Raw genomic sequence first — 230686 nt, forward strand, 5'->3', positions numbered from 1 at the left:
GGGCAATATATGCAAGCTTTAAACACCATTGGTGTAGATAAAAATGAGAGCGATTCTGATATGAATGTGGAAGTTAAAGCCGTAGCTCTAAAAAATCTAAACCAACCAAAGATGGCTTTAGAGCATTTTGAAGTGCTTTATAAAAGAAACCCTAATGTGTATTTAGCTTATGAAATCGCTGATATGAACATTCAGACCGGTGATTTAGCTGGCGCTAAAGAGAAATTAAATTACGCGCTATCAAACGTAAAAGACGATATGAAACGTGCGTTTTACGAAACCCAAAAGCCTTATGAAACGTCTATGAAAGCGGCAATTTTTTACCTTAAAGGGCTTTTAACGTTCAACGAAAACAAAACCGCGAATATCGATGCGGCTTTAAAACTTATGAACGATGCTTTAGCTATTGACCCTAATTTTAATTTAGCAAAAATTAGTAGAGAAGCTTTAGAGGCTCAAAAAGCACAACAAGCAGCAGCACAAAACAAAAACTAAGACCACTAGTCTTATTAACCTAAAAAAGGCAGCTCAATGAGCTGCCTTTTTTTATGGCTATATCATGATCGGATGAGCAAATCTGCACATACTTCCTGGTGTAAATCCTTCAAATTAAAGGCCATTACTCAGGCAAAATTTTATTGTAGGTTTCGCGTTCAAGCTTCTTATTCATCATGTCATTCAGATTAGAAAAAGCTATAAAAAGCCCTTTTATACTCTCTAAACGCGTGGTATTTTTAATATTATCTAAAGTAAGATTTTCATTGAGCTGTAAAAGCTCGGTTTCAATCACGGCAATACGCGATTCTATAGGATTGGTTTCAAACGCCTCTGGTAATTTATTTTTAAACTCTAAAATAAACTTTTTAAGCACCGCTTTATCCCCATTAAAAAAGGAGAAATCACCTCTTTTAAGAAAATCGAGCTGACGCCCTAATTCATGGTACTCCCCCCAAGAAGCAATGGCACGATCGGCTTCCGGACTTAAAGCAAAATCTCTATATTCTAAAGACTCAATCATTTTAGCCGTAATTTTTTTGGAAGTCGTTTCTACAGCCACCTCTTGTACCACAGTCTCGTTTTTTGCGTCTTCATTACAACTAGAAAGCCCAATAAAACTCAAAAACAATAGGATATATCTCAATTTCATAAGTCGTTTTTAATTTTACGGTAAATATACTAAACAATCTATTTTTAATAACAAACCCTAGGCACAATCCCACGTTAAGGAATTCTCAAATAAAAGCGTTTATTTTCTTATAAATTTAATATTGCAGCCTCTTTATTCTTATTACTTTTGCAAAAATTTAAATAGCACAAATGTCTTCAAAAATACTCATCATTGGTGCCTGTGGGCAAATAGGAACAGAGCTAACGGCTAAACTAAGAGAACTCCACGGGGTTGACAATGTAATAGCAAGTGATATTAACACAAGGAACCTAGATCTGGTTAACGCGGGCCCTTTTGTTATTTTAGATGCTAAAAATTTTAATGCCATTAAAGATTGCTGCATTAACCACAAGATTGATACCGTGTATCTAATGGCGGCTTTATTAAGCGCAACAGGTGAGAAATACCCTATGGAGGCTTGGGACTTAAACATGAACTCTTTATTTCATGTCTTAAACTTAGCAAAAACCAAACTTATTAAAAAGATTTTTTGGCCAAGTAGTATTGCAGTATTCGGACCAACAACACCAAGAGAAAACACACCTCAACATACCATTTGCGAACCTACAACCGTTTACGGAATTACTAAACAAGTCGGTGAACGCTGGTGCGAATATTACCATGATAAGTACAATGTAGATGTGAGAAGTATTCGTTATCCAGGCATTATTAGCCATAAAGCCATGCCAGGTGGTGGGACTACAGATTACGCCGTTGAAATTTATCATGAGGCCATAAAGCATGGAACTTACGAAAGTTTTTTATCTAAAAATACAAAGCTTCCCATGATGTTTATGGATGATGCCATTAAAGCAACAACAGATATCATGCAAGCTCCGACAGACGCACTAAGCATTAGATCATCTTACAATTTAGCAGCCATTAGCTTTACCCCAGACGCTATTGCTGAGAGCATTAAAGCAGAAATACCTGAGTTTACCATGACTTATAAGCCCGATTTTAGACAAGCTATTGCAGACAGTTGGCCGTCTTCTATTGATGATACCGTAGCTCGAAAAGATTGGAATTGGTCGCATAATTTTGATCTTAAAAAGATGACTTCGGAAATGCTTACTCAATTAAAGAAAAAATATAAGCCCTAATATTTATATAGTATTACATCGTTTTATGCTTATATTGATGAATATATTGTAAATCAATGTTTTCAATCATAACAAAAAAGGAATATAGTATCCCTATTCTATCATTCCTTGCCCTAAATCTTATTATTCTATCCATTTGGAGTATAGCGATTAACACCCAAAAATTAGCCTTAAAAGAGCAAGTAGAAACTCTTGGAGAACTTTTAACCAATAAATTCTACAGTATTGTAAATTCGGACATTGAGCGCTTAGAAAACCTTAAAGACCGCCTGCAAACTACGGATGGCTACTATTTTAAATATTGGGAACATGATGCTGAAACTATCTTAGAACAAAACAAGTCGTTTAAGTTTATAGAATGGATTGATAGTTTAATGATCATCAAAAAAGTTAATCCATTAAAAGGTAATGAGGCCGTTGTAGGTTTAGATATTTCTAAATTAGAATACCGAAAAGACGAATGGATTAAACACCGTTTAGATAGCACCACTAACATTACCCAATGGGCAAAACTCACGCAAGGGGGCAATTCGTTTTTAGTGGATGTCCCCGTCTATTTTAATAATCGTTTTCAAGGCACCATTACTGCTGGTATGGATTTTAAAACAAACTTAGATGCCTATATCAGTAATTTAAAAGACTTTGCTATTGAAATAAGAGACAACAAAGGTGCTGTTTTTTACACTTATAATGAAATTTTAAAGAACAACTCTAATTTAGACTTTCATTATTTTAACAACTTTACCATAGACCACCGCGATAATGAACAATGGTCGATGACCATAACACCAGTGTCGCCTAATTTTCTTATGGATAAGAGCGCATCATTGTTAAATATGCTCTACTTTGGCTTGGTCCTTTCTGCCTTAATGAGTCTATTAATATTCTTCTATTTAAAAGCCAAAAAAGAAGCTTTACGGACCCGTATTAGTTATAAGAAATTAAAACGTGCCAATAAAAAACTAAATAAAGAACGTAATAAGGCCGAAAAAGCTTCCAAGGCAAAGACGGAGTTTTTATCGAATATGAGCCATGAAATACGCACGCCTTTAAATGCCATATTAGGGTTTATTCAATTGCTACAAGATTCAGATAACGAAGCCAGTAATAAGACCTTTCTAGATCTTATGGACAAATCGTCTAAAAACCTCCTCGCCTTAGTCGATGATGTTTTAGATATTGATAAAATTGAATCGCGAGAAACGAGTCTCAACCTCGTTACCTTTAAGCCATCTACTGAAATAAAAGCCATTGTAAGTCAATACACCTCTATCTATAATGAAAAGGACCTTTACCTTAAGTTAAACATTATACAAAGCCACGATGCCACAGTAATTGGTGATGAAGGTAAATACAACCAGATTTTAATAAACCTTATTAAAAACGCGTTAAAATTCACCGTAGCCGGAGGTGTAACCGTAAGCTATGAAGAACATATCCAAAACGAAAACCTACAAGTACAGTTAACCATAAACGACAGTGGTATTGGGATTCCTAAAGATAATTTAACACGGATATTTGAACGCTTTACGCAAATAGATTACGGCTTAAAGAAAAAACATTCAGGAAGTGGACTTGGACTCTTTATTAGCAAAAGCCTTGTTGAACTTATGGGCGGTAAAATTAGCGTAGAAAGTAAACTGCAAGTTGGGAGTCGGTTTACGGTAGACATTCCGTTTACAATTTCAAAAGAATTAAAAGCTGAAGACCTCGAAGCCCAATTGGCAACTATTAACTTAAAAGCCCTTAATGTTCTTATTGTTGATGATAATAAAATTAACATTCTCGTGCTAACTAAAATTTTAGAACAGTTGGGTATTACACCAGATACGGCAGAAGATGGTAAACAAGCTTTAGAAGCTGTTACAAATAACAACTATCAATTGGTCTTAATGGATATTCATATGCCAAATATGAATGGTTACGAAGCCACTAAAATCATCCGAAAAACCAATAAAGATATTGTCATATTTGGCCTCTCCGCTAATGTGACCAAAGAGGCCATTAAACGCTCTGCTGATGTTGGAATGAATGATTACCTCACCAAACCCCTATATAAAGACAAGCTGAAAAAATTACTTATTGATTATTTTTCTTAAATCCAGCTAATAGCAAGCTCCTACAACCCTACACCTTCTTAAAGCCCATTGTTTTCATTTAATGAGCAACCTTGTGCCAAGCCTTTACATTTAGATAAAGCTCGCTCTTGGTGTTTCGCTACATAGGATTAAACCACAATTTTGAAATTTTTATCCCTATAGTAACACTATCCCTACCCTATGGATACTGTATACTTAGTGTATGCTTAGTGTATGCTTATGCAAAGTCGTAAAGGGGGCTTTAGAGTTCAGTTTACGCTAAAAATAAAATCCTGCAAGTCTACAAAAGGGTTGTGATAGAAGCTTTTTCTTTCGAAACCAAAATCCAAAAAAAATTTAATTGAATCGATTAGTTTTAATTTTCAGAATTCATTATCTTATAGGAGAATTACTACAACGCTAAAATTGGACTAACCTTAAACCTAAATATATGACTACACTTACTATTGGAAAAATTTTAAAAACCTACAAAAACCACCTTACAGATTATGAATTAAAACAATTAAAAAAGATTCAAACCGAACAAACAAGCTTTTCAGAACAAGTACAGGCTTTAAAGTCAGCCTTATTTGGAGAAGAGTGGGATTTTATGATGCGTGAAATTTCTGATGACGGCAACCCCATGTCAGATGCCTATACAGACCGCGTTAATAAAAAAAGAGCCGCTTTTGGCGTTGGCCCCATTAATGACGATGGTTTTCCAACCGACGACAGCTCTCAGCTGTTCTGTGAAGAAGTGGTAAGACACTCCAAAAACTATAAAGAACTCCTTGAGCTTAAAAGGAAGAAAGCCAAACAAATTGTATTTGTGGATATGGATAACGTTTTGGTGAATTTTCAATCAGGAATTGATAGAATTTCAGAAGAAGAAAAAGAGCAGTATAAAAATGATTTAGACAATGTACCTGGTATATTTTCTCTAATGGACCCGTACGAAGGCGCTATTGAAGGCTACCAATGGCTGGCTAAAAACTTTGATACCTACATCTTATCTACAGCACCTTGGAAAAATCCTTCCGCATGGACCGATAAACTCTTATGGGTACAAAAACACCTCCCAGAAGTGGCCGAAAAAAGACTCATACTATCGCACAACAAACAGTTAGCGCATGGAGACTTCCTTATTGATGACCGTACCGCAAATGGCGCTGGAGATTTTAAAGGCAAACATATTCACTTTTGCGCCGAAGACAAGGGATTTAAGGATTGGAAAGCTGTAGTGTCCTATTTAAAAAATCTAGCTTAAGCCTTGAGCAACACAATTAAACAGAACAACAATGCAGGCCATGTATTATTATGTAAACCTCGCCTGCTAAAAACCTTATTAAAGCGCCTATGACTCTACATCAACTTATAAAAACCAATGCATGGCCAAAGGTCTCGGTAAAACTTCTGGAATTATACCCAAAAAGTAAAGCAAATCTTCTAGATTACAAGTTAGTGTATGAAGAATTAGGGAAGATGAAACCCCAACAGTCCGATTTTACTCTCATTATCTCTAAAGAAATTGATGACGACGAGGAATTTATAGACGTTTCGGGACTTCATAACCAACCTAAAACAGAAGAAGAGAAATACCCCCAAGCTTTAGAATTTTGTCCTTGGAGCGATTGGCTTGGTATGGCTGTTTCTAAAGATAGTCTCAACACCTACTCGGAACTAGATATTATTGCTTTTTGCCTTTATGAAATGACCTTTATAAGCTTTTTAGAAGCGGATATTGAACAAGCCAAAAACACCATGAAATCGGTAGGAAAAACAGATGAAGTAAAAGAATTTGTCACTTTAGAAGAGGTTTTAAATGTTCTAAATGAAAAATAACAACTTAAATCTAATTATATAAATGAAAAACGAAAACACAACAAATAAAATTATGAACGAAAAATTTAAAGATTTACCCGTAGATGAAGACACACAAATTATTTTAAGCTTTGCAACTAAAGTAGAACATTATGATGTCGTTTACCAAAAGTGGTATTGGAGCGGGATTTATGCAGAGAGTATTATTTTCTGCAATGAAGATGTAACTCCGTTAAGTGAAGAAGAAATTAAAAAAGAAGTTGCTGAAAATACAGCCTTGCTAAAGGACAACTCACAAATGACAATAAAAAGAGGAGATAAATACACCTTTGTAAATTTTAATTTCATTACTGAATAAAAAAAACATCTCCTAAAAGGCTAGAAAGCCTTCACTTTCTTCACTATTAATGTTATCAAACAGTTTTACAGCCTTAAAAGAACATGCACTTAGCTATGATTGGTCAACGATAGCATTGACCTTAATGGGAAACTATCCTGATACAGAAAAACAGATAAAGCAATTCTAAGTCCATAGCCAGTTTAGGCTATTACCTAGCGTGTACATACGCACGGCAAACTTACTTTTACATAAAAACAACCGAGGTATATAAACACAAAAAAGCCTCTACATTTCTGTAAAGGCTTTTGATTTAAATAAGCTCCTCTTCTTAGGCTCGAACTAAGGACCCTCTGATTAACAGTCAGATGCTCTAACCAACTGAGCTAAAGAGGAAGGTTATTTTTTTCGCGTTTGCGAGTGCAAATATATAACGCATTTTCGTTTCCACAAAACATTTTTGATATTTTTTTAAAAAAAATTTCAAAATTTAGTTTGTGACCGCTTTAAAGATGTCATTACCATTGGCAAATAACACTAAAGCGATTAAAATAAAGAACCCTACCATTTGTGCGCGTTCTAAAAACTTTTCGCTTGGCTTACGTCCTGAAATCATTTCATATAATAAAAACACCACATGGCCACCATCTAAAGCCGGAATAGGCAATAGGTTTAAAATAGCTAACATGATTGATAAAAAGGCGGTAAGACCCCAAAAGTAAGGCCAGCTCCATGCACTTGGAAATTGATCGTAGATGGCTTTAAAACCTCCTAAGCCTTTGTAGGCTCCGGTACTCGGATTAAAGATCGCCGCTAACTGATCAAAATAGTTGGTAATGGTTTTTGTAAACTTACGTCCTCCGGCAGAAAAACTTTCTCCAAAAGAATATTGCTTACGTGTAACTTCTAAATAACCCAATTCATCAAAACGACTAAAATTGTTAGTCCAAGGACGAATTCCAAATTTACCTTCTTCATCGAGTGCCAACTCTTCTTTAACAACACTATTATCTGGTTTTAAAACTTCAACAGTAACCGTTTCATTTTTTAAATCCTTCGTAAAGTTTTCAACCTGATCAAAATATTTAATTTCGGTACCATTAATACTTGTAATGATATCACCCATTTTTAAATCTTTCTTGGCATTTAAAGACGAATCTGCAACTTCACCCACCATAAAGGGCACACGATACTCAAAATTAAGCTTACTCTTACTTGCTGAGTATTGCCCTAAAAAGTCTTCAGGTAAGGTCATCACCTTCTGTTCTCCGTTACGTTCTATAGTAATGGTTTCTGCACTAATAAGATTAAACCCAATATCAGAATCATTAACAACAGGCGTATCATTAATACTTAAGATTTTATCTCCGGTTTTAAAACCAATCTCTAATAAGGTTGGGTTATCAATCCAGTATCCATCTTTTAGACTGTCTACTTTTACATCAGAATCGCCATAAGCAAATGAAACAGCAACATAAATAACATAAGCGAGGATAAAATTCACAGTAACCCCTCCTAACATTATAATAAGACGTTGCCAAGCCGGCTTAGAGCGGAACTCCCACGGTTGTGGTGGTAAGGCCATTTGCTCCTTATCCATGCTCTCATCAATCATCCCTGCAATTTTAACATAACCTCCTAAAGGCAACCATCCGATACCGTAAACCGTATCGCCGATTTTCTTCTTGAAAAGTGAGAATTTCACATCAAAAAAGAGGTAAAATTTTTCAACCTTAGTTTTAAAAAGTTTTGCTGGCACAAAGTGTCCTAACTCGTGCAATACAATTAGTAAAGATAAACTCAGTAAAAATTGAGATATTTTTATAATAAAGTCCATGTATTATTTTTCAAATTTCGATTTGCAAAAGTAAGGATTTTATATGACATGCGAAGGGACAGCGCCCAAGACAATCGATTAAAATTCAGCCTGCTTTATTTTTTTACAATTCTTTTGTTAATGATTTGGGTTTCTGTTTCAAACTGTATAAACAATAGCCCGGGAGCAATCCCTGAAATATCTATTTCCGAAGCCCAATCTTGAACCTGCAATAACTGCCCCAATTGGTTATAAATTGAAATTTGATGCACCACTACCTCATCTGGTTTTTGTACATACACTTCGGAACTTGAAGGGTTAGGATATAAGGTTATAACGGTGTTTCGTATAAAATCTTCAGTTCCTAAGGTTACACTATTCTGTTTAGAAATTAAATGGTAATCCGGATCAAACAGCAATTCTGAAATTTCAAAATCTACAGTTTCAATAAAAGTTTCATTATTACTTTGATGGTTTAATACAAGGTCTAAAATTTCCCCGCCTTCGCCCAAAACTCTAATCGGTACTTTAGCTTCAAAGAAATCTACAGAGCTATCACTTTGGGTTTGACCCAAGGTTACGGATAAGGCATTTCCATTTTGATTCCAATTAACTTGATAGCTCGGATACCCCTCATTATAAATCCAATCTTGAAAAAAACCGTCTAAGTCTTGCCCTGTTGAAGTTTCCATCACGCCAATAAAATCTTCTGTTTTTGCATAATCAAACGCTAAATCTGGTGCTACTAAATAATCTTGTAAACCTTGATAAAACGCAACATCCCCTAAATGCCTACGCAGTTGGTGCAATACCATAGCTCCTTTGTTATAACTTAAGCGACTGCTAAAAATTCGGCTTATACTTAAGGTATCTTGGTCCGTTAAATAAACCGCACCATTGGGTTGGGAGGTAATACTATTAATGGTTTGCTGTCTCCAGGTTTTAAAACTAGCGTCACCATCAAGGTCTTCAATAACGAGTCCGGATAAATAAGTTGCAAAGCCTTCATTTAACCAAATATCTTTCCAACTACCACAGGTAATTTTATTTCCAAACCATTGATGCGCTAATTCATGCGCAATAAGTCCTCGACTAAACGATCCCATAAAAGAAACCGTAGTATGCTCCATACCGCCGCCCCAGCCAAATTGGGCATGGCCATATTTTTCATCCGCAAAAGGATAAGGTTCAAAACGCTCCGTAAAAAAGTTCATAATATCTACCGTAACCGCAGTACTTACTTGCGCACTGGCTAAGTTTTCGGGATACACATAATTAACAATGTCGAAAGGCGCTCCTCCGTTGGCCACTTCATGGGCGTATACCTCATAGTTGGTCACCGCCAAGGCAATTAAATACGCCGGAATAGGATGACGATGCTTAAAATGCGTCACTTTTTCAGCGCCTATCAAAGTCTGACTTTGCTCTAAACCATTTGACACCGCAATATAACTCTCATTAGAAGGATTATAGGCCGGAGTGGTAATATGAACATCTATTGAATCTATCTTATCGATTAAATCTTGCTTACAAGGCCACCATCCTTTAGCACCATAAGGCTCGGAAAGCGTCCAAATAATAGGATCTCCGTTATGGGTGGTTTGCTCAAAAGAATCAAAACCAGAACTAACAGGATCTCCCGCATAACTCACCGTTAAAGAATCTAACACGCCTTGGCTTTGTACAATTGGTAGCGTAATAACCAACTCGTCATTAGAATTTTGAGCATAGCTCAACGTAACACCGCGTTGTACAACCTGAGACACCAACATATTATCCACCAAATCAAAGGTAATTTCCGTCATATCTTCTTTAGCCTCAAAATAGGTGGTGATGGCCCCAGAAATAGAAGCCTCTGAAGGATCTACATTTAGTTCTAAACGATGGTATTTTACATCGTAATTTCCTGTGTTGGCATTTTGAGAATTCATCATTTGTTGCATTGCGGATTTGGCTTCAGAAGCTCGCACCTCTTCTAAGGTTTTCTGAAAATCTTGCGCAGCAATTTGTAAGGTTAACAAACCAATAACGGCGCATATAAATGGTTTCATAACAGCAGTTTTTAATGTTAAAAATAAGGTTTTTCTTGAGATACCATTGTATTTTTGTACTTCATACCTCTTAATACCCATAGCATGTCATTTCTTTCCTTTTTTAAAGATTATAAAAAGTTTGGTATCTTTTTTTCTATACTATCACTGCTTATCCTCGCAATTATCTACAATATTTTAAATGTAAAACAACACCTTCCTATTTATCAACCCGGAATGGTGAGCGAGGAATTAGTAGACAGCAGCATTCAGCATCAGTTAAAATACCATACTATTGCAGATTTTAGTTTAACCAATCAAAACGGAGAAACCATTACCCAAGACAATTATAAAGATAAAATCTATGTGGCGGATTTTTTCTTCACCACCTGCCCTACCATTTGTCCTATTATGACCAAAAATATGGTTAGGGTGCAAAACGCTATTAGCGATTATAAAGATGTGATGTTACTCTCGCACTCCGTAACGCCAAAGATTGATAGTGTGGCTCAGCTTAAAAAATACGCGTTAGAAAAAGGCGTGGACGATAAAAAATGGAACCTTGTTACAGGAGATAAGAAGCAAATTTATGAACTAGCAAGAAAAAGTTACTTAGCCGTAAAGACTGATGGTAATGGCGATGAATATGATATGATTCATACAGAGAACTTTATGCTTATTGATAAAAAACGTCAAATTAGAGGCTTTTACGACGGCACAAATCCTGAAGATATAGACCGTCTTTTAGAAGATATTGAAACGCTGCGCTATTTTGAGTCCTCTTAGAAAACAACAAAGCCGTTAAATATTCCCTATCACGCTTCTTACACTAATAAAATTCTCTTATTTTTGCTTCTTTAAAACTATTCTAAATAAGCCAAGGTTGACATTAGCAGAATTAAAACGCGGACAACAAGCCATCATCACTGATGTGTCTTCTATTCATATTCCTTTAAAACTCCTAGAAATGGGCTGTTTACCAGGTAATTCGGTAGAACTTGTGCAAGTGGCACCATTTGCAGATCCGATGTACCTTAACATCAATGGCTCTCACTTAGCTATTAGAAAAGAAACCGCTATTCATATTATAATTGAAACCGTGCATGAGTAAGCAAATTAACGTCGCTTTAATAGGTAACCCTAATACTGGAAAAACCTCTGTTTTTAATGCCCTAACAGGTTTAAATCAGAAGGTTGGAAATTATCCTGGTATTACGGTTGAAAAAAAGGAAGGTATTTGCAAACTACCTCGCGGCGTCAAAGCCCATATCATTGATTTACCAGGAACGTATAGCCTAAATGCATCGTCCTTAGATGAAAATGTGGTGATTGAATTGCTTCTTAACAAAAATGGTAAAGACTATCCTGATTTAGCTGTGGTGGTCAGTGATGTAGAAAACCTTAAACGAAATCTTTTACTATTTACACAAATTAAGGATTTAGAAATTCCAACCATTTTAGTGATAAACATGTCAGACCGTATGGCCTATAAAGGCATCACCCTAGACATTGCTTACCTAGAAAAAGAACTTAAAACTAAAATTGCCTTAATTAGCACCCGAAAAAATAAAGGGATCTCAGAATTAAAAGAACTGCTTACCCATTACAAAGAAATTTCGGCAGAGCCTTGTCTAAATGCTTCTGAAATTGATACTTCTTATTTCAATAACTTAAGAAAAGCCTTCCCTAACCAATTATTATACAAACTTTGGTTGGTGATTACCCAAGACGTTAACTTCGGAAAAACCGACCGAAAGACTTATGATGCGGTTGAAGATTTTAAAACCAAATCTAAAGCCGACTTAAAGCGTTTACAGCAAAAGGAAACCATTAAGCGGTATCAATTTATAAATGAAACCTTAAAAAAAGGACAAACCATTGACCTTAAATCAGCAAAGGACTTAAGAATCAAATTAGATCGAATTTTAACGCATAAAGTTTGGGGCTATTTAATTTTTGCTGTTATCCTACTCACTATTTTTCAAGCAATTTACGATTGGTCTAGTGTTCCTATGGATTTCATTGATAGCTCATTTGCTGCCTTAAGCGAATGGGTAAAAGTGACTCTCCCAGAAGGCGCCTTTACCAACCTACTTGCAGAGGGAATTATATCGGGTCTTGGAGGTATAGTTATTTTTATTCCACAAATTGCATTCTTGTTTTTATTCATCTCTATCCTTGAAGAAAGTGGATATATGAGTCGTGTGGTCTTCTTAATGGACCGTATAATGCGACGTTTTGGATTAAGCGGAAAAAGTGTTGTGCCTTTAATCTCAGGGACGGCTTGTGCGATTCCTGCTATTATGGCCACTCGTAACATTGAAAGCTGGAAAGAACGTTTAATTACCATATTAGTGACACCGTTCACCACCTGTTCGGCAAGACTGCCTGTTTATTTAATAATCATTGCCTTAGTGATTCCTGAAGGCCGTGTGTTAGGCCTAAGCTATCAGGCTTTAACCTTAATGCTGCTGTACCTTATTGGTTTCGGCGCCGCAGTAGGCTCGGCTTGGATCCTCCATAAAATTATGGGCCAAAAGAGTAAAAGTTTCTTTGTGGTAGAAATGCCTAATTATAAACTTCCTTTACTTAAAAACGTGGCATTAACCGTTTTAGAAAAAACAAAAGCCTTTGTCTTTGGTGCAGGTAAAATAATCTTAGCGATTTCCATTGTACTTTGGTTTTTAGCCTCTTACGGTCCTGGTGATAATTTTAATAATGCTGAAAATATTGTTACTGAAAAATACGCCTCACAGAACTTAAGTGAAGACGAGCTCAACCAAAAAATAGAATCTCAAAAACTAGAACATTCTTATATAGGTATTGCGGGTCATGCTATAGAACCTGCCATTAGACCTTTGGGTTACGATTGGAAAATTGGAATTGCTATTGTTAGCTCTTTTGCAGCTCGTGAAGTCTTTGTGGGAACCCTAGCCACGATCTATAGTGTAGGGAGTGATGAAGAAGAAACCATTAAAAACCGAATGGCCGGAGAGGTTAATCCTATATTGGGTGGACCCTTGTTTAATTTTGCTTCCGGAATCTCCTTATTGTTGTTTTACGCCTTTGCTATGCAATGTATGAGTACCTTAGCCATTGTTAAAAAAGAGACCAATTCTTGGAAATGGCCGCTCTATCAATTAGTTATTATGAGTGGTTTTGCGTATCTTGTAGCTTTAGTGGCTTACCAAGTCTTAATTTAGAGATAACGGCTTACAGAATTTAAGTCCTTTGTCTTAAACGTTATTTAAAAGTCTTCTATGAACACTATTATTCAAAATATCCTCGTTTATATCGCCGTAGGCGCAGCGGTACTATTTCTTGTTAAGAAGTATGTATTACCGATGAAGAAAAAATCGACAAAAGCTTGTGGTGGTGACGATGGCTGTGGCTGCCATTAAAACCTCACCTCATAAAGTTACAAGTTAAAGCCTGAATAAGGCATAGCCATGCTTTAACCACTTCAGAAAAAACAACCTTTTATCGCGAAAAATTCAGGACTAATCCTAAAGCTTATTTTATTGGCTACTTCTAAATAAAGCCACATGTTTCAGGTTGAAACTTGATGTATCACCGCGTAGAAATACAACATTCCTATTTAAATAGAAGCAAAAAAAACATCTCGGCTTTACACCATAGTTTTACCACACTAACCAACGAAACACTTTGAAAAGTGCAGCATGGCGCTATACTAGAGATTATTAGATGCTTATTTCTCAATAAAATTTTCTGGAACTTTAAACGTCTCTTCATCGAGCGTTACAAACTTTACATTGCTTAAGGTCGCATCACCGATAACTTTACCAATACCTCCGGCTTTCGTCCACTCATAAAACTCCCATTGGTGCGCGACTGGCACCCCATCGATAGTTTTGTAATCTGAATAGCCAATGGCATGCGGATCAGACTCAGCAGCTTCTTTAGATTTATTAACCGTTACAATATAGCCTACATAATCAATCATATGTGTTTTAGGGTCGCTATAAACTACGTACCAATCATCTGGAGCATCTCCTGTATTGGCTTCAAACGTAAGCGTTTGAGCATTATAGATTTTATCTTGAAGTTTTAAAGATTCTACATCCGACCAAATAGTTCCATCATCACTTAATTTATTCGGAAATAACAAAAAGTACATCCAAGTATAAGCATCAAAACGCACGGCTTTCTCATTGACTAAATCTGGAGAGTGAAACACCTTATCATCTTGATAATAAATAAACGTTCCATCATTTAAGGCGATTTTCCCCTGTGTAGAATTGGTTAAATAAGTCATCGTTGCATTTAAACGTTCCTGACCTCCAAAATTAATTACAATATCGGTCTGTATTGCCGCCTTAGACAAAAATTCATCTTTATTATAGGCTTTCTCTATGGTTTCAATAGGAGAAGCAGGTTCTTGTTCTATAATTAACTCCGGCGTTTCCTCTACAATAGGAGACTTATTCTCATTTTTACAACTTGAAAAACAAGTGAGTAGCAACATGCAGTAAAAACTAGATTTCAAAATATGTGACATGGAATACGGATTTATAGGTTAAGAATGTTTTCAAAAATAGAACGTCAACGCAACAACAAGTGCGTTGGGCGACTAAATTAATACAATTTTAACTTTTAAAGCCTAAAAATGAGTGGTATTAGCCCTCAATTTTCTTTAAATATAAATTTTTAGCCACACTATAAGAGACTACAATTTCAGCATGTTCTAAAGCTAATTTCACAGAATGATCAAAAGGCTCTTTGTGCAATACTTTCATAATGGTGCCTAGAGCAATCTTATTACTGTCTAAATATTTTAAGAAATTAGAAGACGTATCATCAACCCCAATACATTTGTAAGTGGCCCCAACTTCGGCTTTAGCCAAAACAATTTTTTCTAAAGGTTTAAAATTTCCTTCTTTATCGGGAATAGGATCGCCATGCGGATCGTAAGTAGGAAACTCTAAGAAGGCATCCAATTCGTCCACCAACTTATCTGACTTAATATGCTCTAAATGCTCGGCGACTTCATGCACCTCATCCCATGAAAAATTTAATTTCTCAACTAAAAAGACTTCCCATAAGCGGTGTTTTCTAATAATATTGACAGCGACACGCCTACCGTCTTCCGTTAAAGTTACACCCTGATATTTTTTATAATCGGCATAATTCTTTTCCGATAATTTTTTAATCATATCGGTTACAGAAGAAGCTTTGGTCTGCATCACCTCAGCAATAGCGTTAGTATTAACGGTTTTTTCACCATTAGTACTTAAATGATAAATGGTCTTTATATAGTTTTCCTCTGTAAGTGTGATCATAAACTGAAATGTGAACTACAAATATAGAGAACTTATCTTTCTTAAAATATTTTTAGACAACTCTAAAAATATTTTTATATCTTAGCAAAAATAAATCAAGATGAAGCTAATTAATTATATTATATTTCTTTTAATTACCTCAGCAACAGCTCAAACCACGTACAAAATTCAAGGAAAGGTATTTTCAGAAGGGGCACCACTCCCTTATGCAAATATTTATATTGAAAATAGCATTAAAGGCAGCACTACTAATTCAGAGGGTGTATTTACGCTTCAAGACTTACAACCCGGCACCTATACCATTGCAGCATCATTTACAGGATTTAAACTTCAAAAAAAAACCATCACCATTCAAAATAAAGACCAAAATCTTGTTTTTAATCTTATTGAAAGTGATGCATTAAGCGAGGTTATTGTCACCGGAACGCTTAAAGCCGTATCTCGCTTAGAAAGCGCCGTGCCCGTAGAAGTTTACAGCACTACCTTTTTAAAGAAAAACCCCACGCCTAATATTTTTGAAGCACTTCAGAATGTTAATGGCGTACGCCCCCAATTAAACTGTAATGTCTGTAATACTGGAGATATTCATATTAATGGATTAGAAGGACCTTACACTTTAGTACTCATTGACGGGATGCCCATTGTTAGTGGACTTTCTACCGTTTATGGTTTATCCGGAATTCCCAATTCACTTATTGAACAAATTGAAATTGTAAAAGGTCCAGCCTCCTCTTTATACGGCAGTGAAGCGGTTGGAGGCTTAATCAATATCATTACCAAACACCCGGATAACGTCCCGCATTTTTTTGCCGATACTTTCCTAACCGGCTGGGGCGAGCTTAACCTGGACGCCGGATTTAAAGCAAAGGTAGGCGAAAAGGCAAGTGTTTTAGTCGGCACCAACTACTTTAGATTTAACGAACGCATTGATAATAACAATGATAATTTTACAGACCTTACACTGCAAGACCGCATTTCGGTATTTCAAAAATGGGATTTCAAACGTGCTCATAATCGAAAATTCTCCGTTGCCGGACGCTATTTTTATGAAGACCGTTGGGGTGGCGAATTACAATGGAATAAAAACTTTAGAGGTGGCGACGAGGTTTATGGTGAAAGTATCTACACCTCGCGTTTTGAGCTATTAGGAAACTACCAATTACCATTAAGCGAAAAGGTTAACTTCCAATTCTCGTATTCGGACCACGACCAAAATTCAGTCTACGGAAACACACCCTACATCGCACAGCAGCGCATTGGTTACGGGCAATTTATTTGGGATAAAACCCTTTCTAATCACGATTTCTTAGTTGGTGCTGCCCTGCGTTACAACTATTATAACGATAATACCACAGCCACCACAATAGCCGATGAAACAACCATACCTTCGGTGTTTGTTCAAGATGAAATTACCCTTCATTCTAAGCAAAGTTTACTCTTAGGCACCCGATTAGATTACGACAGTAGGCACGGTACAATTTTCACCCCAAGACTTGCCTATAAATTTAAACCTACCGATACCGATATTATTAGATTAAATGCAGGAACAGGTTTTAGAGTTGTAAATCTTTTTACCGAAGAACACGCGGCATTAACTGGCGCTAGAGATGTAGTGATTGAAGAAACATTAAATCCGGAAAAGTCATTTAACCTTACCTTAAACTATTTGAAGAAACTCTACCTTAAAAACGGCATGTACTTCACCTTTGACACCTCAGCCTGGTACACACATTTTACCAATGCTATTATTCCAGATTACGATAGCAATCCCAACCTCATCATCTACGACAACCTTGACGGTTACTCCACCTCTAAAGGTTTTAGTTTTAATGTAGACGCCGTTTTTGCAAGTGGCATTAAAGCGTCTATTGGAGGAACCCACCAAGATGTTTCACAAACCGAAAATGACATTACCACAAGACAAATACTAACGGAACGCTTCTCTGGGGTTTGGTCTTTCAGTTACAAACATTACCCTACCCATCTAACCTTAGATTATACCGGAAGCCTTTATGGCCCTATGCGATTACCTTTGTTAAGCGACCTAGACCCAAGGCAAGACTATTCGCCTACATGGAGTATTCAGAATATACAACTGACCTTCGATGGCTTAAACAATTTAGAACTTTATGGCGGTGTAAAGAACCTATTAAACTGGACCCCAAACAAGGGCAATCCTTTTATTATTGCTAGAGCTGACGATCCTTTTGATGAAAATGTGGATTTTGATGCTAGTGGCGATGTTATTGCCACCGCAGACAACCCTTATGCCCTAACCTTTGACCCCTCTTATGTCTATGGTCCTAATCAAGGAATTCGATTATTTTTTGGAATGCGATATCACTTCAATTAATCATTCATTTTTAGTACCTTCGTAATAAATATTTAGATTTATGAAAAAAATGATTTTCCTATGCGCTATCACGCTCATTTTTATGGCTTGTACGGATAAGACTAAAGATGACGGAAAACTAAATATCGTTACCACAACCACTATGGTTACCGATTTGGTACAACATATTGGTGGTGATTTAATCCATGTGAATGGCCTTATGGGTGCTGGTGTAGATCCCCACCTCTACAAAGCCAGTGAAGGGGATGTTTCTAAATTGGTTAATGCAGATATCATTTTCTATAACGGATTACACCTTGAAGGGAAATTGGTAGAAGTGCTTGAAAAAATGGAAAGCGTTAATAAAACCACTATTGCCTTATCTGACGCCTTAGACAAAAACACTTTAATCGGTTCGGAATATTTTGCTTCTAACTACGATCCGCACGTGTGGTTCGATATCGAGTTTTTTAAACGTTTTGCGCAAAAAACGGCGGCCGTATTATCAGAAAAAGATCCTACTAACGCCGCACAGTACGAAGCCAATAAAGTTGCATACGTCCAAGACTTAGACCAACTTCAAACTAAGATAAAAGCAACGATAGCCACACTTCCTGAAGAAAAAAGGATCTTAGTTACCGCTCATGATGCCTTTAATTACTTCGGAAAAGCCTACGGTTTTAACGTTGTAGGTCTGCAGGGAATTTCTACCGCTACCGAAGCTGGCGTTCAAGATGTGCAAAAATTAGCTACTTTTATTATAGACAAACAGATTAAAGCTATCTTTATTGAAAGTTCTGTACCCAAGCGAACAATTGAAGCCCTACAAGCTTCTGTAAATTCAAAGGGACACCATGTAGAAATTGGCGGCACGCTATATTCTGATGCCCTTGGAAATGCCGGTACTACAGAAGGAACTTATATTGGAATGTTTGAATACAATGTGAATACAATTGTTAATGCCCTTAAATAATGGATAAAATAGCCGTAAAAGTTGACGATCTTACTGTAGCCTACAATTACAAGCCGGTCCTTTGGGATATTGATTTAGAAATTCCTGAAGGCGTTCTTATGGCCATTGTTGGCCCAAATGGCGCCGGGAAATCAACTTTAATAAAATCTATATTAGGCATTTTAAAACCTATCGCTGGTAGTGTTTCCTTTTATGGTAAACCCTATAGCAAACAACGTCAATTGGTGGCTTATGTTCCCCAAAAGGGAAGTGTAGATTGGGATTTCCCAACCACAGCCTTAGATGTCGTGATGATGGGAACCTACGGAAGTCTGGGCTGGATAAAACGTCCGGGGCAGAAAGAAAAAAAATCAGCCTTAGAAGCTTTAGAAAAAGTCGGGATGTTAACCTTTAAAAACCGACAAATTAGTCAGCTCTCAGGAGGACAACAGCAACGGATCTTTTTAGCACGGGCCTTAGTTCAAAATGCTTCAATCTATTTTATGGATGAACCATTTCAAGGTGTAGATGCGACAACAGAAGTTGCCATTATCAATATTTTAAAAGAATTAAGACGGGCCAATAAAACGGTTATTGTTGTTCACCATGACCTACAAACAGTTCCGGAATATTTTGATTGGGTGACGTTTTTAAATGTAAAAAAAATTGCTACAGGTCCTGTTAAAGATATTTTCAATGATGATAATTTAACAAAAACCTATGGCATTAATTATAAAGTTAGTATTCAAGAATAACCTCTAATACCACCGAGACTATCAGATTTTAAAACACGGTGATCCGCAAAAAAAATGAACAACCAAATACCATAACGCTACATAAGCGCTTCAATTTTACCATACGCATTGGACATTACAACATACATAGAATTAGTATTTTCAGACTACACTCTTAGAACCATTACGCTAGGAACAGCTATTTTAGGTGCCATCACCGGAATGCTTGGAAGTTTTGCCGTCCTTAGAAAGCAAAGTTTATTAGGAGATGCCATATCACATGCAGCCTTACCAGGTATTGCTATCGCCTTTTTAATAACCGGAGCAAAAGACAGTAATACTCTATTAATTGGTGCTTTGGTTAGTGGACTTGTAGGGACATTTTGGATTAAGAACATCGTCACCAAAACCCACCTGAAATCGGATACCGCTCTAGGCCTCATCCTATCTGTGTTTTTTGGATTTGGAATGCTCCTTCTTACGTTTATTCAGAAACAACCTAATGCCAACCAAGCCGGCTTAGACAAATACCTCTTTGGGCAAGCGGCTACCTTAGTAGAAAGTGATGTTTGGATGATGGCTATTATTACAGGAGTTTGCCTTTTAGTGATGCTAACGTTTTGGAAAGAATTTAAAATACTCCTCTTTGATGCCGATTATACCAAAACATTAGGGTTTAACACCCGAATTATAGATATTCTCATTACCGTTTTCATTGTTTTAGCCATTGTTTTAGGCTTGCAAACTGTTGGCGTTGTTTTAATGAGCGCTATGCTATTAGCTCCTGCTGCTGCTGCAAGACAATGGACCAATAGTTTATCTAAAATGGTTGTTTTAGCCGCTGTATTTGGTGCCTTCTCTGGTGTTTTTGGAACCGCCATTAGTGCCAGTCAGAATAATTTATCTACAGGTCCCGTAATTGTACTTGTCGCTAGTGTGTTTGTAGCCTTCTCCTTTATCTTTTCACCCAGTCGTGGCTTATTATTTAAACAAATTAGAGTTATAAAAAACAGACGGGATTTAGAATTGCATAAAACCTTAGCTTTTATGTACCACATCGCAGAAACTCATGAAAATATTTCTCACCCACACACGGTAAAGCTGCTTAACAATTTTCAAGGTTACACAAAAAGTACCCTTCAGAAATTGGTCGATAAAGACTACGTAAAACTTAATGGAAACATGTGGAGTCTAACCCCAACAGGGTTTGAAACTGCAGCCAATTTATATACTAAACAGAGCACAAACGATGAATAGCGCCCAATTAGAAATACAGCTCATAGCTAGTTTAGTCGCCATTGCCTGCGCCATCCCTGGAACATTTTTAGTGTTACGGAAAATGGCTATGATTAGCGATGCCATTAGTCACGCTATATTACCGGGTATTGTGGTTGGTTTTTTTATTACGCAAGATTTAAATTCTCCCCTACTTATTCTACTGGCTGCCTTAACCGGAATAATCACCGTAGTCTTAGTAGAATACATTCAAAAAACAGGCTTAGTAAAAGAAGATACCGCCATTGGCTTAGTCTTCCCTGCGTTATTTAGTATTGGGGTGATTCTTATTGCTAAAAATGCGAATGACGTTCACCTCGATGTGGATGCCGTTTTATTAGGCGAACTGGCTTTTGCACCTTTTGACCGTCTTTTATTTAATGGCATTGATATAGGCCCTAAATCACTTTGGGTGGTTGGCCTTATTTTATTAGTTACGGTGTCTTTGTTAATCCTATTTTTTAAGGAGTTAAAATTAAGCACGTTTGACGAAGGCTTATCGGCCTCACTTGGGTTTTCGCCTGCCATTATCCACTACGGACTCATGTCTGTATCTTCAGTAACCACCGTAGGCGCTTTTGATGCTGTCGGGGCTATTTTAGTGGTAGCGTTGATGATTTCACCAGCAGCTTCAGCTTATTTACTGACTACAGATTTAAAAAAGATGCTCGGTTTAGCCATCAGTTTTGGTGTGTTTAGTGCCGTGTTTGGCTATTGGGTCGCCCACTGGTTAGACGCTTCAATTGCAGGATCTATAACCACGGTTCTTGGACTTGTGTTTTTACTAGTGTATTTATTTGCTCCTACCAAAGGAATAATTGCCGTGATGTACCGAGAAAGACAACAGCAAATTGAAGTCTCTTTATTGACCTTTCTACTGCATTTAAAAAATCATGATGAACTTGAAGAGCGCCACGTCAACCACCTTTATGAACATATTAATTGGCAGAAGGTGCGTGCCAAAAGCGTTTTAGATTTAGCACAAAAGAACAATATGATCCGTCTGGATAAAAATATCGTGTCTTTAACTGAAAAAGGAGATCAATTTACCTCTAAAGCCATTGATTATATCATGACTAATGAAGATGCCCAAATTGAAGATATGAAGGCCGATTTCTTTTTATTCCGAGGCTAATCGTATAAAATAATTGAAAGTATAATCCTTACAAAGCGACTGAGCTTCATATTTAAATTCTTATGACAGTACTCAACTATATTACCGGAAAGAATGGCCTAATTATTCTAGGCTTTATTGTACTATGCGTTTATAGCTATAATAAATACCGCACACAACGTTACTTTAAGCATATAGAGAAACGACAAAAAGAAAAAGACAACAAGGCCTAAACCATCAGGCCCTGTAGCGCTTATTTAAAACCGCGCTCTTTCTGAATGTGCTCATAAGACTCTTGTACCTGTCTAAATTTAGCTTCTGCACCTTCACGGTGTTCTTCACCTAAATGCCCCACACGGTCGGGATGGTATTTTTTTGCCATAGCACGATAAGCTTTTTTAACCTCAGCATCAGAGACCGACTTATCAATTTCAAGAATTTTATAGGCATTATCGCTACTGTTATAAAACATCGCTTTTATACTTTGATAATCGCGGTTGCTTATCCCTAAATAGCCTGAAATTGTAAAAATCTGCTGCAATTCATCTTCAGTTACCAAGCCATCCGCTTTTGCTATTCCGAATAAGAAATGAAGCAATTGTAAACGCGACGCATGGTCCATCATTTGCTTTATCTGTAAACACACCTGACGGGTTGAAATCTCTTGCTTATTAATACGCTTAAACAATTCAAAAGCCTTATTAGCTCTATCCTTACCATACATATTAGCAAACTGTTGACGTACAAAATCGAGCTCACGTTGGTCTTGCACACCATCAGCCTTAATCACCACCGAGGCTAAGATTAATAGACTTACTTCAAAATCCCCAGATTGTGTTCTTGGCTGTTGCCGTGTTCCTGTAGAACGATAAGGATCACTTTGCCTTCCCGTTTGACGATCACCAAGTAAAGGCGCACTTTTATCGGCAATATTATCAACAAAACTCCCTAAGGCTAATCCTATAATGGCGCCTATTGGACCTCCAAACGACCATCCAATTGCACCACCAATCCATTTTGCAAAACTCATATATTCTCTTTAATTTTTTAAGGCTGTAAATATACCACGAACCTATTAAAACGTTTGGTCTTTAAGTGAAAATTAGGATTTCAGAGACCACAAAATTTAGCTTTAAAAAGTATTCGCCTAACATTTACAACAGATTATTAGTAGAAGAGATTTACAACTTGTTACGAAACAGACTTGAAATTATAGATTTTATTGAATTTAAAATTAAGATTTCAAAAAAACTAGAACGACCTTTTACGCTCTCCTGTTACAATTCCCTTAAGCAAGCCGGTATCTGATGAAGGGTTTGTTTTACTTTTAGATAGTTAAGTTATCCCTAAGCGATAGTGTTCTACAATAGCACTATTTAATCTGCCTACTAAAGACTGTAGGCTGCCTATTAATTTTACTTATCTTTGCATTTCAATTGAGATTAATTAAAATTAAAAAATATGTATCCAGCAGAATTAGTAAAACCAATGCGTGAGGATTTAACCAACGTCGGTTTTGAAGAATTACACACTACAGAAGCTGTAGATAACGCGATTGCAAAAGAAGGAACAACCTTAGTGGTGGTAAATTCGGTTTGTGGTTGTGCCGCTGCCAATGCTAGACCTGGCGCTCGTATGAGTATTCAGAATGAAAAAAGACCGTCTCATTTAGTGACTGTTTTTGCTGGTGTAGACAAAGAGGCTACCAATAAAGCAAGAGAATACATGATTCCTTTCCCTCCTAGCTCGCCATGTATGGCTTTGTTTAAGGATGGCGAATTGGTACACATGTTAGAGCGTCACCATATTGAAGGGCGTCCTGCAGAATTAATCGCAGAAAACCTTAAAGATGCTTATAACGAGCACTGCTCTTAAGCACTAGCTTTTACAAGACTTAAAAACCACGATATTATCGTGGTTTTTTTATTTTAAGACCGTCTTACGTTCTATCTTAGTAAAAACGTTTTTATGCAGTTTCGTTATCTCATTTTTCTATGGCTTGCGCTCCTCTTGGTCACGGCTTGTACCGATGAAAACCATGATGATCATATGAACTGCACATCACTACTACAAGATTTAGTGGAGCAAAAAGCCTTTATAGAAAGCTATGCTCGCAGCGCTATTTGTAGCGATGAATTTGAATGCCGTTACCTCCCCTTTGGGTCAAAACCTTGCGGTGGCCCTTGGTCTTACTTAATCTACACCACTTCTATAGACACGTTAGAATTGGAGAATCTAGTTAACACCTACAATGAAAAACAGGCTGAATACAACTTAAACTGTGGGGCTATATCCGATTGTTCTGTGGCTATACCGCCCATAGGCTTTAACTGCGAAGACCAAGAGTGTATTCCTATTTTTTAGTACCTGCAACATTAAGATTTTGATTATTTTTGTTTCAATAAATTGAATACTGTGCGAAAATTATTAGCCTACCCGCTTTCTGTTATATTTTATTTATGCTTCGGTTTAACCTTGGTCATATTCCACCCGATACAATGGTTAAGTTATAATCTATTTGGGTATGAAGCCTTAAAAAAAACGGTAGACGCCTTACAGTTTTTTATAATGCGCTGTCTTAATCTCTTAGGCACAAGAATTTCGTTTTACAACCCTTACGAGATCAGCACCGAGCGCCCTATTATTATTGTATCTAACCACCAAAGCATGTTTGATATCTCCCCAATCATGTGGTATTTACGAAAGCATCACGTAAAATTTGTCTCTAAAAAAGAGCTAGGAAAAGGCATTCCTAGTGTCTCATATAACTTAAGACATGGCGGCTCTGTATTAATAGACCGAAAAAATGCCCGACAGTCTTTATCCGCTATGATGACCTTTGGAACTTATATAGAAAACACCAAACGTGCCGCTGTTATTTTTCCTGAAGGCACACGAAGTAAAGACGGTAAACCCAAGCCATTTAAGACCAAAGGGCTAGAAATGCTCCTTAAAAAAGTCCCTTCTGCACTTATCGTTCCGGTCACCGTTAACAATTCTTGGAAAATGCTACGCTATGGTAATTTTCCAATGGGTATAGGAAATCATATGACTTTTACTGTTCATAAGCCCCTAGAAATTGTTAACTTTACAGATAAGTCCGAATTAATTCAGCAAGTTGAAAACACAATTGTTGGAGCCATTGAACTATAATCATCTAAAAAATCACAAAAGATGTCATTAAAAAACGTAAGATTAGAGGTCATGAAACATCTTGAAAAAGATGTCGATTCTCTTATAGAAAAATATTTAATTCCTGTTGAAAAAATCTGGCAACCCACAGATTTCTTGCCCGATTCTACAAAAGATACATTTTTTGAAGAGGTCAGAGAAATTAGAGAACTTTCTAAAGAGCTTCCTTATGATTTCTGGGTGGTTTTAGTCGGTGATATGATTACTGAAGAAGCCCTCCCAACTTACGAATCTTGGTTAATGGATGTTGAAGGTGTAGACCAGGTAGAAAATAATGGTTGGTCCACTTGGATCCGTCATTGGACAGGAGAAGAAAACAGACATGGTGATGTTTTAAATAAATTTTTATACTTATCCGGACGAGTAAATATGCGCGAAGTTGAAAAAACTACGCAATATTTAATTAACGACGGATTTGATATTGGAACGGGTAGAGATCCTTACAAAAACTTTGTATACACAAGTTTCCAAGAGTTAGCCACTTATATTTCTCATAACCGTGTGGCTAAGATTGCCAAGCAAAAAGGCAACAAACAACTGGCTAAAATGTGTAAAATTATCTCTGGTGATGAGATGCGTCACCACCACGCCTACTCTGAATTTGTAGAGCGTATTTTTGCCGTAGATCCAAGCCAAATGATGATGGCGTTTTACGATATGATGAAGCGTAAAATTGCGATGCCGGCCCATTTCTTAAGAGAATCTGGTGAGAGTATTGGTACCGCTTTTGAAGAATTTTCTAATACAGCACAACGTATTGGTGTGTATACGTCGAATGATTACGTAGACATCTTACAGAAACTTTTAGACCGTTGGGAAATTGATAAAATTACCGGACTTACAGACGAAGCTGAAAAAGCTCGCGATTACCTTATGAAATTACCGCCGCGTATGTATCGTTTATCGGAACGTATGAAAATCCCAGAAAACTCGTATCAATTTAAGTGGGTAGATCCTGCATAAGCATCACGGATGAATACAGACAAAGCGCTTATTGAAGCCACGATTAATTTTGTAAAAACCGAATTAAAACATGCCGAAGGTGGCCACGATTGGTTTCATATAGAGCGTGTTTATAAGAATAGTTTGCTCATTGCCCAATATGAAGCGGTTAACCTAACTACAGTAGCTTTGGCTGCTTTACTTCATGATATTGCAGATCCTAAATTTCATAATGGTGATGAAACGTTAGGTGCAGCGGTGGCACGTACTTTTCTAAAAACACAAAACGTTGATGAAGATATGATTGTGCATGTGACAAATATTATAGATCACATGTCTTTTAAAAATTCTTTTGATACGGACAAGAACGCCTTTAGTTCTAAAGAAATGGAGGTTGTACAAGATGCCGATCGCTTAGATGCCATTGGCGCCATAGGGATAGCCCGTTGTTTTAATTATGGTGGATTTAAAAACAGAGCGCTTTACAATCCTGAAATTGAACCTAACCTTAATATGAGTAAATCTGAATATAAAAATTCTGATGCTCCAACCCTTAACCATTTTTACGAAAAACTACTGTTGCTTAAAGACCAAATGAATACCAAAACAGGGCAACAAATTGCCTTAGAACGCCACCATTATATGGAAGGCTTTTTAAATCAGTTTTTGGCAGAATGGGAAGGTAAAAAATAAAAAAGTGCGATTTTGACATGTCAAAATCGCACTTTTTGTTTAACTCTCTCGCGCGACTTCTAAGGCGGTTAATTTATATTCTATTTTTGCCATCTCTTCGCCATAATGTATCACTTCATCTGCAGTGAGATTTTGACGAGAATTAACAGCAGCCAAAATAGCCTCGCCTTGCTTTGTATAATACGCTATTGCGTTTTCAATTTTATCATCCATAGCGATGCTGTCTTTTTACTGTACCATTAACTTCAGTTCTCCTCGATATTTAGAGGCACTTTTACCTGTAAACTCTTTAAAGAGTTTATTGAAATGCGAAAAGTTATTAAATCCACATTCAAAACTTATATCAGCAATACTCATTTGACTTTCAGATAAGAGTTTTGTAGCATGTACCACACGGTATTCATTAACTAACTTAGTAAATGTTTTCCCAGTAACCTTTTTAAAGTAACGGCAAAAGGCCGGCACCGTCATACTTACTTTATCCGCAATTTCATCTAAACTGATATGCTCTTTAAAATTCTGGTTTACATGTTTAAAGATAATATCAATCTTAGCACTATCTTGAGGTTCTGTTTCAAAAGCAAAACCATCTGCATTTAGTATGGTATAATCCTCAGATTTTGCCAATCCATGTAATACCTCTAAAAGGATCAGTATTCGTTTAAAACCAGTTTTCTCATTGAGTCTTTCAATTTTCTTACCGAGTTTTAATTTGGTCTTTACACCAAATAAAATGCCTTTCTTAGAAAGTTCAAACAACTTATTAATCGCTTCCATTTCAGGAATATCAAAGAAATGATCACCTAAAAATTCAGGTCTAAACTGCACTAATGTTTCAGAACCATTAATGGTTAAACGGTCTGTAAACCCATTATGAGGCAAATTAGAACCTATTAATAATAACTGGCTATTATTAAAATAAGACAGGTGATTACCGATATGGCGTTTACCTTGTCCTTTATTAACATATACCAATTCAATCTCTGGGTGAAAGTGCCAATAGGGCTTCACCTCTTTTTTATACGCATCTATTTGATGCTTTCGTACCAAAATAGAGCTACCAAATTCTGGACTTATTTTCTCTAACGTAGGCTTTCTTGTATTCATAGTCTAATAATTACGGCAAAGTTAAATCTATTCAAAATGAAAACCTATAGAAGATTACCAATAATATATACATAATTATCCTAATATCTCATTTATAACCCCTATTAGGTTAATTATGTATATAAACATGCCAAAATCCTTGTTTTACATAACCTAAACCCACTCTATCTTTGTCATGTTGAAACATCTTAACTAAATGTTTAATAGTCAGTTATAACTCAAAACATCTTTTTAAGATTCAGCTTAACCCAAAAAAAAGGAACATTATGAAAACATTATTCAAAAACATTTTAGTATTAGCAGTGATGTTAGGAACATTCACAAGCTACGCCAACACAACATTAGAGGCCGTACCAAGTTTTAATGATGTGAAAAAAGGAAATTCAATTACCGTAACAGATGCGGAAGGTGCTGTTGTATTTAGCGGATTGGTCAATTTTGATGGGGACATTAATACCTTATACGATTTCTCTCAGCTTCATGATGGTGTCTATGTTATAGAAATAAATAAAGCTTTTGAAATTGAAGTTAATACTGTTGAGATTAAAAACCACCAGGTTAACTTTATTAACCAAAAAAGTGAAAAGATCTTTAAGCCGGTATTTAGAATTGAAAACGACCGTGTGATCATTTCAAAATTAGCATTAAACACTAATGAAATGGAAGTGCAACTGTATTTTGAAAATGAATTAATATATAATGAAATCGTTAATGGCGATGATATTATTAATAGAGTTTACAAACTTGATAAAACTATTAAGGGCAACTATACCGCTGTGGTAAAATCTAACTACCGTCAATACGTAGAAACATTCCAACTATAGAGATTGTTGTTTATAAATAAGTTTATATTGCTGAAAGTGGGCTCCTAAGAGCTCACTTTTTTTATACACCTATTTGGCGCTTTAGGATTAAAGATCGCGAAAGCCCCGAAGCCTGTGATTAGATACTTCTATATAGTATAATCAGAAATCAGTATTAAACTTCCTCCTCCTAGTCCTTATTATAAGCGTCCTTATAATATGGTCGCTATTTCACAGCTATTCACCGCGTTTGGCATCCCCTTTATATTAAAGACGTCTTTCACGTTTTATTACATCCTTATAAATACAATAGATCTATAAAGAATAAATCGATTAGGCTTATAACTCCAAATTTCTACACATCTTAACCTAAAGAGTAACTTATATAAAACTCACAGTTCTATATAAAACAATTGAATGCACTACTGTAGGAAAGCTGAAAATATCAAAACCTATGGCAGATTACCACCAATATATACTATATTAACCCGATATATAAACCACATACATCAATGGGTTAATTATGTATATAATTGTGCCAAAATGCTTGTTTTCTTGCATCTAAACCCACTCTATCTTTGCCGTGTTGAAACATCTTAATTAAATGTTTAAAAGCAAATTATAAATCAAAACCCAAGTTTTTTTTAAGATTCAACATAACTCAAAAAAAGAAAAATTATGAAAACATTATTCAAAAACATTTTAGTATTCGCAGTGATGTTAGGAACATACACAAGCTACGCCAACACAACGTTAGAGGCTGTACCAAGTTTTAATGATGTAAAAAAAGGAAATTCAATTACCGTAACGGATGCTGAAGGTGCTATTATATTTAGCGGATTAGTTAATTTTGATGGTGACATTAATACCTTATACGACTTCTCTCAGCTTCATGATGGTGTTTATGTTATTGAAATAAACAAAGCTTTTGAAATTGAAGTTAATACTGTTGAGATTAAAGACCACCAGGTTAACTTTATTGACCAAAAAAGTGAAAAGATCTTTAAGCCCGTATTCAGAATTGAAAACGACCGTGTGATCATTTCAAAATTAGCATTAAACACTAATGAAATGGAAGTACAACTTTATTTTGGAAACGAATTAATCCTTAATGAAACTGTTAATGGTGCTGAAATTATCAATAGAGTGTACAAACTTGATAAAAAGATCAAAGGTGATTATACTGCTGTGGTAAAATCTAACGATCGCCAATACGTTGAAACATTTAGATTATAGATTGTTGTTTATATATAAGTTTATATTCCAAAAAGTGAGCTCTTAAGAGCTCACTTTTTTTATGCTTACATTTTAAGATCTCCTGATTAAAACGAACACAGAAGCATTTACACTACGATATGATGACCTAGCATCACCAAAGCTTAACTACCAATCTACGCTGTAGAAAGTTTTAGTCATTCCCTATTCGTCTTGTTTCTCATAGTAATTCCACAAATCGTATTCTGCTTTATTATTCGCCCTACCCAAAAGCTCTATTTATCCGTTTGTATTTTTCAATATATATAGAGACCAACCCCAAGGATTAAAGCCATTTTATACATCAAAGGAAGACTCCTACAAAATAGACCCCAAAAAGTTTAGGGTATCCGGAAAAAAAACTGTGATTTTACAAAATTCAACCTTAAATAAAACCGCAAAAAAAGCTTGAAAATTCAAAACCTATGGCAGATTACCACTAATATATGCTAAATTAACCCTAAGAAAAACACCTAACAGGCATTCGGTTAATTTTGTATATAAATATGACAAAATCGTTGTTTTCAAACCTGAAGATGCCCTCTATCTTTGCCTATATATTTACATACCCTTATAGATAATGAAATTATTAATTAAAAACCTATTTATACTAGCTGTGATGTTCGGAACATTAACCAGCTACGCCAACGAAACTTTAGAGGTTGTACCAGCGTCTAACTACGTTAAAAAAGGAAACTTAATTTCTGTAGCTGACGCTACCGGAATGGTGATTTACAGCGGAACTGTTAATTATACAGGAGCACTAACTTCTCTTTTCAATTTTACACAATTAAAAGACGGTCAGTACACGGTAGAAATCACTAAAGACTTTGAAATAGAAATCAATACTATTGAAGTTAAAAATCACTTAGTGTCTTACTTAAACGCTAACAGAAAAGTCATTTTTAAGCCCGTAGTAAGAAAAGAAAATTCAAAAGTTTTAATTTCAAAATTAGATTTAGAATCCGATGATAGCATGGATGTTGAACTTTACTACGAAGGAGATTTAATTCTTTCTGAAACAGTAAAAGGAAGTAAGATTTTAAATCGTGTGTACCAATTAGACGAATCACTTAGAGGCAATTACACAGCCAGAATCGTGTCGAATGACAGAGTGTTCGTCGAGAATTTCAGAATATAGATTGTTGTTTATATTAGTTTATTTAGTTCAAAAAGTGGGTTGTAGAGAGCCCACTTTTTTTGTTTAAAAAAGTTTCAACTGCCCGTCTTTATAGCTTTCATGTAAAGCAGTATTTAACGGCGGCATCGCTTTATTCTTGAAGTATTTAAGCCGCGCCAACCTTACCATATCATTAATTTGCTGCGCTATTTGCCCTTCGCCATGCATTCGCTTCCCATAGTCGCTTTCATTGAGCGTCCCACCATGACAACTTTCAATTTGGTGTAATACTTTAGCCGCCCGATCGGGCATGGTTTTATGAATCCAATCCGTAAAAATTTCACCTATAGCACCGTTTAACCTAACTATAGTATGGCTAATCCCAAAAGCCCCCGCGTCTGCCACCGCTTTTGCCATTGGCAATATCTCATGACTATTAATAGAAGGAATAATGGGAGCCAACATCACATTTACAGGAATCCCTTGATCACTCAAGGCTTTTACAACTTGAAGTCTTCGTTTAATAGTTGCTGTTCTTGGCTCTAAAACACGCCGTGTTCTTTCAGATAAAGACGTTATGGAGATATTTACCGCAATAAGATGATCTTCTGCTAAAGCCTTTAATATTTCTATATCACGTAAGATTAAAGCGTTCTTAGTAATAATACCAACCGGATGTTTATACTTTAGAAACACTTCTAAGCATTGTTTAGTCAATTCAAATTGCTGCTCGGCAGGCTGATAACAATCGGTATTTCCAGACATTACTATGGTTTGGGCTTTCCAACTTTTCTTTTTTAAATGCGCTTCTAATAATTTTGGCGCCTCTTTTTTTACCAGTATTTTTCGTTCAAAATCTAAGCCGGCACTATACCCCCAAAATTCGTGTGAATTCCGAGCATAACAATAAATACAACCATGCTCACATCCTTGGTACATATTCATAGAATAAGCCATGCCAACATCTGGACTAGTTACTTTATTCACAATAGTTTTAGGAAACACATTGAGATATTGCGTTTTGTTTTTATCTGCAATTTCCCCTTCTTTTTCACAAAACTCTAAGAAATCATCGCGTATTTCATGAGACAATTCAAAAAAACGGTTGTGTATATTTTTTTGGGCGCCACGCCCTTTTATTTTCGATTTAAAATCCATTGTATAAAATTATTAGGAAAAGGGATGGGTCGTGGCTACAGGTTGTAGTTTTAACGGAATAGATTTAATTTTTTACAAACCCAAAAAAGCCCTTAATTATTAAATTAAGGACTTTTTAAATAGGATTGCATTGGCACTTATTAATCTAAAATTGGCGTTACCGTATAACCTGCTTTTTTAAGTAAATTAATAACCCCTTTATCGCCACCTAAATGAGCACCTCCTACAGCATAAAACACTGTATTATCTTTAGAGTAAGCTTCCATTTTAGGAATCCACTTAGTGTTTCTATCGTCTAGAAAACGCTTCATGCCTTCAGCGTCATCATGCATATAGTCATCCATAAAATTATACATCTCATCTACATCTTCAGCAAGATAGTATTGTAATAACTGGTTGTAGAGCATTTCATTATTTCCATTATCCACCATTTCAACTAAAGTATCAATCTGCTCTTCATAAGGATCTTTTTCAAAAACATTTATCTGATCGGCTACATTTTCTAAACCACTCACCTCTTTGTTTGCTGCTTTAGCCATATTAACCAGGCTCATCTCGTAACTCTCAAAAGGACCATCTCCAATAGAGGTCATTGCTAATACAGACATTAACATCATTGGTTTAAACCTATTGTAATTATTAACACCTACACCAGTCTTTTCCTTTAAATACGTGTCTAACGTTTTAAATTCAACATCCGACATATAAGATTTTAACGATTCACCTTCTTTTAACGCTATTAATTTCATAAACTCTGCATAGTAATTAGGGTCATCCATATCAATTTCTAGCACCACTTTTTCTGAAGACTCAAAAGCTTTTTGCACTTTATCTTTTAGAATAAAATCCTTTTTAGGTATTCTATGTATAGTACCAAATAGATAAGATGTTTTAATATTATCGCCTTCAATTTTCCATAAAATAGATTTAGGATTATTCTGGGCGGCAATGCTAAATGTGGTTACAATAAATACAACAATGACGAATGCGATTTGATTTAATTTTCTCATAATTTTAATTTTATTAAGGATTTAGTTTAATACTGTTATTAAAGTTTCTATTATTAATTTGATCAGGATTATCATATTTCTTCTAAATTTCTAATTGACCGTTTTTTATTGTAACTGTTTCGTGCCTATCGTCAGAAATAATATCTAGGCTTATTAAGTTGAAGTTTTTAAGAGATTCAACATCGTTTACTAACAATTGATGAATGCGATTGGCTTCTTTTTGTAAGGATTCGTATTTGCAGTTAATTAAACTGAAACTTACGTGCGCTACAGAAAACCCTTCTGTTTTAGAATACTGCACTCCTTTAGAATACATATCCTTTGAAATACTGTCGCAATTACAATGAGTATTTAAAGAGGCTTCAATTTGATTTACGGTGATTTCATCAGCCGAATGACTATCATAAAAAGCACTAAAAAGACCTACTAAAAAAGCCCCTATAAGAATAATAACTGAGATGTAAATGATTCGTTTTTTCATTTTTAAAAGAGATTTAATTGGTTTGTGATTGTGAAACCAAAGTACCTTTAAAAAAACGCACAAAACAAAGGAAGCATACCCAGTTTTAGAAAAATAGGGTGTGAAAAACATTATTTAAAATTCTGATTTTTAAATAATTAAAACAAAAGCAAGTAGTTTAACTGCGTCTACATAATGAAGTCCCTAAATTTATAAATTTAGGGTAAAACTGAAGGAATTTTAATCTAAAGTATTCAACTTTTTAATGTAGAATGATGGATTTAATCCGGTTTTCTTTTTGAAATATTTAGTGAAAGAATCGGCACTTTTATAGCCTACTTCCTCAGCGATGGATTGAATGGAAAACTTTCTAAAACGTGTATCAGTTTTAAGTTTTAAAACCGCATAGTTAATTCGTAAATCGTTGATATAGGTATTGAAATTTTTCTGGTAATGAGAATTGATTACTTTAGACAAGTACGACGTATTTGTTTTTATTTTCTTAGCAACATTATAAGAATTACAATCTTGTCTTAAAAAATATTCTTGTGCTTCTAATTTACGTAAACCTTCAAGAATCTGATTTTTGGTTGTTTCATTTATATCCGACGGATTGTCTTCTGGCACCTCATCTTTTACATGATCGCTAACAGAGGCCACATGGTTTTCTGCATTTACCTTTTCTAAAAGCATTTTAAATTTTGCTTCATTTTTCTTTTTAAGCCTACTGAATCTAAAAAGAAAAATTAACAGAATAAGAATGATTACAACAGAAACTGCAACACTATATTTAAAGCTATTCTTTTCAGAATTTATGGCATCCAATTCGGCCTCAAAAGCTTTTAACTCTTGCTGTTTAAAAACCCCCACCACCGTATCTTGAATTTTATTAAGTGCTTCGGTAGTAAGAATATATTTTTCAAAATAAAAATTAGACTTTTCTATATTACCATTGTATTTATAGGCTTTTGCTAACATTTTATAATGGTCTTCCATAAAGCCTTCTTCCTCTTCAGAAACATGGTAATTATCTAATCCTTCTTGCAGAATTTTCTGGGCTTTTGCATACGCTTTTAAACCTATATACGCTTTACCATAAAGTCCGGAATAAACTAAAGATTCCAATTCACTAATGGGCAAACAATAGGTCTTTGAAGTTTCAAAATTAGAAAGTGCTTCGTTGTACTTTCCATATAATAAATTAACCTCTCCTTGCGTTCTGTACAGCCTTTTTGTAAGACAACTATCCTTTACAATTCTATTAAAGGTTATAGCTTGGTTTACATAGGCTTTAGCAGAATCTTTTACTTTAGATTTAATATAAGCCTGACTTAAATAATACAATGTAACTACTTGCTGTCTTAAATTGCTTTCAGTTGCAGAAGGGGTACGAACTAAATCTTGTCGTTGACTTATATCTAACGCCTGTTTAAGATATGTTATAGATGCTTCCCTATCGCCAACAAAAGATTTCACAAAACCCAATTGCATTAAAACGGCGCTTTCTAAATCCAATTGGTTTTGTTTTTTTGCTAACGCCAAAGCATGGGTTTGCATTTCCATGGCTTTACCAATACGTCCTTGAAAAAAATAACTACGTCCAAGTTTATAGGTAATTGCAGTCAACTCTTGTTCTAAAACATCTGTTGTTGCTAAAGCAAACATTTGCTCTTGCTCTGCTTTAAAAGCATCAAAATGTCTTAAATTTATTTGAAGATTAATAAACTTAGATAATCCTCGTATTGTTTCTTTTGCATTAGACTCTCGTTCTGCTTTTTCTATGTAATACGCAATTAACGTTTCTGAAAGCTCTGGGTTTTCTAGATAGCTTTTATCAATTAAACTAGAAAGATTATCGTAAGATTTTAAACTCAGTGTATCGCGCTCTTGACCATTCAAACAGAGGATGAATAGCGAACAAACAAAAACGAAAATTACTTTTTTCATTAAGTAGATTACTTCCCTGGAAAATCAGCTTTACGTTTCTCTAAGAATGCGGTAGTCCCTTCTACAAAATCTTCCGTACCAAAACAATTTCCGAAAGCTTCAATTTCTACCTCAAAACCATTAACACCAGCTTCATAATTGGCATTAATAGCATTAATAGCTTCTGCAATAGCTACAGACGAATTGCGCATAATTTTACTTGCAATTTTTTCCGCTAATGGTAATAATTCATCTTGAGGCACCACGTGATTCACCAAGCCGTAATTTAAAGCTGTTTCAGCATCAATCATTCCTGCAGTCATCACCATCTCCATAGCTCTTCCTTTCCCTACTAATTGTGGCAAACGCTGTGTACCACCATAACCAGGAATAACTCCAAGAGAAACTTCTGGCAAGCCCATTTTAGCATTAGCACTCGCCACTCTAAAGTGTGCCGCCATTGCTAATTCTAAGCCTCCTCCTAGTGCAAAACCATTGACAGCAGCAATAACTGGTGTACTTAAATTGGCTACAAAATCGAATAAAAGCTTATGTCCTTGTGCAGCTAATGCACCACCTTCTTCAACACTAAAATCAGCAAACTCGCTAATATCTGCTCCTGCAACAAAGGCCTTTTCACCACTTCCAGTAACAATAATAACCTTGGTATCAGCATCGGTATTAGCCGCATCAAAAGCTTCGTGTAGTTCTTGAATAGTCGCTTTATTTAAAGCATTTAATTTTTTAGGTCTGTTAATTGTAATGGTGGTAATTCCATTTGAATACTCTGATAAAATATTGTCGTAATTCATAATAACGTATTTGTATTCCCCAAAAAGCAGGAATCTTATTAATTATATTTAGTTATAAATGAGGTCTAAATAGCTTTCTATCTAGGTTCTTGTCCTCATTACTTTAGTTTAAACGTGGTTTAATGCTTCGGAAAAGCAACCGTAAAAATAGTGCCTTTACCAAGCTGAGATGTAAAGGTAATACTTCCGTTATAAGTTTCTACAATGTTTTTCACCATCCCTAAACCTAAGCCCATACCACTAGATTTGGTTGTGAATTTTGGCTCAAAAATCTTAGATTTTGTCTCTTCCGCTATTCCTGAACCATTATCTTCTATAGTGATACTCACCTTATCTTGTGTACTAAAAACACGCACCACAATCTTTGGCGCTTCTGCCGTATCTGGAATTGCCTGTATACCATTCTTAACCAAATTGGTCACCACTCTAATGAGTTGTGTACGATCGAATTTCGCGATAATTTCTTCTGTTTCGGGATAAAACTCAATATAATCTTCATTAAAAATATCGAGAGCCATTTTTACAATCAGCACCACATTGAGCTCCTCGCTTTTTTGCGCAGGCATCTTGGCAAAGTTTGAAAATGCAGATGCAATAGAACTTAAGGTATCGATTTGCTGAATTAGGGTATCACTATACTCTTTTAATTTCTGATGAATATTCTTGTCTTCCGGATTAAACTTACGTTCAAAACTCTGAACAGTTAATCGCATAGGGGTCAGCGGGTTTTTAATTTCATGCGCCACCTGTTTAGCCATTTCTCGCCAGGCTTGCTCACGCTCATTGGTGGCCAATTTTACGGCACTCGCCTCTAATTGATCAATCATGCTATTATAAGAGTTAACTAAAGTCTCAATCTCTTCACTAGAGGCCTTTATTTCAATTTTTTTATTGCGCTTTTCTAAACGTGTTTCACTCATTTTATCGCTAATGGTTTTTAACGATTTGGTAATAAATTTAGAGATTAAATAGGCAAATATTATGGCCACAAATATTAACACCAAATACGCATAAGCCAAGCGCAATAAGAATTCTTTAAGCTCTTTATTGAAAAAGTCGTCATTCTCTAAATAGGGCAAGTTTAAAATGGCAATGTTTTTAAACTTCTCATCCATAATATAGGTATAGGAGGACTGAAAAGTATGTCCAGCCACCTTATTTTTAATTACATAACGATGCTCTAGGGTATTGGATAAAACATTGAGTATTTCCGGATCTAGACAACGCTCTTCAGCATCAATTTGCAAGGTCCGCTTAGAACTTTTTAACAACTGACCATCAAGATCATATAATTTAATTTGAAGGTTATGAATGGCATCAATTTCAAAAATTTCATCTTTAAAAATTAATGGAATATTTTCTGTGGTGACCGGATAGGTGGTTTCCCTCAGGACAAAGCCAATACTTTGCTGTATTGCTCTTTCTTTACGTTGTAGGCGCTCTTCATGGTAATCTTTAGCTTCTTCCCTGTATTGATAAATGGTAACCGCAGCAATTAAGCCTGAAGCTAACAGCACCAAAAGAATCATATTGATAATAATTCGGGTTCTTAAGGATAAACGTTTAATCATTCTGATACTACCGGTTTAAAGCTATTGCTCTGCTAATTTTAATTACAAGTTTTAAAGATAGCAATAATCAATCCAAAATAAGACCCCAAGAACCTTCAGTTTAAAATTAGGGTGTTAAGTTCTTAAAACACGTTTTGCGCTTCAGAAAACGTTAAGCATCCGGATTTTTAGAACGTATATTTTTATAAAACTTAAACCCAAGCATTAGCAAAAAGGCCAATACAAATAAGCCAATCACGCCAAAAATCCAATTCAAGGCACTTTTAAGGATCACAAGGAAGACCACTGCAAAGAGAATAAAGGTTGCCCCCTCATTCCATATTCGCATATAACTAGAAGTCACTTTAACCTCATCGTTTTGAAGTTGTATAAAATAGCGATGGGTTTTGTAATGGTACAAAAATAAGAGCAGTACAAAGAGTAGTTTTACATGCATCCAACTTTGTTGCAACCAAACCGGACTTAAAACCAATAATAGTATTGCAAATAAGGTTGCTAAAATTGCTGAAGGCCATGTTATAATATACCACAAACGTTTCGCCATAAGCTTTAGCTGTTTGCCTAAAATTTCCTTTTCTGGTGACGGTTTTTCAGAAGCTTCTATTTGATATACAAACAATCTAGGAATGTAAAACAACCCGGCGAACCAAGTAATTACAAAAATAAGATGAAATGATTTTAGGTAATTATAGTAATCCATCATACAATACAATTAGACGGTTTTAGGAATGAGATTCTTCCGGATTTCCCGATTTAAAAAATAACCTGTCACTAGTGTTGAAAGCACATCGGCAATAGGAAATGACACCCAAACGCCGAGTTCCCCATAAAACTGGGGTAAAATTAATATTAAAGGAATAAAGAAAAACCCTTGTCGAGTTAAAGTAAGGAACAAGGCAGGTTTTGCTTTTCCGATAGCCTGAAAATAAGCGGCACCAATAAGCTGTAACGCAATAATAGGTGTGGCTGCAAAGACCCAACGCATGGCCATAGGCGTTTCATTAAGCACCTCAACATCTGAGGTAAAAACTCTAGTAATAGCCTCTGGAAATAACATTAACACCACAAAGATAAAACTCGCTAAAATGGCGGCGTACTTTATAGCAATATTAATGCTCTTACGGACGCGGTCAAAATTTTCAGCACCGTAATTAAAACCAGCTATAGGCAGAAAACCTTGGGTAACGCCCAATACCGGAAATAAGGCAAACATAAGCATACGCCCTACAATAGCATATGCCGTTACCGAACTGGCCCCACCTAAATTGAATAAAATATTATTCATAAACAGATACGTCACGCTCACCACGGCCTGCCTTGCTAAGGTTACAAAACCTAAAGCCGCAATTTCTTTTACGATAGGCCTATCGAGGCCTAAATGTGCAAAACTAATTTTAAGCTCCGATTGTTTAGAACTAAAAAACCACAGCATATACCCAAAAGAACACCCATAAGACAGGGTTGTTGCCCATGCTGCTCCCGCCATTCCGTAATCTAAAAGATTGATAAAGATATAGTCTAAAAGCAGATTCCCTACGGAAGGAATCATCATGGCATACATGGCAAATTTGGGTTTCCCTTCGGCTCTAATAACATTGTTTCCAAGCATAGAAAAGGCCAACATCGGAATGCCATAAAGCACAATTTTATAATACACCTTTGCGGGTTCAAAAATGGCGCCTTTTCCACCAAAAAGTAATATAATATCATCCACATAGTAGAGCCCTAAGGCTACAATACTTGTGGTTAAGAGTAAGACTAAGGTAATTTGATTCCCGAAGGTTTTTAAAGCTTTCTCATAATGAGAAGCCCCTAAAGCTCTAGAAATAATAGAGGCTCCTCCAATTCCCACACTCATTCCTAAGGCGGCAATAAAAAAGGAGACCGGAAGCACAATATTGATGGCTGCAATGGCAATAACTCCAATCCATTGACCTACAAAAACCGTATCCACTAAAACATTAAGCGACATTACCAACACCCCAATCGATGCTGGTACGGCCTGCTTTATCAGTAATTTCCCAATAGGTTCATTGCCTAATGCTTCTGACGATACTTTGGCCATTAAACGTTTTTTGTTTCAGGTGTCGCCCATTCTTTTACAATACTACTCAGCACCTCAGCAAAATCATCACGTTCATTAAGACAAGGAATAACGGTAAATTCTTTCCCTCCCATTTCATGGAAGATTTCTTCGCCTTCCATGGCAATTTCTTCTAAAGTCTCTAAACAGTCACTAACAAAAGCCGGAGTTACAATGGCCATTTTTTTAATGCCCTCTTTCCCCATTCGTTCAATAGTACGATCTGTGTATGGTTTTAGCCATGGATCAAAGCCAAGTCGTGATTGAAAGGTTGTAGAATACGTCCCGTTCTTTAAGCCTAACTTTTTAGCCACGTTAACTGTGGTGATTTCACATTGATGGCGGTAACAAAACTCATGTTGTTTGCTTCCTTTTTTGAAACAACATTTTCCATTCATTTTACAATTACCATTGGTAATATCACTTTTACGGATATGGCGCTCAGGAACTCCGTGATAACTGAAAAGAATATGTTCGTAATCAAGATCATTCAACACTTCTCCGATACTCTTTGAAAGCACATTGATATAATCTTCACGTTTATAAAAGGCTGGTGTACGTGTAATGGTAACTCCCGGAAAATGCTCAGCCACTAACTCATCAACTTTAACGTCAATCGTTTCTGTTGTTGCCATAGCAAACTGAGGATACAATGGTATGGTCTTAATTTCGGTACAGCCCTGATCTACCAATTCTTGAAGTCCTTTTTTTATAGTCATACTACCATAGCGCATGGCCAACGCCACAGGGTAATCTACCTTTTGCTGTACTTTTTCTTGCAAACGCTCTGAAAGCACAATTAAAGGCGAACCCTCTTCCCACCATATTTTCTGGTATGCCGCTGCCGAGGCTTTAGGCCTAGTATTTAAAATAATACCCTTTACCAATAAGGTTCTTGCCACAATAGGTAAATCAATAACCCGCTCGTCCATTAAAAATTCTCCTAGATATTTCTTCACATCTTTAGGACTTGGACTGTCTGGCGAGCCCAAATTGACTAATAATATTCCTTTTGCCATAGTTTTCTTTTTCCCTTACAAAAATACACTCTTAATATAATACTTTCTAATGGTTGGTATTGCTTTTATTTATCCTGCTATCTTCAAAATTTTTGTTAACTTTTAAGCTATCCATAAAAAAATGAATAGATTTAATCGCTATATGAGTTAGCGTTCACCAAATTCTACCTCACAAGGTATTGTATTTAGATTGCTTGACGCCTGCCACTTAAATTATATTATGAAAAACATCACATTTATATTTCTAGCGCTCAGTTCTGTTTTAGGTTTTGCACAACAGCAATACCAAAGTTTACTTTGGGAAATTACAGGAAACGGCTTAGAACAGCCTTCTTACCTCTACGGCACTATGCACGTGAGTAAAAAAGTAGCCTTTAGACTCGATGATGTTTTTTATAAAGCCTTAGCCCAAAGTGATTGTATTGCCTTAGAGTCTGACCCTACCACATGGCCCGGCTTTAACTACAATATTATGCTTAGCCAAATGGCCGCTTATAACGATTATAATGATGATTTTTATACCAATGCCTTTAAATTAACCCACCCTGAAGAAATGGCCATCCGTGGTGCTGTACGTATGGATAACAATGCTGTAAACGCTTATTTATACCGCAAAAATACCGCCTCAGATAATTTTGAAGAAGAAACTTATTTAGACATGTTTATTTTTCAGGCCGGAAAAAAGAACAACAAAAAAATATATGCCTTAGAAGATTTAGAAGAATCACGATACCTTACTACTAAAGCGGCTTATAACGCCAATAAAAAAGAGTTAGAGCCTTGGATTCAGAAACTTTACGCCAAAGAAAATCCCTATTTAATTCAGGAAAACTTATACCGTGACCGAAACTTAGACCTCTTAGATTCTATTGGTGCCGGAGTAAACACGCCGTTTTTTAGAAAAAACATGCTTTATATCCGTAATGAAAATATGGTCATTGCTCTAGAAAAATTAATGCCTACAAAATCTGTTTTTGCAGGTGTTGGCGCCGCTCACCTTCCGGGAGAAAAGGGGATGATTAACCTTTTACGACAACAAGGTTATACGGTAAAAGCACTAACCTCTGAGCAAACCAACTATAGCAAATTAGAAAAGACCAAATTAGATAGTCTTTTTATTGCCCCAAACCTCAAGACTCATAGCACTCCCGATGGTTTTTTAAGCCTTAATACTTATGACGAATTAAGGGAATTCTCTTATGGAGGCCAAAAATATTATCTCGATCCAGACATGACTAATGGGGCTTATTTAACCGTGAATAGAATAAGCCGATTTCAGTATTTACCCAACGAAAAATCTAACATTACTTTAGACGTCATAGACCGTTTATTGTATGAAGATATCCCTGGAGACATCATTAAAAAGAAAGCGCTAACCACACCTTATCCTGGAATAAGCATAGTGAATAAAACGAAGAAAGGCGAATTTCAGAAATACCATATTTACCAAACGCCTTTAGAAATTATTATCATAAAATTTGCAGGTCGCAGTGACTTTGTACTTAAACATGAAGGTGCCATTTTTAACAGCTTAGCACTAAAAACACCTGCAGACAACATGCAAACCTTTACGGCTCCGCAACAAAAGTTTCAAGTGCGTTTTCCTGAATATTACATTTCTAGTAACCTCCATAATTTTGGTAAAAAATTAATTGAAGGCTATAAGGATGATGCGTATTATTTTTTAGAAGAAGTAGTACTCAATGACCTCTCTTATATTGAAGAAGATAGTTTTGAGGCCAAATACTTCCATCATGCACTATATAAAAATTACAAGTTAAAAGAAGCTAAAGGTGGCTTTAAAGCTGGCGATTACAAAACTTATGAATCTTATGCCATTTTAGATCCAAATACCAACAAAAAGCTCCACCTTAAAACAATAGTTAAAGACGGCAGTTATTATTTATTGGGCTATGTAGGTGTCAATGAGGCCGACAAATCAGCTTATTTTAAATCTTTTAAATTCAACAAAACCACCTACAAAAACTTTGAAAAGGTCACAGATACTACTTTACATTTCACCGTTAAAACCATAGGCAAAGCCCCCTTACCGAATCCGTATAATTACAACTATAACGGCAATGGCAACACCAAGGCTTACGAGCAAACGGTAAATGAAACCGTGTATACTACGGATGCCAATGAACAGATTACGATCTCTAGAACCAAATTTCATGATCTGCAAATGTTTCATAATGTAGATAGTCTTTGGAAAAATTTAGAACAGAAAATCAATGAGAATTCAGCCTATTACAATACCGGTAAGACCTTTAATATTGGAAATCGTTCCACTTCAAAAACCGAATCTACCTATACCCATAAATTTACCTATTCCGATTCGGCTAGTGCCAAACAAGTATTGGTTAAAAATGTTTTAAAAGAAGGCGTACTTTATGAACTAAAGACGCTAGTTGACTCTATAAGTGGACCTTCAACATTTGTTACCGAGTTTTATGAATCTTTTACACCGCAAGACACGCTTTTAGGACAAAACGCATTAAAGGATAAGACACCTTTATTTTTTGAAGCCTTAAGAGCCAACGATAGTATTGTTTTAGAAGCCTATGACTTGGTGAAATTTAAAAAACACAACAGTAAAGACCTTATTTCTGTTTTAAAGACGTTTCCGTTTGACAAAAATCAGCTCAATATAAAATCGCATTTGGTAGAACAACTGATTAAGATCGATTTAAAAAACAATTTAGACTTTATAGAACAACTGTATCTCGATAGTTACTCCGATCCGCAGACGCAAAGCTCTATATTAGAAGGCCTACTAGATTCTAATAAAAAAGCCTCTTATAAAATTGCTTTAGATCTTATGGAGCGCGATTTACCATTAGGGAGTGTAAGCAGTATGTTTTACAACTACACGGGGAAAGATTCTTTAGCACTTAAAGCTTCATTATTTCCAGAAATCTTGGAATACTCTACCATAGAAGAGTACAAACAACCTTTATATATTTTGCTTGCCAAGGTGAAAGATAGTGGCTTAGTGAAACTAAAAACCTATAAAAAATACAAGAATCAGTTGCTTAACGACGCTAAAATGGAAATAAAGCGCACCTTAGGAAACAGTAATAATTATGGCTACAATTCATATTCTCATAATTTAGCCACCTATGTGCGATTAATTTTCCCCTACAGAAGAGAACGTAAGGCCCAAGATTTCTTCGAAAAACTACTCAATGTAGAAGACAGCAATGCCCTTGTAAAGTACTACGTCTTATTAACAAAAGAAAACGAAGCCATTCCGCAGCAATTAAAAGAAAAGTTGGTTAAAGATGAAGACAATCAATACCGATTATTAGAAGAATTAGATGACGCCAAACTTTTAAATACCATCAAACCTATTGGCATTAACCAACAACAATTTGCCAAATCTAAACTCTTGTCGGAGGCCAATTATGAAAAAGAAAAAGACTCTATTGCATTTCTTTTTAAGCGCAACTTTATAACCGATAAAGGTAAAAATGCCGAAATCTATTTCTTTAAAATCGACAAGGATGATGAGTATTCTGGTAAAACAGAGGCCTTGCATTACATTTCTTTTATTAAGCCTAAAAATCCAAATCAATTGGTTGTAGATAACTATTCGAAATCTGAAAATTATGGAACGCTAGTAGACAAAACCAAAGAAATAGAAGAACAGTATGCCGAAATCATGAATTTAACCATCTATAAAGACCGAAAACGTGTTACAGCTAGTAATAACGATGGGTATTATGATTATTAGAAATTTATGACGATGCCGTAATATACTTCTTAGGCGTCGTCCCATATTTCTTTTTAAAAGCCGCTATAAAATGACTTCCGGTGCTATAACCCACGCGTAAACCCACTTCGTTTACATTATATTCCCCAGACTCCAATAGTTTACGGGCCACTTCCATTTTGTAATCAAATAAAAAACTAAACACCGAGTCGCCATAAATCTGCTTAAAGCCTTCTTCCATTTTTTTAAGTTGAGATTTATTTCATCTGCTAATTCTTGTAAGTTTTTACTTTAAACCATAAATATAACCAACGTGTTACACCAACTAGAAGTGATAATTATTAACCGTTATCTAATATAATTCTCAGGAAAATCATAATCTAAAATTGTTAAAATTTGAATTATTTCAGATTAGCAATTACGGTTTTACCACAGTAACATTACGGAAAAACCGTAATGGGTTTTATTTCAAAAAAAACCTATTTTTTATTTGATTTATTCTATTTTTTTTTTTTTAGATTTACGCTGTTCGAAAGATTATAAAAATTTAAAACAAAGGCATTTAAGTCATTTTTTGAACAGGTATTGATACCAAAAACCAACGCTGGTTTATTTTTTATTTGCACACTTTGCTATATTTTCTCTTTGCTAAAATCTTTGCATAATTAACCATTAATACAACCTAAAATTAGATTTAAAAATTTACAATTATGAAAAAATCATTTTTTTATACTAGCGTTTACACTAGTTGGAACTTTTGCTTTTGCCAATGAGGAAACAAATAAATCAACATACAACAACGATTCAAAGCTCACAGACTCACACACATCTATAGATACAATTAACTATTCTTACAATGAATTATTCTATGGAAGGTGTAGTGCTATTGTTACTCATTATGATGAAGAAGGAAATATGACTGGGATATTCCTGTATACATGGGAATCCGTTCTATCAGATATAGAAGGTGGATGCGCACTAGATGCCCGAATAATAGAATTCTCCTTGAATCATGGATAATGATTTTCAACTAATAATCAATAACATTACATAATTAATCCAATTCTTAAGGTCTGGTTTTTAATTTAGACCTTAAGAATTAAAACAATAATCTTGCAAATCTTAAAAAAATTAAAATAATATTTTACATGAAAATAATTTCTTATTCGATCATCTTTTTTTATTTCATCACCCATATTACCTATGCACAGAATATTAATTATGATGTTGAAATAGAATACACAATCTCCTTTAATACCGAAAGACCAACCACACAAAAAGGCATTTTATATTTAGATAGTTCGAAAAAAAAGTCCATGTTCATTTATGGGAAAAATACAGAATCTAGCATAAAACAAAGTGAAGATGAAAACACGGAATATGATTTATTTTACGCAGGGAAGAAAAAAGTTTTTTATCAAGATTTTAATAAGGACACGCTTATATCAAGAATAAATTTATTCTCTGAACAATTTATAGTAGAAGAAAATATCCCACAATTAAAATGGGAAATTCATGATGAAGAAAAAATGCTTGATAAGTACCTTTTAAAAAAAGCAACTTTATACTTTAGAGGTAGAAATTATATTGCCTGGTTTTCGGAAGAATATCCTCTTCCTTACGGACCTTGGAAATTTAGTGGTTTACCAGGGCTAATTATGGAAATATATGACACAACTAAACGTTACCATTGGCAAGTAAATTCAATCAAACAAACTGAAGAAACTACTTTAGACTTGCAGCCTATTTTAAAAGGGAAAGAAACACTAACAATAAAACAATACGCTGACAGAAAATTTAACAATAATACACAGTTTAAAAGAATGGCAAGCAAGCTCCCAAAAGGAGTCCAAGTAACTCAAATGAAAACACCAAGAACAGGTTTTGAAATTAAATTTGAATGGGAAGAGGAAAAGAACTAATTCTATTTATTTTATTACTTTTTAATGGTCTCATTTATTCCCAAACAATTATTTCGGGATTTGTTAAAGAAAAAAATGGAAATTCAATTCCTTCTGCAAGTATTATTCTAAAAGACTCTCTTAGCTCTTCAACTATTGGATATACATTTTTAGATCAAAATGGAAACTATAAATTAACCACTAATCAATACGGTCATTTTAAGCTTTCGTTTTCCTCCCTTGGCTATAAAACCAAAATCATTTCCATTACTATTTTAAAAAATCAAAGCTATCCTAACTTAGATATCGTTTTAGAAGAGCAACCCATAGATTTAAAAGAAGTAATTATCCGTGCAGAAAAACCTATTTCTATCCTTAAAGACACCATCCTTTTTAAAACTAGATTCTTTACTAATGGCACAGAACAAACGGTAGAAGACTTATTAAAAAAAATTCCAGGATTAAATGTAGATAGTAACGGCACAATTAAAGTAGGCAATCAAGAAATTGAGAAACTTATGATTGACGGAGACGATCTTTTTGAGAAAGGCTATAAAATATTATCAAAAAATATGCCTGCCTATCCTATAGAAGAGATTGAGGTATTAAAACGCTACTCAAACAATCGGTTACTAAAAGACATTGAAGAAAGCAATAAAGTAGCTTTAAATTTGAAGCTAAAAGAAGATGCTAAACGTATTTGGTTCGGTAATACAGAACTAGGTATTGGTAATGATAGCTTTTACCAACTAAAAGGTAACCTTATGAATTTTGGTAAAAAAAACAAATACTATTTTTTAGCCAATGGCAATAGTATTGGTTATGATGCTACAGGAGATATTCAAAACCTTATTAGACCTTTTCGTTCTAATGAACCAGCAAGTATCGGAGACGACCAACAGGTTAGTAATTTATTAAATTTATCTACGAGTAACCTAAATTTTAAACGTAAAAGAACCAATTTTAATAACGCAGAACTGGTTTCATTAAATGCTATATTTAATCCCACTGAAAAATTAAAAATAAAAACATTAGGCTTTTTTAATTGGGATGAAACTGATTTTTTTAGAAACAAAGTAAATGTTGTCAATGTAGACAATACTAATTTTACCAATACTGAAGACTACAATTTTAGAAACAAAAAAAGAATTGCTTTTGGTAAACTAGATGTAACCTACAACATCTCTAAAACCAAAATGTTAGAAGCGACCACAAAATTTAATAGTGGTAATTTTAATGATGGATCCAATTTAACATTTAATGGGAATTCTACCCTTGAGAATTTAAAGCATCAAAACACGTTATTTGACCAAAAAATCAATTACACTAATAAGTTTAAAGATAAAAAAGTATTTCTACTAACGGGCCGTTTTATCAATGAAGAAGCACCACAGAATTATAGCATCAATCAGTTTTTTTATCAAGATTTATTTCCAGATGCTACCAATGCAAACCATGTAAAACAACAAAGTAACAACCAAATGCAATTTGCAGGTGTAAGCGCACATTTATTAGATAGAAAACCTAATGGTAATTTACTAGAACTTCAATTTGGTAATGAATTTAGAAAAGATAAATTAAATACTGAGTTTTCAATCTTAGAAAATGAAACTACTTTAGAACAACCCATAAATTACCAAAACAATACCACCTATACTGTTAATGATTTGTATATAAAAAGCAAATACCGTTATAAAATAGGCGGTTTTGGGCTCACAGGAAAATTAAACATACATCAGCTTTTTAATCAATTAAAATTCAGCAATAGCTCAGAGAGCCAAAACCCTTTCTTTATTAACCCAAGCATAGGACTGGATTGGAAAATAAATAATAAAAATAAAATTACTTCATCGTATTCTTATAATACCACTAATGCAAAAATTTTAGATGTATATAACAACTTTGTGCTTACCGGTTTTAGATCGTTTTCTACTGGCACTAGTAGTTTTAATCAATTAGATGCCTCTAGCATCTCGTTTAATTATCAATTGGGTAATTGGAGCGATCGCTTTTTTGCTAATACATTTATTTTGTACAGTAAAAATCACGATTTCTTTTCTACCAATACAGATATTGAACAAAATTTCACTCAATCTCGACAAATATTAATTAAAGACAGAGCATTTATAACAATAAACTCTAAACTCGATTATTATTTTAAGTTTATATCTTCTAATTTAAAACTAGATTTAGGCTACTCTAAAAGCGAATTTAAAAACATTGTAAATAATTCAGACCTAAGAACCATAACCTCTAATAATTATAATTACGGCTTGGAGCTACGCTCTGGTTTTAAAGGTGTCTTCAACTACCATATAGGTACAAAATGGACAACAAACAAGATAGAAACTACAATTAATAACACTTATACTAACAATGAAAGCTTTTTAGACTTAACATTTGTTTTTAATGATAAATTTGATGTACAGCTTCAATCTGAGCGTTATTATTTTGGAAATATACAAACAACGGATAACACGTATTATTTTTTAGATATTGATGCAAGATACCAACTCATAAAAAGCAAACTGTCTCTGGGTTTAACCGGTAAAAACCTTTTTAATACTGAAACATACAGAACATTCTCAATAAGCGATATTGGCTCTTCTTCCACCGAGTATAGGTTACTACCAAGACATGTACTATTAAAAATAGAATATAGGTTCTAAAACCTAACTAGAAGCCGTAATATACTTCTTAGGCGTAGTCCCAAATTTCTTTTTAAAAGCAGCTATAAAATGGCTTCCGGTACTGTAACCCACCCGTAATCCCACTTCGTTAACATTATAATCGCCAGATTCTAAAAGCTTACGTGCTACTTCCATTTTATAATCAAATAGAAAACTAAAAACCGAATCGCCATAAATCTGCTTAAAGCCTTCTTTTAACTTTTTAAGACTTAAATCAATCTCATCGGCGAGCTCTTGTAGGGTTGGTGGCTCTGCCATATTAGCAATAATAATATCTTTTGCTTTTTTTAGTTTCGCCACATTAACCTCATCCACCAAAAACGGACATTGTTCAATATCGGCATCTTCACTTCTATTAAAAAACAAACTTAACAACTCATAGGCTTTGCCCTTAAAATAGAGGGGCTTAATAGAATTGTTAAGATTAAAACTAATCAACTGATTAAGCACCACCGCCATGGAAGGCGAAATCTTACCATCCTTATAATACTTTTTATCCTTATTGTCATCCATTAAAAAGGTGACATAATTGGTGTCTTCAGAAAACAATCCGTGAAATTTCTTAATAGAAATCACAATGGACACCAACCAAGAATGCGGTTGCAACTCTAAATGAATAGGCAAATCGCGCTCCGGATTATAAAGCAGCAAGGAAGTCTCTTCATTAATATTTAAAGTATATCGCCCTTCATTAAAGACAAAAGCAGCCATCCCCTTGGTACAAAAATGAAATTGAATATAACGACTATCTATCTTGCGTTCAAGAATTTCTACGGTATCATGCTCATTTTTATGGGCTAAAATGAAAAATCCTTCCTCTAAAAAGGTTTCATCAAAAGTACCTTTAGCGTTACTTTCTGAATTTGCATTTTCTAAATTCATTTCCGTATTATTTAGATTAGTTCTAAACAAAAGGCTTAAAACCTCTTTATTTTAAACAAAAGTATGATTTTTATCATGTTTTCGTTAAAAACAACGCTAAAAAACCCGAAACGACACTTAAAGTTCTTCTAGCGTTGTTTTTTTAAAAATATCGAAATTACATTTGCGCCGTTACTTTCCGAAGTCAGGTAAACGAGCGAACGTCACACATGCATAACAAAAGCAAATATTTTTACGCTATAGGTCTCAGCTATAAAAAAGCTGATGCGGAAGTGCGTGGTCATTTTAGCCTCAGCGATACCGCTAAGGAGAACATATTAGTGCAAGCCAAAGAAAACGGTATTGAAAGCCTATTGGTTATTTCTACATGTAATCGTACAGAAATGTATGGCTTTGCAGAACATCCTTACCAACTCATTCAACTCTTATGTGATAACACAAAAGGGACTGTTGAAGAGTTTCAAGAGGTGGCCTACGTACACAAAAACAAAGACGCTATTAACCACATGTTTCGTGTTGGTTCTGGTTTAGACAGCCAAATTTTAGGCGATTTTGAAATTATCTTTCAACTTAAAGCAGGCGCAAGAGCCTCTAAAAAACACCAACTTTTAAATTCCTTTACAGAACGTTTAGTGAATTCGGTAATTAGAGCGAGCAAACGTATTAAGAACGAAACGCAGTTATCCTCTGGTGCAACCTCGGTGTCTTTTGCTTCGGTGCAGTACATTATGAATAATGTAGAACAAATTTCTAAAAAGAATATTCTACTCTTCGGTACAGGAAAAATAGGGCGTAATACTTGTGAAAATTTAGTAAAACATACTAAAAACCCACACATTACCCTAATTAATAGAACAAAAGATAAAGCCGAAGAAGTTGCCGGAAAATTTAATCTTATTGTTAAAGATTACGATAACTTAGCTGAAGAATTAAACGCTTCAGACATTGCAATTGTTGCTACAGGCGCGCATAGCCCTACCGTGTATAAAGATTTAATTTCTACTAAAAAGCCATTACTCGTTCTCGATTTATCGATTCCTAAAAACGTTAATGAAGACATTAGAGAACTCGATAATATTACGCTAGTCCATTTAGATGATTTAGCAAAAATTACGGACGATACTTTAGAGAAGCGTAAAACGTTTATTCCTGAAGCGGAAGCTATTATACTAGAAATTACAGCCGCATTTAATGCTTGGTTAGACACCTTAAAATTTGTCCCAACCATTCAGGCTATAAAACATAAGTTGACCCATTTTAAGAATACGGAGCTCAACAACCAGCGTAAAAAATTAACGGACTTCAATGAAGACCAAGCCGAATTGATCAGTAATAACATTATTCAAAAAATTACCAATCAATTTGCGCACCACCTTAGAGAAGACAGTGACTCTTCTGATGAAAGCATAGAGCTCATCAAAAAAATATTCCAGTTAGAAACTACAGATAATGTCTAAAATTATTCGCATTGGCACACGCGACAGCCAGCTCGCTATGTGGCAAGCAAAAACCGTTCAATCACAACTTGAAAGATTAGGCCATAAAACCGTTCTTGTCCCTATAAAATCTACAGGAGATTTAGTTCTCGATAAACCCTTATACGAAATGGGGATTACCGGTGTTTTTACTAAAACTCTAGATGTTGCTATGCTTAACGGCAGTATTGACATCGCGGTTCATTCTCTAAAAGATGTGCCAACGATTTTACCAAAAGGCATTGTACAAGCCGCAGTATTAAAACGCGGTAATGTGAATGACACTTTAGTTTTTAAACACAACGAAGAATTTTTATCTGCAAGAGAGGCAATTGTGGCTACCGGAAGTTTAAGACGCCGTGCCCAATGGCTTAACCGCTACCCTACCCACACTATTGTTGGCTTACGCGGTAATGTTAACTCACGCTTAGAAAAATTAGAGCAAAACGAAGATTGGGATGCTGCTATTTTTGCTGGCGCGGGCTTAGGACGTTTAAATTTAACACCTGAAAATTCCATTAACCTACATTGGATGATTCCTGCTCCTGCTCAAGGGGCGGTTATGGTTACAGCCCTAGAAGCTGATGAAGAAACCTGTGCGATTTGTGCTGAAATTAATCACGAAGAAACCCAAATATGTACCACAATTGAGCGTGAATTTTTAAATCGTCTTGAAGGCGGTTGTACGGCTCCAATTGGTGCATTAGCCTATATTAAAGACGAAGAAGTCAACTTCAAAGCCATTCTTTTAAGTACTGATGGCTCTAAGAAAATTGAAGTGGCTAAAGTGGAGCCTTTAGGAAAACACGAAGAATTAGCTGAATTCTGTGCTGATTATATCATTGGTAAAGGCGGCAAGGTTTTAATTGACGAGCTTACACAAGGTGATAAAATCACCAATATCTACTCTACAAAAAAATTAACCAACGATCAAGTTGCTAATTTCCATGAGGCGGTTGTACCTCAGAGTAGCGATGCTATAAAGATTAATCCTAACCGATTATCTAAAAGCATCATTCGTAACGAAATAGAAAATGTAATTATTACCAGTCAGAATGCTGTAGAAGCCTTATTAACTAATTTCTCAGCTACTGAATTACAATTCAAAAATATTTATTGCGTAGGCCGTAAAACCAAACGTATGGTTGAAAAACGTATTGGTAAAGTAAAACACTACGAACAATATGCTAAAGATTTAGCCAATTACTTGGTAGAATATATTGAGGGTACTGAAGTTACCTATTTCTGTAGTAATCTAAGATTAGATACACTTCCAGATCTTTTAACTGAACATAACATCAAGGTTAATGAAGTGGAAGCTTACCAAACCAAGTTTGATGCTGAAAAAATAGAGGCGGATTTAGATGGCGTTATGTTTTACAGCCCTTCTACAGTGCAAAGTTTCTTAAAGCAAAACAAAGCCAAAGGGATTGCCTTTTGTATCGGGGAAACAACCGCTAAGGAAGCCCGTAAGTATTATAAAGATGTACGTGTTGCCAAAGTGCCTTTAGTAGAAAGTGTTGTTGCTTTGGTAAACGCCTATTACAGCGCCTAGTATTCCACACCCCTTTTTAATTTAAAGGGGCTTAAAACAAACCATTGGGATTTAAATGTCAAAGCTAGAAAGACAATCCGTGCTCAACTACATTTATCGGTTTTTCGATATTATTGTATTGTTCTTTATTGTCTTCGATTTAGGTTTTGACCATACCGATAACTTTACAACACCGCATGTCTTCGGCTTAATTGTACTCTCCGTATTATTAATCGTTTTTAATGCGGTTAAGCTTTCGGTTTACAAGTACAAAAAAAACCAAAGAGTAGCCCTAGTAAACATTGTTATCCTCTCGCTGCTACTCCTAGCCTCTACTTTTGTGGGGCTTACCCACTTCCATAACGATTACCATTTTGTATTTCAAAAAATAAAACCGATTTTAGAATCCGGACTCGTTCTCTACTTTCTCCTACGGCTTCTAGTTTTTGTACGCTACATCTATGAGGTCTATTTTAATCCTGCCATTGTATTTGTAGGAAGCTTTTTTATCCTGGCCATTTTAGGGGCATTTTTATTAATGCTTCCCAGTGCCACAAGCCACGGCATAAGCTTTACAAACGCCTTATTTACCGCTACAAGTTCGGTTTGCGTTACCGGCTTAGCCGTCTTGGACACTAGTAAAGATTTTACCATTATAGGGCAATCCATTATTCTTGTTTTAATACAATTAGGCGGATTGGGTATTCTTACCTTCACCTCGTTTTTTGCCTTTTTCTTTAGAGGAAGTTCTTCTTTTAAAGAAGGCCTTAATACCCGCGATTTTATCGCACAAGATGGATTAAAAGATGTGTTTCGTGCCGCCTTAAATGTTGTGATTTTCACCATCTCCTTAGAGCTTATCGGTGCCGTCATTATTTATTCTACCATAATAGAAAATAGTATTATTAAGGATAAAATTTTCTTTTCTATTTTTCACTCTATCTCTGCCTTTTGTAACGCTGGGTTTTCAATATTACCCTCCGGATTGTTTGAAGAAAGCATTCGTTTTAATTATAGTTTTCAATGGATTATAATGCTCCTCATTATCTTTGGCGGACTTGGGCATAATATTATTTTTAACTACTATAAGAAAATAAAAATTTTCCTCTTAGAATTGTTGAATCCTGAAGGTGTTCACAAACGTGTAAGTATCATCACACTGAACACCAAAATTGTCATCGTTACCACCATAATTTTATTGCTTGCCGGTTGGCTAGTTTTCTTTATTTCAGAATACAACAACACCATGTTAGAGCACACCACACTTATAGGCAAGCTTACTAACGCGGCCTTTAATTCGGTAAGCCCTAGAACCGCAGGGTTCAATGTTATTGACTATAGCCAAATGACTGTTCCGTCCTTGTTATTTGTTATTTTTTTAATGTGGATTGGAGCCTCACCCGCCTCTACCGGTGGTGGTATAAAAACAAGTACCTTTGCATTAGCAACGTTAAATATTTTTTCCATAGCTAGAGGAAAAACACGGATAGAGATTTTCGGTAAACGGATCTCCTCACAATCAACCTCTAGAGCCTTTGCTATTTTAAGTATTTCACTCATAGTTATAGGTATTGCAATCATGGCTTTATTAGTTTTTGAACCGAAAAACACCCCGATATTAAATGTTGTTTTTGAGTGTTTTTCGGCTTATAGCACAGTGGGATTAAGTTTAAATTTTACACCAACACTCACAGAAGCGAGTAAATATGTTATTATTATCATCATGTTTATTGGCCGTATAGGAATGCTCAACTTAATGATTGGTTTATTAAAACAAATCAACCATCAGTTTTACGAGTACCCTAAAGAGAATATTTTAATTAACTAAGGTCGTTTTACAAGGCATAATTTTTATACAGATGAAAGTAATCGTTATTGGACTCGGAAATTTTGGAAATGCATTGGCACTAAGTCTTACAGAAACAGGCAACGAAGTCATTGCTATAGATCGAGACATGGAAAAAATTAACTTATTAAAGGATTTAGTGTCCCATACCATTTGCATGGACTCTACCAATGAGTTGGCCTACGATGCCGTTCCTTTAAATGATGCCGACAAAGTTGTGGTGGCTATTGGTGAAAACGAAGGCGCAGCCATTATTACCACCGCGATTATTAAGAAATTGAGCGATGTAAAAATTATTAGCCGTGCCATATCACCTATTCACGATACCGTTTTAGAAGCTATGGGCGTCAACAGTATCATTCACCCTGAACAAGATTCTGCAAGACGACTCACACAGCAAATTAACTTTAAATCGACATTAGAAAACTATCAGTTAGATAATAATTTCACGATTTCTGAAGTAAAAGCTAAAAAGGATTTTTTCAATAAATCTTTAAAAGAACTCGATACCACAAACAAATACAAACTCACACTAATTACTATTATACGAGAACGAGAAACGCATAATTTAATTGGTAAAAAACGAATAATAAAAGAAAGTATAGGTCGTATAAATTCGGAAACCGTAGTTTTAGAACATGACACTTTAGTTGTTTACGGAAACAACAAAGACATAGAGAATTATTGTGCAGGACAAGAAGAATACGATTTAAGATATAAAAATATATAATATGATTAAGAACGATTTATTTTTAAGAGCATTAAAAGGTGAAACTGTAGAGCGTCCGCCCGTATGGATGATGCGCCAAGCAGGACGTTATTTACCTGAGTTTATGGAAATCAAAGCCAAATACGATTTCTTTACACGTTGCCAGACACCAGAATTAGCGAGTGAAATTACCGTACAACCAATTCGTCGTTACGGTATGGATGCTGCCATTTTGTTTTCAGATATCTTAGTCATTCCACAAGCCATGAATATTGAGGTTCAAATGAAACCTAATTTTGGGCCGTATTTACCAAATCCTATTCGTTCTCAAAAAGACGTCGATAATGTTATTGTTCCCGATGTAAAAGAAGCTTTAGACTATGTTTATCAAGCTATAAAAGCCACTAAAGAAAAACTAAACGATGAGATTCCATTAATTGGTTTTGCGGGTTCACCATGGACCATTTTATGTTATTGTGTGCAAGGGCAAGGCTCTAAAAACTTTGATAAAGCCAAAGAGTTTTGTTTTACAAATCCTATTGCGGCACATGGCTTATTGCAAAAAATTACAGATACGACCATTGCTTACTTAAAAGAAAAAGTAAAAGCAGGTTGTAATGCAGTGCAAGTTTTTGACTCTTGGGGTGGCATGTTATCGCCGGTAGATTATCAAGAATTCTCTTGGCAATATATCCAACAAATCATCGATGCTTTAAAAGACGACGCACCAGTAATCGCTTTTGGAAAAGGCTGTTGGTTTGCTTTAGATACTATGGCAAAATCGGGCGCTTCTGCTTTAGGGGTTGATTGGACCTGCTCTGCAAGAAACGCGCGTTATTTAACTGGAGGCAACATCACCCTTCAAGGTAATTTTGACCCTACGCGTTTATTTTCGCCACCTGCAGAAATCAAAAAGATGGTGACTCAGATGATTAACGACTTCGGAAAAGATAAGTATATCGTTAATCTTGGTCATGGTATTCTACCTAACATTCCGTTAGAAAACGCTAAAGCATTTATAGATGCTGTAAAAGAATACCAAAGCCCGTCATAAGCGTTTTAAAAGCAATGAACGGCTTAGCCAAAACCAGATAATAAGTGAATAAGCATTTCCATTAACCGGAATCACCTTATAAATTATTTGGGCGTTACCTACTTTTTTGAGTAACAATTTCTTATAAATTGCAACATATAAGTACAAAAAAGTAGGTCGCGCTTTCACGGCTCGCTCTCTGCGAGGAGCTCAAACAAACCGTTCAATCACTAACGCAAGGCTAGGCTTTAAAACATAGACTATGGTTAAAAACATCTTAATCGGCTTAAAAGCTTACGCAAATAGTTTCACATTAATTTCAGAATTAAAACTCTGGAAATTCTTTTTTATCCCCATTATAATAAGCATTATAACCGCAGCCCTTATCGGAATTTCGGCCTATGGGTTTTCAGATAATGTTGGGGGCTTTATAGCAAAAATATGGTTTTGGGACTGGGGAAAAGAAACCTTCACTTCTATTGCAACAGTTATTGGTGCCATTGCCGTTTTAGCCATTGGTTTAATTTTATACAAACACATTATCATGGCCCTTTCTGCGCCATTTATGAGTCCGGTTTCAGAAAAAATTGAAGCCCACCTCACCGGAGTAGAAAACCACAGCCATAGAAACACTACGTTTCAAGGCCAATTATGGCGCGGTATCCGTATAAATATTAGAAACTTAGGAAAAGAACTTTTATTCACAATCCCATTATTACTGCTTAAGTTTATACCTATTGTCAATATATTTTCTACCATTTTATTGTTTTCATTACAGGCCTACTATGCGGGTTTTGGTAATATGGATTACACTTTAGAACGCCACTTTAAATACCGAGAAAGTATACAGTTTATTAGAAAAAATAAAGGCGTTGCCATTGGTAACGGTATTGTATTTATGCTATTTTTATTAATCCCTGTAGTGGGTGTCATTTTAGTTTTACCACTCAGTGTTACTGCGGCTTCTATAAGCACGGTTAACCTTTTAAAGAACGAAACCTCAACCACAAATACACTTAAAAATGCAATTTGACGGTTTCGAAATTAATCCAATACATAATGGAGAGGCATGGAAAATCTGTGATTTCGTCACGGCCAATGAAGACCGATTAAAACGCTACTTTCCCAAAACATTAGCACAGAACCTTAATCCGACTTTATCTAAGGCTTTTGTCGCATCTAAAGTCAAGGCCTTTGAACATAAGGACGAGTTTCTATTCACATTAAACCATTCTGAAACCAGAGCTCTTGCCGGATTAATTTTCCTGAAAGAACTCAATTGGGAAACCAAGCAAGGCGAATTTGCCTATTGTATTGAATACACCTTTGAAGGACAAGGCTTAACCTCTAAAGCGATTAAACAGCTATCTCAATACGCTATTAGTGATTTAGGCTTAGAAACACTTCAAATCATAGTACATAAAGATAATTTAGCAAGTGTAAAAGTAGCACTAAACAATAATTTTAAGTGGATAAAAACCTTGGTTAACGAGTTTACGCCAATTGGAGAGCAACCTTTGGATATGGAGTTGTATGAATTAGCTTCTAAGACCTAAGACCTGACCTAGCAGGTTTTAAAAACCTAACAGGTCTTCTTCACGCTTGCAAAACAAGACTAAATCCGTAATAAACTAGAATTACTAAATTAAACGTTCAAATAATAAAATAGTACTTTACACTTAATATTTAGCCACCAAATGAGTACACTCAAACCAAACCTGACCTAAGACCTGACCTAGCAGGTTTTAAAAACCTAACAGGTCTTCTTCACGCTTGCAAAACAAGACTAAATCCGTAATAAACTAGAATTACTAAATTAAACGTTCAAATAATAAAATAGTACTTTACACTTAATATTTAGCCACCAAATGAGTACACTCAAACCTGACCTGACCTGACCTAGCAGGTTTAAAAAACCTAGCAGGTCTTCTTCAAACTTGCAAAACAATACTAAATCCGTAATAAACTAGAATTACTAAATTAAACGTTCAAATAATAAAATAGTACTTTACACTTAATATTTAGCCACCAAATGAGTACACTCATACCAAACCTGACCCGACCTGACCTAGCAGGTTTTTAAAACCTAGCAGGTCTTGTTCACGCTCACAACACAATACTAAATCTGTAATAAAATGGAATTACTAAAAAAAGACAATTATTATCATATTTACAATCGTGGAATCAATAGTGAAACTGTGTTTCAAGACGCCAATAATATGTTTTATTTTCTCAAGCTTGTTGAGAAATACCTCATTCCAAAAGTTAATATCCTAGCTTACTGTCTACTCAATAATCATTTTCATTTTGCTATAGAAGTTACAGCAGACACTAAAGACGTTAATCAAGCATTTTCTAATTTATTTAATGCCTATACCAAAGCTTACAACAAGCAGAACTCTAGAACAGGGGCCTTATTTGAAAGACCATTTAAAAGAAAACAGGTTAAAGATAAAAATTATTTAAAACAACTCATTTTATATATACATAGAAATCCAGAAAATCATAATATTGTTGAAGATTTTAAATCTTATGAGTTTTCCTCTTTTAAATTATACAGTACTGAAAACACTTCATTAATTAGTGAGAAGAAATCTTATTGTATTGGGCTTTTTGACGACTTGAAAAACTTCAATATAACACATAACAATAATAAACCGAACGCATTACATATGGAATACGATGATTCTAGACCTGCTGGGTTTGAAAAACCCGCGAGGTCTTCAATGAAGGACAAATTCTTCAACTACATACATCAGCTACAAGACAGTATAACCTCAAAACTAGAAGCAGTAGACGGTAAAGCCAAGTTTCAAGAAGATATTTGGGAACGCCCAGAAGGTGGAGGCGGACGAACACGCGTTATAGAAAACGGTAACGTTTTTGAAAAAGGTGGTGTCAATATCTCTGGTGTTCACGGCAAATTACCCGACTCTATGCAAAAATACTTTGGTGTAGAAGATGCCGATTTCTTTGCTTGCGGACTAAGTTTAGTGCTACACCCAACAAATCCAATGGTGCCAACCGTTCATGCGAATTGGCGTTATTTTGAAATGTATGATAAAGACAGCAATATTGTAGACCAGTGGTTCGGCGGCGGACAAGACCTAACGCCTTACTATTTATTTGAAGACGATGCCAAACACTTCCATCAAACCTGTAAAACGGCATGCGATAAGCATAGCCCTGAGTTTTATGCCAAATACAAAGCCCGTTGCGATGAGTATTTTTACAACGCACACCGTAATGAAGGTCGTGGTTTAGGTGGTTTATTCTTTGATTACTGTAAAGCTACAGATGAAATGAGCATGCAAAATTGGTACGACTTTGTTACTGAAGTTGGTGATAGTTTCTTAGAAGCCTATGTGCCGATTGTTGAAAAACGAAAAGCCTTAGACTACAGCAAAGCACAACGCGATTGGCAAGAAATAAGAAGAGGTCGTTATGTTGAATTTAATCTCGTACACGACAAAGGCACCTTATTCGGATTAAAAACCAATGGACGGATTGAAAGTATTCTAATGAGCTTACCACCACATGTGCAATGGGTGTACGACCATCATCCAGAAGCAGGAAGCGAAGAAGAAAAACTAATTAAAGTATTACAAAACCCTGTAGATTGGGTATAATTTAAATAGACCTTCAGACCTAGACCTTGCAGGTTTGAAAAGCCTAGCAGGTCTAAATTCTGAGTATAAACTAACAACCATGAATTGCTACTGCGGAACTACTAAAACCTACCAAGAGTGCTGTGAAGTTTTCCATCGTAACAACGGAAAAACAGACACGGCCGAACAACTTATGCGTTCTAGATATTCCGCTTTTGTCCTTGCCGATGGCGATTATTTGATGGCCACTCATCACCAATCCACACGACCAACTAAAGAAAAAAAAGCCATTGTAAAATGGACCAAATCGGTGCAATGGGTAAAGCTAGACGTTTTAGAAACGACACAAGGAACTCAAAACGACCATAAAGGCACCGTCACTTTTAACGCCTATTTCTTTGAAAACGGAAAAATAGATGTCATCCATGAAAAATCGGCTTTTGTAAAGGAAGGTAATCTATGGTATTACTTAGGATTAAGTAGATAAGCAGCAGGACCTAGCAGGTTTCTCAAACCTAGCAGGTCTAAAATTATCCAACCATACTATAATTTGATTGTTGAATAATTACAATTTGGATTTATTAATAGGTAATAAAGGTAGATGTATTACAAAAACTTTTACTAGACCTGCTAGGTTTGAAAACTATCACTTCCAAACCATAACTTCCTTAGTCACTTCCTTAAAAGCATTGCACACATGAAACAGTCGTGCTTTTAAAAGTAGTTTTCGACCTTCAACGCTTCGTGTAAAGACCAATTTGTTTTTCCCTAAATAATGTTTCCAATGCCTTTGAAATACTAAGGCATTGTCTTTTTTATCACCAAATAATTCCGGTACCGGATAAAAATTTTCAACATCAAAACGCTTTCTAAAAAAACTGGTTTTTATAATTAAATATCGCGGTGAATCTACAGGTTCTATAAGTTCACTTAAGGCTTTCGCAAATAAGGAATTTTCAAGCGCATTGGCACCCACCAAATTACAAACCACATCCCCTTTTCCTAAGGCATAAGCATTCACGCTAATTTGAGGTCTACCAGAAGTGATATAGCCCAATTCATCTAAAGTATCTAAAATGGCTAATCCCATTTTTCCTATCTTTTTATAGAGGTAACCATGACGCAGGTATAATTTTACCGCTTTGTAAAGTTTATAGCCAAAAACACCAACAAATGCGGCTAAAAGCGCATATATAAAATATAAAACGCCACGTTGTAAGATGAAATGAAAACTTTGAGCCACAAACTCAACATAAAAGAGCATCATGGTAAATAGCAATTCCACCACAAAAAACCGAAGTACATCAAAATAATAGATTTGCTGTTGGCGTTTATAAGGGCGTTTGCCTTGATGTAGAATCTTAACTTCCTTCGTTAATTTAGTGCCTTTTCCAATGGCATTATTCCATTTTTCAGTAATTAAAATCCTTTTGGTTGCCACTTCTAGCGTAGATTCATTTAAGATAGCAATAGAGTCCACAGGAACCTCATCAGGAATATTTAAGCGTTCAAAACCATTTGAAATAAACGGAATGCTACTGTTGGTTACACCCACAAAGGCTTCGAAACGTCGTTTTAAAGTATCCACTTCTTTACCACCATCTAAAACGGTGGGGTCCACACAGGCCAAATGCCAAATATTTCCGGTTTTTTTTGGCGCATTGGCGTCTTTCCGAATCGCGCGACCTCGCATTTGATTAGAGGATACAAACGAGCCTATGAATGAGGCCAAAATTAAACTATTAATGGATGGTGCGTCCCAACCTTCACCCAATAACGATTTTGTACCGACTAAAACTCTAATATAACCTGCTTCAAAAAGTTGGGTAAGAATGCTAACTATGGACGTTTTGGATTTCCCTTTTGAAGTTACCAATAAAAAAGATTCGTCGATTTGTAAGGGCGAAAACGAAAAATTATCTAGAGTTTCAATCGCCTCAAAATGCCTTAAAATAGATTGATGGATGATAACGATACTTCCTGAAAGCACTGCTAAATCTTCAGGTTTTTCGCAATACTGCCTTATGTATTGAAAAATAGGAAGCACACCAATTTTATCAATATGTTCTATTTCTGTGTATTTAACCGTTAAGAATTCCTTCCGAATATAATCTGTAAGAATCACACATCGTAAATCGCGTTTTAAACTCTTACGTTCGGCATTCACAATACTTAGGATGCTTTTTAATTTACTCGGACTGTTTGAAAGAGATTTATATAATCGTTGTTCCCCAATAAAATCGACTGAATTTCGTTCAAAAACATGAAGTCGTCTGAGTTGTTTTTCTAAAGTTGAAATGTACTTTTCTTGCTCAATTAATTGTTCTCTATCACTAACTAAGATATGTTGAAATAAAATACCCAACCAATGCAAATCGAGTTCAGGAAACTGAATCAGTTCTTGTTTTTCAAAACCTAAAACTTCTAATTTGTGATGGTCAATTTCAAAACCACAAGCGTATAAAAAGATAAGAATAGCTGAAAAATATTCGGTATTCGCATAAAGTTCGTCTAAATGCCAATTCGGGTTTTTATAAAAACGATGTTCCATTAAAAAATTAATGAAGGTTTCATCCTTTACTATTTCGTCTTTAAAATCGGCAATATCGCGTCTAAAATCAACAATAAAATTAATCTCTAAATCTTCGGGTTTTGAGAAGTATACAAAATCTTGATGCGGACTTAAATCGCCTTCGCGCACCAAATCCGGAACCGCAATTTCATCATCTACCTCGCCACAAAGTGTAAAATATTTAGACACCTCTGCTCTACTGCTATCATAAGGTGGTGTAGCTGTGAGCGCCACAATGTAAAATTCTGAATTCTGTTTTAAATCCATTAAGCATTTCCACCAGGCATTTTTTAAGTGATGCGCTTCGTCTAAAACTAAGGTTTCAATGTGATGGGTTTTAAAGAATTGGTAGTAATCGTTTTTATCTTCAAACGTCTTATAAAAGGCATGTAATGATTGATAGGTAGAAAATGTAATGTCGCTCGGTGCTTTTAAATCGAAAGAAAAAGCTTCAAAATTAGCATCTTTCGTGAAAAAAGACTGCAATCTGCTTTCCCATTGGTTTCTGATGGTCAATGTGGGTGCCAACACCAATGTTTTCTTTCCTAGTTTCCTAACAATCTCTAATCCTAAAATGGTTTTCCCTGAACCAGGCGGCGCAATCACATGAAAATGGTTGTCTGCAATATGGCTATTAAAATGCTTTAAAAGTTCAGCCTGATAGCTACGCCAAGGAAAAATAAATTCTAAATCATCTAGGGATTTGAGCACTCAAAAATGGGTTTAAATCGTTAACTTTGTCTTTCATAAAAGTAATCATAATCCTCATACATAAAAACCTGTCAGGTTTTAGATACTGAATTGACTTCAGCACAACGCCTAACAAGTCTAAAACACATAATCATGTTTCCATTACGAAGAAATAGAAGACTAAGAACTAACGCGGCTATTAGAAGTTTAGTTAGAGAAAACTACATTACACCAAATGATTTTTTAGTGCCACTTTTTGTGGTTGAAGGTAAGGGCGTAAAAGATGAAATTCCGTCTATGCCCAACTATTTTAGGTACAGTTTAGATTTACTTGAAAATGAAGTGAAAGAATTATGGAGCTTAGGTTTAAAAGCGGTGTTACTCTTTGTAAAAGTTCCGGATAGTTTAAAAGATAATAAAGGAACAGAAGCATTAAATCCAGATGGACTGATGCAACGCGCTATTAAAACGGTAAAAAATGCTTGTCCGGATATGATAGTGATGACGGATGTTGCTCTAGATCCATATTCTTCCGTTGGCCACGATGGTATTGTACAAAACGGGATGATTATTAATGACGAATCGGCCGAAGTACTGGCAAAAATGGCTTTAACACACGCTCAAGCGGGTTCTGATTTCGTAGCCCCTAGCGATATGAACGATGGAAGAACATTACAAATGCGTCAATTATTAGAACAAGAAGGCTTTAAAAACACAGGTATTATGGCTTATACCGCAAAATATGCGTCTTCATTTTATGGTCCTTTTCGTGATGCTCTTGATTCTGCACCTGTGGATTTAGTTGATGTCCCAAAAGACAAAAAAACCTACCAAATGGATTTTGGTAACCGAATAGAAGCGGTTAGGGAAACTTTAATAGATATAGAAGAAGGTGCGGATATTGTGATGGTTAAACCAGGGCTTTCTTACCTCGATATTTTAAGAGACATTAAAAATGAAGTCGATGTGCCTGTGGCCGTGTATCAAGTCTCTGGCGAATACGCCATGATAAAAGCAGCCGCAGAAAAAGGCTGGTTAAATCACGATCAGGTAATGCTAGAAACCACGATGGCTTTTAAGCGTGCTGGTGCCGATATCATTACTTCTTATTTCGCTAAAGATGTGGTTAAAATCCTAAACGGCTAGTCAATACACTACGAAGTAGCGGTTTACAATACGTACTTTTTCATTATATTTGGTTATGAATCGTTTGAATAAGACTCAAAACAATTTCGAAACCAAAAATGGACAGTATTGATCAGAAAATTATAGAAATGCTTCGTTTCAATGCGCGCGAAGCATTTTCTACACTAGGAAAAGCGGTAGATTTATCGGCTCCGGCGGTTGGAAAACGCGTAAAACAGCTAGAAAAAAATGGCATTATTGAAGGCTATTCTTTACGCCTTAATCATGATAAATTAGGCGTCACCGTTAAAGCGTATATCAATTTAAAAATTCACCAATCGAGCACCATAAGAACGGCCTATAACCAAATTAAACCCATTAAGGAAGTAGAACGTTGCGACCGTATTACCGGTGAGGACAGCTTGTGTATTTTAGGTTTTTTCAAGGACAACAAAGCCCTAATTACCTTTTTAGAACGGATTTCCCAATACGGCGTTCCGAATACTAGTATAATTTTAGAAACTTAAGAATGTTATGACCGCTATTAGAAAAACACTACTAATTGTCCTGATCTTAAGTTTATGTTTTAGCTGTAAAAAACAGCCTAAATCAGAAATTCAAAACCTCAATCCTACACCAAACTCTAGTCAAAAGGATGGTAAAAACCATAAAACAAATCTATTAACAAACTATCCTTTTAAAGCGATTCATTCTAATATAAAACCCTCTTATCAAGACTCTTTAGAGTTGCTACAGCTTTGGCGAAAAGATGCTTTTACTGTCTTAGACACTGTAAATACAGCGCTTTCAAACCTAGAACTTCAGCAATTGTTATTGGCTAGCACTGATGGCATTAAAGGCATTTCTGTGGGTCGGGTCTATGCCTCTCCAGATCATAAATTTAAAATTTTTGGTGGCCGTGGCGCGTCTTGCGGAGCGTATTGCAACCCTTATTGGATTTCAAAAATTGTACGTGCTAAGGGCTCCCCACTTTATAACCTACACTTTAAAGATGTGGAAACTATAGCGCTGATGCCCGATGGGAAATATCTTGTTCTAGAAAGTAGTTTTGGTAGGCCGGCATCCGTTTATTCTGAAACCACTAAATCAGCAACCTTAATAGCCTTTGAAGGTTCTGATATAAACTACCAACGCTTCAATTATAAATACCCGAAATATGGGGACATTCAGAGTGACAGCCTTTACAACCCTACCGGAAAACTCGTCTTGTCTCAAGAACATTTTATAACTAACAAACCGGATCTAACCTATCACCCAAAATCTCAAAGACTGACGTACCAGTATGCCACAGATTTTTCCTACTGTTGTCAGATTGATTCGGTTTATGCTTATAAAGGTGCATTTGAATATAAAAATGGTACATTTATCCATGTCAAAGAACAAAAGCAATACATCAAAGTGGATTAAAACACGCTAAATCGTATCATTTTGGATTCTGAATTTCAAAAACCGTATTCCGCCTAAGAAGTAAAAGGCCTTAGCCCTTTTTTCACATTAAGTTTCCCCTATTTTAATTTCTTAAATCCTAATTAGAAAGACGGCGAAACATGAAGGCTATTTCTGATAAGCAAAAATTAGGCGACTATTCCACATTCATTTTGTAACTTAGCCATAACTAAAATTTTTATCTATTAATGGGCCTACTCATTTTTTACGCTATTATATCTGTTTTTTTCTCCTTTCTATGCTCTGTTTTAGAAGCTGTGCTGTTAAGCTTAACGCCTACTTTTATCAATATTAAAAAGAAAGAAGGCAAAGCCTATGCGGTGACTTTGGAAGACTTAAAGCAAGACGTAGATCGTCCGTTAATTGCCATTCTTACCCTAAACACGATTGCCCATACTGTTGGAGCTATTTTAGTTGGGGTACAAGCAAAAGTCGCTTATGCCGAACTTTACGGATCAACGCAAAGAAGCATTCTAGGTATTAACCTTACAGAAGATGTTATGGTCGGATTAGTCTCTACCGTAATGACCATTCTTATTTTAGTGGCTTCAGAAATTATTCCGAAAACCATTGGTGCGACCTACTGGAAACAATTAGCTAATTTTACAGCGAAAGCGCTTAACGTCTTAATTTTCCCTTTAAAATATACAGGTATTTTATGGCTTTTACAGCTCACTACAAAACTTATTGGAGGTAAAGGTCACGGAAGTGTACTTAACCGAGAAAGCTTTGCTGCAATGGCAGAAATCGCTCATGAAGAAGGTGTTTTTGAAGAAAACGAAAGTAAAATCATAAAAAACCTGCTCACCTTTAAGGAAGTTTTTGCGAAGGATGTGATGACCCCAAGAACAGTAATGAAAACCGTAAATGAAAACATGACGGTAGCACAATTCTTCGAGGAAAACATGAACCTCAGGTTTAGCCGAATTCCTATTTTTTCTGAAGATGCAGATAACATTCAAGGTTTGGTCTTAAAAGATGAAGTTTTTAAAGAAATGGCTTTAGATCATGGCTCTGTAAAGCTTTCAGAACTGAAGAGAAATATTATCGTTATTGAACGAAATCTCCCTATTCCTAAATTGTTTGAAAAATTAGTTGAAAGCCGTAACCACATGGCTTTAGTGGTTGACGAATACGGTTCAGTAAGTGGTATTGTTACTATGGAAGATGTTATTGAAACCCTTCTTGGACTTGAAATTATGGACGAAAGTGATAACGTTTCAGATTTACAATCTTTAGCACGAAAAAGCTGGGAATCTAGAGCGAAAAAATTAGGTATTCTTGAAGAAATTCCGACTACAGATACCGATCCGAAAGACCTGTAATGGCTTTTTGCTATATTAATTCGCCCTTAGGCATCACCAAAATTGTTGGGGACAACGACGGAATCTCTGAAGTCTGCGTATTAAATTCAGAAGTCCAAACCTCAGCAATTATACCTTTAGAGCTTCAAGATTGTGTAACCCAATTAGAAGCTTATTTTAATGGCGAACGTAAAGCCTTTCAGCTTAAATTAAATCCTAAAGGAACCGTCTTTCAAAAAAAAGTATGGGCCTTACTTCAAAATATACCCGCAGGTAAAACCCTGTCTTACCTAGAACTTTCAAAACAATTAGGCGACCCTAAAGCCATTAGAGCTGTAGCCAATGCCAACGGTAAAAATCCACTTTGGATTATCATTCCCTGCCATAGAGTTATTGGAAGCGACGGAAGTTTAACGGGCTATGCCGGTGGCCTGTACCGCAAACAATGGCTACTGAACCACGAGAACCCCAATAAACAACAATCCTTATTTTAGGCGCTTATAACACAGTTTTCGCCCTTTACACCAATTCCTTTTCTAAGTATTAGACCGCTAGCCCCGTTAAAATCCACACCCTTAGTATTGAAAACCAAAATATAATTGCTATTTTTAGTCTAAGCCTTTCGAAATCTAAAACTATTTTTAGGTTTAAAAGGCCTTATTATCTGCCCACTAACTAACCACTATTGTTAATGAAATACTTAAAGAACACGTTTAAAATTCTAGGCCTACTCCTAATACTGCTCGTCGCTACTTTATACATTACAGACACCGATTACCTCCTTAAGGCCGTACGCACCATTTATATGAATGGGCATAAAACCGCCTATTTAGAAGACTATCAGAAATTTGATAACCAAAATATAGCAGCTCCTTCAAACGTACAGCCTTGGCCAAAACATCAGGATTATAACAGCGCTACAGAAACGAAAACCCTTACCGCGCTCCACGAGTCCTCTGGAAGTATCGCTTATGTTATTATAAAAAATGACAGCGTTTGGTTTGAAAACTATTACGATGGTTTTACTGAAGATTCTAAGTCCAATAGTTTTTCAATGGCCAAGAGTTATGTGTCAGGATTAATGCAAAAAGCGGTTCAAGATGGCTATATAAAAAGTTTAGACCAACCGGTTTGCGATTTCCTTCCTGAATTTTGCGAAGGCCTTGCTGCAAAAATGACGGTTGGCGATTTGTCTAGTATGAGTTCTGGTACCAATTGGGATGAGGCCTACTATTCTCCATTATCTATAACCACACGCGCTTATTTTGATGATGATTTAGCCAAAGTTATTAATGGCTTAGAAATGGAAACTGAACCTGGCCAAAGTTTTAAATATGCTAGTGGCGATACGCAAATGCTCGCTATGGTTATTGAAAAAGCCAGTGGCAAAAAACTCTATAACTATTTTGAAGAAAGCTTTTGGAAACCTTTAGGCTCAGAAAACGAAACCCTATGGCAAGTAGATAGTGACGATCACGATTTAGTAAAAGCCTATTGCTGTATTGCAAGTAACGCTAAAGATTTTGCACGTTACGGTAAACTTTTTAAAAACCACGGACAGTGGAACGGAAAACAAATCCTAGACTCTACATTTGTCGCCAAATCGGTAAAACCCCGTTTTGAAAATGGAAAAATGTACGGATACGGTTGGTGGTTAGCCGAACATAATAATAAATCTATTTTTTATATGCGTGGTCACTTAGGGCAATATGTTATTGTAATTCCTGAAGATGATGTCATTATAGTAAGACTTGGACACACCGTTGCAAAAGCAAAAGGCGATGCCCACTCACCCGATTTTTACACCTTTATAGATGAAGCTTATGCCATGATAAATCCCTAAAGCCCTAAACTTTGGTTTAGAGGTTTATAGAAGGACTTAAATTACCGCTTATGATCAGTAAACTCAATCTTGAAAACATTCTATTTTTAGATATAGAAACCGTACCAGAGACCGCACATTATTCGGATTTAGACCCTACCAAACAGGCCCTTTGGGATGCTAAATCGCGCTACCAGCGCAAGGAAGAATATAGTGCTGAAGAATTTTATGACCGGGCCGGTATATGGGCTGAGTTTGGTAAAATTGTTTGCATTTCTGTAGGCTACATTAAAATGGAGGGCGAAGTCAGGCAATTTAGAGTTACCTCCTTTTATGGTGATGAAGTAAAAATCCTAAACGATTTTAAGACCTTATTAAATACCCATTACCAAGAGCAAAAGTATTTACTTTGCGCCCATAATGGCAAGGAATTCGATTTTCCCTATATCGCTAGGCGTATGATTATTCATCATATTGAATTGCCAAATAAACTTGATCTCTTTGGTAAAAAACCATGGGAAGTTCCGCATCTGGACACTTTAGAGCTATGGAAGTTTGGCGATTACAAAACCTACACCTCCTTAAAATTACTCACCAATGTTTTAGGCATCCCGTCTCCAAAGGATGATATTGATGGTAGTGAAGTTTACGACGTTTATTATAAAACGAAAGAAATAGAACGTATTGTAGTTTACTGCGAAAAGGATACCATTGCAGTGGCCCAAATATTTCTCAGATTGCGTGGCGATCAATTGCTTCAGGAACACGAAATTATTCACGTATAAAAAAAGTCCAAATTTTAAATTTGGACTTTTCACCTTTAACTAATTTATTAAGATATTACTGCTTAACAAATCTCTTTACTTTGGTTTTTTCACCAATGTTTAATTGTAATATATAGACACCCTTATCAAACTTAGAAACATCAATCTTAGAGGTATATCTACCTTTAGCAACGGTCTGTCCTAGCATATTATGAATTTCGTAGGTTTGTGCTTCAAAACCTGCCAATTCTATATGGAGTATGTCATTTACTGGATTGGGATGTAATTTAAAAAATTGGTTTGGATTATCAGCTATACTTACTGAAGAAATATCAAAATTAGCATTCCCACTTCCTAGGCAGAAATTTGTGGTTTCTGAACTCGTAAAAGAGCCACCAGACGCTAAAACTACTCCAGAATCGATATTGGTTAAGGTATAAGAACCGTTGCCATAAGAACAGCAAATACCATCGCCATAAGCATCGGTAATTATAAAATCGTAACAGCCTATTTCTAAACAGCCCATATCTATATTTATAGTAGAACCATCAGCTTGACTGCCATAAGTTCCTCCAGAGGCTACTGTAGATCCGGATGCATCAACAAGACTCCAAGCCGTTTCTTCTGGATAATTATCAAACGTTAAGGCTAAAGAGACCTCAGCACATGTTACTCCAGAGCCTGCTTCAGTTAATAAATTAACAGCGTCTACCGCCATATCGCCTTGCCAAGTGGTCCCTGTAACCCCATAAAATCGTAGTTGAACGGTCTGCCCAACATAAGCGGATAGGTCTACACTTGCAGACAACCAAGAATTTCCTTGATTTCCAGAAGCACTCCAAACGCTGCTCCAAGAGGCTCCATCATCAAGACTTAATTCTAAGGCTAAACTTCCCATTTCAGAAGCACCATACATATGATATTTAAATGCGAAAGTCGCTTCAGTCTCTGCACTTAAATCAAAACAAGGTGAGTTTAAAATAGCGCGCTTCGTGGCATAATTAGGAGATGATGCTTCCATGTAAATATAATAGCTTCCTGTATCGGCACTAGAAGGACCGGTATTACTAGAGGCTGTACTTCCACTTTGAAGCGTCCAATTAAAATCGTCACTTGTACTCTGAGACCATGCGCCTAAAGTATTTTCAAAGCTTTCTGAATACGGAAAAGTTGCGATCCCATTAGTACAAGCTGTACCAGAAGCCGGCTCAGTAACTATTATTGTTCTTGTTAGTTCAGTGGCCGCATTGCCAGCCGCATCACTCACATTATAATATTTTGTATAGGTTCCGGCTGTATTAGTATTCACCGTACCTGTAACTACAATGCTCGCGGTTAAATCACCATCACGGTCGTCAGTTGCTGTAGCTCCCAATTCGTTATAAGTATCTCCGACTTCTAAGTCTATAGACGAAGCGCCTATTAAACTCAACACAGGAGCAGTTGTATCTGGTGCACTCCCCAAGAGGTTAACCGTATAATCTTCAACTTCGCCATAAGTAAAGGACTCACAAGCTGTTGGTACCGCATTATAACTCATAGAAACACGTAGTCTTGTGGCTCCGGAGTAGGTTCCTGAAGGCACCGTAAACGTACCACTAACCGGAGTGGTTTGAGTGGCCGATTGTGACCAAACTTGTTCTCCTGAATCTGAAAAATCACCATCGTGGTTATAATCAATCCATACGGCATAGCCTTCAGCATAAGAAGTACCTGTCCAAGTTGGTGTTACAGTAATGGTATAAGTTTCACCTTCAGTTAAATCTGTAGACACATTGGTAAAGTCTGAATAAAATTGGGCTGAAGTTGCATTATCTATACTTCCTAATTGCACTCGACTAATAAATTCATCATTAACATTACTACTGCTAGATGCACAATAATTAAGTTGTACCTCTGTGGTGGTAAAGTTTACAAGACTAGAATACGCCGAGCTTGTATTATCATCACAAAGACTTCTCACTTGCACCTCATACGTCATTTCTGGCGATAATGCTGAAATTGAAGTAGACGCTGAAGCCACCGTTGAAGTCACCCATGACGATGTCCCCACTTCGCGATATCTTAACTCATAAGTCGCGCCTGGTACAGCATCCCAAGATATGTTTGCTGAATTAGAACCAAAACCATCTATAGAAAGCCCAGTTGGTGTGGTTGCATTACAGACTATTGGAACACTAGACAAACCGGTAACTATTAAAGAGAAATTCTGACTTCCTCCAGTAAGGCTACCTTTATGACTCACTGTTATGGTATACGTTCCCGAAGCATTGGCCACCTCTACACGTTCGTAAGGATCTTTTGTATTATCTCCTGTTCCATTGGTCGTCACTCCTGTTAATCGCCATGGCGAATAGCTAGTACCGCCTTTAGTGACTCTAATATCTAAGTCATTAACTAAAACGGCTGTATTGCTATTGGCGGTCGTTGTGGCTGTCCCTGCTCTATCGGTCCATGAAATAGAGGCGTATAAATCATTTATCCCATCTGCATCTACAGTAATTTGATAAGTTTGACCGTTACTTAAGGTTAATTCTTCAATTTTTGAAGCCCCTCCATTAGCAGACAGGGCTTCCGCAGCACGTTTCGTATTCATAAGTCCCCAACCATAAATAGCATCGGGTCCGTTAGATCCAGCATCATCTGCAGTGTGCAAGGCCAATCCTTTTAAAGTCGCCGCTCTTAGATAACTTCCTTGGAGATTTTGAGCATGCTCTTGTAATAGCAAAAGAGAACCCGCCACATTTGGTGATGCCATTGAGGTTCCAGTTATACTGTTGTAAGCCGTATCACTAGATTCGTAAGTAGAATAAACAGAGGTACCATTTCCAGTAATATCAGGTTTAATTCTATAATCGTCTGTAGGACCTTCACTACTACTGCTATTTATGGTAACACTAATTAAATTTCCGTTGGCATCAATATTAGCATCGTTAGCATTGGCCACAACGATATTATTTTTTGCCGTGGCATGTCCCGACAATTTATCGTAAGACGAATTTCCATCTAAAGGAGCGCTATTTGCTGAGTTATCAGCCCCATCATTTCCTGCTGCTACAACCATTAAATAGTAAGGCGCATTAAACATAATCTCATCCCAATCTCTAGAATCGGTGATATAACCACCAAAATAATAACTTGGTAATTGGGCTTGTCCTGCAGAATTTCTTGCAGCATAACCATAAGAGTGGTTAGAAATTAACATCCCATTAGCTGCGGCTGTGGTAGCTTCAGAAGTATCACTATTCCAATCATAACCTACCGCTTTGGCTTTTGGAGCCATTCCTTTTGCATTAGCCACAACACCAGACGCTATAATTGTTCCGGTAACATGAGCCGAGTGATAATGTAAGGTAGAAGTGCCATCGCCGATTGAAAAGCGATTATTACCCCCTGCACCATCGTATTCTTGATGCGTACTTCGAGCTAAGCCTCCATCCCAAACGTGGGCTGTCATATTAAGACCGTCTAAACTTAAGCCTAGCGATCCTCCAGAATTTAAATGATCTGCTCTGGTCGATTTTGCCGCTGCCACATTAAAGGTGCGGTAATATATAGGACGCCCTTCAGAAGATACTTTTTGAAGTTCCATATAAGTGCCCTCTTTTTCGATAACCAATGGCCAACCATTAGTCATGGCCATTTGCTGTGCTACCGCTTTTTCCACTTTAGTTTTTGCCTCAAACTGTTTGGATAAATCCTGAAGCGCTTCAAGATTATAACGGCTTATAATCTGTTCTTTCTGAGCTTTTGTTTGTGCAGATGTTGGAAGAACGACCAACATTACTAAAATTACACAAAAAGCAATAAAGTAATTGTTTTTCATAAAAATTGATAATTTTATAGGGTTAAAATTGCTTTAATTCTCTTAAAACTATTAAAATATTGTTAAGAAGAACAAAAACAAATGGGCGTTTTCGATGAAAAACAGCCATAATTTGAAGTTTACGGTTTTACCACAGCAGTATTGAAGAAAATAACTACATTTACTTATGGAGAATACACATTTACTTCAGGTTGAAGCTTTAAATATTTCATTTTATAAAGAGCAGGTTGAAAAGCAAATTATTAACAACAGCTCCTTTTATATTAATGAAAATGAAATTGTTGCCGTTGTCGGCGAGTCAGGATCAGGAAAATCGATCACCTCTTTAGCCCTTATGGGATTACTCCCAAAGGCGATCTCAAAAATTACCTCGGGTAAGATTATTTTTGAAGGTCGCAATCTCGTGAACCTCCCTGAAAATGCTTTTCAACAGATACGTGGTAAAGACATTGCCATGATTTTTCAAGAACCTATGAGTTCTTTAAATCCTTCTATGCGTTGTGGGCAGCAAGTTGAAGAAATCTTAAAACAACATACAAATTTATCGTCATCCGCTTTAAAAACGGAAGTCCTTCAGCTATTTGATAAGGTAAAGTTGCCCAATCCATCACGACTCTATAAAGCTTATCCTCATGAAATTTCTGGCGGACAAAAACAACGTGTTATGATTGCTATGGCCATCGCTTGTAAACCTAAACTGCTCATTGCCGATGAACCAACAACCGCTTTGGATGTTACGGTACAAAAAGAAATATTAGAATTACTGAAAACCATACAAACGGAAACTAAAATGAGTATTCTATTCATTTCTCATGATTTATCTTTAGTTTCTGAAATTGCAGATCGGGTTTTGGTAATGTATAAAGGCGATATTGTAGAACAAGGTCGCACTCAAACTATTTTTACAGCAGCAAAACATAACTATACAAAGGCTTTAATTGGCGCACGACCATCTACCGAGGTACGCTTAGAACAACTTCCTACCATTTCAGATTTTATGCATGAGAAGGTGGCGACACGCATCGTATCTTCTGAAGAACGGGCGGAACATCATAAAACCCTATATCAACAGCCCCCGTTATTGGAGGTGATTGATGTTACAAAAACCTATCTTTCTAAGGCCGGATGGTTTTCTAAAGCTGAACCTTTTAATGCCGTAGATGGGGTGAGCTTTAAAGTTTACCCTGGGGAGACTTTAGGTTTGGTTGGCGAATCGGGTTGTGGGAAATCGACTTTAGGAAATGCCATTTTACAATTAGATAAGGCGAGCTATGGGCAAATACGTTATAAAGACCAAGATATAACCCAGTTGAGCACTTCGGAAATGCGCAAAATGCGAAAAGACATACAGATCATTTTTCAAGATCCTTTTGCATCCTTAAACCCAAGACTTACAGTAGGAAATGCAATTTTAGAACCCATGAAGGTTCACGGTATTGGCCGTTCTTCTAAAGACCGAAAGGAAAAAGTTTTAAGCTTATTAGAAAAAGTAGGGCTTGATGCTGATGCTTTTGACCGTTATCCGCATGAATTCTCTGGAGGACAACGTCAGCGTGTAGGAATTGCAAGAACGATTGCTTTAGAACCTCAGCTTATTATTTGTGACGAATCGGTGTCTGCTTTAGACATTTCGGTTCAAGCTCAGGTTTTAAACCTCTTAAATACTTTAAAAACACAATTTGGATTTACCTATATCTTTATTTCGCACGATTTAGCCGTTGTCAAATATATGGCCGATCAGTTATTAGTTATGAATAAAGGTAAAATTGAAGAAATTGGAGATGCGGATGAGATTTATGCCGCTCCGAAAAAAGCTTATACTAAAAAGTTAATTCATGCTATTCCTAAAGGCTTATAGCATGAATACTTTTTTAGTTAATTTAAATACTTTTGAGACAAACTCGAAAGTGTTTTCCATTAATGAAAAATCTTGACTTTCCATTAAAGTAGGTTCTGGTAGATTTGATGTAGGTTTCATAAGCGGTATTTCAATATAGGTTTGGGGCAAAAAGGAAATCTAGTTTATGACACTTAGTAGGATTTAATTTAATCTGTTTAGGTACTGCAATATGACACATTTTTTCAATAAGTCAGTCTAAATACATTATAAATCGATAAATAGCATAAAACTTTAACATTTAAAGAAAATTGCTTAAAGTTTAGATATAAAAAAAGCTGCTAAAATTAGCAGCCTTTATACCTTATTCTTTTCGTTCTATAGTTGCATTTCAGGAATATCACCTTCTACAATTAAGGTTCCTTCCGTAGCCGCTTGGATAGCTTCAACAGAAACCCCTGGCGCACGCTCTAACAATTGAAATCCCTTAGGCGTCACTTCTAAAACAGCCATATTAGTCACAATTGTTTTAACGCAGCCCACACCTGTTAATGGCAAGGAGCAGGACTTTAATAATTTAGATGCCCCTGCTCTGTTAGTGTGCATCATGGCTACAATAATATTTTCGGCACTGGCCACTAAATCCATGGCACCTCCCATACCTTTAACCATTTTACCTGGAATTTTCCAATTGGCAATATCGCCTTGTTCTGAGACTTCCATAGCGCCAAGAATGGTTAAGTCTACATGTTGACCTCTAATCATAGCAAAACTGGTTGCAGAATCGAAAAAAGAAGCTCCTGGTAAGGTGGTAATGGTTTGCTTTCCGGCATTAATGATATCTGCATCTTCTTCCCCTTCAAACGGAAAAGGTCCCATGCCAAGTACGCCATTTTCGCTTTGAAATTCTACTTCAATATCATCTCTCACAAAATTTGCAACGAGTGTAGGAATACCAATTCCTAAGTTTACGTAATACCCGTCTTTAACTTCTTTTGCTATACGCTTTGCGATTCCGTTTTTGTCTAACATATTATTGAGTCTTTCCCGCCAAGGCAGGCGTCTATTTTATTACTATTACAACTTTATACGCGCTCTTTGTTTAGAGCTTATACCCCTTTTAAACCTCTGGTTTTGGTCTTACGGTGCGTTGTTCTATACGTTTTTCATAATTGGTTCCTTGAAAAATACGTTGTACAAATATTCCTGGAATATGAATTTGATTAGGATCTAAGCTGCCCACAGGAACTAATTCTTCCACCTCTACAACGGTAACTTTAGCCGCACCACACATATTAGGATTAAAATTTCTGGCGGTACCTTTAAAGATAAGATTTCCGGCCGCATCACCTTTCCATGCTTTGATAAAGGCAAAATCTGCCTTAAACGCATGTTCTAAGACATACATTTTACCGTCAAATTCTCGTACTTCTTTACCTTCGGCAACTTCTGTGCCGTAACCTGCAGGTGTAAATATTGCTGGAAATCCGGCTTGTGCCGCTCTACAACGTTCGGCTAAGGTGCCTTGTGGAATTAATTCAACATCTAATTCTCCCGATAACATTTGGCGTTCAAACTCATCGTTTTCGCCAACATAAGAAGAGATCATTTTTTTGATCTGCTTTTGTTGTAACAACAAGCCCAAACCAAAATCATCCACCCCTGCATTATTAGAGATACAGGTTAGACCTTTTACATTTAGTTTTACAAGTTGAGCAATGGCATTTTCTGGAATCCCAGAAAGGCCAAAACCACCAAACATAAAAGTCATATCATTACGGACCCCATTTAAGGCTTCAGAAATAGTGTCTACTTTTTTATTAATCATCAGTACAAATTTTTGCTTCTGAAAAATACAAAAATCAGCCTCAAATTAATAATTAAAACTATAAAAAATGGGTGTAGCGCTTAAACGTCTAGAAATCAAAATCGACCTCATCGTCTGAATTATCATCACCAACGAGATCCCCTTCATCTACAGCTTCACAATCAATATTGATAGAAAGATCTACAGGTTTTTCAAAATCTGCGGTAGAAACATTTAAAGTTTTATCGGCATAACAAGCTTTCATATAAAGTCCCCATATAGGAAGGGCCATAGTAGCACCTTGTCCATAGGTAATACTTCTAAAGTGTGCTGCTCTATCTTCTGCACCAACCCAAACTCCTGTGACTAAATTAGGAACCATTCCCATAAACCAACCATCACTTTGATTTTGGGTTGTTCCGGTTTTTCCTGCAATTGGATTGGTTAATTTATAGGGGTATCCGGTCATTACTTCCTTATACATAGCCGATTTCTTTAACCATTCTGAATCATGTCTTAAACGTCTACCAGAACCTGCTTGGGTAACCCCTTCCATAAGATTTACAGTAACATAAGCAACTTCTTCACTTAAGACATCTTTACTTTCTGGTGCAAATTGGTATAATATTGTTCCGTTCTTATCTTCAATACGGGTGACCATAACAGGCTTGTTGTAAACCCCTTTATTGGCAAAGGTAGAATAGGCGGCTACCATTTCATAAACGCTAATATCTGGAGTTCCTAAAGCAATCGCTGGAACCGGAAGAATGTCTTGCTCTACTCCTAATTTCTTAGCCATCTCAACAACAGGCTGAGGGCCAATTTCATTCATAAGTCTTGCTGTAACTGTATTGGTAGAACTTGCTAAGGCGTCTTTAAGGGTTTGTTCTCCTGAATAGTTACCATCAGAGTTTTTTGTAGTCCAAGGTTCTGGATTTCCAAATTTATTAGCAGCAATGGTAATTTGCGTTCTTGGAAAGTAATCGCAAGGTGATAATTGCAACTGATCTATAGCGGTCGCATAAACAAAAGGCTTAAAGGTAGATCCTACCTGACGTTTACCTTGCTTCACCATATCGTACTGAAAATGCTTATAATTCATACCTCCAACCCAAGCTTTTACGTGTCCTGTAAGCGGATCCATAGACATCATACCTGGGCGTAAAAAAGATTTATAATAACGCATAGAATCGATAGGTTTCATTATGGTATCTACTTCACTAGCTTCTCCATTAACCCATTTAAACACGCGCATTTCTGTAGGTTCATGGAAAGATGCACGAATTTCCTTTTCAGATTTCCCCTGATTTCTTAAAATTCTCCAACGTTCCCCTCGTTTCATGGCATCGTTCAATAATTTATCGACCTCAGATTTACTCAGGTCTAAAAATGGTGCTGTTTTATTTCGTTCGGGTGTGTTTTGGTTATCAAATTCGGCTTGTAACCTTGGCATATGTTGGCCAACGGCCTCTTCAGCATATTTTTGCATCCGCGAGTCAATAGTTGTATAAATTTTAAGACCATCGGTATATAAATCATATTTACTCCCGTCAGGTTTTCTATTGGCTTCATCTTTAGCCCAATCTTTCATAAAACCTCTTAGGTATTCTCTAAAATAAGTGGCTATCCCTTCACGGTGCGACTCTGGCGAATAATTAAGATCTAATTCGGTTTCCTGAAGTGAATCTTTGACTTCCTCAGATAGTTTTCCGTATTTGGCCATTTGCGCCAATACCACATTTCTTCGATTTCGAGTTCCTATAGGATTTTTATGAGATCTTGGATTGTAGAGTGAAGGGTTCTTTAACATACCTACGATCATTGCAGATTCCTTAATATCTAAGTCCTTAGGTTCTTTGGCAAAATAAATACGCGCAGCACTACGGATGCCATCGGCATTATTATTAAAATCGACAATATTAAGATACTGGGCTATAATTTCTTCTTTGGTATACTGACGTTCTAAACGGATGGCAATAATCCATTCTCTTACTTTCTGAGACAAGCGTTCTATGATATTTCTAGAGACTTGTTTAGTGAACAGATTTTTAGCTAATTGTTGAGAAATAGTACTGGCACCGCCACCGCTACCTAGTTTAAAAATAGCACGTAGCGTACCACGCGCATCAATACCAGAGTGGCCGAAATAACGTACATCTTCCGTAGAAATAAGGGCGTCTACAATATTTTGTGGCAAATCTTCGAAACCAACAGGGGTTCTATTATCGTTGAAATAGAACTTCCCTAAAGTTTTATCATCTGAAGAGATAATTTCTGTTGCCAGATTCGTTTCAGGATTCTCTAATTTGGTATGGTCGGGCATTTCACCAAGTGCGCCCCATGATGCGAATAAAAATAATAGTACTACTGAGGCAATTCCACTTAAAAATAGAATCCAAAACCAACGTACATATTTTGAAAAATCTTCTGTTCCTTTAGGAGATTTCACTGTTTTCTTTTTTGCCATATTTACTCTTTTTGAGCTTTTTCTACTCTAAAACCTATATCTGTAATTCCCTTTAAACGCTCTACACCATTGACCGTACCATTTTTTCTCATGGCATGCTGAATATTCACCGTGTAATTCCCCTCTTCGTTAAATTTGAAAGGTGTTTTATACCCTCTAAACCAAAGTTTATTTTCTTTTATATCTGAAAATCCGGTACCTAAAAGTTCACCGTTAGGCGCCGCCATTTTATACTCTAAGGTATCTGCTACGGTTTTACCATGCGGATAATTGAGCTCTACAATTAAGAACAAATTGCTAAACTTATAAGCATCCGTATTTCTAAGGTTTACAAAAAGATTGTAATTTTTAGTGGTATCTGGAGCCGTAAACTCAAAACGCGCTATAGAATCTTTATGCCATTCTTTAGGCACCGATTTATAGGTGTCAAACACCGCATTAGAGTCACAACTCACACTAAAAAAACAACAAAGGACGATAAGAATTAGGCCACTAATTTTTCTTAGCATTTGGCTTTGACTTTGCATTAGAATTTTGATTACGGTTTCGGTTACGGGATTTATTTTTATTGTTATTTCGGTTATTCCTATTGTTTTTACGTTTCTTTTTCGATTTTGGATTATCGAAACGTGTTAAACTATCTTGACCTACAACGTTCTCAAATTCCGTTTTAGTGTCTTGAATATGATCAACCGCATACATTTCTAAACTCGCAACTTTTTCTCTTTTCTTATTTTTCTCTATTATTTCATTGGCTTGTTGCGTGGTGATGATATGCCAATTCATCCATTCGCCTTCATAAGCATACCACATTAAGCCTTTAAAAATATCCGTTTTCTGGCATACGGCGGTTCCTTTCTCCGTGTACAGCTTCACATCATTTTTAGGAAAAGCCTTAAGCGCATCTAAATAGGCGTCTAACTCGTAATTAAGACAACATTTTAGTTTCCCACATTGCCCTGCTAATTTTAAAGGATTTAAGGATAATTGTTGGTAACGTGCCGCAGAAGTGCTTACCGATCTAAAATCGGTTAACCACGTAGAACAGCACAGCTCTCTACCACAAGAACCAATACCACCAAGCCTTGCGGCTTCTTGTCTAAAACCAACTTGTTTCATTTCTATACGCGTTCTAAACTCACGTGCAAAAACCTTGATTAGTTCTCTAAAATCAACGCGTTCTTCTGCTGTATAATAAAATGTTGCCTTACTCGCATCTCCTTGGAATTCGATATCAGAGATTTTCATTTTAAGGTTAAGATCTATAGCGAACTGACGGGCCTTTACTTTCATAGGCTCCTCACGATCTCTCGCTTCAGACCAAATATCAATATCTTTTTGGCTGGCCTTTCGGTATATTTTTAGAACGTTTTCAGAGTCGTCAATTCTCACTTTCTTACGTTTCATTTGTATGCGTACCAACTCCCCTGTTAGGGTGACCATACCAATATCATGTCCCGATTTTGCTTGGGTGGCCACGATATCGCCAATGCTTAATGTAAGATTTTCTGTATTTTTATAATATTGTTTTCTGCCATTTTTAAAACGCACCTCAACCCCAATAAAAGGCTGTTGTCCGTTAGGAAGTGACATATTAGCTAACCAATCAAAAACCGTCAATTTATTGCAGCTATCCGTGCCACAAGTTCCGTTGTTTTTGCATCCTTTTGGTTGGCCATCTTTACCAGTTGAGCAACTGTTACAAGCCATAAAATTTATATATTAAATCTAATCTCAATACGATTAGATAGCGGATTCGTAAATAATTAATGAGTAAAGATAAGATTATTTCCTGAGTTAACTAAAGTCTCGTTTGTTAATGCATAACGAGAGGGGTTTGTAAGACTTTACGAGCACTATTTTTTTAAATACAATGTTCTTTTTGTATAAAACTATGAAGGATTTTAGCCACAAATAAGCTTCAGTAGTTTTCAAAATTTTAGAACCTAACGCGCCGTACTATTTCAGATAAAAAAAGCCCACATAACGGTTTTGTTATGCAGGCTAATCCGTTTATAAAACTTGAGGTTCTTTAGACTTTATCGGTTCTTAAAGTCTCAAAAATGTTTCTTAAATCTTTTTTATAAGGCAAATGGTCAGCTCTTCCTTTTTTGAATATATCATTACTATTGCCTTGACCTTTACGCAGCGCTTTTTGCTCTTCGTGCGGCAATCGGTTTATCTCCATACAGTTTGTAGAACAGCAGTTTTCCATCTTTTCTTTACAAGAATCACATTGAATAAACAATAAATGACAGGCTTCATTAGCACAGTTGGTATGTAAATCTGCAGGCTCTCCACATTGGTGACAATGCGCAATAACATCATCACTAATACGTTCTGATCGACGTTGATCGAAAACAAAGTTTTTACCTAAAAATTTATTTTCTAAGCCTTGGGCTTCAATCTGTCTTACGTAATTGATAATACCACCTTCTAGCTGAAATACGTTTTTAAACCCTTTGTGTTTATAATAAGCACTGGCTTTTTCACATCGAATTCCACCGGTACAATACATCACTAATTTCTTATCTTCTTTATGCGCTCTTAGGTCTTCTTCAATTAAATCTAAAGATTCTCTAAAGGTATCTACATCTGGAGTGATGGCATTTTTAAAATGTCCTATTTCACTTTCGTAGTGGTTACGCATATCCACCAAGACCGTATTAGGGTCTTCTATAAGTTCATTAAACTTTTCAGCATTAACATGTACACCTTTATTAGTGACATCGAAGGATTGATCGTTTAAACCATCAGCAACAATCTTTTTACGCACTTTTACTTTCAACTTTAAAAAGGCAAAATTATCATGCTCAATAGCAATGTTTAATCTTACATTTTCTAAAAATGAAATGGTATCTAAATGTGCTTTAAAGGCGTTAAAATTTTCAGCAGGTACAGAAAGTTGTGCGTTAATCCCTTCGGTGGCGACATAAATTCGGCCTAAAACGTCTAAAGCGTCCCAAGCTATAAATAGATGGTTTCTAAAAATTTCAGTGTTGTTAATTTTGGCGTACTTGTAGAAAGAGATGGTTAAGCGTTCTTTTCCCGCTTGTTCAATAAGTTCAGCTCTTTCTTTAGCACTTAAGTTATTGTACAGTTGCATGCTATACTAATTTTTAAGGTTAAAGAATAAATAATTATAAGCTGCAAAGGTATCACTTTTAACGAAAACAACTTATAGAAGCATAAAAAAAGCACTCCGATTTTGTCAGAGTGCTTTTAAGATTAACTTACTAACTTAAAACTAAAAAAATTAATCTATACCGGCTTCACAATCGCTGAGGCTTCAACAGCAATTGAAACACCTAATTTTTCAGGCGCGTTGAAAAGAAGACGCTAACATTTCGACCTTTCAACATTAAGATAATCATAGCAATTTTTTCCTTTTTCATTTAGTAGATGTAAAAATTGTAAAAGGGTTGCGTACTAAAATTGAAAAAAATAAAGTTTCATTTTAATCTATAGGTCTCCCTTCATCTTCTTTATCAACAGATATTTGTCTTTCAATAACAAATCTTAAAAATAAAATTAGACCCTATTAATTCCATAATACCCCTTTAAAAACAAGAACCTAGACTTTACTCAACCCTGAGTCTACACTCAAGAATTATGATTCTAAAAAAACACTATTTTTATTTGGAATAAATATAAATAAGGATATTTTTGTCAAAAATTCTCACGTGTTCCGATTCAAACTATCTGTTATCTATCTTTTTTTACTTACCAGCTTAATGGCCTTTGGACAAGAAGGTAATTTTTATGGAAAAGTAAAGTACAATTCTAACGAACCTGCTGTGGCTACTTTTATAGCCCTAAAAGGAATGGATATTGAAAAGGAAACGAACGCTAACATTAACGGCGCTTATAACTTTAGGAACCTGCCTTATGGCACTTATAGCATCACCTTTTACTCTGTAAACGACTTACCTAAAACTGTAAACGTACAATTGGATGCTAAGGACAAGGAAGTCAATGTAACTTTAGAAGTGGCCGCTTTAGATGAAGTTTTTGTAAGATCTAAAACGGAACAACAAAAAATTGAAGAAAAGGGCTTTGCCGTTAGTGTTATAGAAACCAAAGAAGCCGCCATACAATCAATACAAGTTAATGAATTATTAGACCAAACTGCCGGTGTTAGGGTACGCCAATCTGGTGGATTAGGATCTCATGTGCATTATAACCTTAATGGAATGACGGGAAACTCTGTAAAAGTCTTTATTGATGGGGTTCCTATTTTAAATTTCGGACCTTCATTTTCATTAAATAGCATCCCTCCTTCTTTAATTAAACGAATAGAAGTTTATAAAGGTGTGGTTCCACCGCATTTATCTGATGATGCTATGGGTGGCGCCATTAATGTGGTTTTAAATGGAATTACAAAGAATGAATTAAAAGCTTCAATTTCCGCGGGATCCTTTGGGACTTACAGAGCCGATGTTAACGGAGGCTACCGAAATAATAAAAACGGATTTACCGCTAGAGGATCTGCCTTTACCAATTATGCGGATAACGACTATGAAGTTTGGGGAGATCAAGTTGCTGTGGCACTTTCCGCAGGCACACCCGATGTTTATATTAGAGCAAAACGTTTTCATGACCGCTACCGCTCTCAAGGAGGTAGAGCTGAATTTGGTTACACCCATGTGTCTTGGGCCGACAAATTATTGGGTGCTGTTCTTCTCTCTAATATGGACAACCAGATTCAAACCGGAGCCACAATGGAAATTGTATACGGAAACCGTTTTACAGAGCAGACCACTAGAATGTTCAGCTTAGATTATGCAAAAACAAACCTCGCAAAAAATTTAGATGTTAGTGCCTTTGCCTCTTACTCACGACTGAAAAGAAAAACAATAGATACCATTGCCACACAATACAGTTGGTTAGGATACCCAACCAGTTATTATAACGACCCCGATGTGTGGGCCTCAGGAGCAGAAGCTGGGGACCCCACCTTACAGGAAGATACAGATCAAACCATTAACTCACGTACCAATCTTGCTTATCATCTTAACGACAATAATACGTTACAGTTAAATCATCTATTAAATACGTTTTCTCGAGATTCTGATGATCCTATGCTTCCTGCCGCAGAAAATGCACTCAAAGAAACAAGAGAATATTTAAAATCTATACTGTCCTTATCTTTTGAAAATAAGGCTTTCGATGAAAAATTAAGAACCTCTATTTTCGCTAAATCCTACTACCTTCATAGAACCTCTAAATTAAGAACGCGAGATTCTAATACCTCGGAGGCCACTATCTCTATAGATGAAAATAACATTTCTTCTCACGATCTTGGGTTTGGAGGCTCCATATCCTACTCCATTACTCCACAGCTTACCGTATTTGGATCGGCAGAAAAAGCCCTTCGCTTACCAGATGCCGATGAAGTTTTTGGAAACGTTGCCGATAATTTAAATGCCTCTATAAATCTAAAACCCGAGCATAGCAACAACTATAATCTAGGGTTTAGTTACGACAATATTCGCTTTAAAAAACACAGTTTTGGTATTTCATCTAATGTCTTTATTAGAGATACTGAAGATTTAATTATGCAACTCCCAACAGGCAGTAACGAAGAGTTTTTTGAAAATTCTAATGTTGGAAAAATCTATACTGAAGGTTTTGATTTCACCTTGAGTTATAATTACAATGACGCCTTATTTTTTAGTGCTAACACCTCCTTTTTTAACGCCCGAGATTACAATGTAACCTACGACGTTGATGGAAATCCCATAACACCTACTTATGAGAGACTAGCCAATACGCCTTATTTTACGATGAATTATAATGCGAAGTATGAAACGCAAAATTTTATTCAGAAAGGCTCAAGATTCAGCACCTACACCAACCTACTCTATGTACACGAATTTTTTAGAGGAAGTAGCGTTTTAGGAGGTTCTGGGAAAACGGTAATCCCAAGTCAGGTTTCATTTGATGCCGGCTTTGCTTACACCTTCCCAAAAAATAAAGTCTCGCTAAGTTTCGATGTTAAAAATATTTTAGACAATCAATTATTCGACAATTATGCCCTTCAAAAACCAGGAAGAGGCTTTTACGGAAAACTAACTTTTTCAATTTTATAATCATTCAACCCAATACATTATGACTTTTAATTTCAGATCCATTTTAAGTATCGCTTGTTTATCAGCCTTATCTTTAAATACTTTTTCTTGTAGTGAAGACGACACAGCTAGTGCAACGTCCTCAGAAACTTCAGACTACAGACCTTATCACTTAGTTATTGGTTCTAGTCCAACGGGAGAATCTGAAACTTATGTGCAAGGTGCCACTGTTGAAGAACTAAATGATCCCAATAAAACCTTTACTTTTAATGGTTATGGCCAAGAAATTCCCTCGACACGTACCGCTAGATTATACACTTCAAATGATGGTGAAACCGTATACAATTTAAACTACGGTGGTGGTGATATTGCAAAATACGACTACGTTAGTGGCCAAACCTATAATTTACTTTTAACAACAGACATACAAGCAGTTATGGGTACAGCTTACCCACGTTGGACTAAAATTGATGACAACTACGCTATGCTTCATAACGTTACAACAGAAAATATCTATGAAGACCCAGAGGATGAAACGTCTCCATACATTAAAACTACAGCTACCATAACTTTGGCCCGTGTAGACTTAAGTTCAATGACCGTTGTAGAAAACAATTCTTTTGAATACCCATACAATGAAACAGAATCTAACGCCGGAATTTACACTTTCCGTATCGATGCTCCAGTAATTACAGATGGTAAATTATACTATGGTGTTGCAAAAAGATTCTATAACGCTTTAACCGGTGAGGTTGGCGATATGCTTTATGATCATGTAGAAACTTTAGTGGTTGATTATCCTTCTTTAGATAATGAAACTTCAATTACATCAACATTGGCCCAAGGATCTACCAACGGTTACAGAACTCCAGTGGCACATAAAGATGAAAATGGAGATACGTACCAACTAGTTACTTCTGGAGATGCTTCTATAATGAAAATTAGTAATGGAGCTTATGACGAAGCTTATGGTAAATTTGATATTAAAGCACTTTTAGGTCATAATGCAGAGGCCAATACAGGATGGTTTTACGTTGGCAATGGTATTGGATATGTTCCTGTTTTAAATACAGATGAAGGCGATAGCGCAAGTTCTAACTGGGATGTTGTACGTATAGATGTATACAACAAAACAGCTGTAACTATGAATGTACCTTTAGATCTTTGGTTACGTCAATATCAATGGGCAAGTGTTATTGATGGAAAACTATATATGGCATTAGCCTCTTTAGGAGGTGAAGGAAAAGTTTACATTTTCGATCCAAGTTCTACAAGTGCAGATGGATTTACAACCGGGGCAACCTTACAAACCGGAACCACGGATGCCTCTTACATCGGTTTATTTTAATAACATACCAGCTTAACGGTTTAATCTTTTTATTAGGAAAAACGGTATAAAACTTAAAGCCATAACCTTCATTGTGTTCTGGCTTTTTTATTTTATCGCAATTATTTTTAAAATTATTAAGCACAACAATTTAAAATTAAAAAAATGACCCCTTGCATTTGTAGTAATTTGAAACGAGGAATGTTATTAATTAAAATAAGTGGTATTTTTGAATAATTATTAAATGAAGAATTCTAGAAAAAAGAAATATGAGTAGCGAAAAAGATGCCAAATTAAAAGCTCTAAAATTAACTTTAGACAAGTTAGATAAAGCTTACGGAAAAGGAACAGTAATGAAAATGAGCGATCAAGCTGTGGTAGATGTAGATGCCATATCTTCTGGATCATTAGGGTTAGACATCGCCTTAGGCGTTGGTGGTTATCCAAGAGGACGTGTCATTGAAATATATGGTCCAGAATCATCAGGTAAAACAACCTTAACACTTCACGCTATTGCAGAGGCTCAGAAAGCTGGTGGTATCGCTGCATTTATTGATGCTGAGCATGCTTTTGACCGTTTTTATGCTGAAAAACTAAACGTTGATATTGATAATCTAATTATATCTCAACCCGATAACGGAGAGCAAGCTTTAGAAATTGCTGATAATCTTATTCGATCAGGGGCAATTGACATTGTTGTTGTCGATTCTGTTGCAGCTCTAACACCTAAAAGTGAGATTGAAGGTGAAATGGGAGACTCTAAAATGGGCTTACATGCACGTTTGATGTCACAAGCGCTTAGAAAATTAACCTCTTCTATTAGCAAAACAAACTGTACCGTAATTTTCATTAACCAATTACGTGAAAAAATTGGAGTGATGTTCGGTAACCCAGAAACTACAACTGGTGGTAATGCCTTAAAATTCTATGCTTCTGTACGTTTAGATATTAGACGCTCAACGCAAATTAAAGATAGTGATGGTAACGTAATGGGTAACAAAACCCGTGTAAAAGTGGTAAAAAACAAAGTTGCACCACCATTTAGACTTGCGGAGTTCGATATTATGTACGGCCAAGGGGTCTCTAAAGTGGGTGAAGTCTTAGACCTAGCTGTAGAACACGATATTGTTAAGAAAAGTGGCTCTTGGTTTAGCTATGGTGATACCAAACTTGGACAAGGACGTGATGCCGTTAAAATGATCATTAAGGACAATCCGGATTTAATGGATGAACTTGAAGAAAAAGTGCGAACGTTAATTAACGAAGCGAAGTAATAAATTGAATGAAAAAAATCCTGATAATCTCAGGATTTTTTTTGTTTATAGACGCAACCCTTTTTACTTTCTCTCATCTACCTAGTGTAATTGATGATGATTATATATGAAAAAATACGCCTTTCTATTTTTAGTTTTTATAGCAACACTCACCTCGTGTAGTATTGAGGACGACGATAATACCCAATATTCCGTTGAGTTTATGCCTATTGAATCTGTTGAAGTTCCAGAATATTTTATTTATGGTGAAACCTATGAGATTGCAATGACTTACACACAACCGAGTTCTTGTTATTTATTTAGAGACTTTTATTACAGTATTGAAGGCAATGAAAGAACTGTTGCAATAGAAAACAACGTCTACCTTAGTGATGCCTGTGTTGAAGAACCAGAATCGGTTACTGTGAGTTTTGATTTCAATGTTACGGGCAACGAAACCTATCTCTTTAAATTTTACCAAGGAAAAGATGAAGATGGTGTAGATCAGTTTCATTTGGTTGAAGTGCCTGTCATAGATTCAAGATCTATTTTAGAAGATTAAGTAAAAGTCAATTATTAACTAATTTCAAACACATGTGAGTTTAGAACAACTCATAGAAAATTGTAAGAAGAGTGATGCTCAAGCTCAAAGCCAATTATACAAGCAGTATGCAAGTAAATTATTTTCGCTTTGTCTCAAGTACTCAAAACACTATGCTGAAGCAGAAGACAACCTGCATGATGCCTTTATTACTATCTTTGATAAAATAGGGCAATACAATCATAAAGGTTCTTTTGAAGGCTGGCTTAAGCGTATTACAATAAATACAGCCTTACAACGCTATAGAGAAGATGTTGGCGTTTATGATATTGTCAATGAAGATCGTATTGAAGACGTCACTTTAGATATTAATAATGAAAATGTAAGCCTTGATTTCTTATTAAAAATTATTCAAGAATTACCCGACAGGTACCGCCTAATCTTTAACCTGTACGTCTTAGATGGCTACTCGCATGTTGAGATTAGTAAACTAATAAAAATTTCAACCGGAACATCAAAATCCAATCTTGCACGGGCCCGAATGATTTTAAAAGATAAAATTGAAGCTTACAATGCGACTCCAAATTCGCAGAGTATTTAGATCATGAACGATAAAAAAAACATAGACAGACTTTTTCAGGAAAAGTTTAAGGATTTTGAAATGGCACCCAACGATGCCGTTTGGGAACGTATTAACGAAAGTCTTCCAAAGAAAAAGAAAAAACGTCGCGTCATAGCCCTATGGTGGCAAATTGGTGGTGTAGCAGCCCTCATTGCTCTACTGTTAACCGCAGGCATTTCCTTTTTTGATACCAATGAAAGTTTTAAGCAAGAGGTTCCTTTAGTAAATACAGAAAATCCAGAGACTCAACAACCTTCTAAAACACAAGACACATATAAGCTAGAAGTTCCTGAAACTGAAGCCTTCAATAAAGAGAAAATTGCAGATACGGATACTTCTAAAGACACTAGCGATACGCTAACCAACGACGAAGCTGCTAAAACGACTAAAGAATCTTCTATTAAGAACGATCCTCTACACACTAATGCTTCCAAAGCTGTAAATACGGCATTGGCGCAGACAGAAACGGGGAACCAATCTACCCAAAACAGGCAAACCACAAATCCAAAAGCTTCAAAAGCGAATAAGGCAAATGGCACGAGTGCTAATCAACCTTCGGACTTTAAAAATTCTACGGAGTTCAGCTCTGATGTAAAGCAAAAATCGACCATAAAAGAAGCTACTAAAACACAAAACAACCAAATTGCACAACAGAGCAACTCAAGTTCGGCTCAGAATAATGCAATTTCTAAAACGGATTCAGAAGTCAACAAGACCACAACTACAGTTGCCGAAAATGACCTTACTGAAACCACTGAAGACAATGCTATCACTTCTGCTATTGCGGCTTTAGAAGAAGCCACAGATAAAGACGAAGAGGAAACAGAACAGACCAAGTGGAGTATTGCGCCTAATGTTGCCCCAGTATATTTTAACTCTTTAGGAGAAGGATCATCACTAGACAACCAATTTAATCAAAATAGCAAAAGTGCTGATGTGAATATGAGTTATGGTATTGCTGCGAGTTACGCTGTTGGTCCTAAATTAAAAATTAGAGCGGGTATTAACCGTGTTAACCTCAACCAAACCACTAATGATGTTTATGCCTTTTCAGGTACAGAAACAGCTTCTAGAGGTATTGAAGGCTCGTTTACTAATATTAGCTTTAATAATGCTGAAGAGCATGTCTCTTTAGTGAGTTCTAGCCTAATGAATAGGTCTACAGTACCAGAACTCCTAACCAATACTGTTGCTGGTGATATAGACCAACGTTTTGGTTTTATAGAAATTCCCGTAGCTTTAGAATACCGTCTTTTAGACCGTAAATTTGGAATTAATCTTATAGGAGGTTTTAGCACCCTTTTATTAAGTAATAATGAAATCTATGCAGATGTTAATGGCAATTCTGAACTCATCGGAGAAGCCAATAACATTAACGACACTAGTTTTAGTGCCAATTTAGGTTTTGGTATAGATTACAGTTTATCTAAACAGTGGCTTCTTAACCTAGAACCCACTTTTAAATACCAACTAAACACTTTTAACAATACTACCGGTAATTTTAAACCCTTCTTTATTGGAGTGTACACCGGATTACGATATAAGTTTTAGGTTGACTTAAATTATTGCAACATAAGAGTTATGTTTAGCAATGGTGACAAAAGCTACTCTTGGTTAGGGTAGCTTTACTTTTTTAAAGTCTTAGCACTTAAAGCCTCTAAAATTAAGGTTCTAGTCGTTTTATTTAACGTTTTAGTATCAGCTGTTGTTAAGCCTTCAGTAGGTATAAACTTATGGATTTTCGCACGCATTTTTCCAGGGCTTCCACTGAAAAAGGTATACGAAAAGCGTTTTTTATTATCGTAGAATGTAATCGGTACAATTGGAATTTGATGGTTAATAGCTAAGCGGAAAGCACCATCTTTAAATTCATCTAATAAAATATGCTCTTCAGGCACACCACCTTCAGGAAAAATACAAATACTTAAGCCTTGTTTTAAACGGCGTTGCGCTCTTAAAAATACAGCCTGTCTACTTTTAGCACTTCTTCTATCCACTAAAATACAGGTGCGCTTATAGAAAAATCCGAACAACGGAATTTTTGCCAATTCTTGCTTACCAACAAAAACAAAAGGATTTTTTACGGCCACAAGCATGAGCATAATATCTGCCATGGAGGTATGGTTAGCTACAAACATGTAGCTCTTGTTAGGATCTGGCACTTCTGCCCTCTTAATTTTATAGCCAAAGCCCATGCCTATTAAAATAAACTTAGACCAGATTCGTGCTAATTTAAAAAAATAAGGGTACCACTGTTCTCTAGAAATAGAAATGATCAACAGCGGAAACAGTACAATAATCGGTATGGCTACTAAAATGTAGAACCAAATCCGGTATAAAAGCCATAATGGATATTTCAAAAATGCCATAGCACCAAAACTAGTTAATTAAATTAAATGCCTACTTATAGTTCTGCTAAAAAATTTACCTTTGTTTTATATTACCAATAGAAGTTTAATTAAAAAAGATTCCTCCTTAATTCCATACCCAAATTTAATTTTGAATTGGGTTAAGATCAAGGAACAATTAAAGAAATCCCTGCTTTTGCAGGCATTATTATGGCAAGAATATTAACAGGCGTACAAAGTACAGGAACCCCACATTTAGGAAACATTCTAGGGGCTATTTTACCAGCAATTGAAATGGCAAATGATGCTAAAAACGATTCGTATTTATTTATTGCGAATTTGCATACACTAACCCAAATTAAAGATGCTGAAGAATTAAGAAACCATACATATTCTGTTGCGGCGACTTGGCTTGCCTTTGGCTTAGATATTGAAAAAACAGTATTTTACAGACAAAGTGATATTCCGCAGGTTACAGAACTCTCATGGTATTTAAGCTGTTTCTTCCCTTACCAACGTTTAACTTTAGCGCATGGCTTTAAGGATAAAGCAGATCGTTTAGAAGATGTTAACTCCGGTTTATTTACCTACCCTATGTTAATGGCTGCAGATATCTTATTATATGATGCTGAAATTATTCCGGTAGGAAAAGACCAGTTACAACATATTGAAATGACCCGAGATGTAGCCTCTCGTTTTCATGCTAAAATGGGAGAAACTTTTGTTTTACCTGAAGGCAAAATACAGGAAAACGGTATGCTTATCCCAGGTACAGATGGAGAAAAAATGAGTAAAAGCCGTGGTAATTTTATCAATATCTTTTTACCGGACAAAAAGTTACGTAAAAAAATAATGTCCATTGAAACGGATAGTACGCCTCTTGAAGAGCCTAAGGATTGGTCTACATGTAATTGTTTTGCAATCTTCAGTTTACTCGCTTCCGAAGCTCAAATTGCAGAAATGAAAGCAAACTACGAAGGTGGAAATTACGGCTATGGGCACGCTAAACAAGCGCTATTTGAATTAGTCGTAGAACGTTTTGCAGAACAAAGAGAGCGTTACCACTACTATATGGATCATTTAGAAGAAGTCGATGCTGCTTTAGCTAAAGGTGCAGAAAAAGCAAAACTCGTTGCAGACGCCGTACTTGAGCGTGTGCGAGAAAAGGTTGGATACTAGTTTTCACCTCCTTTTAAAAGCATTTGAAATAAAAAAAGACCACTATCATAATAGTGGTCTTTTTTATTTAACAGTTGGGCTTATTGTTCCTCAACCTTAATTTATAATTTTCTTAGACACTACGGTATGACCTTCTAAAGTAATAGAAGCCACATAAACCCCTTTTGAAAACTGAAAGTCTTCGGAAATACTATTAGATTGGCCATTAAACTCATAAGACACCACCTGTCTTCCATTAATATCATAAACCTGAATAGCTTTTATAGCTGCGCCAGATTGTACATTTAATACGTTTCCTTTAATAAAAGCAAAGGTATCCGTCACTAAATGATCATCAACAGAAAGTATATTTTGATATAAAAGATTAAATCTTCCCGTAATTTCACCTTGTTCTCCTGTGAAGGTATATGGTGTGGTTCTTAAATCAACTCCAGTACCCAATAAGGTATCTTCTAAATAAATGCCTTGGGCAGCACTTACAAACACCGATCCTTCTAAATTACCAATAGCAATTGTATACGACCCCGTTTCTGGCAAGCGTACTCCTAAAGGCACCACATCATCAACATCAAAAGGTAAAGGACGACCTTGAATAACCATTGCCCTGTCATTCAGCATAGAATATATGCCTAATTCCTCTTCATCAGCGTAGGCATCAAAAAGTCTATCTTTAGCTAAAGTTGCGCCATCTACATAACCCACCAAGGTACTTGCTGAAGCATTATTAGCATCAATAAGACTTAACCATACTAAATGTTTCTCTAAATCTTGCGTACTATTTACAGATACATTTGGTCTATAAAACTGTGAGTTATCATAAGCGATTTCATCTTCATCATAACGCATTTCATTTTTAAAAGTTACTGCTCCCTCAGAGGCATTATCATCTACCTGAACAAAAAATCCTTGTCCAGCACCGACAAAACCATTGGCACTTGCAGGAGGATTAGCCCCTGTAAAGTTGTAACTCACATATTGTTGACCATAATTATAAGCTAAGGCTTGATAAGCAGCGCTTGATAAAGGCGTTTCGCTATTAGGCATATCCATATTATTAGCCCATAATTTTATGTTCCCCTCTATAAGAGTGTTGTCTAATAATAATTGGTCAATGCTAAGTCCAGAAGGATAAGGATTCCCAATAAGATTTCTGTGTTTTTGTTCCGCAGTTGGTAAATTTGCACCTACCGATTTATACACCTCAATTGATACATCACCATTATTTGGCGTCCCTGTAAAGCTCGCTGTAAATCCGGTTGATGCTACTTCTGAAGGCACTTCAACAGCATACCCTGTTGCAGTTTGCATAGCACCAATTGCAGACTCCCATGAGCCAGCTACACCATTAGTATTCGCGGTATTAACACCCCAACTAAAAGCTTGAGCTGTTTCTGATGGTGTTACATTAGCAACGTCAAAATCAGCCACCGGTGAAGACCACAAAATAAAATCAGTGTCATCTAAATCACTCACCTCGCGATTCACAATTATGGCCCCACTATTTTCATTACTCGTCACCTCTTTAGTTTGAATTAAACTTGCACTATCATTTAATGTTAAGGTTCCACCAGACTCTACCGTTACGGCACCGTATAATTTTAACGTTGAACCCGATGCTATGGTAACTTCACTACCTGAAGGCACTAAACAATCGCATCCTTCTAAATCTCCAGCTTCATTATAATCTGATGAAAAAACCAAACCACGATCTTGAGGATTTACCACCACACCAGCATTTTGATAAACTAAAGGCAATTGCCAATCCGTTCCGTTCCAATATACAGGAGTTCCTCCAATAGATAAACTAACGGGTACAATTACAGACCCAAAACTATTGGTGGCCTTTAATTTGTAGCTTCCTAAACTGTTTTCATCTAAAGGTCCTGGAACGGTATAACTTGTTGTTGTCGCTCCGGCAATAGCCGTATTATATTTATACCATTGGTAAGATAATGTTTCTTCAGGAGCACCCGTAGCATTTCCAGAGACTTCAGCAACACCTGAAAACGTAATTGTTGATGTACTCGGTAAATTACACACAAACTGTGATACAGGATACTCCGTAAACACAGGAGTTTTAATATCAAAAGATCCTCTATTGTAGGCCAAAAAGGCTAAATCTGCTGTTCCACCGGCTACCATATTGATATTATTGATCTCAGAAATGTTTGTGGCATTAATTTCAAAATCTTCAAATTTGAATGCTGCCATACGTAAAGGTCTTTCCTCATTATTACTGAAAGCTCTATTGGTTGGTGTAGCAATTCCGAAGTTAATACCCGATAAAAAGTTATATAAGTCTAAACGCCAACGAGCAAGTAAAGCATCTCCTTGATTATCACTCTCTTCTGAAATAGTTAATTTTATTGGTCGGCCCACGACATTATGTTCAGAATCCGTATAATAATACACATCTGTACTTCCTGCAGATGCAATTTGTGAGATTAAAAAATCTGGCACATCATCATCTAAAGCTCCTAATTGTCCTCCACTACTAAAAAATTCTACATCGGCTGTGGCATTAAAGTTGGTCACCCCTGTTCCAAGATCTAAGCCATTAACACCATCAATAATGGCATCATAAACTGTGGTTCCAGAAATATTTGGAGATGTAATTGCAGTACCCTCGCCAACTTCACCGTCAATCATATCTGCCATGGCTAAATAGTTGTTACCATGTGTAACCCCATCAACTCCATTGGTTGTATAGGCGAAGAACAATTGCGTGCTAAAGCTTACTCCGTTATCAGTAAGCAATGGATCATTAACACCTGTTGAATACGTTACCCCATTATAGGTAAAGGCTAATAAATCATGACTCGTATTCGGCTTTAAATTATTATTTTCTGGATCGGCTTTCCAATCTGATGATCTCCAAAATCCGTTATAAGTTGTAAAAATCTCTGTGATTTTAGTGACATTACTGGTTTCCCCATTTTTCAGTGCTTTTGGTGTAGGACTAATGTAATTTATTACGATTCCTGTAGAAGTCCCGTCCACGACAAGTTCTCCCGTTTTATCTACAGAACCTGTATGTGTAATTGTAAAAATCATTTCCGTAGAACTTAACAGGGTAATGCCACTATTGTTGATCCCCGCAATACTTACCGTTGTGCTTTCGGTAAAATTTGTTCCTAATACCCTAATTTCAGAATTTGTTGTAACACGACTTGGAAAAGCCTCTGAAACTGAAACCTGTGCAAATAAGCTATTTGAAACAACTATTAAAAACATTAATACAGCCCATTTATGAACATGTCCTAGAAAAAAAGTAGTTTTTTGATTCATAGTAAAAGATTTAAGAAAAGGGCGTAGGTGACTACGCCCTTTAGTATGGTTAAAGGTTAGTTATGTTTTTCAGTATTTTAAAAGCTCTTGTATTTAAGCGAAGGGGTGCTTAAATAGACTATTCTAGTACATTAACTTTTTAGTGACTACACTACCATTATCTAGAGTAATAGAAGCAACATAAACACCTCTTGCAAAGTTAAAGTTAGTATTAAATGTATTTTCTGAACCTCTTAAGGTATAATTCACAACCGTCTTACCATTAATATCATAAACTTCAATAGCTTTAATACCATCAGAAGATTTAACATTTAAGGTCGCGTTGTTAATGAACGCAAAGGTTGTATCGGCAGCAATTTCATCAACTGAAAGTGTAACTGATGGCGTGTATCTTAAGATAAAACGATCGTTAAACACACCAGATTCAGATGTAAAAGCGTAAGTAGAGGCTCTTAGATCATGAACTACTCCTGTATAGGTATCTTCTACGTAAATATCTTGTTCTTGTTCTTCAAAAATACTTCCTTTTACATCAGCAATAGCGATTCTATAGATTCCACTTGCAGATACTTCGTAACCTAATGGTACGGTGTTGTAATCTACGAATGGTAAAGGAAGTCCTTGTATAACCAAGTTATCATCTTCAGAGGTTAAAGAATAAATATTAAATCCGCCATTATTAGTCTGTGCATCATAAACTCTATCTTTTCCTTCTGTAGCTCCTTCTACATACCCAATTAAAGTACTAATTGCACTATCATTTTCGTCGGCTAAGCTCAACCACAACAATTGTTTTTCAGTTGTTATACCTGCTTCTGTTGAACTTCTATAAAACTGATCGTTATCATACGCCTCTTCAGCATCGTTGTAACGCATGGCATTGGTAAAGGTTACATTAGATGAGCTATCAGCAGCATCTAAGACTTTCACAAAGAACCCTTGCCCTGAAGCAATATAGTTTTCACCTTCATTGGTTGCTCTAGATGATCCGGTTCCGTTGTAAGCGATATACTGGTCAGAGTAATTAAGATTAAAATTGTCATAAAATGGATCATCGACAGATGCTGAGATTGGATCACTATGCGTCCATACATAAACGGCACCATCCAAATTAGTATTGTTGCTCAATAATTTTGCTGGGTCTATCGCTGATGGATACGGATTCCCTATTAGGTTCCAATGTTTCTCTCCAGAAGCCATACTAGTAGATCCTGATGTTGGTGTTTTCTTTACCTCAATATTAATATCACCATTATTAGGCGTACCTGTAAATGCCGCCGTATAGTCTATAGCAGAGGATACTCTTGCAATATAACCTCTTCCTATCTCCATTATACCCGTAGCACTCGTCCAGTTTCCAACAGCACCAGGAACTGTATTGGCTCCATCGACATCCCATTTAAATTTTAAATTTCCAGGCATAGTAGATACTGAAGCATCCTCAACAGGAGTAGACCAATACACGTAGTCATAAGCATGTAAGGTTTCCCCTTCAACGGTTCTTTTTACGATAATCTCTCCACTATTTTCTACATCATTAATCTGCACAAGGCTCGCATCGTCTTCTAAGGTGAAAACCCCAGCAGGTATTTCATCTGTATATTCCCCATCAACTTCAACAGAAGGAATTGCACCCTCAACAGTTAAGTCATTAAAGAGCGTGATGGAGGTACCAGAAGGTATAATAACATTCTTTCCAGCTGTTACCGTACAGTCGCATCCGACTAAATCTCCAATTTGATTATAATCGTTAGAAAAAACTAAACTTCTATCACGATCATCTACTGTAACATTATTCTCCGCATAAGCAGATGGCAACTCCCAGTTTGTACCATTCCAATATGTAGGAGTTCCACCTTCATTAATAGTAAAAGGTAAATCTACAGCTCCAAAATCATTTGACACTCTTACCCTGTAAGTCACATTTTCTATATCAGACGCCTCTAAACTTCCATTAATCGTATACGTATTACTTGTTTCAGTTAAACTAATATGATTTTTAAACCACTCATATTTAATTGTTTCTCGCGGATCTCCTGAACCTTCTTCAACACTCCCTAATGCTTCAAAAATAAGTGTAGTATCGTCAGGTGAAGGTAATCTACAGATATAACGAGACACTGGTAATTTATCGATAATCGGAGATTTAATTTCGAAAGCTGATTTATTGTAAGCCAAAAAAGACATATCTGAAGATCCACCAGCGCCCATATTAATATTATCAACGAGACCAATATTATCATCCGTAATATCAAAATCATCTAATTGAAATGCTGCCATTCTAAAACTTCTATGACCACCATTTGAAAATCCAGCTCCAGTAGAAAAAGAAGCATCGAAGTTTGCTGAAGTATTCATTTTATAAAAATCAACAAACCACTCATATAATCTTGATGAAGTATTATCCTGAAATATTACTTTTATTGGCGTACCAATTACATTTCCATCAACATCAGCATAGTAATATACATCAGATCCACCAGGTTTCGCCATTTGAGTAATTAATAAATCAGGAATACTATCATTTGAAGTTCCCTCACTACCATTACCACTATAAAATCTAATATCAGCATCATTGTTAAAATTAGCAATTCCAGTTCCTAAGTCAAGGTTATTTTCCCCATCAATAATCACATCATAAACAGTCTTTCTTACAGCGTCATTAAATCTTATTAATCCAGGATAACCATCAATTTTATCAGCCATACCAATAAAATTATTACTGTTTGGCTTTCCACTTACTCCATTTGTAGAATACGCTTTATATTCTTGTGCTACATAAACAACACTAGTCCCGTCTACACCTAAACTAGTCAATTTACTTTCAAGCGTTGCATTATCTACCCCTGTAGAAAAAATATAATCTATATTATCATATGTCATCTTAAACCCTAACAGATCATGACGGTCATTGGGCCAATTTGAAGTATCACCATAAGAAAAACTTCCTGAATTCCAAAAGTTTTCACCATCTCCATTTTGATCCCAAGACGTATAGACCTCTCTAACTCTAAACTCTGAACCTTCAGTAATTGTTTGTGATTCAGGTCTAACATAAGTTATATTTCTAGAGGCCACAGTATACGTGGCTCCAGTAACTGAAAGTGTTTTATCACTTTGACCGGAACCAGTACGAGTAATTTTAAAAGTCATTTCTGTAGGACTCACAAATGTTTTAGAACCAATAGAAATATCCGCAATGGAAATATTATTTTCATCTCCAGAGGTAAATCCTGATCCAATGATGGTTACCTTACTCCCCGTAGTAACACGAGTTGGAAAGATATTATCCACGATTTGCGCAAAAGAAAATGTACTAAACAAAAGTAAAACTGCTGTTATTACTTTTTTAGACGCTGTGAATGAAAAAACGGTAGGTAAAATTGTATTCATAGGTTAAAATTTTAAAGTCTTTTGAATTGATATTAACATAAGAGATTGTTCTTCGGCTTATATCATTTCAGTGTAAATTTGGGTTTCACACTACAAATGTGGTACAGATTAGGCGTTCGCCAAAAAATATTAGCTGATGTGTAAGTAATTTCCTTTTAAGTGTAGAAATGCGCACATAACTGCCACGAACGGTGGTTTTTAAAGGACAAAATATGTCCGTTTTAGATAAAGTTTTAACAGTTATTTTGCAATTAACTGAAATAATTTACCCGGTAAAGGTCGCACAAGGTCCTTTAATTCTAGGTTTAAAAGCAAGCTGGCTAGCTTGTAAGTGGGGATCCCACAAGCGAGTGCTATGTGGTCTAAAGAGGATTTATCATTAACTTTCAGGTAATCGAATACCATTTGCTCATTGGGCGTAAGGGTCACAAAAAGTTGGGTCTGTACCGGCGCTTTTTTGTCGGCTTCTAATTCCCAATTTAACATATAGGGCACATCTAAAGGTGTCGATAATAAATGGGCTTGTTGCGATTTAATAAGGTTATTACACCCCACACTTTGGCTATCCGTTGTGCGTCCCGGTACCGCAAAGACTTCTCGGTTGTAAGAGTTGGCGATATCAGCCGTAACAAGGCTACCTCCTTTTTCTGCGGATTCTATAACAAGCGTGGCTTCACTTAAACCGGCTATGATACGATTGCGTTTTAAAAAGTTATTACGATCAAAGGTGTCGGTACTCCAAAAATCAGTAAAAAATCCGCCATGGGCTTCTACAGCTGCGACGTATTTTTTATGCACTTTAGGATAGATTTGATTAAGCCCATGTGCCAAACAGCCTATGGTTTGTAAATTATGTTTTACCGCCGCTTTTTGAGCTGTAATATCCGTTCCGTAGGCAAAACCTGAAACAATAATCGGGTTATATGGCGCTAAATTTTCTACTAATTTTTCGCAAAACGCAATGCCATGGGTTGTAATTTTCCGCGCTCCAACAATACTAATGATTCGTTGATTTTTAATATTAATAGCACCACTCTGAAACAATACTACAGGACCATCAATACAGTGTTTAAGACGTTCTGGATAATGGTCTTCCGTAAAATATAAGACCTTTATATTATGTTGCTTTATAAATTTTAATTCCTGCTCCGCATCACCGATATGGTGTCTATCGGCAATTCCTTTAGCGGTTAAGGCCCCAATTCCATCTATTTTTAGCAAGGTAGACGGCTTTTCTTTTAATACCGCCTCTGGAGAACCACAATGCTTAATAAGCTTCTTGGCGGTTGTAGATCCAATTTTTGGAATGTGTTGTAAGGCTAAAGCATAAATGAGTTCTTGGTCTGTCATGACGTCCATAAAATTTAAAATAGAAACCTACCTTAAACGAATATAACTATTTAATTATTAACATCATAACCTTAAATTTTATAACCAGAACATAGAGGCCTTTTCAATGCGTATATCAAACTCCTAAAACATTCTCTATATTATAACAGCATTAAACTAATAGGGACTTCGCTTTAAAACTTCACCTTTCAAAACGACCGAAAGCCTTTTATAAACCATCAATAACAAGCCACTCGCGCTGCTCCTATTGTGATGTTAATAAAAATTTCGTCCAACACTTCTTTCAGAAATAAAAATTTTTAACTTTGTCTTTATGCAGTTAGAGACTTACATTAGTGACCTTTTATACCGTTATGATTGTGTGACCGTACCTGAGTTCGGCGCCTTTTTAACGCAACGTGTTTCAGCAGAAATTCATAAGACCACACACACGTTTTATCCGCCTAAAAAAGCATTATCGTTCAATGCACAATTGCAAAAGAATGATGGCTTATTAGCGCATTATATTGCAGAGGTAGAACAGATCTCATATTCAGCTGCCTTACATGCTATTGCTAAGCAAGTAAGATCTATTAAATTATACCTTTCTGAAGGAGATACCATTCAATTTAAAAACATTGGTGATTTTATTTTAAACACGGATGGAAAACTTGAATTTAATCCGTCTCAACACATCAACTATCTGACGGATGCTTTTGGTTTATCGCACTTCTCGTCTTCTGAAATTACACGAGAAACGTACAAAGCCACTGTAGCGACTGTTGAAGAAACGACTCCTATTAGCATAAGCCCAGAAAAACGTTCTAACCGTAATTGGTTTAAATATGCTGCTGCGGCTGTACTATGTTTAGGTTTAGGTAGCGTTGCGGCTATAACCTATTACAACACGAGCATTGAAAACCACAATCAATTAGCTCAAGAACAAGCAAACGAACAACTTGATACCAAGGTCCAAGAAGCGACTTTTGTAATGAGTCCATTACCTGCTGCAACATTAAGCTTAGAAAAGCAAACAGGAAACTACCATATTGTTGCTGGTGCTTTTAGAGTGGAAGCTAATTCCGACACTAAAGTTAAACAACTTAGAGCACAAGGGTTTAAAGCCCGTAAGATTGGGACTAACCGATTTGGCTTACACGAGGTCGTTTACGGAAGTTTTGAAACCCGATCTGAAGCTCAAAACGAATTGTCTAAAATTCGTCGCGACCACAATAGAGATGCCTGGTTATTGATTAAAAATCTAAAATAATTTTATTTCAGAAGTGCTTAGCTTAAATAGCGCTTTACCCTCTTATTTGTTATGGTCTTAATCAAAAAGACGATACAAGATGGGCATAGGCCTAATTATACGTATGTAAAGATCTTATCTCTAATTAAAACTTAGAAAAAGCAGCTTTAAGGTCCGTCTATTTATTTTGAGATGCTTTTTTCCTATTTCATAAAGGCAACTGATAAAATCCCTTTATCTTTGCGCAAAATTTTTTAAAAATTACTATGCAATCTAGAACCGCTAATCAGTCTAAAACAGTTTCAACCGATTTGGTACTACCCGGAGAAACCAATCCGCTTCATAATTTATTTGGAGGTGAACTCTTAGCGCGTATGGATAAAACCGCTAGTATTGCCGCAAGAAGACATTCTAGACATATTGTTGTTACTGCGGCCGTAAACCACGTGGCTTTTACCAAAGCTATTCCTTTAGGCAGTGTGGTAATGATTGAAGCTAAAGTTTCTAGAGCATTTTCATCGTCAATGGAAGTTTATATTGATGTTTGGATTGAAGACAGAGAATCTGGCGAGCGTATAAAAGCCAATGAGGCCATTTACACCTTTGTCGCAGTAAATGATGCCGGACGCCCTATGAAAGTGCCTGAGCTTGTCCCAGAAACAGAGTTAGAGCAACAACGTTTTGATGCTGCTTTACGCCGTAAACAATTAAGTTTAGTCTTAGCAGGTAAAATGAAACCTTCAGAAGCTACCGAACTTAAAGCGCTTTTTGTAGAATAGCCTTAAAGCCGTTCTTATTGTCGTGCCAACCAGGATTCTGGATTTAGCTTTAAATTATTTTTATAGATTCTGAAATCGAGCAGTGTCTCTCCTGTAATTTTATTGCTGAACACTTTACCGATCACTTGCCCTGTACTAATTTTATCACCCTTTTTTACATAGAGTTTAGAGAGGTTATGATAAATGGTAATGTAATCTCCATGTCTAATTAAGATGGTTGGGTTTCCTCGTTTCATAACGTGTATTGAAGATACTACACCGTTAAAAATCGCCTTTACATCGGCATTGGCTTCCGTTGCAATTTTGATTCCGGAGTGATTTACCTCTACAGAGCGATCCGTTAAAGAACGCCCTTTCCCAAACTTCGCTTTAACGACTCCACGGGCTACTGGCCATCCTAATCTCCCTTTATTAGAGGCGAAATTTGCGGCTAGTTTTTTAGCTTCAGGCGTTAAGATAAATTTTCCGGTTGACGATTTTTTACCCGATTTTTTATTAGCTGCCGCAATAGCTTCAGCAATTAAACGGTCTATTTCCTTATCTAAGCGGTTGGCTTCTTGTTGCTTGGCTTTAATTTGTGAGGCAAACTTGCTCATGTCCGATTTAATAGAAGCCATAAGGGTTTCACGCTCCTTTAACTCGCCTTCTAATTCGCGTTTAGCAATACGGTTTTCTTCAATAAGCTTCTTCTTATCTTCCTTTTGCTTAGAAAGCTGAATATTTAAGTCTTGAAGTTCTTTTGTTTTTACCTTAATCGCTTCGCCTTGCTCTTTTTGATAATCTCTGTATTGTCTTATATATTGCAAACGTTTATAGGCTTGTTGAAAGTTTTGAGAAGACAATAAAAACATCACTTTACTTTGCTCAGATTTGCTTTTGTACGATTTTACAACCATGGCAGCGTAATCGTCTTTTAACTCTTGTAATTGCGTTCTTAGGCTTGTTATTTCTTCTTGATTGGTATTAATTTCTCGGGTTAGCAGATTGGCCTGCTCGTTGGTAATACGGATTAAATTCTTTCTAACATTCACCTTATAATTAATATCTTCAATAAGGGTAATCGCTGATTTTTGTTCCTTCTTTTTAGAAAATAACAAGGCATTGATCTGCTTCATTTCTCTTAAAACCTGCTGCCGTTGTTGCTCTAATTGTTTTTGCTTATCGCTTTGTGCCCAAAGGGATATTGTCGGTAGGATTAACCCGATAATAAGAAGGATATAAAAATTCTTTTTCATTAATTATATAATGATTTTTAGTCGCGATACAGCCTAGTATTTAAAGGCTATTAATGTTATTTAATCTCAATTTCTTTGTAACCCGCCGGAATATTAAATGGGAAACGTACTTCACCATCTAAAGCGACCGATTTAAACTCTAGCGTAATCTTAACTTCATCCTCATGATCTACCGCTACAATTTTAATATTTTGAGGAATAATTTGCTTATTTACCTCTTGATAACTCGCATAATCTACTTGTAACATACGACGTTCTAAGGCTTGATACATTTGTAAGCTATCGATTTTGAAATGCGAAGGGTTTATTAAATAAAATAACTCTAAAAACGCTTCCTGATCTTTAGGACTTAAAGCATAAGCATTATCACTTATAGTTACTTCATGGACTTGATCTTGCAAATTAAAAATAGCTTGACCCAAAAGAATATTCTGCACTTTATTAAAGTCTAGGTCTACCCCAACAACTTCACTTAATAGTTGGTAATTACCATCAAAATATTCGTTATCTAATTTATTATAAAACTGAACCTTCTTGGGCGTAATCATCATGCGAGCCATCCCGAAAGAGGCACTTAACCAGATGACTTTATCTTTTTCCATACGCAGGCTAAAGGTATGCCCTTGTTCTTTTTCGCCTTGAATAAGATCTATAGCCACTTTGGCATTCATGGTTTTAAAATTGGCCTCACTTTTGTCGTGTTGTTTTATCACTTGTTTGGCCGAGAGCTTATCGCTAGGTACCCCAGAGGCAATGACACTTTTTGTCCCACGACAACTGCTTACTAAACCAATAAGTAATGCACATAAAACAATTTTGAAAGTGTTATTCTTTTGAAATAAATTCATTTACGATTTAGATTTTAAGGCTTTAGCTTTTTTAGCAAACGTTTCTGATTTACTTATATTATTTAGGGCTTTGTATGCACGACTCAACTCGGAATAAAAATCGGCTTCCATATTAGGATTATCAATTAAAAAATCTAATCCCATTTCAAGCTGTGAAATGGCTTGTTTTGGTGCTTCTGTATTGTTTAAAGCCACAGCATAGACCAAATATAGTAGAGGTTGCGCCGGATACAACTCCAAGGCACGTTCACTATCTTTAATGACAGCGTCATAATCTTTTATATCTAGCTGAAGTAATAATATATCTTTTATTAATTTAAAATCATTAGGCGTCTGCTTTAGAGCCGCTTTAAAATTAGATAAGGCCTTAACCTTATCACCGGCTTTTAAATAATAATGCCCTAAATCGCTATGCGTTTGTGCATCTTTATTTTCATCTACAAGCGCTGTGATATCAATAAGATCTGATTCGTATTCCGGATGCTTGGCAACAAAACCTACAAAATCCTTTAAGACTTTAGCTTTAGCATCGGCATTTATTTCTGGACTCGTTAAAACAATTTTTACAGAATTAATGGCCTCCGATACTTTATTATCCTGAAGATAGAATTTATACAAAGCCAAGTGCACAAATTTAGAATTGGGCTTCACTTTTAATAAATGCTTAGCAGCTTTATACGCGGCTTTATGATCTCCGGTTTGACTATAACGGTAAATTAATTTTAAATGATTATCCTCGTTATTTGGATTATTAGCAATACGTTGTTCCAAATTTTCAATTCTATCGTCGGCATTTCCTGTAATGCTATAAATATCGTTACGCATGGCGTCTCTAGACTCACTAAGACCAAACTCGGCATCAAGTTCATCTAAAATCTCTAGGGCTTGCTTATAACGTTCCTCACGGACGTAAAGTGCCGCCAAATCTTCTTTATAATCGGGATGGTATTTCACCAGTTGTTTAATGGTTCTTAGCGCATTTTTTATATCATCTTGCTGAAAATAGACGTCATAAAGTTCATCTAAAAACCACACATTATCAGGTTGCAGACTAATTGCTTCCTTTAATTGCTCTTCTGCCGCACCAAAGTTTTTGAGTTTGTTGTAGTTTTTTCCTAATTCAAAATAAACTACAGGCAGCTTATCATTTAGAGTCAGACACTTTTGAAGCGCTTTAACGGCACGCTCATAATTTTCTATCCCTTTTTGTTTTAAGGCTTCAAAAAAGTACTCTTGAAACTCGTCTTCAACATTCCCTAAATCGTCTTCTGCCATTTTGTTAAAATCCGCTTGGGCATAACTAGGCTGCGGAAGACACATTCCGAACACCAATACAACGATAAAAAGATACTTTTTATTCACTTAAAACTCCCTTTAACCAAGTCCTATTCTTGGTCGTTAAACACCGGATTCTCGCTTATTCTATAACCGTATAATCACCGATACTAATCTTGGTAAATTGGCCATTATAAGTCACATGATTACCAATCATAGCTTCGTCTAAATTAGCGTTTTTAATGCTAGTCTTATTTTGAATTAAGCTATTTTTAACGCTTGTATTTTCAAGAACACATTCTTCCCCTATAGACACATACGGTCCTACAGTTGTATTTTTTAAGACGGTACCTTTACCAATGTAACACGGCTCTATAATCTTTGAATTTTCTAAAACTACTGACGGATCCACTAAGACCTCTTCTTTATCTGCAGTTAAAAAGCCCAACATTTTAGCGTTAGTATCTAGCGTAACGGCTTTATTTCCGCAGTCCATCCACTCATCAACCGTTCCGGTTTTAAACACTCGTCCATCGGCCATCATACGCTTAATACCGTCATTAATCTGGTATTCCCCGCCATTCATAACGTTTTCATCTAAAACTTCTTGCAATTTGTCTTTTAAAACGGCAACATCTTTAAAGTAATAAATACCAATTACAGCTTGATCGCTAACAAAGGTTTCAGGTTTTTCTACCAACTCAACGATATTTTCATTCGCGTCTAGTTTTACAACCCCATAAGCTTCTGGATTGGCCACATGCTTGGTCCAAATAACGCTATCGGCGTTAGGATCTAAATCAAATTCAGCACGGATTAAAGTATCGGCATAGGCAATAACTGCAGGCCCCGTTAACGACGGTTTAGCACTCATTATAGCATGACCGGTGCCTAATGGCTGATCTTGTCTATAAATAGAAGCTTTAGCGCCCAAACCTTCAGCAAGTTCTGTTAAACTCTTAACGACCTCGTCTCCAAAAAACGCAGGGTCCCCTAAAACAAAGGCTATTTCTTCTATAGGCTGCTTTAATACTTTAGCTATATCTTTAACCAAACGGTGAACAATAGGTTGACCAGCAACAGGAATTAATGGTTTTGGTACGGTTAAACTATGTGGTCTAAGGCGCGATCCGCGACCTGCCATGGGTACAATTATTTTCATCTGAAAATTTATTTTGTGTTTCCCAAAAAAGGAAATCGATTGATTGATATCATTTAAGTTATTCTTCAGTTTTTTTTACAAGGTGACCTGAATCCTTATCTAAAAACGAGGCTTAAAATACTAATTCTTAGTTTATTTTACACCGGTACTCCCAAATCCACCTTCTCCTCTAGCGGTGTTTGACAATTCATCGGCAACTTCCCATTCCGCACGTTCGTGTTTCGCAATGACTAATTGCGCAATACGCTCACCATTTTCTATAACAAAGTCTTCATTAGAAAGGTTGACTAAAATTACACCAATTTCTCCTCGGTAATCTGCATCAATAGTTCCTGGTGCATTGAGTACCGTAATCCCTTTTTTAGCGGCCAATCCACTACGTGGTCTTACTTGGGCTTCGGTACCAATAGGTAATTCTATATATAACCCTGTGCCTACAATACTACGCTCTAAAGGTTTTAATACTCTAGATTCTGATAGGTGGGCACGAAGATCCATCCCTGCTGAAGCAATAGTTTCATAGTGTGGTAATGGATGATTAGATTTATTGATGATTTTTATATTCATGTTTTAATCTGAATGACGAATTAATTTCTCTTTAATAATTGTTTTAGCGTTTTCTTTTCGAGGCTAAATGCTAATCCCAAAAATACGATTAACATTGTAATTCCGATGCCATAATTTCCGCGATAGTTATAGAAAAACACAAATGAAAACAAAATAGAAACGCCTAGATACAATCCTATTTTCTTTAAGTTATACGGAATTGGGTAGTGTTTTCTTCCGAAGTAAAAAGATAATAACATCATCATGGCATAGGCAGAAAGGGTTGCAATGGCTGATCCTTTAAAGCCCATACTAGGAATAAGCATATAGTTGAGGCCTAGCGTTACAAGTGCTCCTAATATTGAAATATAAGCCCCGTAAGCGGTCCGATCTGTAATTTTGTACCATACAGAAAGGTTGTGATAAATACCGAGGCAGAAATTAGCTAAAAGGATAAATGGGACAATCCACATGGCTTCATAATAGGCCTCACTTCTTATGATAAAGGGTTTAAGCACATCGGCAAAAATTACAACACCTAGAAAAATAAGCGCGCCGAGAGCCACAAAATACTCTAAAATAGTCGCATAATTTTTTTGTGGATTTGCAGTTTTAGAATGGCTAAAAAAATAAGGTTCTATTCCTAAACGGAAGGCCGTGGCAAACAGCGTCATAAACAACGCCAATTTATAACAGGCGGAATACATTCCTATTTGTGTATCGGCTAGATCTTCTGGCAAGAGGTATTCTAAGAGAATACGATCAAAGGTTTCATTAACTGAGTAGGCAATCCCTGCAACTAGTACTGGTAGCGCGTAGCGCATCATTTTTTTCCATAAGGCCATATCAAAGTTGAACTTTAATTTGGCGTAAAATGGAAGCAGGATAGCCAAAGTGAGTCCACTAGCAATAAGATTGGATATAAAAATATAATTGATTTCGAAATCGGGCTTATAGATGGCAGCCAAACCAGAATCTGGATGTGCCAAATCTTTTAAATACAGTAACAAAAAGATGTTGAGTCCGAGGTTTATAGCAACATTCAGAATTTTAATAACCGCATATTTCATGGGTTGAGCTGTGGCTCGTAACCAGGCAAATGGAATAATGACTAAGGCATCTAAGAGTAAAATGACAAAGACAAGATTAAGATATTGGAGATCTATATTTATCAGTGCTGAAATTTGATGACGGCACAAAAAGGCCCCTGCCAATAGTAGCAATGAACTAAGAATAAGAGATAGGCTTGCGGTACTAGTGACCTTGTCTTGCTGTTCTTCTTTATTAAAAAACCTAAAAAATGCGGTTTCCATTCCGTATGCTAAAACCACATTAAACAGTACGAAATAGGCAAATATAAAGGAGACCCGCCCATATTCTTCTACAGATAGCACAGCAGGATCGGTATATAACGGCACTAGGATAAAGCTCAGCATTCTAGGCAATACCGTAGCGAGTCCGTAGATAAAAGTCTGTTTAAAAAGGGATTTGAAACCGCTCAATGTAATTCTATTGGTTGAGGTTCAAAAGTATTGAAATAATATGAAAAGAAGGTCGATTTAAACCAAGGATTGGCAGATTGTAGTGCTCTAATTAAATCCAAAACCTAGGAGGGTTTAAAACAAAAAAAAGACCTAACGACTAACTGTTAGATCTTTAATTATAAGAATTCTGCCTCGACAGAAAAATTTAGTTGTTTAAAGCTTCAGCCCCACCAACAATCTCAAGGATTTCGTTAGTAATAGCGGCTTGTCTGGCTTTATTATAAGTTAATTTCAATTGGTCTCTTAACTCGGTAGCGTTATCCGTTGCTTTGTGCATCGCTGTCATACGCGCTCCGTGTTCAGAAGCAAAAGAATCTCTAATTCCTTTATACAATTGTGTTTTTAAAGACTTCGGAATTAATTCTTCTACAATTTCTAATTTAGAAGGTTCAAAAACGTAATCTAGGTTCACACTATCATCCGCTTCAACAGGTACTATTGGTAAGAACTGCTCAGTAATGATAATTTGTGTCGCGGCATTCTTAAAGTGATTGTAAACGATCTCTATTTTATCGTAAGTACCCGATACAAACTCTTCCATTAACATTTCTGCAATTTCAGAAACATTATCAAAAGTTAGATCATCGAAAATTTCACTTTTATTAGCAATGACTCTGTCTTGTTTTGCAAAAGCATCATTGGCTTTTTTCCCAATTGCTAATACAGAAACATTTTTAGAGGCGTATACTGAATTGATTAAATGTTGCGTTTGCTTTATAATGTTAGAATTAAAAGCCCCACATAAACCTCTATTAGAAGTAATTGCTACGACAAGCACATTTTCTACTTCGCGTTGTTCAGCAAATTTGCTTCCAGAACTCTCATCTAAAGTCGCACTTAGACTCTGCAGTAATTCTGACAACTTATTAGAGTAAGGACGCATTGCAGTAATAGCATCTTGCGCTTTCTTTAACTTCGCAGCAGATACCATTTTCATGGCACTTGTAATCTGCATCGTTGAAGATACCGATGATATTCTGTTACGTATTTCTTTAAGATTAGCCATTCTATATTTGTATTCGAATGTTATACAAAAGACTCTTCGCTATTGCTCGGAGTGACATTCCGTTTTAAATCTATTTATATTATAAAATTTTGAGTTATAGCCCTGTATTTCCAAAACTATAACTCAAAATCTAGGCCTTATTAAGCCTTGTATTTGCTAGAAAGGTCTTTAGCTACAGTTGTTAATGTATCTATAACCTCGTCTGTTAATTTACCAGCTTTAAGCGTGTTTAAGGCATCTTTATGCTTCGCATTTAAGAACTCTAAATAATCGCGCTCAAATTCTTTCACTTTCTCTACAGGAACATCCTTTAACAAGTTCTTAGAACCAGCGTAGATAATAGCAACTTGGTCTTCTACTTTAAACGGATCGTTTTGTGCTTGCTTTAAGATTTCAACGTTACGCTTACCTTTATTAATTACGTTTAAAGTAACAGCATCTAAATCTGAACCAAACTTAGCGAATGCTTCTAATTCACGGTATTGTGCTTGATCTAATTTTAAAGTACCAGAAACTTTCTTCATCGATTTAATCTGAGCGTTACCACCAACACGAGATACAGAAATACCCACGTTAATCGCTGGACGAACCCCAGAGTTAAATAAATCACCATCTAAGAAAATCTGACCATCTGTAATAGAGATTACGTTGGTTGGAATATAGGCAGAAACGTCACCAGCTTGTGTTTCAATAATAGGTAAAGCTGTTAAAGAACCTCCACCTTTAACCATAGGTTTTAACACTTCTGGAAGGTCATTCATTTCTTTAGCAATCGCATCATTATTGATAATTTTTGCAGAACGCTCTAATAATCTTGAGTGTAAGTAGAATACATCACCAGGATATGCTTCACGTCCCGGTGGACGTCTTAATAATAAAGATACCTCACGGTAAGCAACGGCTTGTTTTGATAAATCATCAAATACAATTAAAGCTGGTCTACCCGTATCTCTAAAATATTCTCCAATAGAAGCTCCTGTAAACGGTGCATAAACTTGCATTGCTGCAGGATCAGATGCATTCGCAGCCACGATAGTGGTATAAGCTAAAGCGCCTTTCTCTTCTAATGTTTTAGCAATAAGTGCTACTGTTGAAGCCTTCTGACCTACAGCTACATATATACAATATACAGGCTCACCTGCATCGTAAAATTCTTTTTGATTTAAGATAGCATCGATACAAACTGCTGTTTTACCAGTTTGACGGTCACCAATCACCAACTCACGTTGTCCTCTACCTACAGGAATCATAGCGTCAATAGACTTTATTCCGGTTTGTAAAGGTTCTGTTACGGGCTCTCTGTAGACAACACCAGGCGCTTTACGCTCTAAAGGCATTTCATAAGTTTCACCAACTATAGGTCCTTTCCCATCAATTGGGTTTCCTAAAGTATCTACAACACGACCAACAATACCTTCTCCTACTTTAACAGAGGCGATACGTTCTGTACGTTTTACTGTAGACCCTTCTTTAACTCCTACTGAAGTTCCTAAAAGTACAATACCTACATTATCTTCTTCAAGGTTAAGTACGATACCTTCTGCACCACCTTCGAATTCTACTAATTCACCATATTGTGCATTAGCTAATCCGTAAGCACGTACAATACCATCACCTACAGTTAATACTGTTCCGACTTCATCTAAAGAAGCTCCCGCTTCAAAGCCTGAAAGTTGTTGTTTTAAGATTGCTGATATTTCAGCTGGTTTTACTTCTGCCATCTTTATTTAGATATTAGTCGTTAGAAAATGAGATTTTCGTCCCTAATTCTAACGCTTCTTAATTTAATGTAAATTCTCTTTTTAAATTATTTAGTTTGTTAGCGATACTCGCATTATATTGAATATCTCCAACACGTAACACAAAACCACCTATAATGCTTTCGTCGATAACGTTAGTCACTTCTGCCTCTTTTCCTGTAAGCTCTTTTACTTTGGCTAAGACTTTAGATTTTAAATCGTCACTTAAAGCTACCGCAGTCGTTACTGTTGCAACCTGCATGCCTTTCATCTCATCATATAAATGCGTATAGCTTACGGCTACGTCATTTAAAATGGCTAGTCTTTTATTGGCAATTAAAGTATCAATTAAGTTTACAGTAACCGCATTAGTATTCGTAAATACATGTGTTAATACCGCTTTTTTATCTGAAGCTTTTACTACAGGACTTTGAAGCATCTGACTTAAATCTGTGCTTTCTGCAATGGTGTCTGTAATGGTTCTCATATCACTCTGCACTGCATCTGTAGACTTTTGATCTATTGCTAAGCTCAAAACCGCTTTAGCATATCGTATGGCCGCTCTTGATCCTGACATCTATCTTAGTTTAAAGTTGCTTCCCCTAACATTGACTCCACCAATTCTAATTGTTTGTCTTTGTTAGATAATTCATTACGCACTACTTTTTCTGCGATTTCTAAAGATAAACCAGCAACATGACTTTTTAATTCTGCCATCGCTGCTTTCTTTTCTCCTTCAATTGCTGCTTGAGCTTGAGTAATTATGGTATTAGCTTGCACCTGAGCATCAGCTTCTGCTTCTGCAATCATTTTTTCTTTAAGTTGGCGCGCTTCTTTGATCATTGTTTCTCTTTCTAAGCGTGCTTCTTGTAATAATCTTTCATTATCTGCTTGTAAATTCGCCATTTCACGTCTTGCTTTTTCAGCTGCGTCTAAGGCCCCTTGAATTCCTTCTTCTCTTTCGTTTAAAGAACTAAGGATTGGTTTCCAAGCAAACTTCACCATTAAGAAAATTAATAATAAAAGCAATACAGTTTGTACGGCAAATAATCCTGGTGAAAAATCGTTTAATAATGTCTCCATTGTATTAAATAATTAAATGTTTTTTTAATTTTTTTTGAATAAAATAGGCTCTGCAACCAACCGTTGCAGAGGCTCTATCTTGTTTTTTAAGCTTACTTTCCTAAGATTAAAGCACCGAATGCTAAACCTTCTAAAAGTGCTGCTACGATAATCATTGCTGTTTGGATTTTTCCAGCAGCTTCAGGCTGACGTGCAATACCTTCCATTGCTTTTCCACCAATTTGACCAAGTCCAAAACCTGCTCCAATTACGATTATTCCTGCTCCAATTAAATTGTACATAGTAAATAAATTATATAGTTAAATTAAAAAAACTCTTCTTAAATAAAATCACCTCTTACGTCTTGCGCATCAGGGATTTTGTGACCGTGAGCATCGTGCTCATGATCATGATCGTGTTCTGCTACCGCCATACCAATAAATAAAGCTGAAAGCATCGTAAAAATATAAGCTTGTAAAAAGGCCACTAAAACCTCAATAAACATAATTAAGACTGAAAGCACAAAAGATAATCCGGTCGCACCTGCAACACCTAATGAATCTTTCATTACAAACATAATTGCAATTAAAGCCATAATAACCGTGTGACCAGCTGTAATGTTTGCAAACAAACGTACTAATAACGAGAAAGGCTTAATTACAAAAGTACCTACCAATTCAATCACCGCTAAAATAGGACGGATTAAATACGGTACTCCTGGCATCCATAAAATGTGTACCCAGAAATCTTTATTACCACTAAAGGCATAAATAATCAGTGTAAAAATAGCTAAACATGCTGTTACAGCAATCTGTCCTGTAACGTTAAATCCTAATGGTGTTAAACCTACCATGTTTAGTAACCAGATAAAAAAGAACACCGTTAATAAATAACCTGTAAATTTTCTATAGTGTTTGTCTCCAATGTTTGGCTTTGCAATTTCGTCTCTTACATAGATAACAAGCGGCTCTAATACACGACCAAAACCAGTAGGAATCTTTTTATTCTTGTACTGCTTAGCCAATCTAGAGAACCAGAAGAACATTAATAACCCAATTACTAAAATACCAACAACACTCTTTGTAATAGAGAAATCTAAAACTCTAGAAGCATTTGTAGCATGGTGCTCAGCATCAAAATTAACCGCTGTTGCTCCGGCTTCTAATTCATAAATCTTAGAATGAATTTTAGCAAACTTCAACCCGTTTTTCTCAACAATGACATGACCATCATCATTATGATGAAATTCCGAAGACATAAAAGTCACTAATCCTTCAGAAGACCACAAGATCACAGGAAGTGGAAAACCGGCGTGTTTACGCTCACCTTCATCATTCGTATAAGAAAAGAATGAGAAGTCGTGAGAGTCTTGAAGGTGATGTGCTATATAAGCATCCACTTCTTCTCTTGTATCTACTTGTCCACCATCTTCAGTAGATGTATTAGCGTAAATAGTTGTTGACAAGAACACTAAGACTACAAGTGCTAAAAATTTAAAACTTCGTTGAAATATCTTCATTGTTAAAAAAATCAAAAAAATTACTCTTTTCAAATTCGGTGCAAAAGTACGTAATAAATTAAAAATACAACATCTTTTTATTCTTAATATTTACGCATCGATTTCCTCTAAGATCTTTACAACAAAAAAGACTTCAAGTCCTAAAAATAAGAGTACTGGCACCAAAAGACTATACCGTTCGGGAGATGTTAAAATTTCTATGTTAAAAATTGAAGTCTTAAAAGCGACGTAAAACAGACCGCCTTTAATAAAAAGAGTTGGTAAATAAATGAAGCCTATTTGGGTATGTAACATTTTTATATTAGCGAACAACTTAAGATGTACACAGATTAATAAGGACACAATAGCCAAAAACATATTTACGTCCCAAGTATTAAAACGAACCTCAGCATTAAACATTTGAAATAATCCTTGTTGCGCAAAATGAAGAACAAAAAACATAGCGGTAAAAGACGCAATGTAAATGAAAAGCGATTTAGTCATCTTCTTTAGATAGATTTATAACTTGCGAAATTACCAAATAAATAGAAACAAAAACGGATAAAAGTGTCAGACTGGTTTCCCAATAGGTTTTACCGTAGTTGGCATCTAGCCATGTCCCTAAATAATGCCCTAAATAAATAACACCTCCCATTTGGAAGCCCACACCTACAAACCTAAGAAACTTGCTAGGGGTTTTACTTGGCTTTGGCACCTGAAGATTTTAGAGCTTTTACAGAGTTGTCCTCTACAGATTTTACATCGCCCTTCATAGAACAAGTGGCATTAAAGGTCGCTCCGGGCTCTACAGCAAGTTTAGCAATATGTACTTCGCCTTCAATATTAGCACTTGATTTTAAGGATAAGGTCCCTGTAAGGACAAGTTTTCCAGAAAACTTCCCTTCGAAATCGGCATTTTCTCCTTGTAAGGTTCCTTGAATTAAACCTGATTTTCCAACCACTACTTTTCCAGATGTTTTTACATTACCCTCTACAATACCATCAATTCTAAACGGACCTTGACTAGTAATATCTCCAACAATTTTTGTGCCGTGAGCGATGATATTCTGTTGTGTACTTGATTCCATAATAGCTTGTAGTTTTGGTTTTTTTCTTTCTGAAGAAAACATAGTGATTAGATTTATATTACTGTATTTTTAAATACGCATTTAAGTTTTTATGACGCTGAACGATGGCGTAATTTGGAGAAGAAATAGCAATATAAGGTCTTGTAATCTTTGGTTTAACCACGCGTCCTCTTTGATCTTTTTCTTCAGACTGAAGTAACTCTGCAAAGCCACTAGCCCCTTGATAACTTTTTAACCCATGGACCACCACAAAGGTTGTATCTGCATCATATACATCTTTTGACACCGTAAGGTTAAAGTAGGTAATTTTAGCGACCTCTTCTTCTAAGCGCTTTATAAAGGCTTCAACATCCTCTCCGACATTATTTTCAAACTGATAAATAACGTTAAACTTATCTGCGGCATCATCTGCAACAAACTTCTTTTTCGCCAAGACTGGTAAGGCTTTTGCAATAATTTCTTTAGCCTTTTGTCCTTCTTCAGTATTAGAATAATTTAATGCTATGGCGTTAATCGCTTTTTTATAGGCTTCAAAACCGTATAATCGGCCTTCAGCAGAAGCTTTTAAAATTTCAAACTTAGGCACTATAGCCTCGCCTTCAAAGCGTTTAATCTGAGCTTCCGTGCCTTCAATAACCTCAACATAGGCTTCTTCTTCAAATTGTTTGTAAAGATTGGCGTAAATAACCTCTGGACTGTTTTCATCTTTAGACAGTTCAGAATTCGGGTTTAAAAGTATTTCTGCATAGCGCGATTCTGGGTAACCTTCAATGATAGCCGTTTTCATGGCTGCCGCTTTTTGGTGACGCCCAAGAGCTAAATAAACTTGATACAAATTGTATTTTGAAGGTAAAATAAGTCGGTCTTCAGGCTCTTTTGCTAAAAGACTTTCAAGCTTATCTTCTGCCAATTCTAACTCTTTAAATTTTTCCTTGTAAATAACTCCTAATTGATAATAGGCATAGTTACGCGCCTTAATAATACTATCGATGTCTTTCTGTTCCTTAGGAAGGCTATTGAGGTAAGTCTCTGGCATAAAACGAACATCTTCAACTGTTTTCTCCTCTTCTTCATTAGAGGCTACAGATTCATTTTTATAATCAGAACGCTGTGTGTTACGTCTCCAATTGTCTTGAAGTTTGCGTTCGCCCCAAAGTTTTAAAAATTCATTTTTTCCGTAGGCTACTGTTGTAGAATTATAAAAGTAAAACGAACTATTCTGTTGTGGGCTATTAAGACTCATAGGTTGCCTTGCCCCCACAAGCTTGGCTTGGGTTGCTAACCTATTATTAGAAGCAGCCTTTGGTGCCGCTGCATTTTCTCTACGCTCTAAGGCTTCTTCTTGTTTTTTTAATTCTTCTAACGCTTTTAAACGCTGCGCTTCCGCATGTGCTGTGTAGAGCGCTAATTGCTCATCTTTAGGAAGACTTAAAATATGTAAAATACTATCGTTGGTCTGTGCAATTCCTTCATAATAAATAACATCATCAAGATTTTCGCGCTTTCTTTTAATTACTCTATAAGGCTTAGAATTAAATTCCATAGCCGTCATGGTACTGTCATAATACGCGCCAGCCGTTTTGTAGCTATTGTTATCAAAATACATATTTCCGAGCGTCTCATAATCGAGTGCTTTTAAGTATTTGTCTGAACGAATTTTTCTGAGCGACTTATTATAATAGACTTCTGAAATACTATCGGATCCTTTCTCGCGGTAATACTCAGCAATACGGTAGAAGATTTTATCTAAATACGGACGGTTTTCTCTATTCTCCTCTAAGTCTACAAGGTATTCTTCGAATTCAACGCGGTCGATATTTGAAAAATCATAATTATTAGATTTCTCAATATGAGCATTAATATAGAAAGACCTCGGAATTTGACGGTGCATCTTTATAATGGCATCGAACTCTAAATTAGCGCTATCCTTTTTACCAAACTCGTTATACAACTGCGCTTTAATGTAATGGTAGCGTGCTTTTTCTCTTTTAATTTTGGTATGTGCTGCCGCTATGCCAAGTTGGGTAATGGCACTATCTTTAGCTTTTATATTAATATAAGCTTGGGCTAAAGCCGCTGTAGCATCTGCTAAATCTTGATCTTCGAGTTCTTCTTCCTCTAAAAGGCGTTTTAGTTTATCTATTGCACCACGGTTATTATCGAGGCGCATACTCGTTTTTTCGCGCCAAATTTTAACCTGATTAATTTTATCTGAGGTTGGGTATTTATTTAGAATATTATTGAAGGCAGCCATGGCTGGTACAAAGCGCTGATCGAAATAACGGGCCTGACCAAGGAGTAAATACGCCTCATCTATCTGAGGATTTTTCTCTTTCCCGTCTATATTCATCCCATGCTTCTGAACGGCTTTAATGGCCTTTTCTTCCGCACGTTCAAAATCGGCATTTTTGGTTTGCCCCGGTAAAAAGATATCTTCTTTAACCTCCATACGCTCAACGGGCAAAAGGTTCCAGAAATCTTCGGTAAACTCGTTATTGACACTCTCAATTCCGCGCTGTAAGGCAATATTTCCGTTATAGAGAATATTGTATTCCGTACTAAGAGCATGGAAATTTCGGTTAATAAATTTATCCTTTTTACGCGAACAACTTTGCATTAACACAAGGACACCAAATAAGGACAATATGACTTTGTAAACGGTTTTCAACGGGAATTCTATTTGATTAATAGATAACTAAAATGTACGGTATTTAGTGTGTTAGTTCGTAAAAATAAGCATCTTTTTGAATTTCTAATATTATTTAGTGCCTTTTCGAGCAAATGCGGCGTGTTGTAGGTAAAAAAGGCGCACTATGATCTCCTCATAGCACGCCTTTTTCGTTGTCTAACTATAAAATTTTAAAGCTTAAACTTCTGTAAGCACTGTGGCATTGGCGAAGTGTGCTTCTAGCTCCTTCAAGGTTTCTGGATTGGTCTCTAAATCTTTTACAATTTGTCCTTTCTCTAAAACCACAATACGTTCGCAGACCTCAGTAACGTGGGTTAAGTCGTGACTAGAGACTAAAACAGTAACCCCTTGTTTTTGCGCAAGATCTTTTATAATTTGCTTTAGTCGTATTTGCGTTGTTGGATCTAAGTTGGCAAAAGGCTCATCTAAAATAATCACTTCAGGGTTCCCGATAAGCGCTGCAACGATTCCTACTTTTTTCTGATTTCCTTTACTGAGATCTCTTAAGTATTTTTTCTGATTGAGAATTTCGCCATGAAAAAAGTCTGAAAACTGTGCTAATAATGCATCCACATCAGATTTATTTTGGCCTCTTAATTCACCAATAAAATAAAAGTATTCCTCTGGTGTTAAATAACCGATTAAAAAGGTCTCGTCAATAAAGGCTGCCGTAAAAGGCTTCCAATCTTCACTTTCATTGACTTGGATATTATTGCTTTTTATGGAACCCGTTGAAGGCTGAATTAAATCGAGTAACAAACTAAAATAGGTTGTTTTACCCGCACCGTTATTTCCTACTAAACCAAAACTTTGACCTTTTGGAATCTCTAAGGCATCAATATTTAAAACAGTGTTCTCTTTATAGGTTTTTGAAAGCTTATACGTGGATATCATAGTTTCTAATTTTTTTGTTGGTAAGCGGCTAGTGTTTTATATTTTTCTGCTTTGTAAATTCGCTCTACAATGCCAAATACTTTATTCTTAAATAACAGTCCAATAAGACCTGATACCGCCACTAAGATAAAGCCTAAGACCTCACCACTAGCAAAATGACCAATGGCATAAATGGCTACGGGTAATATTATTTTAGGGATGGTTAAAAGGAGTGTTTTTACATTAAATGCTTTTTTGTCTCCGAAGGCTTTTTTATTGGATGATAAATCTATAGGCGTTTTAATATAAGCACCACCCCACAGAACAATATGAGAATTCACACCAATATTATAAATAGCCCCAACCACAACAGCAGCATAAGCCTGCCAGCCCAAATAGAGATAAAATGATGCTATTATGGTGGTAATAATCGTAGCAATAACCATTAAATACCATTTAGATTCTAAATACTGTTTGTACCTGATGTTTTGGCTCATCATTAGTGGATAATACGCACTGTCCCAACTAGGCACAAACTGTCCGAAACTAAATAGAAAACCACCAGACACAAAAATACCTGCAAATACGCGCCAAAATGGACCATCATAAGCTTTTACAGCACCACTAAAAAACAATAAGCCATAAAAGATAAACAGCACACTCATTAAAACCGTGGTTTTAGAACGCTTGTTTCTTTTTATAAGTTTTATATCATTCTTTAGAAACGTAGACACACTACCAAAGCGGTCTAAATAGGCCATATTATCGGTTTCTCCTACAGCTACTTTTTGAGCTAAACCAGCATCTAAGTAAAAGTTTTTTCGGAAGTAGTTAAAGGCCATTTTATAAAGCAGTACCATTAATCCTACAGCCAGAATTGCAAGGTAAGGTCTATCATAAAAAGCCTGAAAAATTGGGCCTGTAAACGCGGTGATATCAAAGATATTGTAGTACGTCAGTGCAGCAAAGCCTACAATCACAGCGACTAAGGCATAAAACACCACATCTTTATTATTTACAAAAATATTAATGAAGTTATTGCAATACACCAATGCCAACATAGCCACGACCCATCCTGAAACGTTAAGGGCATCATGCCCATTTAAGAGCATTACAATTGAAAAAGGTATAAAAAAGAAAGCGTGGACAATATTAAAAAACGAAATGATGGTTTTATTAATTCCGAAGCCTACAATTTTGTCTTTCTTCAGCGGTAAATACAAAAAGGACTTAATGTTTAAAATTGGCATTTTCTGAAGAAAATAACGCAGTGATAAGTCGGCTAGAAAATAAAATATGAGGATTTGATTTACAAATACTAAAGGCTCCTTTTTAAGGTACTCATCAATGATGTAATAAGCCCCTACCCCAATAAGCAACATATAGAGTAAGATTGCTAAAGCACCGAACGCCATTAAAATTTTTAATATAAGATTGACTTTAAAAGAGGCTGAGCGCGTAAATGCTTTCCACTCTAAGCTTATAAAATGTTTTATCATAAGGCAATGAAGGGTTGGTTTATGCAATAAGTATGAAAAAACAACAAAATGTTACAGACTAAATTCTGGATAAGTCTCATTAAGTAGTTTTTCAGCTTTACTTGGTATAACTTCTAAACTGATATAGTTAATTAGCGTTAGAGCCGTAAAACCTAAAGAAAAGAGGAATAAAAAATACGCATTGTCGCCAAAGTGTTCTGGGATTTTATAAACGTTGTACAACTGTGACATAAAGACAAACATTGTACTTCCTGCTTGTCTAAAAATCATTTCTTCTAACATCCATTTTTTATTAGACACTTCTTTTCGTCGTCTAAACTGTCTATTGAGTTGTATACTTTTAAAGGCACACCAGATTGAAATAATTCCGAAGAAAATTAAAGCTATAGTCGCAATATCTCCTAGAGAAAACGAGACGTAGAACACTAAATACAACGCAATGGTGGCTAAAACCTGAGGCAGCTGTAACCATGTTTTAAGCTCTGCCCACAAATAACCTCTGTAGCGTTTATTCATGGCTTTACCTTTTTGCTCAATGGCATCCATAAAACCAAAAATGCCGAATTTTTTAAAGGCTCTGTTTTTAGCGTCTTCAAAAGAAAGCTCTGGCCTTACCTGCCATTGGGCTTCTATATCATTGGCCAAGTGATCAACGAGTTCCGTTTGTAAGTCGTAATGCTCCACATAATGTTGTCTTGTAAACACGTAGAGGTCTTGTATTTGGGATTCGGTTAGTTTCATATATCTCTTACAAGTTGTATATATTTATCTATAATTTTTCTTCTATTGTTTTCAATTACAGTTACCGCTGAAAGACTTAATAAAAGTGAAACACTAAAGTATAAGACTAATATTATCGGAGTTTCGAATAAATAATCTTTTAAAACACCAAACACATATAAAAACACAGAAGGTAGTGAAGTTATCGTAAACAATGATTGCATAGATTGTACTTTTTTTAATGCTTTAGAATACCGAATTTGATAATAGATTGGATAAAGCAGCAAAATTGCCAGTGTCGATAACCAAATGAAACTAAAAGTCTTTAAACTAAAAAGATTAAATATCACATATCCAATAATTACTAATGCGGTAAGTATTGCTATAAATTTTAATTGATAAAAAAACTTTGCGAACTGAACCCAAAGCAACTTTTGATAACTCCAATGAATCGTCTTCTTCTGTTTCTTATTGAACTCTAATATGAAGTTAACTTTACTTAACAAAAAATCTTCAATAAGCACATAAGCAGAGCGTTCTTCAAACTCTGTTGCTAAATGATCTATCAACTCAACTCTAATATCGAGATGTTTTATCTTTTTATTTATAAGAAAATCATCTATAAATTTTATATCTTCTTTGGTTAGTTTCATGGATTAAGCTAAAGTTTTATACTGACGCTCATAATTCTTAAATAATTTTATACTAATAATTACCAATATCAACACCAAAGTTAGCGCTAAACTCGCACCACCAATAGTCCAAAACAAATCACTAGTTTCACTTAACTCTTTTGTATTGTTTAAAAAAATATTAGGTAATTGGTATAACGCTAAAAAAGGAAAGGCTAAACGCTCAACCACGGAGAATCTTTTATTGTCTTTTACACTTTGATAAACCACATAAGTGAATATAAAGCCCGTAAAACCAACCAACGGAACAATTGACAAGCACAACCTAGAAGTTTCTAAACTAAAATTTTGGTGCAACATATAAAACCCCACACAAGATATCACGTACAATAAAGGAGTTATTGGATTTTTAAGCTCCTTTAAAAAAGTCTTCCAAATTTTCTTATCGGCAGATTTTAAAAATTGTTTGTTATCCTTTAAAAGTTGTGCTTTATTTTCAACCATATAAGTTTTAAATACCTCATAAAAACTTCTTGTATCACCAGCTTCCATTCGGTTTTCTATATCCGAAGCCACATGGTCTACCATTTCCATTCTAATATCTGCATAAACCACATCAGAGTTTTCTAAATATGTATCTATGAATTGTATGTCGGCTTTGCTAAGTTTCATATGTGAAAGTTGGTAGACCTTTATGCCAATTTAGGGTTTACTAAAGCTTGCATTGTTTTAATATACTCGGCAAGTTCTTCTAATTTATTCACAGTTTCTTTTGTCCCGGTTTCGGTGAGTTTGTAATATTTACGCAGCCGATTATCCACCTTGGCCACTTCAACATCCAATAAACCTTCAGCTTCTAACTTATGCAAAGCTGGGTATAAGGCGCCTTCTGTTATCTTTAACTCGCCTTTAGTTAATTCCTTTACTTTTTGGGTAATTTCATAGCCATACATCTTATCGTGCTCATTTAAAAGCTTTAAGATAATGGTCGTTAAACTCCCTTTATATAATTTTGAATTGCTCATGGTCTTACAAATATATACATAATTTTCTTATGTATAAGAAACTTAGGCATGTCTTTTACCCATACAAGCTGTTTTATAACTTGCGGGTCTATGTCTAGAATGTTTATCTTTGCTCAAAATAATTTTTGATGTCACAATTTCATTCACTCACTATACAGTCCATTGATAAGGTTACAGACCAATCCGTTGCCATAACATTTGATGTTCCTGAAAATTTAAAGGAGACGTTTAGCTTTACAGCCGGACAATATATTACTCTTAAAACCACAATAAACGGAGAAGACATTCGTAGAGATTACTCTATTTGCGCTTCACCAAAAAGTGGAAATTTAACCGTAGCTGTAAAAGCTGTAGACGGCGGAACATTTTCGGTATATGCTAATAACAGCCTAAAAGCAGGTGATGTTTTAGACGTTGCTGCACCTAATGGTCGTTTTACTTTTGAAGCGAATCCGGCTAAAACCAGAACCATTGCGGCTTTTGCTGCAGGAAGTGGTATTACCCCTATTCTAAGCATCGCTAAAACTCTTTTAGAAGAGGAACCTTTTAGTAATTTCATCTTGGTTTACGGAAATAAGTCGTCTAAAAATACCATGTTTTTTAAAGACCTAGTGGAATTACAAGCCCAGTATGGTAATCGTTTTCATGTTCATTTTATCTATAGCCAAGCACGTGAAGAAGGCGCTTTATTAGGTCGAATTGAAAAAAGTACGGTTAACCTTATTGTAAAGAATAAATACAAAGGGGTAACTATTGAAAAGTTTTACCTCTGCGGACCTGAACAGATGATTCACACCGTAAAAGAGGTCTTAGTAGAAAACGGCGTTAAGGAAAAGGCCATTGCTTTTGAATTGTTTACGGCACCCGTTGAAGCTGAAACTACAGCAGCCACAGATTTACCTTCAGGAGATACTAAAATTACCGTTTTAGTTGATGAAGAAGAATTTGAATTTAGCATGCCGAAAGACCAGTCGATCTTAGAAGCAGCCTTAAAACAAGATATTGACGCGCCTTATTCTTGCCAAGGCGGAATTTGCAGCAGTTGTATTGCACGTGTAACGGAAGGTGAAGCTAAAATGCGACAAAATAATATCTTAACGGATGGCGAAGTTGAAGAAGGCCTAATATTAACGTGCCAAGCCCACCCAACCTCAGCGCAGATTGTTGTAGATTATGATGATGTTTAAATAAGTGATTAGCATTTAGATTTCGCAACTTTTATAAGACTTAAGACCTGTTAGAATTTAATTTCTGACAGGTTTTTTTTATTGTAGAAGTTCTCGATACAAAATTCTGAAAAACGAATTTCACTCGAACTGACGTACAGTAGTTAAACCCAATACCGTCACTTCGAGTGATTTTTGAGGCACGATAAAATCGTATCAAGAAGTATTTTAAACTGAATTAAAAAAGAGTAACGTTGAGTCTTAAAGTTAACCACATGAATGGTTCTCGATACAAAATTCTAAAAAATGAATTTCACTCGAACTGACGTACAGTAGTTAAACCCAATACCGTCACTTCGAGTGGTTTTTGAGGCACGAGAAAATCGTATCGAGAAGTATTTTAAACTGAATTAGAAAAGAATAACGTTGACTATTAAGGTGAACCAACTGAAAGGTTCTCGATACAAAATTCTGAAAAACGAATTTCACTCGAACTGACATACAGTAGTTAAACCCAATACCGTCACTTCGAGTGGTTTTTCAGGCACGAGAAAATCGTATCGAGAAGTATTTTAAACTGAATTAAAAAAGAGTAACGTTGACTCTTAAAGTTAACCACATGAATGGTTCTCGATACAAAATTCTGAAAAAAGAATTTCACTCGAACTGACGTACAGTAGTTAAACCCAATACCGTCACTTCGAGTGGTTTTTGAGGCACGAGAAAATCGTATCGAGAAGTATTTTAAACTGAATTAGAAAAGAATAACGTTGACTATTAAGGTGAACCAACTGAAAGGTTCTCGATACAAAATTCTGAAAAACGAATTTCACTCGAACTGACATACAGTAGTTAAACCCAATACCGTCACTTCGAGTGGTTTTTCAGGCACGAGAAAATCGTATCGAGAAGTATTTTAAACTGAATTAAAAAAGAGTAACGTTGACTCTTAAAGTTAACCACATGAATGGTTCTCGATACAAAATTCTGAAAAACGAATTTCACTCGAACTGACGTACAGTAGTTAAACCCAATACCGTCACTTCGAGTGATTTTTGAGGCACGATAAAATCGTATCAAGAAGTATTTTAAACTGAATTAAAAAAGAGTAACGTTGACTCTTAAAGTTAACCACATGAATGGTTCTCGATACAAAATTCTAAAAAATGAATTTCACTCGAACTGACGTGCGCTAATTAAACCCAATACCGTCACTTCGAGTGGTTTTTGAGGCACGAGAAAATTGTATCGAGAAGTTTACAACCTAAACCACTTCTTTAATTTTGGAAACAACAGTCGCCTCGAGCACACTACCCGCAGCGTTCTCGTACCCTTCAGGATATTTATTTCCGTAAATTGAAGTTGGAATTAAAGGAAACCGTGTTCTGTCAGCTAGTAAGGCCATATCTTCAGCCTGATTAAAAGGTGCAAAGCCTGCAAAAGGATGCGTTACGCCCCAAATAGTAATAACTTTTACCCCTAACATCGCTGCCATATGAGCGTTACCAGAATCCATAGCTAGCATAACGTCTAAATGCGAAATAAGGCTTAGTTCTTCCTCTAAATTTAGTTGTCCTGCCACAGATTTCACATGCCTATTATCCTGCTCTATTTGATTTAAAATTTTAACCTCTTTGGCGCCACCTCCAAATAAAACGACGTTATAATACTCAGAAACCTCAGCTATAACGGATTTCATTTTCTCAAGAGGATACATTTTACTACTATGAGCCGCAAAAGGTGCAATTCCAACAGTTTTACGATTTTTATTAGAAATATATTGCCCTAAATAAGGTGCCAATGCTTCCGGTTTAGAAAAGGTTGGTGCTGTTAAATCAACGGGATAACCTAAAGTCATAAACACCTCGGCATAACGTTGGTGTGTTGTTTTTAAGGGCTTAAAATCGGCTCCTGAAACCAAGGCTTTTTTCTCTGCCCTCCCTTTATCTAACTGCACGACTTTTTTTCCGAAGAAAAAGATTTTTAAGATCTTACTCCTAAGTACATTATGCAAATCAGCCACGGCATCAAAATGTAAAGCTTTCAGTTCCTTGGCCAATTTATAAAGCCCAATCACCCCCTTATGTTTTCCTTTAAAGTCGGCAGCATAGACGGTAACGTTATTTAAATCCTTAAAAAAAGGTTTAAAAAAGGCTCTTGTTACCACTGTAATTTTCAAATCAGGGTATTGTGAAGTCAGTGCTCTTAGTACGGGGATAGTCATTGCCACGTCTCCCATAGCCGAGAATCTAAGCACTAGTATATGATTAGGGTTTGCCATAAAATTACTTATTACAAAAGGCATTAAAAAAACCGTTATCGTAGAAACACCACGACAACGGTTATAAATTTATATCGAATTCGATATTTAAGATTTAAGAATTGCTCTTATAGGTTTGTCAACCCTAAAAACACTTATTTCTGTCCTCTTAACACCGGATTAAGTTCATCGTCGTTGTACATTTTCATTTGCTTATAAACTTTCATGTACTTATCGCCATTAGCAATATCAGTAAGTAAATCGTCTATAGCAGTGCTTAAATCTACACGTTGCTCTAATAAAACGTCAAGTTTTTTCTGACAAGCTGCTTTATGAGCCTCAGAAGCATCTTCTCTTACCGTTTCAATATGCATATGGTAAATTTTCAACGCTAAAATAGACAGTCTGTCTATGGCCCACGCCGGACTTTCAGAATTAATCTTAGCATCAGGTTTAACGCTAACATCTTTATATTTATCTAAAAAATAGCTATCAATAAACTCCACCGTATCCGTTCTATCTTGGTTAGAGGCATCAATCATTCGTTTCAGCTTTAAAGCCGCCACAGGATCGATGTTAGGATCTCTAATAATATCCTCGTAAGCCCACTGAACAGTGTCTATCCAAGACTTTCTATATAATAAATGTGCTATTAAATCTTCGTTTTTATCGTACTTATTAGTAAAAGGCTGATCTACGGTATTTAATACTTTATAGGTTTTTATAACGTCCTGAAAAATGGCGTTTGCTTTTTGTGAAAACATAATGAAATTAATTTATTGTTTACAAATATAGTTGGAATTATTAACTTTAACGACTGAACTAATTCTCAAAACATGCATATTCATAACCTTTCTGAAACCCCTTCGATTTTAAATACTTTTATGTCAGAATTACGTGACGAAACCATACAAAAAGACAGTATGCGATTTCGTAGAAATATTGAACGTATTGGTGAAATTATGGGGTATGAATTGAGTAAATCACTTCAATATGATGCTGAAACAATACAGACACCATTAGGGAAATCTGAAACGGTGTTACATCGTAAAGACATTGTACTTTGCTCTATCTTAAGGGCTGGTGTTCCGCTTCATGATGGTTTACTAAATTACTTTGATGCCGCAGAGAATGCTTTTATTTCAGCTTACAGACAGCATAAACATGACCCTGAGAGTTTTGAAATTATTGTTGAATATTTAGCCTGCCCTAGTTTGGAAGGCAAAACCTTAATCCTAGCCGACCCAATGTTGGCAACCGGGCAATCTATGGTGGCTACCTTTGAAGCTCTTAAACCTTTTGGAACACCTAAAGCTATCCATCTCGTCAGTGTTATTGGCGCACAACCAGGTGTCGATTTTGTCTCTAAAGCCTTTGACCAAGAGGTACACCTTTGGATTGCTGCAATTGATGAGAAACTAAACGATAAGGGCTATATTATTCCGGGCTTAGGAGATGCTGGAGATTTAGCGTTTGGGAATAAATTACAGCATTAAACCAATTATGGGAACCACAATTAAAAGGCCTACAAAAACTTCTTTAAACCAACGTTCCGAAATCATTTCCATATAGTTGGCCATTACAATAGCAAAAGGGGCCAACAAAAAGAGAAACTCACTTCCGTTTTTAATCGGGGCGATAAGCGCTATTAATACCGCGATTACAGAAGCCCAAGCGATTAAAAAATAAGACGGTTTTAGTTTTTTATTTTTATCAGGAATCATTCTGAAATAATAAAAAAGCGCCCATACCAACAAACTAAATAAAATGGTGAGTTTTAGAATGCTCTCCCTACTGTTGTAAGCGGTAAAGTCTAAGCTTGCATAACGCTCAAAATCGGACGGATTAAAGTAAACATCGTAGAAAACAATATTATAAGCCATCAGTAAAATTAGTGCTGTAGCCATCCCCGTAAAAGGAATGATAACATTTTTAATATCGTTCTGCGCGTAATAAATTAAAGCCACAAGAATCAAAGCAAAAAACAAGATGGCCCAAAAGTAAAATAAGGCCGCGATGCCAATCCAAAAGGCCGCATCAAACAATTTTTTCTTAATATGTAATTTAGAATGCAGGCTTATAAGGCGTCTTAGCGCAAAGATTACAAACAAATTAGAGAGCAGTAAATCGGTATGTTTTAAAGCCTCTGGCAGTAGTCCAACAAGCAGACCAAACGTCATAATAGCATAACTATTACGTTGTGTAAGATTGTTTTTGGAAACAATAAAATCGAGCAAAAAAACTAAAAACAAGGTTAAGAACCACTTAAACAGCACCGCAAGACCACTTTGCATATTAGATAGCATTGCGCTGTAATTAGTAAGTACAAAAAGTATACTTACGTAAACGGCAACTATAATAAAGTTTATAGGTTTAGATTTACTAAAAACACTTGTAATCATAGCGTAATTCTTATAGGTATACTAGGGGTTGGTGTTGCGCGCATAGACTTAAACCTTACTTATTCTGAATAAAACGATGCCATAAAAAATGTATAGAGCCAATAATAACAGTCTGATTTCTTTTTGTATTTTTGCTCTTCAAATCTCAAATATATAACCAACTTAGAATTGGTGTAAATTTATAAAGTTATGAAAGATTTCTTTTACGCAATACAAGATTTATTTGTTAATGTGCTACTTGCACCGCTTGATGGCTTAAGAGCACTTGAGTTAGAAAACTGGTTTTCTGCAAACATTTTAAACTGGCTTTTTATGGCTATTGGTGTTGTTGCTTTTGTTTATTGGATGTTACAATTGAAGAAATTCAATGATAATAACGAAGAAAATAAAAGTATTTCTTCGCACTCATACCTTTAATAGTTTCCTTATTACAGTAAAAGAACTTTGATTTCCGTACTTAATTAAAGCAGTAATAGAAGATCTATTAGTGTTTTAGTATACGGCAACCAAAGTTCTTTATATAATAACAATTGGGTTGATTTTTATAAATCGAACCCAATATCTTTACGATAATACATCTTATCAAAATGTAGATTTTCTATACTTTGGTAAGATTTTTTTATGGCCTCATTGTAGGTATCCCCATAAGATGTAATAGCCATTACACGACCACCAGAAGTCACTGTTTTTCCTTCTTTAGAGATAGCCCCCGCATGGAAAGCAATAGAATCTGTAAGCGTCTCTACTCCGGTAATTTCTTTACCTTTTTCGTAGGCTTCCGGATATCCACCAGAAACTAGCATTACAGTTGTAGCTGCGCGCTCATCAATAGTAATTGTAACGTCTTTTAGCGTTTGGTTAGCCATAGCCTCAAAAACCTCAACGATATCCGTTTTTAAACGCGGTAATACAACTTCGGTTTCAGGATCCCCCATTCTAACGTTATATTCAATAACCTTAGGGTCGTCTCCTACCTTAATTAAACCGATAAATATAAATCCGACATACGGTAAGTTATCTTTCTTTAAACCTTCTACTGTAGGTTTTACGATTTGATTTTCAATTTTATCTAAAAAGGCCTCCGTTGCAAAAGGTACTGGCGATATAGCTCCCATTCCTCCTGTATTAAGTCCGGTATCTCCTTCTCCAATACGTTTATAATCTTTAGCCGTTGGTAATACTTTGTAATCTTTACCATCGGTTAAAACAAAACAACTTAATTCAATACCATCTAAAAACTCTTCAATAACAACTTTAGTACTTGCCTCGCCGAACTTAGCATCAACAAGCATACTTTTTAATTCAGCTTTAGCGTCGTCTAAATCATTAAGGATAAGTACCCCTTTACCTGCTGCTAAACCATCTGCTTTTAAAACGTAAGGTGGTTTTAGGGTTTCTAAAAATTTATATCCCGCTTCTACGTTCGCTTTTGTAAAGCTTTCATAAGCCGCAGTAGGAATATTATGACGCATCATAAATTCTTTAGCAAACTCTTTACTTCCTTCTAATTCTGCAGCCGCTTGTTGTGGTCCAATAACCGCCACGCCTTTAAGGGCTTCATCTTGTAGAAAAAAATCGTGAATACCTTGTACTAAAGGATCTTCAGGACCTACCACAACGATATTGATTTTGTGTTCTAAAACAGCCACTTTAATGGCTTCAAAATCAGTAACACCAATATTAAGATTGGTGGCAATAGCCTCTGTTCCCGAGTTTCCTGGCGCTACAAAAAGCCCTTTACAACGGTTACTTTGCGCAATTTTCCATGCAAATGTGTGTTCTCTTCCTCCAGAACCTAATACTAAAATATTCATCCTAAAAATTGTTTCAGCAAAAATAATTGGTTTTAAGTTTAAAAAGCAATTATTTTACGGAAACCTTAAAGCCAAAAACAACATTGCGATTATTCGATTTATCATTACAACTCAATGGCTTTAATATCCAAAAGGCGAAGTCTGTATTATCTACAATTCAGGCCAAAAGTGATAAGGACTTTCAATTGTATGTTGAAGACCAGAAAAAGGCCATTATTTTATACCATTTAGCGCATAATCCATTTTATAAAACTTTAGGAAAAGCCATTGATGTTGAAGATTGGGATACGGTACCTATTTTAACAAAACGCCATCTACAGCATCCACTAGAACAACGATTAAGTACGGACTACACCCCTGACACTGTATACAAAAACAAAACCTCAGGAAGTTCTGGAGATCCCTTTATTTTTGCAAAAGATAAATGGTGCCACGCTCTTACTTGGGCCGAAATAATGAATCGTTTTGGTTGGTATGGCATTGATTTTAATCACTCTAAACAGGCGCGTTTTTATGGCATTCCTTTAGATAAAAAAGGCTATTATAAGGAACGTCTAAAGGATTATTTTAGTAACCGCTATCGATTTTCCGTTTTCGATTTAAGCGATACGGCTTTTGAAAAGGCTTTGAGCAAATTTCAAGTGACACATTTTAATTTTATAAACGGTTATACTAGCGCTATTGTTCAGTTTGCGAAATTTTTAAAGCGCAAAAACATCATTTTGAAAAGGGTTTGCCCTAGTTTACAAGCTTGTATTGTAACGTCTGAAATGTTATTTGATGCCGATAAGGAATTATTAGAAACCCAATTTGGACTGCCGGTAATTAATGAGTACGGAGCTTCCGAATTAGATTTGATTGCTTTTCAGAACCCACAAAACGAATGGCAGGTTAATAGCGAAACGTTATTGGTAGAAATTTTAGATGTTAACAATAAGGTTTTACCTTACGGAGAAGAAGGCCGAGTGGTCATTACCTCTTTATACAATAAAGCCCATCCTTTTATTAGATACGATTTAGGTGATATAGGTATTTTATCTGAAGAAAGTACCTTAAGAAAGCCTATCCTAAAGAAACTCACCGGAAGAACCAACAGTATTGTGGTACTGCCTAGTGGTAAAAAAGCCGCAGGATTGACTTTTTATTACATTACCAAAAGTGTTATTGAAGATGATGGTAATGTGTCTGAATTCATTGTAGAACAAACTCTCATAGATCATTTTATAATTAGATATGTAAGTGTGGAAGCCCTAAAACCGGATAAAAAGGATAAAATCACTTCTGAAATAAAACGTTATTTAGAAAGTGGTATTAAAGTTAGTTTTGAGCGTGTCCCTCAGCTGAAACGCACGAAAGCAGGGAAATTAAAACAGTTTATTTCTAAGCTGTAGCTTTGATTAAACGCTTTTTAACCAATAAATGCTCGTATAAAAATAATATTAAGTAAAGCGTAGATTTCAGAAAAGGAAAGCCCAATCCTTTACGATACACATTGAAGTTATGCTTTACCAAGTTTAGCTTATTTGAAGATAGGGATCCCTCGGAAATACGATAATACGCTAAGGTTTCTTGATGTCCAAGAGCTGGTTTATCACTTCGGCGTAAGGCCTCTAACCAAAGCAACCAATCTTGACGTTTTTTTAAATCTTTCGTATAGATTTTGCCTAGTTTTTCGGTATTATACATTCCCGTTAAATTTCCAATATAATTAGCTTTCAATAACTTACCATAAGACAAATGCTTTAAAGCGAACACTTTTTTATGTAAGGATTGACTTTTAGCGTCAATCCACGCGTAGCTTCCGAAGCTAACATCGGTTTTATTGTGCCATAAATCTTCAACTTGCACTTGTAATTTATGGGGTTTCCATAAGTCATCAGCATCTAAAAAAGCGATATAAGCACCTTGGGCGTTTTTGGTACCGAGATTTCTTGCTGACGCGGCTCCTGCGTTATGTTTGTGTGTAAATAACCGAATCCTCTTATCGGTAAGGAACGGCTTTAAAACAGCGTTAATCCTGTCTGAAGAGGCATCATCCACTAAGATTAACTCCCAATTTGTATAAGACTGTGCTAAGACACTTTCAATGGTTTCTGCAATAACATGAGCGTTATTGTATACAGGCGTTATGATGGAAACTAATGGTTGCATAAATGGTTTTAATACGCCTTTTCGTCACCTTTAATCATATTGATTAAAGTCTGGAAAATAATTTTTAAGTCTAAGAGCGGTGACCAATTTTCGATATAAAATATATCGTATTTAATTCTATTAATAATATCCTTATCGCGTTTAATTTCACCTCTATAACCTTTAATTTGCGCTAATCCCGTGACTCCTGGTTTGACATTATGTCTAAAAATAAAATTGTATTTATTAATCTTTTTAGAATAGTCTTCAGTGTAGGAAAGCATATGAGGCCTTGGTCCTACCACCGACATATCGCCCTTTAGCACATTAATAAATTGAGGCAACTCATCAATACTAGTTCTTCTTATAAATTTACCAATAACTGTAAGTCGTTTATCATTTTCTTTTACATAAGTGCCTTTTTGCTCTTTCGTTTCAGTTAAAGATCGGTACTTGTAGCAAGTAAAGGGGTGGTAATTGATCCCTGTTCTTTTGTGTTTAAAGAATAAAGGTCCTTTAGATTCTAATTTTATTAATAGGAATAAAATGACCGAAACCCAAGACAGTACAAAAACAATCATCAGTAAGGAAAACACAATATCAAAAGTACGTTTTAAAAACTTATTGATGTCGTTATTCAAAGCTACATCTTGTATAGACAAGACCGGTATATAATTGTAATAATCGGTTTTAAAGCGCTTTGTAAAGAGCTTTTTGGTATCTGGAATAAACTTAATATTACAATGGTTCAGGTTAGCGTACCTGACATACTCGTTAATTTCGGGTTCCGTTAAATCTGAAATGGAACAATAAATCTCATCAATATTGTCTGTATTCGATTTTAAGTACTTAAAGCTGTCTTTTATAGTACCGGTAGTCTTATTGCTCTTAGTGTCGCTAAAAATGGCTTTAATATGGTATCCTAGATCTTTTTTCTTAAAGACTTTTTTTAATTCATTAACGCTATTACCACTTCCTATTAAGATGATGTTTCTTTGATTTCCGCTTAAGTATACCCTAAAGTATTTGAGCACGTAATACGTAAGCAGTTTCATAAAACTGATGGCCAAAAAGACTAATAACAGATATTTTAACGTAATAGAGGCTTCTATATTGATACTTCTAAATAATCCTTCGAAGGCAAATACCAATATAGCGTATACGAGAAATTGTTTTATGATAAGCGATAAAATATTGAGTACGGAAGTGTACCTATAGACTTTATAAAATTTTAAAAACTGTGTGGATAGCAACCAGAATACAATAGAGTAGAAAAGGTAAAGGAAATTTTTATTGTTTAAGAATTCTATTGAAAAAAAATAAAGCCCTTGACGGTTAAAATTAAGCAGGTATAACGCAAAAACATTGATAACAAGAAGATCGTAAATCATTAAAAGAGGCCGCAGTAGCCATGAATATCTTCCTCTTATAAATTCCATATCTAATTGCCCTTACTCTAGGGTTATTTTGTTTTTTTAACTGATCTCTATTGGAAAGGAATTGATTTGATTTAGCGCTAAGCCTAATAAGCTTTATCTTCTCCTTTTACGGCATTGACAAAGGTCTGAATGATGATTTTGATATCTAAAAGTAAGGACCAGTTTTCGATATAAAAAATATCATATCTCACACGGCCTATAATATCTTTATCCGTTTCTACCTCACCTCTAAATCCACTTGTTTGTGCTAAACCTGTAATCCCTGGCTTTACAAAATGTCTCACCATAAATTTGTCAATTTTCTTAGCGTATAACGTCGTATGACTCACCATATGTGGTCTAGGTCCTACTACAGACATATCGCCAAAAAGCACATTAAAAAACTGAGGCAATTCATCTATACTTGTTTTTCTGATAAATTTCCCCACCTTAGTAACCCTTTGGTCTCCCCTAGTGGCTTGGTTAGCATGTGCATCTTTATTAGGCATCATTGACCTAAATTTATAACAATCAAATTCCTTATAATTAAATCCGTTTCTAGTTTGTTTAAAAAATACTGTTCCCCGAGATTCTAATTTAATTAATATCGCAATAATGGGGGTTAACCATGAGAGTATCAATATAATCACTAAAGAAGAAAACAGAATATCAAATCCTCGTTTTATAAAGGTGTTTACTGAATCTTCTAAGGGAATATTTCTTAACGTAAGAACCGGGATGTAATCATAATATTCGTAACGCAGTTTTTTGGAATAAATTTCCTTACTGTCTGGAATAAATTTTAAAATCTTAAGATTATTATCAGCGAAATTTACAATATCTGCAATTTGGCCATTGGTAAGTTCTGAAATAGAACAATAAATTTCATCGATATCTTCAGCTAATACATATTGAAAACACTCTTTTAAAGTGTTTGTTTTATGTTTCAGGTTGAAGGTCTTTTTGTGCAAATAACCGTATTCTGGATTTTTATTAAAAAAGTTATTTAAAGCTAGAGTTTTCTTATTCAGCCCTATGATTACTGTTTTTCTATAATTACCACCAAAAGAGGTTCTATACTTTTGCAATAGATAATAAATGGTGAACTTAAAAATTGAGATCAGTATAAAGCACAGTATGGTATAAATGACAATCGGCTTTGGATATATAAGCAGCTCGTGGTACAAGCCCGAAAAGGCAAAAACAACGAGTAAAAATAGAATGTATTGCCTTACTATAAGGGATAAAATATTTACGGGACGTGTATATCTATACACCTCATAAAAACGAGAGTAAACGGATAATAAAAACCAACTTATGGAGATGATAATAAAAAATACCGTTGGGTCATTACTTTTAAATAAGTATAAAGCCGCTACACCATTAATGATAATTAAATCAATAATGTATGAAATAGGTCTTAAATATCCGGAATATCGGCCTTGTTTGAATAAACTCAATTCTTAAATTTTATTATCTAACGTTTTAAATGTAAGCCAACCTATCTAAACTTATAAGTCAACACCTTAAAATATTTATTGAACAATTAATTTGAAGCTTCTATTAGGTTAACTTTTCTTTCAGGACTAAATATATAAATTTTGAATTACCAACTAAATAACGCTTCCACATCCGCTTAGGTTCTTGAGCAAACCTATAAAACCATTCTAAACCGTAATTCTGCATCCAAATGGGAGCACGTTTTACTTTACCAGAAACAACATCGAAGCTCCCTCCTACACCCATAATAAAGTTGACGTTTTTAAGTAAAACCTTGTTATCATATAAAAAGTTTTCTTTAGTTGGAGAACTAATTGCTACGAAAAGCATATTCGCACCACTTTGGGCTATTTCCCTTGCTATATCTTGCTCTTCTTCTTTTTTAAAGTATCCATTTCTATATCCTGCAATAATATCAGGAGAGTACGTTGACGAATATTTATTAACTACAGATTTTACGATTTCTTCTTTAGCACCGAAGAAAAAGATTTTATATTTTTTTTTGTGCGCTAATTCCACCAAATTAACCATAAGATCAATACCTGCTACCCGCTCTTTTAAAGGCTTCCCAAGGGTTTTAGAGGCCCACACAACGGCTTGCCCATCGGCATTAATTAAATCACTCTCATTAACGCTTTGTCGGAGTTGTAAATCTGTTTGCATCGCAACGATCTTCCCAGCATTTACAACGACATGATGAATTTGTTGATTAGCATCAATGGATCTCTCTACCAAATCCAAAGTTTCTACCATGGAGAGGTTATCTACCTCTGTATTTAAAAATTTATGTCTATTCATCATTTAAATTATAAAAGCTTAGCGCATAAAACATCCATCCTTGTGCCCAGCGAATGTATGGGATTTTAGAAGAAACCAATTTTCGCTTTTGATAAATAAAATATCCTTTTCGGGTTTGCATATTATCTATCGTCCATTGTAAAACGCGATGAACAAGTTCTTTATTTTGGTCAATTTTATGATTTCTAAAAAGTGTAACAACAAGTTGCGCTGGCGCATGAACATCAATAGGATAAGTTTGGTTGTTGTAATATTTTGACATGCCATCCTCAGTAAAGAAAGTATTCAAATAATAATTCATCCCTTTATCTATATTAGAACTAAAGGTGAAATCACCCGAGACGTCTTGATAAATTTTTAGGCACTCCAAATTATAACCTGTGTGAAAGTTATCAATCCATTGATGAAAAGATAAAGTTCCATAAGCCCATGATCCATCTTCATTTTGTTTCTTACAGACATAAGAGGCTACCGATTTTGCACAAACTAATAAGTTATCATCCTTGGTGTATTTATAGACTAAACTTAAAAGTTTGGCCCCCAATAAACCTGCATTATAAACTTGAGTCTTATCTATTGGTGAGTAAGAAAATGTAAAATCTCCTTCATCATTATAAGACCTATTTAAATCGTTCAATACAAATTTAGAGGCACTAATAGCGACATCTAAATAACTATCGTTTTTAGTAATCTCATACGCTTCGATTAATGCATCTGCTATAAACGTTGTTGCAACAACTGTTGGTGTATATTTAGGTTGAAAAAAAGCTCTTGCTTGCCAGTCAAAATTATAGCCCCAACATGCCCCTGAATATCCTTTTGTTTGAAGCTTAATAATTTTTTCAGCTAAAAAAATAATCTTTTCTAAATAAGTCGTATTGGGATCTTTCTTGTATAAATTACAATAGCCCATAAGGAAAAGTCCTAATCCTTTTGGATTATAGTCTTTTGTAATTCCAAATATTGGTCTTAAATTTATTGGGTTTCGTTTAAACAATTGAATCCATGCCAATCTAAAAAAACGAGATTTGCCAAGTGGTGTTTTCTGAATCACCCAACTATTTAATCCATCATAAGGATCCCAACCTTTAAATGTTTCTTTCTCACAATATTTTCTAAGATTTTCAAAACTAGTTTTTGTATCCAAAATTTTAATAAATCAATTTGGCACAAAAATATTAAATATTACCTTCAATTAGCATGTGTTCAAAATAAATAATAGACTATAAGATATTTAGATTGTCTCTTATTAGACCTGTTATTGATTTAAAATTCCTCGCTCTTTATTTCATTATTAATACAGGCGTTTATACAAATAGAAATTTCTGGTTAATTGAGCCTAGGACCGTTGTACTAGTTTTGTTTTTGAGATAGACGATTTGGATTATTATTAAATTTTAAACAGAAATAGATTCACAAAACCAAAAGCGACATCGAATATTAACCGTTGACTTCAGATTTTAAGATTAAAAACTTTCCATTAGAATTCATAATCAACTTTTTAACTGTCACAATTTTTATCTTAGTTGACAGATGTAATCGACTTTGAAAATGCTCTATGAGTTTCTTTTTTACCGCATCGTTATAACTGTCATTCGGGATTATTAGCACCTCTAATTCTCCTTTTATTTTCTGATAATACTGAAGTCCTTCAATATGCGTATACAACTCGTTGTGTAAATTTAAGGCTGTTGGAGAAACAAAGGTATCATCTTTATTAAAAATTTTCATTTCTCGCCATCTCCCTTCTATAGCATTCAAAATAGATCCGCTATTAACGTTGTATTGATAATAGGAAGAAAAATCACCTGTTTTATAACGTATTAAGGGCTGTCCGTAATTATCTAAAGTCGTAGTAACTATTTCTCCAATTTTACCAACTTCTGTAATCACATTACTGTTTTTATCAACCAGTTCTAAATAACCATAATCATTTAACACTTTATATCTACCTTCTCCTTTAAAGTCTACAGCTAAGCCAAGTTTTTCGCTATGGCCGTAAACCGAAATAACAGGTAGTTTAAGTTTGTCTTTTAATAAAGCCTTTTGGTGCGGTAAAAATATTTCTGAACTCAGAAAAATTCCTTTAATGAAGTTTAAATTCCACCCTCGTTTATTAGCTATAACAGCAAAATGATATGCCGATGAAGGATAGCATTGTAGGTAATTAATCTTGTATTGTATAAGTGTGTTGTATATAGTTTCAAAATAGTCTTCTGTATTTCGAAATCCATCAAAAACTAACTCTTTAGTAATCGGGTTTATTTTACAGTCTATATTCTCGTCTAATTTAGTGTTTCTAATAACACCTCTTAGTTGATTTTTATAGCCTCTTGTAGCCCATATCTTATGAAAAAAGGCATATTCCTTTTTAAATCTATCTTTTTTGAGATAAAATCGGCTTGGTTTACCAGAGGTACCTCCTGTCGTTACTATTTCATATTCTTTACTATCAAATTTTTCGGATAATAAATCTTGTTTATCTTCAAACAAGTTATCTCTTGTTAAAAACTGTATTTTATTTTCAAAATCGGCTCTACTCTCAATGTTGAAATTGGAATATTTATTAGCATAGTAGGGTACATTTTTAATCGTATAATTAACGATGCTAAAGAGTTTTTTATCATTGATTTTGGAATCAAAATTGATTTCATCGTAATAGCGCCTATAAGTTTTACCAAATAAGAATCTATTCCCTGGAATGATTTTATATACTAAAAAAGCAAACAATGGATATTTATCCAGCTGCGTGTTTATTTTTTTTACAAAATTAATAATTGAATTCATTTGTATTCACTTTTTAATCTATTATTACTACAAGCACAGATAAAACTAATCAATAAACTAAAGAGTATAATTCCTCTTTGTCTAACTAAAATAGACTCAGTAATCATAAAAATTACAAACGCAGCTACAATTATAATAGACAGTGTATTTTTAGATTTTATGGCATAAAACAAGGCAAATACTAAAGTTGCTATTAAAAAAATAAGCCCTAATATTCCATAATATATGGTTTGCTCTAAATATTGATTATGAGCGTTATATTTATACCTAAAACCAGACTCAAAACCAACAATATCGTATTCGTTTATTAGTAATTCTTCTCCTCGTTCTCTTCCGCTCCCAACCCATAAGTTTCCTTTTTGAATAGATTGAACTACGGCTTCCCAATGAAGCCATCTAGTACTTAAACTAGGGGCTTTAAAATCGGTAGTAGAGCTTTGTGTATTTCTTTTTTGAAAATTTGGAGATAGCATAAGTCCTACCACTGAAATAGTAACAATTGCTATTGACAATATTTTTTTACTAATTGAAAATGATGGAAACAATTCAAAGAATAAAAATAGTACTGAGCCAACTAAAAGAACCAATAAACTAATTCTAGCACTTACAATATATAAAGATAGTATTAGAAAGAGGCTACAGCCGTAATTAACCCAACGATTATTAATCTTGTAAATAAAAATATCTCTAATAAAATAGAATATAGCAATAACTATAAAAAGTGCCATATAGGTGGTGTGCATTTCTAACACTTTAGAAAAATCAGTGTAATAAAAATAGGTGCCTAAATCAAATATTTTAAATAACAATGCTTTTAATAAACCAATACATAGGCTTAATACCACACCAAAGCTAAAAACTTTTAATACATAATTAAACAGCTTCTTTTCATTAAATGAAGTTAAAATGATTGTAGGTAAAATTAAAAAAGGTAGGTTTTTTGTTATCAGTTTAGAATCGAAATTATCTATAAAAAATGAGTTAAATATACCTAACCAAAATGGAGAAGAAATCAGTATAATTGGAATACAATTTCTTTTAAATTTATCGAACCAACAGGTCCAATCATTGTATAAAATCCAGGAGATAACAAACAAAATTAAGCTTAAAGAGTTTAAACTATACTTTGGCAATGGCACAGTAATTACAAATAAAAACAAAGACCAATAAAAAAACGGTGCAATTTTTTCCTTCATTTAAGTGCATTAGTTAAGTTTAAAGTAAGGATGTCTTGACCTACCGAATTTAAATGTATTCCGTCTGCCATAAATATATTAGTATTAATAGGTGCTAATGCTTTCAAATCAATAACCTCTACATTATCATGTTTTTCAAAATCTTTATATACTGATGTAATATTTTGATACAATTTTTCAAAACTAGACACTTTGTAATGTGGAGGCGAAACTAAAATAATTTTTGATTTACGCTTCAACAGCTTATCTATTATTAAGCTTAAATTCTTTTTAGTTTGCTTCACTTTTTCTTCGTGCGCCCCTAAAAATAATATGTAGGTGTCAGATTGTGGCAATTGATTAATTTGATTTAATAACCTTTCACTATTATTTAAGAGGCTTACTGAGTGTTTATAACCAAAGACATCCGTGTTATTACCAACAAATTTTACGTCTTCCAACTTTTGACTTATCGATTTTCGTAGATATTTTAAATCTAACCATATTAATTGAGAATCTCCAATCATACACACCGTATGATTCCCTTTTTGGTTCAATTCTAAATTAACAATAGAAAAATTAGAGATATTTATTTGCTGACTAGGCTTGGTATTGATCCAATATACTCCTTTAAATTCTATAGTATCTGATTCCTTTGATATACTAACACACCTAAAATAATAGTCATCGTTTATTGCGTATGAACTATAAGGACTTAAGTTTTCATTTCCTATAGTATTATTATCAATAAGCCTCAAATAATCATAGGATACAGAATCTAACTTCACATTCGTAAAGCGTTCTATTGTTTTAATCTCACCCCAATTATAATTTAATTGAAAGAACTTATTCTTTGCCTTATATTGAAAATCTATCGCTAGATAAATTAAAAGGGATAGAATTGTCAAAAAAACAATTTTATTAGATGGAAGGTTCTTCACTATGATATTTAATTATTTTTGCAGGAATACCAGCAACTATAGCATTATCAGGAACATCATTGATCACAACAGCATTTGCTCCAATAGTAACATTACTACCAATTGTTATAGGCCCTAAAACCTTTGCCCCGGTCGCAATATATACATTGTCTCCTATTTTAGGTACTTCGTAATGTTTAGACTTTCCGCCAATGGTGACATTGGTACCAATTGTGCAGTGACGACCAATAGAAACTCTTTTATGTAAAACAACCCCTATTCCACCGTATCCAAACCTTGTTCCTTCTTTTATTTCACACTGATAAGGAATACTAGAATTATAAAGTAAAAAACATAGAAGTTTAATTAATTTAGGCACTATTGGAATATGCCATTTGTATAACTGATGACTAAGTTTATATAAATAATAAGCGTTTAGCATTATTTAAGAGTATGGATTATATAGTTTTGATTTAATTAATAAAGTTCTTATAAATTGAGTAAGCAAAATATAGTTATACTTTAATGTAAAAGAAAAATTACCGTAAGCGTCAAAAGTAGGGTAATACTTAGAAGCTTTTTTGTTTTTTGTGTAAAATTGTAAGTATTGCTTATTTGAAAATCCTTTAAAAGGATTCTTTTCTAGCATCTCATCAATATTCAACTCCTTATCATAGCTCACTTTATTTTCATCTTGATGCATCTTAACTCTATGAACTCTTATATTTTCTTTATTTTCAAATTGAATTATATAGCCAAGATTAGTTAGTGGGTTATTATAATTTAACTTTTTACCTAAATAAACCGTTTCAGGTATCGCGAAATTTCCTATGGAATAAAAAATATATTTGCCCTTATATTTTTCTACATCTTGAACAATATGAGGATGATGAGCAATAACGCTATCGACTCCTAAATCAATAAATTTCTTAAATAAGTCTCTATCGGCTGGTACAGGATAAGGACTTAACTCTAAACCGCAATGCGATATGACTATTATTGTTGTATTAGGATTTTTATCTCTATATCGTTTTACTTTTTCAAGACTATCTTTATCAATAGAATTTACTCCTTTATTACTAACGGGTAAGGTTAGTTTACTATTAAAGGCAAATACACAGTAATTCTGATTATCATCTGTGTTTTTATATTCTATATAAGGATTTTTATCTGTTCCGAAATAAGATTTATTATCATTATCAAGAATGTCTATAGTAGCGTTTAACCCTCTCTTAAAATCATTTATATGATTGTTTGCTAAAATTAATGAAACATCATAGTCTTTAAAACGACCTAGGGCATGATTATTTGAATACAAATTATATTTATGAGGGTTTATTGGTCTAAGGACTTTATCATCCAAAATAGGCCCCTCTAAATTCAATATTAATTTGTCATGTGGTTTTATTAAGCTTTTGAGTAAGGGGAATTCAAGATTACCATTCGGATTAACAAAATCACCTAAAAAAAACAAACTCATAAATTTCGATTTATATAATTAAAGAAATTATTAGATACCACACCATTAGAATAATTATCAATAATTCTATTCTTAGCCTTTTCAGATAGAATTAGCCATTGATTATTGGATATAACTTGTGTAATTGCCTTATTATAATCCTCTTCTGAGGCTTCCTTACTAAGAACAATACCACAATCATCTACTATCGTTTTATTAAAACCATTGTTAGACACAACGGGCACAAGCCCATAGGCCATAGCCTCCGTCAACGCGTTAGATTGACCTTCTCCCGGGTGCAGTGATGGAAATATAAAAAAATGAGAGTGCTCTAATAAGCTATTTATTTCGCTTTTGCTCTTTGGTGGTAGAATAATTAAATTCTCATTAGCATAACGTTCTACATCTTGTTTTAAATCTAAACTATTAAAACCTCCTATTACTATTAGTTTAATATTAAAACGTTGTTGTAATAACTCAAAGGTTTTTAGAATTGTATAAATTCCTTTAGTTTCAGTTATTCTTCCAAAATAGATTATCTGAATTGGTTCAGTATCTATTAACGTTCTCTTAGCTGGCAGTATTTGATCATCTTTAACATAATTAGGGTAATATAAAATATCTTTATTTTGACTTAAATCTTCAATAATAAAATTTTTATAAATCAATCCCTCAACGGCAATATGCTTAGATAAGGAGAGAAGCTTTCTAATAAAAAATCTATAAACTCTTGTGTTTTTATTGTAATAATCTATAAAAGAACCTGCTCTGATATCTGTTAAAATATCTTTATTAGACATTTTGAAGACTAGAACCAAAAAAAACTCGATATAAATAAAATACTTATACAGAGGGGTAATATGTACTAATGTAGCCTTAGAGGAGTTAAAAAGAGAATGATTGACACATCTAAAAAAAAATAAGAACCATTTTAAAAGATATAAAACAATTTGAACAGGATTCTTGGCATATAAAATTGGGTAGTGAATAGCTAAAACTTCGATATTCTGTTTTTTATACTCTTCAATATTTCTCTTATTTGCTGTAGCATACCCGCCTACAAGTTCTCGCTTATGGCTTGGTATTATCCCTAAATAAATAACCTTCGTGTACTTCATTCTTCTAATAAGGTTTTTTGCTTGTTATACAATATTGGATAAACAAATAATATGGTTATTGTTAGCATGACTAAGTTATTTAAAGAAAAAGAAAATAAACTATCAAAAAATAACATCCCATAGACAATACATAACATCTCGAGTTTATCATATCTCATCCTTCTATACATTAAAGGGATTAAAAGGACGAAAAGATAGGATAGTCCACCTAATATTCCCATTTCTACAAACAAGTGAGGGTAGTATGTATCCGTTGTCGCTAGAAGGGTAGTATCATACCAGTTAAAATCTATTTCATCATAATATGGCGAATTATACTTGGTAGATGCCGGCCCACCAAAAACTCCAATACCTTCTCCCAACAAATTAAAATCTTTAAATTCATTGAACATAGCTCTATAAGATTCCGATCTTGCAGAATTACCTTCTGTAACGTAAAGTCGTAATCTTATTTCAATAGATTTCTCTATAGAATCACGTATTTCACTCCCTACAAGAAAATAAAGACATATCGCTACAGGTGGTAGTATTAGTAAATACTTTAGCTTTTTATAATACTTAATAACCAACGTTATTAAAAAGAAGCCTATAGTTTTAAACGATGTACTAATAAACACACCTAGTGAAAAGATTACTAAGCATAGTTTTCTATACCTACCAAAATAATAGTAATAGGTAAGCCAAAACGCCATAAAATTCAAAATTCCAAATGCTCCAAAAAAGATGACCAGTCCTGTAGCTCTGAGTACACCAAAAGTTTTGGCTGGCCAATAGATTGTTTTATTTTGACTTTCTATGAAATACCTTATATAAAACCATTGCCGTTGTGGATCAATATAATAGTAATAATAATTATTTAATTGGACTAAAAAATTAAGGAGGGTAAATATGATAATAAATCCTACAAAAAGATTAAGCTTATGTTTGTTGTAATACCCATATAACAGTACTGCTATTGGAAAAAAATACCTAATACCATCTTCTAATGCTGCCTTATAATTAAAAGATTTAGTAAAAGCAATTATAAAGAAAAAGATAAAAACCAATAGTGCAAAAAGCAGCTTACTTGGTATTTTTATTTTTAACCAAATCGGAAAAATTAACATCACACAGGTTAATACCTTTATTGGTGAAGATAAAAATGGATAAATGTAAGACACAATTTCACCTACAAAGACCATAATAAGAGGTATCAGTAAAGTGAAATCATTAAAATATTTTAATTTTAATTTCATCTAATTATAAATCAAATCCTGTTATTTATTCTCACCAACAATATAAACCTAAGAATTAAACTCATTAAACTTGAAAGAGCGATTCCTATCAAGCCAAATTCATGGTATAAGAAATAACTTAGAATAACGTTAGCAATTAAGGCAGAAAGGTTAATGGTTAAATTCTGTGAAAATAACTTTTTAATTAGGACTACTGCTCCGTATGAAACTGAAATAGCTTGGATAAATTTAGCTGCTATAATTATTAAAAACACATATAGTACGGAGCTATAATTCTCAAAGTAATAATGTGTTAAAAAAAGAAACACCATAACCAAAATCAAAGTCATACTAGCCACTAAATACAAAATTTTCTTTCTAAGTACTTTAAAATAGTCTATTTGCTTCTTTAGCTTTTCAATATCAACCTGAACTAAAGTTAAAGGAATAATAATAAGTGCATTGGCTATATTTAATGAAAAACTATAATTCGCAATTTCAATATCTGCAGTATTTGATAATAATTTGATGATCAATATATCTGTATACAAAAACATCATATTAGCAAAATTACTCACAACAATAGTTAACGAACTAATAATTAGTTTTTTAAAAATAAACCAATACCGTTTTAAAGTATGAAAAATGATATTATTCTTATAAACATAAAAGATGGTATAGCAGAATAACAGAGGTAATAACAAGTAACTTACATATACAAATGCAAAATCGGGTTCTTTAGAATATAGAATAGTTATAAGTACAATGCTATAAAACAATAATGAAATTACAGCCTTATAAATGGAAGCATAGTTACTCCCTTTATGCGTTAATATAAAGGGAGGTATAATACCATTATTAAAAAAAATGGAATGAAAATATATGGGTATTAATAAAAATAAGTAATTAAAAAGATTAAGAAATGGCGCTGTTATTATAGATAAACCAGTAATAAACAATAAGGATATAAATGTGAAGTATACCTTACTCTCATTACTTTTAGGATAACTTAATATTAATGTAGGTAATCCAAAAGTTAGAATAGCCGCACCAAGTTCAATTATTTTTTTATAGAACTCTAAGCTTCCATAATTTTCTTTTGTAAGATATAATGGAGCTATTAGAAGTATTAAGTATTCTAAACCTCTACTAAATAATATTGAACTGCCATAAAAAAAATATTTTTTCAAAATTCTTACTTTCTAACCCCACAAAAATCTAATATCACCTTATCCGAGGATATTTCTAAGGTCTTAAACTCATCATGAGCTACCAAAAAAGCAAAAATATCAGCTTTATCTACAGCTTCTTGATAAGGGGTAATTTTAAACACCTTATGGTCATTTATGTTTGGTTCTACAATATAGTAGGCTTCATTGTTTGAGTTTTGCAATACTTTTTGTGCAATATATTTTGCAGGAGACTCTCTTAAATCATCAATATTAGGTTTAAATGCAAGTCCCATTAAAGCAATACTAGGTTTACGTCCATGTTTTAACTCAAACTCTAATTTTGCAGTTTGAACTTTTTCTGCACACCAAAAAGATTTATAATTATTTATCTCACGGGCTTTACCTATAATTTTAGACTCCATAGGATAATCAGATACGATAAAGTAAGGGTCTACAGCGATACAATGACCACCTACCCCACAACCAGGTTGTAATATATTAACCCGAGGGTGTTTATTAGCTAATTCTATGAGTTCCCAAACATTAATATTCGCTTTATCACAAATTAAAGATAACTCGTTAGCAAAAGCAATCTGAACATCTCTCGATGAATTTTCCACTAATTTACACATCTCGGCAGTACGCGCATTAGTTTTATGCAAGGCGCCTTGAATAAATTGCTGATAAAATGCAACCGCTTTTTCAGTTGATTTTTCATTTACTCCACCAATAACGCGATCGTTATGCACCAATTCGTACATTACGTTTCCTGGCAAAACACGCTCTGGACAGTAGGCAATATTAATTTTATCTTGTAGCTCTGGACGCTCAGTATAAATCAATTCCATCATCTTTTCAGTTGTACCGATTGGAGATGTTGATTCTATGATATAAAGATCATTTTCTTTTAGTAAAGGTAATACTGCTTTTGTTGCCGCTTCGACAAAAGAGATATCAGGCTCATTTTTAGCTTTAAAAGGCGTAGGTACAACAATTAAATAGGTGTTTGCTTGCACCGGTGTTGTGGCCGCTTTTAAATAACCTTCTTTCACAGCTTCTGCTACTGCTGTATCTAATTCTGGCTCTACGATATGTATTTTTCCTTGATTTATTGTTTCAACAATACTAGGATTGATATCTACGCCGTGTACATAGGTATTGTTTTGAGCAATTAAGGCCGCTGTTGGCAACCCTATATACCCTAATCCAATCATTACAACTTCAGGTTTATTCATGTGATTTATTTAATATAAAATCGACGATACGTTGACAAGCTTTTCCATCTCCATAAGGGTTGTGAAGCTTACTCATTGTATCATAGTTTTTTTTATTGCTTAAAAGTCTTTCTGTTTCACTTATTATTTTATCCGCATTAGTGCCTACTAGTAATACCGTACCGGCCTCAACGGCTTCAGGTCGTTCTGTTGTATTTCTCATGACCAGAACTGGTTTACCTAGACTTGGAGCTTCTTCCTGTACACCACCACTATCCGTTATAATTATATGAGATTTATTCATCAACCACACAAAAGCTGGATAAGACAAAGGGTTTACTAATTTTATATTATCTTGATTACTCAATAATTCATAAACTGGCTTTTGAACATTTGGATTTAAATGAACAGGGTATATGATTTGAACATCTTCATGATTTTGAGCTATCTGTTTCAAGGCTAAACAAATATTAATAAAGCCTTCTCCATGATTCTCTCGTCTATGGCCTGTTACTAATATTAGTCGCTTTGATGCATCTACGACACTCTTTAAATCCTCTATTTCTTGGTCTGAATACTCCTCAGAATTTACAATAGCTGAACTATAATCTAGAGCGTCTATTACCGTATTACCAGTTACTAAAATATTAGATTCTTGTATATTTTCATTCAACAAATTTTGCTTAGATGTTAAAGTTGGTGCAAAATGATAATCTGAAATACGACCTGTAATACTTCTATTGATCTCTTCTGGAAATGGAGAACGCTTATTAAACGTTCTTAAACCGGCCTCCACGTGGCAAATTTTAGCTCCAGAATAAAATGCTGCAATACTAGCAGACATCGTCGTTGTTGTGTCGCCATGAACGTACACATAATCTGGATTAAAATCTTCTAAAACTGGTTTAAGTTCCGTAATAATATCGGAAGTTAAGGTATAAAGGTTTTGATTTGGCTTCATTAAATCCAAATCATAATCCGGAATTATATTATAAAAATCTAAAACTTGATCTAACATCTCTCTGTGCTGAGCAGTAATGCAAACTTTAGTTTCAAACTTATCTGAATTTTCTAAGAATAATTTCACTAATGGGGCCATTTTTATAGCCTCAGGACGCGTTCCGAATATAATAAGGTTTTTCTTTTTCATTTAAGAATAATATTCTCTTTTTAGTCTAATTACAAGGTATTAAACTTTGCAAAAGCAAAAATACTATTATAAATGGTTTCAGCAATTAATTACTTCAAATACAGTTAATATCTTCCTAAATACAATAACCCATTAAAATTTCTTTAAACTTTAGGACCAACTGAAAATTGTTTTATATAAAGCTTAGCTCTAATGAAGCTCATCATAACGAGTGCTCCAAATACACAGAACATAATGACTCTATTCTGATAACAAAAAAAAATAGCTTAAGTAGTTAATATAGGCACCAATTTATAGTTGGTTTAAGATAACTGAATAGCTATTTTAAGGCCTCTCTCTTAATGTTATTCCTCTAAATTAGAATAGGCTATTAGCAAACTTTTTTCCCAAGCAGGAATCTTTATGTTTAAAGTTTTTTTAATTTTAGACGTATCTAAAACACTGTACTTAGGGCGTTTTGCTGGTGTAGGATAATCTGAAGTTCCTATTTTATTAAGTTTAATTTGGCTGTGCGCTATCTTAAAGATTTCATTAGCAAAATCATACCAACTTACTTCGCCTTGATTGCTATAATGGTAGGTACCAAAATCGGTATTACTCTGTTCTATAATTAGTAAAACGGCTTCTGCTAAATCCTTGGCGTACGTTGGGCTTCCTATTTGATCACCAACAACCCCAATTTCATCACGTTGGCTAGCCAATCTTAGCATTGTTTTCAGAAAATTATTTTTGTATTCTGAATACAACCAAGAGGTTCTTATAATAAAATGTTGTTCTAAAGTCTTAGCGATAGCCTTTTCTCCGTCTAATTTGGTTTTGCCATAAACCCCTAACGGATTGGTAGACGCGCTTTCTAAATAAGGGCTATGCGCTTCCCCATCAAAAACAAAGTCTGTAGAAATATGGATTAAAGTCACTCCGAATTTTTCACAAGCTTCAGCAATATTCCGAGCGCCTAAATAATTCACCTTATCGGCTAATTCAATAGCTTCTTCGGCTTTATCTACAGCCGTATAAGCTGCACAGTTAATACAGTAATCAAAAGCTTGTGTGTTAAATACAGCTTCAATATGGTCTTTATTTGTAATGTCTAATTCTGAAGAATTTTTAAAAACAAACTGAAAATTTTGATGCTTAGAGGCTAAATCTTGAAAGCAATGCCCCAATTGACCATCTTTAGCAGTAACAAGTATGTTTATCATAGTATAGCATCTTTTAATTTAGGTAAAATGAGGTCTTTGTCTGAAAGAATAAAATCGGTACTTGGCAATTGCCAATCGATATTTAAGTCGTCATCATTGTAAATTATACCTGCTTCTGATGCTTTGTTGTAATAATTATCGCATTTATAACTAAAAATGGTTTCATCTTCTAATACAATAAAACCATGTGCAAAACCTCTAGGCACAAAAAGCTGCGTTTTATTGGCTTCCGTTAATTCTACAGCTACATATTGTCCAAACGTTTTAGAATCCTCTCTAATATCTACCGCAACATCTAAAACAGCGCCTTTTACCACACGAACAAGTTTAGCTTGGGCATGTGCTCCCAATTGATAATGTAAACCTCTTAAAACACCTTTAGAAGATTTAGATTCATTATCTTGAACAAAATTGACCTCTAAGCCTAATAATGAATTAAAGGTCTGTTGACTAAAGCTTTCAATAAAATAACCTCTTTTATCTGTAAAAATATTAGGTTGCAAAATATAGCAACCTTCTAATTTTGTTTCTTTAAATGTCATGCTTTTTATTTCGGTAATAAACTTAATAAATGCTTCCCATATCCGCTTTTAATTAAAGCCTTTACAAGAGCTTTAAACTGCTCCTCATTGATATACCCCATTTTAAAAGCCACTTCTTCAATAGCACCAATTTTTAAACCTTGACGCTCTTCAATAACTTGAACAAATTGAGACGCTTGCATTAAAGATTTAAACGTCCCAGTATCTAACCAAGCCGTGCCTTTATCTAAAACACTCACCTTTAATTTCCCTGCATTTAAATACGCTTTATTAACATCCGTAATTTCCAATTCTCCTCGATGGCTAGGGGTAATATTTTTAGCAATTTCTACTACAGAATTATCATAAAAATAAATCCCTGGAACGGCGTAATTAGACTTCGGCTGTTCAGGCTTTTCTTCAATAGAAACGGCCTTACCTGATGCATCAAATTCTACAACACCATAACGTTCTGGGTCATGCACATGATAGGCGTACACAATACCACCGTCAGGATCGTTATTTTCTTGCAATAATTCAGCTAATCCGGTTCCATAGAAAATGTTATCTCCTAAAATTAAAGCCACTTTATCATCGCCAATAAATTCTTCACCAATAATAAAGGCTTGAGCCAAACCATTAGGTTCTTCTTGAACCGCGTACTGAAAATCACAACCAAACTGTTTTCCGTCACCTAATAATTTCTGAAATAAAGGTAAATCTTGAGGTGTAGATATAATTAAAATTTCCTTAATCCCTGACCACATTAACGTCGATAAGGGATAGTAAATCATAGGTTTATCATAAACCGGCATTAATTGTTTACTTACTGCTAAAGTTAAAGGGTGTAATCTTGTCCCGGATCCCCCTGCCAATATTATTCCTTTCATCTTAGTTATTGTATTTATTTAGGTACCATTCTATGGTTTTCATGATGCCAGATTCAAAATTCTCGCTAGCCTTCCACCCTAATTCATTTTCTAATTTAGTAGCATCAATAGCGTATCTAAAATCATGACCAGGTCTATCTGTAACAAAAGTGATTAATTCGGCATAAGAACCGCCATCTTCTTTTGGTTTAATACTGTCTAGGATTTCACAAATTTTATGAACGATATATAAATTATCGCGTTCATTCTTTCCACCAACATTGTAAGTCTCTCCAGCTTTTCCTTTCTGAAAAGCCAAATCAATTCCTGTACAATGATCTAAAACGTACAACCAATCTCTAATATTCTTACCATCTCCATAAATTGGGATTGGTTCATTAGTGATGGCTTTTCTTATGATGGTCGGAATCAACTTTTCATCATGCTGTTTTGGACCATAATTATTACTACAATTGGTCGTTACCACATTCATCCCATAAGTATGAAAATAACTTCTTACAATAAAGTCTGAGGAAGCTTTAGACGCACTGTACGGACTGTTAGGTGCATAAGGGGTGTCTTCCGTAAATAAACCAGTTTCCCCTAAAGTACCATACACCTCATCTGTTGAGATGTGATGAAATCTATTATTTTCACAACCCATCTTAAATGTAAAAGGGCCTTCCATCCAATGTTTTTTAGCGACATCTAACAAATTAAATGTTCCGTTAACATTAGTTTTTACAAAGGCATCAGGGTTTTTAATAGAATTATCTACATGAGATTCTGCAGCAAAATGAATAACACCAGAAAACTTATAGGTTTCAAATAAGGAATTGACAAGCGCTGTATCACAAATATCCCCTTCTACAAAAGTGTAATTTGAATTATTTTCAAGTTCACTTAAATTACTCAAATCCCCTGCATAAGTCAGCAAATCGAGATTAACCACCTTAGTATCCTTGTAGGTTTCTAAAAAATAAACGATGAAATTTGAACCGATGAAGCCTGCGCCTCCGGTTACTAACATTATTTTACTCATAATTTTTAATAAACCTTATAAATTTAATAAATAAAAACCCAACAGTTAATAACAACAATACGAAAATAGGAAGTTTAAAATAGAAACGATTTATTAAAAGCTTATCGTAACTTCCAAATTTATCGAAATCAGAGATGATATCGAAATAAGTATTCTCTTCAGCAATCAAAGAATTCACTTCATTAAGATTTCTTCTAATCTCTTGCTCTTTTATAAATAGTTCATACTCTTTGGTGATTGATCTTTCTTGTTGCAATGGGATACTAGAACTAATAGCAAACGATAATGCTTTATTTTGAGAATCATTTTTTAATACTTCTAAATATGTTTTCTGAAGGCTATCTAAACGCGACAATTCTGTGGTTAAAGACTGACGCTCAATATAAGCAATAGTATCTCTAACCTGCATTTGATGTTTTGAATATTCATTTTCAAAGGTCTTTTTTAATCCCTTAGTTAAATCTAAAAAGATATTTTGCTTACTAGAATACGCCGTAATCGTAAAAATATGACCCGATAAAAGCCCTCTATTATTGATATACTCTCCGTAACTCAATTCGTTAACCAAAGACGTATCTACAGATTGCAGGTATTCATCATACTCTAAGAATAAATCATTTTGAGTCTCTGGTCCTGCTCTAAGTTCAAACACCTTTAACTGTTTTGCAGAGGCACTATCAATTTCAAAAATAGTAGATAATTCTTCAATATTGTCTGCACTTATTAAGGCGTTAAAGTAATCTATATCACTCTTTAATTGATACTTGGAGTCAAAATGCGTTTTAACGATCAAATCAGAAAAATAAATCGGTTTTTTCGTTTTTTCAATCACAAAACCAACAATAAACGCCGCGACTAACGCAATACCTACGATTTTAAAATGATGTACTAATGGTTTTAAAACATAAATAAATGCTGAAAAAATGCCTTTAAAAATACGTCCTATAAAAGCAAAAAACTTATCGAATAACTTTCCTATAGCATTAAACAATTGCCCTAAATCAACCTCTTCATTTTGGGGTTGCTGCGGTAACTTTTCACTCATTTCTTATGAATTAAATATTTGTTCTATTATTTTTTTTGTAATGACGTAAGTTGGTTTAACCCCTGAGGTTCCTAGACCTCCAGAAGCTAAGGTTGCCCCTGTTTCTAAAGGGTTATCACTAGCGTAATACGCATAGCGTACTTTAACATCTTCATTGATGTTCCCTCTTACCTTAGAAGCGGCCTGAATGGCTTTTTGATAATGTGCACCCTCCATTTCTAAACCAATAACATTCCAAGTTGATTTTTTAAAGAATTTTAAAATCTCTTTATTCTGAAGTGAGGTTCCTAAAACAGTAACCATTGTCCCTTCGTAAACAGAGACCCCGCAATCAGAAAGATCATCTTTACTCAATTCATTTTTAAAAGGATAGTTATCTGCAGTACCTTCAAAAATATGCGCATTAGGAATCATAACATCTCCTTTTCCTCCTTGTAAAATACCTGCTTTCCCCATAATAGAGATCGATTCTACATTAAGGTGAACATCTTTATCCTCAACATAAATTGGCTTTAATAATTCATCTAAGGTTTCATACGCCTGTTCTCCAAAGGCATAGTCCATAACAATCAGTACCGCTTTCTTCTCTTTAACCTCTTCTAAATACTTAAATTCTGTTTTAGAGAAATCTATTTTATCGGTATCGAAAATTTGAATGTCTATGTTTGTTCCTGAGGTATCTTTGATACTCATCATACCATTTTGAAGGGCTAATTTTTCAATTTTAGCTCTTAAATGTCCGTTTTTAGAATCACTTAAGGCTTCATAGATTTGAAAAATATCCTTTTTAGCATCTGCACCTTTAAGGGCCCCTTTAGCAAATAAAGAATTCATAACACTGTGCATATTGGCACTGATAATATGAATAGGACGCTCTAAAAGGCCTTTCTCATGTAAGGCCGTCTTAATGGTATCTGCCCATATTTCACCGTGAATATGGTGCCCTAAACGCTCTCTTAATACAGGACTAAACGTAATGGTACGCTTAACGTTATTAATGGTTTCTTCTATAGCTAATTTTCCTAACCAATATACAATATGTAGTAAACGCTCTGGCTGACTTTCTGTTGCAAATTTAGGATAAGCGTCTGTTAACTCATGAAACGTACGACCTAAGATATTTGCCGTATGCGTAATAGCTATTTCGCGCTCCTTTTGTGTTAATTTGTTAGAAGACAATACCGCGTTTTCTAATTTCTGCCAATCTCTAACCGTTGAGCCGTCTTCATCAATAATAACGCGTTTGCTAATTTTATGAGACTCCACAAATAAAAACGTAAGGTGCGTTAAAATATCATAAATCTCTGAGCGCCCTCTAGTGATTTCAATATTCATTTGCTCATCGTCAATACGATAACAGTTACGTCTTCGTTTTGGTGGAATTATAGATTTAAAATGCGAATTAGCATACCCTTCATCACTAGTTAAGTTAATAAAGGTACACTCTTCTATTCCTTGTGGTAAACGGTCTACGACGTAAAGTAAGCCTTCTAATTCTGCTTTTTCTTCTCCAATAGAACCGTAAATTTCTGGACGTAAAAGTAGTAAAGCCTCACGTAAAGTTTCTCCAGAAACTCCCATAGGCTTATAAAAACCACGATTAAAAAGGTGGCGCATAGTAATATACATACGCTCTATAGCACTAGAACTCTCTTGTGCTCTTGTTCGTCCTTGTTCTTTTTTTGTTGTACTCATATAATAATTTAACCTACAAATATAGGCTTATTTAGTTAATTTCAGTTCATATAAGCGGTCTGCAATTTTTCGATCGTTGGACAATCTTGGAATTTTGTTTTGTCCACCCAATTTCCCTATAGATTTCATATACGTCTGAAAACCATCTTTTTTAATTCTTGTGAGCTGTAAGGGTCTTAACACCTTTCCTGTTATTAAATCGAAATAATAACTGTTTTGTTGTTGTAAGGACTGTTCTAAAGCTGCAATAAACTGGATTTCATCTTCAGGGGCGTTCTCAAACTCAATAAACCATTCGTGATAAGGCAAACCTTCCTCAGGATTTATTTGCGGTGCCACCGTAAACTCATTGACCGAAATTAAAGTATTTTTTGTCGCTTCTTTAAGCGCTTGTTCCACTTCCTTACCTATAACATGTTCTCCAAAGGCCGAAATAAAATGTTTAATTCTCCCGCTAACAATCACTCTATAAGGCTTTAAAGACGTAAACTGAACCGTGTCTCCTATATTGTAGGCCCATAAGCCCGCAGTAGTAGAAATAATCATAACATAATTTACACTTAACTTAACCTCTGCAATGGTGAGACGCTTTGCGTTTTCATCAAAAAAATGTTCCGCCTCAATAAATTCATAAAATATGCCCGAATTTAATTGCAGCAACATCCCTTTTTCATTTTGCTGATCTTGAAACGCAAAAAATCCTTCACTCGCCGGATATAATTCTATACTATCCACTTTCCGCCCGATAAGATTCTCAAATTTTGAACGGTATGGCTCGTAATTCACCCCTCCAAAAATGAACAAATTAAAATTCTTAAATAAGTCGCCTACGTTCTTACCAGACTTCTCAATAAGCTTTTCAAAATACATTTGTACCCATGATGGAATTCCAGAAATGATACTCATGTCTTCATTTATGGTTTCCTCAACGATGGCATCAACTTTAGTTTCCCAATCTTCAATGCAATTGGTCTCTAAACTTGGCAATCTATTTTTTTGTAAATACTTTGGAACAAAATGCGCCACAATACCAGACAAACGTCCTAGTTTAATGCCGTTTTTTTCTTCTAAAATAGGACTACCTTGTAGAAAAATCATTTTACCATCTACAAATTTAGAATTCCCAGTTTCATGAATATACATTAGAATGGCATTTCTGGCCGCTTCAATGTGTGTAGGCATACTTTCCTTGGTAATAGGAATATATTTAGCCCCAGAAGTGGTCCCTGACGTTTTAGCAAAGTACAAGGGTTTTCCCTTCCAAAGAATATCTGGTTCACCAGCAACAACACGTTCTACATAGGGTTTTAAATCTTCATAATCTCTAATTGGAACTTCTTTCTGAAAGGCCTCATAAGAGCTTATGCTTTCAAAATTATGATCTTTTCCAAAGGCGGTATGTTGTGCTGAAGATATTAAATCTTGAAACACTTTTTGTTGGGTTTCTACAGGGTTGGAAGACCATTTATTGATTTTCCAAGCTATATATTTCGCAAACGGTTTTGAGAGTGCGGCTTTAAATGATGCCATTACTGAAAATTAATAAAGTTAATAGGGTTTACAGAATAACCTTTACTCCAAAGTTCAAAATGCAAGTGAGGTCCGGTGGTTAATTCGCCCGAATTCCCAGACATAGCAATCACCTCCCCAGATTTTACAACATCGCCTTGGTTTTTTGTAATTGCAGAATTATGCTTGTACACCGAAATAAGTTCTCGGTTGTGCTCTATAATCACCACATAACCGGTTTCTACAGTCCATTCCGCAAAAATTATGGTGCCATCTGCTGTGGCTTTCACAGGTGTATTTAGAGGTACTACGATATCTACCGCGTAATGCTTTTCTTCTAAGTTATAGCTTTCAGAAATGGTACCATTAACAGGAGGAAACAACACATAACTCGATTGATCTGCGGTTTCTTCAAACAAGCTGTACTTATCTTCCTTTTCTACTTTTTCCCTTAAAAGGGAGTCTTCTTTGTTGGTTGGTACCTGTAAAATATCAAGATCATTCTTAGCGGCTTCTATGATAGAATCTCTATTAAAATCTATAGTTGCCACGTCTCCTGTAAGCACTTTTCTTATGGAAGCGTAATACCGTTTGTTCATCTCTAATTCTTGAACTAAAGAATCGGTTTTATAGTTTAAAATCGTGGCCTTCTTTTTTAATTTAGCTGAAGAATACCCCGGAATATATTCTCTTAAAGGTGTAAAAGCAATTAAGAGCACCGTAAAAAATATTAACGAAATTGCGGAGATGGTAGATAACACAAAAACGTTAAGCCGTGTTAGTTTAATAGCGAAACGTTCTTCAAAAGTATCTTCATTAAGGATCACCAATCGATACTTATGTAGCAATTTTTTCCTGAATTTTTTCTCTTTATTTTTCTTTTTTGCCATCGAAACAAAATTAGTTAAAATCCTGTAATAGCATCATCATAAAGTCTTAAAGTTGACTAAAGAATACTATTATATAAACTATAATCACTAACTTTGTACTCTAAAATTTAATATTATGATTTTCAGCAATATATTTTTATTTATTGGACCATGGCAATATGTAATTATTGGTCTTGCGATACTTTTATTGTTTGGTGGGAAAAAAATCCCTGAGTTAATGAAAGGTTTAGGTAGTGGAATTAAGGAGTTTAAGGACGCTAGCAAAGAAGAACCTAATGACGTTAAAGAGAAAGACTCTAACGCTTAAGAAAAAGACATATAACAAAAAAGCCAACTAATAAAGTTGGCTTTTTTTGTTTCTTATTTAATGTCAATGGATTTAATCATTGCTTCCAATTCAAATATATAATCCCGTTTTTCTAATGACGGTGCATACACATAACCATCGGCAACAACATAGCGGTTGTTTACTTTATCTTCAATGGCATAAGTAATAAACGGTCCGGCCATTGTAAAACCATTCATCACCCACATACCGCGCACTTCATAAGCCGCTTTATCATCTATAACGGTTTCAAACATTGAAGGCACATAGGCGTCTTCAACTTCCATATAAATATCGTCTTCTCCAGGAATTTTAGTTTTAGTAATCTCGTTTCGCATTTTTACGATATCTACAATAGTACTATCTCCTTTAGAAATGGTTTTTATAGGAACTGTATAAAGCATTAAATCGATCGTTTTAGTATTACTTAAACTCTTTCTAATCCAGAAAAATTCATCTTCAGACTTTCCTACTTTATACGCAGAAGGAATATCTATAGTAATCCCCAATTGGTTTTCGATATCCTTATCTGAAAGTGGTGATAAATTAATTCGTCTTAGCTTCTCCTTCACCTCTTCTTGGGTAAAAGCTTCGATAATCTTATCCTTATTGGTCTTTAACTGCGCTATGATATCCTCATCGGTCTTTCCGCCAACAACAGCAACTGTTTGAGGTTTAGCAAAGGCTTCATGGACTATTTTAGTCGTAGTTTCAACATTTCCTTTTTCAATTTTAAGTACAATTCTGCTTCTCGCCGCAAAACCATCAAAAACCTGCGTTGGAATTTGTTTCATGTTAAACATAGGCTCTTCGGTTGGTAAACCATTAACAGGGGCTGCGAAAATGCCTCTAATAGCCTCACCGACTTCGCCCTCCCAAACTATATTATCAGCAACAATAGAAATGGTATTTAAGTTTCCGTTAGATGAGGGTAAATAAGTCCGATTGTCATTCTCCTTTTTATCGCCACATCCTAGCAATAACACACAAAATAATACAGTATAAAAAGCTTTCATAGTTAAATGTTTAAGTTGGGTTTTTATTTAGACACAATAAGTGTCATTCCTATTTTGAGTTTATTACCACTAATATCGTTCCATTCTTTTATATTATCAACAGAAACGCCAGGAAACTTTTGAGCGATACTCCATAGTGAATCGCCAGACCTTACCTTATAAGTCTGTTTCCCAGCGGTATTAATGACTTTTTTAGGCGTTTTAGTGGTCGTGGTAACATTGTGATTTTTTGGAAAAATAGTAAGCCGTTGGCCAATTTTTAGGTTATGACCACGAAGTCCATTCCATTGTTTTAGCTGACTCACCCGAACTCCATATTTCCTTGCAATCTTCCCTAAGTAATCGCCACTTCTTACGCGATAGGTAATTTTACTCTCTGCTTTTATGAGCTCTGGTAAAGGTTTTTCACGTTTTTCAAATTCAGCATTAGCATAAGCGTAAATTTGATCTTCATTGGTGACAAAAGTACCTATAGCTGTACGTGGTAATCTCAGGGTATAGGTTTTACCTTCTACTTTTGGTATAATATCTAATTTATAAGCCGGATTCAAAAATTGTAAGGCTTCAATTTTAATCCCAGTAGCCTCAGAAACATGATTTAAAGAAATCATTTGCTTTACATGTACAGTATCGGTTTGTACCAACTGAAAATCTGGTCGTTCTGGTTTAAATCCGTGCTCTTTAGCATATTCAAAAATATACATTGTGGCTAAAAAGGCTGGTACATATCCTGCGGTTTCTCTTGGTAGATTATGACGAATATTCCAATAATTAGTAGCCCCATTAGAGCGTCTAATGGCTTTATTAACGTTCCCTGGACCCGAATTATACGCTGCTAACGCTAAATCCCAGTCATTAAAAATACGGTAAACCCTATTTAGATATTCAGCAGCCGCGGTTGTTGCTTTTATAGGATCGCTACGATCATCAACATAACTACTCACCTCTAAGCCATGTTCTTTCCCTGTTCCATACATAAATTGCCAAAGTCCGGTGGCGCCAACACGAGAACGCGCTCTAGGCTTCAAGGCCGACTCAACAATAGCCAAATATTTCATCTCTAAAGGAATATCATGAGTAGCAAATTCTTGCTCAAACATTGGAAAATAAAAATGACTCAAGCCCATTAACTTTTCAAACGATTTACGTCGGTGTTTTAAGTAGCTTTTAATTACACTCTCTAAAGAGGCATTATATTCTACATTAAAGGGGGTTCTAGCGTTTAAACGTGCTAACCTCGCCTTTAATGTGTCTGTAGAAAGCTCAGGATACTCAACGGGTTCGTAACTCATTTCTACGACAGACTTATAAATGGTGTCGTAAAGCGCATTGCTATACAGCTCATCTAACCACTTTTTATCTAAGGCCGCAGCTTCAGGTAAATCTAAAAGGTTTTTAATATCTAAAGAGTCCTGAATTGGATGAATCTTATCTCCAGATTTAATCAACTTGCCATCAATTACGGAAGTTTGGCTTGAATCAACTTTAGTCGATGTACTTACAATGCTATCCGTTTTAACTTGTGCTACAAGATGAGCACTACAAATAATTGTACAAAAAAATAATACTATAACGCGTAGCATAGCTCAATATCGTTTATTAAATTAATCGAATAGATTAATTAGGTTTAAAATAAAAAATTGGGGAATTTCTGGAATGAGGCTCACCTTCCACACCTTGTGGTAATAACTCTCCTGTAACGGTATTTATTATTCCAACTTCTTCCCTACCATCACCATCTATAAAATACTCAAAAGTACTTTCATCAGTATCATAACCTATTGAGGCTCGTCCTATAAACGAATAACCATCAGAATTATCAGTAATTAAATTGCCTTGTAAATCTGTTAAATATTCGTGGACTTGATAACTAATTTCCTTTCTTCCGATTAGAAATTGATGCTCGGCATCACCAAAAGCTTTAAAAAAGTTGTAATTAAAGTTGGTGTGCTCTCCAACTAAACTAAACGTATCTAAATCGATAATCTTTGTTTTTTGAGTTGAAGAATTAAACACATCTTGAATAATAACTAATTTATTAGACGCTTGAAGATAACTAATTCCTTCTATACCAAAATTAGGAATACCAAAGGTTGAAGTTACATTTTGAGTTTCTACCAACGCTCCATTCTCAAAAGTTTTTAAAAGAATATTTGAATCGTCTTCAGTAACTAAAAAATGATATCTATTTTCTGATTCCATAAAGACACCAGACATTAAATAATCATTTTCATCAAAATTAATATCAGAAGATTGAACCATATAGTGGTAATTTCTATTCTCGTATAGGTCTTGTAAATCAATGTAATTCAACTTAAAACCTGAATAAAAATCACTTCTAGAAATAAAGTACAACCGTTTAGATTGTACTTTATTATAATAGCCTAAAATGCTCAAATAATACTCAGAAGAGCTACTTTCAAAAATCACCTTATTTGATTGGTCACCTATGAAAACGAGATCTCCATCATAATCTAAGAGTACTTTATATCTTATATCTGTTACTTCTGAAGAGGTATCATCAGAATCACAGCTAAAAAAGAAAAATAATAAGAAGATGTATTTAAACAACCTCATATATTAATCTAATATCGCAGCGATACCTGGTAACGTTTTACCTTCTAAGCTTTCTAACATAGCACCTCCACCAGTACTTACATAACTTACTTTGTTTTCGAATCCAAATTGTTTTACAGCAGCAACAGAATCACCACCACCAACTAAAGAAAACGCTCCGTTTTTAGTTGCATTGGCTATAGAGTTACCTAATTCAATGGTTCCTTTTGCAAAACTTTCCATTTCAAACACACCTAAAGGTCCATTCCAAAGAATCGTTTTACATTGGTTTACAACAGTATCAAAAATCTCGATAGATTTAGGCCCAGCATCTACACCTTCCCAACCATCAGGGATAGCTGTAACATCACAAAATTGTGTATTCGCCGTATTACTAAAATCATCAGCAGCAACTACATCTACAGGTAAATGTACCTTTACACCTTTAGCTTCTGCTTGTTTTAAAATATCTAAAGCCAATTCCATTTTGTCATCTTCACAAATAGAATTACCAATTTTACCACCTTGTGCTTTAATAAAAGTAAAGGTCATACCTCCACCAATAATTAAATGGTCTACTTTATCTAAAATATTCTCGATAACGGTAATTTTAGATGACACTTTTGCACCACCAAGAACGGCTAAGACTGGTTTTTCACCATCTTCCATTACTTTTTTGATGCTTTCTATTTCCTGTGCTAATAGGCTTCCAAAACATTTGTGTTCCGGAAAAAACTCAGCAACGATTGTGGTAGACGCATGAGCTCTATGAGCAGTACCAAAGGCATCGTTTACATAGATATCACCTAACTTAGATAATTGCTCTGCAAAATCTTTATCCCCTTGCTTTTCTTCTTCGTGAAAACGTAAATTTTCTAATAATAATATTTCTCCAGGTTGTAATGCTGCAGCCATTGCTTCAGCCTCAGCCCCAACACAATTGTCGGTAAACTTGACTTCAACACCCAATATATCTTCAATTTTTGGAACAATATGCTTTAAAGAAAATTCATCTTGCACCCCTTTCGGTCGTCCTAAATGCGACATTAAAACACAGCTCCCTCCGTCTTCTAAAATCTTAATTATCGTTGGTTTTGCAGATACAATTCTTGTTGCATCAGTAACTTCAAACTGATCATTTAACGGCACGTTAAAATCTACTCTGATTAATGCTTTTTTATCCTTAAAATTAAAGTCGTTCAATGTTTTCATGATATATATTTTATAACACAAATATAAAGATTAGAAACATAAATATTTTATATAGTTTTGCTTAATATCGAATCCTTGTAGAATTTAACCTTTAAATTAAATTTACAACGGAAAAGCAGCTAATAATCCCATAAAATCAACCCTCTTAAGTGAGGTTAACCTATAATAGAATTCATTTCATGTTATTTTCTGAAGTTTTAGGTCAAAACCATATAAAAAAACACCTTACCACGAGTGTCGATGCCGGCAGAATTGCCCACGCTCAACTCTTTGTTGGGGCTGAAGGAACCGGTACCCTCCCTATGGCTTTAGCCTATGCCCAATATATACTTTGCCAAAATACCGATGGTGAAAATACAGGAGGTTTAGAGGCCTGCAATATTAAGTTTAAAAACTATTCGCACCCCGATTTGCATTTTGCTTTCCCGGTAACCACAAGCGATAAAGTAAAGAGTAAACCTGTCTCTAAATTCTATTTAGAAGAATGGCGACAACTTTTAAACCAGCAACCTTATGGAAATCTTTTTGATTGGTATAAACTATTAGGTGTCGATAATAAACAAGGTATTATTGGTGTTGAAGAAGCCATGGATATTGTAAAATCACTAACGCTAAAATCTTTTGAAGGCGGTTATAAGGTGATGATTATTTGGATGGCTGAAAAAATGAATATCCCTAGCGCCAATAAACTTTTAAAACTTATTGAAGAGCCACCAGAGAAAACCATCTTTCTTCTAATTACTGAAGATGAAGAGCAAATTATTAATACGATAAAATCACGTTGTCAGGTGTTGCACTTTCCGCCTTTAGCAGAAGAAGCCATTGTAGAAGGTTTAGTTAAAAATTACCATATTGAAGAAGCTGTAGCGATTAAAATAGCGCATCAGTCTAATGGGAATTACAACAAAGCGTGCGACCTTATTTATAATGACAGTGAAGATATTCAGTTTGAAAAATGGTTTGTGCTATGGGTACGTTCTGCATTTAAAGCACGAGGAAACAAAGCCGCTATTCACGATTTAATTTCGTGGTCTGAAGAAATTGCGAAAACGGGACGTGAAACCCAAAAGAAATTTCTGAACTTCTGTCTTAATTATTTCCGCCAAGCTTTACTGATGAATTACAATGCGAACGACTTGGTATACTTAGAACCAAAATCAGAAAATTTTAAACTAGAAAAATTCGCCCCTTTTGTGCATGATAATAATATCATGGAGATTGCAGAAGAATTACAAGACGCCATTTACCATATAGAACGAAATGGAAATTCTAAAATTATCCTCACCGATCTCTCTATAAAACTAACGCGATTATTGCATAAAAAAAGTCAAGCTTCATAGCTTGACTTTTTTATTTCCTAATAAAACTTAGGGTTATTTTTTCGCTTTATATTCAGCGTTAAGAGCTTCAAGAATTTCGTCCGTTAAATCGTTAGCCTCTTTACCATACATTACACTTCTAGAAGCATCACTAGTTCCAAAAATATAAGTATATCCATTAGTTTCTGCATACGCTTTTACAAAGTCTACCACTTCTACAATAGAAGAATCTATTTCTGTCTGAAACTCGGTTTGGAATTTCTGCTGCTCAGCTTTCATTTGCTGCTCTACCATTTGCCATTTTTGCTGAAATGGTTGTGCTGCGGCTTGCTGTTGCTTTTCTGACATTGTTCCTAATTTCTGCTGCAACTCCACCACTTCCTTTTGGTAAGCTTGCGCTAAACTATCACTCTTCTTTTGTGAAGCGACATCTCTAGCCTGATACTTTTCTTCAATATCAATTTTTCCTTGATAGTCATTAATCAATTCTGAATTATTTATAAAACCCGTTTTTTCTGTTTGAGCGCAAGATGCTAAAACCACTAATGCACCTAAGCTTAAGATTATTTTCTTCATAATTTATATTAAAATTAATTTCTACAAATGTATAAAAGTTAAGCAGGCATTTAACGAATTATTTAACTATTGACATTTTCTATGCTTACAAATATCAATAATTAACAAAATCTATTAAAAACAAATCCAAATAAAGCGTTTTAAGCGGGTTTTACATTTTTTTATAACAACAGTACATTTATCCTAAAAATAAAGCCACAGCGTCTTTTAAATTAAGAATTCGACTTATTTAAGACGTAAATAAGGGACGAATAGGATTTTGTACGGCGTGCCTTAAGATTAGAGCGCCAACCGATCCAAAATGCTTTAAACAGATTCATAACGCCAGTCTTGTACTTCTCAGAAAGCAAGGACACATAGTACGCATCAAATTTCATCGGGAGCGTTTTTACCACAGCCATCTGATGATTTTGAAATAATTTTGAAATAGACGTTTTAGAAAAGTGCCATAAATGTCTTGGCACATCATAAGCAGCCCAAAAGTTTTTATAATAAGCCGCATCGTAACTTTTATAATTAGGAACTGCAATCACTAAAGTGCCCGTTGGTTTTAAAAGTGATTCTAACAATTGTATATGCTGTTCAAGATTTGGCAAATGTTCCAAAACATGCCAAAGCGTAATCACATCAAAACTATTCGGTTTTAATTGCGCTAAGGTTTCGCTATTAAAAACAACCCCGTTCGTTTTTGTATTCGCAATCTGTCGCGCTTTCTCATCCGGTTCAATACCGGTAACCTCCCACCCGCCTTTAAGAGCCGTCTCTAAAAAATCGCCTGTTCCACAACCAATATCTAAAAGTGTTTTAGATTTTGTCTTAAACGAATTTATAAGTTTTAATTTTCGTTTTAATGCCAAACCTCTTACAATATGGTAAACATATTCCAACGTATTTCGCTTGGTATCGGTGTGCGAAATATAATCTTCACTTTTATAATAAGCCGCTAATTGTTCTTCTTTGGGTTGCGGCACGGTTTCCAACATATCAAATTCCGCATTGTACATTAATTGGAATTCTTCCTTAGAAACGGAATGATCTTTTACTTTAATATAGATTGAATTTTCGCTTAACACTAACGTTGTTTATTTTTATGAAGTTCCATTTTAAACAGAACGAAAAGTCTCTTTTTTTTAATTTAATTCTGAAAGCTAAACCTTAAATTGAAACACCATAATTCTTCGGCATTTTAAAATTCGAGATATGCTTTTACTAAAAAATTGATTCTGATTAGCATTTTTTATCCTTACAATAAACCCTAAAATCAGAATCAATTTCTTCAATTGTTTCACGTGGAACATTAAAATTTTAAAACTCTAAGGTCAGCACTCTAATAAAATTAGCGTCCTAAGTAAACCAATAAGACCGAAATATCATTTGGTGAAACGCCACTAATTCGAGACGCCTGCGATATGGTTACCGGTTCAATTTTACTTAATTTTTGACGCGCTTCTATACTCATAGATTTCAGTATTGAATAATCGAAACCAGCAGGAATTTTTAAATTCTCAAGTCGATTAAGCTTATCAGCGTTGTTCTTTTCTTTAGCAATATACCCGGCGTATTTCACTTGAATTTCGGTCTGCTCAATAACTTCTTGATCTAAATTATTAGACACAATATAATCATCTACGGCTTTAAATTGTCTTACATCGTCAATCGTAATATTAGGTCGTGCATACAATTTAAACATCTTATCTTGCTGCTTCACCGGGGCTGATTTTTTAGATTCTAAAACCGGATTTGCCTCTTCAGGAGTTACACTCGTATCCCTAAAAAATTGAACAAAGTCATCAGATTTTGACTGCTTTTCCTCCATACGCTTTAAACGTTTTTCAGAAGCTAAACCTAAATCAAAACCTTTAGGCGTTAATCTAAAATCAGCATTATCTTGTCGTAATAAGGTTCTATATTCCGCACGAGAGGTAAACATTCTATAAGGCTCTTCTGTACCCTTTGTAATTAAATCGTCAATCAAAACTCCAATATAAGCCTCATCACGCTGTAAGGTAAACGCTTCTTTTTCCTGCACTTTTAGACTGGCATTTATACCCGCCATTAAACCTTGAGAAGCTGCTTCTTCATAACCAGTAGTTCCGTTAATTTGCCCTGCAAAATACAAGCCATCGACCAACTTGGTTTCTAAAGTATGCTTTAATTGTGTTGGTGGAAAATAATCGTATTCTATCGCGTAACCCGGTCTAAAGAATTTTACATTTTCAAAACCAACTACAGAACGCAATGCTTTAAATTGTACATCCTCTGGAAGCGACGTTGAGAACCCATTGATGTAATATTCGCAAGTATTCCAACCTTCCGGTTCCACAAATAATTGATGACGATCCTTATCTGCAAAGCGGTTAATTTTATCTTCAATAGACGGACAATAACGTGGCCCTACACTTTGAATTCTTCCGTTAAACATCGGCGAACGATCAAAGCCTTCACGAAGTAAATCATGAACCAATTCACTCGTGTAAGACATATGACAAGAGCGCTGTTGTGTTAGCGGTTTTGTAGTATCTAAATACGAGAATTTATGCGGATGCTCATCACCAGGTTGCTCAATCATTTTAGAGAAATCTAAAGAACGACCATCTACCCGCGGAGGCGTTCCGGTCTTCATTCTCCCTGATTCAAATCCTAAGTTTACGAGTTGTTCTGTTATCCCTGTTGCGGCCCTTTCTCCTGCTCTACCACCACCAAAGTTTTTATCTCCAATATGAATTAAACCATTTAAAAAAGTACCGTTAGTAAGTACAACAGATTTCGCCCTGACTTCAATTCCTAAAGAGGTTTTAACACCGACCACTTTATGATTTTCAACTAACAATCCAGAAACCATCTCCTGATAGAAATCTAAATTCTCAGTCCCTTCAAGGAGCATTCTCCAATCCTCAGCAAAACGCATACGATCACTCTGTACCCTCGGACTCCACATCGCTGGTCCCTTAGATTTATTAAGCATTTTAAATTGAATCGCAGAGGTATCAGAGACGACTCCACTATACCCACCAAGCGCATCAATTTCGCGCACAATTTGCCCTTTAGCAATCCCACCCATAGCAGGATTACAAGACATCTGTGCAATATTCTGAAGGTTCATGGTAATTAATAAGGTCTTACTTCCCATATTTGCAGCCGCCGCGGCAGCTTCACTCCCAGCATGTCCTGCACCAACTACGATAACATCGTAAACTTCATTAAACATAATTCATTTCTTTAATTGTTCCACGTGGAACATTTTCGATTTTACTTTCGTAGAATCCTATTTCAATACTATAACTAAGCTCGTATTCTATGCCATACTATTATACGATAACGCAACTAACAACTTGCAAATATACGCTTAAAGCCCGACTTAAAAATCCCGCTTTGCTAAATACCAATCTTCTTTAGATCGCATCACTTTTTCATCGGCTTCAGTCTTGTCTTTGTAACCGCAATAATGAAGAACCCCATGCACCATGACCCGGTTAATTTCATCCTTAAAGGAAACTTTAAAATCCTCGGCATTATCCTTTACACGGTCTACAGAAATATAAATATCGCCATGAAGTTCTTTCCCTAAAGAATAGTCAAAACTGATCACATCCGTAAGGGTATCATGATCTAAAAAATCGACATTCAATTGGTGTAAATAATCATCAGAACAAAAGATATAATTAATCTCTCCTTCATTACAATTTTCTTCTGTGATGGTCTTTGAAATCCAATCTGAAATTTGATCGGCCTGCTCTAAACTAAAGGCCGTTTCGTAATTAAAACTTATCATTTATAATGCTTTATTAACGAATGTAAACGCATCCGTTTTCTTATTATACGCTAAATATCTAAAGGTTGTTTTTGTAAATACCGTAGAAGTATGTTTTAATTTTTTATTCTCTTCTAAGGTCTTAATATAGGCTTTCTTATCGATCTCTTGGTATAAGGTTTCACTAGAGGCCCCATCCACTACTCCACCCGAAGCATCAATAGTAATTTCAAAATAACTCTTATTCTCACCAACAAAATAATAATCGCTAACTGCAGCAGGACCAAATGAAGGTACAGAATGTCTCATATTCTGTTGCATCATTAATTGCATTTGTTGCATCTGCCAATGGTGATGCCACCACCAATCGTAACGGTAATTATAAGTGTTTTTATTTACAAAATCGAAACGCACTTTTAACTTATTATCCTTAGTCGCGTTAATCGTCACTGTAGGTTCATTAACCTTCTTTGACGCTTGTTTTACAAACGCCTTAGTACTCTCAAAATTGTCCGCACTAAGCGATGGTTTTACATTCATAAGATCAGTAGAACTTTTAAAATCTGAATCGATTCCGAAGACATCTAAAACCGCCACTTCTTTTCCTAATTGCAATTGGTACAACTTATCATTATTTACATAAGAGGTACTTTTTTTAATTTTTAAATCTGGTTTTTCCCCACCAAAAACTAAGGTCTTTGCCGTCTGTTCTGAATCTCCATCTAAAGGAATTTTAACCACATTAGTTAAAGCCTCCTTAGTATTTTCTTCAGTAATTAAAACCGAAGTTCCATCACTATAGGCTCTAAACGTACTAATAGAACCATTAGCCACAAACTCATCATTATTAATAGCGTCAAGGTTACTATTAGACAAGGCCTTTAGAAAATCGGTAGAAGAAGCATCCGCTTTTACCGTAATTGTATTGATGGTTTCTGCTCCTTTAACATCAATAATTTTAACCTCTTCTTTATCGGAAAAGACCATTAAATTCTTATCCTTTTTTCTAATCAAGGTTTTAAAATCATCCGTTTCAATAGCCTCTGAAATTGAAGACGCGCCCGAACTTAAATTAAGATCTACAACGTTAATCATCTCATCGCGCCCAACCTTAGATTGGGTCACTAAACTTAAAATATCGTCGTTGTTATGAAAGGATAAAACGGAGGGTAACTTCTCAAAAATAACGGCCTTTACTTTGATGATTTCTTCCTCTTGATACAGATAAGGTATAATTTCAAAATTCTTGGTATCGGTGTTCTTTGCTATAATTAAATGGAAACTATTTTCACCTTCGGTATTCCCAGAAAAGGTCCCTTCTATTTTATAATGATCCGCTAAATGTATGGAATTTACAACCTCTAAATTAGGCGGTGCATGTAAGGCAAAAAGAGTAACGAAGAGTACGACTAATGTTTTCATATAATTTATGGTTTTGATTGATAAAATTCAATAACATATAAGCACACAAAAACACTATAGACTATTCTTCTTCACGTTTAAAGTACTCCTGTATTTTCTTTTTTAAATGCTCTTGCAAAGGTAAGGCTTGGCGATTTAAAATTTCAGTGGTATTAAAATATTGTTTCGCCGTTTTAATCGGGTCCACCTGATTTGGATTAAAGCTTTCGGTACTCGTTTCCGATTTACGCTTTTTATCTTGTCCTTGCATAAAAGTGGCATTCTCCATTTTTAGCAACTGATGCTGCACATCCATCATTTTTTGTAAGGTCTGATTGGTGAATCCCGTATTCAATAAATCTAATTCAATAGCCTCCATTTGCCGTATTAATTGACCGGCCGATTGTATGGTGCCATCTTTAGTTAAACGGTCCTCTAAGGCCTGTCTAAGTTGTTGCTGCTGCTGATATATTTTATACAACTCAGCGTTTTGCTCTTCAGATCCGCCTTCTCCATAACCATCATTCTTCTCCCCTTCACCATCGCCGTTAGGACCGTCACCTTTGCCTTTGCCTTTGCCTTTTTGCCCATTTTTGCCTTGCTGACCTTTAGAATTTCCTTCACCATCTTGTCCATTTTCTCCAGATTGTCCCGATTGACCACTTTTACCTTGCTGTCCTGATTGACCGTTTTCACCGGATTCGCCTTGTTGTCCTTCATTACCCGATTGCCCTTGCTCTCCTGGTTTTTCCCCTTCGCCTTCTTTTCCAGATTCACCAGGTTTTTCACCTTCACCTTTTTCTTTACCCTCCTCACCAGAGCTTCCTTCTTTACCTTTTTCAACGCCTTCTTCCATTTTTTTATTGAGCTCTTCTTGACTCATAATAATATCTGGAAGCGACTCGCCATCACCTTCACCTTGTCCCATTTGAGGCTGCATCGCCATTTCCATTTGATCTAAAAAATCACTAAGAAAATTAGCCAATTCATTGGTAGCAGTAACCGCATATTGTTGGGCGCCTACACCGAGGTAAATATTGTTTTCTGTTAATTGCGATAAGGCTTTATCAATATTAAAATAGACCTCGGTAATTTGTTTATTAACGTGTTCTGAAAGTTTAGGTTGACGCATAGAAAGGGCAAATAAACTATCGTCTATATGCTCAAAATGCCCACGGAGATTGCTCTGTTCTATGATATAACTTCCATACTTATTACTATTACTATCTAAATCTTCAAAAGTCTTCATAAGCGCCTCTTGATCAAAAGAATAATTTAATAAATTCTCTAAAATTTGACGTAGCGTATCCATATCTTCCGCATCTTGGCTACCACCACCGCCGCCACCAGACATAGACTGCTCTAATATTTCTGCCATCTTACGCATCTTCTTAGCAGCACTCTTTTGCTTTTCTTTGGCCTTTTCTTGCGCTTCTTGTGCTGCTTTAGGGTCTTGGTCACCTTCCTTCTTTTCCTGAGATTCTAGAGCCTCTTTCGCCGCCTTTTGATCGTATTTTATTTCATCCTCTAAAAATTCATCAGTAGGCACCTTCATCGGTTTCCTTAACTTTCTATCTTCACTTTTAAGGTCTTCTAAATCCTCTTGAAGTTGGTTAAATTCTTTATTCAATTCCTCTTGAGCGGCTTTCGAATTTTTATCTTTAGATTCTGATAGCTGCTCTTGCTTGTCGGATAATTCTTTCAATTCATTTGAAATCTTTTCCGCCTTCTTCATCACATAAAAACGTTTCGTCAACTCTAAAAGCTGTTGCATACTTCGTTTTTTATTCTTGTTTTGCTTGGCTAACTCTTCAAGTTTTTGCGTGAATTGTTCCTTATTAATTTTGTCCTTTAATTTCTCAAGTTCTTCAAGAAGCTTTTCATCTTTCTTAAGTTGTTCTTCATTATCTTTTAAACGTTCAATAAGATCGTCTTTAAAAGGATGCTCTTTCTGCTCTTCTTTTTGAAATTCTTGTAAATTGTCTTGAAGCTTTTTGTTGAAATTTTTCATCAACTGCTCCTGATTCTTCTGACGCTTTAAGAAGTCTTCAAATTTCTTTTTGTCATTAAAATTTAAACGTTCCTTTTCTTTTTGAGTTTTTGAAAATTCATCGAGACTCTTATCTTGCTCTTCAAGTTTTTGAAACGTTTTACTAATATCTTTGATGGTTTCACTTTGCTCATTAAGCTGTTTCTCCTCCGTTTCTTCTTTCGTTAATTTACGGTAATTAAACGTCGCGCTCTTGGTACGCTTATACTGATGGATGGCATCATTATCAAAAACTTCAAAATAGAGTTGGTAACTCACCCCCTCTTCTAAGTTAAATTGATTTGGAAAAGCACTAACAAATTCACTAAAATTAGCTTTGATCAAAGCCATGGGTACCACCACTTTTTTAGAACTGTCTTCAGCAGGATAATACACCATTTGCAATTTGCTTAAGCCGTAATCGTCGCTGGCCTGACCATAGAAATATAAACTTTGTTGATCTATAGAATCCTTTTGCACCTTTATAGTCAACTCCGGATGAAGATCCTTAACCACACTTATATTATAAGCTAAGTTTTCGTAATCCTTTAAATCTTGATTACTGGTGGTAAGGTTATAATTATAATGCTTAAAAAGTTGCTTGGTGGCTTCAAAATTGTCTTTAGCCTTTGCTGTAAACGTTAAGGTATCGTCAGCCAAAATTTGCACCTTAGTTGTCGCTTTGGTTTTGGCTTTCCATGTGACTTTGGTTCCTTCAGGAATGACAGCAGATCCTGTACTTTTTAAAACTTCATCTTGCTTTTGAGTATGAGCCGGATAATCTAAGACCATATCAAAATTGACAAGATTTGGTGTGTTCACCACCTGAAGTTGATAAGATTTTGAGGTTACTCCATTAGCCGTTAACCTAAATTCTAAAGCATCCTTAGGAAGGGTAAACGTATATTGAAATTGTCCTGGAGTTATAGGTTGTAAAAAATAAGACTGCCCGTTAAATTTAATTTCTGCATTTTCCGGAATCACCTCTCCTGCTGTAGACACATGGAGCTTAAAATCTTTATTTTCTACCGCCTCTAGCGATTCATTTAAAATAAAGAATTGAAACGGAGCCGGTGGTTCATAAGCCGTTTTGTAATTAACCACACGCTCATAGCTATCACTAAACCAATTTATTTTACCACTCACTAGAGAGACAACTAAAATAAGCACCGGAATCGCGGCATATTTTAAATATTTGGCATTCGATTTAAAATTAATAGCCGCTTTAAACGGAATGGATTGGAGTTCTAAAGACTTTTGTTCAATACTGGCAAGTAGTAGATCCGATTGTTGCGGACTTTGATTAAGCTGAAGGACGTTAAGCAACTTATCGTTAACTTCAGGAAAGTGATTACCAATTAAGGCCGAAGCCGTTTCAAAATTAATCCCTTTTCTCAGGTTGAATAAATGGAGTAACGGCAGCGCAATAAATTTTATAAAAAGCGTTACTTCTACGACCACAAACAGCCAAAATAAAATCGTCCGTGCGGTCGGATTTAACCATAATACATATTCAATAAATAAGGTTACCATAAAATAAAGCAAACCCATGGCAAAAAACAGAATAGCACCCTTTAGTAACGCATTGGTATAATACCGTTTAATGAATTCCTCTAATTTGCTTTTTATGGTTTCAAAATTGCTCATATATGATTCTAACTGACTAAACTACAATTTTATTTTTACTGTAATCGCCTCAAAATTGGTAAGATTCTGTTAATAATAGCCCTTTTTGTTGGAATATTTAGTTGAAATGCCTCGATTTTTAATTTTAAGCGCATTCAACACCGCTAATTTTTGAACTTTATTTTAGCACTATCGATAAAAAAGTATAGCCCTCACCCTTCCTACTTCACAGTGATAATTTTATCTTTGCACGAAATTCTGAAATAAATTCAGATTTACAAACCATTACGAAATTCTGTTATGTCTCAAAAAGTACGTGTGCGATTTGCACCAAGTCCAACAGGACCTTTACATATAGGTGGTGTAAGAACCGCTTTATTTAACTATTTATTTGCCAAGAAACATGGTGGTGACTTTGTTCTTAGAATTGAAGATACAGACCAAAACCGTTACGTAGAAGGCGCAGAAGATTACATTATACAATCTTTAGATTGGTGTGGAATGCCTTTTGATGAAGGTCCTGGAAAAAATGAAAAATTTGGTCCTTATAGACAAAGCGAACGTAAGCATTTGTACCGACAATATGCAGACGATTTAATTGCTAGCGGAAACGCGTATTACGCCTTTGATACAGCTGAGCAATTAGATGCTGAACGAAAAGGTCATGAAGCGGAAGGAAAAACATTTATCTACAATTGGCATAACCGTGAAAAAGGCCGCTTAGTCAACTCTTTAACCTTAAGCCCTGAAGAAACTAAAGCTAAGATTGAAGCTGGTGACGATTATGTGATTCGTTTTAAATCGCCACAAGATGAAACCCTACATTTAAAGGATATCATTAGAGGTAACATAAAAATTGACACTAATATTTTAGATGATAAAGTCTTATTTAAGAGTGATGGGATGCCAACCTACCACCTTGCTAATATTGTTGACGATCATTTAATGGAAATTACCCACGTGATTCGTGGTGAGGAGTGGTTACCTTCTTTAGCGTTACACCAATTATTATACAATGCTTTTGGTTGGAAGGCTCCAGAATTTGCCCACTTACCTTTAATTTTAAAACCAACAGGAAAAGGAAAGTTAAGCAAACGTGATGGTGATAAAATGGGATTCCCTGTATTTCCTTTAGAATATAACGCCGCAGATGGTAGCGTTTCTAGAGGATATAAAGAAGATGGTTATTTCCCTGAAGCTGTAGTTAACTTTTTAGCCTTTTTAGGATGGAATCCTGGTACCGAGCAAGAAATATTTAGCTTAGAGCAGTTAATTTCTGATTTCGATTTAGAAAAAGTGCATAAAGCAGGTGCACGTTTTGATCCCGATAAAACAAAATGGTTTAACCACCATTATATGCAACAACAGTTAGACTTAGATTTAGCGACTCAATTTAAAGCGATTCAACCAGAATTAGCGGAAATGGACGTTAATTACATTGCTTTAGTTGTAGGCTTAATTAAAGAACGTGCCACTTTTGTTAGCGATTTTTGGAACCTAAGTCACTTTTTCTTTACCACACCAACTTCCTTTGATGAAAAAGCTTCGAAAAAAGCACTTAAAGAAGGAACTGCTGATATCTTAAATAAGGTAATCGCCCTCGTTAATGCCACTGAAGATTTTACCGTAGAAAACCTTCAAACTGAAATTAAAGGTTGGATTACCACTAATGAGATTGGATTTGGAAAAGTAATGATGCCCTTAAGACTTGCCTTAGTTGGTGCCTTACAAGGTCCGGATGTATTTGATATTATGTTTATGATAGGAAAAGCAGAAACGGTTAAGCGTATCGAAAATTTAGTGCATACATTATAATTTATTGATACCTTTAAGATTCACTAAACAGTACCAACCATGCAATCTAATTATAAACTCGTTTTACTCCTATTTTTAGGGCTCAGTTTAAATGCCTTTGCTCAAACCAAAGCTGACGCTTTAAGAGACGCTAAAATAACGTCTAAAGCCGCAAAAGAGATGGATTTCGATCTGGTCTTAAAGCACACCTTACCTTCTGTCTTAGATATGATGGGTGGCAAAGATGCGGCTTTATCAGTTCTAAAAGCGACTTTTGAAGGCATGGAAGACCAAGGTTTTGTCTTTGAGAAGGCTAATGTTGTAAGTGTTTCTGAAGTGGTAGAAGAACAAGGCCAATACCGTTGTTTGGTAGAAAGCTATAAACAAATGCTTATGTCGGGGCAACGTATTTCTTCTACAAGTCACCTTTTAGGAATTTATAACGAGGCCGATAACTATTGGTGGTTTATTGAAACAAAGCAATTAAACAATAACGCTATGACTACGGAAATTTTACCGAATTTTAAAACGGGAATCGAAATTCCGGAAGATAGCGTGAGCATGGAAGCAGTCAAGTCTTAAATGGACTAGTTTTTATCCCATAAAAAAAACCTCATAATCTAAATTATGAGGTTTTTTTATGTTCAAATAAGACTAATTATCAAGCGTTTTCGTCTAAAACTTACTTAGAGTTCTGAAGCTTCAGCCACTAACAATTCATTCTTATCCGCTTTAGCTTTTGCAATAAACTCATCTATAGCTTCATTACGTTCTAAGCCTTTATTGAGTAGCACCTTTAACGCGATTAAAGTGGCAATACGTGTTCCTACTTTTTTAACTGCAGTACCAAATAATGGCTCTAATTCTTCATAAGCTACCTCTTCTGCAAGCTTTATGATTTCTGCCTTAGATTTTTCTTGTTTGGCCTCTGGGACATTGGTATATTTTTTACCTAATTGTTGTATCACACTTATCGCCGATCGTTTTTGCTGTGGGGCTTTAGTTTTATTTTGTCCTGGATTATTCTGCGTTTTTGGCTTTTGTTTAGCCCAACTGTCTCTTAAACCTACCGTTTTATTAAAGACTAAATGCTCAGTGGTAGAATCATCATCCACATTAAAATACCCTAAACGTTGAAATTGAAACTGCTCCCCTACTTTAGCCTCGGCTAAACTTGGTTCTAAATATCCTGTTTTCAGGGTTAGAGATTTCGGGTTAAGATGTTCCATAAAATCTTTATCCTTATCACTGTCTGGCGACTCGTGCATAAATAAACGATCGTACTCTCTAATTTCAGCTTTAATCGCATGTTTTATAGACACCCAATGGAGCGTACCTTTCACTTTTTTAGTGGTATCTTCATCATACGTACAGTGAATTTCAGTGATGTTCCCGTCCACATCTTTCACCACATCATTGGCTTGTATGATGTAAGCATTCTTTAAACGCACCTCACCACCAAGTTTTAACCTAAAGAATTTACTACCTGCTTCTTCCTTAAAATCTTCCTTTTCAATATAAATTTCTCTAGAAAAAGGCACTTTTCTAAATCCGGCGCTGTCATCCTCTTGATTATTTTCAGCATCTAACCATTCTTCTTTCCCTTCAGGATAATTCGTGATGACCACTTTTACAGGATCTAAAACCGCCATAACACGGTTTGCCGTTTTATTTAAATCTTCACGAATACAAAACTCAAGTAAAGACACATCGATTACATTTTCGCGCTTAGCAACCCCAACTTTTTTAATAAATTGACGTATAGAATTTGGTGTATAGCCACGACGACGTAAGCCAGAAATAGTTGGCATACGTGGATCATCCCAACCTGAAACGACACCTTCTTCTACCAATTTAAGCAATTTACGCTTACTCATTATGGTATAGCTTAAATTTAAACGGGCAAATTCGCGCTGTTTTGGTAACATTGGGTAATCTCCTTCTGCATATTGGTACACATGTTCTTTAAACCAATTATAAAGTTCACGGTGCGGTTTAAATTCTAAAGAACATAAAGAATGTGAAATTTGCTCTATATAATCGCTTTCCCCATGGGTCCAATCGTACATTGGGTAAATGCACCAATCGTTACCCGTGCGGTGATGCTCGGCATACATAATACGATACATCATAGGATCGCGCATAAGCATATTAGGGTGCTCCATATCTATTTTCGCACGTAAAATATGGGTCCCAGCAGGAAATTCGCCCGCTTTCATACGTTGAAATAAGTCTAAATTTTCTTCAACACTACGATCTCTATACGGACTGTTTTTCCCAACTTGTGTTGGTGTTCCTTTTTGTTCAGCAATAGCTTCAGAAGTTTGGCTGTCTACATAAGCTTTCCCGTCCTTTATCATTTGAAGGGCCCAATCGTATAACTTCTGAAAGTAATCTGAAGAATACAATTCATTTTCCCATTGGTAGCCTAACCACGCAATATCTCTCTTAATAGCATCCACATACTCTTGTTCTTCTTTTGATGGATTGGTATCATCAAATCTTAAGTTTACCGGAGCGTTATAGGTTTCTCCTAAGCCAAAGCTTATTCCTATAGCCTTAGTATGTCCTATATGCAAATACCCATTAGGTTCTGGTGGAAAACGAAATCGAAGTTTATCTTTTGCTAAGCCATTAGCTAAATCTTCCTCTATAATATGCTCAATAAAATTGAGTGCTTTTGTTTCTTCTGACATGCTTTTCTTTATAATTAACTGTTGAATATTTTAGGCCATTAAACCAGTCTAAAACGCAAAACCATCTTACACTCCTATTCTGCTATAAGACCCTACAAAATTACACAAATTGTGGGTATAATACTGTAACATTTTCACTGTGGTTTACACTTATCTATTGAACCTAAAACTATAATAATGATGAACTACCAATGTCCTAAATGTAATAACACGACCTATACCGTAGATCAGATGCGTGCCACGGGTGGAACTTTTTCTAAAATATTTGATATTCAAAATAAGAAATTTACTTCAGTGACTTGTAAAAAATGTACCTATACTGAATTTTATAAGGCTAAAACCAGTGCGATTAGTAACATTTTTGATTTGTTTACCAGCTAATATAAAAAACGGAAAAGTCTTGGTTGCCCATTATTTTAAAAGCGCCAATTTTAGCCTATTTTTGTAGTATGGGAAAAATTAAAGTTGAAAATATAAGAGTTTTTGCAAACCACGGCTGTTTAAAAGAAGAAACTGCTATTGGTAGTGATTACCGTGTAGATTTAGTTATTAAAGCGAATTTGCAAACGTCTGCCGTTTCTGACGAACTTAATGATACTGTAGATTACGTTTTACTCAACAAGGTGGTTAGAGAAGAAATGGCGATTCCGTCTAAACTTTTAGAAACCGTTGCTAAACGAATTTTAGACCGTGTTTTTGAGGAAGAATCGTTAATTACTAAGGCTACTGTAACCGTGAGCAAAATAAATCCGCCCATAGGTGGTGACGTTGAGATGGTTAGAATAAAAATGAGTCAGAAGCGAAAAAAGTGATGCTAATTAGGGGTTAACGTTAATAATTTTTATATTTGCGCTCTCAATGTACAATTGAGAATCCTATTTACAATATATAGGGTGTCGTGGCCGAGTGGCTAGGCAGTGGTCTGCAACACCATCTACAGCGGTTCGAATCCGCTCGACACCTCAGAAAATGAACCTCTAAGATCTCTTAGAGGTTTTTTTATGTTTTAAATTTTAAAAATATTCAGATGAATTGAAACGCGGTACGAAGTCTAACGCTTATAAGATCCTCAGAAAAACTCTAAGAAACCTTATGATAGCCCTATTTTTTTAACTTTTAGGAAAGTTTAGATGAATAAATACGTTGTTGGAATCTTATCGTTTTTGCGACCACAGAAAATCATCAAGAAAACACAATGGTAGCCTTATTTATTAATCTAGGAAAAAATAGATTCATAATTACACGGTTTAAAGCCGCTAAACAACTAAACAACCTCTAAGATCTTTTGCTGTTTATTTATGCTCAATATGTAAGCTTTAAATCAGATAAGTCTTCACTTCTACCGTATTTTAAATAGGTTTTAAGACCTTAAACCTAAATTGCTTGAACTGTGTTTCATTTTGAATTTAATGGACGTCAAAGAGGCTTTAAAGCTTAAATAGCCTTTTCCGAATGAACTGGAGAAAAGAAGTTGAACGGAATACTAGGAAGTACTGAAATTTAAATCGGATTCACGTTTTCTAACTGCTCAATTCCTCTTTCATAGAGATCAGGAAACAAGCCTTGGCTGAGTAATATAATCCCAAAAACTAAAATCACTAAAGCTACAATCTTCTTCGTTTTAAAAATACGACGCGGCGTCAGTTTACTTTTTAGACGTTTTGCCGCCGCTATTTTAACCAGATCGGTTAAAAAATAAGCTAACAACATGGTTACAATGAAAACGGTCACCCCATTTTCTGACTTGGTTATAGAGGTACCAATAACAATAAAGCCCAACCAACCGAGTAATACCCCAATATTGATAAAATTTAAAAGGAAACCTTTGATAAATAGCATGCCGTATTTCTTTTTAGGCAAGGCTATTTTATGGTGTTCTCTTACAATAGTTCTAAAGGATTTAGAGGTTTTAATAAAACTAATAAGTCCGTAAATAACCAAGAGCGCACCCCCGAAGACGAGTAGTTTAGGATCGTCCTTAATTTTCTCTAACAAGGAATCGGTACTGAGAAAAATGACAAAGATGAAAACAACATCTGCCAAAATAACTCCTAAATCAAAAATAATGGCACTAGTAAAGCCTTTGGTAGCACTAGTTTCTAATAATACAAAAAAAACTGGACCAATAGTAAAGGCTAATATAATTCCGAAGGGAATGGCTGTTAAGATATCGTCTAACATGTAAAAACTTGCGGTTTTTACAAAGGTAAGAAACTCAAGGCATATTACATACGTTTTATTGTACCTCCAAGCATTGTACTTTCATTAACCTCTTTAGGTTTACCATAGATAAATACACTACCACCTGCTTTAACTTTGGCATCTACCGTTTCTGAAGCATTGATATAAGCTTCACCTGCAGCATTTATACTGACTTGGGTATGTGCTGTAATCAAGGATTTAGCATTAACCTCGCCACCCGTATAAATGGAGATATCTTGCTGTTCAGAGCGTCCTGAAACGTTGATAAGCCCACCCGTTACAGCTCTTAAATTAGCATAAGTGGTTTCTAGTTCCGCAGTGATTTCAGCACCTTCTTGGGTTCTTAAATCAATTTCATACTGTTTTAATGGAGCTTTAAGCGTCACCTTAGCGCCTTCATTAGCATCTATTTCATCTACAGACGTAAAATACAATTGTACCACGGTGTCTTCACCATCGTAACTTTCTCTGATGTTCATTCTAATTTTCAGCTTTCCGTTGTTATTTACAACTTCTACATCTTTTCTGTTTTTACCAAAAATGACTACTTTATTTTCATTAGAAGCAATCATCTTAAGATGAATTAAATCAAAAACCTTAACAGTTGAAAAACTACCTATGTTTTTTTCTATAGACTCTTGAGCATTTATAAAAAGTGAACTACACAAAAGACATAACAGCAAAATATTTTTCATTACAATAACTTATTTTAAGGTCATTATTTTTTTACTAAATAACCATTTTAGTTGAATTTCCTCTCCCGATTGTTTTTTAACGATCCGACGCTGCGGCGTTAAAACCACAGTAATTACGGCCGATGCCACTGCTAATACCATTGAATTAATATCTTCAAAAATAAATTGAAGCATAAAACGTACGGCTACATAAATAACGGCGAATATGACAAAAACGTATACGCCAGCTTTGGTACTTGTTTTCATTATAGGATCACTTTTACAGCCGTACCGGTTACGGAAACCATGGTATAATTATGGGTTGTTAATTCTATTTCAACTTTTATGCCAACAACAGCATTGGCTTTTAATTTATTGGCATTGTCCAATAAATTTTGAAAGGCTTCTTCCTTTACGGTTTCAATACTCGATTGTATTTTACCGTAATATTTAGACATACTAAAGCCCATACCAATGCCCTCTTTGTTCATGGAGACCCCAGTAACAATACCGAGGTAGTTTACAATATTATACCCTTCAATAGAATTTGTCGTTGTAAGAATCATGTTTAAAATGTTTATGTATAAGACCTCATTAGGCCCAAACGTTACACTAAAAATTTAAGCTTCGTCTTCAGTTTCCGGTTTTCCCACCATATAAAAATCCAAATGCTTTTTCACTAAATCGGCATTTTTCACTTTTACAATAACTTCATCACCTAACTGGTACATGGTTCCGGTTTTGCTTCCAATCATAGCATACTGATCTTGATCAAACTGGTAGTGGTCGTCTTTCATATCTCTAACACTAACCATCCCTTCACATTTATTGGAAATAATTTCAATATAAATTCCCCAATCAGTAACTCCAGAAATAACGCCTAAGAATTCTTCATTTTCATGATCCTGCATAAAACGGATTTGCATGTACTTAATAGAATCACGTTCGGCTTTGGTGGCTAAGTACTCCATATTACTCGAGTGTTTACAACGTTCTTCGTACACCTCTTGGTTGGCCGATTTTTCGCCGTCTAAGTACTGTTGTAAAAGTCGGTGGGCCATAACATCGGGATAACGACGTATTGGCGATGTAAAATGGCTATAATAATCGAAGGCTAAACCGTAATGCCCAATATTGTGCGTGGTATACTCGGCCTTAGACATGGTTCTAATGGTAAGCGTATCGACTAGATTTTGCTCTTTTTTACCAACAACATCTTTAAGTAAATTATTTAAAGACGAAGAAATACTGCCTTTATCTTTAAAATTTAATCGGTGACCAAAACGTCCAACCACAGTTTGCAGTTGTGCCAGTTTAGATTCGTCCGGTTCATCGTGAACACGATACACAAACGTTTTTTCTGGTTTTTGCTTCCCAACAAATTCTGAAACTTTTCGGTTGGCTAATAGCATGAATTCTTCAATCATTTTATTAGCATCTTTACTGGTTTTAAAGAACACCCCAACCGGATTAGCCTCTTCATCTAAATTGAATTTCACTTCAACCTTATCAAAAGAGATTGCCCCATCGCGCATTCGTGCATTTCGCATTTTTCGCGCAAGCTGATTCATTTTTACTGTGGCCTGTGCAATTTCGGTAGTAGTTTGGTATTCTTCACCCGTTAATGATACTTCCTGCGGAATAGTGGTCTCTATTTTATCTGGGTGTTTTAAAACATCGACGTCATTGAGACCGGCATTGTTCTCAATAATAGCTTGAGCTTCTTCATAAGCAAAACGCGCATCAGAATACGTCACGGTTCTTCCAAACCACTGGTCTTTGATTTCACATTTTTCATTCATCTTAAAAACCGCCGAAAAAGTATATTTTTCTTCATGTGGACGTAAGGAACAAGCGCCATTAGATAAAACCTCTGGTAACATAGGCACCACACGATCTACTAAATAAATAGAAGTAGCACGCTCATAAGCTTCATCATCTAACACGGTACCTGGTTGCAAGTAATGTGAGACATCGGCAATATGAATTCCGATCTCATATAAGCCATCATCTAGAATTTTAAAGGATAAGGCATCATCGAAATCTTTGGCGTCCTTAGGATCGATGGTAAAGGTTAAATCTTTACGCATGTCGCGTCGTTTCGCAATCTCTTCGGCTTTAATTTCCAAATCAATATTATTGGCGTAAGCTTCGACCTCATGAGGGAACTCACTTGGTAAGCCATACTCTGCCAAAATGGAATGAATTTCGGTGCTGTGTTCTCCAGGTTTTCCTAACACCTGAATAACTTTTCCATTTGGTGAATCGGCTTTTTCTGGCCAATCTTCTAAAGACACCAAAACTTTGTCGCCATCTTCGGCTTTGTGAATTTTGTTTATCGGAACAAAAATATCGGTATACATTTTATTGTTGTCCACCACCACGAAAGCAAAATTCTTTTTGTCGTGAATTTGGATGGTTCCGACATATTCACTTTTGGCCCGTTTTACAATATTGGTAATCTCACCTTCTTGTTTGCCTCTGTGCTTTCTTTTGTACGCGTAGAATTCTACTTCGTCTCCATGTAAGGCTTTATTAATATTATTTGAGGCTATAAAAATATCGTCTTCAAAATCGTCTGAAATAATATAACCATTTCCTTTAGAAGCCATATCTAAAATTCCGGTATGGTATTCTGTATTAACGACAGCTTTAAACTTTCCACGATCTACTTCTTCAATTTCTTTTTTGGCTTTAAGTTGTTGAAGTTTTTTTATAATCTGGTTACGACTACTCGCATCATTGACGCCAAGCTTAGCTGCAATTTGTTTATAGTTGAAAGTTGATTTTCTATCTTTTTTTAAAATACTAAGAATTGTATTTGTAAGGTTGGAAATCTTATTATGTGAAGGTTTCCTTTTTCTCTTTTTTGTCATTTAATTGTAATCTTATTCGTTTCCTAAAAAGTGTTAGGAATTCTAAATTTAAACTCAATATAGGTAGAAGAGAAGATACTGAGTTTCTTACAAAGTTAAGCTATTAAAATTAAATAGTGTTTAGTAAAGGTTAAATTAATAAAAAGCTATAGTCATAAGGTAAAAAAAATGGGCTGTTTTTCAGATCAATTTAACCTGTAAAACCGGACTAGATTTTTGGCTATTCTACCGACTAAAATTAAGTCTCTTTTAGCACCTCTATTTTTAACTGATTTTGAAAATTAACTAAAGGTTAGGCTGAGGATAATTTATATTAAGGTAACACAAAAATGAGGTTCTATGTTCTATTTTTATAGCGGTCCTTAAAATTAAAGAAACGGAATATTCACCGGTTATATAAGACCTAAATTTTCATCTTATAAATAGGCTAAATTTTCAATTTTAAAGCCTCTAAAAACACTCGTTTTTTAGTGCTTTAGGTTATAAACATTGCAAGTAAATAGACTTAAAAATGGCGTTTTTTTATTTTCTGTTTTCTAAAAAAATCGAGGTTATCAACATCTATATTCATATCATCTTTTTACTTTAAAAATTTAAAAAATAAAATAATGGTTATTATAGTCTGTTAATATCTGATATAACTTTTAGAAGATTTATTTTGATAACTCGTAGTTTACAATTCGCTAGCATTTAATTAACAATTGATTTTTCTGTAACAAGTTCATTTATAAGAGAAATTTTAAGGTTATTAACAGCTGTTAATAACGATTGTTAATAGAATTTATGGATATGTTTATTTTAAAAAACTGTTAACTTCGTAAAAATGATGTTTAATAACTTAATCGAAAAAAAACGCTAACTAATTAGGTTTTTAATTTCTGATTCTTGTTTGAAAAATTTTATGGATAATCCTAATTTTCCTTATCAATAGTTATGAACAGATATTAACATTTATTTTTCAGTTTATCTTGAGTTATTAACAATGTTAATAACTCCGATTTTTGGACACTCGAAACAAAGTTAAAACTAATGGATAACTAAGCCCTCATAAGTTGTGCTTACTTGTAAGCAATTATTAACTTTGAGCTTGAATAAAAAAACTCATTTATTATGACTATTTCAATAGGAAACGATCACGCAGGTCCAGATTACAAATTTGCAATTGTAAAACATTTAGAAGCCAAAGGGCATACAATTACCAACTACGGAACCGACACTTTAGACAGTGTAGATTACCCCGATTTTGTACACCCAGTTGCCAAGGATGTTGATGCCAATAAAGTTGATTTTGGGATCCTTATTTGTGGGAGTGCAAACGGTGTCGCAATGACCGCAAATAAATACCCTAATGTGAGAGCTGGGGTTTGTTGGACAAACGAAATTACCGAGCTTACACGCCTCCATAACAACGCTAATATTATCTGTGTTCCGGCTCGTTTTACATCGATTCCTCAAGCTATAAAAATGGTCGATACATTTTTGGAAACGGCTTTTGAAGGTGGACGTCATCAAAACAGAGTTGATAAGATTTCACTATCCTGTTAACCTAAAAAGGTCCGTAAAAAGGTAGACCATGAGTCATTCACATCCCCATATTCCTGCAACAGATTTAAGCGGCAAAAAGCTCTTAATATCTATTGTTTTAAATATTGTTATCACCTTAGCACAAGTGGTGGGTGGACTCCTTTCTGGGAGTCTGTCACTGCTTAGTGATGCCTTGCATAATTTTAGTGATGTGGTGTCTTTAATCGTGAGCTATATCGCCTCTAAATTATCAAAACAAAAGGCTTCAATTAATAGAACTTTTGGCTATAAAAGAGCTGAAATTTTGGCCGCATTTATCAATGCTTCCACACTAATTATTGTTGCTGTTTTATTAATTATTGAGGCGATAAAACGGTTTAGTGATCCGCATGAAGTGGCCTCAGATTTGGTGATCGCTTTGTCTATAATTGCGATTATTGGGAATGGTTTAAGTGTGCTCCTTTTACGAAAAGATGCAAAGAATAACATCAATATGCGCTCCGCATATTTGCATTTATTTACCGATATGTTAGCCAGTGTGGCGGTATTAATTGGAGGTATATTAATGAAATTTTACCAGCTTTTTTGGGTAGATAGTTTACTAACCCTCCTTATTGCTTTGTATTTAATTTGGGTGGCTTATGACCTTTTAAAGGTGTCTACTAAAATGCTCATGTTATTTACGCCAGACACTATTAGTATTAAAGAGGTGGTTAGAGCTGTAAATAAGCTTCCAAAAGTGGCTAAAATACACCATGTGCATCTCTGGAATTTAAGCGATGATGAGTTGCATTTAGAAGCGCATTTAGACCTTAAAGAGGACATTTCTATTACCGCTTTTAACGATTTATTGCTGAAGATAGAAACGTTATTGCATGAGAAATTCAATATTAATCATGTTACCATTCAACCAGAATTTAATAAAGAAGACCCTAAAGAAGTTATCGTTCAAGATTAAATTTCGTCATTATAAAGATTAAGTATGTTAGCTATTAAAATAAAAACTTTTGATGAATTATCCACTCAAGAGCTCTATGAATTGCTACAATTGCGTAGTGAAGTTTTTGTTGTAGAACAAGATTGTGTTTACCAAGATATCGACGGAAAAGACCAAAAAGCGCTTCATGTTTTAGGGTATAGTGAAGGTGAATTAGTGGCCTACACCCGCATTTTTGATGCAGGATATTATTTTAAGGAAAGCAGTATTGGACGCGTTATAGTGAGATCTAAGGCACGGAAGCTAAATTATGGCTATACTATTATGGAAGCTTCTATTGCAGCTATTAAATCGCATTATAACACGACGAGTATCCGAATTTCGGCACAACGCTACTTAATAGGGTTCTATACAAACTTAGGATTTGTTGCTGTTGGTGAGGATTACCTAGAAGATGGTATTCCGCATATTAATATGATCATGTCTTAATTAGTCTTCATCGTAAACGCGAGTCACCACAATTTCTACACGTCGATCTAATTCTGGTTCGCCACCAAGGGGATATTTTCTACGCATTCCGGCAAATTTCATACGGTAATGCTTTACACCTTTGTCTATTAGATAATCATAGATATACTTAGCTCTTGCTAGCGATAAATTACGCTTTTTAGTCTTACGATCAACCGCATCTCTTTGCCCTTGTGTACAGCACACATGACCTTCAATAGTGAAATAGATGTTGGTTCTTTTGGCTAATATTTCAGCAATTCTATCAAGAACTAGTTTAGATTCCTTTGTTAAATAGCTATACCCGGTTCTAAATAATAGATTTTCTAAAAGAATTTTATCGCCTTCTTTAAGGTCACCCTTTAATAAATCTTCAGTGCTTTCTGGTTTTGGTGCCTCTACAACTACAGGTTCTGGTGGGGATAACGGCGTTACAATAATCTCTACTTTTCGGTTTAATCCACGGATTTTATTAAGATCATTTTCCTTAATAATGTTCACCAAAATTTTTCCTTTTCCATCGACATTAGTCATTTTTGACTCGTCAAATTTATTATCAGAAAACACTTTTTTTATGGCATCGGCTCTATTCTGAGATAAAACTAAGTTATAATTGTCGCTACCTCTATCATCCGTAAAACCGTATATGGTAACCTTTTCGATATTAATATCTTTAATTTTAGATAAGAAAAGTAATAATCTACTATGCTCGGTTTCGGGAATGTCGTGCTGATCTGTTTCGAAATAGACCTCGTGTTTCAATTCCTTTTGAGCAAAAGACAATTGAAAACAAAAGCATAAAAAGATAATAAGGGATTTCATTTGTTGTAATTTTCTTGTTGCAGAAAAGGATTGTGTCAATAAATATAGAAAAATAATGTTCTACCTCAAAATACTCGCATATTGAGTAGGATTATTTAGAATGCTTAAAGCCTTTTTTATTTCTGAATTGTGACTGGTGTAGTAGGTATAAAGCCCTTCACTATAAAAATAACGCTTAATAATCTCATCGGTGAGTAAGGCGTTTAGTTGGGTTTTATTCTCCTCGATAGCCATGGTTTTATAGGCTTCTAAAGTTTGGGTTAAATCTTTAAAATCGGAGGCAATGACGTTGTCTAAAGCTTCTTCTTTAGCCACTAAAATAGCTTCGTTTAAAGCCTTTTCTGTTTTAGTTTCAAAATTAAAGCCGCTTTTTTTGACGTAGTTTTTAAAGTTTTTGAAATCCGCATTAGAGAGTTCAAAGGTCTTTAAATCTTCAACCTTATTGTTGTAATAATACTCGGTAGCAAAGTTGAATATTAAATTTTCAGTCGAGATCGCTTTAGTTACCGGTGTATGTTTAGAGAATTCCACTTCTACATCGGGTTCTACACCACCACCATCGTAAACATTACGGCCATTTTTAGTTTTAAAGGCGTTATAGTTTTCTTGCTTTGTTCTGGTGGCTTTTCCATTTTCATCGCGATTCCAATAATCTAAAGCCTGAATACAACGTCCAGATGGGGTATAATATCTAGAGATTGTAATTTTCATTTGCGTGCCATAGGTTAGGGCTTTTGGACGTTGAACAAGACCTTTTCCAAAACTACGTGTTCCAACTACAACGGCACGGTCCATATCTTGTAAAGCGCCCGAAACGATTTCACTTGCAGAGGCACTTTTACCGTTAATTAAAACGACCAATGGCATCTGTGTATCTACGGGTTCGCGTTGCGTATAATAGGTTTTGTTGTATTTCTTTACTTTAGATTTAGTGGTTACTACCAACTGATCTTTAGGGACAAAAATATTGGTAACATTGACAGCTTCACTTAGTAAACCTCCAGGATTACCTCTAAGATCTAAAATAAGTTGCGTGGCGCCTTGATTCTTTAAGGCTTTAATAGCACTGATGGTTTCGGCGGATGCTTTTTGGTTAAATTTTCTAAGCACTACATAACCGGTATGCGTATCAATCATGTTGTAATAGGGTACAGCTTTGATTTCTAAAGACTCTCTAATGATAGAAACGGTAGCTGTTTTACCTTGTCTTTTGTAAGTAACCGCTACTTCTGTACCAGCGGCGCCTTGTAATAAATTGGCCGCATCATCTTTAAAATCGGCCACCGATATTTTATCAACTTTAATAATTTCATCACCTGCTTTAAGGCCTGCTTTGTCAGCCGCATATCCTTGGTAAGGTTCTACAATAACTAGTTTATCTTCTAAGGTTAAGACTTTGGCTCCAATACCTGTATAATCACCGGCATTATTAATTCTAGAGGCTTCTACGTCTTGTTCGTTGTAAAATTGTGTGTAAGGATCTAAATCATCTAACATGCTTTTTATCGCGGTATCCATAAGGTCACCAGGATTGGTATCATCCACATAATTCATATTAATTTCTTTGAAAAGTGTGGTAAAGATTTCAATCTGTTTTGCGATTTCAAAAAAGTCATTTTTAAAAGCCGTAGTGCTAAAGAAAATGAGAAGGGCAATTGCGGGAATGACTATTTTTTTTTGAAGCAATGTTTTCATGTTTCAGACGTATTGGACTCTGATGTTTCAATCAAAGGCTCATTTTTAAGTAAAAATTTTTTAAATAACTGTTGGATGCTCTTATTCAGTTTATCAAAGGTGGTGGCATCCTTACTAAGGTACAAAATCATAAACGCATAAGAATGCGAATTAGTGTTAAAATACTGTGGTTTATTAAGGCGATATACCTCACGTAAGAGTCTTTTAATTTGATTTCTAGCCACAGCGGTTTTGTGCAAACGCTTGCTCACCGAAACTCCTGTTTTTAGCTGAGAACCATCCTCAAATTCGGTTTTAAGATACACCAATCTTAACGGATAAGCGGTAACGGCTTTCCCTTCTGTAAAAAGCTGATCTATTAGCTTTTTACTTTTTAATTTATCTTTCTTAGTGTATTTAAAACTCATTAGGTTGCATCTATAATAGCGCAAAAATAGAAAACCGCATCAACTTGATGCGGTTTTGTGAGATTTATATTATTGGTAAGGCTTATTTAGACCATACATTATTTTCTCGTTTTACGTCTGCCATCCTTTGTGAGGCATCAATTTCAACAGATTTTACAGCTTTTTTAGCTTCAAAAGTATAGGTTGGTATAGCCCAAGCCCAATCGTTAATAAGCGTTGCTGAAGTTGGTTTTTCACCACGCATCATTTGTAATGGAATATAAAATGATTCCGTTGTACCATCTACATAAGTCACTTCTAAATCTATAGGCATTGGCATTAAACCAATACGTTCTAGCGTAATTGTATTGCCTTCTACCGCATTTACAGCATAATCAATAGTGTTAGTGGTTTGTGCAAAATCTATAAAATACCAATCCAATTCTAAGTTTGTAACGCGTTCTGCTGTTCGGATAATATCGAAGGGCTTAGGGTGTTTAAATTTAAAATCTTGGTAGTATTTTTTAATGGTAGCTTCTAAATTCTCTTGCCCAATAACATAACCTAACTGTGCTAAAAATACCGCGCCTTTACTGTACGCTGCGGCACTATACGCTTGGTTATATTTATAGCGGTCTGAGTGTGTGGTTAAAGGTTGCTCTACCCCAGAATTGGCCAAAGCGATGTAACCTGCATAGGTTCTAGCAAGTGGATTATCGCTCTTTTTTTCTTTAAAAAGTTCCATAGCCAAAGTAGAAATATAGGTTGTAAACCCTTCATCCATCCACTCGTGCTTAGATTCATTACTGGCTAATAAAAATTGAAACCAAGTATGGGCTAACTCATGTGCTGTAACGCCTAATAAGCTTCTGTAGCTTCTTTGGCCTGTAATTAAGGTAGACATTGCATATTCCATACCACCATCACCACCTTGAATCACGGAGTACTGCTCATAAGGGTAGGTCCCAACAGAAGTACTAAAAAATGACATTAACTCTGCCGTATCGGCTTGAAGTTTTTTCCAGTTTTCAAGATATTGAGGCTCTAAATCCTTTTTGTAATAGAAGTTTAAAAGTGGACCATTAGTGACCTGAAATGTATCATGGATAAAATCTGGATCTGCAGCCCAAGTAAAATCATGTACATTTGGAGCTTTAAAATGCAGGGTTTTCTTTCCTGATTTTACTGTTGGTTCACCTTGTAAGTATCCGGTACCTCCTACTACATAGTTTTCATCAATGGTTAGTTTGATATCAAAATCACCCCAAACACCATGAAATTCTCTTCCGATGTACGGATCTGCGTGCCATCCTTCATCATCGTATTCCGCTAATTTAGGATACCATTGCGCCATAGATAAGGCAACACCTTCTTTATTGTTTCTTCCTGAACGACGGATTTGAACAGGCACCTGCGCATCAAAATCCATATCGAAAGTTACGTTCTCACCAGGTTGAATAGGCTCAGCTAAACGAACTTCTAAAACAGTCCCCACAGTATTATAACTGATGGCTTTACCATTTTGTTTTAGTGCATTTACTTTAATATATCCAATTTCATCAGGACCAAGCTGACTAATTCTACTGCCTACACGAGGATCTGGATCTTGAATGGTACGTGAGCGTACATCCATTTCGCTACCAGGTTGAAAGGCATTAAAATAAAGATGGTAATACACTCGGTGTAATACGTCTGGCGAGTTATTAGTGTAAACTAATTTTTGCTTCCCTTGGTATTGGTAGCTGTTAACGTCCATGTCTATATCCATGGCATAGTCTACATGCTGCTGCCAATAACGGTTGGTTACCTTACTAGTCGTTGTAACATCTGCGCTAGGCTGAACCGCCGAGCCACAAGATGTTAAAACGAGAAGTAATAAGAGATTTATTTTAAAAAATTTCATGTCTTATAGTTTTGAAGCCATAATTAAGGCGTTGTAAGCATTGACAATGCGTCCAGAAGTCGATAAATCTGAAAAAGGTTTCACATTTGAAGCATCACCACCAACGACAACTTTAGTCGGTATTGCTAAGCCAGAATTTAAAATAACTTGCTTTACTTGCGCCGCAGATAATTTAGGAAAGTAAGAACGTACTAAAGCTACAACTCCTGCTACAGATGGAGAGGCCATTGATGTACCGCTGATACTTTTGTAATCGTTATCTGGGAAAGTTGAGTAAATTGCAGAACCAGGAGCAAAAACATCAACGTTCTTTTTTCCGTAGTTAGAGAAACTTGATACAATTTTAGAACCGTATTTAGAAGTGATTGAACCAACTCTGATATAAGTTTCAGAAATTTCTACAAAATTTACATTGTCATCAGGGAAGTTTGTGCCTTCATCTACATTTTTACTGTCGTTACCAGCAGCATGTACAAAAACCACATCATTATCTGAAGCGTATTTAATTGCATCTCTTACCCATTCTGCATGAGGAGAAAAAGATTTACCAAAACTTCCATTAATAACTTGTGCACCATTATCTACAGCGTAACGGATAGCTAAGGCTACATCTTTATCATACTCATCACCGTTAGGTACTGCTCTAATAGACATAATTTCTACATTATTAGCAACACCATCTACACCAATACCATTATGACGCTCTGCAGCAATAATACCTGCAACGTGTGTACCGTGAGATTCTGAATTTTTAACAGGCTTTACATTACCATTTCCGTATCCGATATCTGATAAATCATTGATATCATCTCCAGTTGTACGTCCTGAAAAATCAGGATTAAAGTGGAAGTTTAAACGCTCGTTAATCCCAACTAAGGCATTGTTAATTTCAGTTTGAGCTTCCGCTAAACTAAAACCATTTGCGTTCATTCCATTGGCAACTTGGATGGCTTGCGATAACATCTCATCTTCAGTTGTGATAGCGTTTACCTCTTCAATTGTATAATCGCTTTTACCAAAGTGCTTTGTTAAAGTAGCATCAGCTCCTTTTATAGCTTGCGCAATCTGATCGTATCTTGCTTTAGCATCAACGTATTGTTTAGACTCATCTTCAAGAAGTTTTACAGCCTCGTCATAACGTGGATCTGTAGTGTCTCCACTGGCAATTAAGCGTACATATTCTAATTGTTCATCATAGGCATCTCCTAAGAAATTCCAACCATGAATATCATCTATATAGCCATTTTTATCATCGTCAATCCCGTTATTAGGAATTTCATCTTCATTAGTCCATAATACATTTTGTAAATCTTCATGATCAATATCAATACCAGAATCGATTACAGCAACGATAACTTTACTTCCTTTTTTGTCTTTAATAATTTCATCATAAGCTTTATCTACACTCATCCCTGGGATGGTATCTTTAATAAGGTCTAAATGTCCCCAGTGTTTCTTTTCTGCGTCTGTTAAATCAGATACTTTTAGAGGTGTAGCATCAATATTTTCAATCGGTGTAGAAAGAATTTCTGCAGTACTACCACAACCTACAAATAAGGCTCCAGCAAGACTTAAATATGCTAATGATCTGTAATTAAATTTCATTTGTTTTTAGTTTAAGTTTAAATGATCATATTCCTATTACGTAGGTCAGTTACTTATAGAAATAAGCAGGCTTATTACGCGCTTAGGAATATGTTGTTTATGTTTAGTTGAATATTTCTTGAGTTGTAAAAGTGTCCTTAAGGCGCACTCCTTTTTCGGTATGTTTTACCGTAATAATTTCGTTATGCGCATCGTGTTCTAAAAATAAAAAGAGTTCTTGGTCTGCAGCTTTATTAAGAAACAGCTCTTTTTCATCTAGGGTGAGCAGGGGTCTGGTATCGTAACCCATAACAAATGGCATAGGTAAATGGCCTACGGTAGGTAATAAATCGGCCATAAAACAAATGGTTTTACCTTTATAATGAATCATAGGAATCATCTGCTTATCGGTATGGCCATCTGCAAAAAAAATATCGAAACCAAGGGCCGAATTTTCTAAAATATGATTTTCAGGTAAGCCTGTAAATTTTAATTGACCACTTTCTTCCATCGGTAAGATATTTTCCTTTAAGAAGGAAGCACGTTCTCTACGATTGGGTTCTGTAGCCCATTTCCAATGGTCTGCATTACTCCAAAAATGAGCGTTTTTAAAGGCGGGTTCGTAACCGGTACGGTTTTTATTCCATTGTACACTTCCACCACAGTGGTCAAAATGTAAATGGGTCATAAATACGTCGGTAATATCATCGCGATGAAAACCATGAGCCGCTAAAGATTTATCAATGCTATGATCGCCCCAAAGGTAGTAATAGCCAAAAAACTTTTCGCTTTGTTTATTGCCCATACCCGTATCAATAAGTATCAGACGGTCCCCATCTTCAATTAATAAGCAGCGCGCTGCTATATCAATCATATTATTCGCATCAGCAGGGTTGGTACGTTGCCATAAAGGTTTGGGTACAACACCAAACATAGCACCACCATCTAATTTAAAGTTCCCGCTTTCTATAGGATATAGCTTCATATTCTGAATTTAAAAAGATAGACTGTGCAAAGTACTAAAACCATCAAAATTAAACGATGAAACGGTCAATTATTAGGGCATATTTAACAAATTGATTTGACAAGTTTTTAACTCCCTTTAAAAATAATTACATTTAGAAGGTATAAATGAATGTCTCATGGAAAAATTATCAAAATCCCCTTTAAAAATGAAGAAGATCAAACTCTTACGTTTTGGGCGTGATTTTAAGCCCGATCAGCAAGTTATTTTACGCGATTATTTAGCTATTGAGCGGACACGTTTGGCCAATGAACGTACCCTTCTCTCCTACATTCGGTCTTCCTTATACTTACTTTTAGGGGCTATTGCCTTATTCCAACTCAAAGAATTTTCAAATTTTGAATACTTAGCCTTAGGAGCTTTAGTGTTTAGTATTTTGTTTTTTATCATTGGGGTGTACCGATTTACCTTATTAAAAAAGAGTTTAAAGCGGGTGTATTACAAGTCGGAAGATAAGGAAGCCAGTAAAGATGAAAATGAATAAGGGGAAGACATGCAATTGTGTTGAAGATGTAAATTTAAATCTGCTATAAAGGTAGAATTTAGTATTTTCACAAAAAAAGTAAATCAATGTTAGAACTTGCTGGAATTATCATTCTAGGAATATTGGCACAATGGGTGGCGTGGAAATTTAAGATTCCTGCTATCTTGCCTTTAATTTTAATAGGATTATTAGTAGGCCCTATTGCTGCAGAATTTTTAAGTGAAGATGGAACCAAGTGGATTGAACCTATTTATAATCCTCAATTGGACCAATACGGAAAACCAATATTAGATGAATTTGGAAAGCTCATTACCGGAAAAGGTTTGTTTCCAGGAGATAGTTTGTATTATTTTGTGTCCTTAGCCATTAGTATTATTTTATTTGAAGGAGGCTTAACGCTTAAGCGTTCTGAAATTAAAAATGTAGGCCCTGTGATTACTAAATTAATCACGGTAGGTTCTGCAATCACCTTTTTTGGTGCCGGTATTGTAGCACATTTTATTTTTGAATTAAGTTGGGATGTTTCCTTCTTATTTGCTGGTTTAATCATAGTCACCGGACCAACAGTAATTACGCCAATCTTAAGGAATATTCCACTTAAAAAAGACGTTTCGGCGGTCTTGAAGTGGGAAGGAATATTAATTGATCCTATTGGGGCCTTAGTGGCCGTATTGGTTTTTGAATTTATTAGTGTTGGTGGCGATAGCGGTTTTACAAAGACAGCCCTTATTGAGTTTGGTAAAATTGTATTATTTGGTACTACCTTCGGGTTTACCTTTGCCCATGCCCTAGCCTTTGCTATCAACAAAAAATTAATTCCACATTATCTGTTAAACGTGGTCTCTTTGTCTACGGTACTCTTGGTTTTTGTGGAGTCCGAATTGTTTGCTCACGAGTCTGGTTTACTCGCCGTAGTGGTTATGGGGATGGTGTTAGGAAATAGTAAATTAGAGAATTTAAAAGAGCTATTGTACTTTAAAGAATCTTTAAGTGTATTATTAATTTCTATTTTATTTATCCTTTTAGCGGCTAATATTGACATTTCAGATTTACTCTTGTTATACACTTGGAAAACGGCTATTCTTTTTGCTATTGTGGTCTTTGTTATTAGGCCTATTGCCGTTTTTGTAAGTACGCAAGGTTCTAAATTAAACCTCAATGAAAAGCTATTTATCAGCTGGGTTGGTCCACGTGGTATTGTAGCGGCAGGTATTGCTTCTTTATTTGGAAGTAAACTAATGAAGCAAGGCGTTGAAGGTGCCGAGTACATTACACCTTTGGTGTTTATGATTGTTTTAGGTACCGTATTATTAAATGCTACTACGGCGCGTTTGTTTGCCCGTTTAGTAGGCGTATTCCTTACTAAATCTAATGGTATTTTAATTGTTGGTGCTTCAAAACTACCGCGCTTATTAGGGCATTATTTGGTAAACAATGGCAGACATGTGGTGCTTATAGATAGCAATCAAAATAATATTGATAAGGCCCAAGAATTGGGATTAGAAGCGTTAAGCAGTAATATTTATTCGGATACGCTTTCGGATAATATTGAACTTAACGATGTTGGTTATATTATGGCTATGACCGGAAACTCGGACATTAATGCTTATGTCATTGAAAAGTTCAGTAAAGAGTTTGGTGAAAATGGTTCTTATAGATTGGTGACTTCCGATGAGATGAATGATCCTGATAAGAGTCCGAAAGAAGGTTTATTTTCTCCTACCGATGACTATATAAACTTAACGGAAGTTACCCGTAAATATCCTGCGATACAAGAGGTTGACATTGATGATGCAACGCATTATGCCAGTCTTATTGAATTAGCGAGTAAGGATAAATACATGATTCCTTTATTTTTGAAGGATGATGAAGGTGAGCTTCATATTATATCGGTTTACGATACTAAAGCGGAAGCTATAGGGAAAGACTACAAATTAGTGTATTTAGGTAAACCTTATGACGTTGAAAAAGTGACTAATGAAGAACAACAATAGTTGATTGGAAAAAGAGCTTGTAAACGGTTTTATTCATAAAAAAAGATTCCCACTTTCGTAGGAATCTTTTTTAGTTTTAAGCGGCATTAAAAAATTAATCATTCAATTTTAAAACGGCCATAAAGGCTTGCTGAGGAATTTCTACATTTCCTACTTGGCGCATACGTTTCTTACCTTTCTTCTGCTTTTCTAATAACTTACGTTTACGAGAAATATCTCCACCATAACATTTAGCGGTAACATCTTTTCTTAAGGCTTTAACGGTTTCACGCGCAATAATTTTCGCTCCAATGGCAGCTTGAATTGGAATATCGAACTGTTGTCTTGGAATTAATTCCTTTAATTTTTCACACATCTTTTTACCGATGTTATGAGCGTTATCAGCGTGGATTAATGCTGATAGTGCATCTACAGGCTGAGCGTTTAATAAAACGTCTAAACGTACTAATTTAGAGGTTTTCATACCAATTGGGTGGTAATCAAAAGAGGCATAACCTTTAGAAACCGTTTTTAAACGATCGTAAAAATCAAAAACAATTTCTGCGAGTGGCATTTCAAAAATTAATTCTACACGTTCTGTGGTTAAATAGGTCTGATTTACAATCATTCCTCGTTTTTCTATACAAAGACTCATTACGTTTCCAACAAAATCAGATTTGGTAATAATAGTGGCTTTTATAAAAGGTTCCTCTACCCTATTTACGGTTGTAGGTTCGGGTAAATCACTTGGATTATTTACAATAAAAGCTTCATCAGGGTTTTTATTGGTATAGGCATGGTAAGATACGTTAGGTACGGTGGTAATCACGGTCATATCAAACTCACGTTCTAAACGTTCTTGGATAATTTCCATATGAAGCATTCCTAAGAAACCACAACGGAATCCAAACCCTAAGGCTGCAGAACTTTCTGGAGCAAAAACCAATGACGCATCATTAAGTTGTAATTTTTCCATAGAGTTTCTTAACTCCTCATAATCTTCGGTGTCTACAGGGTAAATTCCGGCAAAAACCATAGGTTTCACGTCCTCAAATCCTCCAATAATATTGGTGGTTGGATTAGCAAAATCTGTAATGGTATCTCCTACCTTAACTTCTTTTGCCGTTTTAATTCCTGTAATTAAGTAGCCTACATCACCTGCTTTTACGCTTTGTTTTGCAACTTGATTTAGTTTTAAGGTTCCTACTTCATCTGCAAAATATTCCTTATCCGTAGCGACGAACTTAATTTTTTGTCCTTTTTTAATTTCCCCATTAAAGACTCTAAAGTAAGTTTCAATACCTCTAAAGGTATTGTAAACAGAGTCGAAAATTAAGGCTTGTAAAGGTTCATCTACATTTCCTACTGGCGCCGGAATACGTTCAATAATGGCTTCTAAAATATTTTCAACACCAAAACCGGTCTTTCCACTAGCATGGATGACCTCTTCAGGATCGCAACCTAAAAGATCTACAATATCATCTGTAACTTCTTCTGGATTGGCACTTGGTAAATCGACTTTATTTAAAACAGGAATAATCTCTAGATCATTTTCTAAAGCTAAATACAGGTTAGAAATGGTTTGTGCTTGAATACTTTGTGCGGCATCTACAATTAATAACGCGCCTTCACAAGCGGCAATAGATCGTGATACTTCATAAGAAAAATCAACGTGGCCAGGCGTGTCAATAAGGTTTAAAACATAGTTTTCTCCTTTGTATATATAATCCATTTGAATGGCATGCGACTTAATAGTGATGCCTCGTTCACGTTCCAAATCCATACTGTCTAAAAGTTGCGCTTGTTGTTCACGCGCGGTTACAGAACCTGTAACATCTAATAAACGGTCGGCCAGGGTACTTTTACCGTGATCAATATGGGCTATAATACAAAAATTACGAATGTTTTTCATGTCTTTATTCTAAGGCAATAATCTAATTTGCAAATATAATCGAATTCTTGTGCATTAAGGTATCAATTTCAACAATAAAAAGTATAAGCATTACGTAAAAACCACAAGAGAATTAAAAAAACAATTTATATATTGCAAAACAAACCTAATTTTATGATTATTAGCTTACGCCATTGTTTTTGTGTGATTTTTTCTGTTTTAAGTTTATCTCTTTTCTCACAAGAATACAGCGTCTCCGGAAAGGTTGTGGATGTCAATCAGCGTCCCATAGAATTTGCAAATGTTGTTGTTCTAAACGCCATCGATGAAGATTATTTAACCGGAACCTCTACCGATGAAACCGGACATTTTACCCTAGAGCGCCTAGAAGAAGATAGCTTCTTTTTAAAGATTAGCTATATGGGTTTTGAGGATTATTATCAAAAAATAGAGCTCACTAAAGATTTAGATTTAAAAGTCATTACGCTTAAGGAAACCGCCGAAACTCTTGGTGAAGTTACCGTTGTTGCTAAAAAACCAACCATTACCAGAAAGCCGGATCGCTTAGTTTTTAATGTAGAAAATACGGCTCTTATAGAAGGATCTACCTTAAGTGTATTAAAAAATACGCCTGGAGTTATTGTTACAGACGGAAGTATTAGTATAAAAAGTGTAGCCGCTACGGTCTATATCAATGACAGACGAGTACAATTAACTTCAGAAGAGTTAATACAGCTCTTAGATACTGCCCCAGCAAATAGTATAAAATCTATAGAGGTGATTACCATTCCTCCTTCTAATTACGATTCCGATAGTGCTTCTGTGATTAACATTATAATGAGCAAAAATTTAATAACGGGCTATAGAGGGAGTGCTGTAGTGAATTATTCGCAGGGTGTATTTCCGAGGTATAATGCCGCTACGAGTCATTTTTTCAAGAATAATAAGGTTAATTTGAACGTTAACTATAGTTATACGGGTCAAAAACACAATAGAGATACCGATGCCACGGTGAATTATTTAGATCAATCCAACGCCTTAGAAGAAGTGTGGCAGTCTAATGTGAACCGAAATACCTGGTCTGAATCGCACCACTTAAATTTAAATTTTGATTATTATTTTGATGATAATAATACATTGAGCCTAACTAGTACCGGGCTTTATACGCCTTATTTTAAGTACAAGATTGCAAACCGTACTAATATTTATGATGACAATGCGGTGTTTCAATCGGGTTTTACAGCCGATAATTTATCTAGAGATAACAAATTTAACATTGGTACAGATTTAAGTTTTGTACATAATTTTGAAAATGGGGCTAGTTTAACCGCACAAACGCACTATACCTTTTATGATTATGATAGAGATCAGAACGTACTAAGTAATTATTACGACAATACGGATGCCTTTGTTGGTGCTTCAGAATTTAATACCACAGCCAATCAGAATACAGATATTATTACCGGAAAATTAGATTATAACCTTCCTTTTGAAGATAGTTCTACCTTAGAAATGGGACTTAAATATTCTAGCGTTAACACGGATAGTGATATTACAAGAACTGATATTATTGGAAATACCGAAGTGATAAATACGGGGAATACAGATCGTTTTAATTATGATGAGAAAGTATTTTCAGCCTATACCAATTATAGCGCCACTTGGGAAAAATGGGATATTAATTTAGGCCTAAGGTTAGAGCAAACCAATATTGAGGGCGAATCGTTAATGATGGGCGAAACCAATACACAGGACTATCTTAACTTATTTCCTAATGTGAGTTTATTGTATAATATTTCTGATGCTATTAGTGTGTATGGGAATTATAAACGTAGCATTTCTAGACCGTTATATACCAATTTGAATCCTTTTACATTCTATTTAAATGAAAACACGGTGGTTAAGGGAAATCCAAATTTAACACCGAGTTATAGAAATCATTATGTTATAGGAACTAGTTTTTTAAGACATTTTAGCGTAGAGGCTTATTACAGTCACTTTGATGGAGATATTGTAGAGTTAGCGTATCAAGACAACTCTACCAATATATTTTCTTATACGCCAACCAACTTAGATCGTAAAGTAGATTATGGTTTCGATTTTCTATTCCATAAGCAGCTTACGGAGCGCTATTATATTTCAGCAATAACCTCATTTTTTAATTTAACCGAAGAAGTTGAAATTAATAATAGTACCGTTAAAATGGAGCGTTGGTCTAACTATAGTGTGCTCTATAATGGCTTAACTTTTTTAGAAGATAATAGTTTAAATGTGGGCTTAACACTAACATGGGTTGGGAAAAATGTCCATAAATTACATACGGTTGAACATCGTTTGTTTTCTGATTTAGGGATCTCTAAATCCATAATGAAAAGAAAAGGCGTCATCTCATTAACTATAGAGGATCTTTTTAATCTTCAAGATACTGATGCTTCTCAACGTTACCTAAATCAGTGGAATTCTTATTTTAATGACTCCGATACGCGTTATATTAGACTTGGTTTTCGTTACAATTTTGGGAACACTAAACTTAACACTAATGAACGTCGCACAAGTGCAGAAGAGCGTACAAGACTTGGAAATTTAAAGTAATTTAAAACGAAATATTAACCCGCTAAGGAATTAATCTTGCCACTCCGCAATAAACAAGTTGGTATCTCTACCCCCACCATTATTACGGTTAGACGAGAAGGCTAAATACTTTCCATCATTAGAAAATACAGGGAAAGCATCAAAGGTTGTACTATGAGTTACACGTGTTAAATTCTTACCATCAATATCAATTAAATAAAGATTGAATGGAAATCCACGTTCAGATTCAAAGTTAGAAGAGAACAATACTTTTTCTCCTGAAGGGTGAAAAAATGGACTCCAGTTAGCGTTTCCTAAATCGGTTAATTGGCGTAAATCTGAACCATCAGCATTACAGATATACAATTCCATATCCGTTGGTTCTACTAAACCTTCAGCCAATAAATCTTTATAGTCTTTAATCTCTTGTTCTGTTTTAGGGCGCGATGATCTAAAGATAATTTTAGTACCATCTGGAGAGAAGAAAGCCCCGCCATCGTAACCTAATTCATCAGTAATTTGCTTTACATTGCTCCCATCTAAATTCATGGTGTACAATTCTAAATCGCCACTTCGTGTGGATGTAAATACAATCTTATCGCCCTTAGGAGATACGGTTGGTTCTGCGTCATAACCAACTTCATTAGTTAATTGACTAACAATATTACCTTCTAAATCAGCCACAAAAATATCATAGGTATCATAAATGGGCCAGATGTATTTTCCATTTTTTCTTAGCGGTGTATCAGGGCATGCATCATCGCCAAGATGTGTAGAGGCATAGATGATATGTTTGTTATCGGGCATAAAATAGGAACAGGTGGTTCTCCCTTTTCCGGTACTGACCATAGGTGGTGCAATACTGTCTGTAAAAGTTTGGTTGGCATCCATTAAAAACATTTGGTCACAACTTACATTCCAATTGGCGTTATTAGATTGAAATACGAGTTGCTTATCGTCAAAACTCCAATAGGCTTCTGCATTATCGCCACCAAAAGTGACCTGTCTCATAGACTTAAAATGCGTTTCTTCAGGGTAAATTAAAGAGTCGTATTTTTTGGTAGCACCAGAAGTAGTATCTGTTGTTTTAGCGGTTTCATTTTTACAAGATGAAACAGTAAGTAAGAGTAATAAAATAGCGACGATTCTGTTCATAATATTGAATTATAATAAGTGGTATTTAATGCCTAATTTTGGGCAAAAGTAAGATTTAATAGTGAAATATAAGCGGAATAGTAGTTTATAAGTATTTCAATAGAATGTCTTAAATCACTTTAAAGTTAGGGTCTTCAAAATAGAATTCAGAATGAAAAAAATAGTGTTATTATCTTTAATGTTAGGAGGTTTTTCCTGTACTAACCAAGTTAAAGTTGCAGAAAATAAAATTGAAGCTGATGTAGAATATTTAGCTAATGATAAGCTAGAAGGTAGGCAAACCGGAACTGCGGGTGAAGTTCTAGCTTCAGAATATTTGGTAAAACGTTTTAAAGCTATGGGCGTGGCGCCTAAGGGAACGGATGGTTATTTGCAGTCCTTTTCGTTTAAACCTAAAACAGATCCGCATAGCGAAGTAGAATTTACCACCAATGCCGATAGTACAATTACAGGCCATAATGTAATTGGTTATATAGATAATAATGCGCCAACAACAGTGGTTATTGGGGCGCACTACGATCATTTAGGTTATGGGGGCGAAGGATCTTTATACCGTGGTGAAGATAAAGCCGTCCACAACGGAGCCGATGATAATGCTAGTGGTGTAGCGGTAATGCTAAATTTAGCGAGTCGCTTAAAAGTAAAAAATGAGCAAGCTGAAGTTAAAGACCATAATAACTATCTATTTATGGCTTTTTCGGGCGAAGAAATGGGCTTATTAGGGTCTAATTACTTTTCTAAAAATCCTACGGTTGATGCCAGTTCTATTAATTATATGATTAATATGGACATGGTAGGTCGTATGAAAGCCGATAGCACTTTGGCCGTATACGGAACCGGCACTTCACCAATGTTTAAGCAAACCTTAAAGTCTAATAATGATAAGTTCAAGATTGTAGAAAATGAAAGCGGGGTAGGACCAAGTGATCATACGTCATTTTATCTTATCGACGTCCCAGTGTTGCACTTTTTTACGGGGCAGCACGAGGATTATCATAAGCCTGGTGACGATGCCGAAAAGCTTAATTATGATGGTATGAATCTTATTTCAGACTATATCTACACCATTATTAATGATTTAGACGATAATGGCGAATTAGCCTTCAGAAAAACTAAAAACGAAACCGAATCTACACCACGTTTTAAAGTGGGCTTAGGGGTTGTACCCGATTATTTATATGATGGTACCGGAATGCGAATTGACGGCACTCGTGAAGAAACCCCTGCATTTAACGCAGGTTTACAAAAAGGAGATGTTGTTTTAAAGCTAGGCGATAGTACCATTACAGATATGATGAGTTATATGCGTGCGCTTTCCGTTTTTGAAAAAGGTGATGAAGCGGGCATAACCGTAAAGCGCGGTGAAACAGAAATACAGACTAAGGTTCAGTTTTAAAATGACCGAAATAGACCTTATATAAATGGCTTAGACCTTGCAAGTTTTAAATCTTGCAAGGTCTTTTCATAAAAAGCAGTAATTTTGCATCAAAATATATACTCTTGGTTAAAATAGGCGACATAGAATTACCAGACTTTCCATTGCTACTAGCACCTATGGAAGATGTAAGCGATCCACCATTTAGAGCCCTCTGTAAGGAGCAAGGTGCAGACGTAGTGTACACGGAGTTTGTAAGTAGTGAAGGTTTAATACGTAACGCTGCTAAAAGCGTTATGAAATTGGATATTTACGAAAAAGAACGCCCAGTTGGGATTCAGATTTTTGGCGCTAATATGGAGAGTATGTTGCAAACCATTGATATTGTTGAAAAATCCAATCCAGATATTATAGATATTAATTTTGGCTGTCCGGTTAAAAAAGTAGTGTCTAAAGGTGCAGGAGCAGGGATTTTAAAGGATATCTGTTTAATGGAGCAGTTGACAGCGGAAATGGTAAAACGTACCAATTTACCAGTTACGGTTAAAACCCGATTGGGTTGGGATCATGATTCTATAAAAATTGTAGAGGTGGCAGAGCGGTTGCAAGATGTAGGCTGTAAGGCCATTTCTATTCATGGTAGAACCCGTGCGCAAATGTATAAGGGCGAAGCCGATTGGAAACCTATCGCAGAAGTTAAGAATAATCCACGTATGCATATTCCTGTTTTTGGTAATGGTGACGTTGATACTCCTGAAAAGGCCATGTTAATGCGTGATTCTTATGGTTTAGACGGCGCTATGATTGGCCGTGCTTCAATAGGAAACCCTTGGTTTTTTAAACAAGTAAAGCACTTTTTTGAAACCGGTGAGCATCTAGGTCCTATTTCTTTAGCAGAACGTGTAGAAGCCGCGCGAAGACATCTTCAGATGGCTATTGATTGGAAAGGCGAAACGCTTGGCGTGTTTGAAACACGTAGACACTATACCAACTATTTTAAAGGAATTCCTCATTTTAAAGAATACCGTATGAAAATGGTTACTAGTGACGACTCTAAAGACGTGTTTGCGGCTTTTGACGAGGTATTAGATAAGTTTGCAGACTATCAGTTTTAGAGATACGTTAAGGCATTCTAAGCCTTGTTTAATCCTTATATTTTATAATTAAGGAAGCGCTGTGCTTTGTTGAGTATAATCCAATTTTTAAATAGCTTTATTCCAAAAGAGGCAATTGGTGATTTTTCCGCCGTAGAGCAGGAGAGAAGTGTCTTTAGCTTTTAATTAAGTTAGGGGTAATACGCTGTGAAGCAATCTTAGAAGCCAAGATTCCTAAGCCAAAAATGGTAGCTAATACAATAAGAATATTTAAGGCGTTAATTCTAACCGGATAAGGTAAGTCTGGGGTTAGCATTACTAATTCAAACATCAGTTGTAAAAAGACCACAAGCAAGCCTATACTTACGCCTATTAACCCACTTACCACAGTCATTAAACTTCCTTGTAAAAAGAAAATAGATTTAATAGTTTTTGTTTCAGTTCCTAAATTAAACAGGGTATTGAGTGAATTCTTTTTATCTAAAATCATCATAATGATGGCACCAATGACATTAAATAAGGCGATGATAATGACGAGCGTAAAAATTAAATACACGGCTAAATTTTCAGTATTTAGCATTTTAAATAAAGCATCGTTAAGTTGGGCTCTATTTTTTATGCTAAGTTGATCTCCAAAAGTTGTTTCAAGTTGTGCTCTTATATCATCTTCATTGGCTGTTGCAGCTAACTTAAGTTCAATAGCACTGAGCTGATTGGCGTTGTAACTAAGCAATTCCTTAGCCAATGAAATATCAGAAAAAATATAATTATTATTTAATTCTTCATTAATTTCAAATAGCCCCACGTTATTGACAAAGACAGAATTGTAATAATCCTTAACCGAGCTAGCCTGACCTTTACCGGCCTTAGGGACGTATAATGACAAGGATTTTCTAAAATCTAAAATACCAAAAGAGAGGTTGTTAGAAATCCCCCAACCCGAAACCACTTCATGGCTGTTAGGATGGATCCAACTGCCTTTAGTCACCATAGTATCAATTTGGGTAACATTAAGATAGTTGTTATCCACGCCTTTAAGAGTGGCAATAAGGTTTTTGTTGTCAGATTTAATAATAATGCGCTCTTCAATCACTTTGGAATAAGCCGTTATACCCTCAATATTTAATAAAGCGGTATGGTCGTTATCCGTCCATTGAAAGGATTTTCCTTCTGAAGGAATAAGTTTTAAATCTGGATCAACAAATGAAGAAAAGTTAAGGCTGTAATCCTTTAACCCTGCAAAAACCGATAAGACAATAAAGAGAGCTGCTGAAGCGATGATAACCCCTCCAGAAGCAATTAAAGTCATGATATTAATAGCATTATTACTGCTTTTTGAAAACAGATAACGTTTTGCTATATACAGGGGGAAATTCACTTAAGATTTTTTACGCTTACCTAATAAATCTGGATTCTCTAAAGGGTTGTCTTCTCCTTTTAAGGAACGTTCTATACCGTCAATATATTCTAAAGAATCATCAATAAAAAACTCTAATTGTGGCATACGTCTTAATTGGTGACGTGTACGCTGTGCTAATTCGTGTCTAATAAGTGGTTTATTAGACTGAATACCTTCTAATAAAGGTTGCGCTTCTTTATTTGGGAAAATACTTAAATAGACCTTAGCAACAGAGAGATCTGTAGTTACATTAACCTTACTCACCGAGATAATAACGCCTCTTAAGCCCCCGTCAGTAGCGGCTTTTTGTAAAACTTCAGCTAAATCTTGTTGGAGTATACCTCCTATCTTTTTTTGTCTTTGTGTAAATTCTTCCATAATATTCATTATTAACTAATGATCTGCAAAAGTAGAGGTTATTTAAAGATAATCTTATTTTTGAATGCAATTTATTCATATATATTCCATTTTAAGAGAAAAATAAAACCCGTTACAGATGAAAAAAATAGAGCATATCGGTATTGCTGTTAAAGATATTGAGCAGTCTAATCAGCTTTTTGCTACCTTATTCGGTGAAGCCCATTATAAAGTTGAAGAAGTCGAGCGGGAAGGGGTTAAAACCTCGTTTTTTCAGTGTGGACCTAATAAAATAGAACTGCTACAGGCAACAAATCCCGAGAGCCCAATTGCTAAATTTATTGCCAAAAGCGGGGAGGGGATGCATCATATTGCCTTTGCTGTTGATGATATTGAAGCTGAAATAGAGCGTTTAACACAAGAAGGATTTACCCTAATTCATAAAAGTCCTAAACTGGGCGCGGATGATAAATTAATTGCTTTTTTACATCCAAAATCTACTAATGGGGTATTAATTGAGTTGTGTCAGGATATAAAGGGATAAAAATACTTTGCCAGTTTTAAAATATGTAGTAATATTGCACACTCTTTTAACGAAGAGTAAAAATTAGCAGCAATGTTAATGGTCCCATAGCTCAGTTGGTTAGAGCACCTGACTCATAATCAGGTGGTCCTTGGTTCGAGCCCAAGTGGGACCACTAAAAAGCCCCGTAAACTCAATGTTTACGGGGCTTTGTGTTATTAAGGGGACAACAATAGGGACAAACATTCTTTCCACTATACTTTCTTTTTCCAATTTTCTATTAATAGCCTATATTTGAAATGCCTCAATGGGTATTAAATTATGTGAATTTAACGGCCATTAGACCTTTTTAGTTTAAATATGTTATATAGGATATTTTAATAGAAATCCTATTCTTTAATCTTCAATTAGCCCGATTTATAAAACCGTAAATTTCATATGAATGAAAGAGTCATGAACAGGAAGATAAATTCATTACTACTGGAGTAGTGTTTAATAAAAATAAATAAGTTATTTGACTATGGCAAATAGTAAACATGCGCATTTAAGGTATAACATTTTAGATTATTGCTTTCGAAATAAATCCTATACTTTCGATGAAATTTTAAAAGTATTAAATGAAAAAATAGCAGAGTATTATCCAGGTGAGGGTATTGCAATTAGAACACTTCGTGAAGATCTTAAGGTCTTAAGAGATGAAGAAAATGGTTTCGGAGCACCTTTGCCTTCTAAAATAAGAATACTAAAATATACGGACTCTAACTTTTCTATATCCAAACGTCCACTATTGCCTTACGAACAGTATCTAATTGAAGCAGCTCAACAATTACTTGATCGTTTTGAAAACCATCCTAAGTATAACAAACTGGCAGAAGCCTTAATCAAGTTTCAAGATGAAGAGGAGCAAGAAAACGACGAATCTAGAATATTATTTTATGATCATAACGAAGAATACAAGGGTATAAATCACCTTAAGCCATTATATCTAGCTATCAAGAAAAAGCAAGTTTTAAAAATAGTTTACAAAGGCTTTAAAGATAAGGAATCATCAGTATTTGAATTTCACCCACATATTTTAAAACAATACAATAGACGGTGGTTTGTTTTTGGGTATAATAAAACTAAAGCTATTACAGCATGGTGTATTCCATTAGATGAAAGACTTATCAGTTTTGAAACACTTGATGATGTCAATTATTTAGATTCGGACAAAGATTGGGAAATGTTTTTCAGAACAATGGTTGGTGTAACCAGAATAAACGAAAATGTAGAGCGCGTAGTTTTACGTTTCCATAATGGAAGGGAAAATTATTTTAAAACAAAACCATTTCAACCAGATTACGAAGAGTTTTTTGAAGAAGAAAAACAAGATCAAGTTTGGTTTGAGACAATAATTAATAAAGAATTAGTGCAACAGTTATTGTCCTATGGTCAAGAATTAGAGGTGTTAGAACCAGAATCTTTAAAAGAGCAAATGAGAGAACATTCAAATAAAATGCGACAGTTTTATAAAGAATAACTGTGCGGTTACTCTGCGTAGTTAAGTTGTTAATTTGCAGAGTAAAAGTAAATAGAGAAAATACATTTATGACCTTACACGAAGCAATAGAACAAGTACTACAAAACGCAGAAAAACCTCTTTTTTCAAGAGATATAGCTGATATTATAAATAATCTTAAACTTTACAAACGTAAAGACGGTCTTCCTGTATCTGCTTCACAGGTCACAACAAGAGCCAATAACTATTCAAAATTATTTACAAGAGAATCTGGAAAAATTAAATTGGTAAAAGATGATATTGTTAGCTTAAAATTTCAACACTATCGTAATAAGTTGATGCATGAATCTAAAACTATAAAAACGTTTGGTTGGGCAAATAAAAACGATGTCCTTGTTCGCGCTCTTGAAGACATATTACATGAAAATAATCATGAATATTTTTATAATATTATTTCAGAACCAGAAATAAATTTTACAAATAGAAATAAGCGTTCAAGAGAGAAATTACTGGTGGCTCATAAACTTTGTAACTGGTTTTTTAAACATTCAAATAACAATAGATCCTTAAGGTTAAGCGATAGTTTAATTACAGTGCTATCTGGCTTAAATTGGTTTCAATATAATGATAATAGTATCGAAACTTATTTTGAAGGATTTAATGACTTCGTTTTAAAAATTGCGGCTGATAACAAAAATGCATCATTTTCTATCAAAGAAAACTATAATCACAACCTTTTTAATGAATTCGAATATCGTAGCCATATAAACAGGTTAGTTTCAAAATTAATTGATCGAGGAAATCCTAACCATATAGCACCTCAAACAACAACTACAGGCATTTTCATTCCACCATTCAGAAGAAGGTCGGGCGTAAATTCTAATGGTGAGTTTGATGTGATGTTATCAAAATTACAAAATAATAATATCAATTTAGATAAGGCCATTTTAATAGCGCCATCCGGTATTTTAAGCAGTCAAGTACTCTTTAATAGAGAGGCAAGAGAACAAATTATAAACTCAGGTACATTAGAAGCTGTTATAGCACTTCCTAGTGGTATGATAGAAAATACAGGAATGCAAGTATCCATGCTTATTTTCGATTTTAATATTAGAGATAATCAGGTGTTCTTTTTAGATGCCTCAAATACCCTAAAAGGTGATATGTCAGAGGTGGTTAGAACAATAAATAATAAACGATATGTTAGAGATGTTTCCAGAACTATAACTTATAATAACCTCTTTAATTACGATTTAAACCCAAAGCGATATGTGATTGATATTGATGATATTGAGATAAAACCTGATCATAAATTATATCATATTGGTCAATTATTAAAACAGCGTAAGTACGGCGCTATGTTCAAAAACAAAGAAAGTTTGTACGTGGGCGGTGAGTTTAAGCTAATCAAAATGGGAGACATCGATAAAAATGGTCTTTATTTTGAACCCAAAGACAATATGCTCGGTATAGACCATGATGAAATTGAAAATATCGATAAAAATTTAGTTAAGGGTGGTTTAGTGTTAAGTGCATTTAACAACAAAATTAAAGCATCTGTTTTACCAAATGATATGTCATTTGTATTGGGGCATAATGTATATTGGTTGAAATTTTATGACAGTGAGGTTTTAGATGAATATGTAGCAAGAGAATTTACACAACCCTATGTAACTAAACAAGTAGAATATTATTCCAGAGGAGCCACAATAGCTAGGTTAAGCCTTAAGGATTTAATGGAAATTCAAATTCAGATTCCAAGTCTAGAAGAGCAAAAAAATATTCTTTTTAAAGAGTTTAGGAAATCGGAAAAACCAGTTCGAAGTGAAAGTGTTACAAACCAAGAACAAGATTTTATTAAAACGCTTAAGCATACACTTAAACAACCCTTATCTAGTTTGGGCAATGATTTTACATCAATAAAATCTTTTTTAAATAAAAAAATAAAAGCCAAAGATACAATTGAAAGTAACGAAACTATTGTACCGGTATTTGATACAGATACACCAGAGCAAATTGAAATCCATACCTTAAAAAACACACTGGACAGAATGGAACGTGCTGTAACCGATATGGATTATATTTTAGAGCAAGCGATAAAAATAATTTCAATTTCAGAGCCAATAAAAGAAAACATTCAGCTTAAGAAATTTTTACAAAACATTGCTTCAGAATATCCCAATATTCAATTTAAAATAACTGGGAAAGAAGTAGAGTTTTTGTCAGACCGTAAACAATTAAGAATCTTAATGCATAATTTTATTACAAATGCTATAAAACATGGGTTTAAAGATAGTATAGAAAAACCAATAATTTGGTTAGAGATTAAGGCCAAAGATGCGATTTCATTTCAGTTGTCAATCCGAAATAATGGCTTACCATTACCACCAGAGTTTACCATTCAAGATTTCCTAGCAAAAGGAAGTTCAATAAGATCAGACGTTGGTAGTGGTTTCGGTGGTTTCTTAATAGGCTTAATCTTAAAAAAGCATAAAGGAACTATTGATTTAATAAAAAATGAGGGCTTTGGAATAATGCCGCATAACGTAGAATTTTTAATAACATTACTAAAATAAAAATAATGTCAAAACCTTTAAGAATATTATTAGTTGACGATAAGAAAGATTATTGCGAATCCTTATCAGGAGTAGCGCGTCATAATAACATTCAGTTGGAATATAAATTAGATTGGGAAACTGGCTTCGAGCTATTGCGTAATGACCCAACAATAGAGTTTGTTATCCTAGACGGAAAAGGCAAAATTGAAGCAGACCAAGAGGTCGAAAAGGATAATTTTGCGTTAAGAGCTATAAAAGATTTGGATGCCTATGCAATGCAAATTGGTAAACACATCCCGTACTGTGTGAATACGGGTTTTATAGATCGTTTTGAATCTTTTGAAGGTAATGTTCAGATATATGAAAAGAAAGATGAAGATAGAGACAAAATGTTTACATACATTGCTCAAGAAATCGCTAAATCTGATTACCGAACAGCTAGATTAAAATATGAAGAACCATTCAGAGCATTCGATAAAGGTATCGTTAGTAACACTTATGAGCATTTATTAGTGAAAATAATTCAAGCTTATGAGGCAAAAGACTTCCGCAAAAGAAACATTAATGTTCAAAGAGATTTACTAGAGGCTATTTATATCGGATTAAATAATCCTATTCCATGTATCCCTAATGGCTTATTCAAAGATGATGGAAAACCAAACCATGAATGGTGCACCCGTTTTATGGAAGATAGAGAAACAAATGGAAATAAACTAAACAAAGCAATACCTCAAGACATAAAGTCAGCCTTTAGAAAATTAAAAGAGTCCACCAATAGATATTCTCATATCGATGACAATGAGATTTTAAAAGCACCTTTTTCATCAAACAAATTTTTACTTATTGAAATTTTAGAGTGGCTTCCAATATTTGTAGAAAATAACTATAAAAATTACTTATAAAATTACATGATCACAGGACAAATAAAACAACAAATAGACGCCATCTGGAACACCTTCTGGACAGGCGGAATATCAAACACTATCACAATCGTTGAGCAGTTAACATATCTCATTTTTATCAAAGATTTAGATGAAACTGAAACGCGTAACGAGCGTATGGCAAAACGTCTTAACAAAGAGTTTAGCCCTGTTTTCGGGCCAGACCAGCAAGATTTTAGATGGAAAAATTTGAAAGAAATGGACGTACAAGCACGTCACAACATTTTTAATAATTCTGTTGATGGTATTTTCCCTTTCATACGTAGTTTAGGAAGCGAAAAAAGTTTGTTTTCTACCTACATGAAAGACGCATCGTTTGGCATAAACAAAGCAGCAACTTTAGACCTAGTTATTGAAAAACTTGAGCGTGTAGACATGTCAAAACAAGACATAAAAGGAGATATTTACGAGTATCTTTTATCTAAACTAGAAGGTGGAGGTACATCTGGCCAGTTTAGAACACCAAGACACATTATTAAGTTAATGACAGAAATGATGCAACCTACTTTAGAAGACACCATTTGTGATCCTTCAGTAGGTACCGCAGGTTTTTTGGTGGCAGCTAAAGAATACATAGATAAGCACTACGATATTACAGAGCTAGATAAACACAAAAACCACATAAACAAACACATGTTTAATGGTACCGAGTTTGATGCTACCATGTTACGTATTGCCTCAATGAACCTATTTTTACACGGTGTAGAAGAACCTAATATTGTAGATGTAGATGCGGTAAGTAAGGATAACGAGGTAAGTGATGCTTATACATTAGTATTGGCAAACCCACCATTTAAAGGCACGATAGATAAAGAAAGTATTGCGCCAGGTTTACGTAATGTAACAGACACCACAAAAACAGAATTACTATTTTTAGCTTTAATGCTTCGCCAATTGAAAAAAGGAGGGCGAGCCGCAGTAATTGTGCCAGATGGCGTCTTGTTTGGAGCCGGAAAAGCCTTTAAAAGCATACGTTCTGAAATTGTAGCTAACCATAAGTTGGAAGCCGTAATCTCCTTGCCTAGTGGTGTGTTTAAACCCTATTCTGGAGTAAGTACGGCTATTATTGTGTTTACCAAAACCGATAATGGTGGTACAGACAATGTGTGGTTTTACGATATGTTGGCAGATGGTAAATCTTTAGACGATAAACGTAATCTATTGGTGGAACCAGAAGTATTTGAAGCCTTTTCTTTTGATGGCGTTGTCACATCGAGCGCAGTCGAGCTGCACGATAAATTTAACCTGCCAGATATTTTAGCGCGTTTTCCAAAACGATATGAAGACACTAGAGCACGAACCGAACAGTCCTTCTTAGTGCCTTTTGCTGAAATTAAAGAAAACGATTGGGACTTATCCATTAATCGCTATAAAGAAATTGTGTATGAAGAAGTGGAATATGATGCGCCTAATGAAATAATTGAAAGAATCAATCTTTTATCTGACGAGCGTAATAAAATATTAGCTAATCTAAATTCTATTTAATAATGATGAGTTTGGAGTATAAAAAATTAAACGAAGTTTTAGATTATGAACAACCGTCAAAATATATAGTTAAGACAACTGATTATGATGATAGTTTTGAAACACCAGTTTTAACAGCGGGTAAATCTTTTTTGCTTGGATATACTAAAGAAAAGGAAGGAGTATTCAAAAATGTTCCTGCAATAATATTTGATGATTTTACGACATCTTTTCATTATGTAGACTTCCCTTTTAAAGTGAAATCTTCAGCTATGAAAATACTTACGGCTAAAGGGGGTTTTGTTGATTTGAAATATGTTTATTTACAAATGAAGCAAGTAAGAATAGATACTCAACTTCATAAACGATACTGGATTTCTAGATTTTCAAATAAAGAAATCCCTTTTCCTAAAATTGATCTTGAAAATAATTATTCTAAAACCCAAAAACACATCGCTCAGATTCTAGACGATGCTGCTGCCTTACGCGATAAAACAAAATTGCTTTTAGAAGAATACGATGCACTTGCACAATCTATCTTTTTGGATATGTTTGGGGATCCTGGAGTAAATGATAAAAATTGGAAATTTGAAGAATTTGGATCATATATCAATGTGTTAACAGATTATCATGCAAATGGTAGTTATCAAATTTTAAGTAAAAACGTCGAATTATCTAATGATAAAGATTATGCACTAATGGTAAGAACTACCGATTTGGAAAACAATAATTTTGAAACTGACGTAAATTATATTACCGAAAAAGCATATAATTTTTTAAAAAAATCAAAGGTTTATGGTGGAGAAATTATTATTAATAAAATAGGTAGTGCTGGAAAAGTTTATTTAATGCCATATTTAGATCGTCCAGTATCTTTAGGTATGAACGCTTTTATGTTACGGTTGAAACCTAGTATGAATAGCTTGTTTGCATATTTCTATTTACACACAAAATATGGTGAATGGCAGATTAGTAAAAGGGTTAAAGGAGCTGTGACAAAAACTATAAGAAAAGATGCAGTTAGAGCAATACCAATTATTGTGCCTCCTATTGAACTCCAAAACCAATTCGCAGAAAAAATAGCCTTAATTGACCAACAAAAGGCGTTAGCCAAACAAGAGCTACAAGAAAGTGAAGATTTGTTTAATTGTTTGTTACAAAAGGCGTTTAAAGGGGAGTTGGTGTAAATATGCCCAGTTATAAATATATATCGTATTATAAGTTGTATAGAGCTTCATTGCTTGAAAAAATGTATGCATCAGAAAGAACTACTAATATTGGAAAAATATATTTTATTAATCCGCCTTATGAGGATTTAGTGTTAAAACTTTGGAAAGATGTTATTTTTATAGAATACCATAAGAAAAGTAGTTTAACATTAAGTGAAATAACAAGAAGTAATTTAGAAAAATTAGAGACCAAACTAGAAACTGTTGTTGTTTTTAAATTCTGGCGTAAAGGTGTAATAATAGATCCTATAAATAAGTTTGAATTTCCTGATACTAAAACAGGAATGAAGCTTCGTGCAGATTATTTTGTCATGATTGCCAATTTAGCCTTAACCTGTTTTGGTAACCAAATAGATGCTTAGCACAATATCATAAAGGATGAAAAGTAAAATAATTTTAATTAAATGCTATTAATCAAAAATGAATAAACACTTAAACATTTATAAAACCTATTCTAAAGTTAATAGAGAAAATTATCAATTAGAAGATGATCTAACAAGAGCATTAGCTATTGTTTTACAAGAAAATGACGTGTTTTTACATCAGTTTTTAAATCATATTTTAACACAAAAAGAGAATGTTTACAGTAATATTTTTGATGACTATACAAATAAAAATCCAATAGAAATTGATATTCAAAAACCTGTAGAATCTATAGATGGCTTTGATCATTTATTTGCGGTGCGTATAAGTGGTAATGCCATGGGAAATGATTTTTATAATCAAAACCATAATCAAGAGTATAACCCAGTTACAGACCTATTTATTCAAATAGATAACATGGCTGTCATTTTTGAGGTTAAACCAAACAATCATAATAGTACAGCGCAATTGTACAATCAAGCTTTTAATACAATTAAAAGTGACGAGTCTTTAACAATGCAAAACGATGTTACAGCTGTAGATTTTAATTGGCCACTAATTATGCAAATGGCAGTTCGTGTAAATAATTATCAGATTGCTATTAATAAAAAATCTAGGTTATTAGATAATTTTATTTCGTACATAAAAATGCACAACTACCAATGGTTACCTCAATTGTCATTAAGTGCATTAAACTTTACTGAAAATAGTAGTAGTATTTCAAAGAGGTTAAATGATGCTATCGAAAACTCAGACAATACAGCAATTAATAACCGTTTGGGTATTAAATGTAATTTTGGTTGGGCAGAAGAAATCCTTTTATACTTAAACCTTAAGACAGAAAAAGTTAGTTTTTCTGTTTACCCTGGAAATACTAAAGCACAAGGGTATCATATTTTTAAAAGTGATGGTGAGCCTCAGTTTAAAAAAACGCTTTATATAAATAAGGAGGATAGAAAAATTAATAAAAATTATCATATTAAGTTTTCTGGTCAAAGTTATATAACTGGACTATGGGCTGGAGAAAAAGATTTTAAAAAACCATTATACACTAAAGCTAATTTTTATAATCACTCTGGCAGAAAGAAAAAAAGTTTGCATTGGGATTCTATTAAAAATCTACTTGATACTACTTTTAATGATGATTATGATTGGAAGGAATACTGTAAGTGGGATAAAAAGTTAATTGACTCTAATCGTACTCAATTTGACATATCTTTTGGTTACGAATTAAGTATAAGTATACCATTTAAAGAGTTGCAATTATTAGATACAGATAAAAATGATTTAACAAATCTAATTCATTTAATTAATGAAGTTAAAGAAGCATTTAAAACGGTTTTAATAAAATAATGAATTACAGAGAAGAAACATATCCAGGTGATTTGTCTTTGTTATTAGTTAAAGCAAATAAAATAGCTAGGACTATTCTCAAAAAATTAAACTTCAATAATTGTCCAAGTATTAATGATTTGTTTTTTGAGTTACACAAAACCTGTGGTGTTCAACCGGAATATTCAGTGATACGTAATAAAAAAGCATTTAACGAGTTGGGATATCTTCCCAATATAAAATCAGGAAAAGTAAAATCTAATAATGAGTTCAAAGGCTTGTATGTTTTTGGCGAGGAAATAAAAGGTAAAGTAACACCAGTATACGTTGGAATTAGTAGAACTGTATACAGAAGACTGAGACAGCACGGTTTTGGTAAATTGCATAATGAGTCAACCCTTGCTTATTTAATGGCAAAAAACGAAAAAGAAGAACTTACTAGAGCAAGTTCTAGTAATAGTATCCTAGAACCAAAAAGGGAGATTTTGAGAAATTTTAAGGTGGTGCTATATCCAGTATTAAATGACTATGAATTGTATTTTTATGAAGTAGCATTAGCAGGTATTTTAAAAACAAAATGGAATACTTTCCGAACACATTAGTATATTAGAAGTATGAATTCAAATTTCCAGTTTCTTAAAGACGAGTTTGCCACCTTTCACGATAGAGCAGTTAAGGCAGAACAGTTGGTTATTCCAGATCCACGTACATCACTAGTTTATAGTCGTATGGCGTTAGAAGAAGCTATAAATTGGATGTATGCGAATGACGAAGACCTCGAGCAACAATATAACACAACCTTACATAACTTATTAGTACAGCCGGAATTTAAAGAACAATTCAATCATAAATTATATAATGAATTATTCATTATTAAGAATGCAGGAAACTTAGCAGCACACAACAAGCCAGTAAATGATATAGATTCACACAAAGCTATAGAGGCACTCTTCTATTTTGGCAAGTGGTTTATCAAATCATACGCTAAAGAGCCAGTAAGTGAAATAGGAATTTTTGATTTTGATTATCTTCCTAAAGAAGGTGGTAGTACACTTTCACGCAAACAAATAAAACAACTTCAAGAGCAACTTGATAAAGAACTAGATACGTATCAAGAGCAACTAAAAACCAAAGAAGCCGAAAGACAGCAACTAGCTGATGAAAATGAGCTATTTAAAAAGCAAATAGAAGCATTACAAGCACAAATAGAAGCGAATAAAGTTGAGGCTAATGTAGAAGATGAAGTTAACCATCCACGTAACGAAGCAGAAACACGTAAGTATCTTATAGATGTAGCTTTACGTGAAGCGGGTTGGGATTTAAAAGGAGTTAACGATAAAGAATACAAGGTGCAATACATGCCCAAATCTACAAACACCTCAGAAACAGGCTATGTAGATTATGTATTATGGGATGATGACGGTTTACCACTAGCACTTGTAGAAGCAAAACGCACCTTGGAAAGTGCGAGCAAAGGTGAAAATCAAGCGCAACTGTATGCTGATAGTTTAGAAAAAATGCATGGGCAAAGACCTGTAATGTATTACAGTAATGGTTATGAAATTTTCTTGTGGGACGATCAGTTTTACAAACAAGCAAGACCTGTACACGGTTTTTATACCAAAGCAGAATTACAAACGGTTATGTTTCGTCGTACACATCGTAAAGATATTCGTACTGCAACAATAGACACTGACATTGTAGAACGTTTTTACCAAATGCGTGCTATTAAAAGTATTGCAGAACATTTTACAGGAAATGATAAAAGTGTCGGAAAGTTAGTAGGTACCAATCGTGGCGCATTACTAGTATTAGCAACAGGAACAGGAAAAACTAGAACCTCAATCGCTTTTTCGAAACTCTTATTAGAGTGTAATTGGGCTAAACGTATTTTATTTTTAGCAGATAGAACTAGTTTAGTAGATCAAGCAAAACGAAACTTTGTAAAACATCTACCAGAACATACCAGTGTAAATTTATTAGAAGAAAAAGACAATCTAGAAGCACGTTTTGCCTTTTCAACCTATCAAACAATGATGGGGTTAATAGACCGTAGTCGTGAAGAAGAAGCTCGTTTTTATGGTGTTGGACATTTCGATCTAATTATTATTGATGAAGCACACCGCTCTATTTATAAAAAATACCAAGCTATTTTTGAGTATTTCGATGCCTTATTCTTGGGCTTGACTGCTACACCAAAAGGTAATATTGATAAAAACACCTATCATGTTTTCGGTTTGCCCGACAAATCACCAACGGATGCCTATGATTTCCCTGAAGCTGTTGCTAACAAACACTTAGTACCTTATTATACTATAGAAGTACCAACAAAATTTTTAAGAGAAGGGATTAAATACGACGAGCTTTCAGAGGTAGAAAAAGAGGAGTTTGAAGAAGAAATACTAGATGGAGAAGAAGCAACAGGAAATGAATGGATTGCCTCTTCAGAATTAAACACCTGGTTATTCAATAAGCCTACAGCTAAAAAAACACTACAATATGTTTTAGAAAATGGCATCAAAAAACGAGGTGGTGATGAATTAGGTAAAACTATCATTTTTGCAAAAAACAGGAAGCATGCTCAATTTCTTAAAGACACCTTTATGGAATTAGATAAAGAACAATTTGGTAATGATTATGTAAAAGTGATAACACATAAAGAAGATAAAGCCAAAGAGTTTATTAATCGTTTTTGTGATGAAGAGAAGGATCGTTTACCACAAATTGCTATCTCTGTAGATATGATGGACACAGGAATTGATGCTCCGAGTTGTGTGAATTTAGTGTTTTATAAACCAGTAAAATCTAAATCTAAGTTTTGGCAAATGATAGGTCGTGGTTCTCGTTTACGTCCAGATTTGTTTGGTGCTGGTCAAGATAAAACGCATTTCTTAATTTTTGACCTATGTGGCAATTTTGAATTTTTTAATGAAAATCCAGAGGGTATTGAAACAAGCTCACAAAAGAGTTTAACAGAGATTTTATTTGGCTTAAGATTACGTCTTGCAGAATATTTAAAAAGCAATCAGTTTATAGACGATGATGCACTACAAAATTTTAGAACGGAGTTGTTAGATGGTTTACATAAAGATATTGAAATACTAGATTTAGATCGATTTGATGTAAAAATGAAACTAGAAATAGTACACGAATTTGGTAATGAAAATCGTGAGATCTGGAACCATTTATCCAAACGTGATGTAAAGCATATAGAAGATGAATTAGCACCTTTAGTTAAACCACAAAAAGGAGATACAGACTTAGCGAGATATTATGATAAATTACTTTTCACGCTAATAACTAAAAGACTCGAAACACCAAACAGTGAAGAGTATATCAATAGCTTTATGATACCTATTACAAAAGTAGTAGGGACATCAAAAAAACTTTTAAAGAAAACGACTATACCAGCGGTCAAGTCTAAAGAAGCATTAATAAAATTACCACTAGAAGAGGATTTCTGGAAAGTAGAAGGTATTGTTCACCTTGAGAAACTAAGAAAAGGGGTTCGTGAGCTAGTAAAATATATAGATCCAGAGGATCAGCGTTATGTTACTACAGATTTTGCAGACTATATTATTGAAGATGAAATAAAAACTAATAGATTTTCAGATACAGAATCACCAGAATATACATCGCCCTTTCAAAATAATGTACATCGTTTAGAGCAATTAATTCGTGAGAATGAAAACCATATTACTATAGCTAGAATTAGAAAAGGGGAAACTATTACTAAAGAAGAATTACAAGCTTTAGAAGATATACTGTTTAAAGGAGGTATAGATAAAGAAGCTATTGAGAAAGAATTGGGTTCACAGTTTAGTCTAGTAAAATTCATCATAGCGTTAATGGGCTTAAGTCCAGAGAAAGTAGATGCTGCTTTTGCAAAATTCACCAATGATTACAAGCTAAACGCAGTACAAATACAATTTCTAGATACTATAAAAAAATTCTTAACCAGTAATGGAAAGATAGAACCTAGTAAATTATATGATGCACCATTTAAAAATTATCATAGCATGGGTATTGATGGCGTTTTTACTAAACAACAAGGCGACATAATCTTCAAAATTGTGGAGGACTTTAACCAGGCAAACTAACCTCATTACTTAATCTCTTTTATAGACTATGCGATTATATTGCATAGTTCCGTCATATAATTGCAGTATTAATCTTAAATACTGTTCTTATGACTGCATATCAAAACTTTTGGGACGCTGAGATAGAAACGCTTCTTCAGCAATTAGACGCACCACAATCTCTAGAAGAGAATATCGTGGACACATTAAACAATTCGACAAGAACCGGAATCTTCCCTAATCAAATTATTAATGCACTTCGTATTGGTTTGTCTTTAAAAGAAGGCAATCAGAATATGGCATTTGTAGCTTCGATGCAAAGTGGCAAGTCTGGAACTGTATATTTTTTATGCAATTATGTATTACCTGCAATAGGTTTGATTAAAGAATACGAATCCATCTTGTTTGTAACGAGTATGCGTGATACAGATTTATACAATCAGAATTGTCGTGTATTACAACGTGAATATTACGATTGTGTAACAGGTGATATGAAACCTTCGGTATTAAAAGTAATGAAAATGAGTGATTTCTTTAATCATCCAAATCCTCATAAAGTCGTAAACGAATTTGATGTGCAGTTAATTGTTCGTGACGAGGACCAATATGGTTCTGGTGTAGAATCTTCATTTGAATTAGCCTTTTTTGCTGAACTTCGTTACCGTATGCCAGATATTAAATTACTTGCGGTAAGTGCTACACCTTATGATATTTTAGATGCACAATTTACAGGAGCAACAGATGTAGATGTAATAGTTGGTGTGCGTCCACCAGAGTATTATGGTATTTCTGAAATGTTAGCTGATGGTGTTATTGAAGACATTCCAGAAGGGTTTAGACCAATGCAATCTCAAGAAATAGATGGAGAAGTACACTATTCAATTCATCCAAAGACCGAAGAATATGTAAACCATTTAAACGCTTTTGAGAATGGATTAGGAATCATTAGAGTATCCAATACCGCAAGAGCGATTGAGTTAAGAAGGTTACTAAAGGATCAGTATAAAAAGCAATGTACCACTATCGTAATCGGTTCCGATGTTGCATGTGATTTTAGTATTAATGAAGGGATTAAGGAGATTTCTGATTTGATTCTAAAAAGAGGACAACGCGTAGTACTTATAATTGTTCAAGCACTTACAGCCGGTAAAGATTTAGGTATAATTAAAGAAAAAGTACGTTTTGGTATTGAACCAAGAGATAGACAGCTAGCAAACGGAGCGCAAGGTATTACAGGTCGTTTTTGTGGGTATCATAAAAATCGTGATTTTAAACTGATCGCCAGCAGAAGCCTATTAGAACACTATGCACAGTTTGAACAAGATTGGGAGATTTTTGCAGACGAAGACTGGCGTAACGATTTATTCAATAGTAATGTTAGAGGCTTGAGCACGCATACAAAGTTTGTAAAAACGCAATCTGAAGGAGCATTTACACCTATTGAGCATATTGAAGCCCTTACTTATGATCAATTGCTAACTGAAGCAGGGCGAGAAAGTTTATCATTTATTGATGATGATGCATACCACCGTTTACTAGATTATTTTAAGGCAACGTTTTACAATGTTTCTACAAAAGGAACACGTTTCAAACAAAAAGGTGTTACTGTACGTATCGCTTCTGGTTATAACCAAGCAAGTAATCGTGTGTATCGTAATTGGAACTGTAATTTAGAAAATGATTTTGGTAATATTTTCTTTAAAAAGAATCCATATCAATTTGGTCTTCTAATTAGCAATTATCCTATAAATGATGAGCGCAATACTTTAGGATTTACTGGTATCAAAATTCTTAAATCTGGGAAGCAAGAATGGCGTGACCAAGAAACCAATGTGCAAAACAATTCTATGTACGGTAATAATGATGCTGCCTAATGTCATTCGTGTCAGTAGGTTACAAATTCGTTCATCTGTTTAAGATGTAGTTTAACTAAAAAGTGATGAGAATAAAAGGTCCATAATGACAACTTGTCAATTTAAGAAAGCCTTAACAGTTTGGAATAATGATTGTCAAATTTATAAGCATAAAAAAGTCCCAACATTAGACCGGAAGGACTTTTAAAATTGAAAGTGAGTAGTATAATGTAAAGGATACTACCCCATATTTTGTGGCGCAAATATAGTGTCTCACTTCCAACCTACAAAATATTCCTATTTCCTTTCACGGTTTAGGTCAATCGTCTGTAAACGTTGACCATCTAATTAATTCAGAATACAAATGGAAAATTTTCATTTAGTACACGATAATGGTGTGTACAAACTTAAGAAAGAGAATGCACAGCGCGCTTCTAAAATTATTAAAACGAATAAGACAGAGGCTATCAAGACGGCAAGGGATTTTGTTCAAAGCCAAGGTGGTGGTTCACTTAAAATTCACAAAAATAAAGGTGGTTTTCAAGAAGAAAGAACCTACCCACGAGCTAACGACCCAAAACAATCTAAAGGATAAAATATGGAAAAGAATTACGATGAATTAATAGGTAGAGTTAAGTCTAGATATAATCCAGCAGCGATCGATGAATCAAGACTTTTAAATGAATCACTTAGGGTGGAATTAAAAGCTTTGTCAGGCTCTAAAGTTATGGAATATATTAAGCGATCTATGCAAGGTGTTGAGCCAGCATATACACAGAATACAATAGTTGCAGGCGATAAAGTCAAAACTCATCTTAAAAACAATAATCCAAATCTAGATTATGAGTATCAAGGATCAGTAATGAGTAATACTCATATAAAAGGTTATAGTGATATTGATCTTGTTCAATTGTGTAATAAATTTTATGGTCACGATTCAAGAACTGAATTTACGGAAGAATATCGAAAATCAAATCTTACTGAAACGCAACGGTGGGCATTATTAAAGGTAATTGAAGGTTCAACTTATACTGGTAATGCTGATCAAGATTTACGGACTATGCGACTAGAAGCCGAAAACGTGCTTGGTATAATATATAATGATGTAGATATTTCAAAAGATAAATCTATAGAAGTCAATATAACAAACCCTAAACGTAAAGTTGATGTTGTAACCGCATCTTGGTATAGGTCTGTAAAATCAACAAAATCAGGTGATAAAACTGATAAAGGTATTTGTATTTATGACAAAAATAAAAATGTAAGATTACCCGTGGATTACCCGTTTTTAAAAATAAAACTGCTAAATGATAAAGACAAGAGCGTTAATGGACGTCTGAAGAAAATGATTAGGTTTTTGAAAACAATTAAAGCTGATTCAGATATCAAAATCAAAATTAGCAGTTTCGATATTTCATCAATATGCTATAACATAGACTCTCTTTCATACGACTATAAACCGTATTATGAGCTTGTTTATGTTTTGCAAGTAGAGTTAGGAAAAATTATTGCAGACGATTTTTACCGTAATAACATAAAATCGATTGATGGTACTGAATATATTTTTAGAGATAAACCTGAAAAGTATAGTCAATTGTTTATTCTTTTAAATGAACTAAATATTATTAAGAAGGACTTGGTAGGTAATAACGCAATAACAAGATTTTTATAATATGAAAAAAAGAATATTTATCGGAAGTTCAAGTGAAGAGTTAGGTACTGCCAAAATTGTTAAATCAATATTGGAACAAGATTTTGATGTTGTTATATGGGATGAATCTATATGGGATAAGTCTATCTTTAAGATTAACAATAATTTTTTATCTGATTTACTTACTGCAACTTTAAAATTTGATTTTGGAATTTTAATAGGAACACCAGATGACAAGTTGGAATATAGAGGAGAAGAAAAGCTTACTGCACGAGATAACGTCTTATTTGAGTTAGGATTGTTTACTGGACGTTTAGGTTTGGAGAAATGTGCTTTTTTGATTGAAGAGTCCGTAAAAGTACCATCCGATTTAGGGGGTATTACTTTGGCTATGTATAATAATAGCACACTTGCTGATAGAATCAATGGAATTAAACAAATGTTTCTCAACGCTAGCAACACAGAACTGAATTTTTTTCCTTCTAACACTTTAGCATATGCTTATTATGAAAACTTTGTAAAGCATGTATGTGAGCATTACGTGAAAAATAATGGTTTTACTTATAAGAATAATAATTATCCAGATTGTAAACTAAGAATAATCATACCATATAAATTACCTAATGATTTAAACTTAGCTTTTAATAAAATCCAAAATGATATTGGTGTAGATAAACTATCATTTAGTGCTTTTGGGAGGCCTCGAAATGTTTATGTTGATGCTAAAGTTGTAGGAGGTAAATTGATTCTTCTAGATTTTCCTACAACCCTTACGGGTATCGATTATGCAATATCAAATCATCTTCCAAAGGATTATAAGCATCAAACAGACGATTACAATTTGATAATAGAACGAGAACTTAATAAATTCATTGATACTTTGAATAAGATTCTAACGAAAAATGATTTTGATGAATTTGTAGAGATTGTAAGATCATAATTTTGACTAGAGTTATTGAAAAAGCGAATTATTTTTTCTACTTATTAGAAATTTTAGTTCGTTTATTTCTTTTTTTAAAATTTCCATATCTCCTTTCGTAGCGGATAAAGTATGAGGAGCAAAAAGTTTTTTGGCTGCATATACTGAGACATCGACAGCAGCAGAACCAATAGCAGAATTAGATATGGAACTACTATTAATTTCTGGTTGGGCAGCTATGACTTCTATTTTATTTTCTAATTCTTTAATAGCGTTTAGTACAAGATTCGAAACATTCTCCCTATTTTTAGTAATAGTAATTTCTTTTTTTTCATAATGTCCAGCAACATACTTATAATTATTTCTCTTGTAGCTAGCTAGAGTTTTACAGCTGTTAGAGCAATAGATGTGATTTTTTCTTCTTGCGTTAAACTCATTTTGACAATAATTGCAGTCTTTTTTCATGGTAAAATTGTTGTTATGGTTAGGTAAAAGGTTAAATAAGATTTAATTTAACGTTTTATCATTTTCTCATACTCTGTCCTGTGAATACTATAATATTACACATTTCGAAGAGTCTATCGTAGTTACGGTGTCCGTATCGCTTACCTAGAGCTTGTAAGGTATCTTCTACGTTATGGTTAGCATTTATGAAATTTGTAGTTAAAAAGGTTTTTTGATTCTTGTCATATCTATCTGAAATAATTTCACCAATAAGATTAATAATTCCATAGTTACTTGCATCTTTTTCTGATCCGATATCATCTATAAAAATTCTTTTTCTGTCTATTTCATTATAGAATAAATCTTTGTCTAATGGTGATGTGCATTTCTCGAATTCACGAACAAGATGCTTAGCACTATAACCTTTAAATCGTAGTGAAGAGAAACGGTGAAAGATATTTTCGAAACACTTTAGGTAAGCCGTTTTACCAATTCCTACACCTCCAATAATGATAAGTCCTTTATTAAAAGTTGGTTCATTTAAATGTTTAATTAAATTTTTTGATTTAAAAAAATCAGAATCCTCCAAGAAGTAATAGAATAAGACCTTTAGGTTTTCTATGGCATCTTCATTTTGGGTAATGACTTTACCGTGAATTTTAAAAAAATCGTTGCAGAAGAGGTTCCATAATTGTTGTTTAGTGATTATGGTTTTGCTTTTTGAGGTATTAGGTTTAGTTTTTTTTGACGTTGGGCTCGAAATAAGACTAAATACCTCTCTGATAGGTTGGGTTTCTCCTATTCTCATAATTTTGTTGGTCTATTAGTTAATAATTCTGATTTTTCGTAACGATATTCATTTTTAGGCCTTTCATTATCCTTCCATTTTTTTAGTCGCATTTCAAATTCAAAGAAACGTTCGGTCTCGAATCGCATTTTTGTCTTTTCTAAATTTAGTTCACTCCAATAATTATAAAAAGAATCTAATATCTTGGAATTAAAATGAGAGTGAGAGTAAACCTGTTCTCTAAATCTCTTTTTTCTTTTTTTTATACTGTTCTTATTATTAGTATTAGTTGTTGTTATTTGATTGGTATACGTTTGTGACTGACTTGCTATTAAGTTGTTATTTGGTGTGTCATTGTGTTTGTCATTGTGTTTGTCAAACGGTGTGTTGATTTCTATTGTTGTTTCAGCAACATATCTATTAAGTTGTAATACAGTTATTTTAGTATAGCTTACTGTAGTTTGAACAGATATATATCCAGTAGATTTTAATTTCCCTAAAGCCGTTCTAACTTTGCTTATTGTTAATCCGGTTTCAATGGCAAGTTTCTCATATGAGGTTATAAACTCTCCTTTTTGTATTAAAATCCCTTGCCAACGTTTTTTACTGTAGTTAACTTTTAGTAAGCAATGTGTAAATACCTTAAACGTATTGATGTCAGTGTACCACTCCCATTCTGTTAGCTCTCTATACAGCATTATAAACCCTTTGTTACCCATCTTAGTTTTGTTTTATGAGTTTAGCGTTTATATCGCTTCTTTTAATATAAATTCGGTTACCAATACGGTGACTAGGTATTATACCTGCTTTACGCCAGTTCCATAAGGTTTGGTTTGAGCATTTTAAAATTTTTAGAGCTTCTTCAATGGTTAGAAGTTCATCCTCTTCAGTGTTAAGAGATTTTAGAAATTTGTCAAAAAACTCCTGTAGTTTATTGTCAACACCATTTAAAATGGTGCTCGTAAGTTCTTCAGGAGTTGTCTGATAGAAATGTAGTCGATTTGATTTCATTTGATATTATTGTTAATTATTTTTGGCAAATCTATCCCTAAACCTCTGCTTTTAAAGTACCTGTGGGTACCGGTACTCAACCCATCATTTTTGAATTTGGTAAGTAAAACCCTTTCTCTTTGAAGTTGTCATTTAATTTATAATACTTTTCTGATTCGATATTTGTATAACGACGTAACGTTTCTATAGATGGTGTTTTATTGGTGAAGTTGAATGAATTTTGAATTTGTTTCGATAATTCAGTATAATTAATTTCCCCATCATTTTTTAAAGGAGCGTCAATGTATTCATTGTTCAATAATTGGCTTATGATGAAGGCTAAATGGGTTGGTTTTCCAGTCCAAGTTAAAACATTTTCATTCTCAGTTTCTTTTGATTTTGTTGTAAAAGTTAGTATTAATTCTAAGCGTTGTTCTAAATCGTTTTGAAGATTATTAAAGCCTGTGAAATGAAGCATTTGACCGTATTCGTATTGTGAATTTTTAATTATACCTTCAGTTTCTATAAAGCCATCTTCTAGAAGAATCTCATTGTAGTAGGTGTTGTTGACGTCTAGAAATGCCTTGGCATTAATAATTATATCTTTAGTTTTAGGTACTATTTTCAGTTCTAAAACAGATAAATTTAGGTCGGCATTTTTACAATTTTCAAAATGGTATTGAAGAAAATCATCTACTTCTAGAATATCGATTTCAAACAAAAGTTCTTTTATAAAATATTTTATATAAAAGTCATTTTCTAATTTGGGTTCGTAATTCTCATAGTTTTTAAGCTGAAATGAGTTACCGTTATAGGTGTTATCTTTTTTTCTTTCATTAAACGGTATCGGGTCTATTGAAAAAGCTTCTTTCTTATACTTTTTTATCATTTATATTAGTTATTTGTTAATTAGTGAAGAAAGCGCTATCAGCAATTTTTACTGCACGCTCTTGAGGTGAAACTTTAATATATTTATAAAACTCTCTTTCGGTGGAGTGACCACTAATAGCCATAATATCAATTACTGGCATTTTTGATAAGTAAGCATTAGTACAAAAAGATCTACGTGCAGTGTGGGTCACAATAAGATCGTGTTTTTTTACTGTATCAGTTATTCGATTCCCGTGAACTATCTTCTTAATGGTTACGGGGGCTTCAATACCTGCTTTTCTTCCAGCTTTCTTAATGTATTTATTAATATCAGGACTATTAAGAGATTTTGGAGGTAAGCTGTTATATCTCTCTTTCATTATTTTTTCTACTCTAGAATGAATTGGAACATACACTCGCTTATTCGTCTTTTGCTGATTGAATTCAAAAACTCGTTTTCCGTTAAATGTTTTGATTTGATCCTTTGATATTCCATTGTAGTCTGAAACTCTTTGGCCAGTATAATATCCAATTAGAAAAATGTCACGAGCTAGTTCCCATTCAGGACAGGCTGATAAGTCTATATGATATAATGCGTCTATTTCTGTTTCTGTTAAGTAGATAGATACAGATTCTTCTGTTAAGACCTTAAACTCTCTGTGTTTATATTTTAAATAGGTGTTGACCCCATCTTCAGTTGCTCTGTTTAATAAGGCTATTATGTTCTTAATGTGTTTACCAATTGTGTTTATTGAATAGTTTTGTGTCTCTAAGTATTGAACAAAAGCATAATAGAACTGTAAATCGATATTGTTAAAGTTAAGATTGTATCCTTGTTCTTTATCAAATTCTCTTAATCGTTTAATTGTTTGTTTATATGCTCGAACAGTAATGGGTTTGAGTTTTATCGATTCTATATTATTAGCTTGATTTTCTTTCCTTTCGATATAATCATCGGCGTAATTAAAGAATGTAAAATCTATTTTCTTTTCTTCTTTTATACCACGAACTATTCTAGTTAAAATACTTTTTAGTACGTCTCTATCTTGTTTCTGAGCTTCATCTAACTTCGTAACCGCATCAATAAATTCACTTGAAAATCTCAACAAATCACTGTTTACTTTTTCTCGATTATTAATTGTTGATACAGCTCTAATACGTTGATTTACCTTATCCCAGTTTTTAGGTTTTACTTTATATCCTGTTGAGAATTTTATACGATTTCTTCTACCAAAGCTATAATCTAAAATTATTGAGGATTCTCCATTTGCTTTAGGGTCTTTAAGACGATATTTTAGAGTTCCTGAAGTTGATTGAATTGCTTTACTCATAAGCTCATTTATATTATAATATTAAAAGGGACAAATAAAGGGACAACATTTGGTTTATATATTGATATATCAAAAGTATTAAATTTATTTTAAATAGCTCTTATTGACTATAAATAAAGGGTTTTTAGTTATATTTATATAAAATCATATAAATAGATATAAACATATAAGTGGTACAAGTGGGACCACTTCCAAAATTATAAACCCTTGTAAGCATTTAATGTTTCAAGGGTTTTGTTTTTTCTAGGCCTTAGCGACGCTTCTTTTTCTAAGGGTATATAAATAAGATCTATATCCGTTCTTTTTTAGGATTCAGCAGCTTTTATGGAGCGCTTCAATCAATTTACTTTTTTCAATGTGAAAGCATCTTCAGCTTCTTTCGTCTATTTGAAGTATTAACCTGTAATCGAAGCAGATGTTATTTTTTAAATGACATAATATCGGGATACTTTCTTGATACTTTAAGACTAGATTGCCCACAAAATATATTAAAATGGTTCAAATTTTAGTTGTTGAAGATGATGTGCATATCGCAGAATTGGTCAC

Annotated in this window: 197 protein-coding genes, 3 tRNA genes and 1 pseudogene (2 of these 201 only partly in view); 88 read left to right on the plus strand and 113 right to left on the minus strand. The window is 34.9% G+C overall.

The annotated features are described in order from the left end of the window. A protein-coding gene (locus tag DFQ08_RS01165; RefSeq protein ID WP_114307967.1) for a hypothetical protein crosses the window boundary here: on the plus strand, window positions 1-495 show its 3' portion. It extends 213 nt beyond the left edge of the window; 495 of the gene's 708 nt are visible here — the last part of the coding sequence; the start codon falls outside the window, past its left edge; it ends in the stop codon at window positions 493-495. Window positions 496-619: 124 nt separating this feature from the next. Here DFQ08_RS01165 and DFQ08_RS01170 read toward each other — a convergent pair whose 3' ends face one another. After that, window positions 620-1147 carry a hypothetical protein gene (locus DFQ08_RS01170; protein ID WP_114307968.1) on the minus strand — a complete coding sequence of 176 codons (528 nt, stop codon included), beginning with the start codon at window positions 1145-1147 and terminating at the stop codon, window positions 620-622. 170 nt (window positions 1148-1317) lie between these two features. Here DFQ08_RS01170 and DFQ08_RS01175 point away from each other — a divergent pair, with 170 nt between their 5' ends. From DFQ08_RS01175 to DFQ08_RS01195, 5 genes are all read left to right on the plus strand, one after another. Beyond that, window positions 1318-2271, plus strand: a complete 954-nt coding sequence (locus tag DFQ08_RS01175) for an NAD-dependent epimerase/dehydratase family protein (RefSeq protein WP_114307969.1) — start codon at window positions 1318-1320, stop codon at window positions 2269-2271. Between the two features lie 56 nt (window positions 2272-2327). Beyond that, window positions 2328-4370 (plus strand): response regulator, encoded by a 2043-nt coding sequence (locus DFQ08_RS01180; RefSeq protein WP_114307970.1) that lies wholly within the window; start codon window positions 2328-2330, stop codon window positions 4368-4370. A 430-nt stretch (window positions 4371-4800) separates the two neighbouring features. Further along, on the plus strand, window positions 4801-5616 hold the full coding sequence (locus DFQ08_RS16290) for a 5' nucleotidase, NT5C type (protein ID WP_245935344.1): 816 nt from the start codon (window positions 4801-4803) through the stop codon (window positions 5614-5616). Window positions 5617-5705: 89 nt separating this feature from the next. Next, window positions 5706-6191 carry a DUF6557 family protein gene (locus tag DFQ08_RS01190; protein ID WP_114307971.1) on the plus strand — a complete coding sequence of 162 codons (486 nt, stop codon included), beginning with the start codon at window positions 5706-5708 and terminating at the stop codon, window positions 6189-6191. Window positions 6192-6213: 22 nt separating this feature from the next. Next, the gene (locus DFQ08_RS01195; RefSeq protein ID WP_220235569.1) at window positions 6214-6528 is read left to right on the plus strand and encodes a hypothetical protein; all 315 of its coding nucleotides are present in this window, start codon (window positions 6214-6216) and stop codon (window positions 6526-6528) included. 301 nt (window positions 6529-6829) lie between these two features. Here DFQ08_RS01195 and DFQ08_RS01200 read toward each other — a convergent pair. The 3 genes from DFQ08_RS01200 to DFQ08_RS01210 all read right to left on the minus strand — a co-directional run bounded on the left by DFQ08_RS01200 (window position 6830) and on the right by DFQ08_RS01210 (window position 10374). Beyond that, window positions 6830-6903 (minus strand) — tRNA-Asn (locus DFQ08_RS01200). A 94-nt stretch (window positions 6904-6997) separates the two neighbouring features. Then, window positions 6998-8344, minus strand: a complete 1347-nt coding sequence (gene rseP / locus DFQ08_RS01205; protein ID WP_114307972.1) for an RIP metalloprotease RseP — start codon at window positions 8342-8344, stop codon at window positions 6998-7000. A gap of 95 nt (window positions 8345-8439) precedes the next feature. Then, the gene (locus DFQ08_RS01210) at window positions 8440-10374 is read right to left on the minus strand and encodes a M1 family aminopeptidase (RefSeq protein WP_114308643.1); all 1935 of its coding nucleotides are present in this window, start codon (window positions 10372-10374) and stop codon (window positions 8440-8442) included. An 84-nt stretch (window positions 10375-10458) separates the two neighbouring features. Between DFQ08_RS01210 and DFQ08_RS01215 the strand changes: the two genes are divergently transcribed. The 4 genes from DFQ08_RS01215 (at window position 10459) to DFQ08_RS01230 (ending at window position 13754) form a co-directional block, all read left to right on the plus strand. Further along, entirely contained in the window at window positions 10459-11139 is a 681-nt protein-coding gene (locus tag DFQ08_RS01215) for an SCO family protein (RefSeq protein WP_114307973.1), read from the plus strand. A gap of 97 nt (window positions 11140-11236) precedes the next feature. Then, complete coding sequence (locus tag DFQ08_RS01220) at window positions 11237-11464, plus strand: FeoA family protein (RefSeq protein WP_181858342.1); 228 nt, start codon at window positions 11237-11239, stop codon at window positions 11462-11464. Beyond that, window positions 11457-13556, plus strand: coding sequence for a ferrous iron transport protein B (gene feoB, locus DFQ08_RS01225; RefSeq protein ID WP_114307975.1), 2100 nt, complete (start codon window positions 11457-11459; stop codon window positions 13554-13556). Before DFQ08_RS01220 ends, feoB begins: the two co-directional genes overlap by 8 nt. A gap of 57 nt (window positions 13557-13613) precedes the next feature. After that, the gene (locus tag DFQ08_RS01230; RefSeq protein ID WP_114307976.1) at window positions 13614-13754 is read left to right on the plus strand and encodes a FeoB-associated Cys-rich membrane protein; all 141 of its coding nucleotides are present in this window, start codon (window positions 13614-13616) and stop codon (window positions 13752-13754) included. A 308-nt stretch (window positions 13755-14062) separates the two neighbouring features. Here DFQ08_RS01230 and DFQ08_RS01235 read toward each other — a convergent pair whose 3' ends face one another. Together DFQ08_RS01235 and DFQ08_RS01240 are read right to left on the minus strand one after the other, a co-directional pair. Then, the gene (locus DFQ08_RS01235; protein ID WP_147269426.1) at window positions 14063-14872 is read right to left on the minus strand and encodes a DUF6503 family protein; all 810 of its coding nucleotides are present in this window, start codon (window positions 14870-14872) and stop codon (window positions 14063-14065) included. A 118-nt stretch (window positions 14873-14990) separates the two neighbouring features. After that, window positions 14991-15650 (minus strand): metal-dependent transcriptional regulator, encoded by a 660-nt coding sequence (locus DFQ08_RS01240; RefSeq protein WP_262508875.1) that lies wholly within the window; start codon window positions 15648-15650, stop codon window positions 14991-14993. Window positions 15651-15753: 103 nt separating this feature from the next. Here DFQ08_RS01240 and DFQ08_RS01245 point away from each other — a divergent pair, with 103 nt between their 5' ends. The 6 genes from DFQ08_RS01245 to DFQ08_RS16060 all read left to right on the plus strand — a co-directional run bounded on the left by DFQ08_RS01245 (window position 15754) and on the right by DFQ08_RS16060 (window position 22293). Continuing rightward, on the plus strand, window positions 15754-18006 hold the full coding sequence (locus DFQ08_RS01245; protein ID WP_114307979.1) for a TonB-dependent receptor: 2253 nt from the start codon (window positions 15754-15756) through the stop codon (window positions 18004-18006). A 40-nt stretch (window positions 18007-18046) separates the two neighbouring features. Beyond that, on the plus strand, window positions 18047-18958 hold the full coding sequence (locus DFQ08_RS01250; RefSeq protein ID WP_114307980.1) for a metal ABC transporter solute-binding protein, Zn/Mn family: 912 nt from the start codon (window positions 18047-18049) through the stop codon (window positions 18956-18958). Then, a complete protein-coding gene (locus DFQ08_RS01255; protein WP_114307981.1) occupies window positions 18958-19692 on the plus strand; it encodes a metal ABC transporter ATP-binding protein in 735 nt (244 codons plus the stop codon). Before DFQ08_RS01250 ends, DFQ08_RS01255 begins: the two co-directional genes overlap by 1 nt. Before the next feature lie 108 nt (window positions 19693-19800). Continuing rightward, on the plus strand, window positions 19801-20928 hold the full coding sequence (locus DFQ08_RS01260) for a metal ABC transporter permease (RefSeq protein WP_114307982.1): 1128 nt from the start codon (window positions 19801-19803) through the stop codon (window positions 20926-20928). Continuing rightward, on the plus strand, window positions 20921-22081 hold the full coding sequence (locus tag DFQ08_RS01265) for a metal ABC transporter permease (RefSeq protein WP_114307983.1): 1161 nt from the start codon (window positions 20921-20923) through the stop codon (window positions 22079-22081). The genes DFQ08_RS01260 and DFQ08_RS01265 overlap by 8 nt, the downstream gene beginning before the upstream one ends. A 62-nt stretch (window positions 22082-22143) precedes the next feature. After that, the gene (locus DFQ08_RS16060; RefSeq protein WP_181858343.1) at window positions 22144-22293 is read left to right on the plus strand and encodes a hypothetical protein; all 150 of its coding nucleotides are present in this window, start codon (window positions 22144-22146) and stop codon (window positions 22291-22293) included. Window positions 22294-22313: 20 nt separating this feature from the next. Here DFQ08_RS16060 and DFQ08_RS01270 read toward each other — a convergent pair whose 3' ends face one another. Continuing rightward, window positions 22314-23090, minus strand: a complete 777-nt coding sequence (locus DFQ08_RS01270; protein WP_114307984.1) for a TerB family tellurite resistance protein — start codon at window positions 23088-23090, stop codon at window positions 22314-22316. A 431-nt stretch (window positions 23091-23521) separates the two neighbouring features. Here DFQ08_RS01270 and DFQ08_RS01280 point away from each other — a divergent pair, with 431 nt between their 5' ends. From DFQ08_RS01280 to DFQ08_RS01300, 5 genes are all read left to right on the plus strand, one after another. Beyond that, window positions 23522-23935, plus strand: coding sequence for a BrxA/BrxB family bacilliredoxin (locus tag DFQ08_RS01280; RefSeq protein WP_114307986.1), 414 nt, complete (start codon window positions 23522-23524; stop codon window positions 23933-23935). Window positions 23936-24028: 93 nt separating this feature from the next. After that, on the plus strand, window positions 24029-24424 hold the full coding sequence (locus tag DFQ08_RS01285; RefSeq protein ID WP_114307987.1) for a hypothetical protein: 396 nt from the start codon (window positions 24029-24031) through the stop codon (window positions 24422-24424). A 51-nt stretch (window positions 24425-24475) separates the two neighbouring features. Continuing rightward, a complete protein-coding gene (locus tag DFQ08_RS01290; RefSeq protein WP_114308644.1) occupies window positions 24476-25213 on the plus strand; it encodes a lysophospholipid acyltransferase family protein in 738 nt (245 codons plus the stop codon). Between the two features lie 21 nt (window positions 25214-25234). Then, the gene (locus DFQ08_RS01295; protein ID WP_114307988.1) at window positions 25235-26215 is read left to right on the plus strand and encodes an acyl-ACP desaturase; all 981 of its coding nucleotides are present in this window, start codon (window positions 25235-25237) and stop codon (window positions 26213-26215) included. A 9-nt stretch (window positions 26216-26224) separates the two neighbouring features. Then, complete coding sequence (locus DFQ08_RS01300; protein ID WP_114307989.1) at window positions 26225-26887, plus strand: HD domain-containing protein; 663 nt, start codon at window positions 26225-26227, stop codon at window positions 26885-26887. Window positions 26888-26926: 39 nt separating this feature from the next. Here the strand turns inward: DFQ08_RS01300 and DFQ08_RS16065 are convergent, their stop codons facing one another. Both DFQ08_RS16065 and DFQ08_RS01305 read right to left on the minus strand, forming a co-directional pair. After that, window positions 26927-27100, minus strand: coding sequence for a hypothetical protein (locus DFQ08_RS16065; protein WP_181858344.1), 174 nt, complete (start codon window positions 27098-27100; stop codon window positions 26927-26929). A 15-nt stretch (window positions 27101-27115) separates the two neighbouring features. Then, complete coding sequence (locus DFQ08_RS01305; RefSeq protein WP_114307990.1) at window positions 27116-27994, minus strand: AraC family transcriptional regulator; 879 nt, start codon at window positions 27992-27994, stop codon at window positions 27116-27118. 266 nt (window positions 27995-28260) lie between these two features. Here DFQ08_RS01305 and DFQ08_RS01310 point away from each other — a divergent pair, with 266 nt between their 5' ends. The 3 genes from DFQ08_RS01310 (at window position 28261) to DFQ08_RS01320 (ending at window position 31192) form a co-directional block, all read left to right on the plus strand. Beyond that, window positions 28261-28818 (plus strand): hypothetical protein, encoded by a 558-nt coding sequence (locus tag DFQ08_RS01310; RefSeq protein WP_114307991.1) that lies wholly within the window; start codon window positions 28261-28263, stop codon window positions 28816-28818. Between the two features lie 657 nt (window positions 28819-29475). Next, entirely contained in the window at window positions 29476-30033 is a 558-nt protein-coding gene (locus DFQ08_RS01315; protein ID WP_114307992.1) for a hypothetical protein, read from the plus strand. A gap of 598 nt (window positions 30034-30631) precedes the next feature. Beyond that, on the plus strand, window positions 30632-31192 hold the full coding sequence (locus DFQ08_RS01320; protein WP_114307993.1) for a hypothetical protein: 561 nt from the start codon (window positions 30632-30634) through the stop codon (window positions 31190-31192). Window positions 31193-31255: 63 nt separating this feature from the next. On the opposite strand, the gene DFQ08_RS01325 is transcribed toward DFQ08_RS01320, so the two are convergent. The 9 genes from DFQ08_RS01325 to hemH form a co-directional block, all read right to left on the minus strand. Next, complete coding sequence (locus DFQ08_RS01325) at window positions 31256-32329, minus strand: PA0069 family radical SAM protein (protein ID WP_114307994.1); 1074 nt, start codon at window positions 32327-32329, stop codon at window positions 31256-31258. 140 nt (window positions 32330-32469) lie between these two features. After that, the gene (locus DFQ08_RS01330; protein WP_114307995.1) at window positions 32470-33339 is read right to left on the minus strand and encodes a TraB/GumN family protein; all 870 of its coding nucleotides are present in this window, start codon (window positions 33337-33339) and stop codon (window positions 32470-32472) included. 82 nt (window positions 33340-33421) lie between these two features. Beyond that, window positions 33422-33820 carry a hypothetical protein gene (locus DFQ08_RS01335; RefSeq protein ID WP_147269427.1) on the minus strand — a complete coding sequence of 133 codons (399 nt, stop codon included), beginning with the start codon at window positions 33818-33820 and terminating at the stop codon, window positions 33422-33424. A 219-nt stretch (window positions 33821-34039) separates the two neighbouring features. Then, window positions 34040-35746 carry an AraC family transcriptional regulator gene (locus tag DFQ08_RS01340; RefSeq protein ID WP_114307997.1) on the minus strand — a complete coding sequence of 569 codons (1707 nt, stop codon included), beginning with the start codon at window positions 35744-35746 and terminating at the stop codon, window positions 34040-34042. Window positions 35747-35754: 8 nt separating this feature from the next. After that, window positions 35755-36537: an enoyl-CoA hydratase/isomerase family protein gene (locus tag DFQ08_RS01345; protein WP_114307998.1), complete on the minus strand. Its 783-nt coding sequence runs from the start codon at window positions 36535-36537 to the stop codon at window positions 35755-35757. A gap of 119 nt (window positions 36538-36656) precedes the next feature. Beyond that, window positions 36657-38066 (minus strand): sensor histidine kinase, encoded by a 1410-nt coding sequence (locus tag DFQ08_RS01350; RefSeq protein WP_114308645.1) that lies wholly within the window; start codon window positions 38064-38066, stop codon window positions 36657-36659. Between the two features lie 193 nt (window positions 38067-38259). After that, window positions 38260-38808 carry a CopD family protein gene (locus tag DFQ08_RS01355; RefSeq protein ID WP_114307999.1) on the minus strand — a complete coding sequence of 183 codons (549 nt, stop codon included), beginning with the start codon at window positions 38806-38808 and terminating at the stop codon, window positions 38260-38262. 12 nt (window positions 38809-38820) lie between these two features. Next, a complete protein-coding gene (locus DFQ08_RS01360) occupies window positions 38821-40173 on the minus strand; it encodes an MATE family efflux transporter (protein WP_114308000.1) in 1353 nt (450 codons plus the stop codon). Beyond that, complete coding sequence (hemH, locus tag DFQ08_RS01365; RefSeq protein WP_114308001.1) at window positions 40173-41210, minus strand: ferrochelatase; 1038 nt, start codon at window positions 41208-41210, stop codon at window positions 40173-40175. Before hemH ends, DFQ08_RS01360 begins: the two co-directional genes overlap by 1 nt. Before the next feature lie 220 nt (window positions 41211-41430). Between hemH and DFQ08_RS01370 the strand changes: the two genes are divergently transcribed. Next, complete coding sequence (locus tag DFQ08_RS01370) at window positions 41431-44946, plus strand: TraB/GumN family protein (protein ID WP_114308002.1); 3516 nt, start codon at window positions 41431-41433, stop codon at window positions 44944-44946. A gap of 4 nt (window positions 44947-44950) precedes the next feature. Here the strand turns inward: DFQ08_RS01370 and DFQ08_RS01375 are convergent. Beyond that, window positions 44951-45210: pseudogene (locus DFQ08_RS01375) on the minus strand (helix-turn-helix domain-containing protein); the annotation flags it as partial. 863 nt (window positions 45211-46073) lie between these two features. Here DFQ08_RS01375 and DFQ08_RS01380 point away from each other — a divergent pair. Both DFQ08_RS01380 and DFQ08_RS01385 read left to right on the plus strand, forming a co-directional pair. Then, window positions 46074-46847 (plus strand): GLPGLI family protein, encoded by a 774-nt coding sequence (locus DFQ08_RS01380; protein ID WP_114308003.1) that lies wholly within the window; start codon window positions 46074-46076, stop codon window positions 46845-46847. Beyond that, complete coding sequence (locus DFQ08_RS01385) at window positions 46826-49495, plus strand: carboxypeptidase-like regulatory domain-containing protein (protein ID WP_114308004.1); 2670 nt, start codon at window positions 46826-46828, stop codon at window positions 49493-49495. Before DFQ08_RS01380 ends, DFQ08_RS01385 begins: the two co-directional genes overlap by 22 nt. 3 nt (window positions 49496-49498) lie before the next feature. Here the strand turns inward: DFQ08_RS01385 and DFQ08_RS01390 are convergent, their stop codons facing one another. Continuing rightward, window positions 49499-50398 carry a helix-turn-helix transcriptional regulator gene (locus DFQ08_RS01390; protein WP_114308005.1) on the minus strand — a complete coding sequence of 300 codons (900 nt, stop codon included), beginning with the start codon at window positions 50396-50398 and terminating at the stop codon, window positions 49499-49501. A 209-nt stretch (window positions 50399-50607) separates the two neighbouring features. Between DFQ08_RS01390 and hemA the strand changes: the two genes are divergently transcribed. From hemA to DFQ08_RS01435, 9 genes are all read left to right on the plus strand, one after another. Next, window positions 50608-51855 (plus strand): glutamyl-tRNA reductase, encoded by a 1248-nt coding sequence (hemA, locus tag DFQ08_RS01395; protein WP_114308006.1) that lies wholly within the window; start codon window positions 50608-50610, stop codon window positions 51853-51855. After that, entirely contained in the window at window positions 51848-53428 is a 1581-nt protein-coding gene (gene hemC, locus DFQ08_RS01400; protein ID WP_114308007.1) for a hydroxymethylbilane synthase, read from the plus strand. The genes hemA and hemC overlap by 8 nt, the downstream gene beginning before the upstream one ends. A 55-nt stretch (window positions 53429-53483) precedes the next feature. Continuing rightward, window positions 53484-55235, plus strand: coding sequence for a TrkH family potassium uptake protein (locus DFQ08_RS01405; RefSeq protein WP_114308008.1), 1752 nt, complete (start codon window positions 53484-53486; stop codon window positions 55233-55235). Window positions 55236-55266: 31 nt separating this feature from the next. Continuing rightward, window positions 55267-55983, plus strand: coding sequence for a potassium channel family protein (locus DFQ08_RS01410; RefSeq protein WP_114308009.1), 717 nt, complete (start codon window positions 55267-55269; stop codon window positions 55981-55983). Between the two features lies 1 nt (window position 55984). After that, on the plus strand, window positions 55985-57016 hold the full coding sequence (gene hemE / locus DFQ08_RS01415) for a uroporphyrinogen decarboxylase (RefSeq protein ID WP_114308010.1): 1032 nt from the start codon (window positions 55985-55987) through the stop codon (window positions 57014-57016). Window positions 57017-57257: 241 nt separating this feature from the next. Beyond that, entirely contained in the window at window positions 57258-58028 is a 771-nt protein-coding gene (locus DFQ08_RS01420) for an EI24 domain-containing protein (protein WP_114308011.1), read from the plus strand. Continuing rightward, window positions 58018-58551 carry a GNAT family N-acetyltransferase gene (locus DFQ08_RS01425; protein ID WP_114308012.1) on the plus strand — a complete coding sequence of 178 codons (534 nt, stop codon included), beginning with the start codon at window positions 58018-58020 and terminating at the stop codon, window positions 58549-58551. The genes DFQ08_RS01420 and DFQ08_RS01425 overlap by 11 nt, the downstream gene beginning before the upstream one ends. Before the next feature lie 1170 nt (window positions 58552-59721). Beyond that, window positions 59722-60624: an oxygen-dependent coproporphyrinogen oxidase gene (gene hemF, locus DFQ08_RS16250; RefSeq protein ID WP_220235572.1), complete on the plus strand. Its 903-nt coding sequence runs from the start codon at window positions 59722-59724 to the stop codon at window positions 60622-60624. Between the two features lie 79 nt (window positions 60625-60703). Further along, window positions 60704-61090 (plus strand): YchJ family protein, encoded by a 387-nt coding sequence (locus DFQ08_RS01435; RefSeq protein ID WP_114308646.1) that lies wholly within the window; start codon window positions 60704-60706, stop codon window positions 61088-61090. Window positions 61091-61249: 159 nt separating this feature from the next. On the opposite strand, the gene DFQ08_RS01440 is transcribed toward DFQ08_RS01435, so the two are convergent. Further along, window positions 61250-63886 (minus strand): DEAD/DEAH box helicase family protein, encoded by a 2637-nt coding sequence (locus tag DFQ08_RS01440; protein WP_114308014.1) that lies wholly within the window; start codon window positions 63884-63886, stop codon window positions 61250-61252. 132 nt (window positions 63887-64018) lie between these two features. Here DFQ08_RS01440 and hemB point away from each other — a divergent pair, with 132 nt between their 5' ends. The 7 genes from hemB (at window position 64019) to DFQ08_RS01475 (ending at window position 70368) form a co-directional block, all read left to right on the plus strand. Then, entirely contained in the window at window positions 64019-65011 is a 993-nt protein-coding gene (gene hemB / locus DFQ08_RS01445) for a porphobilinogen synthase (protein ID WP_114308015.1), read from the plus strand. A 98-nt stretch (window positions 65012-65109) separates the two neighbouring features. Then, window positions 65110-65517, plus strand: coding sequence for an Lrp/AsnC family transcriptional regulator (locus tag DFQ08_RS01450; RefSeq protein ID WP_114308016.1), 408 nt, complete (start codon window positions 65110-65112; stop codon window positions 65515-65517). Window positions 65518-65524: 7 nt separating this feature from the next. After that, entirely contained in the window at window positions 65525-66418 is an 894-nt protein-coding gene (locus DFQ08_RS01455) for a hypothetical protein (protein ID WP_114308017.1), read from the plus strand. A 227-nt stretch (window positions 66419-66645) separates the two neighbouring features. Further along, complete coding sequence (locus DFQ08_RS01460; protein ID WP_114308018.1) at window positions 66646-67782, plus strand: CNNM domain-containing protein; 1137 nt, start codon at window positions 66646-66648, stop codon at window positions 67780-67782. Further along, window positions 67782-68255, plus strand: coding sequence for a methylated-DNA--[protein]-cysteine S-methyltransferase (locus tag DFQ08_RS01465; RefSeq protein WP_114308019.1), 474 nt, complete (start codon window positions 67782-67784; stop codon window positions 68253-68255). Before DFQ08_RS01460 ends, DFQ08_RS01465 begins: the two co-directional genes overlap by 1 nt. Window positions 68256-68452: 197 nt before the next feature. Beyond that, on the plus strand, window positions 68453-69604 hold the full coding sequence (locus tag DFQ08_RS01470; RefSeq protein WP_114308020.1) for a serine hydrolase domain-containing protein: 1152 nt from the start codon (window positions 68453-68455) through the stop codon (window positions 69602-69604). Window positions 69605-69654: 50 nt separating this feature from the next. Next, window positions 69655-70368: a 3'-5' exonuclease gene (locus DFQ08_RS01475; RefSeq protein WP_114308021.1), complete on the plus strand. Its 714-nt coding sequence runs from the start codon at window positions 69655-69657 to the stop codon at window positions 70366-70368. 55 nt (window positions 70369-70423) lie between these two features. Here the strand turns inward: DFQ08_RS01475 and DFQ08_RS01480 are convergent, their stop codons facing one another. Beyond that, entirely contained in the window at window positions 70424-74173 is a 3750-nt protein-coding gene (locus DFQ08_RS01480; RefSeq protein WP_114308022.1) for a S8 family serine peptidase, read from the minus strand. Between the two features lie 166 nt (window positions 74174-74339). Here DFQ08_RS01480 and DFQ08_RS01485 point away from each other — a divergent pair, with 166 nt between their 5' ends. Then, on the plus strand, window positions 74340-76031 hold the full coding sequence (locus DFQ08_RS01485; protein ID WP_114308023.1) for an ABC transporter ATP-binding protein: 1692 nt from the start codon (window positions 74340-74342) through the stop codon (window positions 76029-76031). A gap of 357 nt (window positions 76032-76388) precedes the next feature. Here the strand turns inward: DFQ08_RS01485 and DFQ08_RS01490 are convergent, their stop codons facing one another. From DFQ08_RS01490 to trhO, 6 genes are all read right to left on the minus strand, one after another. Continuing rightward, window positions 76389-77042, minus strand: a complete 654-nt coding sequence (locus tag DFQ08_RS01490; RefSeq protein ID WP_114308024.1) for a CoA transferase subunit B — start codon at window positions 77040-77042, stop codon at window positions 76389-76391. Window positions 77043-77130: 88 nt separating this feature from the next. Further along, on the minus strand, window positions 77131-77838 hold the full coding sequence (locus DFQ08_RS01495) for a CoA transferase subunit A (RefSeq protein WP_114308025.1): 708 nt from the start codon (window positions 77836-77838) through the stop codon (window positions 77131-77133). 88 nt (window positions 77839-77926) lie between these two features. Continuing rightward, window positions 77927-80284, minus strand: a complete 2358-nt coding sequence (locus DFQ08_RS01500) for a penicillin-binding protein 1A (RefSeq protein WP_114308026.1) — start codon at window positions 80282-80284, stop codon at window positions 77927-77929. 2 nt (window positions 80285-80286) lie between these two features. Then, window positions 80287-80793 carry a gliding motility lipoprotein GldH gene (locus tag DFQ08_RS01505; RefSeq protein ID WP_114308027.1) on the minus strand — a complete coding sequence of 169 codons (507 nt, stop codon included), beginning with the start codon at window positions 80791-80793 and terminating at the stop codon, window positions 80287-80289. Next, window positions 80777-81994, minus strand: coding sequence for a PSP1 domain-containing protein (locus DFQ08_RS01510; protein WP_114308028.1), 1218 nt, complete (start codon window positions 81992-81994; stop codon window positions 80777-80779). Before DFQ08_RS01510 ends, DFQ08_RS01505 begins: the two co-directional genes overlap by 17 nt. A gap of 322 nt (window positions 81995-82316) precedes the next feature. Next, window positions 82317-83390: an oxygen-dependent tRNA uridine(34) hydroxylase TrhO gene (gene trhO, locus DFQ08_RS01515; RefSeq protein WP_114308029.1), complete on the minus strand. Its 1074-nt coding sequence runs from the start codon at window positions 83388-83390 to the stop codon at window positions 82317-82319. Between the two features lie 628 nt (window positions 83391-84018). Here trhO and DFQ08_RS01520 point away from each other — a divergent pair. From DFQ08_RS01520 to DFQ08_RS01545, 6 genes are all read left to right on the plus strand, one after another. Beyond that, window positions 84019-86376, plus strand: a complete 2358-nt coding sequence (locus tag DFQ08_RS01520; protein ID WP_114308030.1) for a TonB-dependent receptor — start codon at window positions 84019-84021, stop codon at window positions 86374-86376. Between the two features lie 19 nt (window positions 86377-86395). Then, window positions 86396-87703 carry a hypothetical protein gene (locus DFQ08_RS01525; protein WP_114308031.1) on the plus strand — a complete coding sequence of 436 codons (1308 nt, stop codon included), beginning with the start codon at window positions 86396-86398 and terminating at the stop codon, window positions 87701-87703. Window positions 87704-87951: 248 nt separating this feature from the next. Continuing rightward, a complete protein-coding gene (recA, locus tag DFQ08_RS01530; RefSeq protein ID WP_114308032.1) occupies window positions 87952-88956 on the plus strand; it encodes a recombinase RecA in 1005 nt (334 codons plus the stop codon). 106 nt (window positions 88957-89062) lie between these two features. After that, complete coding sequence (locus DFQ08_RS01535; RefSeq protein WP_114308033.1) at window positions 89063-89497, plus strand: lipoprotein; 435 nt, start codon at window positions 89063-89065, stop codon at window positions 89495-89497. Window positions 89498-89531: 34 nt separating this feature from the next. After that, complete coding sequence (locus tag DFQ08_RS01540; protein WP_114308034.1) at window positions 89532-90077, plus strand: RNA polymerase sigma factor; 546 nt, start codon at window positions 89532-89534, stop codon at window positions 90075-90077. 3 nt (window positions 90078-90080) lie between these two features. Continuing rightward, complete coding sequence (locus DFQ08_RS01545; protein WP_114308035.1) at window positions 90081-91649, plus strand: hypothetical protein; 1569 nt, start codon at window positions 90081-90083, stop codon at window positions 91647-91649. Window positions 91650-91723: 74 nt separating this feature from the next. On the opposite strand, the gene DFQ08_RS01550 is transcribed toward DFQ08_RS01545, so the two are convergent. Continuing rightward, window positions 91724-92467, minus strand: a complete 744-nt coding sequence (locus DFQ08_RS01550; protein WP_114308036.1) for a lysophospholipid acyltransferase family protein — start codon at window positions 92465-92467, stop codon at window positions 91724-91726. A gap of 189 nt (window positions 92468-92656) precedes the next feature. Between DFQ08_RS01550 and trpS the strand changes: the two genes are divergently transcribed. Further along, window positions 92657-93625 (plus strand): tryptophan--tRNA ligase, encoded by a 969-nt coding sequence (trpS, locus tag DFQ08_RS01555; RefSeq protein WP_114308037.1) that lies wholly within the window; start codon window positions 92657-92659, stop codon window positions 93623-93625. A 96-nt stretch (window positions 93626-93721) separates the two neighbouring features. On the opposite strand, the gene DFQ08_RS01560 is transcribed toward trpS, so the two are convergent. The 3 genes from DFQ08_RS01560 to dprA form a co-directional block, all read right to left on the minus strand. Continuing rightward, a complete protein-coding gene (locus DFQ08_RS01560; RefSeq protein ID WP_114308038.1) occupies window positions 93722-96913 on the minus strand; it encodes a T9SS type A sorting domain-containing protein in 3192 nt (1063 codons plus the stop codon). 123 nt (window positions 96914-97036) lie between these two features. Next, window positions 97037-100306 (minus strand): T9SS type A sorting domain-containing protein, encoded by a 3270-nt coding sequence (locus DFQ08_RS01565; protein ID WP_114308039.1) that lies wholly within the window; start codon window positions 100304-100306, stop codon window positions 97037-97039. Window positions 100307-100546: 240 nt separating this feature from the next. Next, window positions 100547-101656, minus strand: coding sequence for a DNA-processing protein DprA (dprA, locus tag DFQ08_RS01570; protein WP_114308040.1), 1110 nt, complete (start codon window positions 101654-101656; stop codon window positions 100547-100549). Between the two features lie 313 nt (window positions 101657-101969). Between dprA and DFQ08_RS01575 the strand changes: the two genes are divergently transcribed. Both DFQ08_RS01575 and DFQ08_RS01580 read left to right on the plus strand, forming a co-directional pair. After that, window positions 101970-102905, plus strand: a complete 936-nt coding sequence (locus tag DFQ08_RS01575; RefSeq protein WP_114308041.1) for an HU domain-containing protein — start codon at window positions 101970-101972, stop codon at window positions 102903-102905. A 245-nt stretch (window positions 102906-103150) separates the two neighbouring features. Further along, window positions 103151-103663 carry an acyl-CoA thioesterase gene (locus DFQ08_RS01580; protein ID WP_114308042.1) on the plus strand — a complete coding sequence of 171 codons (513 nt, stop codon included), beginning with the start codon at window positions 103151-103153 and terminating at the stop codon, window positions 103661-103663. 14 nt (window positions 103664-103677) lie between these two features. On the opposite strand, the gene DFQ08_RS01585 is transcribed toward DFQ08_RS01580, so the two are convergent. The 22 genes from DFQ08_RS01585 to DFQ08_RS01690 form a co-directional block, all read right to left on the minus strand. Further along, window positions 103678-104898 carry a murein hydrolase activator EnvC family protein gene (locus tag DFQ08_RS01585; protein ID WP_114308043.1) on the minus strand — a complete coding sequence of 407 codons (1221 nt, stop codon included), beginning with the start codon at window positions 104896-104898 and terminating at the stop codon, window positions 103678-103680. A 56-nt stretch (window positions 104899-104954) separates the two neighbouring features. Beyond that, a complete protein-coding gene (locus DFQ08_RS01590; protein ID WP_114308044.1) occupies window positions 104955-105746 on the minus strand; it encodes a DUF4292 domain-containing protein in 792 nt (263 codons plus the stop codon). Further along, window positions 105747-107108: a tetratricopeptide repeat protein gene (locus DFQ08_RS01595; RefSeq protein ID WP_245935345.1), complete on the minus strand. Its 1362-nt coding sequence runs from the start codon at window positions 107106-107108 to the stop codon at window positions 105747-105749. Between the two features lie 55 nt (window positions 107109-107163). Continuing rightward, window positions 107164-108183, minus strand: coding sequence for a sugar phosphate nucleotidyltransferase (locus DFQ08_RS01600; RefSeq protein WP_114308046.1), 1020 nt, complete (start codon window positions 108181-108183; stop codon window positions 107164-107166). A gap of 132 nt (window positions 108184-108315) precedes the next feature. Continuing rightward, window positions 108316-108750: a dUTP diphosphatase gene (gene dut, locus DFQ08_RS01605; RefSeq protein WP_114308047.1), complete on the minus strand. Its 435-nt coding sequence runs from the start codon at window positions 108748-108750 to the stop codon at window positions 108316-108318. A 20-nt stretch (window positions 108751-108770) separates the two neighbouring features. Further along, window positions 108771-110231 (minus strand): oligosaccharide flippase family protein, encoded by a 1461-nt coding sequence (locus tag DFQ08_RS01610; protein ID WP_114308048.1) that lies wholly within the window; start codon window positions 110229-110231, stop codon window positions 108771-108773. 187 nt (window positions 110232-110418) lie between these two features. After that, window positions 110419-111279: an ATP synthase F1 subunit gamma gene (gene atpG / locus DFQ08_RS01615; RefSeq protein ID WP_114308049.1), complete on the minus strand. Its 861-nt coding sequence runs from the start codon at window positions 111277-111279 to the stop codon at window positions 110419-110421. 140 nt (window positions 111280-111419) lie between these two features. Next, window positions 111420-113000: a F0F1 ATP synthase subunit alpha gene (gene atpA, locus DFQ08_RS01620; protein WP_114308050.1), complete on the minus strand. Its 1581-nt coding sequence runs from the start codon at window positions 112998-113000 to the stop codon at window positions 111420-111422. Window positions 113001-113058: 58 nt separating this feature from the next. After that, complete coding sequence (atpH, locus tag DFQ08_RS01625; RefSeq protein ID WP_114308051.1) at window positions 113059-113595, minus strand: ATP synthase F1 subunit delta; 537 nt, start codon at window positions 113593-113595, stop codon at window positions 113059-113061. A 5-nt stretch (window positions 113596-113600) separates the two neighbouring features. Then, window positions 113601-114101, minus strand: coding sequence for a F0F1 ATP synthase subunit B (locus tag DFQ08_RS01630; protein ID WP_114308052.1), 501 nt, complete (start codon window positions 114099-114101; stop codon window positions 113601-113603). 92 nt (window positions 114102-114193) lie between these two features. Then, complete coding sequence (gene atpE / locus DFQ08_RS01635; protein WP_114308053.1) at window positions 114194-114382, minus strand: ATP synthase F0 subunit C; 189 nt, start codon at window positions 114380-114382, stop codon at window positions 114194-114196. 38 nt (window positions 114383-114420) lie between these two features. Beyond that, the gene (gene atpB, locus DFQ08_RS01640) at window positions 114421-115599 is read right to left on the minus strand and encodes a F0F1 ATP synthase subunit A (RefSeq protein ID WP_114308054.1); all 1179 of its coding nucleotides are present in this window, start codon (window positions 115597-115599) and stop codon (window positions 114421-114423) included. 90 nt (window positions 115600-115689) lie between these two features. After that, window positions 115690-116082 carry a DUF6168 family protein gene (locus tag DFQ08_RS01645; RefSeq protein WP_114308055.1) on the minus strand — a complete coding sequence of 131 codons (393 nt, stop codon included), beginning with the start codon at window positions 116080-116082 and terminating at the stop codon, window positions 115690-115692. Continuing rightward, window positions 116075-116293 carry an AtpZ/AtpI family protein gene (locus tag DFQ08_RS01650; RefSeq protein ID WP_245935346.1) on the minus strand — a complete coding sequence of 73 codons (219 nt, stop codon included), beginning with the start codon at window positions 116291-116293 and terminating at the stop codon, window positions 116075-116077. The genes DFQ08_RS01645 and DFQ08_RS01650 overlap by 8 nt, the downstream gene beginning before the upstream one ends. Beyond that, the gene (locus DFQ08_RS01655) at window positions 116277-116708 is read right to left on the minus strand and encodes a bactofilin family protein (RefSeq protein WP_114308057.1); all 432 of its coding nucleotides are present in this window, start codon (window positions 116706-116708) and stop codon (window positions 116277-116279) included. The genes DFQ08_RS01650 and DFQ08_RS01655 overlap by 17 nt, the downstream gene beginning before the upstream one ends. Before the next feature lie 16 nt (window positions 116709-116724). Then, the gene (porW, locus tag DFQ08_RS01660; protein WP_245935347.1) at window positions 116725-119334 is read right to left on the minus strand and encodes a type IX secretion system periplasmic lipoprotein PorW/SprE; all 2610 of its coding nucleotides are present in this window, start codon (window positions 119332-119334) and stop codon (window positions 116725-116727) included. A gap of 198 nt (window positions 119335-119532) precedes the next feature. Next, window positions 119533-120249, minus strand: a complete 717-nt coding sequence (locus tag DFQ08_RS01665; protein WP_114308059.1) for an ABC transporter ATP-binding protein — start codon at window positions 120247-120249, stop codon at window positions 119533-119535. Between the two features lie 5 nt (window positions 120250-120254). Next, window positions 120255-121727, minus strand: a complete 1473-nt coding sequence (locus DFQ08_RS01670) for a DUF5687 family protein (RefSeq protein WP_114308060.1) — start codon at window positions 121725-121727, stop codon at window positions 120255-120257. A gap of 51 nt (window positions 121728-121778) precedes the next feature. Beyond that, entirely contained in the window at window positions 121779-122468 is a 690-nt protein-coding gene (locus DFQ08_RS01675) for a hypothetical protein (RefSeq protein WP_114308061.1), read from the minus strand. Then, on the minus strand, window positions 122465-123100 hold the full coding sequence (locus DFQ08_RS01680; RefSeq protein ID WP_114308062.1) for a hypothetical protein: 636 nt from the start codon (window positions 123098-123100) through the stop codon (window positions 122465-122467). The genes DFQ08_RS01675 and DFQ08_RS01680 overlap by 4 nt, the downstream gene beginning before the upstream one ends. Before the next feature lie 3 nt (window positions 123101-123103). After that, complete coding sequence (locus DFQ08_RS01685; protein ID WP_114308063.1) at window positions 123104-123751, minus strand: hypothetical protein; 648 nt, start codon at window positions 123749-123751, stop codon at window positions 123104-123106. 20 nt (window positions 123752-123771) lie between these two features. Continuing rightward, window positions 123772-124104 (minus strand): PadR family transcriptional regulator, encoded by a 333-nt coding sequence (locus DFQ08_RS01690; protein WP_092445958.1) that lies wholly within the window; start codon window positions 124102-124104, stop codon window positions 123772-123774. A 128-nt stretch (window positions 124105-124232) separates the two neighbouring features. Between DFQ08_RS01690 and DFQ08_RS01695 the strand changes: the two genes are divergently transcribed. Next, window positions 124233-125291, plus strand: coding sequence for a ferredoxin--NADP reductase (locus DFQ08_RS01695; RefSeq protein WP_114308064.1), 1059 nt, complete (start codon window positions 124233-124235; stop codon window positions 125289-125291). A gap of 1243 nt (window positions 125292-126534) precedes the next feature. On the opposite strand, the gene DFQ08_RS01700 is transcribed toward DFQ08_RS01695, so the two are convergent. Next, complete coding sequence (locus DFQ08_RS01700; protein WP_245935348.1) at window positions 126535-127551, minus strand: glycosyltransferase family 9 protein; 1017 nt, start codon at window positions 127549-127551, stop codon at window positions 126535-126537. A gap of 134 nt (window positions 127552-127685) precedes the next feature. Further along, a complete protein-coding gene (locus DFQ08_RS01705; RefSeq protein WP_114308065.1) occupies window positions 127686-128294 on the minus strand; it encodes a DUF4254 domain-containing protein in 609 nt (202 codons plus the stop codon). A 72-nt stretch (window positions 128295-128366) separates the two neighbouring features. Between DFQ08_RS01705 and upp the strand changes: the two genes are divergently transcribed. After that, window positions 128367-129026 carry a uracil phosphoribosyltransferase gene (gene upp / locus DFQ08_RS01710; RefSeq protein WP_114308066.1) on the plus strand — a complete coding sequence of 220 codons (660 nt, stop codon included), beginning with the start codon at window positions 128367-128369 and terminating at the stop codon, window positions 129024-129026. On the opposite strand, the gene DFQ08_RS01715 is transcribed toward upp, so the two are convergent. Then, window positions 129015-129932, minus strand: a complete 918-nt coding sequence (locus DFQ08_RS01715) for a DUF6427 family protein (protein ID WP_147269428.1) — start codon at window positions 129930-129932, stop codon at window positions 129015-129017. The two genes, upp and DFQ08_RS01715, sit on opposite strands and share 12 nt — an antisense overlap. A 189-nt stretch (window positions 129933-130121) precedes the next feature. Between DFQ08_RS01715 and DFQ08_RS01720 the strand changes: the two genes are divergently transcribed. Continuing rightward, window positions 130122-130349 carry a DUF6341 family protein gene (locus tag DFQ08_RS01720; RefSeq protein WP_114308068.1) on the plus strand — a complete coding sequence of 76 codons (228 nt, stop codon included), beginning with the start codon at window positions 130122-130124 and terminating at the stop codon, window positions 130347-130349. A gap of 125 nt (window positions 130350-130474) precedes the next feature. Here DFQ08_RS01720 and purD read toward each other — a convergent pair whose 3' ends face one another. Then, a complete protein-coding gene (gene purD / locus DFQ08_RS01725) occupies window positions 130475-131746 on the minus strand; it encodes a phosphoribosylamine--glycine ligase (protein ID WP_114308069.1) in 1272 nt (423 codons plus the stop codon). Window positions 131747-131829: 83 nt separating this feature from the next. Here purD and DFQ08_RS01730 point away from each other — a divergent pair, with 83 nt between their 5' ends. After that, window positions 131830-133137, plus strand: coding sequence for a phenylacetate--CoA ligase family protein (locus DFQ08_RS01730; protein WP_114308648.1), 1308 nt, complete (start codon window positions 131830-131832; stop codon window positions 133135-133137). Here the strand turns inward: DFQ08_RS01730 and DFQ08_RS01735 are convergent. The 23 genes from DFQ08_RS01735 to DFQ08_RS01845 all read right to left on the minus strand — a co-directional run bounded on the left by DFQ08_RS01735 (window position 133127) and on the right by DFQ08_RS01845 (window position 158574). Next, window positions 133127-133897: a glycosyltransferase family 2 protein gene (locus tag DFQ08_RS01735; protein WP_114308070.1), complete on the minus strand. Its 771-nt coding sequence runs from the start codon at window positions 133895-133897 to the stop codon at window positions 133127-133129. The genes DFQ08_RS01730 and DFQ08_RS01735 overlap by 11 nt on opposite strands. Before the next feature lie 8 nt (window positions 133898-133905). Further along, on the minus strand, window positions 133906-135315 hold the full coding sequence (locus DFQ08_RS01740) for an exopolysaccharide biosynthesis polyprenyl glycosylphosphotransferase (protein ID WP_114308071.1): 1410 nt from the start codon (window positions 135313-135315) through the stop codon (window positions 133906-133908). A gap of 83 nt (window positions 135316-135398) precedes the next feature. Beyond that, window positions 135399-136754, minus strand: coding sequence for an exopolysaccharide biosynthesis polyprenyl glycosylphosphotransferase (locus DFQ08_RS01745; RefSeq protein ID WP_114308072.1), 1356 nt, complete (start codon window positions 136752-136754; stop codon window positions 135399-135401). A gap of 103 nt (window positions 136755-136857) precedes the next feature. Beyond that, complete coding sequence (locus tag DFQ08_RS01750) at window positions 136858-137592, minus strand: WecB/TagA/CpsF family glycosyltransferase (RefSeq protein ID WP_114308073.1); 735 nt, start codon at window positions 137590-137592, stop codon at window positions 136858-136860. After that, window positions 137585-138739, minus strand: coding sequence for a delta-aminolevulinic acid dehydratase (locus DFQ08_RS01755; protein ID WP_114308074.1), 1155 nt, complete (start codon window positions 138737-138739; stop codon window positions 137585-137587). Before DFQ08_RS01755 ends, DFQ08_RS01750 begins: the two co-directional genes overlap by 8 nt. Window positions 138740-139032: 293 nt before the next feature. Then, window positions 139033-140379 carry a phenylacetate--CoA ligase family protein gene (locus DFQ08_RS01760; protein ID WP_114308075.1) on the minus strand — a complete coding sequence of 449 codons (1347 nt, stop codon included), beginning with the start codon at window positions 140377-140379 and terminating at the stop codon, window positions 139033-139035. Then, window positions 140376-141575 carry an O-antigen ligase family protein gene (locus DFQ08_RS01765; protein WP_114308076.1) on the minus strand — a complete coding sequence of 400 codons (1200 nt, stop codon included), beginning with the start codon at window positions 141573-141575 and terminating at the stop codon, window positions 140376-140378. Before DFQ08_RS01765 ends, DFQ08_RS01760 begins: the two co-directional genes overlap by 4 nt. Next, window positions 141572-142462 carry an SGNH/GDSL hydrolase family protein gene (locus tag DFQ08_RS01770; RefSeq protein WP_147269429.1) on the minus strand — a complete coding sequence of 297 codons (891 nt, stop codon included), beginning with the start codon at window positions 142460-142462 and terminating at the stop codon, window positions 141572-141574. Before DFQ08_RS01770 ends, DFQ08_RS01765 begins: the two co-directional genes overlap by 4 nt. Before the next feature lie 13 nt (window positions 142463-142475). After that, a complete protein-coding gene (locus DFQ08_RS01775; RefSeq protein WP_114308078.1) occupies window positions 142476-142916 on the minus strand; it encodes a serine O-acetyltransferase in 441 nt (146 codons plus the stop codon). A gap of 3 nt (window positions 142917-142919) precedes the next feature. Continuing rightward, window positions 142920-143954, minus strand: a complete 1035-nt coding sequence (locus DFQ08_RS01780; RefSeq protein ID WP_114308079.1) for a CapA family protein — start codon at window positions 143952-143954, stop codon at window positions 142920-142922. Beyond that, entirely contained in the window at window positions 143951-145051 is a 1101-nt protein-coding gene (locus DFQ08_RS01785) for a glycosyltransferase family 4 protein (RefSeq protein WP_114308080.1), read from the minus strand. Before DFQ08_RS01785 ends, DFQ08_RS01780 begins: the two co-directional genes overlap by 4 nt. Continuing rightward, window positions 145048-146286: a hypothetical protein gene (locus DFQ08_RS01790; protein WP_114308081.1), complete on the minus strand. Its 1239-nt coding sequence runs from the start codon at window positions 146284-146286 to the stop codon at window positions 145048-145050. The genes DFQ08_RS01785 and DFQ08_RS01790 overlap by 4 nt, the downstream gene beginning before the upstream one ends. An 11-nt stretch (window positions 146287-146297) precedes the next feature. Beyond that, window positions 146298-147455: an MATE family efflux transporter gene (locus tag DFQ08_RS01795; protein ID WP_114308082.1), complete on the minus strand. Its 1158-nt coding sequence runs from the start codon at window positions 147453-147455 to the stop codon at window positions 146298-146300. 5 nt (window positions 147456-147460) lie between these two features. Further along, the gene (gene wecC, locus DFQ08_RS01800; protein WP_114308083.1) at window positions 147461-148672 is read right to left on the minus strand and encodes a UDP-N-acetyl-D-mannosamine dehydrogenase; all 1212 of its coding nucleotides are present in this window, start codon (window positions 148670-148672) and stop codon (window positions 147461-147463) included. Beyond that, a complete protein-coding gene (gene wecB / locus DFQ08_RS01805) occupies window positions 148665-149801 on the minus strand; it encodes a non-hydrolyzing UDP-N-acetylglucosamine 2-epimerase (RefSeq protein ID WP_114308084.1) in 1137 nt (378 codons plus the stop codon). The genes wecC and wecB overlap by 8 nt, the downstream gene beginning before the upstream one ends. Before the next feature lie 344 nt (window positions 149802-150145). Continuing rightward, entirely contained in the window at window positions 150146-151003 is an 858-nt protein-coding gene (gene rfbD / locus DFQ08_RS01810; RefSeq protein ID WP_114308085.1) for a dTDP-4-dehydrorhamnose reductase, read from the minus strand. Then, the gene (rfbC, locus tag DFQ08_RS01815) at window positions 151000-151545 is read right to left on the minus strand and encodes a dTDP-4-dehydrorhamnose 3,5-epimerase (protein WP_114308086.1); all 546 of its coding nucleotides are present in this window, start codon (window positions 151543-151545) and stop codon (window positions 151000-151002) included. The genes rfbD and rfbC overlap by 4 nt, the downstream gene beginning before the upstream one ends. A gap of 5 nt (window positions 151546-151550) precedes the next feature. Then, a complete protein-coding gene (gene rfbA / locus DFQ08_RS01820) occupies window positions 151551-152414 on the minus strand; it encodes a glucose-1-phosphate thymidylyltransferase RfbA (RefSeq protein WP_114308087.1) in 864 nt (287 codons plus the stop codon). A 1-nt stretch (window position 152415) separates the two neighbouring features. Then, on the minus strand, window positions 152416-153435 hold the full coding sequence (gene rfbB, locus DFQ08_RS01825) for a dTDP-glucose 4,6-dehydratase (RefSeq protein WP_114308088.1): 1020 nt from the start codon (window positions 153433-153435) through the stop codon (window positions 152416-152418). After that, on the minus strand, window positions 153428-154480 hold the full coding sequence (locus DFQ08_RS01830; protein ID WP_114308089.1) for a hypothetical protein: 1053 nt from the start codon (window positions 154478-154480) through the stop codon (window positions 153428-153430). The genes rfbB and DFQ08_RS01830 overlap by 8 nt, the downstream gene beginning before the upstream one ends. A gap of 3 nt (window positions 154481-154483) precedes the next feature. Continuing rightward, window positions 154484-156175 carry a DUF6909 family protein gene (locus DFQ08_RS01835; RefSeq protein ID WP_114308090.1) on the minus strand — a complete coding sequence of 564 codons (1692 nt, stop codon included), beginning with the start codon at window positions 156173-156175 and terminating at the stop codon, window positions 154484-154486. A gap of 27 nt (window positions 156176-156202) precedes the next feature. Continuing rightward, window positions 156203-157705, minus strand: coding sequence for a GH3 auxin-responsive promoter family protein (locus DFQ08_RS01840; RefSeq protein WP_114308091.1), 1503 nt, complete (start codon window positions 157703-157705; stop codon window positions 156203-156205). Beyond that, window positions 157705-158574, minus strand: coding sequence for a M23 family metallopeptidase (locus DFQ08_RS01845; protein WP_114308092.1), 870 nt, complete (start codon window positions 158572-158574; stop codon window positions 157705-157707). The genes DFQ08_RS01840 and DFQ08_RS01845 overlap by 1 nt, the downstream gene beginning before the upstream one ends. Before the next feature lie 115 nt (window positions 158575-158689). Here DFQ08_RS01845 and DFQ08_RS01850 point away from each other — a divergent pair, with 115 nt between their 5' ends. After that, entirely contained in the window at window positions 158690-158881 is a 192-nt protein-coding gene (locus DFQ08_RS01850; RefSeq protein WP_114308093.1) for a Sec-independent protein translocase subunit TatA/TatB, read from the plus strand. A gap of 53 nt (window positions 158882-158934) precedes the next feature. Here DFQ08_RS01850 and DFQ08_RS01855 read toward each other — a convergent pair whose 3' ends face one another. From DFQ08_RS01855 to DFQ08_RS01870, 4 genes are read right to left on the minus strand one after another with little or no spacing between them, the layout of a single operon-like run. Beyond that, window positions 158935-159915, minus strand: coding sequence for a DUF4837 family protein (locus DFQ08_RS01855; RefSeq protein ID WP_114308094.1), 981 nt, complete (start codon window positions 159913-159915; stop codon window positions 158935-158937). 23 nt (window positions 159916-159938) lie between these two features. After that, window positions 159939-161498 carry a LysM peptidoglycan-binding domain-containing protein gene (locus tag DFQ08_RS01860; protein ID WP_114308095.1) on the minus strand — a complete coding sequence of 520 codons (1560 nt, stop codon included), beginning with the start codon at window positions 161496-161498 and terminating at the stop codon, window positions 159939-159941. Window positions 161499-161532: 34 nt separating this feature from the next. Next, on the minus strand, window positions 161533-162492 hold the full coding sequence (locus tag DFQ08_RS01865; RefSeq protein WP_114308096.1) for a hypothetical protein: 960 nt from the start codon (window positions 162490-162492) through the stop codon (window positions 161533-161535). Between the two features lie 3 nt (window positions 162493-162495). After that, on the minus strand, window positions 162496-163683 hold the full coding sequence (locus DFQ08_RS01870; protein ID WP_114308097.1) for a phosphoglycerate kinase: 1188 nt from the start codon (window positions 163681-163683) through the stop codon (window positions 162496-162498). Window positions 163684-163862: 179 nt separating this feature from the next. Between DFQ08_RS01870 and DFQ08_RS01875 the strand changes: the two genes are divergently transcribed. Continuing rightward, complete coding sequence (locus DFQ08_RS01875; RefSeq protein ID WP_114308098.1) at window positions 163863-165023, plus strand: DNA polymerase III subunit; 1161 nt, start codon at window positions 163863-163865, stop codon at window positions 165021-165023. A 33-nt stretch (window positions 165024-165056) separates the two neighbouring features. On the opposite strand, the gene DFQ08_RS01880 is transcribed toward DFQ08_RS01875, so the two are convergent. From DFQ08_RS01880 to DFQ08_RS01905, 6 genes are all read right to left on the minus strand, one after another. Further along, entirely contained in the window at window positions 165057-165578 is a 522-nt protein-coding gene (locus tag DFQ08_RS01880) for an OmpH family outer membrane protein (protein ID WP_114308099.1), read from the minus strand. Window positions 165579-165790: 212 nt separating this feature from the next. Then, window positions 165791-166651 carry a class I SAM-dependent methyltransferase gene (locus tag DFQ08_RS01885; protein WP_245935349.1) on the minus strand — a complete coding sequence of 287 codons (861 nt, stop codon included), beginning with the start codon at window positions 166649-166651 and terminating at the stop codon, window positions 165791-165793. Between the two features lie 263 nt (window positions 166652-166914). Further along, the gene (gene mnmG, locus DFQ08_RS01890) at window positions 166915-168786 is read right to left on the minus strand and encodes a tRNA uridine-5-carboxymethylaminomethyl(34) synthesis enzyme MnmG (RefSeq protein WP_114308100.1); all 1872 of its coding nucleotides are present in this window, start codon (window positions 168784-168786) and stop codon (window positions 166915-166917) included. A gap of 150 nt (window positions 168787-168936) precedes the next feature. Beyond that, entirely contained in the window at window positions 168937-169350 is a 414-nt protein-coding gene (gene ybeY, locus DFQ08_RS01895) for an rRNA maturation RNase YbeY (protein ID WP_114308101.1), read from the minus strand. Next, window positions 169351-170751: a hypothetical protein gene (locus tag DFQ08_RS01900; protein ID WP_114308102.1), complete on the minus strand. Its 1401-nt coding sequence runs from the start codon at window positions 170749-170751 to the stop codon at window positions 169351-169353. It abuts the gene before it with no gap. A gap of 61 nt (window positions 170752-170812) precedes the next feature. After that, window positions 170813-174406 carry a collagen-like triple helix repeat-containing protein gene (locus DFQ08_RS01905; protein ID WP_114308103.1) on the minus strand — a complete coding sequence of 1198 codons (3594 nt, stop codon included), beginning with the start codon at window positions 174404-174406 and terminating at the stop codon, window positions 170813-170815. 279 nt (window positions 174407-174685) lie between these two features. Between DFQ08_RS01905 and gltX the strand changes: the two genes are divergently transcribed. Beyond that, window positions 174686-176200, plus strand: coding sequence for a glutamate--tRNA ligase (gltX, locus tag DFQ08_RS01910; protein ID WP_114308104.1), 1515 nt, complete (start codon window positions 174686-174688; stop codon window positions 176198-176200). Window positions 176201-176239: 39 nt separating this feature from the next. Then, complete coding sequence (locus DFQ08_RS01915) at window positions 176240-176761, plus strand: hypothetical protein (RefSeq protein ID WP_114308105.1); 522 nt, start codon at window positions 176240-176242, stop codon at window positions 176759-176761. A gap of 104 nt (window positions 176762-176865) precedes the next feature. Here DFQ08_RS01915 and DFQ08_RS01920 read toward each other — a convergent pair whose 3' ends face one another. Beyond that, window positions 176866-178875 carry a glutamine--tRNA ligase/YqeY domain fusion protein gene (locus DFQ08_RS01920; protein WP_114308106.1) on the minus strand — a complete coding sequence of 670 codons (2010 nt, stop codon included), beginning with the start codon at window positions 178873-178875 and terminating at the stop codon, window positions 176866-176868. 180 nt (window positions 178876-179055) lie between these two features. Here DFQ08_RS01920 and DFQ08_RS01925 point away from each other — a divergent pair, with 180 nt between their 5' ends. From DFQ08_RS01925 to DFQ08_RS01935, 3 genes are all read left to right on the plus strand, one after another. Next, entirely contained in the window at window positions 179056-179256 is a 201-nt protein-coding gene (locus DFQ08_RS01925) for a zinc ribbon domain-containing protein (protein ID WP_181858356.1), read from the plus strand. Window positions 179257-179324: 68 nt separating this feature from the next. Further along, window positions 179325-179687, plus strand: a complete 363-nt coding sequence (gene folB, locus DFQ08_RS01930; protein ID WP_114308108.1) for a dihydroneopterin aldolase — start codon at window positions 179325-179327, stop codon at window positions 179685-179687. Window positions 179688-179767: 80 nt separating this feature from the next. Continuing rightward, window positions 179768-179838: transfer RNA gene (locus tag DFQ08_RS01935), tRNA-Cys, on the plus strand. 537 nt (window positions 179839-180375) lie between these two features. Here DFQ08_RS01935 and DFQ08_RS01940 read toward each other — a convergent pair. The 5 genes from DFQ08_RS01940 to DFQ08_RS01960 are packed head-to-tail and all read right to left on the minus strand — an operon-like array spanning window position 180376 to window position 184627. Beyond that, the gene (locus tag DFQ08_RS01940; RefSeq protein ID WP_114308109.1) at window positions 180376-181056 is read right to left on the minus strand and encodes a LysE family translocator; all 681 of its coding nucleotides are present in this window, start codon (window positions 181054-181056) and stop codon (window positions 180376-180378) included. A 44-nt stretch (window positions 181057-181100) separates the two neighbouring features. Further along, window positions 181101-181772, minus strand: a complete 672-nt coding sequence (locus DFQ08_RS01945) for a head GIN domain-containing protein (RefSeq protein WP_114308110.1) — start codon at window positions 181770-181772, stop codon at window positions 181101-181103. Window positions 181773-181781: 9 nt separating this feature from the next. Beyond that, complete coding sequence (locus DFQ08_RS01950) at window positions 181782-182018, minus strand: hypothetical protein (protein WP_114308111.1); 237 nt, start codon at window positions 182016-182018, stop codon at window positions 181782-181784. Further along, a complete protein-coding gene (locus DFQ08_RS01955) occupies window positions 182018-182317 on the minus strand; it encodes a YbjQ family protein (protein ID WP_114308112.1) in 300 nt (99 codons plus the stop codon). Before DFQ08_RS01955 ends, DFQ08_RS01950 begins: the two co-directional genes overlap by 1 nt. Before the next feature lie 54 nt (window positions 182318-182371). Beyond that, entirely contained in the window at window positions 182372-184627 is a 2256-nt protein-coding gene (locus DFQ08_RS01960; protein ID WP_114308113.1) for a ribonuclease R family protein, read from the minus strand. Between the two features lie 1110 nt (window positions 184628-185737). On the opposite strand from DFQ08_RS01960, the gene rpiB reads away from it, so the two are divergent. From rpiB to DFQ08_RS01975, 3 genes are read left to right on the plus strand one after another with little or no spacing between them, the layout of a single operon-like run. Then, on the plus strand, window positions 185738-186172 hold the full coding sequence (gene rpiB / locus DFQ08_RS01965) for a ribose 5-phosphate isomerase B (protein WP_114308114.1): 435 nt from the start codon (window positions 185738-185740) through the stop codon (window positions 186170-186172). Between the two features lie 28 nt (window positions 186173-186200). Next, window positions 186201-187109: a cation diffusion facilitator family transporter gene (locus tag DFQ08_RS01970; protein WP_114308115.1), complete on the plus strand. Its 909-nt coding sequence runs from the start codon at window positions 186201-186203 to the stop codon at window positions 187107-187109. A 24-nt stretch (window positions 187110-187133) separates the two neighbouring features. Next, window positions 187134-187577 carry a GNAT family N-acetyltransferase gene (locus tag DFQ08_RS01975; protein ID WP_114308116.1) on the plus strand — a complete coding sequence of 148 codons (444 nt, stop codon included), beginning with the start codon at window positions 187134-187136 and terminating at the stop codon, window positions 187575-187577. On the opposite strand, the gene DFQ08_RS01980 is transcribed toward DFQ08_RS01975, so the two are convergent. From DFQ08_RS01980 to DFQ08_RS02005, 6 genes are all read right to left on the minus strand, one after another. Further along, entirely contained in the window at window positions 187578-188417 is an 840-nt protein-coding gene (locus DFQ08_RS01980) for an OmpA family protein (RefSeq protein WP_114308117.1), read from the minus strand. 60 nt (window positions 188418-188477) lie between these two features. Continuing rightward, window positions 188478-190112 carry a S41 family peptidase gene (locus DFQ08_RS01985; RefSeq protein ID WP_114308118.1) on the minus strand — a complete coding sequence of 545 codons (1635 nt, stop codon included), beginning with the start codon at window positions 190110-190112 and terminating at the stop codon, window positions 188478-188480. Then, window positions 190109-190519 carry a ribonuclease P protein component gene (gene rnpA, locus DFQ08_RS01990; RefSeq protein WP_114308119.1) on the minus strand — a complete coding sequence of 137 codons (411 nt, stop codon included), beginning with the start codon at window positions 190517-190519 and terminating at the stop codon, window positions 190109-190111. The genes DFQ08_RS01985 and rnpA overlap by 4 nt, the downstream gene beginning before the upstream one ends. Before the next feature lie 82 nt (window positions 190520-190601). Next, a complete protein-coding gene (locus DFQ08_RS01995; RefSeq protein ID WP_114308120.1) occupies window positions 190602-192401 on the minus strand; it encodes a M1 family metallopeptidase in 1800 nt (599 codons plus the stop codon). A gap of 3 nt (window positions 192402-192404) precedes the next feature. Beyond that, a complete protein-coding gene (locus DFQ08_RS02000; RefSeq protein ID WP_114308121.1) occupies window positions 192405-194006 on the minus strand; it encodes a S8 family peptidase in 1602 nt (533 codons plus the stop codon). Between the two features lie 103 nt (window positions 194007-194109). After that, complete coding sequence (locus DFQ08_RS02005) at window positions 194110-194970, minus strand: MBL fold metallo-hydrolase (protein ID WP_114308122.1); 861 nt, start codon at window positions 194968-194970, stop codon at window positions 194110-194112. A gap of 187 nt (window positions 194971-195157) precedes the next feature. Here DFQ08_RS02005 and DFQ08_RS02010 point away from each other — a divergent pair, with 187 nt between their 5' ends. Both DFQ08_RS02010 and DFQ08_RS02015 read left to right on the plus strand, forming a co-directional pair. Then, window positions 195158-195493, plus strand: coding sequence for a DUF202 domain-containing protein (locus DFQ08_RS02010; RefSeq protein WP_245935350.1), 336 nt, complete (start codon window positions 195158-195160; stop codon window positions 195491-195493). A gap of 86 nt (window positions 195494-195579) precedes the next feature. Beyond that, the gene (locus DFQ08_RS02015; RefSeq protein ID WP_114308123.1) at window positions 195580-197487 is read left to right on the plus strand and encodes a cation:proton antiporter; all 1908 of its coding nucleotides are present in this window, start codon (window positions 195580-195582) and stop codon (window positions 197485-197487) included. Window positions 197488-197581: 94 nt separating this feature from the next. Here the strand turns inward: DFQ08_RS02015 and lepA are convergent, their stop codons facing one another. Further along, a complete protein-coding gene (lepA, locus tag DFQ08_RS02020) occupies window positions 197582-199378 on the minus strand; it encodes a translation elongation factor 4 (protein ID WP_114308124.1) in 1797 nt (598 codons plus the stop codon). A gap of 153 nt (window positions 199379-199531) precedes the next feature. Between lepA and DFQ08_RS02025 the strand changes: the two genes are divergently transcribed. Beyond that, complete coding sequence (locus DFQ08_RS02025) at window positions 199532-201949, plus strand: TonB-dependent receptor domain-containing protein (protein ID WP_114308125.1); 2418 nt, start codon at window positions 199532-199534, stop codon at window positions 201947-201949. A gap of 30 nt (window positions 201950-201979) precedes the next feature. Here the strand turns inward: DFQ08_RS02025 and DFQ08_RS02030 are convergent, their stop codons facing one another. Further along, window positions 201980-203083, minus strand: coding sequence for a TolB family protein (locus DFQ08_RS02030; RefSeq protein WP_114308126.1), 1104 nt, complete (start codon window positions 203081-203083; stop codon window positions 201980-201982). Between the two features lie 151 nt (window positions 203084-203234). Here DFQ08_RS02030 and DFQ08_RS02035 point away from each other — a divergent pair, with 151 nt between their 5' ends. Together DFQ08_RS02035 and dusB are read left to right on the plus strand one after the other, a co-directional pair. After that, window positions 203235-204479 carry a M28 family peptidase gene (locus DFQ08_RS02035; RefSeq protein ID WP_114308127.1) on the plus strand — a complete coding sequence of 415 codons (1245 nt, stop codon included), beginning with the start codon at window positions 203235-203237 and terminating at the stop codon, window positions 204477-204479. A gap of 104 nt (window positions 204480-204583) precedes the next feature. Then, on the plus strand, window positions 204584-205573 hold the full coding sequence (gene dusB / locus DFQ08_RS02040) for a tRNA dihydrouridine synthase DusB (RefSeq protein WP_114308128.1): 990 nt from the start codon (window positions 204584-204586) through the stop codon (window positions 205571-205573). A 154-nt stretch (window positions 205574-205727) separates the two neighbouring features. Here dusB and DFQ08_RS02045 read toward each other — a convergent pair whose 3' ends face one another. Beyond that, a complete protein-coding gene (locus DFQ08_RS02045; protein ID WP_317048370.1) occupies window positions 205728-206861 on the minus strand; it encodes an ABC transporter permease in 1134 nt (377 codons plus the stop codon). Between the two features lie 69 nt (window positions 206862-206930). Continuing rightward, window positions 206931-207329, minus strand: coding sequence for a 30S ribosome-binding factor RbfA (gene rbfA / locus DFQ08_RS02050; protein WP_114308651.1), 399 nt, complete (start codon window positions 207327-207329; stop codon window positions 206931-206933). A gap of 118 nt (window positions 207330-207447) precedes the next feature. Between rbfA and mce the strand changes: the two genes are divergently transcribed. The 15 genes from mce to cap12 all read left to right on the plus strand — a co-directional run bounded on the left by mce (window position 207448) and on the right by cap12 (window position 225739). Then, entirely contained in the window at window positions 207448-207852 is a 405-nt protein-coding gene (gene mce, locus DFQ08_RS02055) for a methylmalonyl-CoA epimerase (RefSeq protein ID WP_114308130.1), read from the plus strand. Window positions 207853-207932: 80 nt separating this feature from the next. Beyond that, window positions 207933-208006: transfer RNA gene (locus DFQ08_RS02060), tRNA-Ile, on the plus strand. A 345-nt stretch (window positions 208007-208351) separates the two neighbouring features. Further along, the gene (locus DFQ08_RS02065) at window positions 208352-209350 is read left to right on the plus strand and encodes a helix-turn-helix transcriptional regulator (protein WP_114308131.1); all 999 of its coding nucleotides are present in this window, start codon (window positions 208352-208354) and stop codon (window positions 209348-209350) included. Window positions 209351-209418: 68 nt separating this feature from the next. After that, window positions 209419-211905, plus strand: a complete 2487-nt coding sequence (locus tag DFQ08_RS02070; RefSeq protein WP_114308132.1) for an N-6 DNA methylase — start codon at window positions 209419-209421, stop codon at window positions 211903-211905. Window positions 211906-211910: 5 nt separating this feature from the next. After that, a complete protein-coding gene (locus DFQ08_RS02075) occupies window positions 211911-212789 on the plus strand; it encodes a hypothetical protein (protein WP_114308133.1) in 879 nt (292 codons plus the stop codon). Between the two features lie 6 nt (window positions 212790-212795). Continuing rightward, window positions 212796-214313, plus strand: coding sequence for a type I restriction-modification system subunit M (locus DFQ08_RS02080; protein ID WP_114308134.1), 1518 nt, complete (start codon window positions 212796-212798; stop codon window positions 214311-214313). A gap of 11 nt (window positions 214314-214324) precedes the next feature. Next, window positions 214325-215479: a restriction endonuclease subunit S gene (locus DFQ08_RS02085; protein ID WP_220235570.1), complete on the plus strand. Its 1155-nt coding sequence runs from the start codon at window positions 214325-214327 to the stop codon at window positions 215477-215479. A 62-nt stretch (window positions 215480-215541) separates the two neighbouring features. After that, window positions 215542-215883: a hypothetical protein gene (locus DFQ08_RS02090; protein WP_114308136.1), complete on the plus strand. Its 342-nt coding sequence runs from the start codon at window positions 215542-215544 to the stop codon at window positions 215881-215883. A gap of 58 nt (window positions 215884-215941) precedes the next feature. Next, window positions 215942-217237 carry a hypothetical protein gene (locus tag DFQ08_RS02095; RefSeq protein ID WP_114308137.1) on the plus strand — a complete coding sequence of 432 codons (1296 nt, stop codon included), beginning with the start codon at window positions 215942-215944 and terminating at the stop codon, window positions 217235-217237. After that, window positions 217237-217818, plus strand: coding sequence for a GIY-YIG nuclease family protein (locus DFQ08_RS02100; RefSeq protein ID WP_114308138.1), 582 nt, complete (start codon window positions 217237-217239; stop codon window positions 217816-217818). Before DFQ08_RS02095 ends, DFQ08_RS02100 begins: the two co-directional genes overlap by 1 nt. Before the next feature lie 12 nt (window positions 217819-217830). Next, window positions 217831-221316, plus strand: a complete 3486-nt coding sequence (locus tag DFQ08_RS02105) for a DEAD/DEAH box helicase family protein (RefSeq protein WP_114308139.1) — start codon at window positions 217831-217833, stop codon at window positions 221314-221316. A gap of 89 nt (window positions 221317-221405) precedes the next feature. After that, window positions 221406-223169 (plus strand): hypothetical protein, encoded by a 1764-nt coding sequence (locus DFQ08_RS02110; protein ID WP_114308140.1) that lies wholly within the window; start codon window positions 221406-221408, stop codon window positions 223167-223169. A 343-nt stretch (window positions 223170-223512) separates the two neighbouring features. After that, window positions 223513-223743 carry a DUF2188 domain-containing protein gene (locus DFQ08_RS02115; protein WP_114308141.1) on the plus strand — a complete coding sequence of 77 codons (231 nt, stop codon included), beginning with the start codon at window positions 223513-223515 and terminating at the stop codon, window positions 223741-223743. Between the two features lie 3 nt (window positions 223744-223746). After that, window positions 223747-224820, plus strand: coding sequence for a hypothetical protein (locus DFQ08_RS02120; RefSeq protein ID WP_114308142.1), 1074 nt, complete (start codon window positions 223747-223749; stop codon window positions 224818-224820). Window position 224821: 1 nt separating this feature from the next. Then, the gene (cap12, locus tag DFQ08_RS02125) at window positions 224822-225739 is read left to right on the plus strand and encodes a CBASS system CD-NTase-associated NAD(+) hydrolase Cap12 (RefSeq protein ID WP_114308143.1); all 918 of its coding nucleotides are present in this window, start codon (window positions 224822-224824) and stop codon (window positions 225737-225739) included. Window positions 225740-225751: 12 nt separating this feature from the next. Here the strand turns inward: cap12 and DFQ08_RS02130 are convergent, their stop codons facing one another. From DFQ08_RS02130 to DFQ08_RS02155, 6 genes are all read right to left on the minus strand, one after another. Beyond that, window positions 225752-226183: a hypothetical protein gene (locus DFQ08_RS02130; RefSeq protein ID WP_114308144.1), complete on the minus strand. Its 432-nt coding sequence runs from the start codon at window positions 226181-226183 to the stop codon at window positions 225752-225754. Window positions 226184-226241: 58 nt separating this feature from the next. After that, entirely contained in the window at window positions 226242-226970 is a 729-nt protein-coding gene (locus DFQ08_RS02135; RefSeq protein ID WP_114308145.1) for a P-loop NTPase family protein, read from the minus strand. Further along, window positions 226967-227668 carry a hypothetical protein gene (locus tag DFQ08_RS02140; RefSeq protein ID WP_114308146.1) on the minus strand — a complete coding sequence of 234 codons (702 nt, stop codon included), beginning with the start codon at window positions 227666-227668 and terminating at the stop codon, window positions 226967-226969. Before DFQ08_RS02140 ends, DFQ08_RS02135 begins: the two co-directional genes overlap by 4 nt. A gap of 1 nt (window position 227669) precedes the next feature. After that, window positions 227670-227960 carry a helix-turn-helix domain-containing protein gene (locus DFQ08_RS02145; RefSeq protein WP_114308147.1) on the minus strand — a complete coding sequence of 97 codons (291 nt, stop codon included), beginning with the start codon at window positions 227958-227960 and terminating at the stop codon, window positions 227670-227672. Between the two features lie 76 nt (window positions 227961-228036). Beyond that, window positions 228037-228828 (minus strand): hypothetical protein, encoded by a 792-nt coding sequence (locus DFQ08_RS02150; protein WP_114308148.1) that lies wholly within the window; start codon window positions 228826-228828, stop codon window positions 228037-228039. Window positions 228829-228844: 16 nt separating this feature from the next. Further along, window positions 228845-230140 (minus strand): site-specific integrase, encoded by a 1296-nt coding sequence (locus DFQ08_RS02155; RefSeq protein WP_114308149.1) that lies wholly within the window; start codon window positions 230138-230140, stop codon window positions 228845-228847. Window positions 230141-230633: 493 nt separating this feature from the next. Between DFQ08_RS02155 and DFQ08_RS02160 the strand changes: the two genes are divergently transcribed. Next, window positions 230634-230686, plus strand: partial view of a response regulator transcription factor gene (locus DFQ08_RS02160; RefSeq protein ID WP_114308150.1) — the start only. 655 nt of this gene lie beyond the right edge of the window; the window shows 53 of its 708 coding nt (coding positions 1-53); its start codon is at window positions 230634-230636; its stop codon lies beyond the right edge, outside the window.

Source organism: Winogradskyella arenosi (genome assembly GCF_003337305.1).
GTDB lineage: Bacteria > Bacteroidota > Bacteroidia > Flavobacteriales > Flavobacteriaceae > Winogradskyella > Winogradskyella arenosi.

What these genes read in the sequence shown, in the direction of transcription:
- folB (WP_114308108.1), top strand. Translation starts at nt 179,325, where the DNA reads ATGGGAAAAATTAAAGTTGAAAATATAAGAGTTTTTGCAAACCACGGC.
- DFQ08_RS01760 (WP_114308075.1), bottom strand. Translation starts at nt 140,379, where the DNA reads ATGAATTCAATTATTAATTTTGTAAAAAAAATAAACACGCAGCTGGAT.
- DFQ08_RS01175 (WP_114307969.1), top strand. Translation starts at nt 1,318, where the DNA reads ATGTCTTCAAAAATACTCATCATTGGTGCCTGTGGGCAAATAGGAACA.
- DFQ08_RS01775 (WP_114308078.1), bottom strand. Translation starts at nt 142,916, where the DNA reads ATGCTAAACGCTTATTATTTATATAAACTTAGTCATCAGTTATACAAA.
- DFQ08_RS01305 (WP_114307990.1), bottom strand. Translation starts at nt 27,994, where the DNA reads ATGAATACAAGAAAGCCTACGTTAGAGAAAATAAGTCCAGAATTTGGT.
- rseP (WP_114307972.1), bottom strand. Translation starts at nt 8,344, where the DNA reads ATGGACTTTATTATAAAAATATCTCAATTTTTACTGAGTTTATCTTTA.
- DFQ08_RS01900 (WP_114308102.1), bottom strand. Translation starts at nt 170,751, where the DNA reads ATGAAAACATTAGTCGTACTCTTCGTTACTCTTTTTGCCTTACATGCA.
- hemB (WP_114308015.1), top strand. Translation starts at nt 64,019, where the DNA reads ATGTTTCCATTACGAAGAAATAGAAGACTAAGAACTAACGCGGCTATT.
- DFQ08_RS01940 (WP_114308109.1), bottom strand. Translation starts at nt 181,056, where the DNA reads ATGTTAGACGATATCTTAACAGCCATTCCCTTCGGAATTATATTAGCC.
- rfbC (WP_114308086.1), bottom strand. Translation starts at nt 151,545, where the DNA reads ATGACATTTAAAGAAACAAAATTAGAAGGTTGCTATATTTTGCAACCT.
- DFQ08_RS01955 (WP_114308112.1), bottom strand. Translation starts at nt 182,317, where the DNA reads ATGATTCTTACAACGACAAATTCTATTGAAGGGTATAATATTGTAAAC.
- DFQ08_RS02090 (WP_114308136.1), top strand. Translation starts at nt 215,542, where the DNA reads ATGTATGCATCAGAAAGAACTACTAATATTGGAAAAATATATTTTATT.
- DFQ08_RS01785 (WP_114308080.1), bottom strand. Translation starts at nt 145,051, where the DNA reads ATGAAGTACACGAAGGTTATTTATTTAGGGATAATACCAAGCCATAAG.
- DFQ08_RS01355 (WP_114307999.1), bottom strand. Translation starts at nt 38,808, where the DNA reads ATGGATTACTATAATTACCTAAAATCATTTCATCTTATTTTTGTAATT.
- DFQ08_RS01950 (WP_114308111.1), bottom strand. Translation starts at nt 182,018, where the DNA reads ATGAAAACAAGTACCAAAGCTGGCGTATACGTTTTTGTCATATTCGCC.
- DFQ08_RS01975 (WP_114308116.1), top strand. Translation starts at nt 187,134, where the DNA reads ATGTTAGCTATTAAAATAAAAACTTTTGATGAATTATCCACTCAAGAG.
- DFQ08_RS01315 (WP_114307992.1), top strand. Translation starts at nt 29,476, where the DNA reads ATGAAAACATTATTCAAAAACATTTTAGTATTCGCAGTGATGTTAGGA.
- DFQ08_RS01670 (WP_114308060.1), bottom strand. Translation starts at nt 121,727, where the DNA reads ATGATAAAACATTTTATAAGCTTAGAGTGGAAAGCATTTACGCGCTCA.
- DFQ08_RS01565 (WP_114308039.1), bottom strand. Translation starts at nt 100,306, where the DNA reads ATGAATACAATTTTACCTACCGTTTTTTCATTCACAGCGTCTAAAAAA.
- DFQ08_RS01500 (WP_114308026.1), bottom strand. Translation starts at nt 80,284, where the DNA reads ATGGCAAAAAAGAAAACAGTGAAATCTCCTAAAGGAACAGAAGATTTT.
- atpH (WP_114308051.1), bottom strand. Translation starts at nt 113,595, where the DNA reads ATGTCAGGATCAAGAGCGGCCATACGATATGCTAAAGCGGTTTTGAGC.
- DFQ08_RS01505 (WP_114308027.1), bottom strand. Translation starts at nt 80,793, where the DNA reads ATGCTAAGAAAAATTAGTGGCCTAATTCTTATCGTCCTTTGTTGTTTT.
- atpB (WP_114308054.1), bottom strand. Translation starts at nt 115,599, where the DNA reads ATGAAGATATTTCAACGAAGTTTTAAATTTTTAGCACTTGTAGTCTTA.
- hemE (WP_114308010.1), top strand. Translation starts at nt 55,985, where the DNA reads ATGATTAAGAACGATTTATTTTTAAGAGCATTAAAAGGTGAAACTGTA.
- DFQ08_RS01905 (WP_114308103.1), bottom strand. Translation starts at nt 174,406, where the DNA reads ATGAGCAATTTTGAAACCATAAAAAGCAAATTAGAGGAATTCATTAAA.
- DFQ08_RS01195 (WP_220235569.1), top strand. Translation starts at nt 6,214, where the DNA reads ATGAAAAACGAAAACACAACAAATAAAATTATGAACGAAAAATTTAAA.
- DFQ08_RS01510 (WP_114308028.1), bottom strand. Translation starts at nt 81,994, where the DNA reads ATGGCTTGTAACAGTTGCTCAACTGGTAAAGATGGCCAACCAAAAGGA.
- DFQ08_RS01980 (WP_114308117.1), bottom strand. Translation starts at nt 188,417, where the DNA reads ATGAAATCCCTTATTATCTTTTTATGCTTTTGTTTTCAATTGTCTTTT.
- DFQ08_RS02100 (WP_114308138.1), top strand. Translation starts at nt 217,237, where the DNA reads ATGAATTACAGAGAAGAAACATATCCAGGTGATTTGTCTTTGTTATTA.
- DFQ08_RS01285 (WP_114307987.1), top strand. Translation starts at nt 24,029, where the DNA reads ATGCAGTTTCGTTATCTCATTTTTCTATGGCTTGCGCTCCTCTTGGTC.
- DFQ08_RS01335 (WP_147269427.1), bottom strand. Translation starts at nt 33,820, where the DNA reads ATGAAAAAACGAATCATTTACATCTCAGTTATTATTCTTATAGGGGCT.
- DFQ08_RS01535 (WP_114308033.1), top strand. Translation starts at nt 89,063, where the DNA reads ATGAAAAAATACGCCTTTCTATTTTTAGTTTTTATAGCAACACTCACC.
- DFQ08_RS01270 (WP_114307984.1), bottom strand. Translation starts at nt 23,090, where the DNA reads ATGAGTTTTGCAAAATGGATTGGTGGTGCAATTGGATGGTCGTTTGGA.
- DFQ08_RS02145 (WP_114308147.1), bottom strand. Translation starts at nt 227,960, where the DNA reads ATGAAATCAAATCGACTACATTTCTATCAGACAACTCCTGAAGAACTT.
- DFQ08_RS01880 (WP_114308099.1), bottom strand. Translation starts at nt 165,578, where the DNA reads ATGAAGAAAATAATCTTAAGCTTAGGTGCATTAGTGGTTTTAGCATCT.
- DFQ08_RS02070 (WP_114308132.1), top strand. Translation starts at nt 209,419, where the DNA reads ATGACCTTACACGAAGCAATAGAACAAGTACTACAAAACGCAGAAAAA.
- DFQ08_RS02010 (WP_245935350.1), top strand. Translation starts at nt 195,158, where the DNA reads ATGAAGAAGATCAAACTCTTACGTTTTGGGCGTGATTTTAAGCCCGAT.
- feoB (WP_114307975.1), top strand. Translation starts at nt 11,457, where the DNA reads ATGAGTAAGCAAATTAACGTCGCTTTAATAGGTAACCCTAATACTGGA.
- mnmG (WP_114308100.1), bottom strand. Translation starts at nt 168,786, where the DNA reads ATGTTTAATGAAGTTTACGATGTTATCGTAGTTGGTGCAGGACATGCT.
- DFQ08_RS01645 (WP_114308055.1), bottom strand. Translation starts at nt 116,082, where the DNA reads ATGACTAAATCGCTTTTCATTTACATTGCGTCTTTTACCGCTATGTTT.
- wecB (WP_114308084.1), bottom strand. Translation starts at nt 149,801, where the DNA reads ATGAAAAAGAAAAACCTTATTATATTCGGAACGCGTCCTGAGGCTATA.
- DFQ08_RS01385 (WP_114308004.1), top strand. Translation starts at nt 46,826, where the DNA reads ATGGGAAGAGGAAAAGAACTAATTCTATTTATTTTATTACTTTTTAAT.
- DFQ08_RS02110 (WP_114308140.1), top strand. Translation starts at nt 221,406, where the DNA reads ATGACTGCATATCAAAACTTTTGGGACGCTGAGATAGAAACGCTTCTT.
- DFQ08_RS01325 (WP_114307994.1), bottom strand. Translation starts at nt 32,329, where the DNA reads ATGGATTTTAAATCGAAAATAAAAGGGCGTGGCGCCCAAAAAAATATA.
- DFQ08_RS16290 (WP_245935344.1), top strand. Translation starts at nt 4,801, where the DNA reads ATGACTACACTTACTATTGGAAAAATTTTAAAAACCTACAAAAACCAC.
- DFQ08_RS01665 (WP_114308059.1), bottom strand. Translation starts at nt 120,249, where the DNA reads ATGATATCCACGTATAAGCTTTCAAAAACCTATAAAGAGAACACTGTT.
- DFQ08_RS01945 (WP_114308110.1), bottom strand. Translation starts at nt 181,772, where the DNA reads ATGAAAAATATTTTGCTGTTATGTCTTTTGTGTAGTTCACTTTTTATA.
- DFQ08_RS02155 (WP_114308149.1), bottom strand. Translation starts at nt 230,140, where the DNA reads ATGAGTAAAGCAATTCAATCAACTTCAGGAACTCTAAAATATCGTCTT.
- DFQ08_RS01860 (WP_114308095.1), bottom strand. Translation starts at nt 161,498, where the DNA reads ATGCTACGCGTTATAGTATTATTTTTTTGTACAATTATTTGTAGTGCT.
- DFQ08_RS01455 (WP_114308017.1), top strand. Translation starts at nt 65,525, where the DNA reads ATGACCGCTATTAGAAAAACACTACTAATTGTCCTGATCTTAAGTTTA.
- DFQ08_RS02015 (WP_114308123.1), top strand. Translation starts at nt 195,580, where the DNA reads ATGTTAGAACTTGCTGGAATTATCATTCTAGGAATATTGGCACAATGG.
- DFQ08_RS01835 (WP_114308090.1), bottom strand. Translation starts at nt 156,175, where the DNA reads ATGAGTACAACAAAAAAAGAACAAGGACGAACAAGAGCACAAGAGAGT.
- DFQ08_RS02135 (WP_114308145.1), bottom strand. Translation starts at nt 226,970, where the DNA reads ATGAGAATAGGAGAAACCCAACCTATCAGAGAGGTATTTAGTCTTATT.
- DFQ08_RS01850 (WP_114308093.1), top strand. Translation starts at nt 158,690, where the DNA reads ATGATTTTCAGCAATATATTTTTATTTATTGGACCATGGCAATATGTA.
- rpiB (WP_114308114.1), top strand. Translation starts at nt 185,738, where the DNA reads ATGACTATTTCAATAGGAAACGATCACGCAGGTCCAGATTACAAATTT.
- upp (WP_114308066.1), top strand. Translation starts at nt 128,367, where the DNA reads ATGCATATTCATAACCTTTCTGAAACCCCTTCGATTTTAAATACTTTT.
- DFQ08_RS01865 (WP_114308096.1), bottom strand. Translation starts at nt 162,492, where the DNA reads ATGAGGTTGTTTAAATACATCTTCTTATTATTTTTCTTTTTTAGCTGT.
- DFQ08_RS01265 (WP_114307983.1), top strand. Translation starts at nt 20,921, where the DNA reads ATGAATAGCGCCCAATTAGAAATACAGCTCATAGCTAGTTTAGTCGCC.
- DFQ08_RS02035 (WP_114308127.1), top strand. Translation starts at nt 203,235, where the DNA reads ATGAAAAAAATAGTGTTATTATCTTTAATGTTAGGAGGTTTTTCCTGT.
- DFQ08_RS02045 (WP_317048370.1), bottom strand. Translation starts at nt 206,861, where the DNA reads ATGACTTTAATTGCTTCTGGAGGGGTTATCATCGCTTCAGCAGCTCTC.
- ybeY (WP_114308101.1), bottom strand. Translation starts at nt 169,350, where the DNA reads ATGATAAGTTTTAATTACGAAACGGCCTTTAGTTTAGAGCAGGCCGAT.
- DFQ08_RS01215 (WP_114307973.1), top strand. Translation starts at nt 10,459, where the DNA reads ATGTCATTTCTTTCCTTTTTTAAAGATTATAAAAAGTTTGGTATCTTT.
- DFQ08_RS02080 (WP_114308134.1), top strand. Translation starts at nt 212,796, where the DNA reads ATGATCACAGGACAAATAAAACAACAAATAGACGCCATCTGGAACACC.
- DFQ08_RS01320 (WP_114307993.1), top strand. Translation starts at nt 30,632, where the DNA reads ATGAAATTATTAATTAAAAACCTATTTATACTAGCTGTGATGTTCGGA.
- DFQ08_RS01970 (WP_114308115.1), top strand. Translation starts at nt 186,201, where the DNA reads ATGAGTCATTCACATCCCCATATTCCTGCAACAGATTTAAGCGGCAAA.
- recA (WP_114308032.1), top strand. Translation starts at nt 87,952, where the DNA reads ATGAGTAGCGAAAAAGATGCCAAATTAAAAGCTCTAAAATTAACTTTA.
- rfbD (WP_114308085.1), bottom strand. Translation starts at nt 151,003, where the DNA reads ATGATAAACATACTTGTTACTGCTAAAGATGGTCAATTGGGGCATTGC.
- DFQ08_RS02130 (WP_114308144.1), bottom strand. Translation starts at nt 226,183, where the DNA reads ATGAAAAAAGACTGCAATTATTGTCAAAATGAGTTTAACGCAAGAAGA.
- DFQ08_RS01695 (WP_114308064.1), top strand. Translation starts at nt 124,233, where the DNA reads ATGTCACAATTTCATTCACTCACTATACAGTCCATTGATAAGGTTACA.
- DFQ08_RS02140 (WP_114308146.1), bottom strand. Translation starts at nt 227,668, where the DNA reads ATGGGTAACAAAGGGTTTATAATGCTGTATAGAGAGCTAACAGAATGG.
- DFQ08_RS01295 (WP_114307988.1), top strand. Translation starts at nt 25,235, where the DNA reads ATGTCATTAAAAAACGTAAGATTAGAGGTCATGAAACATCTTGAAAAA.
- DFQ08_RS01405 (WP_114308008.1), top strand. Translation starts at nt 53,484, where the DNA reads ATGTCAAAGCTAGAAAGACAATCCGTGCTCAACTACATTTATCGGTTT.
- DFQ08_RS01170 (WP_114307968.1), bottom strand. Translation starts at nt 1,147, where the DNA reads ATGAAATTGAGATATATCCTATTGTTTTTGAGTTTTATTGGGCTTTCT.
- DFQ08_RS01920 (WP_114308106.1), bottom strand. Translation starts at nt 178,875, where the DNA reads ATGTCAGAAGAAACAAAAGCACTCAATTTTATTGAGCATATTATAGAG.
- DFQ08_RS01715 (WP_147269428.1), bottom strand. Translation starts at nt 129,932, where the DNA reads ATGATTACAAGTGTTTTTAGTAAATCTAAACCTATAAACTTTATTATA.
- DFQ08_RS01370 (WP_114308002.1), top strand. Translation starts at nt 41,431, where the DNA reads ATGAAAAACATCACATTTATATTTCTAGCGCTCAGTTCTGTTTTAGGT.
- DFQ08_RS01190 (WP_114307971.1), top strand. Translation starts at nt 5,706, where the DNA reads ATGACTCTACATCAACTTATAAAAACCAATGCATGGCCAAAGGTCTCG.
- DFQ08_RS01310 (WP_114307991.1), top strand. Translation starts at nt 28,261, where the DNA reads ATGAAAACATTATTCAAAAACATTTTAGTATTAGCAGTGATGTTAGGA.
- DFQ08_RS01735 (WP_114308070.1), bottom strand. Translation starts at nt 133,897, where the DNA reads ATGCAACCATTAGTTTCCATCATAACGCCTGTATACAATAACGCTCAT.
- DFQ08_RS01590 (WP_114308044.1), bottom strand. Translation starts at nt 105,746, where the DNA reads ATGAATTTATTTCAAAAGAATAACACTTTCAAAATTGTTTTATGTGCA.
- DFQ08_RS01470 (WP_114308020.1), top strand. Translation starts at nt 68,453, where the DNA reads ATGAAATACTTAAAGAACACGTTTAAAATTCTAGGCCTACTCCTAATA.
- hemF (WP_220235572.1), top strand. Translation starts at nt 59,722, where the DNA reads ATGAAGGACAAATTCTTCAACTACATACATCAGCTACAAGACAGTATA.
- DFQ08_RS02120 (WP_114308142.1), top strand. Translation starts at nt 223,747, where the DNA reads ATGGAAAAGAATTACGATGAATTAATAGGTAGAGTTAAGTCTAGATAT.
- DFQ08_RS01490 (WP_114308024.1), bottom strand. Translation starts at nt 77,042, where the DNA reads ATGTTAGACAAAAACGGAATCGCAAAGCGTATAGCAAAAGAAGTTAAA.
- cap12 (WP_114308143.1), top strand. Translation starts at nt 224,822, where the DNA reads ATGAAAAAAAGAATATTTATCGGAAGTTCAAGTGAAGAGTTAGGTACT.
- DFQ08_RS01780 (WP_114308079.1), bottom strand. Translation starts at nt 143,954, where the DNA reads ATGAGTTTGTTTTTTTTAGGTGATTTTGTTAATCCGAATGGTAATCTT.
- DFQ08_RS01830 (WP_114308089.1), bottom strand. Translation starts at nt 154,480, where the DNA reads ATGAGTGAAAAGTTACCGCAGCAACCCCAAAATGAAGAGGTTGATTTA.
- DFQ08_RS01925 (WP_181858356.1), top strand. Translation starts at nt 179,056, where the DNA reads ATGAACTACCAATGTCCTAAATGTAATAACACGACCTATACCGTAGAT.
- DFQ08_RS02075 (WP_114308133.1), top strand. Translation starts at nt 211,911, where the DNA reads ATGTCAAAACCTTTAAGAATATTATTAGTTGACGATAAGAAAGATTAT.
- hemC (WP_114308007.1), top strand. Translation starts at nt 51,848, where the DNA reads ATGTCTAAAATTATTCGCATTGGCACACGCGACAGCCAGCTCGCTATG.
- DFQ08_RS01390 (WP_114308005.1), bottom strand. Translation starts at nt 50,398, where the DNA reads ATGAATTTAGAAAATGCAAATTCAGAAAGTAACGCTAAAGGTACTTTT.
- wecC (WP_114308083.1), bottom strand. Translation starts at nt 148,672, where the DNA reads ATGAATAAACCTGAAGTTGTAATGATTGGATTAGGGTATATAGGGTTG.
- gltX (WP_114308104.1), top strand. Translation starts at nt 174,686, where the DNA reads ATGTCTCAAAAAGTACGTGTGCGATTTGCACCAAGTCCAACAGGACCT.
- DFQ08_RS01855 (WP_114308094.1), bottom strand. Translation starts at nt 159,915, where the DNA reads ATGAAAGCTTTTTATACTGTATTATTTTGTGTGTTATTGCTAGGATGT.
- DFQ08_RS01475 (WP_114308021.1), top strand. Translation starts at nt 69,655, where the DNA reads ATGATCAGTAAACTCAATCTTGAAAACATTCTATTTTTAGATATAGAA.
- DFQ08_RS01630 (WP_114308052.1), bottom strand. Translation starts at nt 114,101, where the DNA reads ATGGAGACATTATTAAACGATTTTTCACCAGGATTATTTGCCGTACAA.
- DFQ08_RS02095 (WP_114308137.1), top strand. Translation starts at nt 215,942, where the DNA reads ATGAATAAACACTTAAACATTTATAAAACCTATTCTAAAGTTAATAGA.
- DFQ08_RS01690 (WP_092445958.1), bottom strand. Translation starts at nt 124,104, where the DNA reads ATGAGCAATTCAAAATTATATAAAGGGAGTTTAACGACCATTATCTTA.
- DFQ08_RS01720 (WP_114308068.1), top strand. Translation starts at nt 130,122, where the DNA reads ATGAAAGATTTCTTTTACGCAATACAAGATTTATTTGTTAATGTGCTA.
- DFQ08_RS01545 (WP_114308035.1), top strand. Translation starts at nt 90,081, where the DNA reads ATGAACGATAAAAAAAACATAGACAGACTTTTTCAGGAAAAGTTTAAG.
- lepA (WP_114308124.1), bottom strand. Translation starts at nt 199,378, where the DNA reads ATGAAAAACATTCGTAATTTTTGTATTATAGCCCATATTGATCACGGT.
- DFQ08_RS02030 (WP_114308126.1), bottom strand. Translation starts at nt 203,083, where the DNA reads ATGAACAGAATCGTCGCTATTTTATTACTCTTACTTACTGTTTCATCT.
- DFQ08_RS01915 (WP_114308105.1), top strand. Translation starts at nt 176,240, where the DNA reads ATGCAATCTAATTATAAACTCGTTTTACTCCTATTTTTAGGGCTCAGT.
- DFQ08_RS16065 (WP_181858344.1), bottom strand. Translation starts at nt 27,100, where the DNA reads ATGGATGATAAAATTGAAAACGCAATAGCGTATTATACAAAGCAAGGC.
- atpA (WP_114308050.1), bottom strand. Translation starts at nt 113,000, where the DNA reads ATGGCAGAAGTAAAACCAGCTGAAATATCAGCAATCTTAAAACAACAA.
- atpE (WP_114308053.1), bottom strand. Translation starts at nt 114,382, where the DNA reads ATGTACAATTTAATTGGAGCAGGAATAATCGTAATTGGAGCAGGTTTT.
- trhO (WP_114308029.1), bottom strand. Translation starts at nt 83,390, where the DNA reads ATGCAACTGTACAATAACTTAAGTGCTAAAGAAAGAGCTGAACTTATT.
- DFQ08_RS01245 (WP_114307979.1), top strand. Translation starts at nt 15,754, where the DNA reads ATGAAGCTAATTAATTATATTATATTTCTTTTAATTACCTCAGCAACA.
- DFQ08_RS01870 (WP_114308097.1), bottom strand. Translation starts at nt 163,683, where the DNA reads ATGAAAACATTGAACGACTTTAATTTTAAGGATAAAAAAGCATTAATC.
- DFQ08_RS01840 (WP_114308091.1), bottom strand. Translation starts at nt 157,705, where the DNA reads ATGGCATCATTTAAAGCCGCACTCTCAAAACCGTTTGCGAAATATATA.
- DFQ08_RS01460 (WP_114308018.1), top strand. Translation starts at nt 66,646, where the DNA reads ATGGGCCTACTCATTTTTTACGCTATTATATCTGTTTTTTTCTCCTTT.
- DFQ08_RS01600 (WP_114308046.1), bottom strand. Translation starts at nt 108,183, where the DNA reads ATGAAAATAATTGTACCCATGGCAGGTCGCGGATCGCGCCTTAGACCA.
- rfbB (WP_114308088.1), bottom strand. Translation starts at nt 153,435, where the DNA reads ATGAGTAAAATAATGTTAGTAACCGGAGGCGCAGGCTTCATCGGTTCA.
- DFQ08_RS01255 (WP_114307981.1), top strand. Translation starts at nt 18,958, where the DNA reads ATGGATAAAATAGCCGTAAAAGTTGACGATCTTACTGTAGCCTACAAT.
- DFQ08_RS02150 (WP_114308148.1), bottom strand. Translation starts at nt 228,828, where the DNA reads ATGATAAAAAAGTATAAGAAAGAAGCTTTTTCAATAGACCCGATACCG.
- DFQ08_RS01450 (WP_114308016.1), top strand. Translation starts at nt 65,110, where the DNA reads ATGGACAGTATTGATCAGAAAATTATAGAAATGCTTCGTTTCAATGCG.
- DFQ08_RS01680 (WP_114308062.1), bottom strand. Translation starts at nt 123,100, where the DNA reads ATGAAACTAACCAAAGAAGATATAAAATTTATAGATGATTTTCTTATA.
- rnpA (WP_114308119.1), bottom strand. Translation starts at nt 190,519, where the DNA reads ATGAGTTTTAAATACACTAAGAAAGATAAATTAAAAAGTAAAAAGCTA.
- DFQ08_RS01180 (WP_114307970.1), top strand. Translation starts at nt 2,328, where the DNA reads ATGTTTTCAATCATAACAAAAAAGGAATATAGTATCCCTATTCTATCA.
- DFQ08_RS01210 (WP_114308643.1), bottom strand. Translation starts at nt 10,374, where the DNA reads ATGAAACCATTTATATGCGCCGTTATTGGTTTGTTAACCTTACAAATT.
- DFQ08_RS02115 (WP_114308141.1), top strand. Translation starts at nt 223,513, where the DNA reads ATGGAAAATTTTCATTTAGTACACGATAATGGTGTGTACAAACTTAAG.
- DFQ08_RS01655 (WP_114308057.1), bottom strand. Translation starts at nt 116,708, where the DNA reads ATGTTTTCTTCAGAAAGAAAAAAACCAAAACTACAAGCTATTATGGAA.
- DFQ08_RS01525 (WP_114308031.1), top strand. Translation starts at nt 86,396, where the DNA reads ATGACTTTTAATTTCAGATCCATTTTAAGTATCGCTTGTTTATCAGCC.
- dut (WP_114308047.1), bottom strand. Translation starts at nt 108,750, where the DNA reads ATGAATATAAAAATCATCAATAAATCTAATCATCCATTACCACACTAT.
- DFQ08_RS16060 (WP_181858343.1), top strand. Translation starts at nt 22,144, where the DNA reads ATGACAGTACTCAACTATATTACCGGAAAGAATGGCCTAATTATTCTA.
- DFQ08_RS01330 (WP_114307995.1), bottom strand. Translation starts at nt 33,339, where the DNA reads ATGAGAAAATTAAATCAAATCGCATTCGTCATTGTTGTATTTATTGTA.
- DFQ08_RS02065 (WP_114308131.1), top strand. Translation starts at nt 208,352, where the DNA reads ATGGCAAATAGTAAACATGCGCATTTAAGGTATAACATTTTAGATTAT.
- mce (WP_114308130.1), top strand. Translation starts at nt 207,448, where the DNA reads ATGAAAAAAATAGAGCATATCGGTATTGCTGTTAAAGATATTGAGCAG.
- DFQ08_RS01790 (WP_114308081.1), bottom strand. Translation starts at nt 146,286, where the DNA reads ATGAAATTAAAATTAAAATATTTTAATGATTTCACTTTACTGATACCT.
- DFQ08_RS01485 (WP_114308023.1), top strand. Translation starts at nt 74,340, where the DNA reads ATGGAGAATACACATTTACTTCAGGTTGAAGCTTTAAATATTTCATTT.
- DFQ08_RS01575 (WP_114308041.1), top strand. Translation starts at nt 101,970, where the DNA reads ATGCAGTTAGAGACTTACATTAGTGACCTTTTATACCGTTATGATTGT.
- DFQ08_RS02000 (WP_114308121.1), bottom strand. Translation starts at nt 194,006, where the DNA reads ATGAAATTTAATTACAGATCATTAGCATATTTAAGTCTTGCTGGAGCC.
- DFQ08_RS01960 (WP_114308113.1), bottom strand. Translation starts at nt 184,627, where the DNA reads ATGACAAAAAAGAGAAAAAGGAAACCTTCACATAATAAGATTTCCAAC.
- trpS (WP_114308037.1), top strand. Translation starts at nt 92,657, where the DNA reads ATGGCAAGAATATTAACAGGCGTACAAAGTACAGGAACCCCACATTTA.
- DFQ08_RS01585 (WP_114308043.1), bottom strand. Translation starts at nt 104,898, where the DNA reads ATGAAAAAGAATTTTTATATCCTTCTTATTATCGGGTTAATCCTACCG.
- DFQ08_RS01580 (WP_114308042.1), top strand. Translation starts at nt 103,151, where the DNA reads ATGCAATCTAGAACCGCTAATCAGTCTAAAACAGTTTCAACCGATTTG.
- DFQ08_RS01520 (WP_114308030.1), top strand. Translation starts at nt 84,019, where the DNA reads ATGGCCTTTGGACAAGAAGGTAATTTTTATGGAAAAGTAAAGTACAAT.
- DFQ08_RS01560 (WP_114308038.1), bottom strand. Translation starts at nt 96,913, where the DNA reads ATGAATCAAAAAACTACTTTTTTTCTAGGACATGTTCATAAATGGGCT.
- DFQ08_RS01985 (WP_114308118.1), bottom strand. Translation starts at nt 190,112, where the DNA reads ATGAAAACATTGCTTCAAAAAAAAATAGTCATTCCCGCAATTGCCCTT.
- DFQ08_RS01995 (WP_114308120.1), bottom strand. Translation starts at nt 192,401, where the DNA reads ATGAAATTTTTTAAAATAAATCTCTTATTACTTCTCGTTTTAACATCT.
- DFQ08_RS01250 (WP_114307980.1), top strand. Translation starts at nt 18,047, where the DNA reads ATGAAAAAAATGATTTTCCTATGCGCTATCACGCTCATTTTTATGGCT.
- dprA (WP_114308040.1), bottom strand. Translation starts at nt 101,656, where the DNA reads ATGACAGACCAAGAACTCATTTATGCTTTAGCCTTACAACACATTCCA.
- DFQ08_RS01235 (WP_147269426.1), bottom strand. Translation starts at nt 14,872, where the DNA reads ATGTCACATATTTTGAAATCTAGTTTTTACTGCATGTTGCTACTCACT.
- DFQ08_RS02105 (WP_114308139.1), top strand. Translation starts at nt 217,831, where the DNA reads ATGAATTCAAATTTCCAGTTTCTTAAAGACGAGTTTGCCACCTTTCAC.
- hemA (WP_114308006.1), top strand. Translation starts at nt 50,608, where the DNA reads ATGCATAACAAAAGCAAATATTTTTACGCTATAGGTCTCAGCTATAAA.
- DFQ08_RS01685 (WP_114308063.1), bottom strand. Translation starts at nt 123,751, where the DNA reads ATGAAACTTAGCAAAGCCGACATACAATTCATAGATACATATTTAGAA.
- DFQ08_RS01360 (WP_114308000.1), bottom strand. Translation starts at nt 40,173, where the DNA reads ATGGCCAAAGTATCGTCAGAAGCATTAGGCAATGAACCTATTGGGAAA.
- DFQ08_RS01740 (WP_114308071.1), bottom strand. Translation starts at nt 135,315, where the DNA reads ATGGAATTTATAAGAGGAAGATATTCATGGCTACTGCGGCCTCTTTTA.
- rfbA (WP_114308087.1), bottom strand. Translation starts at nt 152,414, where the DNA reads ATGAAAGGAATAATATTGGCAGGGGGATCCGGGACAAGATTACACCCT.
- DFQ08_RS01845 (WP_114308092.1), bottom strand. Translation starts at nt 158,574, where the DNA reads ATGGCAAAAAAGAAAAATAAAGAGAAAAAATTCAGGAAAAAATTGCTA.
- atpG (WP_114308049.1), bottom strand. Translation starts at nt 111,279, where the DNA reads ATGGCTAATCTTAAAGAAATACGTAACAGAATATCATCGGTATCTTCA.
- DFQ08_RS01380 (WP_114308003.1), top strand. Translation starts at nt 46,074, where the DNA reads ATGAAAATAATTTCTTATTCGATCATCTTTTTTTATTTCATCACCCAT.
- DFQ08_RS01340 (WP_114307997.1), bottom strand. Translation starts at nt 35,746, where the DNA reads ATGAAAAAAGTAATTTTCGTTTTTGTTTGTTCGCTATTCATCCTCTGT.
- DFQ08_RS01700 (WP_245935348.1), bottom strand. Translation starts at nt 127,551, where the DNA reads ATGGCAAACCCTAATCATATACTAGTGCTTAGATTCTCGGCTATGGGA.
- purD (WP_114308069.1), bottom strand. Translation starts at nt 131,746, where the DNA reads ATGAATATTTTAGTATTAGGTTCTGGAGGAAGAGAACACACATTTGCA.
- DFQ08_RS01480 (WP_114308022.1), bottom strand. Translation starts at nt 74,173, where the DNA reads ATGAAAAACAATTACTTTATTGCTTTTTGTGTAATTTTAGTAATGTTG.
- DFQ08_RS01675 (WP_114308061.1), bottom strand. Translation starts at nt 122,468, where the DNA reads ATGAAACTAACCGAATCCCAAATACAAGACCTCTACGTGTTTACAAGA.
- DFQ08_RS01410 (WP_114308009.1), top strand. Translation starts at nt 55,267, where the DNA reads ATGAAAGTAATCGTTATTGGACTCGGAAATTTTGGAAATGCATTGGCA.
- DFQ08_RS01875 (WP_114308098.1), top strand. Translation starts at nt 163,863, where the DNA reads ATGTTATTTTCTGAAGTTTTAGGTCAAAACCATATAAAAAAACACCTT.
- DFQ08_RS01425 (WP_114308012.1), top strand. Translation starts at nt 58,018, where the DNA reads ATGCAATTTGACGGTTTCGAAATTAATCCAATACATAATGGAGAGGCA.
- DFQ08_RS01495 (WP_114308025.1), bottom strand. Translation starts at nt 77,838, where the DNA reads ATGATTAATAAAAAAGTAGACACTATTTCTGAAGCCTTAAATGGGGTC.
- DFQ08_RS01765 (WP_114308076.1), bottom strand. Translation starts at nt 141,575, where the DNA reads ATGAAGGAAAAAATTGCACCGTTTTTTTATTGGTCTTTGTTTTTATTT.
- DFQ08_RS02025 (WP_114308125.1), top strand. Translation starts at nt 199,532, where the DNA reads ATGATTATTAGCTTACGCCATTGTTTTTGTGTGATTTTTTCTGTTTTA.
- DFQ08_RS01750 (WP_114308073.1), bottom strand. Translation starts at nt 137,592, where the DNA reads ATGAATAGACATAAATTTTTAAATACAGAGGTAGATAACCTCTCCATG.
- DFQ08_RS01435 (WP_114308646.1), top strand. Translation starts at nt 60,704, where the DNA reads ATGAATTGCTACTGCGGAACTACTAAAACCTACCAAGAGTGCTGTGAA.
- DFQ08_RS01280 (WP_114307986.1), top strand. Translation starts at nt 23,522, where the DNA reads ATGTATCCAGCAGAATTAGTAAAACCAATGCGTGAGGATTTAACCAAC.
- DFQ08_RS01230 (WP_114307976.1), top strand. Translation starts at nt 13,614, where the DNA reads ATGAACACTATTATTCAAAATATCCTCGTTTATATCGCCGTAGGCGCA.
- DFQ08_RS01420 (WP_114308011.1), top strand. Translation starts at nt 57,258, where the DNA reads ATGGTTAAAAACATCTTAATCGGCTTAAAAGCTTACGCAAATAGTTTC.
- hemH (WP_114308001.1), bottom strand. Translation starts at nt 41,210, where the DNA reads ATGGCAAAAGGAATATTATTAGTCAATTTGGGCTCGCCAGACAGTCCA.
- rbfA (WP_114308651.1), bottom strand. Translation starts at nt 207,329, where the DNA reads ATGGAAGAATTTACACAAAGACAAAAAAAGATAGGAGGTATACTCCAA.
- DFQ08_RS01345 (WP_114307998.1), bottom strand. Translation starts at nt 36,537, where the DNA reads ATGAATTACGACAATATTTTATCAGAGTATTCAAATGGAATTACCACC.
- DFQ08_RS01465 (WP_114308019.1), top strand. Translation starts at nt 67,782, where the DNA reads ATGGCTTTTTGCTATATTAATTCGCCCTTAGGCATCACCAAAATTGTT.
- DFQ08_RS01705 (WP_114308065.1), bottom strand. Translation starts at nt 128,294, where the DNA reads ATGTTTTCACAAAAAGCAAACGCCATTTTTCAGGACGTTATAAAAACC.
- DFQ08_RS01300 (WP_114307989.1), top strand. Translation starts at nt 26,225, where the DNA reads ATGAATACAGACAAAGCGCTTATTGAAGCCACGATTAATTTTGTAAAA.
- DFQ08_RS02005 (WP_114308122.1), bottom strand. Translation starts at nt 194,970, where the DNA reads ATGAAGCTATATCCTATAGAAAGCGGGAACTTTAAATTAGATGGTGGT.
- DFQ08_RS01550 (WP_114308036.1), bottom strand. Translation starts at nt 92,467, where the DNA reads ATGGCATTTTTGAAATATCCATTATGGCTTTTATACCGGATTTGGTTC.
- DFQ08_RS01350 (WP_114308645.1), bottom strand. Translation starts at nt 38,066, where the DNA reads ATGATTCTTTTGGTGCTGTTAGCTTCAGGCTTAATTGCTGCGGTTACC.